Source organism: Streptomyces sp. NPDC016851, from assembly GCF_055562795.1.
In genome coordinates this window covers 313376-539383 of sequence record NZ_JBVHEP010000002.1, presented here as the reverse complement: position 1 = coordinate 539383, position 226008 = coordinate 313376, and the positions used below count along the sequence as shown (strand labels likewise).

200 protein-coding genes, 1 other RNA gene and 6 pseudogenes (1 of these 207 running past the window's edge) are annotated in these 226008 nt (G+C 71.1%); 96 read left to right on the top strand and 111 right to left on the bottom strand.

Annotated features, from left to right (window positions below; translation table 11 throughout):
• The 4 genes and pseudogenes from ACZ3I3_RS05170 to ACZ3I3_RS05155 all read right to left on the bottom strand — a co-directional run.
• Nucleotides 1-531 carry the start of an ABC transporter ATP-binding protein gene (locus tag ACZ3I3_RS05170; protein ID WP_467362652.1) on the bottom strand. Its footprint begins 1137 nt before the window's first position, so 531 of the gene's 1668 nt are visible here — the first part of the coding sequence; it begins with the start codon at nucleotides 529-531; the stop codon falls past the left edge of the window.
• Nucleotides 528-1609 (bottom strand): annotated as a pseudogene (locus ACZ3I3_RS05165) (energy-coupling factor transporter transmembrane component T). Before ACZ3I3_RS05165 ends, ACZ3I3_RS05170 begins: the two are co-directional and overlap by 4 nt.
• The gene (locus ACZ3I3_RS05160; protein ID WP_467362650.1) at nucleotides 1596-2228 is read right to left on the bottom strand and encodes an SCO2322 family protein; all 633 of its coding nucleotides are present in this window, start codon (nucleotides 2226-2228) and stop codon (nucleotides 1596-1598) included. The pseudogene ACZ3I3_RS05165 and the gene ACZ3I3_RS05160 overlap by 14 nt, the downstream one beginning before the upstream one ends.
• Entirely contained in the window at nucleotides 2225-3442 is a 1218-nt protein-coding gene (locus tag ACZ3I3_RS05155; protein WP_467362648.1) for a prenyltransferase/squalene oxidase repeat-containing protein, read from the bottom strand. The genes ACZ3I3_RS05160 and ACZ3I3_RS05155 overlap by 4 nt, the downstream gene beginning before the upstream one ends.
• A 291-nt stretch (nucleotides 3443-3733) precedes the next feature.
• On the opposite strand from ACZ3I3_RS05155, the gene ACZ3I3_RS05150 reads away from it, so the two are divergent.
• Both ACZ3I3_RS05150 and ACZ3I3_RS05145 read left to right on the top strand, forming a co-directional pair.
• Nucleotides 3734-4408, top strand: coding sequence for a phosphotransferase (locus ACZ3I3_RS05150; protein WP_467362646.1), 675 nt, complete (start codon nucleotides 3734-3736; stop codon nucleotides 4406-4408).
• Nucleotides 4409-4453: 45 nt separating this feature from the next.
• On the top strand, nucleotides 4454-5269 hold the full coding sequence (locus ACZ3I3_RS05145) for an SAM-dependent methyltransferase (RefSeq protein WP_467362644.1): 816 nt from the start codon (nucleotides 4454-4456) through the stop codon (nucleotides 5267-5269).
• 40 nt (nucleotides 5270-5309) lie between these two features.
• Here ACZ3I3_RS05145 and ACZ3I3_RS05140 read toward each other — a convergent pair whose 3' ends face one another.
• Entirely contained in the window at nucleotides 5310-6215 is a 906-nt protein-coding gene (locus ACZ3I3_RS05140) for a helix-turn-helix domain-containing protein (RefSeq protein ID WP_467362642.1), read from the bottom strand.
• 241 nt (nucleotides 6216-6456) lie between these two features.
• Nucleotides 6457-7509, bottom strand: coding sequence for an MBL fold metallo-hydrolase (locus ACZ3I3_RS05135; protein WP_467362640.1), 1053 nt, complete (start codon nucleotides 7507-7509; stop codon nucleotides 6457-6459).
• Between the two features lie 86 nt (nucleotides 7510-7595).
• Here ACZ3I3_RS05135 and ACZ3I3_RS05130 point away from each other — a divergent pair, with 86 nt between their 5' ends.
• Nucleotides 7596-9047, top strand: a complete 1452-nt coding sequence (locus ACZ3I3_RS05130; protein ID WP_359039895.1) for an aldehyde dehydrogenase — start codon at nucleotides 7596-7598, stop codon at nucleotides 9045-9047.
• A 2-nt stretch (nucleotides 9048-9049) separates the two neighbouring features.
• The gene (locus ACZ3I3_RS05125; protein WP_274815940.1) at nucleotides 9050-9283 is read left to right on the top strand and encodes a ferredoxin; all 234 of its coding nucleotides are present in this window, start codon (nucleotides 9050-9052) and stop codon (nucleotides 9281-9283) included.
• Between the two features lie 76 nt (nucleotides 9284-9359).
• On the opposite strand, the gene ACZ3I3_RS05120 is transcribed toward ACZ3I3_RS05125, so the two are convergent.
• A complete protein-coding gene (locus ACZ3I3_RS05120) occupies nucleotides 9360-9680 on the bottom strand; it encodes a GYD domain-containing protein (RefSeq protein WP_467362638.1) in 321 nt (106 codons plus the stop codon).
• Between the two features lie 413 nt (nucleotides 9681-10093).
• Complete coding sequence (locus tag ACZ3I3_RS05115) at nucleotides 10094-10756, bottom strand: TetR family transcriptional regulator (RefSeq protein ID WP_467362637.1); 663 nt, start codon at nucleotides 10754-10756, stop codon at nucleotides 10094-10096.
• Nucleotides 10757-10967: 211 nt separating this feature from the next.
• On the opposite strand from ACZ3I3_RS05115, the gene ACZ3I3_RS05110 reads away from it, so the two are divergent.
• Genes ACZ3I3_RS05110 through ACZ3I3_RS05100 form a run of 3 tightly spaced genes read left to right on the top strand, consistent with a single transcriptional unit; the run spans nucleotide 10968 to nucleotide 14430 of the window.
• Nucleotides 10968-12620, top strand: a complete 1653-nt coding sequence (locus ACZ3I3_RS05110; protein WP_467362636.1) for a glycosyltransferase family 4 protein — start codon at nucleotides 10968-10970, stop codon at nucleotides 12618-12620.
• Nucleotides 12614-13363 carry a class I SAM-dependent methyltransferase gene (locus ACZ3I3_RS05105; protein WP_467362634.1) on the top strand — a complete coding sequence of 250 codons (750 nt, stop codon included), beginning with the start codon at nucleotides 12614-12616 and terminating at the stop codon, nucleotides 13361-13363. Before ACZ3I3_RS05110 ends, ACZ3I3_RS05105 begins: the two co-directional genes overlap by 7 nt.
• Nucleotides 13360-14430: a prenyltransferase/squalene oxidase repeat-containing protein gene (locus ACZ3I3_RS05100; RefSeq protein ID WP_467362632.1), complete on the top strand. Its 1071-nt coding sequence runs from the start codon at nucleotides 13360-13362 to the stop codon at nucleotides 14428-14430. The genes ACZ3I3_RS05105 and ACZ3I3_RS05100 overlap by 4 nt, the downstream gene beginning before the upstream one ends.
• 77 nt (nucleotides 14431-14507) lie before the next feature.
• Here ACZ3I3_RS05100 and ACZ3I3_RS05095 read toward each other — a convergent pair whose 3' ends face one another.
• The 7 genes from ACZ3I3_RS05095 to ACZ3I3_RS05065 form a co-directional block, all read right to left on the bottom strand.
• Nucleotides 14508-14801, bottom strand: a complete 294-nt coding sequence (locus tag ACZ3I3_RS05095) for a hypothetical protein (protein ID WP_354735227.1) — start codon at nucleotides 14799-14801, stop codon at nucleotides 14508-14510.
• Between the two features lie 53 nt (nucleotides 14802-14854).
• On the bottom strand, nucleotides 14855-15865 hold the full coding sequence (locus tag ACZ3I3_RS05090) for an LLM class F420-dependent oxidoreductase (RefSeq protein ID WP_467362630.1): 1011 nt from the start codon (nucleotides 15863-15865) through the stop codon (nucleotides 14855-14857).
• 97 nt (nucleotides 15866-15962) lie between these two features.
• On the bottom strand, nucleotides 15963-16808 hold the full coding sequence (locus tag ACZ3I3_RS05085; RefSeq protein WP_467362628.1) for a hypothetical protein: 846 nt from the start codon (nucleotides 16806-16808) through the stop codon (nucleotides 15963-15965).
• Nucleotides 16809-16967: 159 nt separating this feature from the next.
• Nucleotides 16968-17933, bottom strand: a complete 966-nt coding sequence (locus tag ACZ3I3_RS05080; RefSeq protein ID WP_467362627.1) for an N-acetylmuramoyl-L-alanine amidase — start codon at nucleotides 17931-17933, stop codon at nucleotides 16968-16970.
• A 62-nt stretch (nucleotides 17934-17995) separates the two neighbouring features.
• Complete coding sequence (locus tag ACZ3I3_RS05075) at nucleotides 17996-18283, bottom strand: hypothetical protein (RefSeq protein WP_467362625.1); 288 nt, start codon at nucleotides 18281-18283, stop codon at nucleotides 17996-17998.
• A gap of 107 nt (nucleotides 18284-18390) precedes the next feature.
• Nucleotides 18391-19041 carry a class I SAM-dependent methyltransferase gene (locus ACZ3I3_RS05070; protein ID WP_467362623.1) on the bottom strand — a complete coding sequence of 217 codons (651 nt, stop codon included), beginning with the start codon at nucleotides 19039-19041 and terminating at the stop codon, nucleotides 18391-18393.
• Between the two features lie 90 nt (nucleotides 19042-19131).
• Nucleotides 19132-20871 carry an MFS transporter gene (locus ACZ3I3_RS05065; protein ID WP_467362621.1) on the bottom strand — a complete coding sequence of 580 codons (1740 nt, stop codon included), beginning with the start codon at nucleotides 20869-20871 and terminating at the stop codon, nucleotides 19132-19134.
• Between the two features lie 194 nt (nucleotides 20872-21065).
• On the opposite strand from ACZ3I3_RS05065, the gene ACZ3I3_RS05060 reads away from it, so the two are divergent.
• A complete protein-coding gene (locus tag ACZ3I3_RS05060) occupies nucleotides 21066-22493 on the top strand; it encodes an MFS transporter (RefSeq protein WP_467362619.1) in 1428 nt (475 codons plus the stop codon).
• Between the two features lie 44 nt (nucleotides 22494-22537).
• Here ACZ3I3_RS05060 and ACZ3I3_RS05055 read toward each other — a convergent pair whose 3' ends face one another.
• The 3 genes and pseudogenes from ACZ3I3_RS05055 to ACZ3I3_RS05045 form a co-directional block, all read right to left on the bottom strand.
• Nucleotides 22538-23155 (bottom strand): response regulator, encoded by a 618-nt coding sequence (locus ACZ3I3_RS05055; RefSeq protein ID WP_467362617.1) that lies wholly within the window; start codon nucleotides 23153-23155, stop codon nucleotides 22538-22540.
• The gene (locus tag ACZ3I3_RS05050; protein ID WP_467362615.1) at nucleotides 23152-24375 is read right to left on the bottom strand and encodes a hypothetical protein; all 1224 of its coding nucleotides are present in this window, start codon (nucleotides 24373-24375) and stop codon (nucleotides 23152-23154) included. Before ACZ3I3_RS05050 ends, ACZ3I3_RS05055 begins: the two co-directional genes overlap by 4 nt.
• A 211-nt stretch (nucleotides 24376-24586) precedes the next feature.
• Nucleotides 24587-24976, bottom strand: a pseudogene (locus ACZ3I3_RS05045) (ATP-binding protein); the annotation flags it as partial.
• 218 nt (nucleotides 24977-25194) lie between these two features.
• Between ACZ3I3_RS05045 and ACZ3I3_RS05040 the strand changes: the two are divergent.
• From ACZ3I3_RS05040 to ACZ3I3_RS05030, 3 genes are read left to right on the top strand one after another with little or no spacing between them, the layout of a single operon-like run.
• Nucleotides 25195-26052, top strand: coding sequence for a MaoC/PaaZ C-terminal domain-containing protein (locus tag ACZ3I3_RS05040; RefSeq protein WP_467362613.1), 858 nt, complete (start codon nucleotides 25195-25197; stop codon nucleotides 26050-26052).
• A 31-nt stretch (nucleotides 26053-26083) separates the two neighbouring features.
• Complete coding sequence (locus ACZ3I3_RS05035) at nucleotides 26084-27160, top strand: Zn-dependent alcohol dehydrogenase (protein ID WP_467362611.1); 1077 nt, start codon at nucleotides 26084-26086, stop codon at nucleotides 27158-27160.
• A 10-nt stretch (nucleotides 27161-27170) separates the two neighbouring features.
• Nucleotides 27171-28112 (top strand): 3-oxoacyl-ACP reductase, encoded by a 942-nt coding sequence (locus ACZ3I3_RS05030; RefSeq protein WP_467362609.1) that lies wholly within the window; start codon nucleotides 27171-27173, stop codon nucleotides 28110-28112.
• Between the two features lie 99 nt (nucleotides 28113-28211).
• Here ACZ3I3_RS05030 and ACZ3I3_RS05025 read toward each other — a convergent pair whose 3' ends face one another.
• Together ACZ3I3_RS05025 and ACZ3I3_RS05020 are read right to left on the bottom strand one after the other, a co-directional pair.
• Nucleotides 28212-28388 (bottom strand): hypothetical protein, encoded by a 177-nt coding sequence (locus tag ACZ3I3_RS05025; RefSeq protein ID WP_467362607.1) that lies wholly within the window; start codon nucleotides 28386-28388, stop codon nucleotides 28212-28214.
• Nucleotides 28389-28485: 97 nt separating this feature from the next.
• The gene (locus ACZ3I3_RS05020) at nucleotides 28486-29751 is read right to left on the bottom strand and encodes a hypothetical protein (protein WP_467362605.1); all 1266 of its coding nucleotides are present in this window, start codon (nucleotides 29749-29751) and stop codon (nucleotides 28486-28488) included.
• A 199-nt stretch (nucleotides 29752-29950) separates the two neighbouring features.
• On the opposite strand from ACZ3I3_RS05020, the gene ACZ3I3_RS05015 reads away from it, so the two are divergent.
• From ACZ3I3_RS05015 to ACZ3I3_RS05005, 3 genes are read left to right on the top strand one after another with little or no spacing between them, the layout of a single operon-like run.
• Nucleotides 29951-30805: a Nif3-like dinuclear metal center hexameric protein gene (locus ACZ3I3_RS05015; protein ID WP_467362603.1), complete on the top strand. Its 855-nt coding sequence runs from the start codon at nucleotides 29951-29953 to the stop codon at nucleotides 30803-30805.
• Nucleotides 30802-31545, top strand: a complete 744-nt coding sequence (locus tag ACZ3I3_RS05010; RefSeq protein ID WP_467362741.1) for a zinc ribbon domain-containing protein — start codon at nucleotides 30802-30804, stop codon at nucleotides 31543-31545. Before ACZ3I3_RS05015 ends, ACZ3I3_RS05010 begins: the two co-directional genes overlap by 4 nt.
• A gap of 19 nt (nucleotides 31546-31564) precedes the next feature.
• Nucleotides 31565-33364: a bifunctional RNase H/acid phosphatase gene (locus ACZ3I3_RS05005; RefSeq protein WP_467362601.1), complete on the top strand. Its 1800-nt coding sequence runs from the start codon at nucleotides 31565-31567 to the stop codon at nucleotides 33362-33364.
• On the opposite strand, the gene eda is transcribed toward ACZ3I3_RS05005, so the two are convergent.
• From eda to ACZ3I3_RS04985, 4 genes are all read right to left on the bottom strand, one after another.
• Complete coding sequence (gene eda / locus ACZ3I3_RS05000; RefSeq protein WP_467362599.1) at nucleotides 33339-33986, bottom strand: bifunctional 4-hydroxy-2-oxoglutarate aldolase/2-dehydro-3-deoxy-phosphogluconate aldolase; 648 nt, start codon at nucleotides 33984-33986, stop codon at nucleotides 33339-33341. The genes ACZ3I3_RS05005 and eda overlap by 26 nt on opposite strands.
• Before the next feature lie 115 nt (nucleotides 33987-34101).
• Entirely contained in the window at nucleotides 34102-34884 is a 783-nt protein-coding gene (gene yaaA / locus ACZ3I3_RS04995) for a peroxide stress protein YaaA (RefSeq protein ID WP_467362597.1), read from the bottom strand.
• 43 nt (nucleotides 34885-34927) lie between these two features.
• Nucleotides 34928-35518, bottom strand: coding sequence for a hypothetical protein (locus ACZ3I3_RS04990; protein ID WP_467362595.1), 591 nt, complete (start codon nucleotides 35516-35518; stop codon nucleotides 34928-34930).
• Nucleotides 35515-36270, bottom strand: coding sequence for a MerR family transcriptional regulator (locus ACZ3I3_RS04985; protein ID WP_467362593.1), 756 nt, complete (start codon nucleotides 36268-36270; stop codon nucleotides 35515-35517). The genes ACZ3I3_RS04990 and ACZ3I3_RS04985 overlap by 4 nt, the downstream gene beginning before the upstream one ends.
• A gap of 99 nt (nucleotides 36271-36369) precedes the next feature.
• On the opposite strand from ACZ3I3_RS04985, the gene ACZ3I3_RS04980 reads away from it, so the two are divergent.
• From ACZ3I3_RS04980 to rnpB, 3 genes and pseudogenes are all read left to right on the top strand, one after another.
• The gene (locus ACZ3I3_RS04980) at nucleotides 36370-37209 is read left to right on the top strand and encodes an AraC family transcriptional regulator (protein ID WP_467362591.1); all 840 of its coding nucleotides are present in this window, start codon (nucleotides 36370-36372) and stop codon (nucleotides 37207-37209) included.
• Between the two features lie 19 nt (nucleotides 37210-37228).
• Nucleotides 37229-38008: pseudogene (locus ACZ3I3_RS04975) on the top strand (DMT family transporter); the annotation flags it as partial.
• A gap of 115 nt (nucleotides 38009-38123) precedes the next feature.
• Nucleotides 38124-38531, top strand: an RNA gene (gene rnpB, locus ACZ3I3_RS04970) — RNase P RNA component class A.
• Nucleotides 38532-38616: 85 nt separating this feature from the next.
• On the opposite strand, the gene ACZ3I3_RS04965 is transcribed toward rnpB, so the two are convergent.
• From ACZ3I3_RS04965 to ACZ3I3_RS04915, 11 genes are all read right to left on the bottom strand, one after another.
• Complete coding sequence (locus tag ACZ3I3_RS04965; protein ID WP_467362589.1) at nucleotides 38617-40017, bottom strand: DUF6177 family protein; 1401 nt, start codon at nucleotides 40015-40017, stop codon at nucleotides 38617-38619.
• Nucleotides 40014-43994 carry a type VII secretion protein EccCa gene (eccCa, locus tag ACZ3I3_RS04960; RefSeq protein ID WP_467362587.1) on the bottom strand — a complete coding sequence of 1327 codons (3981 nt, stop codon included), beginning with the start codon at nucleotides 43992-43994 and terminating at the stop codon, nucleotides 40014-40016. Before eccCa ends, ACZ3I3_RS04965 begins: the two co-directional genes overlap by 4 nt.
• A complete protein-coding gene (locus ACZ3I3_RS04955; RefSeq protein WP_467362585.1) occupies nucleotides 43991-45103 on the bottom strand; it encodes a hypothetical protein in 1113 nt (370 codons plus the stop codon). Before ACZ3I3_RS04955 ends, eccCa begins: the two co-directional genes overlap by 4 nt.
• 15 nt (nucleotides 45104-45118) lie before the next feature.
• Complete coding sequence (gene eccD / locus ACZ3I3_RS04950; RefSeq protein WP_467362739.1) at nucleotides 45119-46498, bottom strand: type VII secretion integral membrane protein EccD; 1380 nt, start codon at nucleotides 46496-46498, stop codon at nucleotides 45119-45121.
• Nucleotides 46499-46514: 16 nt separating this feature from the next.
• Nucleotides 46515-46805: a hypothetical protein gene (locus ACZ3I3_RS04945; protein WP_467362583.1), complete on the bottom strand. Its 291-nt coding sequence runs from the start codon at nucleotides 46803-46805 to the stop codon at nucleotides 46515-46517.
• Nucleotides 46806-46864: 59 nt separating this feature from the next.
• Nucleotides 46865-47752, bottom strand: coding sequence for a pentapeptide repeat-containing protein (locus tag ACZ3I3_RS04940; protein ID WP_467362581.1), 888 nt, complete (start codon nucleotides 47750-47752; stop codon nucleotides 46865-46867).
• The gene (locus tag ACZ3I3_RS04935) at nucleotides 47727-50504 is read right to left on the bottom strand and encodes a hypothetical protein (protein WP_467362580.1); all 2778 of its coding nucleotides are present in this window, start codon (nucleotides 50502-50504) and stop codon (nucleotides 47727-47729) included. The genes ACZ3I3_RS04940 and ACZ3I3_RS04935 overlap by 26 nt, the downstream gene beginning before the upstream one ends.
• Nucleotides 50501-50893 carry a DUF6507 family protein gene (locus ACZ3I3_RS04930; protein WP_467362578.1) on the bottom strand — a complete coding sequence of 131 codons (393 nt, stop codon included), beginning with the start codon at nucleotides 50891-50893 and terminating at the stop codon, nucleotides 50501-50503. Before ACZ3I3_RS04930 ends, ACZ3I3_RS04935 begins: the two co-directional genes overlap by 4 nt.
• 53 nt (nucleotides 50894-50946) lie before the next feature.
• Nucleotides 50947-51258 carry a pore-forming ESAT-6 family protein gene (locus ACZ3I3_RS04925; protein ID WP_467362576.1) on the bottom strand — a complete coding sequence of 104 codons (312 nt, stop codon included), beginning with the start codon at nucleotides 51256-51258 and terminating at the stop codon, nucleotides 50947-50949.
• Nucleotides 51259-51323: 65 nt separating this feature from the next.
• Entirely contained in the window at nucleotides 51324-51656 is a 333-nt protein-coding gene (locus ACZ3I3_RS04920) for a hypothetical protein (RefSeq protein ID WP_467362574.1), read from the bottom strand.
• A 569-nt stretch (nucleotides 51657-52225) separates the two neighbouring features.
• Nucleotides 52226-54064, bottom strand: a complete 1839-nt coding sequence (locus ACZ3I3_RS04915) for a GmrSD restriction endonuclease domain-containing protein (protein ID WP_467362573.1) — start codon at nucleotides 54062-54064, stop codon at nucleotides 52226-52228.
• A gap of 560 nt (nucleotides 54065-54624) precedes the next feature.
• On the opposite strand from ACZ3I3_RS04915, the gene ACZ3I3_RS04910 reads away from it, so the two are divergent.
• The 13 genes from ACZ3I3_RS04910 to ACZ3I3_RS04850 all read left to right on the top strand — a co-directional run bounded on the left by ACZ3I3_RS04910 (nucleotide 54625) and on the right by ACZ3I3_RS04850 (nucleotide 68018).
• On the top strand, nucleotides 54625-55656 hold the full coding sequence (locus ACZ3I3_RS04910) for a lytic transglycosylase domain-containing protein (RefSeq protein ID WP_467362736.1): 1032 nt from the start codon (nucleotides 54625-54627) through the stop codon (nucleotides 55654-55656).
• Nucleotides 55657-55710: 54 nt separating this feature from the next.
• A complete protein-coding gene (locus ACZ3I3_RS04905; protein ID WP_467362571.1) occupies nucleotides 55711-56820 on the top strand; it encodes an RNA polymerase sigma factor in 1110 nt (369 codons plus the stop codon).
• A gap of 164 nt (nucleotides 56821-56984) precedes the next feature.
• Entirely contained in the window at nucleotides 56985-57917 is a 933-nt protein-coding gene (locus ACZ3I3_RS04900) for an ABC transporter ATP-binding protein (RefSeq protein WP_467362569.1), read from the top strand.
• The gene (locus tag ACZ3I3_RS04895; protein ID WP_356924281.1) at nucleotides 57914-58684 is read left to right on the top strand and encodes an MlaE family ABC transporter permease; all 771 of its coding nucleotides are present in this window, start codon (nucleotides 57914-57916) and stop codon (nucleotides 58682-58684) included. The genes ACZ3I3_RS04900 and ACZ3I3_RS04895 overlap by 4 nt, the downstream gene beginning before the upstream one ends.
• A 3-nt stretch (nucleotides 58685-58687) precedes the next feature.
• Nucleotides 58688-59491, top strand: a complete 804-nt coding sequence (locus tag ACZ3I3_RS04890) for an MlaE family ABC transporter permease (protein ID WP_467362567.1) — start codon at nucleotides 58688-58690, stop codon at nucleotides 59489-59491.
• An 8-nt stretch (nucleotides 59492-59499) separates the two neighbouring features.
• The gene (locus tag ACZ3I3_RS04885) at nucleotides 59500-60741 is read left to right on the top strand and encodes an MCE family protein (RefSeq protein ID WP_467362565.1); all 1242 of its coding nucleotides are present in this window, start codon (nucleotides 59500-59502) and stop codon (nucleotides 60739-60741) included.
• Nucleotides 60738-61796, top strand: a complete 1059-nt coding sequence (locus ACZ3I3_RS04880; protein ID WP_467362563.1) for an MCE family protein — start codon at nucleotides 60738-60740, stop codon at nucleotides 61794-61796. Before ACZ3I3_RS04885 ends, ACZ3I3_RS04880 begins: the two co-directional genes overlap by 4 nt.
• Nucleotides 61797-61936: 140 nt before the next feature.
• Nucleotides 61937-62944, top strand: a complete 1008-nt coding sequence (locus ACZ3I3_RS04875) for an MCE family protein (RefSeq protein WP_467362734.1) — start codon at nucleotides 61937-61939, stop codon at nucleotides 62942-62944.
• Entirely contained in the window at nucleotides 62941-64074 is a 1134-nt protein-coding gene (locus ACZ3I3_RS04870) for an MCE family protein (protein WP_467362561.1), read from the top strand. The genes ACZ3I3_RS04875 and ACZ3I3_RS04870 overlap by 4 nt, the downstream gene beginning before the upstream one ends.
• Before the next feature lie 26 nt (nucleotides 64075-64100).
• The gene (locus ACZ3I3_RS04865) at nucleotides 64101-65405 is read left to right on the top strand and encodes an MCE family protein (protein ID WP_467362559.1); all 1305 of its coding nucleotides are present in this window, start codon (nucleotides 64101-64103) and stop codon (nucleotides 65403-65405) included.
• Nucleotides 65402-66679, top strand: a complete 1278-nt coding sequence (locus tag ACZ3I3_RS04860) for an MCE family protein (RefSeq protein ID WP_467362557.1) — start codon at nucleotides 65402-65404, stop codon at nucleotides 66677-66679. The genes ACZ3I3_RS04865 and ACZ3I3_RS04860 overlap by 4 nt, the downstream gene beginning before the upstream one ends.
• Before the next feature lie 20 nt (nucleotides 66680-66699).
• Nucleotides 66700-67164 (top strand): hypothetical protein, encoded by a 465-nt coding sequence (locus tag ACZ3I3_RS04855; RefSeq protein ID WP_467362555.1) that lies wholly within the window; start codon nucleotides 66700-66702, stop codon nucleotides 67162-67164.
• 77 nt (nucleotides 67165-67241) lie between these two features.
• Entirely contained in the window at nucleotides 67242-68018 is a 777-nt protein-coding gene (locus ACZ3I3_RS04850) for a hypothetical protein (protein WP_467362553.1), read from the top strand.
• A gap of 18 nt (nucleotides 68019-68036) precedes the next feature.
• Here ACZ3I3_RS04850 and ACZ3I3_RS04845 read toward each other — a convergent pair whose 3' ends face one another.
• The gene (locus ACZ3I3_RS04845) at nucleotides 68037-68381 is read right to left on the bottom strand and encodes a MazG-like family protein (protein WP_467362551.1); all 345 of its coding nucleotides are present in this window, start codon (nucleotides 68379-68381) and stop codon (nucleotides 68037-68039) included.
• A 45-nt stretch (nucleotides 68382-68426) separates the two neighbouring features.
• The gene (locus ACZ3I3_RS04840) at nucleotides 68427-68984 is read right to left on the bottom strand and encodes a DoxX family protein (RefSeq protein ID WP_467362549.1); all 558 of its coding nucleotides are present in this window, start codon (nucleotides 68982-68984) and stop codon (nucleotides 68427-68429) included.
• Nucleotides 68985-69139: 155 nt separating this feature from the next.
• Between ACZ3I3_RS04840 and ACZ3I3_RS04835 the strand changes: the two genes are divergently transcribed.
• The 3 genes from ACZ3I3_RS04835 to ACZ3I3_RS04825 all read left to right on the top strand — a co-directional run bounded on the left by ACZ3I3_RS04835 (nucleotide 69140) and on the right by ACZ3I3_RS04825 (nucleotide 71797).
• Nucleotides 69140-69466 carry a hypothetical protein gene (locus tag ACZ3I3_RS04835; protein WP_020269661.1) on the top strand — a complete coding sequence of 109 codons (327 nt, stop codon included), beginning with the start codon at nucleotides 69140-69142 and terminating at the stop codon, nucleotides 69464-69466.
• A 58-nt stretch (nucleotides 69467-69524) separates the two neighbouring features.
• Nucleotides 69525-70511, top strand: a complete 987-nt coding sequence (locus tag ACZ3I3_RS04830) for an aldo/keto reductase (protein WP_467362547.1) — start codon at nucleotides 69525-69527, stop codon at nucleotides 70509-70511.
• 143 nt (nucleotides 70512-70654) lie between these two features.
• Complete coding sequence (locus ACZ3I3_RS04825; RefSeq protein WP_467362545.1) at nucleotides 70655-71797, top strand: D-alanyl-D-alanine carboxypeptidase family protein; 1143 nt, start codon at nucleotides 70655-70657, stop codon at nucleotides 71795-71797.
• Nucleotides 71798-72098: 301 nt separating this feature from the next.
• Here ACZ3I3_RS04825 and ACZ3I3_RS04820 read toward each other — a convergent pair whose 3' ends face one another.
• Nucleotides 72099-72857 carry an SDR family oxidoreductase gene (locus tag ACZ3I3_RS04820; RefSeq protein ID WP_467362543.1) on the bottom strand — a complete coding sequence of 253 codons (759 nt, stop codon included), beginning with the start codon at nucleotides 72855-72857 and terminating at the stop codon, nucleotides 72099-72101.
• 133 nt (nucleotides 72858-72990) lie between these two features.
• Here ACZ3I3_RS04820 and ACZ3I3_RS04815 point away from each other — a divergent pair, with 133 nt between their 5' ends.
• On the top strand, nucleotides 72991-74631 hold the full coding sequence (locus ACZ3I3_RS04815; RefSeq protein WP_467362541.1) for an alkaline phosphatase D family protein: 1641 nt from the start codon (nucleotides 72991-72993) through the stop codon (nucleotides 74629-74631).
• A gap of 30 nt (nucleotides 74632-74661) precedes the next feature.
• Here the strand turns inward: ACZ3I3_RS04815 and ACZ3I3_RS04810 are convergent, their stop codons facing one another.
• The gene (locus ACZ3I3_RS04810) at nucleotides 74662-75696 is read right to left on the bottom strand and encodes a Gfo/Idh/MocA family protein (protein ID WP_467362540.1); all 1035 of its coding nucleotides are present in this window, start codon (nucleotides 75694-75696) and stop codon (nucleotides 74662-74664) included.
• Between the two features lie 85 nt (nucleotides 75697-75781).
• Here ACZ3I3_RS04810 and ACZ3I3_RS04805 point away from each other — a divergent pair, with 85 nt between their 5' ends.
• From ACZ3I3_RS04805 to ACZ3I3_RS04790, 4 genes are all read left to right on the top strand, one after another.
• Nucleotides 75782-77185, top strand: a complete 1404-nt coding sequence (locus tag ACZ3I3_RS04805) for a multidrug effflux MFS transporter (protein WP_467362539.1) — start codon at nucleotides 75782-75784, stop codon at nucleotides 77183-77185.
• Nucleotides 77182-78312 carry a serine hydrolase domain-containing protein gene (locus tag ACZ3I3_RS04800; protein ID WP_467362732.1) on the top strand — a complete coding sequence of 377 codons (1131 nt, stop codon included), beginning with the start codon at nucleotides 77182-77184 and terminating at the stop codon, nucleotides 78310-78312. Before ACZ3I3_RS04805 ends, ACZ3I3_RS04800 begins: the two co-directional genes overlap by 4 nt.
• Before the next feature lie 118 nt (nucleotides 78313-78430).
• On the top strand, nucleotides 78431-78772 hold the full coding sequence (locus ACZ3I3_RS04795; protein WP_467362537.1) for a hypothetical protein: 342 nt from the start codon (nucleotides 78431-78433) through the stop codon (nucleotides 78770-78772).
• A gap of 820 nt (nucleotides 78773-79592) precedes the next feature.
• Nucleotides 79593-80129: a hypothetical protein gene (locus ACZ3I3_RS04790; RefSeq protein WP_467362536.1), complete on the top strand. Its 537-nt coding sequence runs from the start codon at nucleotides 79593-79595 to the stop codon at nucleotides 80127-80129.
• 170 nt (nucleotides 80130-80299) lie between these two features.
• Here the strand turns inward: ACZ3I3_RS04790 and ACZ3I3_RS04785 are convergent, their stop codons facing one another.
• Nucleotides 80300-80710, bottom strand: coding sequence for a hypothetical protein (locus ACZ3I3_RS04785; RefSeq protein ID WP_467362534.1), 411 nt, complete (start codon nucleotides 80708-80710; stop codon nucleotides 80300-80302).
• A gap of 175 nt (nucleotides 80711-80885) precedes the next feature.
• Here ACZ3I3_RS04785 and ACZ3I3_RS04780 point away from each other — a divergent pair, with 175 nt between their 5' ends.
• The 3 genes and pseudogenes from ACZ3I3_RS04780 (at nucleotide 80886) to ACZ3I3_RS04770 (ending at nucleotide 83624) form a co-directional block, all read left to right on the top strand.
• Nucleotides 80886-81311: a hypothetical protein gene (locus tag ACZ3I3_RS04780; protein ID WP_467362533.1), complete on the top strand. Its 426-nt coding sequence runs from the start codon at nucleotides 80886-80888 to the stop codon at nucleotides 81309-81311.
• Nucleotides 81308-83062: pseudogene (locus ACZ3I3_RS04775) on the top strand (tetratricopeptide repeat protein); the annotation flags it as partial. The gene ACZ3I3_RS04780 and the pseudogene ACZ3I3_RS04775, both read left to right, overlap by 4 nt.
• 55 nt (nucleotides 83063-83117) lie before the next feature.
• Nucleotides 83118-83624 (top strand): tetratricopeptide repeat protein, encoded by a 507-nt coding sequence (locus tag ACZ3I3_RS04770; protein ID WP_467362730.1) that lies wholly within the window; start codon nucleotides 83118-83120, stop codon nucleotides 83622-83624.
• 32 nt (nucleotides 83625-83656) lie between these two features.
• On the opposite strand, the gene ACZ3I3_RS04765 is transcribed toward ACZ3I3_RS04770, so the two are convergent.
• Nucleotides 83657-84115 carry an SRPBCC family protein gene (locus ACZ3I3_RS04765; RefSeq protein WP_467362532.1) on the bottom strand — a complete coding sequence of 153 codons (459 nt, stop codon included), beginning with the start codon at nucleotides 84113-84115 and terminating at the stop codon, nucleotides 83657-83659.
• A gap of 142 nt (nucleotides 84116-84257) precedes the next feature.
• On the opposite strand from ACZ3I3_RS04765, the gene ACZ3I3_RS04760 reads away from it, so the two are divergent.
• A complete protein-coding gene (locus ACZ3I3_RS04760) occupies nucleotides 84258-85244 on the top strand; it encodes a small ribosomal subunit Rsm22 family protein (RefSeq protein ID WP_467362530.1) in 987 nt (328 codons plus the stop codon).
• Nucleotides 85245-85274: 30 nt separating this feature from the next.
• Here ACZ3I3_RS04760 and ACZ3I3_RS04755 read toward each other — a convergent pair whose 3' ends face one another.
• A complete protein-coding gene (locus ACZ3I3_RS04755; protein ID WP_467362528.1) occupies nucleotides 85275-86621 on the bottom strand; it encodes a S28 family serine protease in 1347 nt (448 codons plus the stop codon).
• 116 nt (nucleotides 86622-86737) lie between these two features.
• A complete protein-coding gene (locus tag ACZ3I3_RS04750) occupies nucleotides 86738-86947 on the bottom strand; it encodes a DUF6243 family protein (RefSeq protein WP_467362526.1) in 210 nt (69 codons plus the stop codon).
• A gap of 106 nt (nucleotides 86948-87053) precedes the next feature.
• Here ACZ3I3_RS04750 and ACZ3I3_RS04745 point away from each other — a divergent pair, with 106 nt between their 5' ends.
• On the top strand, nucleotides 87054-87710 hold the full coding sequence (locus ACZ3I3_RS04745; RefSeq protein ID WP_467362524.1) for a TetR/AcrR family transcriptional regulator: 657 nt from the start codon (nucleotides 87054-87056) through the stop codon (nucleotides 87708-87710).
• Here the strand turns inward: ACZ3I3_RS04745 and ACZ3I3_RS04740 are convergent.
• Nucleotides 87689-88552: a glycerophosphodiester phosphodiesterase gene (locus tag ACZ3I3_RS04740; protein ID WP_467362523.1), complete on the bottom strand. Its 864-nt coding sequence runs from the start codon at nucleotides 88550-88552 to the stop codon at nucleotides 87689-87691. The genes ACZ3I3_RS04745 and ACZ3I3_RS04740 overlap by 22 nt on opposite strands.
• Before the next feature lie 210 nt (nucleotides 88553-88762).
• On the opposite strand from ACZ3I3_RS04740, the gene ACZ3I3_RS04735 reads away from it, so the two are divergent.
• Complete coding sequence (locus tag ACZ3I3_RS04735) at nucleotides 88763-89497, top strand: bifunctional DNA primase/polymerase (RefSeq protein ID WP_467362522.1); 735 nt, start codon at nucleotides 88763-88765, stop codon at nucleotides 89495-89497.
• A gap of 39 nt (nucleotides 89498-89536) precedes the next feature.
• On the opposite strand, the gene ACZ3I3_RS04730 is transcribed toward ACZ3I3_RS04735, so the two are convergent.
• Nucleotides 89537-90538 (bottom strand): SCO2278 family lipoprotein, encoded by a 1002-nt coding sequence (locus ACZ3I3_RS04730; RefSeq protein ID WP_467362520.1) that lies wholly within the window; start codon nucleotides 90536-90538, stop codon nucleotides 89537-89539.
• A gap of 303 nt (nucleotides 90539-90841) precedes the next feature.
• Between ACZ3I3_RS04730 and ACZ3I3_RS04725 the strand changes: the two genes are divergently transcribed.
• From ACZ3I3_RS04725 to ACZ3I3_RS04715, 3 genes are all read left to right on the top strand, one after another.
• Nucleotides 90842-91045, top strand: coding sequence for a hypothetical protein (locus ACZ3I3_RS04725; protein ID WP_467362518.1), 204 nt, complete (start codon nucleotides 90842-90844; stop codon nucleotides 91043-91045).
• Nucleotides 91038-91682, top strand: a complete 645-nt coding sequence (locus tag ACZ3I3_RS04720) for a PhzF family phenazine biosynthesis protein (protein ID WP_467362516.1) — start codon at nucleotides 91038-91040, stop codon at nucleotides 91680-91682. The genes ACZ3I3_RS04725 and ACZ3I3_RS04720 overlap by 8 nt, the downstream gene beginning before the upstream one ends.
• Before the next feature lie 100 nt (nucleotides 91683-91782).
• The gene (locus tag ACZ3I3_RS04715; protein ID WP_467362515.1) at nucleotides 91783-91998 is read left to right on the top strand and encodes a hypothetical protein; all 216 of its coding nucleotides are present in this window, start codon (nucleotides 91783-91785) and stop codon (nucleotides 91996-91998) included.
• A gap of 61 nt (nucleotides 91999-92059) precedes the next feature.
• On the opposite strand, the gene map is transcribed toward ACZ3I3_RS04715, so the two are convergent.
• Nucleotides 92060-92917 (bottom strand): type I methionyl aminopeptidase, encoded by an 858-nt coding sequence (gene map / locus ACZ3I3_RS04710; protein WP_307174811.1) that lies wholly within the window; start codon nucleotides 92915-92917, stop codon nucleotides 92060-92062.
• Between the two features lie 58 nt (nucleotides 92918-92975).
• Here map and ACZ3I3_RS04705 point away from each other — a divergent pair, with 58 nt between their 5' ends.
• Nucleotides 92976-93206, top strand: coding sequence for a hypothetical protein (locus tag ACZ3I3_RS04705; RefSeq protein ID WP_355856951.1), 231 nt, complete (start codon nucleotides 92976-92978; stop codon nucleotides 93204-93206).
• A gap of 58 nt (nucleotides 93207-93264) precedes the next feature.
• On the opposite strand, the gene ACZ3I3_RS04700 is transcribed toward ACZ3I3_RS04705, so the two are convergent.
• Entirely contained in the window at nucleotides 93265-93867 is a 603-nt protein-coding gene (locus ACZ3I3_RS04700) for a hypothetical protein (RefSeq protein WP_467362513.1), read from the bottom strand.
• 118 nt (nucleotides 93868-93985) lie between these two features.
• Here ACZ3I3_RS04700 and ACZ3I3_RS04695 point away from each other — a divergent pair, with 118 nt between their 5' ends.
• Genes ACZ3I3_RS04695 through ACZ3I3_RS04685 form a run of 3 tightly spaced genes read left to right on the top strand, consistent with a single transcriptional unit; the run spans nucleotide 93986 to nucleotide 96092 of the window.
• Nucleotides 93986-95095, top strand: coding sequence for a sialidase family protein (locus ACZ3I3_RS04695; protein ID WP_467362511.1), 1110 nt, complete (start codon nucleotides 93986-93988; stop codon nucleotides 95093-95095).
• A 33-nt stretch (nucleotides 95096-95128) separates the two neighbouring features.
• The gene (npdG, locus tag ACZ3I3_RS04690) at nucleotides 95129-95848 is read left to right on the top strand and encodes an NADPH-dependent F420 reductase (RefSeq protein WP_020269687.1); all 720 of its coding nucleotides are present in this window, start codon (nucleotides 95129-95131) and stop codon (nucleotides 95846-95848) included.
• Between the two features lie 13 nt (nucleotides 95849-95861).
• On the top strand, nucleotides 95862-96092 hold the full coding sequence (locus tag ACZ3I3_RS04685; RefSeq protein ID WP_467362509.1) for a hypothetical protein: 231 nt from the start codon (nucleotides 95862-95864) through the stop codon (nucleotides 96090-96092).
• A 4-nt stretch (nucleotides 96093-96096) separates the two neighbouring features.
• On the opposite strand, the gene ACZ3I3_RS04680 is transcribed toward ACZ3I3_RS04685, so the two are convergent.
• On the bottom strand, nucleotides 96097-96897 hold the full coding sequence (locus ACZ3I3_RS04680) for a site-2 protease family protein (protein ID WP_467362508.1): 801 nt from the start codon (nucleotides 96895-96897) through the stop codon (nucleotides 96097-96099).
• Nucleotides 96898-96998: 101 nt separating this feature from the next.
• On the opposite strand from ACZ3I3_RS04680, the gene ACZ3I3_RS04675 reads away from it, so the two are divergent.
• Both ACZ3I3_RS04675 and ACZ3I3_RS04670 read left to right on the top strand, forming a co-directional pair.
• Nucleotides 96999-97736 (top strand): DUF6578 domain-containing protein, encoded by a 738-nt coding sequence (locus ACZ3I3_RS04675; protein ID WP_467362506.1) that lies wholly within the window; start codon nucleotides 96999-97001, stop codon nucleotides 97734-97736.
• A 568-nt stretch (nucleotides 97737-98304) separates the two neighbouring features.
• Complete coding sequence (locus ACZ3I3_RS04670; protein WP_467362505.1) at nucleotides 98305-101589, top strand: AfsR/SARP family transcriptional regulator; 3285 nt, start codon at nucleotides 98305-98307, stop codon at nucleotides 101587-101589.
• A gap of 23 nt (nucleotides 101590-101612) precedes the next feature.
• On the opposite strand, the gene ACZ3I3_RS04665 is transcribed toward ACZ3I3_RS04670, so the two are convergent.
• The 3 genes from ACZ3I3_RS04665 to panB form a co-directional block, all read right to left on the bottom strand.
• Nucleotides 101613-102428 (bottom strand): ABC transporter permease, encoded by an 816-nt coding sequence (locus tag ACZ3I3_RS04665; RefSeq protein WP_467362503.1) that lies wholly within the window; start codon nucleotides 102426-102428, stop codon nucleotides 101613-101615.
• Nucleotides 102425-103444, bottom strand: coding sequence for an ATP-binding cassette domain-containing protein (locus tag ACZ3I3_RS04660; protein WP_467362501.1), 1020 nt, complete (start codon nucleotides 103442-103444; stop codon nucleotides 102425-102427). The genes ACZ3I3_RS04665 and ACZ3I3_RS04660 overlap by 4 nt, the downstream gene beginning before the upstream one ends.
• A gap of 144 nt (nucleotides 103445-103588) precedes the next feature.
• Complete coding sequence (panB, locus tag ACZ3I3_RS04655) at nucleotides 103589-104464, bottom strand: 3-methyl-2-oxobutanoate hydroxymethyltransferase (RefSeq protein ID WP_436726679.1); 876 nt, start codon at nucleotides 104462-104464, stop codon at nucleotides 103589-103591.
• Nucleotides 104465-104665: 201 nt separating this feature from the next.
• Between panB and ACZ3I3_RS04650 the strand changes: the two genes are divergently transcribed.
• The 4 genes from ACZ3I3_RS04650 (at nucleotide 104666) to ACZ3I3_RS04635 (ending at nucleotide 109552) form a co-directional block, all read left to right on the top strand.
• The gene (locus ACZ3I3_RS04650; protein WP_467362499.1) at nucleotides 104666-106267 is read left to right on the top strand and encodes an MFS transporter; all 1602 of its coding nucleotides are present in this window, start codon (nucleotides 104666-104668) and stop codon (nucleotides 106265-106267) included.
• Between the two features lie 49 nt (nucleotides 106268-106316).
• Nucleotides 106317-106952 (top strand): TetR/AcrR family transcriptional regulator, encoded by a 636-nt coding sequence (locus tag ACZ3I3_RS04645; protein WP_467362497.1) that lies wholly within the window; start codon nucleotides 106317-106319, stop codon nucleotides 106950-106952.
• A gap of 177 nt (nucleotides 106953-107129) precedes the next feature.
• Nucleotides 107130-108179 carry an endonuclease/exonuclease/phosphatase family protein gene (locus ACZ3I3_RS04640; RefSeq protein WP_467362496.1) on the top strand — a complete coding sequence of 350 codons (1050 nt, stop codon included), beginning with the start codon at nucleotides 107130-107132 and terminating at the stop codon, nucleotides 108177-108179.
• Nucleotides 108180-108334: 155 nt separating this feature from the next.
• Complete coding sequence (locus tag ACZ3I3_RS04635) at nucleotides 108335-109552, top strand: MFS transporter (RefSeq protein WP_467362494.1); 1218 nt, start codon at nucleotides 108335-108337, stop codon at nucleotides 109550-109552.
• Nucleotides 109553-109650: 98 nt separating this feature from the next.
• Here the strand turns inward: ACZ3I3_RS04635 and ACZ3I3_RS04630 are convergent, their stop codons facing one another.
• Nucleotides 109651-110586 carry a LysR family transcriptional regulator gene (locus tag ACZ3I3_RS04630; RefSeq protein WP_467362492.1) on the bottom strand — a complete coding sequence of 312 codons (936 nt, stop codon included), beginning with the start codon at nucleotides 110584-110586 and terminating at the stop codon, nucleotides 109651-109653.
• 140 nt (nucleotides 110587-110726) lie between these two features.
• On the opposite strand from ACZ3I3_RS04630, the gene ACZ3I3_RS04625 reads away from it, so the two are divergent.
• Nucleotides 110727-112010, top strand: coding sequence for an MFS transporter (locus tag ACZ3I3_RS04625; RefSeq protein WP_467362490.1), 1284 nt, complete (start codon nucleotides 110727-110729; stop codon nucleotides 112008-112010).
• A 28-nt stretch (nucleotides 112011-112038) separates the two neighbouring features.
• Nucleotides 112039-112962 (top strand): NADP-dependent oxidoreductase, encoded by a 924-nt coding sequence (locus tag ACZ3I3_RS04620; protein ID WP_467362489.1) that lies wholly within the window; start codon nucleotides 112039-112041, stop codon nucleotides 112960-112962.
• A gap of 18 nt (nucleotides 112963-112980) precedes the next feature.
• Here the strand turns inward: ACZ3I3_RS04620 and ACZ3I3_RS04615 are convergent, their stop codons facing one another.
• The 6 genes and pseudogenes from ACZ3I3_RS04615 to ACZ3I3_RS04590 all read right to left on the bottom strand — a co-directional run bounded on the left by ACZ3I3_RS04615 (nucleotide 112981) and on the right by ACZ3I3_RS04590 (nucleotide 119637).
• Entirely contained in the window at nucleotides 112981-113547 is a 567-nt protein-coding gene (locus ACZ3I3_RS04615; RefSeq protein ID WP_467362487.1) for an O-methyltransferase, read from the bottom strand.
• Nucleotides 113548-113567: 20 nt separating this feature from the next.
• Nucleotides 113568-114275 (bottom strand): annotated as a pseudogene (locus ACZ3I3_RS04610) (haloacid dehalogenase type II).
• A 130-nt stretch (nucleotides 114276-114405) separates the two neighbouring features.
• A complete protein-coding gene (locus ACZ3I3_RS04605; protein WP_467362485.1) occupies nucleotides 114406-116160 on the bottom strand; it encodes an NAD+ synthase in 1755 nt (584 codons plus the stop codon).
• 92 nt (nucleotides 116161-116252) lie between these two features.
• The gene (locus ACZ3I3_RS04600; RefSeq protein WP_467362483.1) at nucleotides 116253-118196 is read right to left on the bottom strand and encodes a S53 family peptidase; all 1944 of its coding nucleotides are present in this window, start codon (nucleotides 118194-118196) and stop codon (nucleotides 116253-116255) included.
• Between the two features lie 158 nt (nucleotides 118197-118354).
• Entirely contained in the window at nucleotides 118355-118975 is a 621-nt protein-coding gene (locus ACZ3I3_RS04595; protein ID WP_467362481.1) for a DUF305 domain-containing protein, read from the bottom strand.
• On the bottom strand, nucleotides 118972-119637 hold the full coding sequence (locus tag ACZ3I3_RS04590; RefSeq protein ID WP_467362480.1) for a DUF3105 domain-containing protein: 666 nt from the start codon (nucleotides 119635-119637) through the stop codon (nucleotides 118972-118974). The genes ACZ3I3_RS04595 and ACZ3I3_RS04590 overlap by 4 nt, the downstream gene beginning before the upstream one ends.
• Nucleotides 119638-119809: 172 nt before the next feature.
• Between ACZ3I3_RS04590 and ACZ3I3_RS04585 the strand changes: the two genes are divergently transcribed.
• Nucleotides 119810-120259, top strand: a complete 450-nt coding sequence (locus ACZ3I3_RS04585) for an RrF2 family transcriptional regulator (RefSeq protein ID WP_467362478.1) — start codon at nucleotides 119810-119812, stop codon at nucleotides 120257-120259.
• On the opposite strand, the gene ACZ3I3_RS04580 is transcribed toward ACZ3I3_RS04585, so the two are convergent.
• Entirely contained in the window at nucleotides 120256-121446 is a 1191-nt protein-coding gene (locus tag ACZ3I3_RS04580; protein ID WP_467362477.1) for a globin domain-containing protein, read from the bottom strand. The genes ACZ3I3_RS04585 and ACZ3I3_RS04580 overlap by 4 nt on opposite strands.
• A gap of 294 nt (nucleotides 121447-121740) precedes the next feature.
• Between ACZ3I3_RS04580 and glnA (ACZ3I3_RS04575) the strand changes: the two genes are divergently transcribed.
• From glnA (ACZ3I3_RS04575) to ACZ3I3_RS04565, 3 genes are all read left to right on the top strand, one after another.
• Nucleotides 121741-123102: a type I glutamate--ammonia ligase gene (glnA, locus tag ACZ3I3_RS04575; protein ID WP_030249586.1), complete on the top strand. Its 1362-nt coding sequence runs from the start codon at nucleotides 121741-121743 to the stop codon at nucleotides 123100-123102.
• Nucleotides 123103-123284: 182 nt separating this feature from the next.
• Complete coding sequence (locus tag ACZ3I3_RS04570; protein ID WP_467362476.1) at nucleotides 123285-124457, top strand: hypothetical protein; 1173 nt, start codon at nucleotides 123285-123287, stop codon at nucleotides 124455-124457.
• Nucleotides 124458-124467: 10 nt separating this feature from the next.
• On the top strand, nucleotides 124468-125421 hold the full coding sequence (locus ACZ3I3_RS04565; protein WP_467362474.1) for a hypothetical protein: 954 nt from the start codon (nucleotides 124468-124470) through the stop codon (nucleotides 125419-125421).
• Nucleotides 125422-125447: 26 nt separating this feature from the next.
• Here ACZ3I3_RS04565 and ACZ3I3_RS04560 read toward each other — a convergent pair whose 3' ends face one another.
• The 3 genes from ACZ3I3_RS04560 to ACZ3I3_RS04550 all read right to left on the bottom strand — a co-directional run bounded on the left by ACZ3I3_RS04560 (nucleotide 125448) and on the right by ACZ3I3_RS04550 (nucleotide 127751).
• Complete coding sequence (locus tag ACZ3I3_RS04560) at nucleotides 125448-126695, bottom strand: hypothetical protein (protein WP_467362472.1); 1248 nt, start codon at nucleotides 126693-126695, stop codon at nucleotides 125448-125450.
• Between the two features lie 75 nt (nucleotides 126696-126770).
• Nucleotides 126771-127217 carry a VOC family protein gene (locus tag ACZ3I3_RS04555; protein WP_436726662.1) on the bottom strand — a complete coding sequence of 149 codons (447 nt, stop codon included), beginning with the start codon at nucleotides 127215-127217 and terminating at the stop codon, nucleotides 126771-126773.
• Nucleotides 127218-127232: 15 nt separating this feature from the next.
• Nucleotides 127233-127751: a pyridoxamine 5'-phosphate oxidase family protein gene (locus tag ACZ3I3_RS04550; RefSeq protein ID WP_467362470.1), complete on the bottom strand. Its 519-nt coding sequence runs from the start codon at nucleotides 127749-127751 to the stop codon at nucleotides 127233-127235.
• 147 nt (nucleotides 127752-127898) lie between these two features.
• On the opposite strand from ACZ3I3_RS04550, the gene ACZ3I3_RS04545 reads away from it, so the two are divergent.
• The gene (locus tag ACZ3I3_RS04545) at nucleotides 127899-130907 is read left to right on the top strand and encodes a bifunctional [glutamine synthetase] adenylyltransferase/[glutamine synthetase]-adenylyl-L-tyrosine phosphorylase (RefSeq protein ID WP_467362468.1); all 3009 of its coding nucleotides are present in this window, start codon (nucleotides 127899-127901) and stop codon (nucleotides 130905-130907) included.
• On the opposite strand, the gene ACZ3I3_RS04540 is transcribed toward ACZ3I3_RS04545, so the two are convergent.
• Nucleotides 130904-131521, bottom strand: coding sequence for a TetR/AcrR family transcriptional regulator (locus tag ACZ3I3_RS04540; protein WP_467362466.1), 618 nt, complete (start codon nucleotides 131519-131521; stop codon nucleotides 130904-130906). The two genes, ACZ3I3_RS04545 and ACZ3I3_RS04540, sit on opposite strands and share 4 nt — an antisense overlap.
• A 135-nt stretch (nucleotides 131522-131656) precedes the next feature.
• On the opposite strand from ACZ3I3_RS04540, the gene ACZ3I3_RS04535 reads away from it, so the two are divergent.
• Both ACZ3I3_RS04535 and ACZ3I3_RS04530 read left to right on the top strand, forming a co-directional pair.
• On the top strand, nucleotides 131657-133108 hold the full coding sequence (locus tag ACZ3I3_RS04535) for an APC family permease (RefSeq protein ID WP_467362464.1): 1452 nt from the start codon (nucleotides 131657-131659) through the stop codon (nucleotides 133106-133108).
• A 61-nt stretch (nucleotides 133109-133169) separates the two neighbouring features.
• A complete protein-coding gene (locus ACZ3I3_RS04530; RefSeq protein WP_467362462.1) occupies nucleotides 133170-134738 on the top strand; it encodes an amidohydrolase in 1569 nt (522 codons plus the stop codon).
• 256 nt (nucleotides 134739-134994) lie between these two features.
• On the opposite strand, the gene ACZ3I3_RS04525 is transcribed toward ACZ3I3_RS04530, so the two are convergent.
• Together ACZ3I3_RS04525 and ACZ3I3_RS04520 are read right to left on the bottom strand one after the other, a co-directional pair.
• The gene (locus tag ACZ3I3_RS04525; RefSeq protein ID WP_467362460.1) at nucleotides 134995-135873 is read right to left on the bottom strand and encodes a phosphatase PAP2 family protein; all 879 of its coding nucleotides are present in this window, start codon (nucleotides 135871-135873) and stop codon (nucleotides 134995-134997) included.
• A gap of 93 nt (nucleotides 135874-135966) precedes the next feature.
• Nucleotides 135967-137001: a LacI family DNA-binding transcriptional regulator gene (locus ACZ3I3_RS04520; protein ID WP_467362458.1), complete on the bottom strand. Its 1035-nt coding sequence runs from the start codon at nucleotides 136999-137001 to the stop codon at nucleotides 135967-135969.
• A 415-nt stretch (nucleotides 137002-137416) separates the two neighbouring features.
• Between ACZ3I3_RS04520 and ACZ3I3_RS04515 the strand changes: the two genes are divergently transcribed.
• From ACZ3I3_RS04515 to ACZ3I3_RS04480, 8 genes are all read left to right on the top strand, one after another.
• Entirely contained in the window at nucleotides 137417-138685 is a 1269-nt protein-coding gene (locus tag ACZ3I3_RS04515) for an extracellular solute-binding protein (protein ID WP_467362456.1), read from the top strand.
• A gap of 118 nt (nucleotides 138686-138803) precedes the next feature.
• Complete coding sequence (locus ACZ3I3_RS04510; protein WP_467362455.1) at nucleotides 138804-139808, top strand: carbohydrate ABC transporter permease; 1005 nt, start codon at nucleotides 138804-138806, stop codon at nucleotides 139806-139808.
• 14 nt (nucleotides 139809-139822) lie between these two features.
• Nucleotides 139823-140674, top strand: coding sequence for a sugar ABC transporter permease (locus tag ACZ3I3_RS04505; RefSeq protein ID WP_467362453.1), 852 nt, complete (start codon nucleotides 139823-139825; stop codon nucleotides 140672-140674).
• Between the two features lie 178 nt (nucleotides 140675-140852).
• Nucleotides 140853-142529, top strand: coding sequence for a glycoside hydrolase family 13 protein (locus ACZ3I3_RS04500; RefSeq protein WP_467362451.1), 1677 nt, complete (start codon nucleotides 140853-140855; stop codon nucleotides 142527-142529).
• Nucleotides 142530-142659: 130 nt separating this feature from the next.
• A complete protein-coding gene (locus tag ACZ3I3_RS04495) occupies nucleotides 142660-144030 on the top strand; it encodes an alpha-amylase (protein ID WP_467362450.1) in 1371 nt (456 codons plus the stop codon).
• A 106-nt stretch (nucleotides 144031-144136) separates the two neighbouring features.
• Nucleotides 144137-149536 (top strand): pullulanase-type alpha-1,6-glucosidase, encoded by a 5400-nt coding sequence (gene pulA, locus ACZ3I3_RS04490; protein ID WP_467362448.1) that lies wholly within the window; start codon nucleotides 144137-144139, stop codon nucleotides 149534-149536.
• A gap of 77 nt (nucleotides 149537-149613) precedes the next feature.
• On the top strand, nucleotides 149614-151233 hold the full coding sequence (locus ACZ3I3_RS04485) for a SpoIIE family protein phosphatase (RefSeq protein ID WP_467362446.1): 1620 nt from the start codon (nucleotides 149614-149616) through the stop codon (nucleotides 151231-151233).
• 30 nt (nucleotides 151234-151263) lie between these two features.
• Nucleotides 151264-151620 (top strand): 5-carboxymethyl-2-hydroxymuconate Delta-isomerase, encoded by a 357-nt coding sequence (locus ACZ3I3_RS04480; protein WP_467362445.1) that lies wholly within the window; start codon nucleotides 151264-151266, stop codon nucleotides 151618-151620.
• Nucleotides 151621-151658: 38 nt separating this feature from the next.
• Here ACZ3I3_RS04480 and ACZ3I3_RS04475 read toward each other — a convergent pair whose 3' ends face one another.
• The 3 genes from ACZ3I3_RS04475 to ACZ3I3_RS04465 form a co-directional block, all read right to left on the bottom strand.
• Nucleotides 151659-152348 (bottom strand): TetR/AcrR family transcriptional regulator, encoded by a 690-nt coding sequence (locus ACZ3I3_RS04475; RefSeq protein ID WP_397627154.1) that lies wholly within the window; start codon nucleotides 152346-152348, stop codon nucleotides 151659-151661.
• 107 nt (nucleotides 152349-152455) lie between these two features.
• Nucleotides 152456-154378, bottom strand: a complete 1923-nt coding sequence (locus tag ACZ3I3_RS04470; RefSeq protein WP_467362443.1) for a hypothetical protein — start codon at nucleotides 154376-154378, stop codon at nucleotides 152456-152458.
• Between the two features lie 44 nt (nucleotides 154379-154422).
• Nucleotides 154423-154950, bottom strand: coding sequence for a tetratricopeptide repeat protein (locus ACZ3I3_RS04465; RefSeq protein WP_467362441.1), 528 nt, complete (start codon nucleotides 154948-154950; stop codon nucleotides 154423-154425).
• Nucleotides 154951-155096: 146 nt separating this feature from the next.
• Here ACZ3I3_RS04465 and ACZ3I3_RS04460 point away from each other — a divergent pair, with 146 nt between their 5' ends.
• Nucleotides 155097-155543, top strand: coding sequence for a hypothetical protein (locus ACZ3I3_RS04460; protein ID WP_467362440.1), 447 nt, complete (start codon nucleotides 155097-155099; stop codon nucleotides 155541-155543).
• 81 nt (nucleotides 155544-155624) lie between these two features.
• Here the strand turns inward: ACZ3I3_RS04460 and ACZ3I3_RS04455 are convergent, their stop codons facing one another.
• The 9 genes from ACZ3I3_RS04455 to ACZ3I3_RS04415 form a co-directional block, all read right to left on the bottom strand.
• On the bottom strand, nucleotides 155625-157178 hold the full coding sequence (locus tag ACZ3I3_RS04455) for a DUF1996 domain-containing protein (protein ID WP_467362439.1): 1554 nt from the start codon (nucleotides 157176-157178) through the stop codon (nucleotides 155625-155627).
• A 204-nt stretch (nucleotides 157179-157382) separates the two neighbouring features.
• Entirely contained in the window at nucleotides 157383-158036 is a 654-nt protein-coding gene (locus tag ACZ3I3_RS04450; RefSeq protein ID WP_467362437.1) for a LuxR C-terminal-related transcriptional regulator, read from the bottom strand.
• Nucleotides 158021-159292, bottom strand: a complete 1272-nt coding sequence (locus tag ACZ3I3_RS04445; RefSeq protein ID WP_467362435.1) for a sensor histidine kinase — start codon at nucleotides 159290-159292, stop codon at nucleotides 158021-158023. Before ACZ3I3_RS04445 ends, ACZ3I3_RS04450 begins: the two co-directional genes overlap by 16 nt.
• 85 nt (nucleotides 159293-159377) lie before the next feature.
• Nucleotides 159378-160379: an NAD-dependent epimerase/dehydratase family protein gene (locus ACZ3I3_RS04440; RefSeq protein ID WP_467362434.1), complete on the bottom strand. Its 1002-nt coding sequence runs from the start codon at nucleotides 160377-160379 to the stop codon at nucleotides 159378-159380.
• Between the two features lie 71 nt (nucleotides 160380-160450).
• On the bottom strand, nucleotides 160451-161047 hold the full coding sequence (locus tag ACZ3I3_RS04435; RefSeq protein WP_467362432.1) for a winged helix-turn-helix domain-containing protein: 597 nt from the start codon (nucleotides 161045-161047) through the stop codon (nucleotides 160451-160453).
• Nucleotides 161048-161399: 352 nt separating this feature from the next.
• Nucleotides 161400-162335, bottom strand: coding sequence for a DUF6891 domain-containing protein (locus tag ACZ3I3_RS04430; RefSeq protein ID WP_467362430.1), 936 nt, complete (start codon nucleotides 162333-162335; stop codon nucleotides 161400-161402).
• 84 nt (nucleotides 162336-162419) lie between these two features.
• Complete coding sequence (glnII, locus tag ACZ3I3_RS04425) at nucleotides 162420-163451, bottom strand: glutamine synthetase (RefSeq protein ID WP_467362429.1); 1032 nt, start codon at nucleotides 163449-163451, stop codon at nucleotides 162420-162422.
• A gap of 360 nt (nucleotides 163452-163811) precedes the next feature.
• Nucleotides 163812-164480, bottom strand: coding sequence for an RlpA-like double-psi beta-barrel domain-containing protein (locus ACZ3I3_RS04420; RefSeq protein ID WP_467362427.1), 669 nt, complete (start codon nucleotides 164478-164480; stop codon nucleotides 163812-163814).
• Nucleotides 164481-164608: 128 nt separating this feature from the next.
• Complete coding sequence (locus tag ACZ3I3_RS04415) at nucleotides 164609-164968, bottom strand: arsenate reductase family protein (RefSeq protein WP_356924368.1); 360 nt, start codon at nucleotides 164966-164968, stop codon at nucleotides 164609-164611.
• Nucleotides 164969-165168: 200 nt separating this feature from the next.
• On the opposite strand from ACZ3I3_RS04415, the gene ACZ3I3_RS04410 reads away from it, so the two are divergent.
• A complete protein-coding gene (locus ACZ3I3_RS04410) occupies nucleotides 165169-165483 on the top strand; it encodes a hypothetical protein (protein ID WP_356924369.1) in 315 nt (104 codons plus the stop codon).
• 75 nt (nucleotides 165484-165558) lie between these two features.
• Here ACZ3I3_RS04410 and ACZ3I3_RS04405 read toward each other — a convergent pair whose 3' ends face one another.
• The 9 genes and pseudogenes from ACZ3I3_RS04405 to ACZ3I3_RS04365 all read right to left on the bottom strand — a co-directional run bounded on the left by ACZ3I3_RS04405 (nucleotide 165559) and on the right by ACZ3I3_RS04365 (nucleotide 176165).
• Nucleotides 165559-166755 (bottom strand): winged helix DNA-binding domain-containing protein, encoded by a 1197-nt coding sequence (locus ACZ3I3_RS04405; RefSeq protein WP_467362425.1) that lies wholly within the window; start codon nucleotides 166753-166755, stop codon nucleotides 165559-165561.
• An 82-nt stretch (nucleotides 166756-166837) separates the two neighbouring features.
• On the bottom strand, nucleotides 166838-168481 hold the full coding sequence (locus ACZ3I3_RS04400; protein WP_467362423.1) for an alpha/beta fold hydrolase: 1644 nt from the start codon (nucleotides 168479-168481) through the stop codon (nucleotides 166838-166840).
• 40 nt (nucleotides 168482-168521) lie between these two features.
• Complete coding sequence (gene pspAB, locus ACZ3I3_RS04395; RefSeq protein WP_467362421.1) at nucleotides 168522-169106, bottom strand: PspA-associated protein PspAB; 585 nt, start codon at nucleotides 169104-169106, stop codon at nucleotides 168522-168524.
• 7 nt (nucleotides 169107-169113) lie between these two features.
• The gene (gene htpX, locus ACZ3I3_RS04390) at nucleotides 169114-170031 is read right to left on the bottom strand and encodes a zinc metalloprotease HtpX (RefSeq protein ID WP_467362420.1); all 918 of its coding nucleotides are present in this window, start codon (nucleotides 170029-170031) and stop codon (nucleotides 169114-169116) included.
• Between the two features lie 97 nt (nucleotides 170032-170128).
• A complete protein-coding gene (locus ACZ3I3_RS04385) occupies nucleotides 170129-170500 on the bottom strand; it encodes a cupin domain-containing protein (protein ID WP_467362418.1) in 372 nt (123 codons plus the stop codon).
• 42 nt (nucleotides 170501-170542) lie between these two features.
• Nucleotides 170543-170815 (bottom strand): SCO2583/SCO2584 N-terminal domain-containing protein, encoded by a 273-nt coding sequence (locus ACZ3I3_RS04380; protein WP_467362417.1) that lies wholly within the window; start codon nucleotides 170813-170815, stop codon nucleotides 170543-170545.
• 286 nt (nucleotides 170816-171101) lie between these two features.
• Complete coding sequence (locus ACZ3I3_RS04375) at nucleotides 171102-174194, bottom strand: DEAD/DEAH box helicase (protein ID WP_467362415.1); 3093 nt, start codon at nucleotides 174192-174194, stop codon at nucleotides 171102-171104.
• 436 nt (nucleotides 174195-174630) lie between these two features.
• Nucleotides 174631-175395, bottom strand: coding sequence for a Hachiman antiphage defense system protein HamA (locus ACZ3I3_RS04370; protein ID WP_467362413.1), 765 nt, complete (start codon nucleotides 175393-175395; stop codon nucleotides 174631-174633).
• A gap of 123 nt (nucleotides 175396-175518) precedes the next feature.
• A pseudogene (locus ACZ3I3_RS04365) lies at nucleotides 175519-176165 on the bottom strand (YdcF family protein).
• A 203-nt stretch (nucleotides 176166-176368) separates the two neighbouring features.
• On the opposite strand from ACZ3I3_RS04365, the gene ACZ3I3_RS04360 reads away from it, so the two are divergent.
• A complete protein-coding gene (locus ACZ3I3_RS04360; protein WP_467362728.1) occupies nucleotides 176369-176680 on the top strand; it encodes a tyrosine-type recombinase/integrase in 312 nt (103 codons plus the stop codon).
• A gap of 149 nt (nucleotides 176681-176829) precedes the next feature.
• Here ACZ3I3_RS04360 and glnA (ACZ3I3_RS04355) read toward each other — a convergent pair whose 3' ends face one another.
• Nucleotides 176830-178239: a type I glutamate--ammonia ligase gene (gene glnA, locus ACZ3I3_RS04355; protein ID WP_086854677.1), complete on the bottom strand. Its 1410-nt coding sequence runs from the start codon at nucleotides 178237-178239 to the stop codon at nucleotides 176830-176832.
• A gap of 210 nt (nucleotides 178240-178449) precedes the next feature.
• Between glnA (ACZ3I3_RS04355) and ACZ3I3_RS04350 the strand changes: the two genes are divergently transcribed.
• Nucleotides 178450-178917 (top strand): RDD family protein, encoded by a 468-nt coding sequence (locus ACZ3I3_RS04350; RefSeq protein ID WP_010037124.1) that lies wholly within the window; start codon nucleotides 178450-178452, stop codon nucleotides 178915-178917.
• A gap of 104 nt (nucleotides 178918-179021) precedes the next feature.
• On the opposite strand, the gene ACZ3I3_RS04345 is transcribed toward ACZ3I3_RS04350, so the two are convergent.
• The 4 genes from ACZ3I3_RS04345 to lipB form a co-directional block, all read right to left on the bottom strand.
• Nucleotides 179022-179726, bottom strand: a complete 705-nt coding sequence (locus ACZ3I3_RS04345; protein ID WP_356924377.1) for a DUF4191 domain-containing protein — start codon at nucleotides 179724-179726, stop codon at nucleotides 179022-179024.
• A gap of 78 nt (nucleotides 179727-179804) precedes the next feature.
• On the bottom strand, nucleotides 179805-180017 hold the full coding sequence (locus ACZ3I3_RS04340) for an SCO2195 family GlnR-regulated protein (protein ID WP_086564125.1): 213 nt from the start codon (nucleotides 180015-180017) through the stop codon (nucleotides 179805-179807).
• A gap of 260 nt (nucleotides 180018-180277) precedes the next feature.
• Nucleotides 180278-181243, bottom strand: coding sequence for a lipoyl synthase (lipA, locus tag ACZ3I3_RS04335; protein ID WP_467362410.1), 966 nt, complete (start codon nucleotides 181241-181243; stop codon nucleotides 180278-180280).
• Nucleotides 181244-181500: 257 nt separating this feature from the next.
• The gene (gene lipB / locus ACZ3I3_RS04330) at nucleotides 181501-182301 is read right to left on the bottom strand and encodes a lipoyl(octanoyl) transferase LipB (protein WP_467362408.1); all 801 of its coding nucleotides are present in this window, start codon (nucleotides 182299-182301) and stop codon (nucleotides 181501-181503) included.
• A gap of 238 nt (nucleotides 182302-182539) precedes the next feature.
• Between lipB and ACZ3I3_RS04325 the strand changes: the two genes are divergently transcribed.
• Complete coding sequence (locus tag ACZ3I3_RS04325; RefSeq protein ID WP_467362406.1) at nucleotides 182540-184012, top strand: regulator; 1473 nt, start codon at nucleotides 182540-182542, stop codon at nucleotides 184010-184012.
• A gap of 62 nt (nucleotides 184013-184074) precedes the next feature.
• Here ACZ3I3_RS04325 and ACZ3I3_RS04320 read toward each other — a convergent pair whose 3' ends face one another.
• Together ACZ3I3_RS04320 and ACZ3I3_RS04315 are read right to left on the bottom strand one after the other, a co-directional pair.
• On the bottom strand, nucleotides 184075-185490 hold the full coding sequence (locus tag ACZ3I3_RS04320; protein ID WP_467362405.1) for an NAD(P)/FAD-dependent oxidoreductase: 1416 nt from the start codon (nucleotides 185488-185490) through the stop codon (nucleotides 184075-184077).
• Nucleotides 185491-185784: 294 nt separating this feature from the next.
• Complete coding sequence (locus tag ACZ3I3_RS04315) at nucleotides 185785-186687, bottom strand: TIGR01777 family oxidoreductase (RefSeq protein ID WP_467362404.1); 903 nt, start codon at nucleotides 186685-186687, stop codon at nucleotides 185785-185787.
• Nucleotides 186688-186757: 70 nt separating this feature from the next.
• Between ACZ3I3_RS04315 and ACZ3I3_RS04310 the strand changes: the two genes are divergently transcribed.
• Nucleotides 186758-187255: a GNAT family N-acetyltransferase gene (locus ACZ3I3_RS04310; protein ID WP_467362403.1), complete on the top strand. Its 498-nt coding sequence runs from the start codon at nucleotides 186758-186760 to the stop codon at nucleotides 187253-187255.
• A gap of 16 nt (nucleotides 187256-187271) precedes the next feature.
• On the opposite strand, the gene ACZ3I3_RS04305 is transcribed toward ACZ3I3_RS04310, so the two are convergent.
• A complete protein-coding gene (locus ACZ3I3_RS04305; protein WP_467362401.1) occupies nucleotides 187272-188456 on the bottom strand; it encodes a MarP family serine protease in 1185 nt (394 codons plus the stop codon).
• 260 nt (nucleotides 188457-188716) lie between these two features.
• Here ACZ3I3_RS04305 and ACZ3I3_RS04300 point away from each other — a divergent pair, with 260 nt between their 5' ends.
• Nucleotides 188717-189568 carry a peptidoglycan recognition protein family protein gene (locus tag ACZ3I3_RS04300; protein WP_467362726.1) on the top strand — a complete coding sequence of 284 codons (852 nt, stop codon included), beginning with the start codon at nucleotides 188717-188719 and terminating at the stop codon, nucleotides 189566-189568.
• The gene (locus ACZ3I3_RS04295) at nucleotides 189565-189759 is read left to right on the top strand and encodes a hypothetical protein (protein WP_467362400.1); all 195 of its coding nucleotides are present in this window, start codon (nucleotides 189565-189567) and stop codon (nucleotides 189757-189759) included. The genes ACZ3I3_RS04300 and ACZ3I3_RS04295 overlap by 4 nt, the downstream gene beginning before the upstream one ends.
• Here the strand turns inward: ACZ3I3_RS04295 and ACZ3I3_RS04290 are convergent.
• The 8 genes from ACZ3I3_RS04290 to ACZ3I3_RS04255 form a co-directional block, all read right to left on the bottom strand.
• Complete coding sequence (locus ACZ3I3_RS04290; RefSeq protein WP_467362724.1) at nucleotides 189726-190244, bottom strand: DUF4240 domain-containing protein; 519 nt, start codon at nucleotides 190242-190244, stop codon at nucleotides 189726-189728. The genes ACZ3I3_RS04295 and ACZ3I3_RS04290 overlap by 34 nt on opposite strands.
• 56 nt (nucleotides 190245-190300) lie before the next feature.
• Nucleotides 190301-191287, bottom strand: coding sequence for a helix-turn-helix transcriptional regulator (locus tag ACZ3I3_RS04285; protein WP_467362399.1), 987 nt, complete (start codon nucleotides 191285-191287; stop codon nucleotides 190301-190303).
• 67 nt (nucleotides 191288-191354) lie between these two features.
• The gene (gene aceE, locus ACZ3I3_RS04280; protein WP_467362398.1) at nucleotides 191355-194057 is read right to left on the bottom strand and encodes a pyruvate dehydrogenase (acetyl-transferring), homodimeric type; all 2703 of its coding nucleotides are present in this window, start codon (nucleotides 194055-194057) and stop codon (nucleotides 191355-191357) included.
• A gap of 267 nt (nucleotides 194058-194324) precedes the next feature.
• Nucleotides 194325-194948, bottom strand: a complete 624-nt coding sequence (locus tag ACZ3I3_RS04275; RefSeq protein ID WP_388057109.1) for a GntR family transcriptional regulator — start codon at nucleotides 194946-194948, stop codon at nucleotides 194325-194327.
• A gap of 258 nt (nucleotides 194949-195206) precedes the next feature.
• On the bottom strand, nucleotides 195207-197015 hold the full coding sequence (gene sucB / locus ACZ3I3_RS04270) for a 2-oxoglutarate dehydrogenase, E2 component, dihydrolipoamide succinyltransferase (RefSeq protein WP_467362397.1): 1809 nt from the start codon (nucleotides 197013-197015) through the stop codon (nucleotides 195207-195209).
• Nucleotides 197016-197078: 63 nt separating this feature from the next.
• The gene (lpdA, locus tag ACZ3I3_RS04265) at nucleotides 197079-198467 is read right to left on the bottom strand and encodes a dihydrolipoyl dehydrogenase (RefSeq protein ID WP_467362395.1); all 1389 of its coding nucleotides are present in this window, start codon (nucleotides 198465-198467) and stop codon (nucleotides 197079-197081) included.
• Between the two features lie 304 nt (nucleotides 198468-198771).
• A complete protein-coding gene (locus tag ACZ3I3_RS04260; protein ID WP_467362394.1) occupies nucleotides 198772-200298 on the bottom strand; it encodes a leucyl aminopeptidase in 1527 nt (508 codons plus the stop codon).
• A gap of 164 nt (nucleotides 200299-200462) precedes the next feature.
• Nucleotides 200463-200588, bottom strand: coding sequence for a hypothetical protein (locus ACZ3I3_RS04255; RefSeq protein WP_467362392.1), 126 nt, complete (start codon nucleotides 200586-200588; stop codon nucleotides 200463-200465).
• A 56-nt stretch (nucleotides 200589-200644) separates the two neighbouring features.
• On the opposite strand from ACZ3I3_RS04255, the gene ACZ3I3_RS04250 reads away from it, so the two are divergent.
• From ACZ3I3_RS04250 to ACZ3I3_RS04230, 5 genes are all read left to right on the top strand, one after another.
• Nucleotides 200645-202681, top strand: a complete 2037-nt coding sequence (locus ACZ3I3_RS04250) for a hypothetical protein (RefSeq protein ID WP_467362390.1) — start codon at nucleotides 200645-200647, stop codon at nucleotides 202679-202681.
• Between the two features lie 99 nt (nucleotides 202682-202780).
• On the top strand, nucleotides 202781-204331 hold the full coding sequence (gene pelF, locus ACZ3I3_RS04245) for a GT4 family glycosyltransferase PelF (RefSeq protein WP_467362389.1): 1551 nt from the start codon (nucleotides 202781-202783) through the stop codon (nucleotides 204329-204331).
• Nucleotides 204328-205842 (top strand): hypothetical protein, encoded by a 1515-nt coding sequence (locus tag ACZ3I3_RS04240; protein ID WP_467362388.1) that lies wholly within the window; start codon nucleotides 204328-204330, stop codon nucleotides 205840-205842. Before pelF ends, ACZ3I3_RS04240 begins: the two co-directional genes overlap by 4 nt.
• On the top strand, nucleotides 205839-206498 hold the full coding sequence (locus tag ACZ3I3_RS04235) for a spherulation-specific family 4 protein (protein WP_467362386.1): 660 nt from the start codon (nucleotides 205839-205841) through the stop codon (nucleotides 206496-206498). The genes ACZ3I3_RS04240 and ACZ3I3_RS04235 overlap by 4 nt, the downstream gene beginning before the upstream one ends.
• On the top strand, nucleotides 206495-207271 hold the full coding sequence (locus ACZ3I3_RS04230; protein ID WP_467362384.1) for an endo alpha-1,4 polygalactosaminidase: 777 nt from the start codon (nucleotides 206495-206497) through the stop codon (nucleotides 207269-207271). The genes ACZ3I3_RS04235 and ACZ3I3_RS04230 overlap by 4 nt, the downstream gene beginning before the upstream one ends.
• Here ACZ3I3_RS04230 and ACZ3I3_RS04225 read toward each other — a convergent pair.
• Together ACZ3I3_RS04225 and ACZ3I3_RS04220 are read right to left on the bottom strand one after the other, a co-directional pair.
• The gene (locus ACZ3I3_RS04225; RefSeq protein ID WP_467362382.1) at nucleotides 207231-207842 is read right to left on the bottom strand and encodes an RDD family protein; all 612 of its coding nucleotides are present in this window, start codon (nucleotides 207840-207842) and stop codon (nucleotides 207231-207233) included. The genes ACZ3I3_RS04230 and ACZ3I3_RS04225 overlap by 41 nt on opposite strands.
• 82 nt (nucleotides 207843-207924) lie before the next feature.
• Nucleotides 207925-208707 carry an adenosylcobinamide-GDP ribazoletransferase gene (locus ACZ3I3_RS04220; RefSeq protein ID WP_467362380.1) on the bottom strand — a complete coding sequence of 261 codons (783 nt, stop codon included), beginning with the start codon at nucleotides 208705-208707 and terminating at the stop codon, nucleotides 207925-207927.
• A 60-nt stretch (nucleotides 208708-208767) separates the two neighbouring features.
• Here ACZ3I3_RS04220 and ACZ3I3_RS04215 point away from each other — a divergent pair, with 60 nt between their 5' ends.
• Complete coding sequence (locus ACZ3I3_RS04215; protein WP_467362378.1) at nucleotides 208768-209532, top strand: hypothetical protein; 765 nt, start codon at nucleotides 208768-208770, stop codon at nucleotides 209530-209532.
• 744 nt (nucleotides 209533-210276) lie between these two features.
• Here the strand turns inward: ACZ3I3_RS04215 and cobT are convergent.
• Nucleotides 210277-211413, bottom strand: a complete 1137-nt coding sequence (gene cobT, locus ACZ3I3_RS04210) for a nicotinate-nucleotide--dimethylbenzimidazole phosphoribosyltransferase (RefSeq protein ID WP_467362377.1) — start codon at nucleotides 211411-211413, stop codon at nucleotides 210277-210279.
• 170 nt (nucleotides 211414-211583) lie between these two features.
• On the opposite strand from cobT, the gene ACZ3I3_RS04205 reads away from it, so the two are divergent.
• Nucleotides 211584-212630 carry a class I SAM-dependent methyltransferase gene (locus ACZ3I3_RS04205; protein WP_467362376.1) on the top strand — a complete coding sequence of 349 codons (1047 nt, stop codon included), beginning with the start codon at nucleotides 211584-211586 and terminating at the stop codon, nucleotides 212628-212630.
• Nucleotides 212631-212749: 119 nt separating this feature from the next.
• Here the strand turns inward: ACZ3I3_RS04205 and ACZ3I3_RS04200 are convergent, their stop codons facing one another.
• The gene (locus tag ACZ3I3_RS04200) at nucleotides 212750-213949 is read right to left on the bottom strand and encodes a bifunctional adenosylcobinamide kinase/adenosylcobinamide-phosphate guanylyltransferase (protein ID WP_467362374.1); all 1200 of its coding nucleotides are present in this window, start codon (nucleotides 213947-213949) and stop codon (nucleotides 212750-212752) included.
• Nucleotides 213950-214171: 222 nt separating this feature from the next.
• Between ACZ3I3_RS04200 and ACZ3I3_RS04195 the strand changes: the two genes are divergently transcribed.
• Nucleotides 214172-214384, top strand: a complete 213-nt coding sequence (locus tag ACZ3I3_RS04195; protein WP_306967594.1) for a hypothetical protein — start codon at nucleotides 214172-214174, stop codon at nucleotides 214382-214384.
• 40 nt (nucleotides 214385-214424) lie between these two features.
• Here the strand turns inward: ACZ3I3_RS04195 and ACZ3I3_RS04190 are convergent, their stop codons facing one another.
• The gene (locus tag ACZ3I3_RS04190) at nucleotides 214425-215126 is read right to left on the bottom strand and encodes a class I SAM-dependent methyltransferase (RefSeq protein ID WP_467362372.1); all 702 of its coding nucleotides are present in this window, start codon (nucleotides 215124-215126) and stop codon (nucleotides 214425-214427) included.
• An 83-nt stretch (nucleotides 215127-215209) separates the two neighbouring features.
• Complete coding sequence (locus ACZ3I3_RS04185) at nucleotides 215210-215809, bottom strand: DUF3043 domain-containing protein (RefSeq protein WP_436731711.1); 600 nt, start codon at nucleotides 215807-215809, stop codon at nucleotides 215210-215212.
• Nucleotides 215810-216145: 336 nt separating this feature from the next.
• Here ACZ3I3_RS04185 and ACZ3I3_RS04180 point away from each other — a divergent pair, with 336 nt between their 5' ends.
• The 5 genes from ACZ3I3_RS04180 to ACZ3I3_RS04160 all read left to right on the top strand — a co-directional run bounded on the left by ACZ3I3_RS04180 (nucleotide 216146) and on the right by ACZ3I3_RS04160 (nucleotide 222563).
• The gene (locus ACZ3I3_RS04180) at nucleotides 216146-216931 is read left to right on the top strand and encodes a PspA/IM30 family protein (RefSeq protein ID WP_356924404.1); all 786 of its coding nucleotides are present in this window, start codon (nucleotides 216146-216148) and stop codon (nucleotides 216929-216931) included.
• Nucleotides 216932-216954: 23 nt separating this feature from the next.
• A complete protein-coding gene (pspAA, locus tag ACZ3I3_RS04175; RefSeq protein WP_467362370.1) occupies nucleotides 216955-217233 on the top strand; it encodes a PspA-associated protein PspAA in 279 nt (92 codons plus the stop codon).
• Nucleotides 217234-217400: 167 nt separating this feature from the next.
• A complete protein-coding gene (locus ACZ3I3_RS04170) occupies nucleotides 217401-218618 on the top strand; it encodes a sensor histidine kinase (RefSeq protein ID WP_467362368.1) in 1218 nt (405 codons plus the stop codon).
• Nucleotides 218615-219298 (top strand): response regulator, encoded by a 684-nt coding sequence (locus ACZ3I3_RS04165; protein WP_467362366.1) that lies wholly within the window; start codon nucleotides 218615-218617, stop codon nucleotides 219296-219298. The genes ACZ3I3_RS04170 and ACZ3I3_RS04165 overlap by 4 nt, the downstream gene beginning before the upstream one ends.
• A gap of 160 nt (nucleotides 219299-219458) precedes the next feature.
• Nucleotides 219459-222563: an efflux RND transporter permease subunit gene (locus tag ACZ3I3_RS04160; RefSeq protein ID WP_467362364.1), complete on the top strand. Its 3105-nt coding sequence runs from the start codon at nucleotides 219459-219461 to the stop codon at nucleotides 222561-222563.
• Between the two features lie 61 nt (nucleotides 222564-222624).
• Here the strand turns inward: ACZ3I3_RS04160 and ACZ3I3_RS04155 are convergent, their stop codons facing one another.
• Together ACZ3I3_RS04155 and ACZ3I3_RS04150 are read right to left on the bottom strand one after the other, a co-directional pair.
• Entirely contained in the window at nucleotides 222625-222822 is a 198-nt protein-coding gene (locus tag ACZ3I3_RS04155; RefSeq protein ID WP_467362362.1) for a DUF397 domain-containing protein, read from the bottom strand.
• Nucleotides 222801-223646, bottom strand: coding sequence for a helix-turn-helix domain-containing protein (locus tag ACZ3I3_RS04150; protein WP_467362360.1), 846 nt, complete (start codon nucleotides 223644-223646; stop codon nucleotides 222801-222803). Before ACZ3I3_RS04150 ends, ACZ3I3_RS04155 begins: the two co-directional genes overlap by 22 nt.
• Before the next feature lie 157 nt (nucleotides 223647-223803).
• Here ACZ3I3_RS04150 and ACZ3I3_RS04145 point away from each other — a divergent pair, with 157 nt between their 5' ends.
• On the top strand, nucleotides 223804-224100 hold the full coding sequence (locus ACZ3I3_RS04145) for a hypothetical protein (RefSeq protein WP_467362358.1): 297 nt from the start codon (nucleotides 223804-223806) through the stop codon (nucleotides 224098-224100).
• 80 nt (nucleotides 224101-224180) lie between these two features.
• Here the strand turns inward: ACZ3I3_RS04145 and ACZ3I3_RS04140 are convergent.
• The coding region (locus ACZ3I3_RS04140) for a tetratricopeptide repeat protein (protein WP_467362356.1) at nucleotides 224181-226008 on the bottom strand (1828 nt) is incomplete at its 5' end.

The following is a 226008-nucleotide window of genomic DNA, read 5'->3' as shown; positions in this document are numbered from 1 at the left end:
GGCGGCGGCCGGGTCGAGTGCGGAGGTCGGCTCGTCCAGGACGAGGACGCTCGGGTGCGGTGTGAGGACCGAGCCGATCGCGACGCGTTGCTGCTGGCCGCCGGAGAGCGTGGCGATCGGACGGTGGCGCAGGCCGGCCAGGCCGAGCAGGTCCAGGGTCTCCTCGACGCGGCGTCGCATCACGTCCGGGGCGAGGCCCAGCGACTCCATGCCGTAGGCGAGTTCGTCCTCGACGGTGTCGGTGACGAAGTGGGAGAGGGGATCCTGGCCCACCGTGCCGACGACGTCGGCGAGTTCGCGCGGCTTGTGGGTGCGGGTGTCGCGGCCGGCGACCGTGACCCGGCCGCGCAGGGTGCCGCCGGTGAAGTGCGGGACGAGTCCGCTGACCGCGCCCAGGACCGTGGACTTGCCGACGCCGGACGGGCCGGCCAGGAGGACGAGTTCGCCCTCCGGGACCTCGAAGTCGACGCCCTGGACGGTGGGTTCGGCGGCACCGTCGTACGTCACGGACACATCCTCGAAGCGGATCACGACGGCTCCTTGGGATCGGGGGCGACGAACGCGGGCAGCAGGCCGAGGAGGATCGCCGCCGCGGGCCAGAGGGGAAGCGTGGGCGCCACGAGCGGCACCACACCCGGGTGCAGGGCCGCGGGGTCGCGAGCGGCGGCGAGCGTGAGGAGGGCGGCGACCGCCACGCCGGAGGCGACGACCAGCCAGGCGCGCACGTCCCAGCGGTCGGGGCGGTACCGGGTGCGCAACGACCGTCGTCCGCCGAGCCGGAGACCCGCGAGGGCGGCGGCGAGGCCGGTGAGGAGGACCGGATGCCGTAGGTGGCGCCCTCGGCGGTGAGCAGACCGTACGTTCCGGCGCACACGCCGAGCAGGCCGCCGAGGGTGAGGGCGGCGGTGGTGCGGCGGACGGCGGCGGGGACCTGGGCGGTACGGCCGTAGCCGCGGGCGTCCATCGCGGCGGCGAGCGACACCGAGCGCTCCAGCGCGCCTTCCAGGACCGGCAGGCCCACCTGCAGCAGGCCCCGGACGCCCTTGTCCGGGCGGCCGCGCAGGCGGCGGGCGGCGCGGAGGCGCTGGACGTCGGCGATGAGGTTCGGCGCGAAGGTCAGGGCCACGACGACCGCGACGCCCATCTCGTACAGGGCGCCCGGGAGGGACTTGAGCAGGCGGGAGGGGTTCGCGAGGGCGTTCGCGGCGCCGACGCAGATGAGCAGGGTGGCCAGCTTCAGGCCGTCGTACAGGGCGAAGGTGAGGGCCTCGGCGGTGACCTCGCCGCCGAGGCGGATGCCCTGCGCCCAGGCGGGGAGGCCTACTTCGGGGAGGGTGAGCAGGGTGTGCGTCCCGGGGATGGGGGAGCCGAGGACCGTGGCGAAGAGCAGGCGGATGAGCAGGACGGCGAGGGCGAGTTTGACGAAGGCGCCGTAGGAGCGGGACCAGGGGGTGTCGGGGCGGCGGGTGGCCACGACGTAGGCGGAGACCGTGATGAGGAGGGCGAGGAGGAGGGGGTTGGTGGTGCGGGTGGCCGCGGTGCCGAGGGAGAGGGACCAGAGCCACCAGGCGCCGGGGTGGAGGGAGGCGCCGTAGCTAGGACTGGCCACGCCGCCGTACCTGCCAGATCGCTGCCCCGCCCAGTACTGCCACCACGGCGATGCCCGCCACCAGGCCGAGGGACGGGCCGCCGTCCGAGGTGTGCTTCTTTTCTACGGTCGGCTTCTGCCGCTCGGCCACCTGCTCTCCGCAACCCTTCTCCGGATAACCCGAGATGGCGCACAGCAGGGCGTTCGTGTCGTAGCGCAGCGGCTTGGCCACAGTCGCCAGGGCCTCCGCCGTCGTCGCGTCGGGGGAGACCTGGGCGCAGGCCGTTCGGGGAGCGGGCGGGGTTTCACCGGACGGGGCGTCGGTCGTCGTGCCGAAGTCGAGGAGTAGAGCCACCCGCTTCTTGCCGTCCTGCGCGGGTGTCTTCGCACAGATCGTGTCGAAGTCGGCCTGGCCGCGCGGCCGGGCCGCGTCCTCGGAGTCCTCGCTCACCGCGAAGCGGAAGCCCTGGACGTCGCCGTCCGAGGGGCGGGTCACGGACGGGCCCTGGGTGGCGTAGACCCAGTGGTCGCCGTCGCGGTCCCAGAACGACCAGTACCGGTACCCGGCGGCCTGGGCCTGGCCCGCTCCCGCGCACAGCAGGAGCGAGGCCAGGAGGAGCAGAACGGCCCGGCGGATCACGGCTGCTGCCTCTTCCGGCGGCCGCTGAAGAGGAAGCCGATGCCGACGCCGGCGACGAGGCAGACACCGACGTACCACCAGACGCCGAAGACGCCCGAGTCCGAGTCGCTCTTCTCGTCCGCCGCTCGGGTCTTCCCGGCGGTCTGCGGGGCCGGACCCGTCGCGTTCAGCTGCTTCACCAGGTCGGTGCCGCCGAAGTCGCGCGGGTCCGTGCCGGTCGCGTGGGCGGCGAAGATCAGCTGGGCGTAGGCGGCGGGGCCGTTCTGGCCGGCCCAGGCCGAGGCGTTCTTCTCCAGCCAGCTCAGGGACTTCTCCGCCTGCCCGGTGTCGCCGTGCGCGGCGAGTGCGACGACCGCGTCGGCGGTGTTGCCGTAGTCGGGCTGGGGGTCCGAGCCTGGGGTGGGTGAGGTGAGGTGGCCGTCCTTGGCGAGAGCCTTGGTGAGGTAGGCGGCTCCGTTGGCCGCGATCTGCTCCGGCGTCTTCCCGCCCTCGCAGGCCTGGCCCTTGACAGCCTCGGTTTTCTCTCCCGGCTTCACCACCAGGCCCTGGCCCAGGGCGCCCAGCACACCCGCCGCCGTGGCGTCCGCGTTGGCGGCGAGCTTGCCCTTCTCGTCCGGCTGGAACGCGAAGGCGCCCGCGTCGTCGCCGTCACAGCCGAGGGCCAGGGTCAGCAGCGCGTCGTAGGGCGACTTGCCGCCCTTCTCGACCTGTTGCGGCTTCTCGCCGGCGGCGGTCAGCGCGCCGATGACGACGGACGTGGAGTTGGTGTCGCTGGCGCCGCCGGGCGTGTAGCCCCAGCCGCCGTCCTTGTTCTGGACCTTCTTCAGCCAGGAGACGGCCTTGCCGGTGACGGCGTCGTGCCCGCCGAGGGCGGTGAGGGCCTGTACGGCGGCGGCCGTCTGGTTCGTGTCGACCATGGTCCTGGCGTCGCACGCGGCGGTGGGATCGGCGCGGTACGGGGCGAAGGAACCGTCCGCGCACTGCTGGCGCACCAGCCACTGCACGGACTTCGCCGCGGGCTTCACCCCGACGGTGTGCTGCGCGAGCAGGGCGAGCGACTGGCGCCAGACGCCGTCGAACTTCGGGTCCTTGCCGCCGTACAGGGCGGAGGGGAACGCCTGGGACGGGGAAGGGGACGGGGCGGCGGCGGCCGGTGTGGCGGCGCCGATCACGGCGACGGCGGCCAGGACCGCGGCGCTGCGGCGGACGTTCATGATCGGCGGGTGCCTCTCCCTGCGGGGAGCCGGACAGCACGGGACACCCCCGGCGGCTCGGCTCCGTATACCTCGACGGTGCCGTGCACCGGCGCTCTGCCGGGCACGTGAGCCGGTCACGAACCGTACGGGGCGATCCGGCTCACCACCTCGGCGGCGGTACACGGTTGCGGGTCAGCGCCGGAATTGCACCGGCTTCCCCCCGTACGGGTGTGATGACGACCTGCCTACTGTACCCGCACGCCCAGAACGGGCCGAGGGGGTGCCGGGAGGCCGGAGTACCTTCGGTTCATGCCGCCGCCACCCGGACGACTGCTCGGCTCCGGCCGCCGCGCCGACGTGTACGAGATCGACGAGGCGTGGGTGCTACGGCGTGAACGGGAGGGCGGGGGAGACGCGGCGGGCGAGGGCGCGGTGATGGCGCACGTGCACGCCCACGGATATCCGGTGCCCCGGGTCCGCCCGACCGGCTCGCGCACGGACCTGGTGATGGAACGGCTCCCCGGCCCGACCCTGCTCCAGGCCTGCCTGGCGGGCACGCTGGATCCGGCGGAGGCGGGCTCGGTTCTCGCCCGGCTGCTGCGTCACCTCCACACCCTCCCCGCCCTGCGCTCCACCGACCCGGCCATCCGCGTCCTGCACCTGGACCTGCACCCGGAGAACGTGATCCTGACCCCCGACGGCCCCCGCGTCATCGACTGGTCGAACACGGAGGAGGGCGACCCGGCCCTGGACTGGGCTGTGTCCGCCGTGATCCTCGCCCAGGCCGCAGTCGCCGGCGAGGCCCTCTCCGTCCCGGCCCGCACCATGCTGACCGCCCTGCTGGAGGGCCCGTCCCCCCTCACCCGGACCGCCCTGGCGGAGGCCCTGCGCCGTCGGTCCGCCGACCCGGCCATGAGCCGGGACGAAGTCGAACTGCTGGGCCGGGCCGAGGAGTTGGTCCTGTCCCAGGGGCGAACACGCTGACGAACAAGCTAACGTGGGCCTCCACGACCACACGCAGGAGCGTCCATGAGTGATCAGGCGGGGAACTCCGGGCAGGAGCCGCTTCCCAAGATCGACACGTCCGTGCCGCACTCGGCCCGGATCTGGAACTACTGGCTGGGCGGGAAAGACAACTACGAAGTCGACCGTGTGGCCGGGGACGCGTTCCGCGAGATCTTCCCGGGCATCGAGACCGGGGCCCGCGCCGCCCGCTACTTCCTCGCCCGCGCCGTCCGCCACCTCGCCGCCGAAGAGGGCATCCGCCAGTTCCTGGACATCGGCACCGGGCTGCCCAACGTGGACAACACCCACCAGATCGCCCAGGGGGTGGCCCCGGACAGCCGGATCGTCTACGTCGACAACGACCCGCTGGTACTGGCCCACGCCCGCGCGCTGCTCACCAGCACCCCGGAAGGCGTCACCAACTACGTCGACGCCGACCTGCGCGAGCCGGGCACGATCATCCGGGAAGCGGGCAAGACGCTGGACTTCGGCCGGCCCGTCGCCCTCATGCTGATGGGCATCCTGGGCCACATCGAGGACCACGACGAGGCACGCTCGATCGTGCGGCAGCTGGTGGACGCCCTGCCTCCCGGCAGCTACCTCGTCCAGTACGACAGCACCGACACCAGCGAGGACTACGTCCGGGCCATCCAGCAGTACAACGACGGCGGTTCGATCCCGTACATCCTGCGCAGCCCCGAGCAGATCGCCCGCTACTTCGACGGCCTGGAACTGCTCGAACCGGGCGTGACGTCCTGCTCGCGCTGGCGCCCCGACGCCGCGGCCCTGGATCTCCCCGCGGAGGTGCACCAGTACGGCGGGGTCGCCCTGAAACGCTGACCTCTCAGGTCTCCTGCGGGGATCAGGTCTCCCGCAGGGCTCAGGTCTCCTGAAGGACGCGGTGGAGGATGGTCGGAGTCTCGTCCGGCGACTCGGCTTCGACCACCAGCCGGTTCATCGCGTCCCAGTAGCACTCGATCTCGGCCGGCCGGTCGGGATAGAGCGCGGTGGTGAGCCGTTCGAGGTAGACCACGTCGGGCAACTCGCCGCCGGGCAGGCGCAGGATCGTGACGGGACCGCCCTCCGCGGCGTGGCCGCCGGCGCGGAACGGCAGGATCTGCACCGTGACCTGCGGAAGCCGGCAGATCTCTATGAGATACCTGAGCTGCGCGCGCATGACGGAGAGGCCGCCCACCGGGCGGCGCAGCGCCGCCTCGTCGATCACCACCCACAACTGGGTCGCCGGCTGCCGGTGCAGTATCCGCTGGCGGGACATCCGCAGCGCGACCCGCCGTTCCATCTCCCGCGCACCGGCGTCCGGATGGGCCAGCCGCAGGGAGGCCCGTGCGTAGTCGGCGGTCTGGAGCAGCCCGGGAACACGCTGGACCTGGAAGCAGCGGATGACGCTCGCCGCCTGCTCGGCGCCGAGGTACGTCTGCATCCAGGCGGGCACCACGTCGCTGTAGTACTGCCACCAGGCCGGGGTGTTGGCCTGCTCGGCCAGTGCCAGCAGGGTCGCGCGCTCGGCCTCGTCCGTGACGCCGTAGAGCGTGAGCAGATCGGTGACGTCCCGCAGTTTGAACCCGTGCCGGCCGGCCTCCATGCGGCTGATCTTGGACGAGGAGGCCCGGATGACATGCCCGGCGTCCGCCCGGCCGATGCCCCGTTCCTCGCGCAGCCGCCGGAGCCGGGCGCCCAGCGCCAGCCGCGGCACCATGGGCCCGGCCGATCTGCTGTCCAGGGCTCCGCTGCCGGACGTCGTACGAGCGGCCTCTTCGGTGCCCATGGGATGTCTCCTTGCGGTGGAACGCAGCTCCGCGGGCCTGTGAGCGCCGCGGCATATTCATCCTAGGGGCCCCGCCCGGACAGCATCTGGCTTATGCCAAAGGGGAGTTCGCAGCAGAGCGGGGCCCCGCGGGCACACCGCCGCGTACCTCACCTGAACCGCCGCATACGTCACTTGTATCGCCGCAGAAGTCACAGGCACCGCTGCCCATACGTCACCTGCACCGCTGCCCGTACGTCACCTACACCGCCACGTACGTCACCGGGTCGCTCCCCGGCACCGCCTCCGCCCGGCCCGCCTTGACCAGGCGGCGCAGATGGGACTCGGCCTCCGAGACGGCGATGGTGCGCGAGCCGTGGGGGATGTCCGCCCAGGGGCGGTTCCACTCCATGCGTTCGGCGAGCTGCCAGGGTGTGAGCGGTGCGGCGAGGAGGGCCAGCAGGTCGGTGAGGCGGGCCTCGTGGTGGGCGAGCAGTTCGCGGACGCGGGCGCCGGCGTCGGGGAAGGGGTGCTGGTGGGCGGGGAGCACTTCGGCGGGGGCGAGGCGGCCCACGCGTTCGAGGGAGTCGAGGTAGTCGCCCAGGGGGTCGGTGACCGTCGTGTCGTCGGGGTCCTCGTAGAGGCCGATGTGCGGGGTGATCTCGGGCAGCAGGTGGTCACCGGAGAACAGGCGGCCGTGGCCGGGGAGTTGCGCCGGGTGGGTCTCCTCCAAGTGGAGGCAGACGTGGCCCGGGGTGTGCCCCGGGGTCCAGATCGCGCGCAGGCGGCGGCCGGGGAGGTCGAGGAGTTCGCCGGGGACGATGTCGCGGTCGGGCAGGGCGGGGGAGAGGCCGGGCAGGGCGCGGGGCCGGGCCGCGCGCAGCGGGGCGATGTGCTCCTCCGGGGCGCCGGCGGCGGCGAGCTTGGCCGTCATGTACGAGAACCAGCGCTCGGGGCGGGCCCCCCGGGTCCGCCGTACGACCGCCGTGTCCGCCGCGTGCATCGCGATCCAGGCGCCCGAGGCCTCGCGGACCCGGCCGGACAGGCCGTGGTGGTCGGGGTGGTGGTGGGTGACGACCACGCCGTGGATCTCGGAGACCGAGGTGCCGCAGGCGGTGAGGCCGGTCGCGAGGGTGTCCCAGGACTCCGGGTCGTCCCAGCCGGTGTCGATCAGTACCGGGCCCCGGTCGGTGTCGACGACGTACACCAGTGTGTGGCCGAGGGGGTTGTCCGGGATGGGGACCCGCAGGGACCGGACACCTCCGCCGTGGTCGTACACCGCCGGGGCGGGCTCGCGGTCCTGGCTGCTCTGCATGTGCCCTCCGTTCCACGGCCATTGCCCACTATAACGAGAACTGGTATCAGTTTCTGAAACACCGTCAGATGTGAAGGCAGTCGGCCATGACCGAGCTCGTGGAACACGGACAGCTGTTCGTCGGCGGGGAGTTGACCGACCCCCTGGGTACGGACGTCATCGAGGTGATCTCGCCGCACACGGAAGAGGTCATCGGGCGCGTCCCGCACGCCTCGACGGCGGATGTGGACCGGGCCGTGGGGGTGGCCCGGCGGGCCTTCGACGAGGGCCCCTGGCCGCGCATGAGCCTCGACGAGCGGATCGAGGTCGTGAGCAGGATCAAGGACGGGATCGCCGCCCGGCACGACGAGATCGCCCGCGTGATCTCCGCCCAGAACGGCTCCCCGTACTCCTGGAGCGTCCTCGCCCAGGCCCTCGGCGCCGTCATGGTCTGGGACTCGGCGATCACCGTCGCGCGGAACTTCACCTACGAGGAGCGGCGCGACGGCGTGCTCGGCCGCATCCTGGTCCGGCGCGAGCCCGTCGGGGTGGTCGCCGCCGTCGTCCCCTGGAACGTCCCGCAGTTCGTCGCCGCCGCCAAGCTGGCCCCCGCGCTCCTCACCGGCTGCACGGCCGTGCTCAAGCCCTCGCCCGAGTCACCGCTGGACGCGTACCTGCTCGGCGAGATCGCGCGGGAGGCCGGGCTGCCGGAGGGCGTGCTGTCGATCCTGCCCGCGGACCGGGAGGTGAGCGAGTACCTGGTCGGGCACCCCGGCGTCGACAAGGTGTCCTTCACCGGGTCGGTCGCGGCCGGCAAGCGCGTGATGGAGGTCGCCGCCCGCAACCTCACGCGCGTGACCCTCGAACTGGGCGGCAAGTCGGCGGCCGTCGTCCTGCCCGACGCGGACGTCGAGACGGCCGTCGCGGGCATCGCCCCCGCGGCCTGGATGAACAACGGGCAGGCCTGTGTCGCCCAGACCCGCATCCTCCTCCCGCGCTCCCGCTACGACGAGTTCGCCGACGCCCTGGCCGCCGCGGCGGGCGCGCTGACGGTCGGCGACCCGCTGGACCCGGCGACCCAGGTGGGCCCGCTGGTGGCGCGGCGGCAGCAGCGGCGCAACCTCGACTACATCCGCATCGGGCAGGAGGAGGGCGCCAAGATCCTCACGGGCGGCGGACGCCCGGCCGGCCTCGACCGCGGCTGGTACGTCGAGCCGACCCTCTTCGGCGACGTCGACAACTCCATGCGCATCGCCCGCGAGGAGATCTTCGGCCCGGTGATCTGCCTGCTGCCCTACGACGACGAGTCCGACGCCGTGAAGATCGCCAACGACTCCGACTACGGGCTGAGCGGCAGCGTGTGGACGGCGGACGTCGAGCACGGCATCGAGATCGCCCGCCAGGTCCGTACCGGCACCTACTCGGTCAACACCTTCAGCCTGGACATGCTGGGCCCCTTCGGCGGCTACAAGAGCTCTGGCCTGGGGCGGGAGTTCGGTCCCGAGGGGTACGGCGAGTACCTGGAGCACAAGATGATCCACCTCCCGGCGGACGCGTAGCGATGGGCGACCGCTGGCACGTGGAGGTCGACCGCTCCCTGTGCATCGGCTCTGCCCAGTGCCTCCACCACGCGCCGGACGGCTTCCGCCTGGACTCCGCCCGGCAGTCCCATCCGGTCGCCCCGGACACGGACGCGAACGAGCGGGTGCTGGAGGCGGCGGAGAACTGTCCGGTGGAGGCGATCACGATCACGCTGGGGGACAGCGGGGAGCCGGTGTTCCCACCGGAGGAGTAGCGGCAGCCGCCGCCCCAGGGCGCGTCAGGCGCCGGCGGGGCCGGCCCGGGGGTCCCCTCAGACGCCGGGTGGCCCCTCAGGCGCCGGGTGCCCGGTAGTCCACCTGCTGCCGGACGGCCTCGTCCACCTCCTCGGGTGACAGCAGGACGACCGTGCTGGTGCGGACCCCGCCCGCGGCCGAGACGACCATGCCCATGGCCGCGGCGGAGGTGTTGCCCGGCAGCTCCGCCGTGACGTAGACGTCGTCGTCGCCGAAGGCCCAGTACATCGTCTCGACCCGGCCCCCGAGGCCCTCGACCATGCGCCCGACGACGTCACGCCGCGAGCTCCCGCCCTCCTTGAGCAGACCCTTCAGTCCGTCCGGGGTGAGCTTCACCTTGAACAGGTACTTCGGCATGGGGGTGCCCTTTCACTTCCGCCCGAAAAGTCGCTTTGACTCCCTCATGTTCCTTCCGACTCGGTGGTTCGTCGCGGTGGCGAGGGCCTCATGGGGGACGTAGGGGTCACTCAGGACATTTAGGTAAAAAATCCCACACAGGGGCTTCTCTTTGCGGCGAGAAGTTCTAGCCTGGAATCAGGCCTACGGGACGAGTGAGGGAGTCCGACCGGAGTTGGCCGACTCTGGCAGGAAGCTTCGGCTTCCGCCGGTGCCGACTGCGACGGTAGGGCTGAGAGGTCGGAAGGTCGAAGGACCGAGAGGTCCGGCGACCGGAAGGCGACCCCCAGAACCTGATCCGGACCATGCCGGCGAAGGGAACCCGTCTCGTAGGTCATTCATGTGCGCCGGGGGTCATTCACGTACGTCGGGGGTCATTCACGTGCGTCCGGCGCCGTCAGGTCGATCAGGCGGCACACCGTCTCGATGTCGATCTTGACCTGGGCGATGGAGGCGCGGCCCGACAGCCAGGTGATGAGGGCCGAGTGCCAGGTGTGCTCGATGACCCGGACCGCCGACAACTGCTCCGGAGTGGGGTGTTCCAGCCCCATCGCGTCCAGGATGATGGCCGTCGTCTGCCGCGAGACCTGGTCGACCTCCGGGCTCACGCTGCGGTCGGCGAAGGTGAGGGCGCGGACCATCGCGTCGGCCAGATGCGGTTCGCGCTGGAGGGCGCGGAAGGCCCGCATCAGCGTCTCCGCGACCCGCTCGGCCGCCGTCTCGCCCTGCGGGGGCTTCTTGCGCAGCGTGCCGTGCATGTGCTCCAGCTGGTCCTGCATGGTGGCGACCAGTAGGTGGATCTTGGAGGGGAAGTAGCGGTACAGCGTGCCCAGCGCCACCTGCGAGGACTCCGCGACCTCGCGCATCTGCACGGCGTCGAAGCCGCCCCGGCTGGCCAGTTGCGCGCTCGCGTGCAGGATGCGGCGACGGCGGGCCTCCTGCCGCTCCGTCAGGGGCGGGGAGCCGGGGACCGTGGCTCTGGCATCCACCTTGGCCGGCTTGTTCACCTTGGCGCTCACCTTGGCTTCCGCGGGCATGGGTCGGGCCCGTTCCGTGACCGTCCGTGAGGACGAGTGATCAGACAGCATGGCACGGTGCCGGTCGTGGCGTGAATCACCTGATCCACTGCTCACAGCGCCCCTACCTGCCGGTAGATTCAGAGCCTCCGAACGATCAAGTCTGAAACTTGTTCTAGATTAGCGTCCCGGCGTAATCTCGCGGGACAGAGCAGTCAGAAGGGGGCCCAGAGTGACCGCTGAGGCCAGGGAGGCCGGGGCTCCGGAGGACCCCGCCGCCGACGGCTTGCGACCGCTCCACATCGCGCTCCTCACCTATAAAGGGAACCCGTTCTGCGGCGGCCAGGGCGTCTACGTCCGGCACCTCTCGCGCGAACTGGCCCGCCTCGGCCACCGGGTCGAGGTCATCGGCGCACAGCCGTATCCCGTGCTCGACGAGGGCTACGACGGGCTGAGCCTCACCGAGCTGCCCAGCCTCGACCTCTACCGCCAGCCGGATCCTTTCCGCACGCCGAAGCGCGACGAGTACCGCGACTGGATCGACGCGCTCGAAGTCGCGACCATGTGGACCGGCGGCTTCCCCGAACCCCTGACGTTCTCGCTGCGCGCCCGCCGCCATCTGCGCGCCCGCCGCGGCGAGTTCGACGTCGTCCATGACAACCAGACCCTCGGGTACGGGCTGCTGGGCGACGTGGGCGCCCCCCTGGTGACCACGATCCACCACCCCATCACCGTCGACCGGCAGTTGGAGCTGGACGCGGCGGAGGGCTGGAAGCGGCGCCTCTCGGTGCGCCGCTGGTACGGCTTCACGCGCATGCAGAAGCGCGTCGCGCGGCGGCTGCCGTCCGTCCTCACCGTCTCCGGCACGTCCCAGCAGGAGATCGTCGACCACCTCGGCGTCCGCCAGGACCGCATCCACGTGGTCCACATCGGCGCCGACACCGACCTGTTCTCGCCGGACCCCTCGGTGCCGGTCGTGCCGGGCCGGATCGTGACGACGTCCAGCGCGGACGTGCCGCTGAAGGGCCTGGTCCATCTCGTCGAGGCCCTCGCCAAGGTGCGCACCGAGCACCCCGGCGCCCACCTCGTCGTCGTCGGCAAGCGCCCGGCCGAGGGGCCCGTCGCCCAGGCGATGGAACGCTACGGCCTCGACGGCGCCGTCGAGTTCGTCAAGGGCATCTCCGACGCGGAACTCGTCGACCTCGTGCGCTCCGCCCAGGTCGCGTGCGTCCCGTCGCTCTACGAGGGCTTCTCACTCCCGGCCGCCGAGGCCATGGCGACCGGGACGCCCCTGCTCGCCACGACCGGCGGCGCGATCCCCGAGGTCGCCGGCCGGGACGGGGAGACCTGCCTCGCGGTCCCGCCGGGCGACTCGCAGGCACTGGCGGCCGGGCTGGTCCGGCTGCTGGGCGACGCGGAGCTGCGCGCGCGGCTCGGAGCGGCCGGGCGGGAACGAGTCCTGCGGCACTTCACCTGGGCCAGGGCGGCGGAGGGGACGGTGGCGCGCTACCGCGAGGCGATCGCCAGGTCCCGCGGCGAGCGTTCCGTGGTGACGCCCCCGGCCTCCGGCGGTTTCGCGGTGGGCGGCGACCGCTCGACTCCCCTGACGTCCGGCGGTTTCGCGGTGGGCGGCGACCGCTCCGCAGCGGGCGGGGACCGCCCGGCGTCCCTGACGTCCGGCGGCTCCGAGGCGGGGGGCGACCGCTCGACGGCCCCGGCTCCCGCCGACTCCGCGGGCCCGGCCGCTTCCGGCCGCCTCCCGGCAGCCGGCGTCGATCAGCCGGCGTCCCCGGCCCCCGGCCGTTCCGCGGATCCCGCAGGTGCCGTCTCCGCAGCCACCACAGATGTAGAAGGCGTCAACTCCGAAAGCAGGGCCACGTGCTGACCGTCGACTTCTCCCGGTTCCCGCTCGCCCCGGGCGACCGAGTCCTGGACCTCGGCTGCGGTGCCGGCCGGCACGCGTTCGAGTGCTACCGGCGCGGCGCGCAGGTCGTGGCGCTGGACCAGAACGCCGAGGAGATCCGCGAGGTCACGAAGTGGTTCGCGGCGATGAAGGAGGCCGGCGAGGCCCCCGAGGGCGCCACCGCCACGGCCATGGAGGGCGACGCCCTCGCCCTGCCCTTCCCCGACGAGTTCTTCGACGTCGTCATCATCTCCGAGGTGATGGAGCACATCCCTGACGACAAGGGCGTCCTCGCCGAGATGGTGCGCGTGCTCAAGCCCGGCGGGCGCATCGCCGTCACCGTCCCGCGCTACGGCCCCGAGAAGGTCTGCTGGACCCTGTCCGACGCCTACCACGAGGTCGAGGGCGGCCACATCCGCATCTACAAGGCGGACGAGCTGCTGGAGAAGATCCGCGAGGCCGGCCTGGAGCCGTACGGCACCCACCACGCCCACGCGCTGCACTCCCCGTACTGGTGGCTGAAGTGCGCGTTCGGCGTCGACAACGACAAGGCGCTGCCCGTGCGGGCGTACCACAAGCTCCTGGTCTGGGACATCATGAAGAAACCGCTGGCCACCCGGGTCGCGGAGCAGGCGCTGAACCCGCTGATCGGCAAGAGCTTCGTGGCGTACGCGACCAAGCCGCACCTGCCGCGTCTTTCCGGCACCGGGGCGGACGCCCAGTGACGACTCCCCGGACGGAACACCTGGTCCTGCCCGGGGTCCTCACCGCAGGGCAGGCCGCCGCGACCGTCGCCGGCATCCTCGCCGTACAGCGCGAGGACGGCGCGATCCCCTGGTTCCGGGGCCACCACCTCGACCCGTGGGACCACGTCGAGGCCGCGATGGCCCTCGACGCGGCCGGTGAACACGAGGCGGCCGAACGGGCCTACCTGTGGCTGGCCCGGCACCAGAACGAGGACGGCTCCTGGTACGCGGCCTACGCGGACGGGGACTTCGCCGAGGTCACCGACCGGGGCCGGGAGACCAACTTCGTCGCCTACATAGCCGTCGGCGTCTGGCACCACCATCTCTCCACCGGTGACGACGCGTTCCTGGAGCGGATGTGGCCGGTGGTGTACGCGGCGGTGGAGTTCGTGCTGCGGCTCCAGCAGCCCGGCGGGCAGATCGGCTGGCGGCGCGACGACGACGGCACGGACACGGCGGACGCCCTGCTGACGGGCAGCTCCTCCATCCACCACGCGCTGCGCTGCGCGCTGGCGATCGCCGATCAGCGCGAAGAGGCCCAGCCGGACTGGGAGTTGGCGGCGGGTGCGCTGCGGCACGCGATACGCCGGCATCCGGAGCGGTTCCTCGACAAGAACCGTTACTCGATGGACTGGTACTACCCCGTGCTCGGCGGTGCCCTGACCGGTGCGGAGGCCAAGGCCCGCATCGAGGAGGACTGGGACCGGTTCGTCGTCCCGGGGCTGGGTGTGCGGTGCGTGGTTCCCAACCCGTGGGTGACGGGGGGCGAGTCCGCGGAACTCGCCCTGGCGCTCTGGGCGATGGGGGAGTCCGACCGGGCGTTGGAGGTGCTGCAGTCGATCCAGCATCTGCGCGATCCGGAGAGCGGGCTGTACTGGACGGGGTACGTCTTCGAGGACGACGCGATCTGGCCGCGGGAGTTGACCACGTGGACCGCGGGGTCGCTGCTTCTGGCCGTTGCCGCGTTGGGTGGCCATGAGGCCACGTGCCGGGTCTTCGGCGGTGAGGGTCTGCCTGTGGGGCTGGACTCGGAGTGTTGCGCCTGAGAGCTCGGGGGGTTGTGGCCTGATTGCGGGCGCGGGTTGTGTGTGGCTGGTCGCGCAGTTCCCCGCGCCCCTAAAGGTCAGTGTCGGTGAACCCTGTTGGCAATCGCGTGGCCCACGAACAAGTAGACCACCGCTGCCAGGCCGTAGCCGGCGACCACTCGGGCCCAGGCCTCGTCGAACGTGAAGAGGTCGTGGGACCAACCCGCCAGCCAGCGGGCCGCGTCGTGGACGAACTGGACGAAGTCGTTCGCCCGGTTGGCGTCCAGCAGGTACATCAGAATCCACAGGCCCAGGATGAGGGCCATGATGTCGGCGACGACGGCGATGACCGTGCCGGCCTGATTCGCACCGTTGCGATATCGAGGGGACATGCCCTCCGGGTTGCCCTTGAAGTCTGAATGAAACCCGTACGTGCGAAATTCGCTCAGGCGTTCAACTCCGCGAGTACACGCAGCGTCTCCCGGTCCGGTGCCAGCGCCAGCAGGTCCGTCACCGGGCCCTTGCGCCACAACTCCAGGCGCTCGGCGATGCGTTGGCGCGGGCCGACCAGGGAGATCTCGTCGGCGAAGGCGTCCGGCACGGCGAGGACGGCCTCCTCCCTGCGGCCGGACAGGAACAACTCCTGGATCCGGCGGGCCTCCTCCTCGTACCCCATGCGGGCCATGAGGTCGGCGTGGAAGTTGCGGGCCGCGTGTCCCATGCCGCCGATGTAGAAGCCGAGCATGGCCTTGACGGGCAACAGGCCCTCGGTGACGTCGTCGCAGAGCCGGACCTGGGCCAGCGGGGCGACGAGGAAGCCGTCGGGAAGGTCGCGCAGCGCGGGGCCGTACACCTCCGGCCGTGTCGGCGACCAGTACAGCGGCAGCCAGCCGTCGGCGATCCGGGTCGTCTGGGCGACGTTCTTCGGCCCCTCCGCGCCGAGCAGGACCGGCAGGTCCGGGCGGAGCGGATGGGTGATCGGCTTGAGGGGCTTGCCGAGGCCGGTGGCGTCCGGGCCCCGGTAGGGGTGGGCGTGGAAACGGCCGGCCAGCTCGACCGGCGCCTCGCGCCGCAACACCTGCCGTACGACGTCGACGTACTCGCGGGTGGCGGTCAGCGGCGACTTCGGGAACGGGCGGCCGTACCAGCCCTCGACGACCTGCGGGCCGGACAGGCCCAGGCCCAGCATCATGCGCCCGCCGGAGAGATGGTCGAGGGTGAGCGCCTGCATGGCGGTGGTGGTCGGCGGGCGGGCCGCCATCTGGGCGACCGCGGTGCCCACCTTGATGGTGGAGGTGTGGGCGGCGATCCAGGCCAGCGGCGTGAACGCGTCCGAGCCCCACGACTCCGCCGTCCACACCGAGTCGTAGCCCAGCCGCTCGGCCTCCTGCGCGAGCGGCACATGGCCGGGGGAGGGGCCGCGACCCCAGTAACCGAGGGCGAGACCGAGCCGCACGCCTGCCTCCTGACGGGTCGTCAGCTATGTTGGGCGACGACTGTACGGCAACGGCCCCCCACCCGGAAGGGCGAGGGGCCGTACGTCGTTCAGGGGCTCAGCCGCGCTGGATGCCCGACGTGTCCTGCAGGACACCGCGGCGGCCGTCCTGAGTCTGCGCGACCAGGGCCGCGCCGCGCTGCTCGACGGCCAGGTACCAGGTGCCCGGGGCGAGTTCGGCGATCGGGGTGGGCGAACCGTCCTCCGCGAACAGCGGCCGCGGCACCGGCACCGCGAACCAGAACGGCGAGAAGTCCCCGGCCGGGGGCTGCGGAGCCTGAGCCTGCTGGGGCTGGGGCTGACCGGCGTAGGGCTGCCCCGGCTGCCCGGGCCCGGGCTGTCCCGGCTGCGGGTGACCGTAGCCACCCGGCTGCTGGGCACCCGGGTAGCCGTAACCGCCGGGCGGCTGGGCGCCGTAGGGCTGCGGAGCGGCCGGGCGCGGGGCGGGGATGAGGGCGCCCTTGAGGGCGGGGACGAGGGGCGTGACGATGGCGGCGGCGGCCAGGAGCAGCGTGGCGACGAGGGCGAGGGTCAGGCCGAGGCCGGGGCTGGGACCGTCGGAGGTGCTGCCCTCGAAGTTGTCGCCTCCGCCGGCCGGGTCGAAGACGTTGCCCAGCGCGCTCCACGCGGCGAACACGGTGAGGGCGACGCCGAACTGACCCAGGTCGAGACCCGCGATCTTCGGGACCTGCGGCAGACTGCGGGTGACGATGACGAGCGCGGCGCCGATGACCCCCGCCAGAACGACACTGAGCACGACCGGCCCGCTTGACCACAGACTGGGGAGGTCGGCGCTGTCAGGGACACCATCGAGCGAGTAGAGGTCGAGAAACGACGCGATGAACAGCAACACCGCTGCTCCGATCACCACGCCGTCGCCTCGAGTGAGGGAGCGGATATTCACTTCAGGTCCTTCGTAGGTCGTCTCATCGTCGGTAGAGGCGTCGCTGCCACCATGTCGCCGTCAGGCCCCGGTGTGAAGCGCGGGGGTGACCCCTCATCGTACGAACGGACCCTATCGTCCGCCCGACCAGGGTGTCCGCCCGGAACGTCCCGCCGAGAGCTACCCGCGCAGGAAACTCACGATTCCCTCAGAGATCCCTTGCGCCGCCTTCTGCCGCCACGCGCCACTGGTCAGCAGCGCCGCGTCCTTGCTATCGCGCATGTTGCCGCACTCGATGAACACCTTGGGAACCGTTGACAGATTGAGACCGCCCAGGTCCTTACGCGTGACGAGTCCGGTGCCGTCGCCGATGTAGTTGGACGGCGCGCTGCCGGTGACGGCGACGAAGCGGCCCGCGACGCGCTCGCCGAGATCGCGGGAGGGGGCGACGATCGCGCGGGTGTCGGCGGCGCCCGCGTGGACCGCGCCGGGCAGGATGACGTGGAAGCCGCGGTTGCCGGCGCCCGAGCCGTCCGCGTGGACCGAGACCACGGCGTCGGCCTTCGCCTCGTTGCCGATCCGGGCCCGCTCGTCCACGCACGGGCCGTACGGCCGGTCGGCGTCCTGCGTCAGCTTCACCGTGGCGCCCTGCTGTTCGAGGAGCGTGCGCATCCGGTGCGCCACGTCCAGGGTGAACTTCGCCTCGGTGTAACCGTCGTTGGTGGAGGTGCCCGTGGTATCGCACTCCTTCCAGTTCGTCCCGATGTTCACCTTGCGGTTGATCTCGGAGGCGTGCTGGAAGTTCTCCGGGTTGTGCCCGGGGTCGATGACGACGACCTTTCCCTTGAGCGGGCCGGAGGCCGGGGCGGGCGCTGAGGTCGAGGACGCCGTCGGTTTCCGCGACGGCGAGGCGCTCGGATTCTTGGCGTCGTCGGTCGGTGTGTCCGACGCGGAGGACACGGGGGGCGGGGAGGACCGCACGGTCGCCCGGCCCGAGCCGCCGTCGTCCCCCGAGCCGCCCACCGTCTCGTACACGAGCCAGCCGAGCAGCGCCCCGGGCACCAGCGCGGCGAGCGCGACGGTCAGGGGGCCGCGGCGGGGGCGGCGGGGCTGGGGAGGTTCGAAGTCCGGGCCTACGTACGACACGTGTGCCACCCTAGCGGCCGTCCGCAGGGGCAGCGGGCCGAGGAGAGCCCAACGGGTGGCGGCTACTCCTCGTTCCCGTCGGGCTCCGCGTGCCGTACCGCCTCCTTCACCCGTGCCTCGATCTCCTGGCGCGGGGTGTCCTCCTGCTTCGCGTACGCGGTCACCGCCGCCTGGACGTCGCGGGCGAGGTCGCGCCAGGCGCGCCAGGCGGTCTCCCAGGTGGTGGTCTGCTGGGCGCTCCACTTGGTCTGGGTGGGCGGACCGTAGGCGTCCTGCAGTTGCCGCACGCGGGCGTACGCCTCGTCCGCCGCGCGCTGCTTCTCCACGAGCTCTGCGAAGGTGTGTGCCACGCGCCCGGATCCTTGGGCAGCGGCGGTCGCCCACCGAAGCGCCACGCCGCCCGTGGGCCGACCGGGAAGGGCTGGAGGGGCCGCAGTTCACCCGCCCAGCCGTTCCGCTAGACGCCGGGGCCGGTGCGCCGCAGGACGCGCAGGGAGTCCGTCGCCGAGACCTCGGTGAACGCGCCGGAGGCGAGGGCTCGGAGGTAGACGCGGTACGGGGCCTGGCCGGTGAACTCGTCCTCCGGCTCGGGGAAGACGTCGTGGATGACGAGCAGGCCGCCCTCGGCCACGTGCGGGGCCCAGCCCTCGTAGTCGGCGGTGGCGTGCTCGTCGGTGTGGCCGCCGTCGATGAAGACGAATCCGACCGGGGTCTGCCAGATCGCCGCGATCTGCGGGGAACGGCCGACCAGGGCGACCACGTGCTCCTCCAGGCCTGCCCGGTGCAGGGTGCGGCGGAACGTGGGCAGCGTGTCCATCAGGCCGAGCTCGGGGTCGACCGTCTCCGGGTCGTGGTACTCCCAGCCCGGCTGCTGCTCCTCGCTGCCCCGGTGGTGGTCGACGGTGAGCGCGGTGACGCCGGCCTCGCGGGCCGCGTCGGCGAGCAGGACCGTGGAGCGGCCGCAGTACGTGCCGACCTCCAGCAGCGGCAGACCGAGCCGGCCGGCCTCCACCGCCGCCGCGTACAGGGCCAGGCCCTCACCCACGGGCATGAAGCCCTTCGCCGCCTCGAAGGCGGCCAGGATCTCGGGCTCGGGGGCCGTGGGCATGGGGTTCCTCTCGGTCGTACGACGGTCCGGGCGCCCATGCTGCCGGACCCCCTGCCAAAGGGTGACAGGGGGTCCGGATGGGCAGCGGGTTCAGACGGAGACCGTCTCGCCCGGCAGCGACAGGTCCAGGTCGACCGGCCGCTCGTCGCCGGTGTGGGTCGCGGACGAGGCGAGGGGGGCGTGGCCCGTGGCGCGGGCGGCGACGACGTAGGAGCCGCCCGCCGGGACGGTGAGGGCGTAGGCGCCGTCCTCCGCGGAGAGCGTCGCGCCCGCCTGGCGGCCCCGGCGGTCGATCAGCGTGACCTTGGCGCGGGCGACCGGAGTGCCGTCCGCCGCCAGGACGCGGCCGCGGAAGCCGCGCAGCACCGCTTCGGCGCGCTCCAGGTTGGCGTCCTCCTCGCTGCTGGCGCGCAGCTGCGGCTTGTCCGACGGGCGGCGGCCGGGCAGGAAGAGGGCCAGCAGCAGGCCGACGGCGACCGCGCCGGTCGCGATCAGGAAGGAGAGCCGGAAGCCGTGCATGGTCGGGATCTCGACGCCGCCGACGTTGTCCGCGGTGTTCGCCAGCACCATGCCGATGACGGCGCTCGACACGGACGTGCCGATGGAACGCATCAGGGTGTTGAGGCCGTTCGCCGCGCCCGTCTCCGAGGCCGGGACCGCGCCCACGATCAGTGCGGGCAGCGAGGAGTAGGCGAGGCCGATGCCCGCGCCCAGCAGGACCGAGATGACCAGGCTCTGCCAGGCGGCGCTCATCAGGCCGAGGCCGGCGCCGTAGCCGATCGCGATGATCAGCAGGCCGAGGATCAGGGTGACCTTGGGGCCGTACTTCGCGGACAGCCGGGCGTAGACGGGCGCGGTGAGCATCATCGTCAGGCCGAGCGGCGCGACGAGCAGGCCCGCGACGACCATCGACTGGCCGAGGCCGTAGCCGGTGGACTTCGGCAGCTGGAGCAGCTGGGGCAGGACCAGGGAGACGACGTAGAAGGAGACGCCGACCATGATCGAGGCGAGGTTGGTGAAGAGGACGGCCGGACGGGCCGTGGTGCGCAGGTCGACCAGCGGGGCCTTGACGCGCAGTTCCATCACGCCCCACAGGAGCAGGACGACCGCGGCGGCGGCGAACAGGCCGAGCGTGGTGCCGGAGGTCCAGCCCCAGTCGCTGCCCTTGGTGATCGGCAGCAGGAAGAGCACGAGACCGGCGGAGAGGCCGATCGCGCCCGGCAGGTCGAAGGAGCCCTCGGCGCGCATCGGCGACTCGGGCACGACGAGCAGGGTGAGGGCGATGGCGAGGACACCGAGGCCGGCGGCGCCGTAGAACAGGGCGTGCCAGTCGCTGTGCTGCGCGACCAGGGCGGCGGCGGGCAGGGCGAGGCCGCCGCCGACGCCTATGGAGGAGCTCATCAGGGCCATCGCCGAGCCGAGCTTCTCCCGGGGCAGCATGTCGCGCATCAGGCCGATGCCGAGCGGGATGGCGCCCATCGCGAAGCCCTGGAGCGTACGGCCGGCGATCATGAGCAGCAGGTCGCTGGTGAACGCGCTGACCAGGGCGCCGACGACCATGACCGCCAGGCTCGTGATCAGCATGCGCCGCTTGCCGTACAGGTCGCCGAGGCGGCCCATGATCGGGGTGGCCACCGCGCCCGAGAGGAGGGTCGAGGTCAGGACCCAGGTGGCGTCGCTGGGGGCGGTGTCCAGCAGCTGCGGCAGGTCCTTGATGACCGGGACGAGCAGGGTCTGCATCACCGCGACAACGATGCCCGCGAAGGCGAGGACCGGGACCACGGCCCCGCGCGCTCTGCCGGCGGGACGGACTGTCGTCGTCTGCGTCATTGAGGGGGGCCTCCAGGCCGGGGTGTGTTCGGGGGTGCGTGGTTACGTGGGGTGCGAACCTCGTATGCGTAGGCAACTATTCCGTTGCTTCGGCACTCTAACGAAATCTTGACCTTCTCTTGGGGAAGGAGGTCCGGCGGTGCCGTGGCCCTAGGTCGAAATCCCGATGCAAGGAGCATGGAGTGGTTGAGAGCATGACACCCATGCTCGAAGCCGCCGAAATAACCCGTACGCCACGCCGCACCGCGCCTCCCACCTGGCTGGTGATCGCGCTCACGTGTGCCGGGCAGTTCCTGGTCGTGCTGGACGTGTCCGTCGTCAACGTGGCGCTGCCGTCCATGCGCACCGGGCTCGGACTGAGCGAGCAGGGCCTGCAGTGGGTGGTGAACGCCTACGCCATCGCCTTCGCCGGGTTCATGCTGCTCGGCGGGCGGGCCGGAGACCTCTACGGCCGCAAGCGGATGTTCCTCGTCGGGCTCGGCCTGTTCACCCTGGCCTCGCTGGCGGGCGGGCTGGCGCAGGACGACTGGCAGCTGCTGGTGGCGCGGGCCGCGCAGGGGCTCGGGGCGGCGGTGCTGGCGCCCTCGACGCTGACGATCCTCACCGCCTCGGTGCCGGAGGGCGCCGCCCGGGCCCGGGCCATCGGGACCTGGACGGCGGTCGGTGCCGGCGGCGGCGCGGCGGGCGGCCTGGTCGGCGGGCTGCTGACGGAGACGCTGTCGTGGCGGTGGGTGCTGCTGATCAACGTGCCGGTGGGGGCGGTCGTGCTGTGCGGGGCCGCATGGTTCCTCACCGAGGGCCGGGCCGGGGACGGGCGGCGGCTCGACCTGCCGGGCGCGCTGCTCGTCACGGGCGGGCTCGGCACGTTGGCCTACGGCATCTCCCAGACGGAGGCGGCGGGCTGGACGGCGACGGCCACGCTGCTGCCGCTGCTCGCCGGGCTCGCGCTGATCGGGCTGTTCCTCACGGTCGAGGCCCGGACGCGGAGCCCGCTGATGCCGCTCGGGCTGCTGAAGCTGCGGTCGGTGTCGTCGGCGAACGTGGCGATGTTCCTGTGCGGGTCCGCGATGTTCTGCATGTGGTTCTTCATGACCCTGTACGCGCAGAACGTCCTGGGCTACACCCCGCTGGAGGCCGGACTCGCCCTGGTCCCGAGCTCCCTGGCCGTCATCTTCGGCTCCAAGATCGCGCCCCGGCTCATGCGCGGGCTCGGGCCGCGGAACGTGGCGGCGCTGGGCACACTGGTCGCCGTGGCCGGCTTCGCCTGGCAGTCGACGATGACCCCCGAGGGCGCGTACGCGACGACGATCCTGGTCCCCGGAGTCCTGATGATGCTCGGCGCGGGACTGGCGGCGACCCCGCTGGCCTCCGTGGCCACCTCCGGCGCGCCGCCCGAGGAGGCCGGACTGGTGTCCGGCCTGGTCAACACCTCCCGCACGATGGGCGGTTCACTGGGCCTGGCGGTCCTGTCGACACTTGCGGCGACCCGGTCGGCGGGCAGCGGGACGCCGGAGGCACTGACGGAGGGGTATGCGCTGGCGTTCCGGGTGGGGACCGGGGTGCTGGCGGCGGGTGTGCTGCTCATGTGGGTGTGGCTGCCCCGCACGGCGGACGAGCGGTAGGACCGCGGGACCGAGCGTGGCGTCGGTCGGGTCGGGCCGAGTCGTCACAGCCAGCCCTGGCGGCGGGCCTCGCGCAGGGCCTCCGTGCGGTTGCGGGTGCCCGTCTTGCCGATGGCGGAGGAGAGGTAGTTGCGGACGGTGGACTCCGAGAGGTGGAGCCGGGCGGCGATGTCCGCGACCGTCGCGCCGTCCGCGGAGGCCTTGACGGCGTCGCTCTCGCGTGCGGTGAGGGGGTTGGGACCGGCGCTGAGCGCGGCCGTGGCGAGGGCCGGGTCGACGACCGTCTCGCCGGCCAGGACGCGGCGGATCGCGGCGGCCAGTTCCTCCACGGGGCCGTCCTTCACGAGGAAACCGGTGGCCCCCGCCTCCAGGGCGCGGCGCAGATAGCCGGGCCGGCCGAACGTGGTGAGGATCAGCACCCGGCAGTCGGGCACCCGCACGCGCAGCTCCGCGGCGGCGTCCAGGCCGCTCTTTCCCGGGAGTTCGATGTCGAGGAGCGCGACGTCGGGGCGGTGGGCGAGCGCCGCGTCCAGGATCGCGTCACCGGCCCCCACCTGGGCGACGACCTCGATGTCGTCCTCCATGCCGAGCAGCAGCGCGAGCGCACCGCGCAGCATGCCCTGGTCCTCCGCGAGCAGCACGCGGACGGGTCTGTCGGTCACGGGCCGAGGGGAGGGTGGGGCGCGTCGAGCACCGAGGCCAGCGTCTCGGTGAAGGCCGTCGCCGAGTAGTCGGCGTGGGCACGGATGCGTGCCGCCACGGCCTCGGCACCGCCGCCCTCGAGGAGCTGGACCAGCCGGTCGAGCCGGTCGCTGCTGTGCCGGTGCCCTTCCTGGGTGGACAGGTAGAAGTCCGTCGCGTCGTAGGCCATGTGGAAGACGTGCTTCTTCACATCGCTCAGCGTCAGGTAGTCGTCATGGGTCTTGGGAGTCGGCTCGGGCGCGCCGACGCACACCGCGGGTGTGCCGGCGCCCCAGGCGTTGACGGCCAGGTGGTAGGTGTCCGTGATGACCAGGCGGTAGCGGGGCAGGACCCGCACCAGGTCGCCGATGGTGTGCCCGCCCGGGCGCTGCGCGATGTGACCGACCGGAGCGGGGACGTCCCGGTCGAACCAGGGCAGCCATTCCAGCGGGGCGCCCAGACGCTCGGACAGGTCCTGGCAGAAGGCGGGCAACCACTCGGGGATCGGCGTCCGCGCGCCGAGGAACACACCGATCGCACCGCCGTCCGGGACCGCCCGGGACCATTCCGTCGTCGCGAGGTGGTCGAGGTCGCCCGGGCGGGACAGCAGCGCCGCGTCCGAACCGAAGTAGTCGGTCGTACGGTCCCCGCGCAGATGCGCGATCTTCGCCGCCGAGAGCGGGTCACGCACCCAGACGCGGCGGCTTCGCGTCACCAGGCGGGAGAACAGGGGGCCGTACTCCTTGTCCTCGTAGTCGGACTGGGAGTTGTGCAGGATCGTCCCGCCGTAGCTGAGGGTCCGCGCGAGGAGGTCGTCCGGCTGGTCCGCGAACAGCAGGGTGCGGTTGAGCAGGTTGCGGGCGGTCGCTCGGTCCTCGGCGAAACCGAAGTCGAGCAATCGGTTCGTCGCGTCCTGCTCCAGGTAGTGCCGGGTGTGGAGGAAGTCGCCCCAGAAGACGACCGCGTCGTGGTCACGGAGCGAGTCGAGGTGCTCGGCCAGGGGGAGGAAGCGGAACGGCAGCTCTGTGCCTCGCGCGCACTCGCGCAGCGGCACGGTCTCCGGCGTGTGCAGGGTGTACCAGGTGGCGTCGGTCCCGGGGGCCATCCGCCGCCGCAGGGACTCGAACGCCAAGTCGACGGTCAGCATGCCGGTGTTGCGGTACCCGATGTTCGGCGCGGTGATGACGGCGACGCGTGCCATGTGCTCCATTTTCCCTAGCCGTTGCCGGCGCCGTCGACGCGTACGGGCACGTGTGCGGGTGCGTGTACGCGTACGTGTGGCGCGCGCGGACCATCGGCCAACGTACACGCCCGCGCGGGCCGTTGTGCGTCCCGCCCCCTGGTCGCCGGGGCGGCCGGCTTGGCATCCGGCCGCGCCCCGGCCCGGCCCGGCGGCATCGTGAGGCGAACGGTCACGCCCGTTGCGCCACCGCCGGGTTCACGTCCGTCGCATCGACATCGAGCGGGAGCTCCGCCGACACGGCGAATCCGCCCCTGGCGCGCGGCCCCGCCGTCAGTGAGCCGCCCGCCGCCGCGAGACGCTCGGTCAGGCCTGTCAGCCCCGTGCCGGCCCGGGCGCCCGAGCCACCGAGCCCACCGCCCGCGCCGTCGGCGACCGCTCCGACCTCGATGCCCCCGCCGTCGAAGACCGCCGCCGCCCCCACCCCGTCGTCCACCACCGACAGACGCACCCGCTCCGCCCCGCCCGACAGCGTGATCTCGCACTGAAGCGCGGCCCTGTGGCGTACGGCGTTCGTGACCGCCTCGCGTGCCACCCAGCCCAGCAGCGCCTGGGTCTGCGGGCCGAAGGCCCGCGTCTCACCCGGGCAGGGATCTGACACGGTGTCAGGAGGCTTCACAAGTGTGGGGGCCTGGGCTATACAGAGGGCGCAGGACTGGAACGCGTTCCAGTTCGGCCGCAGACGGCCTCGGCGCGGCCGACGGTGCGGACGGCCGTGCCGAGGTCTTTGCCACGGTGGTCTTTCCCACGGTGGCCCTTCCCACGGCGATCAGGAGCCCCATGCCCATCGACGCAGCCAAGGCGCTCGCCGCCGAACCCCGGACCGGCGAGCTCTCCTGGGACCACAAGGACGTGCAGCTCTACCACCTCGGCATCGGCGCGGGCATCCCCGCCACCGACCCCGACGAGCTGCGCTACACCCTGGAGTCCCGGCTGCACGTCCTGCCGAGCTTCGCCACCGTCGCCGGCGCCGGATCCCCCGGCGTGATCAGCGGCCTGTCCATGCCCGGCGTCGACGTCGACCTCGCCCGCGTCCTCCACGGCGGGCAGAGCCTCCAGGTCCACCGCCCCATCCCGGCCCGGGGCCGCGCGACCGCCACCGGCCGGATCGCCGCCGTGTACGACAAGGGCAAGGCGGCCGTCCTCGTCATGCGCACCGAAGTCACCGACGAGGACGGGCCGTTGTGGACCAACGACGCGCAGATCTACGTCCGGGGTGAGGGGGGCTGGGGCGGCGACCGGGGGCCGTCCACCCGGCTCGATCCGCCCGCGGGCGAGCCGGACCGGGTCGTCGAACGGCACGTCCGCGAGGACCAGGCCCTGTTGTACCGGCTGTCCGGGGACCGGAACCCGTTGCACGCCGACCCCGAGTTCGCCAAGCGCGCCGGATTCGACCGGCCCATCCTGCACGGGCTGTGCACCTACGGCATGACGCTCAAGGCGGTCGTGGACACGCTGCTCGACGGGGACGTGACCCGGGTCCGCTCGTACGCCACCCGGTTCGCCGGGGTGGTGTATCCGGGCGAGACGCTGCGCATCCGCATGTGGCGCATGGACGGCGAGGTCCGGGTCGCCGTCAGCGCCGTCGAGAGGGACGACGCGCCCGTCCTCGCCGACACCGTCGTCGCACACACCTGAGTCCCACACGCCGTACGAGGGGAGCCGCACCATGCGCGCAGCCGTACTGCACGAGATCGGCCAGGACAAGCTGGAGGTCCTCGACGACGTCGAGGCGGTGGGATTCGGCCCCGGCAGGGTGCGGATCCGGGTGCGCGCGGCGGGGCTGTGCCACTCGGACCTGTCCGCGATGAGCGGGGTGCTGCCGCAGCCCGGGCCGTTCGTGCCCGGGCACGAGGGGGCGGGCGAGATCCTCGAAGTCGGCGAAGGAGTCGGCCACTTGACGGCCGGTGACCGGGTCGTCGTGTGCTGGCTGCCCGCCTGCGGCGTCTGCCCCGCCTGCAAGCGCGGACAGACCGAGCTGTGCCTCGCCGGGTTCATGAACGCGGGCACCCCCAACTTCAGGCGGCCCGGCGGGGACGTCTTCGGCATGGCCGGCACCGGCACCTTCACCGAGGAGGTCGTCGTCGACGCCGGGTGCGCGGTCCCGATACCCGACGACGTGCCCTTCGACATCGCCGCCCTCATCGGCTGCGGTGTGACGACCGGCCTGGGCGCCGCGCTCAACACGGCCGACGTGGAGGCCGGTTCGTCGGTGGCGGTCATCGGGTGCGGCGGTGTCGGCATCTCCGTGATCCAGGGGGCCCGGCTGCGCGGGGCCGCCGAGATCGTCGCCGTCGACCCGGTCGGGACGCGGCGCGAGGCAGCCCTGCGGTTCGGGGCCACGAAGGCCGTCTCGCCCGACGAGCTGCCCGACGCCAAGCAGCAGATCACCGGCGGCGAGGGCTTCGACTACGTCTTCGAGGTCGTCGGCAAGTCCGCCACGGCACGCGCCGCCTACGACAACACCCGGCGCGGCGGCACCCTCGTCGTGGTCGGCGCGGGCGCCATGGACGACGTCCTCCAGCTGAACATGTTCGAGCTGTTCTTCGACGAGAAGCGGATCCTGCCGTCCATGTACGGCGGCGGCGACATCCTGCGCTCCTACGAACGCACCATCGCCCTGTGGCGCGCGGGGCGCGTCGACCTGGCGGGCCTGATCACCCACCGGGTCCCCTTCGCCGACATCAACGAGGCCCTGGACCAGATGCGGACCGGGACCGCCCTGCGTACGTGCATCGAGATGTGAGGACACCGCCATGCCGCTGCCGCTGAACGGACTGTCCGCGATCGTCACGGGCGCGGGCCGCGGGCTCGGCCGGGCCGAGGCGCTGGAACTCGCCCGGCTCGGCGCCGCCGTCGTCGTCAACGACTACGGGCGGCCCGGCCGCGACGGCACCGGCGAGGCCTCGGCCGGACCCGCCGAGGAGGTCGTCGCCGAGATACGGGCGGCCGGCGGGACAGCGCTCGCGCACACCGGAGACGTCTCCGACTTCGAACAGGCCCGAGGGCTCGTCGAATCGGCCGTCGCCGAGTTCGGCACGCTCGACATCCTCGTCAACAACGCGGGCATCCTGCGCGACCGCATGGTGTTCTCGATGGCCGAGGAGGAGTGGGACGCCGTACTCCGCGTGCACCTCAAGGGGCACTTCAACACCACCCGGTTCGCCGCCGCCCACTGGCGGGAGCGGTCGAAACGGACCGGGGAGCCGGTGTACGGGCGGATCGTGAACACCTCCTCCGAGGCGTTCCTCGCCGGTTCCGCCGGGCAGCCCAACTACGCGGCCGCCAAGGGCGGGATCGTCGGCCTGACCACCTCCACGGCCCTCGCCCTCGGCAAGTACGGCGTCACGGCCAACGCGATCTGCCCGCGCGCCCGCACCCGGATGACCGAGGACGTCTTCGCGGGCGTCGAACAGCCCCCCGGCAACGGCCTCGACCCGCTCGCCCCCGAGCACGTCGCCCCGCTCGTCGGCTATCTGGCCTCACCCGCCGCGGCGCACCTGAACGGACAGCTCCTCGTGGTGCACGGCGGCATGGTGGCCGTCGTCGAACGGCCGCGCGTCGCCGCCCGGTTCGACAGCAAGCAGGACACCTTCACGTACGAGGAACTGGAGGCCGTCCTCGGGCCGTACTACGCGGACCGGTCGGCGGGGGAGACGTTCGCGGCGGTGGAGGTGCTGGGGCTGAAACGCGGCTGAAGCCCGGGGTCGGGGCGCGGCTGAAGAACGGGAAACGGCCCCACCCGTCGTAGAGGGGCGGGGCCGTTCACCGTACGCCGTACGGCCACTGACGTTCCGTCAGGCCGCCGTCTCGGTGCGCTCGCTCCGCTCGGTCTCCGCCACCGGCTTGCGGTGGCGCCCGCGCGGAGCCGTCTCGCCGACCTGCGTGGAGATCTCGCCGCGGTGCCGGCCGTGGCCGGCGGCGGTCTCCTGGACGTCGGCTGTGTGCAGCTGGTTGGTGCTGGCGTCGCTCATCGGATGGAATTCACCCCGTCAACATGATCTTTCAAACAGCCGGGCGAGTTTAACCGGCCCCCCGCACCCCGGATCCAGGCGGCCACGCCAACCGGCACTAGTTCGTTACAAGCCGTCCCAACGGCGCCTCTTGCAGCGGAACCGGGCGGGGGGTGGAGGGGGCCGGGGGCGGAGCGGGATCGGCTGGTGGAGTGGGCTGTGGGGGTTGTCCGGGCGGTGCGGCCTGTGCCGGCTGCGGAGGCGTCTCGGAGGTTCCCGGAGTCGGGGGCACCGGTTCCGGGGGCGCAGGTTCCGGGGGGTGTCCTGTCACCGGGGACGCGCCGGGCTCGGGCGGTACGGCCGCGGGCGGGCTCACCTGTGCCACGCCGCACGGCACGGCCTCCGTCGCGTACGGCAGCCGCAGCACCCCGTCCGGCGTCCACAGGCCGGCGCCCGCCAGCCACCCCTCGGGCGCCGGGAGATGGTGCACCCGGCGCTCGGCCGGCCGCCACACGCCGACCCAGCTGCCGCGCGGCCCGTCGACGCGCAGCGCCACCGCGCAGCTCTCCGGCGTCAGCATCTGCCCCGGCTGGATCGCGAACGGCGTGAGGGTGCAGTCCGGCAGCCGCAGGCACTCCGGGAAGCGCACCGGCAGGGTGCTGCCCAGGACCCCCCAGCCCAGCCGGTTCTGCCCCGGCGAGGGCGCGTCCGAGCGGATCAGCAGCAATCCGCTGTCGTGGTCGGCGAGCAGCAGCCGGTCGTCGCTGTCGGCGGCGATCTGGAGCAGCGGCGACACCTCCCCGCCGCGCTCCAGGTCCACCACGACGGCCTTGGTGCGCCCGCCGGTCTCCCGGTCCAGGGCCAGCAGCCGCCCCGTACGGTCCAGCCAGACCCCGCCCGAGCAGCGGCCGGGCACTTCGGCCAGCCGCTCGGGCCCGAAGGCGCCGCCCGCCACCAGCCACACCGTGGTCGCACGCGGGCCGACGGACAGGGCGTACGCCCGCTCGCCGCCGGGGGCGGGCGGCAGCAGCCGCAGCCGGGCCGTGTCGTCCGGGCACTCCACCACGCCCAGGGGCACCTCGCCGGTGCCGGGCCCGGTCGGGTACAGCAGCGAGAAGGCGTGCCGCCCGGCCACCAGACGGTGGATGAGGACCCGCCCGTCACCCATCGGCTGCACCTCGGTGCCGGGTTCCTCCGGCTGGTTGCGGGGCAGGGGCACCGCGTACGGCTCGGGGCCGTCCAGGGTCCAGCGCTCGGGGAACCAGGAGTCGCCGGCCGACGCGAGGCGTGCGGCGTAGGCGCCGTCCGCGGTGAGTGTGCATCCTGCCGGCGCGGCCTCGTCGTCCTCGTGTCCCGCCGAAGGCTCGATCGCACACGCTGTCATCGTTCGGTCACCTCCAGTGACGAACGTAGTTTTCGTACGCGCGGCCGGGGAATCCGCAGGCCCCCGACTTCACACATAAGGGTGTTCCAGGAACGATTCGCCTGAGGAGGAGGGGGCGTTTGTGCTGAGCGGGGCGAGGGCGGGCGGGCCGGGGCGGTGGCGGTTCAACGGCACAGATCAGACGGGTAGCCTTGCACCCGTGCCCCGTCTGTCTGAAGTCATCGCCGAGCTGGAGAGCCTGTGGCCCGCCGAGCGGGCCGAGTCCTGGGACGCGGTCGGCACCGTCGCGGGCGACCCGGACCAGCAGGTCACGCGCGTCCTGTTCGCCGTCGACCCGGTCCAGGAGATCGTCGACGAGGCGGTGAAGCTGGGCGCCGACCTGCTCGTCACCCACCACCCGCTCTATCTGCGCGGCACGACGACGGTCGCGGCGTCCCACTTCAAGGGCCGTGTCGTCCACACGCTCATCAAGAACGACATCGCGCTGCACGTCGCCCACACCAACGCCGACAGCGCCGACCCCGGCGTCTCCGACGCCCTCGCGGGCGCCCTGGACCTCAGGGTGACCGGGCCGCTCGTACCGGACCCCACCGACCCGGAGGGCCGCCGGGGCCTCGGCCGCGTCTGCGCCCTGGACCACCCGCTGACCGTCCGCGAGTTCGCCGCCCGCGCCGCCGAGCGGCTGCCCGCCACCGCGCAGGGCATCCGGGTCGCCGGCGACCCCGAGGCGCTCGTCCGCACGGTCGCCGTCAGCGGCGGCTCCGGCGACAGCCTCTTCGACCACGTACGCGCTGCGGGCGTCGACGCCTTCCTCACGGCGGACCTGCGCCACCACCCCGTCTCCGAGGCCCGTGCCCACAGCCCCCTCGCGCTGCTCGACGCGGCGCACTGGGCCACCGAGTGGCCCTGGTGCGAGCTGGCCGCGAGCCAGCTCGACGAGATCTCCGACCGCCACGGATGGGACCTGCGCGTCCACGTCTCGAAGACGGTCACCGACCCCTGGACCGCCCACGCGGCCTCTACCACTTCTGACCCCCTGGGAGCCCCGAACTGAACGCCGAGCCCGCCGACCAGATCCGACTCCTCGACGTCCAGGACCTCGACGTCCGCCTCCAGCAGCTGGCCCACCGGCGGAGGTCGCTGCCCGAGCACGCCGAGATCGAGTCGCTGACCAAGGACCACACCCAGCTGCGCGACCTGCTCGTGGCCGCGCAGACCGAGGAGAGCGACACCGCCCGCGAGCAGACCAAGGCCGAGCAGGACGTCGACCAGGTGCGCCAGCGTGCCGCCCGCGACCAGCAGCGCCTGGACTCCGGTGCCGTCACCTCCCCCAAGGACCTGGAGAACCTCCAGCGCGAGATCACCTCGCTCGCCAAGCGGCAGGGTGATCTGGAGGACGTGGTGCTGGAGGTCATGGAGCGCCGGGAGTCCGCGCAGCAGCGGGTCGCCGAGCTGACCGAGCGGGTCGGCTCCGTCGAGGCGAAGATCGACGACGCGACCGCGCGCCGTGACGCGGCCTTCGAGGAGATCGACGGCGAGATCGCCACGGTCACCAAGGAGCGCGAGGTCATCGCCGGGTCGATCCCCGCCGACCTGCTCAAGCTCTACGAGAAGCTGCGCGAGCAGCAGGGCGGCGTCGGCGCGGCGAAGCTGTACGCGCGCAGCTGCCAGGGCTGCCGGCAGGAGCTCGCCATCACGGAGCTGAGCGAGATCCGCAGCGCGGCGCCCGACACGGTGATCCGCTGCGAGAACTGCCGCCGCATCCTGGTGCGCACGTCCGAGTCGGGTATCTAGGCCGCGGGGAGCCTGTCCGGTGCGGGAGTTCATCGTCGAGGCCGACGGCGGGTCGCGGGGCAACCCGGGGCCCGCGGGCTACGGGGCCGTGGTGAGCGACGCGGCGACCGGTGAGACGCTGCGGGAGGCCGCCGAGTACCTCGGCGTCGCCACGAACAACGTCGCCGAGTACCGCGGCCTCCTCGCCGGCCTGCGCGCCGCCCACGAGCTGGACCCGGCCGCGACGGTCCACGTCCGGATGGACTCCAAGCTCGTGGTCGAGCAGATGTCGGGCCGCTGGAAGATCAAACACCCCGACATGAAGCCCCTGGCCGCGGACGCGGCCCGGATCTTCCCGCCCGGGCGCGTGACGTACGAGTGGATCCCGCGCGAGCGCAACAAGCACGCGGACCGGCTGGCCAACGAGGCGATGGACGCCGGGGCCAGGGGGGAGCAGTGGTCGGCCTCCACTTCGACGGCGGACCTCGACACGCCCGCCGCGACTGTCGCCCCGCCAGAACGGCAGGGCCCACCGGGTGACGCGACGGCAGGCGCCGCGCCGCTCGCCCCGCAGGGCCCACCGGGTGACGCTGCGGCAGGCGCCGCGAGGGCACGCGAAGCCCTGGCGACCGGCCGGGCTCCGGAACGCGGGGCTTCTTCTCCCGCGCCGCCGTCCGTGCCCGGGGCGACGGAGCAGCGTGGCGGCGATGGCGCGCCGGCTGCCGGGGCTGACGCGGGTGCGGTGACGGCGGATCCCGATACGCGCGCCGCCACCAAGGCGAACGCCGACGCTCGCGCCGACAGTGCGGATGCCGGCGGTCGTGCGGCCGGGGCGGGTGCTGAGGCTCGTGCCGACGAGCAGCCGGGCGCCGGTGCCGGCGCGGCCGGGGTGGATGCCGATGCCCGTGCCGCCAAGCGGCGTGCCGACCACGGCGGGGCCACGACGGATGCCGGTAGCCGTGCGGCCGAGGTGGATGCCGATGCCCGTGCCGCTAAGCGGCGTGCCGACGACGGCGGGGCCACGGCGGATGCCGGTGGTCGTGCGGCCGGGGCGGGCGCCGATGCTCGTGCCGACGAGGAGCCGGGCGCCGGTGCCGGGGCGGATGCCGGCGGCCGTGCCGCCAAGCCGCGTGCCGACGCCGAGGTGGCCAAGGCCGATGCCGACACCCGTGCCGCCAAGGCCGTTGCCGCCCCGGGGTGGGCGCCCGCCGACATGGGTGCCCCCGCCACCTTCGTGCTGCTGCGGCACGGGGAGACGCCGTTGACGCCGCAGAAGCGGTTCTCCGGCAGCGGTGGCTCCGATCCCGCCCTCTCCGACATCGGCAGGGACCAGGCCGAGCGGGCCGCCGCCCTGCTCGCCCGGCGGGGCACGATCCAGGCGATCGTGTCGTCGCCGCTCACCCGCACCCGGGAGACCGCCGGGATCATCGCCGCCCGGCTCGGCCTGGACGTCGGCGTCGACGACGGGCTGCGCGAGACGGACTTCGGGGCCTGGGAGGGCCTCACCTTCGCCGAGGTGCGCGAGCGCCACCCCGACGACCTGAACGCCTGGCTCGCCTCCCCGGACGCCGAACCCACCGGCGGCGGCGAGAGCTTCGCGGCGACCGCCACCCGGATCGCCGCCACCCGCGACAAGCTCGTCGCGGCGTACGCGGGCCGCACGGTCCTGCTCGTCACACACGTGACCCCGATCAAGACACTCGTCCGGCTCGCCCTCGGCGCCCCGCCGGAGTCGCTGTTCCGGATGGAACTGTCGGCCGCGTCCCTGTCGGTCGTCGCGTACTACGCGGACGGCAACGCCAGCGTCCGGCTCCTCAACGACACGTCCCACCTGCGCTGAGCGCCGCCGCCTCACGGGCCAGCGCCTCGACCCGGCCCCAGTCGCGCGCCGCGACCGCGTCCTGCGGAAGCATCCAGCTCCCGCCCACGCAGGCGACATTGGGCAGGCCCAGATAGTCCGGGGCGGAGGCCGGGCCGATCCCGCCCGTGGGACAGAACCGGGCCTGGGGGAGCGGCCCCGCCAGCGACTTCAGATACGCCGTACCGCCCGCGGCCTCGGCCGGGAAGAACTTCATCTCCCGCACCCCGCGCTCCAGCAGCGCCACGACCTCCGAGGTGGTCGACACCCCCGGCAGGAACGGCACGCCGGAGCCCCGCATCGCCTCCAGCAGCACGTCCGTCCAGCCGGGACTGACCAGGAAGCGTGCGCCCGCGGCCACTGTGTCCGCGACCTGCTCGGCGCTGATCACCGTCCCGGCACCGACCACCGCCTCCGGCACCTGCCCGGCGATCCGGCGGATCGCCTCCAGCGCCGCCGGCGTCCGCAACGTCACCTCGATCGCCGGCAGCCCGCCGGCGACCAGCGCCCGCGCCAGCGGTACGGCGTCACCGGCATCCTCGATGACGACGACGGGAACGACGGGCGCGAGGTCCAGCACGGAGGCGGGCAGGGGAGAGGACATGGCCGTATCCTGCCGCCGACTCACCAACATGCGCAAAGCTCATTGCATATGCTGCAATGCAGGGCTGCAACGCAAGGGCTGCGGGCTGTCATTCGGTGCTGCGCTGCGACGCTGCTCAGTGGACCTCGGTCACGAGCACATCCAACGACCACGCCTGCCCCGCCTTCACGGGTGCCTCCGCCTCCACGACATACCCGAGATCCCGCAGCGCCTCCACCAGCTCGGCCGGCCCCTTCGGAGCGGCCCCGGCGGTCAGCAGGCTGCGCACGATCCGCCCCTTCGTCGCCTTGTTGAAGTGGCTGACGACCTTCCGCGTCGGCGCGTGCAGCACCCGCACCGCCGCCGTCCGCCCGGCGACCTCGCCCTTCGGCTTCCACGCGGCGGCGTACGCGGCGGACCGCAGATCCAGCACCAGCCCGTCCCCGGCCACCTCCGGAAGCACCGCCGCCATCGGCGTACGCCAGTGCGCGCCCAGCGCACCGAGACCCGGCAGCCGCACCCCCATCGAGCACCGGTAGGACGGAATCCGGTCCGTCACCCGGACCGCTCCCCACAGCCCGGAGAAGACCAGCAGCGACCGTGCGGCGCGGCGCTTGGCCGCCGTGTCGAGGGTGGCCAGGCCGAGGGCGTCGTACAGCACGCCCGTGTAGATCTCCCCGGCCGGCCGGGTCCCCGCGGTGAGCAAGCCGGCGTTCTTGGCGACCTCGCCCCGCAGCCCCTCGCTCAGCCCCAGCACCTCGCGCGCCTTCTCCTCGTCGCCGGCACACAGCTCGACCAACTCGGTGAGGACGGCCTCCCGGGCATCGGACAGCCCCGGCAGGGACAGCGACTCGGGCTTCAGCGGGGCACCGCGGCCGGAAGAGGCCTTGCCCTCGGACGGCGGCAGCAGGACGAGCACGGGTACTCCTTCGATCGAACTCCGCCGACAGCGTACGGGGAGCTCAGACGCGGGCCCGGCCGAGGGCGCCGCCGAGGGCGCGGACGAGGCCGTCGGCGTCATCGGCGTGGAAGCGGACGATCCGCACCTCGCGGCGCCGGCCGAGGAAGGTGACGTGGGTGACCGGCTCGGTCAGTTCGAGCGTGACGGTGGTCTGCGAGCCCACCTCCACGTCCAGTTCGCCGTCGGCCCGCTCGTGCGACATCCGCAGCTCGCGCCGTACCGAGGCGATCCGCTCCAGCGGCACGCACAGGTCGACATGGACGTACCGCCGTATCCGCAGCCGGCCGGCGTCCGTGTCCAGCACGTGCGGCCGTACGACGGACGAGGCGTGCAGCGCGACGACGAGCACGATGCCGTACACGTCCAGGAAGAGAAGCACGGCGTGCGCGGTCGGCCAGTCGCGCAGCAGCACGGACATCGCGACCGTCTCGACGAGACACACGAACCCGAACCCGAACATCATCGCGCCCTGCCCGCGCGCGTACCCGAAGACCTGCCCGCCGCGCGCCCCCTGCGTGCGCCGCACCACCCACAGCACGAGACTCACGAGCAGCCGCGCCTCGTGCCGTACGACCAGCCGCGCGACCTTCACCGCCGCTCCTCGGTGAGGAGACGCAGCGTCCGGCGGAGCGCCTCCGCCTGGGCCGGAGCCAGGTCCTCGTAGAAGGCGCGCAGCACACTGTCGTCGCCGTCGAGATCCCCGATCTCCGGGAACAGCCCCGGCGGAATGCAGTCGGCGAGGGCCCGGGCCGCCCCGGCGACGCGCGGATCGTCCGGCTCCGCGTCGGCGAGCGCGTCGAGCAGGGCGTACACCTCGTCGGCCCGCGCCGCGGCGTCGGGCCGGCCGAACACCTCACCCAGCGACGACACGAGCTGCTGCCGCGCCTCGTCCGGCATGACCGTCTCCAGGAAGGCCATGATCTCGCGGTCCTTGGCCGCCATCGGCGAGTCCGACAGCTGCGCGGTCCCCGCGAACAGCGCGGCCAACTCGGGCGACACCGGCCCCTCGGCCGGCAGCCCGCCCTCCGCCTCCAGCAACGCCCGCAACCGCCCCCGCCGCTCCCGAATGGCCTCCTCCTGCCGCGCCAGATCCTCGTCCAGCTCGGTCAGCACCTCGACGAGGTCCTTGGCCGCGTCGTCCGCCAGCACATCCCGCACCTCCGCGAGCCCCAGCCCCAACTCCGTCAGCCGCCGGATCCGCGCCAGCACGACGGCGTGCCGCAGCCCGTACTCCCGATACCCGTTCGCCCGCCGCTCCGGCTCCGGCAACAGCCCCTGATGGTGGTAATGCCGCACGGCCCGCGTGGTGACACCGACGACGGCGGCGAGTTCTCCGATCCGCATGGGACCAGTAGAGACGTTGACGTTGCGGCAAGGTCAAGCACCGCATCCGGCCTGGACACCACCGACTTCCTCTGATCCCCTGTGGGCCGGGGGTACGAGATGAGCGCACAGGGGCGGATACGGGAACAGGCCCGCTGGGCCAGGGCGCGGCTGGGGCGTGAGGGCCCGGCCCTCGACCTGCTCACCGCCCACTTCGACCGGCACGTCTACGCCCCGCACGCCCACCACGAATTCACCATCGGCGTCACGGTCGGCGGCTCGGAGGTCATCGCGTACCGGGGCGGGCAGATCCACTCCTACCCCGGCTCGATCGTCGTCCTGGAACCGGGTGAGATGCACACCGGCGGACCGGCCGCCTGCGAGGGCTACGCCTACCAGGCCCTGTACGCCGAACCGTCCCTCCTCACCGACGGCACGCTCGGCGGCACCCCGCACTTCCGCGACCCCGTCCTGCACGACCCCGAACTGGCCACCGCCCTGCGCGCCGCCCACACCGACCTCAGCGCCTGCCCCGACCCACTGGAGGCCGAGTCCCGGCTGCCCTGGCTGCTCACGGCTCTGGCCCGTCGGCACTCCACGGCCCGGGCGAGCGAGGACACCGTCCCCGGCGCCGGCCACATCGCCAGAGCCGTACGCGACCGCCTCGCCGACGAACTGCTGGAACCCCCCTCCCTGTCCGACCTCGCCACCGACCTGGGCCTCTCCCGCTACCAGCTCCTCCGCGCCTTCCGCACGACGATGGGCGTACCGCCCTACGCCTGGCTCGCCCAGCACCGAGTGACCAAGGCCCGCGGCCTCCTGGAAACCGGCCTGCGCCCCGCCGAAGTCGCGAGCCTCGTCGGCTTCGCCGACCAGGCGCACCTCACCCGCTGGTTCCGCCGCGTGCTGGGCGTGACCCCGGCGGCGTACCGCAACAGCGTTCAAGACGCGGCGGGGTGAGGACCCCGAAACTCGCCGTATGACTGCACGCGGCTGGTTCCTGTTCTCCCTGATGGGAGTGGTCTGGGGCGTCCCCTACCTGATGATCAAGGTGGCGGTGGACGCCGTGTCCCCGTCCATGGTGGTGTTCACGCGCTGCGCGCTGGGCGCCGCGCTCCTGCTCCCCTTCGCGCTCCGCCAGGGCGGCCTCGGCCGTACCGTCCGGACCCACTGGAAGCCGATGCTGGCCTTCGCCGTCATCGAGATCATCGGCCCCTGGTGGACCCTGACCGACGCCGAACGCCATCTGTCCAGCTCCACCGCCGGACTCCTCATCGCGGGCGTGCCGATCGTCGCCCTCGTTCTGGCCCGCTTCTTCGGCGCCGAGGAACGCGTGGGCGCCCGCCGTGTCGCCGGACTCGCCCTCGGTCTCGCGGGCGTCACCGTCCTCACCCTGCCCCACCTCACCGGCGGCGATGCCCGCTCCCTGGCCGAGGTACTGGTGACGGTCGTCGGCTATGCCACCGCCCCGCTGATAGCCGCCCGGCATCTCAAGGACGTCCCGACCCTCCAGCTGATCACCCCCTGCCTCACGCTCGCCGCCGTCGTCTACGCCCCGGCCGCTTACCTGACCCGGCCCGCCACCATGCCCTCGGCCGAGGTCCTGGCAGCCCTCGCCGGCCTCGGCATCGTCTGCACCGCGATCGCGTTCGTGGCCTTCCTGGAGCTGATCAAGGAGATCGGCCCGACCCGGGCCGGCGTGATCACCTACGTCAACCCGGCGGTCGCCGTCGCCGCGGGCGCCCTCTTCCTGGACGAGGAACTGACCTTCGGCATCGGCGTCGCCTTCACCCTGATCCTGGCGGGCTCGGTGCTGGCCACGGCCGCGGCGCCGAAGCGTGTCGTCCGCCGGGTACCATGGTCGACACGGCAGACGAGCCGGGCGGACGGCCGCGTGGAGTCCCCCTGACGGGGAGCTCCCCGAGGAACGTCCGGGCTCCACAGGGCAGGGTGGTGGCTAACGGCCACCCGGGGTGACCCGCGGGACAGTGCCACAGAAAGCAAACCGCCGAGGGCTCCGGCCCTCGGTAAGGGTGAAACGGTGGTGTAAGAGACCACCAGTGCCTGGGGTGACTCAGGCAGCTAGGTAAACCCCACCCGGAGCAAGGTCAAGAGGAGCGCCGTAAAAAGCGCTCTGCGCGGACGTTCGAGGGCTGCCCGCCCGAGTCCGCGGGTAGACCGCACGAGGCCGGTGGCAACGCCGGCCCTAGATGGATGGCCGTCGCCCGGGGCTCCGCGAGGAACCCCGGGAACAGAACCCGGCGTACAGCCCGACTCGTCTGCCGCTATCTGCGGCTTTGCCTGGGAAGGGCCTCCGATCTCCACCGGAGGCCCTTCCCTGTTGCGCCGTTCCGACTGTCATGGCAGTCATGTCTGCTTCAGATGCTTGATGAGGTGCTGGAACGTGGTCCAGGCCTGGGCATCGTTTCCGTCCCTCAGGGAGTAGTGGAGGGCGGGCCGCGCCGCGGGGCCGAGCCGTGCCGGTGTGGGGCCTTGGAGCGGGTGCCCGGCGCGGGCCGGGCTGATGCGCTCGGACTCGTCGTGTCCGAGCGTGAACGTGACGGGGATCGGCGGTGGTTCGAGGTGTGGGGGGACCGTGAGGTCGCGGCGGGCGGCGCGCAGTGACGTCAGCAGGGTGACGAGGCCGTGCTGGGCGTCGAGTTCGGCCGCGAGGGCCTCGATGGTGTCCAGGGGCGGTGTCTCCTCTCCGCCGTAGCCGACGGCGAGGGTGATGTCCTCCTCGACCCCGGCCGGTGTGCGCAGCACGCGGACGGTGGCGAGGGCGGGGCGGTCGGGGTGCCCGACGGCGATGAGCCAGGTGGGCCGGGGCGCGCGGGCGCGGGCCAGGTCGGTCAACTGGCGGGTCGACCAGGGAAGGTTGACGGGTTCGGCGGTGCTCCAGCCTGCGGGCGGCGCGCCGGTGAGGTGCTGGAAGACGGCTTCGAGGGCGCCGCCGAGGACGAGATGGTCGTCGGCGGGGTGTCGGGTGCGCAGGGTGAGGATCAGCTGGCGGTCACCGGTGTCGGGTGCGGGGGCGAAGGCCTCGGCGACTCTGGTGGCACCTTGCTCGTCGAGTACGGGGGTGAAGGTGCCGTTCCTCCAGTGGAGTACGGCCCCGGACAGGCCGTCGTAGTAGCCGTGCTCGGGATCCTGGACGACCCAGCGGTTGGGCAGGCCGCGCAGAGCCGTGCGGGTGGGCAGGGTGAGGCGTGCGGTGGGCGGGGTGACGATCTGCAGGGCGCGGTCGGCGGTGGTCGCGGTGCGCAGGGCGTCGGAGAGCCAGCTGGTCATGGCGATCAGGGGGCGGTCCTGGATGACCACGACGGTGGTGGCGGTGAGGACGTCCACGGCGGGGGCGGTGGTGGCGGGGGCCGGGATGGCCGAGACGTCGGTGCTGAGGGGGACGACGTCGGTGGTGGCGGCCTCCGGCGGCCAAACCGTCCCGCCCAGCACGGTGGCCAGGCGTCCGGCGAAGGAGCCCGCGAGCCGTCCGGCTTCGGCGACGGCGGTCGAGGCACGGGCCTCGGTCCACCACACCGGCCCGTCCTCGACCGTGTGGTCCAGCAGGCGGTTGGTCTCGCCGGGGACCTGGACGAGGATGGGCGCCTCCACCGAGACCAGGGGGCGGCCGTCGGGGCCGCAGAGCTGGACGACGGCGCCGTCGGCCGTGGTGTTCACGCCGAGGTCGGGGCCGCCGGCGTAGAGGCCCGCGAGCAGGGTGGGCAGGTCCGGCATCTTGGGAGTGAGAGCGATGACGTCCTTGGTCACGGGCCTTCTTCATCTGCGAGGGCGGTCTGGATGAGCTGGTGCGGGCGTCCGCGGCGGACGAGTGTGCCCCGGCCCGGCGGCTGCTGAGACGCATAGAGGCCGGGGAAGAGCTGGCCTTCGGTGCGTTCGCCGGTCATGACGAGTGCGGTCGTGCCCGTCTCGCGCAGGGTGGTCAGCAGGGGTTCGTAGAGTGCGCGGGAAGCGCCGGCGGTGCGGCGGGCGACGACGAAGTGCAGGCCGATGTCCTGTGCGGAGGAGACGTACGGCAGGAAGGGCGCCAGGGGCTGTTGACCGGCCGCGGTGAGGATGTCGTAGTCGTCGACCAGGATGACGATGCGGGGCCCGGTGAAGGCGGGCTCGGTGGTCATCGGAGCGTCGGGGTCCGCCGTCTCCGGCAGGCGTTTCTCCAGCTCCGTGGCGATGCCGGTGGACAGTGCGCCCGCGAGCTTGGCGTTGTGGGCGTAGCCGCCGCGGTAGGGCTCGGGGACCACGCCGCGCAGGCCGCGGCGGGGGTCGTAGACGCCGAAGACGAGTTCCTTGTCGCTGTATCGCCGGACGAGCTGGGTGGCGATCAGCTTCAGCAGGTTCGTCTTGCCGCACTCGTTGTCGCCGAGGACCAGCAGGTGCTGATCGGTGCCGAACAGGTCGAGCAGGACCGGCGCCAGGCTCTCCTGGTCGACGCCTACGGGGACCGTCGCCGGTTCGGCGGCCGGTCCCGGCAGCCTGGCCGCCGACAGGCGGGTGGGCAGGACCCGTACGGGCGGGGCGAGTTCGCCGTGCCAGGAGGCGCGGATGGTGCGGGCGGCGTGTTCGAGCGCGGGGCCCAGGTCGTCTGCCGTCGGCCGGTTGTCGATGCGGGGCAGAGCGACCTGCGCGAACAGCTTGCCGTCGGTCAGGACGCGGCCGGGGGTGCCGGGGCCGAGGGTCTCGGACAGTTTTCGGTCGATGGAGGAGTCGGCCGGGTCGTTGAGGCGCAGTTCGATGCGGGTGCCGAACATCGACTGGGTGGCGATGCGGACGTCGTTCCAGCGCAGCATGCCTGCCACGACGTGGATGCCGTAGCCGCCACCGCGCTTGAGCAGGTCCGCCACCGCGTCGTCGAGGTCGGCGAACTCGTCGCGCAATGCACCGAAGCCGTCGATGATCAGTACGACGTCGGTGGCGGCCAGTTCCGGCAGCCGTCCCTTGGACCGCAGGCGGCGCAGTTGGTCGACGGAGTCGATGCCGTGCTCGCGGAACAGCTCCTCGCGCTGGGTGAGCATGCCGCGGACCTCGGCGACCGTGCGGGCGACCCGCTCGTGGTCGGCGCGGGAGGCGATACCGCCGACGTGCGGCAGGCCGGACAGGGCGGACAGGCCGCCGCCTGCCAGATCGAGGCCGTACACGGCGACGTCATGCGGTGTGTGGGTGAGGGCCAGGGAGAGGGCGAGGGTGCGCAGGAGGGTGGTCTTGCCGGACTGCGGGCCTCCGATGACGGCCGCGTGCCCGCCGGCGACGGTCAGGTCGAGCTGCCACGGCTGCTGCCACTGCCGGGCCGGGTCGTCCAGGACACCGAGCGGGACGTTCATCGGGCCGCTGGTGCGAGTGAGGCGCACACCGTCTGCGCCGGCTTGGAGTGGGCCTGCGGCAGTGTCGAGGGTAGTGGCGTCGGGCAGTGGGGGCAGCCAGATGCGTCGTACCGGCGGGGCTGCCGTGGTGAGTTGGTCGACCATGACGGACAGGGCGGTCGGGCCGGTTTCCCGCTGGGTGGCGACGGGCTCCTCCACCGCCTTTGTCTCTTGAGGGGTGTTGTACGCCGGGTAGGGCCGGACGACTGGCTCGTCGTCGTGTCGGTCGCGCTGGGCCGGTCCGCTGTAGGGACCCGAGACGTATCCGGCCTTGAAACGCTCGTAGGTGGAGGTGTCGACCTTCAGGTAGCCGAAGCCCGGCAGGGGCGGGAGGTGGAAGGCGTCGGTGGTGTCGAGGACGGTGCGGGACTCGTCGGCCGAGAAGGTGCGCAGGCCGAGCCGGTAGGAGAGGTAGGTGTCCAGGCCCTTGAGCTTGCCACCCTCGATGCGCTGGCTCGACAGCAGCAGATGGACGCCGATGGAGCGCCCGATGCGGCCGATGGACAGGAACAGGTCGATGAAGTCCGGTTTAGCAGTGATGAGTTCGCCGAACTCGTCGATGACGACGAACAGGTGGGGGAGGGGTTCCAGGTCGGGGCGGCCGGTGGCGCGCAGGGTCGCGTAGTGGCCGATGTCGGCGAGGTCCCCGGCGTCCTTGAGGACCTGCTGACGGCGCTTGACCTCACCGGCCAGGCTGGAGTGGACGCGTTCGACGAGCCCGGCCTGGTTCTCCAGGTTGGTGATCACGCCGGCCACGTGGGGGAGTTCGGCGAACGGGGCGAAGGTCGCGCCACCCTTGTAGTCGACCAGGACCAGGGCCATGTCCTCGGGTGAGTGGGTGGCGGCTAGCGCGAGGACGAGGGTGCGCAGCAGTTCGCTCTTGCCGGAGCCGGTGGCGCCCACGCACAGGCCGTGCGGGCCCATGCCGAGCTGCGAGGACTCCTTCAGGTCCAGCAGCACCGGCTCGTGGCGGTCGGTGAGGCCGATGGGGACGCGCAGGATGTCCCGCTCTCCTCGGGGCGCCCACAGGCGGGACAGGTCGAGGTCGGCCGGGTCGTCGATGCCCAGCAGCGCGGGGAAGTCGACCGGGCCGGACACAGGCGTGCCCTCGGCCGCCGACTCGGCCGACAGACGCAGCGGGGCGAGCATGCGGACGACGCCCTCGGCTCCGGCGGTGGTCACTGCGTCGACCGTGCCGTGGCCGGAGGGCGCGTTCGCGGCGCGCAGGTCGTCCATGACGATCCGGTTGCCGTCGACAGTGATGCGCACGCTGACCTGATCGGGCTCGTGCACCTGCTGCTGAAGCAGGTGCAGCACGGTGACACCCATTTCCGGCAGCCCGATCGCCGAGTCGGGGCGGGGGAGTTCACCCGCGGGAGTGCCGTAAGAGTCGCTGATCACGAGCAGGCGGGAGGTCAGGCGCAGGGCGTCCTTGGTCCGGCCGGACAGTCCGCGGCGTACCTCGGCCGCGTAAGCGGCGCGTTGCCGCAGGTCGGGGGCGCACAACCGGGCCAGCTCGGCCAGGTGGGGGGCGATACGGCGGGCGGCGACCGGGCCGTCGTACGTCTGTGGTTCGAGGATGTGAGGCAGCCACTTAACCCATGCCCACTCCGGCTCGTCGCTGGTGCCGAGGGCGACGGCGACGTCGTCCGGCGCGTGCGTCACGGCGGTCTGCAGCAGCAACGCGCGGGCGACCCGGAGGACGCCGTCCCGGTCGCCGATGATGCTGACGTTCCCTGCCCGGTCGAGCGGCACGGTGAGCGGGAAGTCCGTGGCCGTACCGAAGCGGCCCTGGAGGGCGCGGGCCTCGTTCAGCATGAACGGGTCCGGTGGGGTGAGGACACCGCCGGTGCTGTTCTGCGCGATGGCCAGCTCATGTGCCGGTACGTCGCCGGTGCCGGCCCGCACCGAGAGGAAGTCCGCGTCCGGGCGCCGCCGCTCCCACAGCCTGGCCGGGTCCCGGACGAGGTCGTACAGGGCCTCGGGCGGTGGGTTCAGCTCGCGTGCCGCCTGTCGCCGGTCCCGCTCCGCGGTGCCCAACTCCTCGCGCAGTTCCTCCAGATATTCCAGATAGCGCTCACGCTGCACGCGCCGGGTGCGCTGTGCCTTGCCGCGCTGCGACAGGAACAGCGCCACCGCTCCGAGCAGGGCGACGACCAGCACGAGCGCGCCGATCGCGGCGAACTGGCTGTTGCGGATGACCGTCATCAGTACGACGGAGCTGACGACACCTGCCATGGGCAGTAGCGCCGTGGCGGCGTTGCCGACCTTGCCCTCCGGGAGGTTCGGAGGTGCCTCGATGGTGCGAGGTGCGGCGGGATCGAGGGGGCGGGTGCTGCGGGCGGGCCGGTGGATCACCTGCTGGGTCATCGCACCCTCACCGCCCGCCGCATCGCCTCGGCCGCCAAGCGGACGGCCGCATCCCGGGTGCTCCGGCCCAGCATGGCGGTGTGGATGGGGCCTCCTTGGGCGAGATGACGGTCGTAGGGGAGCGGGACGACGGGCACGCCGGGCTCGCGCAGGTGCGCGGCGGCCGTCTTCGGGTCGAGGGTGGTGTCGGGGGAGTTCGCGCTGAGGGCGACCACGGTTCCGGCCAGCGCGGAGTGCGGCAACTGGCCCAGCCAGTCGAGGACTTGGCGTGTTCCGTGGATGCCCTCGGCGGTCATCGGGGCGACGACGACTCGTGCGTGGGCGGTGTCCATCGCCGTGCGTGCCACCTCGCCGGGCAGTGTCTCGCAGTCCACCACCGTCACTGCGAAGTACCGGCGCAGGGCCAGTGTCACCGTCCGGTAGGTGCGGATGTCCATGGGGGCGCCGACCCGCCCCTGGCTCGCGGGCAGCAGCCAGCCACCGTCGGTCACGGGCACCAGGTAGCCCGTGATGTCCGTGAGCTGCATCGCGGGCGTCAGGATCCGGGCGAGGTCGGCGCAACACCAGCGCACGGTGTCCGCGCCCATCCGTACCGGGAGGGTGCCCAGGGCGGCGTCGGCCTCCAGGGTGAGCACCGGATCGTGCCGGTAGTGGTTGAAGGTACGGCCGAGCAGCGCGGAGACCGTGGACTTGCCCACGCCACCGCGGATGGAGGTGACGGCGATGACTCGACCGGTGGTGACAGGCTGCTGCAACTCCTGGGCCAAGCGGGTCTGTTCGGCCACCTCTTGGGTGGCGGAGGCGGTGAGGCGGCGCAGGGACGCCCCGGCGCGGCGTGCGGCCGAGTCACCGTGGTGCGGGCTGCCCAGGGCGAGGGCGAGGCGCGGATCGACCGTGGGGAGGGACTCGGGGACCGGGGCGGGGACACGGGGGTCAGGCGTCCGGCGGGGGACCGGAGGTGGTGCGGAAGCGGTCGGGTGTGAGGGCTGCGGCGGTTCGGGGGCAACCTGAGCTGCCTGCTCCTCGGACACGGCGGGGACACCCGGGTCCGGATAACCGTCAGTGAGCTGGCGCAGCACGTCGCGCTGCCAGTCCCCTCCCCCTGCCATGCCGGTCACCCTGTCCTACGCGAAGGTGCCGAGCAGCCGCCCGTACACCCCGAACACGCCGATCGCCAAGGGGAACAGGGCGATCACAGCCACGGACTCCAGCAGGTCACCGGCTCGCCGCAGTCGCACCCGCACATGCTCGGCCGGCTCCACGGTCAGCACCACCAGAGGTACGACAGCGAGGAAGCCGAGCACGGCGACAGAGCCCGCAGCCGAGGCGTGGTCACCCCACAGCACGACGAGCCGCACCGCGACGACGGCCGCCGCGACGAGCAGCACCACAACCTCGGCGGTGAGCGGAAAGGCACGCGCCCGCAAGGCGAGCACCACCATCACGACGATGCCGAGCGGCACCGTCCACACCGACACCGTACGCAGGACGAGCACACCGGCCGCACCCGCAGAGGCGGCGAGAACCACGGTCGCAAGGACCAGCCCACGGTGGGTGGCGGCGAGCGCCGTACCCACCTGGTACCGGCTCACCGACGCCCCACCCGTACGCCGGTCGTCCAGCCCGGTCAGCCCCGACGCCATCAGCGCGAGCCGCGGCAGTATCCCGAGGACGACGACGGAGACGACGGCGAGCACCGCACCCACCCGGGCCTGCTGGGCGGCGGTCCCCGCCCCGCCCTGAAGTCCGAGGGCCGCTTCCCACACCACCAGGCAGCCGACGACAGCCCCGGCACCGACCAGCGCCCCGCGGCCCAACGGCGTGAACCACCCGGCGAGCAACAGTGCGAGCGCCACGCCCGCAGCGACACCCGCCAGCCGCACCGCACCGTCCCAGCCGTAGGCATCGGCGCAGGTCCAGCTGCCCAGGACAGCCAGGGCGGCGGCCGTGGAGATCAGGGTGGCGGCGAGTGCGTGCCGCCGGGCGCGCCCGAGGAGGACGCCGGCTGCGGCACATCCCACGGCAACGGCGAGAAGCCCCGCGCCGACTGCGGACAGGGCGAAGTGGTCCCGGGCCAGGAGCCCGGCGGCGAAGGCCCAGAGGACGGTTGCACACGCGGCGACAACGCGCCGCACCGCGGGCCGCCACCGCCAGACCCGCATGTCGAGATCGTCGGCGACTTCGTCGGTGACGTCATGGACGACAGGCGCGGAAGGGGCATCCTCCACCCGCACGAGCCGCAACACGGCCCCGTCGGTCACACCGGCCGACTCCAGGGTGCTGTCGTGGGCGAGCGCGGACCCGTCCGCGGTGACCAGATGCCGCAACTCGGGCCGGTCGCCCACGCGATCGTCCAGGAGCCGCATGACCTCCGGCAGCAGAACCCCGACGGGCTCCCGCGAAGGCAGCACGAGGTCGACCCGACGCCGCTCACCGACCAGGGTGATCCGGCTCAGCGCCGTACGGCTGCTGGTCACCGAACGACTCAAGGACCCCGTGGACATCACGCGTTCGAACCTATCACCGAGAAGAAGAGGCAGACGGGGCGGCAGCGATGGGGGAGTTCTGACCCAAGGACGGCACGGACGCGCCGTACGGGCTCTTCCCGATGACCTTGTGCGACACGAACGACCACCCCACACACCCGGCACACAGCACCGCCGCGATCACCACCCCGGCGAACACCTTTCCGACCCGCTCATCGAGCGACCGTCGCTGCCGCTGCCCGCCGAAGAGGAGGGCGTCGCGGAGACGGCGGCGGCGGACGGACACCGACTCGAGGAGCTGACTGTCGTAATCCTGCGCTGTCACGGTTACCTGCCATCCGCCCTTCGCGTCCTGGCTGTCACTACCTGCACCTGGTGAGCCGGCTACCTGTTCTGTTCCGTGACCTCTTCAATGAACGCGAGCGCTTCCGCTTCACTGATCTCCACGTGGTCAACCTCGTTGTGTCCCAGCTCGTGAAGCCGAAGGTACTCGGTCGGTTCCCAGCGCAGGTTCCTGGTGAATGCCTCGTCATGCGCTACGCCGTTCACTAGGCGGCGTCTCACGATGCCCTGAGGATTGCTGCGCGAGTAACCCTCACTGAACTTGGCGTAGTAGGTGATGTCACCAGAGCGTGGATCGAGGACCCGTACCTTCGCTCCGCGGCTGTTCAGCCACTGCTCGAGGTCAGGTCCACTGATCTCGCGCCGCACACCTGCATGGTCGATGACCGCGGGGCCGAAGAGCGTGCCGGAAAGCCCTTGGACGACGGTGTGCTCGTCGAGTACCGCCTTCAAGGACGTCTCGCGCACTGAGGCGTTGGTGAGATCGGCGCCCTCCAGCCTGACGTCGATCAAGGAAGCGCCATGGAGCTTCGCTGCGCGGAAGCGAGCCGACCGAGCATCGACCGCCCAGAGGCTCGTACTTCCCAGGTCCGCTTCGTCCAAAGTGGCACCGCGCAGGGAAGCCTCGTCGAGTTCAGCCTTGATCAGCGACGCATGCGAGAGGTCGGCATCATCGAGCACCGCGCCTTCCAGATGCGCCCGATAGAGGTCGGTGCCGATGAGTTTGGCGCTCCGGAGGACCGTCTGGGGCAGAAGTGCCATGGCGAGGTCCGCACCTGACAGGTCGGCCCGGGACAGGTCGAGGGCCGAGACGTCCAGAAGCGAGTCTTCTTGCTCGACCCACTCCCGTAGAACGGCAGCGGCCTCCGCGTCAGGCGGCATCAGCCTGACGATTCGCCGCACGTCACGGATACCAGACAACTCGATCACTCCACCCGTGCTGCTCGACGATCGACTTGACATCGTCGATCGCCGCTTGATTGGCATTGCGCATGTCGAGGATAACCATGCGCCCCTTGGTGACGATCTGGTCCTCCAGCTTGCGCACCCAGCCCTGGTTGTTCGCCGGGTTGTAGGCTCCCTTGAACGGCAGGGACTTGTCGCGGACGTTGTTCAGTGGTGGCCAGTCCGAGTGCACTCCCTTAATGTCGTAGAATTCTCCGGTGCTCGGTGAATATAGGTCCCCCTGATTGGCGCCAGGAGGACGCTGGATATCGGTCGGGACTTTCCCGTTTTCGCGTAGATCCAACGCAACGCGGGCTTCGTCCATTTCCGACGGCTTCACCTTCCCCTTGTGATCAGGGTCCTGCTTCAGTTGATCGAAGTCGTCGCTGTACCGCCGTGCGAGATCCTCCAGGTGTGCATCATGAGAGGTGCGCTGCTCTGGGGTGAGTTCCGGTGGCGGCCCGTTCCCGTGCGCAGAATCGCCTCCGCGCCGCCTCAAGTCGACATCGGGAGCACCGGCGGACCCTGTGCCATGCGGATCACCGTCGAGTCGAATCGAGTCAGCTCCATGAGGCACTGGAACCCTGTCGAACAGATCATTCTGCGCGGCCTGCAGGGCGGCGTATTCATCTCTGGAGATGCCAGGAAGGCGCCCCTTCTCGTACAGGACATGGGTGTCCATCTTGGCGATGAAGCTCTCGGGGGTGTGGAACTGTACTTCGAATATCTGACCAGTCGAAGGGTCCCGCCACGTGGAATTGATTCCTTTGTATCCCGAGCCATTCCAGGTGTTCTTGAATGTCACATTCTCGAACCCCTGGGCGCGCAGCTCGTCGACTGCCTGCTGCACCCCGTGTGAGTAGTTTCTGGTGGGAACCTCAACCGTGTATCGAAGGGAGTCCCTGATGTTGGCCAGAGCGCGCTCCGGCGTCAGTCGGGCGTCCTCGAGCAGGGCCGTGGCCACCTTGCGCTTGAGTGAATCCTCACCCTTGAGGCGGTACTCAAGTCCGTTGAGTTTCCCGTCCCCGACACGGCCGGCAGCTGTTTGAATCGCCTCCGTGATGCGCGGCTCGGTCGCCAAGGCTCGGTCCATGAACTGGCCGGTGGCGGCGTTCTCCTCCGGGCTGAGCCTCAGCCCCTGGGGTCCTTCCCAGGAGCCGTCTGGGAGGTTGCCTCGAGGCTCCATGGGACCGTCGGGCAGATGCGAACCTACGCCGACCGGCGGGCCTCCAGCGTCACCGCCGACACCGCCCGATCCGGAAGCGTGGGAATGCGCGGTGCCTGTCGTGTCAGGGATGTCCCGGCTGTGCCCCGAAGAGGTCTCGGCGCTGCCTGTTGCCTCGTGAGCTGAGTGTGGCGACGTGCTGTCGTCAGCGTGAGCTGCGACTGCGGGAGTACGGGAGGTCGCACTGACCCCGGCGAGTTCCCGCGTCCGTGGCGTTTCCGCCGTGACGGAACGCTCCCGCATCGGCACATCGCTGACCACCTTGTCGTCCTTGAGGACGACGAATCTGCCGTCCTCGACGACGAGCACGGAACGCCCGGTGGCGTCGGAGAATTCCAGGACGCTGTGCGGGGTGCGCAGTGCGGGGACGTTGTTCACGCCGCGCAGGTTCTCCGTGACCTGGGCGATCCTCGGAATGGCATGCCCTGTCACCTTGACCGCGGCTCCGATCGGGTCGATGACCTCGCCGACCTTCGCGACCGTGGCAGCGGCCTTGGCCGCCCCGCCGGCCTTGCCCGCCGAGGCCATCTTGAGCGGGCCCACACCGAGGGTGAGTCCGTTGAAGACGACGGTGGCCGCGGCGCGGGACGGGTTCTCCTCCCACATGTCCCAGGCCACGAAGCCCTTGGCGAACGCCTTGGCATGCTCCTTGCTGTCCTGGGCGAAGTCGGTCGCGAAGACTCCGGTGGGCTTCCGGCCGCCGGACTCCATGAGGTACGTCTCGGCCCCGACCACGGCCCGGACCAGGCCTTCCCAGGCCTGGCCCGCGCTGTCCGAACCGTGGAACCCGGCGAGGGTGGCGAGGCCGTCGACGGTTCCCCAGACGTTGTCGACGATGATGCCGTCCCAGAAGAAGCTCTTGGCGTAGTAGCCGAGGTCGTCCGGGTCCCACCAGTCGTGGGTCTGGGTGACCGGTGTGCCCCAGGGCAGTTCCTTGGCCTGGTCCAGCACCTCGGCGCTGTAGCCGTAGAGTTCAGCGCCACGCGGGGTGAACTGCTTGTCCCCGGTGTTCATCACGTACTGGGTGCCGCCGACCAGGGCCGTGATCCTGTTGTTGCAGGCGATCTCGGCAGCGGTGAACGCCGCCTGCGCGACGGCCACGTCATGCATCAGGGCTTGGTGCTCCGAGACCTTGTCCGCGTCATCGGTCCAGTTCTCGTCGAACTCCCCGTCGCTGGTCTTCAGCCCTGCCACAAAGGTGGCTGCCTGGTTCTGTAATTGCTCCAACCGCTTGGCGATCGGCGCGACTTCGGCCGCGTAGGTCCGCAGCGCGTCGGCCACCGTGGCGACTTTGTCCCCGAATTTGTCGGCGGCGTCGCGTACCGGCGCCGTGGAGGCGAACAGGTCCTCCGCCTCCGGCGCCTGGTAGAAGGCTGACAGCCCCTGGAACTGCCGGTGGGCTTCCCCGCCGGCCTGGCGTATGCCGTCCGCCTCGTCCCGCAACGCGTCTGTGTGCTGTTCCAGCTGGGCGAGATCGCCGGTGAACAGCGGGATGGAATCCGGCTTGATCACAGGCGGTCGGCCTTCCAGCCGTCCGGCATGTCGGGCCTGACCAGTCCGGCCGCCCGTCGCTGCACTTCCGCGGCCATCTCCAGGTCCCCGTCCCGGTACGCCACGGTGGCCTCCACCGCGCCGTTGACCGACCTGCCGACCCGCACGCCGATGAACTTCAGCTCGTCCGCGGTGCCCTCCATGAACTCCGCGAGGGCGGCGGCCACCAACCCGTTCTGCCCCATGTGCTCACCGCCCGCCCCACCCGGAGCGAGCGTCCCGGCCGAAGTGGCCGCACCCTGCACGTCACCCGAGTACGCCTGGACGATCTCGTCCAAGACCTTCATGACGCCACTCACGTTCGAGGCCACACTCTGGACCCCGGACGGAGAGATGTCCCACGCCGGCATGCGTCAGCCCCCGCTTCCCTCTCCCTGATACCGCTACCGCTGCGCGTCCGGCGTCAGCCGATGTTGTCGACGGCCGCCCGCGCCTTGGCCAGGGTCGTTTGCGCGGTCCCGTCGTTCTGTTCCATCGTCGTGCGCACCAGCCGGATGATCTCGCGGACCTCACCGGCGGCGCGGTGCCAGCGGTTCTCCTTGCCGTGGTACTCATCGGCGACACCGTCCGCGGTGAAGTCGGCCATCGCGGCCTTCACCGCGCGGTCGCGGTCGCTCAGTACCCGCTCCAGCTGTCCGATGACGGTGTGCAGGCTGATCTGTACCTCGCTGGAAGCGCCGGTGTCGTACGAACGACGGTCCTGGTTCTGACCCATGGTCGGATTCCCCCTTGAAAACGGTGACGGTGAAGGTGGCTACGGGCGCCTAGGCGCCTGCCTGGTTACCGTGCGCCGAAGCGGGCCGCGTCGAAGTTGGCGGCACCCATGTTCTGGTGGGCATTGTCTTCCAGCTCCACGTCACCGGTCCCGAACGCGGTGTCCATACCGGACTGACCACCCAGGATCGCCGCCAGCGAACTGTTCAGCGCATCCGTGGTCTCGTCGGCATGCAACTTGAACCTGTCGAACGCGGCCTTGCCCGCCCCGTTGAACTTCCCCTCCAACGGTTCCGCCGCCTGGATCAGCAACGCGATCAGCGTGCCCAGATCCTCACTCGAGCCGACGGTGCTCTTCCCGAGCTCCGACAGGGTCGTCGACCCCATGTCGAACTTCATCAACCCACCCCCGTAAGCGTGTTGTGCAGTCGGGTTGCGCGATCACTGCAGCGTACTCATGCGTCACGTGTGACTCGCAGCTTGCCGAACATCCTTCCGCACGTCATGTTGCAGGCGCAATGCGGAAGAGTCCGAGGTGGCTTGATCTGGTGGCTCGCCGCGTGAGGCGGCTAAAAGTGACTCGGGGGCTGACTGTCGAGTCGCAGCAGCTGCGGAATGATCACGGTTCAGCAGGAGCGGGCCTTCGCGCCAGATCGCCGCGATTGCCACCATCGGGATGGCCAGGCCGATGCTGGCGTGTCGGAGCGGTAGGCGAGGCGGGGAGATCTCGGGTGGGGGCTGAGACAGGTGCGGCCACCGGTGATCCTCGGTGCGTGAAGACTGAAGATCAGGCGGTGGCCGCTGGGCACTGCGTAGTCCTGCGGTGCTCGCGGACCTGCTGGGCATATCGCGACTTCCGCTCACCGGTCCGCCGGTCGGGCGGACGTGGGATCGAGCTCGTCAGCATCTCAAGCTTCGCAGGCGCAGCCCTCTTGGAACCACCTCGTGCCGGACGTGTCCGTAAGCGTTCACGCGTCCTCGGTGTCGTCAAGTGCGTCCAGACTCGGGCCCTCATCGTCCCCGTCCCACTCGTCGTCGTTGATCACTTTGCCCATGGCGGACGAGATGTGGCTGAGCAGCGCCGCTCTGCGTGCGGCAAAGAATCCGTCGAAGTCGTCGGAAGCCATCATGTCCGCATCGGCCAGGTGGGTGCGGATGCGCCCCGCCATGTCCTCGAAATCAGTCTCGGCGGACTTCTCCAGACGATCGAGGTACGAGGAGGGAGAGGTGCCTCCGATGATTCTGTTGGTGCGGGCGGTCAAAGGCGTCTTGTTGACGATCGAGTTGTAGACAGCGGGGTCCAGGTTGGCCTTTTCGCACCATGCTTTGGGGAAGATGTGATGGATGTCGATGGACTCGTCGAAGTATCCGGTCACCTCCGCCTTCTCCCCAGTGCGCCAGTCGACGGCTCCGGCTTTAAGTAGCAGAGCGTAGATGCCTTTGTAGGCGGCACTGTTTCGGGTTCGAAGCGTCAGTAGACGTCCCGGGGAGAACTGAGCGGCCGTCACCGTGCGCGGCTCTGTGGAGGTGCCGCGAATCCAGTCGACGACATCGGGCAGGTCCTGGCTGAAGCGGGTTTCGGTTGAGCCTCCGTACAGCTCCCCGAATACCCCGCACCAATACCAGCGGGCGAGTTTTTGCTGGGCTCCCGCGGTGTGTGCAGCATCGCCGGCCAGCGCTAGGATGGCGGCCAGCGGAATGAGTTGGGTGCCGTACGGCAGGAACTTTGTGTCGAAGAGATACTGCTGATGCAGGAACTTGGCAGCCGTCTTGAATCCTGCGATTACGGACGGGGAGAAGCGCTTGTAGTCATCAAGAGACAGAGCAAGCATGTCCTTACGCTTGCACCCGATGCGGGGGAGTCGCTCCTCCTCTGTCCCTTGTTGCTGTTCGGCCTGGCGGCGTGCTGCCGTAGCGAGCAGGGTGACTGCCTGGAGGAAGTCCGTATTGGACACCTCACGCAGGATGCGGTACTCGGGTGCCTTCCAGGCTGCGCGACATTCTTCCTGCCAGTGCCGGCGCAGATCGAACTCCTCGGCGGCGTAGGTTGCAGTCAGGAGTTCGAAAACGGTCAAAGTCACGCCGCCGGTGTTGACTTTCTCGAATACCTGGCATACGGCCTGTCGAGGAGTGTCCTGTCCCAATTCGATAACAGGGACGTGGTACAAGTCGAAGGGGCGGATGAATTCATTTCGAAAAGTGCGCCACAGGGTGCGTTTGGCTTTGTCGTCTCCCCAGTAGTCGGTGAATTCGTCCCCCCAGTCACCGTTGTCGAAAACTGCGTTCAGGGGGAACATGTGGTGCTCATACTCCAACTCAGGCTTCGAGTAGTCCTCGATGACCTCCCGACGGAAGTTGAGCACCTGACGCCCTGCCGGGAGGAAACGGATCGCTTCTTCCCGGTCGTCGTTTTCTTCGAGCGCTTTGCGCATGTCGACGTAGAACCAGCCGGATACCTGTTGCTTACGCATATCCTGGGTGACCACCGGGCGGCGGAGCTTCAGAGCCTGGAAGAGGGAAGTGAGGCGCTGTTGCCCATCCAGGACCAGCGACTCGGGTTCTGGTTCGCCGGTTGGTGTGGCTCCCTCGATCGGGCGATACTTGAATCGAACGTTGCCGCCAGCCCTGAGCAGCATCACGGTGCCGACGGGGTAACTCAGTGAGATGGATGCGAGAAGGCTGGCGATGTTCGGCCATGGCCAGACCCAGCCGCGCTGGAATTCGGGAAGCTGTGCCTTACCTACTTCAACCTGCCTTAGCATGTCGCGTAGCGGGCGTTTGTCGATGCTGAACGCCTCGTCGGCCACACAGCCTCCTTTGGGGCAGTGGTCGCGCCCGCGACCGAGATCCATGTCCTGTTCAACGCTACTAGCTGCATGGGCTGTTGAGCGCCGGGATGCGGAAGAATTCCCTGCCTGACGTGACTTGCGCTGCTTGGTGCGGCGGAGGCGGAATCCTTCCGCAAGACGTTGCAGGCAGTAGCCGGTCCCGCGACTGGGCCCCCTGCCCGAAACTCCTGTCGGAAAACACCTCACGCTCGCGGTGCCCATGGCTTCCCGCCTCGCCTGCTCATGCAGGTATACACAGCCCCGCACTAACCCGGGGAAAACGCATGAGCATCGACACAGAGCTACGACCACTGGCCTTGCGGGCTGCTCGGGCCGCGTGCGCTGGCCGGTAGCGGCGTGCGGAATTGACACCTGCGGAAACCGCGGAAACCGCCGTAGCGGCAAGGTACGCGATCCCTGCGACGGACCCGCCGCCCCGCCCCGTAGAGCAGTCGACAGACAGCTCACAGGGAGGGAAGCAGGACGTGGCAGGGCACAGGGGTAAGCGCGTCAGGGGTGCGGCGGCCGCCGTGGTGGCGATGGCGGCGCTCACCGCGTCGCAGGCGCCGGGGGCGGTGTCGGTGCGGGACTCCGTGCCGGCGGCCGGTCGGGCACCCGTCGAGGACGGACCGAGCGTGTCCGGCGACGCGCCGTACCGGACCGAGCTTCCGCCGCTGCGGACCGGGAAGGGCGCGGGCGGCCAGGCGATGGGGGAGGAGGTGGGCGGTGCGCTGCCTGCGAGCGTGTTCGCCGCCTACCGGCGGGCCGAGGACCGGCTCGCGCGTGAGGCACCCGAGTGCCGGCTGCGCTGGCAGCTGCTGGCGGCGATCGGGCAGGTGGAGTCGGGGCAGGCGCGCGGTGGCAGGGTGGCGTCGGACGGTACGACCTTGGCGCCGATCCTCGGGCCGCGGCTGGACGGCGTCGCCTTCGCGCTGATCCGGGACACCGACGGCGGCGCCCACGACGGGGACACGGCCTACGACCGCGCGGTCGGGCCGATGCAGTTCATCCCGTCGACCTGGGCCCGCTGGGGCGCCGACGGCAACGGCGACGGGCGTACGGATCCGAACAACGTCTTCGACGCGGCACTCGCCGCCGGACGGTATCTGTGTGCCGGTGGCCGGGACCTGTCCATTCCCGCCCAGCTGGACCGCGCGATCCTCGGCTACAACCACTCGGCGGCCTATCTGCGCACGGTCAGGGCCTGGTACGCGTACTTCCTGGAAGGGCATCGGGTCGTGCCGGACGGCTCTGCCGGGTTCCCCTCCGCCGGGTCCTCCTCCGTGCACCCGGAGCCGTCGCGGCCGGCGACCACGCCGAAGCCGTCGCCGACCCCCTCCGCCCGGCCGAGTGCCCCGCCGTCTGGTACCCCGTCGCCGGCTTCCCCGGCCCCGACCAGAACCCGCCCGGCCCCCGACCCCGAGAACCCGGACGAGCCACGACTCCCCGCCCCCGACCCGGACTTGGAGCTCCCTGCCTCCGACCTGCTGCCCAGCGGTGCCCCGCTCACCAGTAACAGCGCGGACTCGATGACCGTCTCCCCCTCCACAACCGCCGATACTGGGCGGTAATGTCGCCCCCCGCCGGACAGCACCAGACCGGTGGGCGAGCGCGAAGGGGCCCTCATGGCGACGGACATGCCTGCGGACATGCCCGCAGAGACACCTGCAGTGGTGACCGCTGCCGACGAGCGGTGGCGGCGTATGTGGAGCCACCGTGAGCACCTGCTCAAGGTGGCCCGGCGCAGGTCGATGAGTACGGAGGACGCCGAGGACGCGGTGCACGAGGCGATGCTGCGCGCCGCCGAGCGGCCCGACCTGGACGAGGAGCGGCTCGCGGCCTGGCTGACGACGGTGACGATGCGGCTGTGCGTCGACCGCTACCGGCAGGTGAACCGCGAGGCCGAGGTGCGGACCAGCCCGACGCTCATCGCCCCCGGCCCGGTGCCCGTCGAGGAGGCCGTGTGCGACCGGGCCGAGGCGAAGTGGCTGGCGGTGCGCAGTGGTGAGCTGCCCGCGCGGCAGGCCGAGGCGCTGCGGCTGAAGTCGGAGGACCTGGACGTCGGCCAGGTCGCCGTCCGGATGGGGCTGAGCTACCGGACCGTCGAGTCGTTGCTGGCCCGGGCCCGGCGGACGCTGCGGCAGTCGCTCGCCGCCACGCTCGGGTTCGCGCTGTTCCTGATCGGCTGGGGACGGCCGCGCGGAGTCGGCAGGGCGCAGGCCGTGGCGGTCGCCTCGACGGCGGCGTCCCTGGCGGTGGCGGGGTTCGTGCTGCCGTACGCCCTCGATGGCGGTGGGGGCGGGGGAGGCGGGGGCGGTACGACGCCTCGGCCTGTGGCCGCCTCACCGGACGCGGAGACGTTGCGGCCGGACGGCGGTGGCGGGGGCCGTACGCCTCGGGGGAATGAGCCCACGGCTGCGGCCGCCGAGCGAGGAGCGGCCGAGTCCGCCGCCGCCGAATCGTTCCTCCCGTTGTCCGTGCCGTCGCTGCCGGACGCCCCCATCATTCCCGATGTTCCAGACGTTCCGCGCGTTCCTGATGTCCCGGTGTCGTCGCTGCCCTCGCTGTCCGCGCCGGAAGTCCCGCAGGTGCCCGACGTCCCCGAGCCCGACGTTCCCGACCTGCCGGTGGAGACCTCCGCCGTGCCGACCGACACGGCGGTCCCCGAGATTCCGGAGGTTCCCGCCACACCATCCCCCTCCCTCCCAGAGCCCACCGAGCTCCTCCTCCCGTAGCGCCCGGAAACCCACTCCCGTACCCACCCGGAAACCCACCCGGAAACCCGCCCGAAAACCCGCCCGAAAAAAATCCGCCCCCCGAGCGACGGACCCCCCACCCCTCCCCGTAGAGCAGATGTCAGAGCTGCTGGAGCTGCTCCACGGGCTGAAGGGCGGACCGTATGGGTGTCGAGATCTGTGTGGAAGGGCTGACCAAGTCCTTCGGTCACCAGGTCATCTGGCAGGACGTCTCGCTGACGCTGCCTGCCGGGGAGGTCTCGGTCATGCTCGGCCCCTCCGGTACGGGCAAGTCGGTGTTCCTCAAGACGCTCGTCGGCCTGCTGAAGCCGGAGCGCGGGTCCATCACGATCCAGGGCCGGGACATCACCAAGCTCCGCGAGCACGACCTGTACGAGGTGCGCAAGCTCTTCGGCGTGCTGTTCCAGGACGGTGCGCTGTTCGGCTCGATGAACCTGTACGACAACATCGCCTTTCCGCTGCGCGAGCACACCCGTAAGTCCGAGAGCGACATCCGGCGCATCGTGCTGGAGAAGATGGACATGGTCGGGCTGATCGGGGCGGAGGGGAAGCTGCCCGGTGAGATCTCCGGCGGTATGCGGAAGCGGTCCGGGCTGGCCCGGGCCCTCGTCCTCGACCCCGAGATCATCCTCTTCGACGAGCCCGACTCGGGTCTCGACCCGGTCCGTGTGGCCTACCTCAACCAGCTCATCGTCGACCTCAACGCGCAGATCGACGCGACCTTCCTGATCGTCACGCACGACATCGCCTCGGCCCGCCAGGTGCCCGACAACATCGGGCTGCTGTTCCGCCGCGAGCTGGTGATGTTCGGGCCGCGGGAGAAGCTGCTGGCCAGCGACGAGCCCGTCGTACGGCAGTTCCTGAACGGCCGGATGCAGGGCCCGATCGGCATGGCGGAGGAGAAGGACGCGGCGCAGGTCGAGCAGGAGCTCGCGCAGATCGACGACAGCGGGGGCGTTCACGAGCCGCCGGCTCCACGCCTGCTGCCGGGGCCGGGCATCACCCGGCCACCCCGCTGGGAGGCCATCGCCCGGCGCGAGGCCGCGCTGCACCAGAAGGCGGTGGCCGGCGCATGAGTCTGTCTCCAACCGGAGCCCTGCGGCACTCGGGCAGCCTCTTCGCGATGGCGCTGGACGTCGTCCGCACGATCCCCCGACGGCCTTTCCAGGCGCGGGAGTTCATCCAGCAGACGTGGTTCGTCGCGAGCGTCACCATCCTGCCGACGGCCCTGGTGTCGATCCCCTTCGGAGCGGTGATCGCGCTGCAGATCGGCAGCCTGACACGGCAGCTCGGCGCCCAGTCCTTCTCGGGCGCCGCCTCCGTGCTCGCCGTGCTGCGCGAGGCCTCGCCGATCGTCACCGCGCTGCTGATCGCGGGCGCCGGCGGCACGGCGATCTGCGCCGACCTCGGGGCGCGGAAGATCCGCGACGAGATCGACGCGATGCAGGTGCTGGGCATCGACCCCATCCACCGGCTGGTCGTCCCGCGCGTGCTGGCGTCGATGCTGGTGGCGGTGCTGCTGAACGGCCTGGTGTCGGTGGTCGGGGTGGCGGGCGGCTACTTCTTCAACGTCGTTCTCCAGAACGGCACCCCGGGTGCCTACCTGGCCTCCTTCACCACCCTCGCCCAGCTCTCCGACCTGTGGGCGGCCGAGGTCAAGGCGCTCGTCTTCGGCGCGATCGCCGGGATCGTCGCCTCCTACAAGGGCCTGACCGCGAAGGGCGGGCCCAAGGGTGTGGGCGACGCGGTGAACCAGTCGGTGGTGATCACCTTCATGTTGCTGTTCGTGACCAACTTCGTGATGACCGCCGTGTACTTCCAAGTCGTTCCGCAGAGGGGATGAGGCATGGCGCTGCTGAATCGTCTGGAGGAGCTGGGCGCCCAACTCTCCTTCTACGGCCGCTCGCTGGCCTGGACCGGCCGCACCCTGCGCCGCTACAAGAAGGAGATCCTGCGGCTGCTGGCCGAGGTGAGCTTCGGCCGGGGCGCTCTCGCCGTCGTGGGCGGCACGGTCGGCGTCATCGCCTTCCTGTCGTTCTTCACCGGCACGGAGGTCGGGCTGCAGGGATACGCGGCCCTGAACCAGCTCGGCACCTCCAACTTCGTCGCCTTCCTCTCGGCGTACTTCAACACCCGGGAGATCGCCCCGCTGGTGGCCGGGCTCGCGCTCTCCGCGACCGTCGGCGCCGGGTTCACCGCCCAGCTCGGCGCGATGCGGATCAGCGAGGAGACCGACGCGCTGGAGGTCATGGGCGTGCCCTCGCTGCCGTTCCTCGTGACGACGCGGATGATCGCCGGGTTCGTGGCCGTCGTCCCGCTGTACGTGATCGGCCTGCTGTCCTCGTACCTGGCCGCCCGCACCATCACCACCGGCTATTACGGACAGTCGACGGGCACCTACGACCACTACTTCCAGCAGTACCTGCCACCGGTGGACGTGCTGTGGTCCTTCGGCAAGGTGCTGGTCTTCGCCGTGCTGATCATCCTCGTGCACTGCTTCTACGGCTACTACGCGAGCGGCGGCCCGGCGGGCGTCGGCGTCGCGGTGGGCCGCGCGGTGCGGACCTCGATCGTGGCGATCAACGTCCTGGACTTCTTCCTGTCGCTGGCGATCTGGGGCGCCAGCACGACCGTACGGATCGCGGGGTGAGCCGCCGTATGAAGGTGCTGAGACTGCGGTTGTACGGCGTCGTCTTCATCGCCGTGCTCGCGCTGCTGCTGTCCCTGTCCGTCGCCGTCTACCGGCAGGCGTTCACGCCGGTCGTGCGGATCACGCTGGAGGCCGACAGCCTCGGCAACCAGCTCGATCCGCGCGCCGACGTCAAGCTGCGCGGGCTGCTGGTCGGCGAGGTGCGCGAGGTGCGGGCCGACGGGACGAAGGCGACGCTCGACATCGCGCTCAAGCCGGAGCACGTCACCCACATCCCGTCCGACGTGCACGCGCGCCTGCTGCCCAAGACGCTGTTCGGCGAGAAGTACGTCGACCTGGTCGCACCGCGCGGCTCCTCGGCCCGGCCCATCCGCGCCGGTGACGTCATCACCCAGGACCGCACCCGCGTCGGCATCGAGGTCCAGCAGCTGATGAACGACCTGCTGCCCCTGCTGCGGACCGTGCAGCCCGGCAAGCTCAACGCCACGCTCTCCGCGTTCGCCACCGCCCTCGAAGGCCGCGGCGACCGGATCGGCGACAACCTCACGCGAGTGGAGGCCTACCTGCGCCGCCTCAATCCGCACCTGCCGTCCTTGAAAGAGGACATCGCACGCTTCGCCGACGTCGCCGAGGTCTACGGCGACGCCGCGCCCGACCTGATGGAGATCCTGCGCAACACCGTCACCACCAGCCGCACGATCGTCGAGGAGAAGGACCGGCTGGCGGCGGCGCTGAAGTCCACGGCCACCGTCGCGGGCACCGCCGACGACTTCCTCGACACCAACGGCGACCGGCTGATCACCCTCGGCCGGGTCTCCCGCCCCACGCTGGAGCTGTTCGCCCGCTACTCCCCGCAGTACCCCTGTCTGCTGGCCGGCCTGGTCCGGCAGGAGAAGGCGTCCGAGGAGGCGTTCCGGGGCGGCAAGATGCACATCACGCTGGAAGTCGTACGGCCGCAGGGCGCGTACGAACCGGGTGAGGAACCGCGCTACGGCGAGCGGTCGGGCCCCAACTGCCGTGATCTGCCGCATCCTCCGGTGCCGGCGCCCGGCGCTCACCTCAACGACGGTTCCAAGAAGCCGGGTTCGGCCCCGGGCGGCCCGCTCGGCGTCTCCGCCACCCGCGCCGAGCAGCGGGCCGTCGGCTCGCTCGTGGCGCCGGCGCTGGGCGTGCCCGCGGACGAGGTGCCGCCGGTCGCGACGCTGCTGTTCGGGCCGATGGCGCGCGGGACGGCGGTGAGTGTCGCATGAGCACCACGAGCGCCCGGCAGACCGCCGCAAGTGCCCGGCAGACCGCCGCCCCGCTGATCAAGTTCAGTCTCTTCGCGCTCGTGACGGTGGTGGCGACGGCCCTGCTCGCCGCCACCATCGTGAACATCTCCTTCACCCCCGAGCACGAGTACCGCGCGGTCTTCAGCGACGTCACCGGCCTGGAGGAGGGCGACGACATCCGGGTGGCCGGAGTGCGGGTCGGCGAGGTCGCGGGCATCCGGATCAAGGACCGGACGCTGGCCGAGGTCACCTTCACGGTCAGCCAGGACCGGCCGCTGCTCACCAGCACCGGCGCCGTCATCCGCTACCGCAACCTGGTCGGTCAGCGCTACGTCGCGCTGACCGAGGGCGCGGGCGACGGCACTCGGCTGCGCCCCGGCGGCACGATCCCGCTCGCGCGCACCCAGCCCGCCCTCGACCTGAACGCGCTGCTGAACGGCTTCAAGCCGCTGTTCGCCGCGCTCAGCCCGAAGGACGTCAACCAGCTCGCCACCGAGATCATCAAGACCCTCCAGGGCGAGGGCGGCACCGTCAACAGCCTGCTGACGCACACGGCGTCGCTCACTACGACGCTGGCCGGCCGCGACAAGCTGATCGGCTCGGTGATCGACAACCTCAACACCGTGCTGAAGACGCTCGACAAGCGCGGCGCCCGCTTCTCCGGACTGCTCAAGCAACTGCGCCGGGTCATCTCCGGCCTGTCCGCCGACCGCAAGCCCATCGGGGAGTCGCTGGTGAGCATCGGCGATCTGACGGAGGCCACCTCGGGCCTGCTGAAGGACGCGCGTCCGCCGCTGAAGGACGACATCGCGGAACTGACCGACCTCACCGGGACGCTGAACGACAACGAGAAGACCGTGGAGGGCGTGCTGAAGAGGCTGCCGAACAAGCTCAACGAGCTGACGGGGACGGCGTCCTACGGCTCGTGGTTCAACTTCTACCTGTGCGACTTCGACGGCCGGATCGTGCTGCCGAAGACGAAGCAGGTGCTCACGCCCGAGATGTACGTGGCGAGGGCGAGGTGTGGGGCATGAGCCGCAAGCGCCGCCCGGAGCCGCTGGTCAAGGTGCGGGTGGAACCGCCGAAGCTGCCGAAGATACGGCTCCTGCCCCGCCGCACGCCGCGTCCGCAGCCGCTGGTCAAGGTCCGCATCGACCCGCCGAAGCTGCCGAGGATGCGACTCCGGCGCCCCCGCCTCGGCCCCTTCCGCGAGCGCAACCCCGTCGTCATCGGCGCCGTCGGACTCACCGTCCTCGCGCTGCTGACCGCGGCCGCGTTCAACGCCGACCGCCTGCCGGTGATCGGCGACGGCGAGACGTACAGCGCCGCCTTCGCGGAGGCGGGCGGTCTCAAGCCGGGCGACGAGGTGCGGATCGCCGGGGTCAAGGTCGGCAAGGTCGAGGAGGTCGACCTGGACGGCGACCACGTCAAGGTCACCTTCAAGATCAAGGACGAGCCGGCGTTCGGCACCGAGACGGGCGCGTCGATCCGGGTCAAGACGATCCTCGGCGCGAAGTACCTCGCCCTGCACCCCAAGGGACGGGGCCGGCTGGAGCCCGGCAGCGAGATCCCGCTGGAGCGGACCGTCCCCGCGTACGACGTCGTGCAGGCGTTCAGCGACCTCACCACCACGACGGAGAAGGTCGACACCGAACAGCTGGCCAAGGCCCTGGACACCATCTCCACGACCTTCGAGGACTCACCCGAAGAGGTACGGGCGTCCATCAAGGGCCTGTCGAAGATCTCCCGGACGGTGGCCTCGCGCGACAAGGCCCTCACCGAGCTCCTCGACCACGCGAACGGCGTGACGGGCGTACTCGCCGACCGGTCGGGCGACTTCACCGCCCTGGTCGAGGACGGCGACAAGCTGTTCAAGGAGATCAACAAGCGGCGCGCGGCGATCCACAAGCTGCTGAAGACCTCCGCCGCGCTCGGCATCCAGCTCTCCGGCCTGGTCCAGGACAACGAGAAGGAGATCGGGCCCGCGCTCAAGGGCCTCAACACCGTGGTGAAGATGCTCGAACGCAACCAAGCCGGCCTGGAACGGAGCATCAAGCTCCTGGCCCCCTACGTACGGGTCTTCACCAACACCCTCGGCAACGGCCGCTGGTTCGACTCCTACGTCCAGAACCTGGTCGCCGCCCCTGTGGTGCCGCGGACGCGGACGGGAGGCGCGCAGTGAGCAACCGTCGGACGAAGCCCCTGGCCCTGCTGACCGCCCTGGCCCTGGTCGCCGCACTCACCTACGTCCTGTGGCCGCGGACCGAACCGGCCCGCGTCACGGCGTACTTCCCCCGCACCGTCGGCATCTACCCCGGCTCGGACGTCCGCGTGCTGGGCGTACGGATCGGCGAGGTCAAGAAGATCACGCCGGAGGGCGGCCGGGTGCGGGTGGAGCTGGAGTACGACGCGGACCGCAAGGTCCCGGCGGACGCGCAGGCCGCCATCATCAACTCCTCTGTGGTCAGCGACCGTTACGTGCAGCTGCTGCCGGTGTACCGGAGCGGTCCGGTGCTGCGGGACGGGGACGAGATCCCCGAATCGCGTACGGCCGTACCGGTCGAACTGGACCGCGTCTTCGACAGCCTGCACACCACGGCCGAGGCGCTCGGCCCCGAGGGCGCCAACAAGGACGGCGCCTTGTCACGGCTGCTCGGCGTCAGCGCCGACAACCTCGACGGCCAGGGGAAGAACCTCCACCGGACGGTCAAGGACCTCTCGGAGGCGGTCACGACTCTCTCCGACGGCCGCACGGACCTGTTCGGCACGGTCCGCAACCTCCAGGTGTTCACGGCGGCGCTGGCGGCGGACGACAAGAGCGTGCGGTCGTTCAACAGCAGCCTTGCCAAGGTCGCCGAGCAACTCGCGGGCGAGCGCAAGGACCTGGCGGCGGCGCTGAAACACCTCGGCACGGCTCTCGGTGACGTGTCCGCCTTCGTGAAGAAGAACAAGAAGTCCCTGACCTCGAACGTGGAGGGCCTGAGCAAGGTGACCAAGGTGCTCGTCACCCAACGGGCGGCGCTGGAGGAGCTGCTGGAGGTCGCGCCGACGGGCATGTCGAACCTGAACAACGCCTACAACCCCTCCGCCGGCACCCTCGACACCCGCAACAACCCCGACCATCCGCAGGATCCGGCCTCCCTGCTGTGCTCGATCCTGAAGACGACCGGGGAGAAGACCGACTGCAAGGACCTGAGGGACCTCTTCGACTCTCTGCCCGAAGTGCCCGCAGTTCCCGAAGTGCCGGGGGGCACCGCGGTCACCGGCACGGTCGACCGCACCCTCGGCGGAATCCTGGGGGCACGCGCATGAGGCCACCGCGCATGAGGCCATCGCGCATGAGGCCACCGAGCAAGGGCGGGGCCGTCGCCTGGGCGGCCGTCGGGACGCTGCTGCTGTCCGGCTGCGAGTTCAACGGCTGGTACGACGTCCCGCTCCCCGGCGGAGCCGCCGCCGACGGCCGCGCCTACCACGTCACCGTCGAGTTCCGCGACGTCCTCGACCTGGTCCCGCAGTCGGCGGTCAAGGTCGACAACGTCACCGTGGGCGCGGTGGAGAAGGTGGAGCTGGAGGGCTGGCACGCGCGGGTCCGCCTCCGGGTCGCCGACTCGGTGAAGCTGCCCGCCAACGCCGTCGCCGGGCTGCGGCAGACCAGCATGCTCGGCGAGAAGTACGTGGCGCTGGCCGAGCCGCCGGAAGGCACGCCGGTCGGCCGGCTCCGCGACGGTGACGTGATCCCCCTGTCCCGCAGCGGCCGCAACCCGGAGGTCGAGGAGGTGCTGTCCGCGCTGTCCGCCCTCCTCAACGGCGGCGGCGTGGCCCAGCTCAAGACGATCACCACGGAGCTGAACAAGGCCCTGGAGGGCCGGGAGAACCGGGTCAAGTCCCTGCTCAAGGAGCTCGACACGTTCATCGGCGGTCTGGACGACCAGCGCCGGGACATCGTCCGCGCGCTGAAGGCCGTGGACCGGCTGGCCAAACGGCTGGGCAAGGAGAAGACGACGATCGCCGACGCCGTCGACGCGATGCCGCCCGCCCTGAAGGTCCTGGCCGACCAGCGCCGCGACCTGACGAGGATGCTCACCGCCCTGTCGAAGCTGGGCAAGACCGGCACCAAGGTGGTCAACGCCTCCCACGCGGACACGGTCGCCAACCTCAAGCGGCTGCGGCCGATCCTGCGACAGCTGAACAAGGCGGGCAGCGACCTGCCCAACTCCCTGGAGCTGCTGACGACGTACCCGTTCCCGCGCAACGTGGTGGACGCCATCAAGGGCGACTACGTCAACCTGCACATCACGGCGGACCTCGACCTGCCCGGGATCTACGGCAACCTGACGGACGAGCCGGGCGGCGGGAAGGGCGGGGACACGCGGATACCGGAGCTTCCCGAGGCGCCGGACCTGCCGGACGTACCGGATCTCCCGGAGGCACCGGATCTGCCGGACGTGCCGAAGCCCACCGCGCTGCCGAGCGGTCCGAGCGTGCCGTCGCGCCCGTCGGCCCCCTCGGGCGGCGACGACCCGCTGTGCCCGCCGGTCTGCACCGCCGACTACGGCTCCGGCGGCCACCGCACCCGGGGCGACTGGCCCGAGGGGATCGACCTCGAACTCGCCGAACTGATGCTGAAGGGGGTCCAGCCGTGATCACCCGTACGGTCAAGGCACAACTGATCGCCTTCGCCACCCTCACCGCTGTGGGGGTGTCGTACGTCGGCGCCGAGTACACGGGCCTGGTGGACGAGGTCCTGGACCGCGGCTACACCGTGCGGGCCGACTTCGCCGACTCCGGGGGCGTCTTCCCCGGCGCCGAGGTCACCTACCGCGGGGTGCCGGTGGGCAAGGTCGGCGCCCTGCGCCTGACCGGCCCCGACGGCGTCTCGGTCACGCTCGACATCGAGGACGGGGCGCCGCGCATCCCGGCGGACGCGCTGGCCGTGGTGGCGAACCGTTCGGCGGTGGGCGAGCAGTACGTCGACCTCCAGCCGCGCACCTCCCGCGGGCCGTACCTGCTGGACGGCAGCACGATTCCGCGCGAGAGCACGCGGGTGCCGCTGTCGACGACGGACATGGTCCTCAGCCTGGACCGCCTGGTGAACTCGGTCGGCAAGGACGACCTGGGCGTCACGGTCGACGAGTTGGGCCAGGCGTTCGCCGGTACCGGCCCGAACCTGAGCCGCCTGGTGGACTCGGGCAACACCCTGGTCGAGTCGGCGTCCGAGGCGCTGCCGGAGACGATCGCCCTGATCGAGGACTCACGCAAGGTCCTCAAGACACAGGCCGACCAGGGCTCGTCGATCAAGTCGTTCGCGCGCGATCTGGCGGCGCTCTCGGCCCAGTTGAAGGCGAGCGACGGGGACCTGCGCAAGCTGATCGGCAACGCGCGGCCGGCGGGGCAGGAGCTGAACTCGCTGCTCAAGTCGACCGGGCCGCAGCTGTCGGTCCTGCTGGCCAACCTGATCAGCGGCGGCCAGGTCACGCTGGCCCGCCTCCCCGGCGTCGAGCAGGCCCTGGTCACCTTCCCGTTGATGGTCGAGGGCAGCTACACGGTCGTCCCGGGCGACGGCACCACCCACTTCGGCTTGGTGTTGAACGCCGACGACCCGCCGGCCTGCACCCAGGGCTACGGCACGGCACGCCGCGACCCCGCGGACACCAGCACACGCGAGGCGAACACCGGCGCCCGCTGCACGCTCCCGCGCGGCAGCCAGTCGTCGGTACGGGGTGCGCAGAACGCCCCGGGCGCGTCGACCCCCGGCGGCGGCGCGAACCAGGCGGCGTACGTCACCCCGTACGACCCGGAGACCGGTACCACCACCGGCCCGGACGGAAGCAACGTCGAGATCGGCTCGACGGGCGGCCAGCAGGCCGTGTTCGGAAAGGAGTCGTGGCAATGGCTGCTCGTTGGCCCCGTGGCCTGAGGCCGGTGCGCCCCGGAGTGATGACGGCAGGGCTCGTCACGGCGACCGTCGTCACCACGGCACTGTCACTCTGGCTGGCCTTCGGCCTCTACCAGCAGCGCGAGGCGGACCAGCGACGCCAGGGCATCCTGGCCGCCGCCCGCCAGTCGGCGCTGAACTTCACCTCCCTCGACTACCGGCACTACGACCGCGACAGCGCGAACGTACTGGCGGGCGCGACCGGCGAGTTCAAGAAGCAGTTCACCGCGCAGACGGACCAGCTGACGAAGCTGGTGGCCCAGAACCAGTCCGTGTCGCAGGGCCAGGTCCTGGAGGCGGGCATCGTCCGCTCCGACGAGGACTCGGCCCGAGTGCTGGTGGTCGCCGACAGCAAGGTGAGCAACACCGCCGCGCCCGAGGGGGAGGCGCGCACGTACCGGCTCCAGCTCGACCTCGTGCACAAGGACGGCCGCTGGCTGACGTCCGACGTCGAGTTCGTCGGCTGACCCGCGGGCCGATCCGCCGACCGACAGGCACCGACAAGCACCGACAAGCACCGACGAGGAGCACGAGGAGTACCACCATGCCGAAGACGACCACCCGTCGCACGATGACGGCGGCCGCCCGCGCCGCGGCGAAGCGCGCGGAGCGCGGCCACCGTGAGGCGGGCACTGCGGCGGCCGGCGACGAGGAGTCCCCGCGCCCGGCCGAGCGGCCCCGCGCCGGACGCACCGTCCTCGTCGAGGCCCCGAAGGACGGCTGGGACGACCCGCCGGAGCCGTCGCCGGAGTCGTTCGAGGAGGACGGGACTTTCGAGGAGGACGCGCCACAGGACCGGAGCGAGCCCGGCCCCGGCGGCCGTCGGAGGCTGCTCACCCTGGTCCTGGCCGTCCTGCTCGTCGCAGGTCTGGTCGCGCTCGCCGCCCTGGGATGGCAGTACCGCGACGGCCGTATGGCGGAGACGGCCCGGAGCGAGGCGCTCGCGGCCGCGCGAAAGGCGGCGCCGATCGTCCTGTCGTACGACTACCGCCGCCTGGACCAGGACTTCTCCAGGGCCCGTGCCCACCTGACCGGCGACTTCCGCGACGAGTACGGCAAGACCACGAAGACCGTGGTCGCCCCCACGGCCGAGAAGTACCACGGCGTGGTGAAGGCCACGGTCGCCGCCCCCGGCTCCGGCGGCACCCCGGCCGCCTCCGTCGTCTCGGCCTCCCCCGACAAGGTCGTGGTGCTGCTCTTCGTCAACCAGGTCACCGAGAGCACCCAGGTCTCGGGGGCCCGAGTGGACCAGAACCGGGTGCGGATGACGATGGACCGCACGGGCGACGGGTGGAAGGTGAGCGCGGTGGACGCGCTGTGAAGGCGGCTCCGTCTCGGATCAGCCCGCCGCCGTGGCCAGTGACCGCTCCCGCACCCCCTCCAGATGCCGCCCGAACACCTCCCGCGCCTCAGGCGTCAGCGTCCGCAGCGCCATCAGTGCCGTGATGGCGACGTCGCACAGCTCCGCCTGCACGTCGTCCCACGTGTGCGTCACGCCCTTGCGCGGGTTCTGGCCGGTCGCGCCGATGACCGCCTCGGAGACCTCGCCGACCTCCTCGGACAGTTTCAGGATGCGCAGGAGCACGCCCTCGCGGCCCTCGACCGGGCGGTGGGTGTCGAGCCACTCGGACAGGGCGTCGATGGTGGCCCACAGGTCGGGCACGGGCGGCGTGTGATCACTCATGGGCGGCAGCCTGCCACGAGGGTCTGACAGTGCCCCCTGCCGCTGCTACTCCAGGTACTCCTCCTCGAACAGCGCGTCCTGCTCGCCCTCCTTCTCCTTCCGCAGCCGCCGGGCCCGCGCCCCCACGATCAGCGCCGTCCCCGCCGCCGTCGCCGCGAACGCCGCCGGGATCATCCAGCCCCGGTTCACGGCGTGCCCGAGCGCGTGGTCCAGAGAGAGCCGGCCCGGGCCGGTGACGGCGAGGCCCGCGGCGGTGAGGCCCAGTGTCGCCGCGTACTCGTAGCCGCCGCTCTGGTTGAAGAAGCCGTTCGGGGTGTGCACCGCCGCCGCGCCCGCCATCGCACCGGCCGCCGCGGCCCCGGCCGCCGGTGTGGCGAGGCCCAGGGCCAGCAGGGTGCCGCCGCCGGTCTCGGCGAGGCCCGCCGCCGTCGCGCTCGCCTTGCCGGGGGCGTAGCCGACGGACTCCATGAACTGGCCGGTCCCCTCGATGCCGTGCCCGCCGAACCAGCCGAACAGCTTCTGCGTGCCGTGCGCGGCGAGCACACCGCCCGTCCCCAGCCGGAGCAGCAGCAGGCCCAGATCACGTCGGTCGTAACGCCTCACGTCGTCTCCCGGAGCAGACAGCAGGAACAGAACACTCCCCGTCGCGTTTCCACCGTCGCACCCCTGACACCCCCCGACACCCGGCGGACTCTCCCGGGACGCCGTTCGGGTGGCACCGGTGGCGTGGTCCGGTGGCCGGTACGAGGCTGACTGGCATGACGATTCAGACCACGCGTCTCAGCGACCCGGCCGTCCGCGCCTTCGTGACCGCCGTGAACAACCACGACCGCGAGGCCTTCATGGCACTTCTCGCGCCGGGCGCGACCATGGCGGACGACGGCTCCGACCGCGACCTCGCCGACTGGATCGACCGGGAGATCTTCTCCTCCCACGGCCACCTGGAGGTCGACAACGAGTCCAACGGCGGCCGCGCTCTCATCGCCCGCTACAGCAACGACACCTGGGGCGAGATGCGCACCCGGTGGAGCTTCACCGTGGACGACGACGGCAGGATCTCCCGCTTCGAGACCGGCCAGGCCTGAAAACCGCACCCCGCCGGGGCTTGTGTTCGCGTGCGCTCCAACTCCTAGCCTCCCGGTCATGGAAACCACACGGCCGCTCGGACGCAGCGGCATCGAGGTGAGCGCCCTCGGCTTCGGCTGCTGGGCGATCGGCGGGGAATGGCAGGACACGGACGGGCAGCCGCTCGGCTGGGGCAAGGTCGACGACGAGGAGTCGGTGCGGGCGGTGCGGCGCGCCCTCGACCTGGGCGTCACCTTCTTCGACACCGCCGACACCTACGGCGCCGGACACAGCGAACGCGTGCTCGGCCGGGCCCTCGGCAAGCGCAGGGCCGAGACGGTCGTCGCCACCAAGTGGGGCAACGTGTTCGACGAGGACACCCGGACCCGCACCGGCGGCGACGCCTCCCCGGCCCACCTGCGCCGCGCCCTGACCGCGTCCCTGGACCGGCTCGGCACCGACTACGTCGATCTCTACCAGTTCCACCTCTCCGACGCTGACACCGAGCAGGCCGCCGTGCTCCGGGACGCGTGCGAGGAGTTGGTCAGCGAAGGGCTGATACGGGCGTACGCGTGGAGCACCGACGACCCGGCACGCGCCGCCGTGTTCGCCGAGGGGCCGCACTGCGCCGCCGTCCAGCACACGCTCAACGTCCTCCAGGACGCGCCCGCGATGATCCGGCTGTGCGAGGAGGCGGGCCTGGCGAGCATCAACCGCAGTCCGCTCGCCATGGGGCTGCTCACCGGGAAACGCCGGGCCCGGCAGCCGTTGGAGGCCGGTGACATCCGCAGCAGGCCCCCGGCCTGGCTCCAGGGGTTCGGTGACGGGTCCGGCGCCGACCCGGAGTGGCTCGCCCGGATCGACGCCGTCAGGGACGTCCTCACCAGTGAGGGCCGCACGCTCGGCCAGGGCGCCCTGGCCTGGTTGTGGGCGCGCAGCCCGCGCACGGTTCCCATCCCGGGCTTCCGTTCGGTCGCCCAGGCGGAGGAGAACGCGGCGGCGCTGGAGAAGGGGGCACTGACCGGCGCGCAGCTGGCCGAGGTCGACCGGCTGCTCGGGCGGTGAACGCCGCGGCTGCTTGGACGGTGACCGCCCGGCGCCGGGCGGTGTCCGGGCTCATGCCGAGCAGCGTGACCCTTGCGGGACCTTGGGGGAGTCTTTGGACGTTCCGTGCACGCCGAAGGGGTTTCGCTTCGTAACGTCGCGGGATGTGCGACTCCGCCCGGCTGTCCAGACGTTCCGTGCTCGCCCTGGCCGTGGCCGCCCCGGTGGCCGCCGCCGCACCGGCCCGGGCCTCCGGGCCCGTGCTCGGCGGCGACCGCCTCGGCGCCGACGCGGTGCAGACGGGCAGCACCACCGGACTGCCCGCTGGGCTCACCGCCCGGTCCTGGCTGGTCGCCGACCAGGACAGCGGCGAGGTGCTGGCCGCATACCGGGTCCACCGGCGGCTGCCGCCCGCGTCCACGCTGAAGATGCTGTTCGCCGACACGGTGCTCGACCGGTTCCCGCCCGGCGCTCGGCACACCGTCACCGCCGCCGACCTCGCCGGCATACCGGCGGGCTCCAGCCTCGTCGGCATCCGGCCCGGGACCACGTACACCGTCGGCCGGCTCTGGCAGGGCGTCTTCCTGCGCTCGGGGAACGACGCCGTGCACGTCCTGGCCCATATGAACGGCGGTGTGGCGAGGACCGTCGCCGGCATGCGGGCCAAGGCGCGGGAACTCCAGGCCCTGGACACGCACGTGGTCAGCCCGGACGGCTTCGACCACCCGGGGCAGCTGTCCTCGGCGTACGACCTGACGCTCTTCGCCCGGTACGGACTGCGGAACCCCGGCTTCCGCGCCTACTGCCGTACGAGGACGGCCGACTTCCCGGCCGGGGGCGGGAAGACGTTCCAGATCCAGAACACCGACCGGCTGCTGGGCGGGGCGTGGGGCCTTCGGGCGTATCCGGGGCTGATCGGTGTGAAGAACGGCTACACGACCCAGGCCGGCAACACCTTCACCGGCGCCGCCACACGGGCCGGGCGCACCCTGCTCGTCACCGTCATGCACCCCGCCGACCGCGCCGACGCCGTCTACGAGGAGGCCGCCGCCCTGCTCGACTGGGGTTTCGCGCAACGTGCGTCGGCACGGGCGGTGGGCACGCTGGTCGAGCCGGTGAGCGCGGGGCGCGGGGCGGAGCCGTCACCCGGGCGAGGGACCACGGCCGCCGGTACGGTCACGCACGGACCCTCGGCGGGGCGGCTGGTGGAAGGCGCCGGCACCGCGGTCGCGCTCCTGGCGGGCGGTGCCTGGGCGCTGCGCCGGCGCGGGGCGCGTCGGCCCGCGAAGGGACGGCACCGCGAATAACGCCCACCGGCCGCACGGCACCCCGCCCTTGACGTTTGCGGCAGTCGTTCCACACGCACCGGTGCGTACCCCGCGGTCCCACGCGGGGTCCACCCCCACCCGGTGCCGTGGAACGACTGCCGCCGCCCCCCTGGATGTGGCCGACGGAAGCTCTCTGCTCCAACTGTGAAGCTTTCGTGTAGGAGATTTGAGCATAAGCGCCCGACCGGCCGCAATGGTGCGGACGTTGGTATTCCGTTTGTGCAGGTTGACGAGTCGACGAGTTGTCGAGTTGTCGAGTTGACGAAGCCCCGTCCCCGGATCAGCCGCGCCCGATGTACGGCATCGCCGTGGCCAGTACGGTCGCGAACTGCACATTCGCCTCCAGCGGCAGCTCCGCCATGTGCCGGACCGTGCGGGCCACGTCGGCGACGTCCATGACCGGTTCCGGGGCGACCTCCCCGTTCGCTTGCAGGGCTCCCGTCTGCATACGGGCCGTCATGTCGGTGGCCGCGTTGCCGATGTCGATCTGCCCGACGGCGATCCGGTACGGCCGCCCGTCCAGCGACAGCGACTTGGTCAGACCGGTCAGCGCGTGCTTGGTCGCGGTGTAGGCCACCGAGTGCGGACGCGGCGCGTGCGCGGAGATCGAGCCGTTGTTGATGATCCGCCCGCCCTGCGGCTCCTGCTCCTTCATCTGCCGGTACGCCGCCTGCGCGCACAGGAACGCCCCGTTGAGGTTGGTGTCCACCACGTGCCGCCACGCCTCGTAGGGCAGCTCCTCGACCGGCACGCCGCCGGGCCCGAACGTGCCCGCGTTGTTGAACAGCAGGTCGACCCGTCCGAAGCGCTCGACGGTGGCGGCGAACAGGGCGGCCACGTCCTCGGGCCGTGAGACGTCCGTCCGTACGGCGAGAGCCGCGCCCCCGGGCACCAGGGCCGCCGTCTCCTCCAGCGCCTCGGCCCGCCGTCCCGCCAGCGCCACCGACCAGCCGGCCCGGAGCAGTTCCACGGCGACCGCCCGGCCGATGCCGGAGCCCGCCCCGGTCACCACCGCGATCGCATTTTCCTTGGCATTCATGGGCCCGCAGCGTACGGGAGGGCCCGCCATGCGGAACTCACCCATCCGTCACGCGAGTGCTGTGTACGTGTCAACCAGGTGTCGTCCCCGGCCACTCCAATGCCCCCTGAGCCATTCGTCAGGGGAGGACCGGATGACACCCGCAGCACACCCGTCCCAGCACGCCCCCGAACTCCGCGCGGCAGCCCGGCACATCGGCCGCCGCCGCTTCCTCACCGCCACCGGCGCCGCCGCCGCGCTGGCCTTCGCGACCAACCTGCCGTCCCCGGGAGTCGCGGCCGCCGCCGAACTCGACGCCGCGCGGATCACCGAGAACCCGTTCACGCTGGGCGTCGCCTCCGGCGACCCGCTGCCCGGCTCGGTCATCCTGTGGACCCGCCTCGCACCCGCCCCGTTCCAGGCCGACAGCGGACTGCCCGCCGAACGCGTCACCGTCCACTGGGAGCTCGCCCACGACGAGCGGTTCCGCCGCATCGCCCGGCGCGGTACCGCCACCGCGCACCCCGAGTTCCACCACACCGTCCACGTCGAGGTGGGCCACCTGGACGCCGGACGCGTCTACTACTACCGCTTCCGCACCGGCCGTTGGGTCAGCCCGACCGGCCGCACCCGCACCGCCCCGGACCCCGGCAGCCGCGTCCCGGAACTCACCCTCGCCGCCGTCTCCTGCCAGGCCTACCACGACGGCTACTACACGCCGTACGCCCACCTCGCCGCCGACGACGTCGACCTCGTCCTCCACCTCGGCGACTACCTCTACGAGTACGCCGTCAACTCCGCCGGCGGCCAGCGCAACTACACCGACCGCACGCTGCCCGACCTCTTCAACCGCGAGACCCTGACCCTGGAGGACTACCGCCTGCGGTACGCCCTCTACAAGTCCGACGCCGACCTGAGCGCCGCGCACGCCGCGCACCCTTTCGTCGTCACCTGGGACGACCACGAGACCGAGAACAACTACGCCGACGGCATCCCCGAGAACAGCGTCCCGCCGGAGGAGTTCCTGCTGCGCCGCGCCGCCGCCTACCGCGCCTACTGGGAGAACCAGCCGCTGCGTCAGCCGCAGCGTCCCACCGGACCCGACATGCGGCTCTACCGCCGCCTGCACTGGGGCCGGCTGGCCCAGTTCGACGTCCTCGACACCCGCCAGTACCGCTCCGACCAGGCCTACGGCGACAAGGCGCACGTCCCCGGCCCCGAGTCCGACGACCCGGCGCGCACCATGACCGGGGCGACGCAGGAACGGTGGCTGCTCGACGGCTGGCGCTCCTCGCGGGCGCTGTGGAACGTCGTACCGCAGCAGGTCCTGTTCGCCCGGCGGCACATGGACGCCACCACCCCGTCGCGGGTGTCGATGGACGCCTGGGACGGCTACAGCGCCTCACGCCGGCGCGTCCTCGACGGGGCGAAGGCCGCCGGCGTCGAGAACCTGATGGTGCTCAGCGGCGACGTGCACGCGGCGTACGCCTTCGACATCAAGGACGACTTCGACGACCGGAACTCCGCGACGCTCGGCACCGAGATCGTGGCGACGTCGATCTCCAGCGGCCGGGACGGCGCCGACAAGCCCGCCACCTGGGACACCTACATGTCCGCCAATCCGCACCTGAAGTTCTTCAACGGGCGGCGCGGCTACGTCACGGTCGCCCTGGGACGGGAGTCGGCGCGGGCCGACTTCAAGACCGTGCCGTACGTGACCAGGCAGGGGGCGCCGGTCACGACGGCCGCGTCCTTCGTGACGGAGGTGGGGGAGCAGGGGCTCAAGCCGGTGTGAGCAGGGACTCAAGCCGGTGTGAGCAGGGGCTCAGGCCGGCGTGAGCTCGGCCGTGAGGTCCTCGTCCGGGGTCTCGCCCGGGTAGCGGACGCCGACGCGGTCCCGGATCGCGTCGAGCGTCCGCATCACGGCGAGCGTGCCGTCGAGGGGGACGAGCGGGGACTCGGTCTCACCGGCGCGCAGGGCACGCATCACCTCGGACGCCTCGTGACGGAGGCTGTTGCGGGGCCCGTCCGCCGGGTCGGCCGTGAACTCCTCGGGGTCACGGCCGTCCCGGTGCAGTACGAAGCGGTCCGGGAAGAAGAAGCCGTGCGGGATGTCGATACGGCCCTGTGAGCCGGTGACCGAGGCGGAGGTCGCCGTGCCGCCGACGATGGAGCAGTGCACCGAGCCGAGAGCGCCGCTCTCCCAGGAGAGCAGCGCTCCCGTCTGGAGATCGACGCCCTCGTCGGAGAGCACCGCTCTCGCTGCGACGTCCGACGGCTCCCCGAGCAGCAGCTGCGCGAACGACACCGGATACACGCCGAGATCGAGCAGCGCGCCCCCGCCCAGCTCCGGGTTCCGCAGCCGGTGCGAGGGCGGGAACGGCCCGGCCAGCCCGAAGTCCGCCTGCACGGTGCGCACTTCACCGATGGCACCGTCGTCGACCAGCGACTTCAGCCGCCGCACCAGCGGATTGCAGTACATCCACATCGCCTCCATCAGGAAGCGCCCGTGCTCCCGCGCCAGCGCGACGAGTTCCACCGCCTCGCGCACGTTCAGCGTGAACGGCTTCTCGCACAGCACGTTCTGCCCGGCCGCCAGACACAGACCGGCGGCGGTCCGGTGGGCCGTGTGTGGCGTGGCGACGTAGACGACATCGATGTCCTCGTCCCGGGCGAGCGCGTCCCAGTCGCCGTAGGCCCGCGGAATCCCGAACCGCTCCGCGAACGTCTTCGCCGACGCCTCCGACCGGGACGCCACCGCCACGACCTCCGCGTCCGGCAGGTCGATCAGATCCGCGGTGAACGCGCCCGCGATCCCCCCGGTCGCCAGGATGCCCCACCGCACCGTGTCCGCCGTCATTCCCGCCCCGCCTTCACCTCGTAACCCGAGCAGCCCGTACGAGCTGAGAGCATAGGTGGCGATCGACTCGAAAAGGGAGGGACTCATGCCCGAGGGTGGGGCGTCCATACCGAACACCGCACAGGGGGCCGCAGCCGGGACGGAGCGGCCCGACCTCACATCGCACCGCCGCACCGGGCTCCTGGTCACCTTCCTCCTCGGCAGCCTGACCGCCGTACCCCCGCTGGCGATGGACATGTACCTCCCGGCCCTGCCGGAGGTCACGCGCGCCCTGCACGCGCCCGCCGCGACCGTCCAGCTCACCCTCACCACTTGCCTGGCCGGCATGGCGCTCGGCCAACTGGTCGTCGGGCCGATGAGCGACCGCTGGGGACGCCGTCGCCCCCTCCTGGCCGGACTCGGCGTCTTCATCGTCGCCACCGTCCTGTGCGCGCTCGCGCCCACCGTCGAACTCCTCGTCGCCTTCCGGCTGGCCCAGGGCCTCGCGGGCGCCGCCGCGATCGTCATCGCCCGGGCCGTCGTCCGCGACCTGTACGACGGCATGGCCATGGCCCGCTTCTTCTCCACCCTCATGCTGATCTCCGGCGTCGCCCCGATCGTGGCGCCGCTCATCGGCGGGCAGGTCCTGCGCGTGACGGACTGGCGGGGCGTGTTCGTCGTCCTCACGGTCATCGGCATCCTGATCGGCGCCCTGGTCTGGACGAGGCTCCCCGAGACCCTGCCGCCCGCGCAGCGCCACAGCGGCGGCGTCGGCGAGGCCCTGCGCTCGATGCGCGGCCTGCTCGCCGACCGCTCCTTCGCCGGCTACACCCTCACCGGCGGCTTCGCCTTCGCCGCCCTCTTCGCCTACATCTCCGCGTCCCCCTTCGTCATCCAGGAGATCTACGGCGCCTCCCCGCAGACGTTCAGCCTGCTGTTCGGCGTCAACTCGGTCGGGCTGGTCCTCGTCGGCCAGATCAACGGCAAGATCCTGGTCGGCCGGGTCAGCCTGGACCGCGTCCTGGGGACCGGCCTGGCCATCGTCATCACGGCCGCGACCGCGCTGCTGCTGATGTCCCTGGGCGTGTTCGGCGAGGTCGGCCTCGTGCCCGTCGCCGTCGCGCTGTTCGTCCTGATGTCCGCGATGGGCATCACCCTGCCCAACACCCAGGCCCTCGCCCTGATGCGCACGAAGCACGCCGCCGGCTCGGCGTCCGCCCTGCTCGGCACGTCGTCGTTCCTCATCGGCGCGATCGCCTCCCCGCTCGTCGGCGTCGCCGGAGAGGACACGGCCGTCCCGATGGCCGTCGTCCAACTGGCCGCCGCTCTGGTGGCACTGGCCTGCTTCGTGGGAATGTGCCGACCTTGGAAGACGGACGGGAAGAGGGACGAGAATCCGGACGGGATCACGGCCGGGGAGACGGACGGGAAGGCGGACCGGAACACGGCCGGGGAAACGGACGGGAAGACGGACGGCAGGCGCGCGAGCGTGGAGGGAGCAGGGAGCTGAGCGCACCACGACTGCGCCACGGCACGCCGGAACGGGCCGGCCTCGACCCCGGGGAACTGCGTCACCTGGTCCGGGAGGTCCACGTCCTCACCACCGGGCAGCGCCCCTGGGCGCCGGGCGCGGTCCTGGTCGTCGGCCGCGGCCCGGTGATCGCGGTCGAGGAGGCGGCGGGCTGGGCCGTGCGGTACTCGGCCTACGACGAGGACACCGACACCGGTGTGGAACTGCCCGTCGAGGACCGGGTCCCGATGACCGTCGGCACGCCCTTCGACCTCGCGTCCCTGACCAAACTGTTCACAGCCGTGGCGACCGTGCAGCAGATCGAGCGTGGCACCCTGGGCATCGACGCGCGGGTGGGGGCGTACCTGCCCGACTTCACGGGGGCGGCCCGGCACGGCATCACCGTACGGCAGCTGCTCACCCACACCTCCGGGCTGCGGCCCGAACTCCCGCTGTACGACTGCACGGACGACGCCGAGCGGCTGGCCGTGCTGCAGGCGGAGGCACCGGTCGAGGCACCGGGCACGTACCGCTACTCCGACCTGAACATGCTGCTCCTCCAGCACCTCCTCGAACGCCTCACCGGCCGCACGCTCGACGTCCTCTTCCGGGACGGCATCACCCGGCCGCTGGGCATGACAGCGACGGAGTTCGGGCCGTGCCCCGGGGCGGCGGCGACGGAGGACCAGCGGCGGCCGTGGGCCAAGGCGGACCGGGGGATGCTGCGGGGCGAGGTGCACGACGAGAACGCCTGGGCGCTCGGGGGAGTAGCGGGCCACGCGGGCCTGTTCTCCACGGGCCGGGACCTCGCGGTCTTCTGCCGCACCCTCCTCGCCGGCGGCTCCCACGGACCCGCCCGCATCCTCGGCCCCGACTTCGTCGAACTCCTCTTCACCCCGCCCGGCCTGGGCTTCTCCCTCGACCAGCCGTGGTTCATGGGCGACCTGGCGGGCCGCGGCGCGGCAGGCCACACGGGCTTCACGGGCACGTCCCTCGTCCTCGACCCGGCGACGGACACGTTCCTGATCCTCCTCACCAACGCGGTCCATCCCCGCCGCCGCCATCCGGACAGCGCGCCGAGGGCGGCGGCGGGGTCGCGGGTGGCTCGGGCGGTGCGGGGGATGTGAGATGGGGGAGCACCTAGGGGAGAGACCTGATGCGGTGCTGCTCTGTGCTCATTACCGTCGGAGTCCGGAGCGGTGCTGACGGCATGAGGGAGACATTGCAGTTGTGGATGAGCCTGGGGTGTACGAAATCCGGATTCACGGATGCCTGAGCGTGCAGGAGGCTTTGGCGCTGCAGGAACCAGTCAAGCGTCTGCTGTGTCCGGACCCCGACCACGGGCCGCCCTGTGACGTGCCGTGGAGTTTCACCCTGGGTGACGACGAGCAGCCTGACGACGGCATCGAGGCCACGGTCCTCGTCTTGGGCGTCTATGCGTCAGGCACGCGGGCCGCCCAGGTGGCTGACCAGGTGCGCGGCGTTGCGGGTGAGGAACGACGAGTCACAGTGAGCGCGGCTGCTGCCGGGCAGTTCGAGGAGCTGGTGGAGCAGTATCGGATCGAACGCGCCGTCTGGCAGAGCTGACCGGCGGGGCGCTCGTCAGCAGCAACCCGGTGTTCGTTTCCGGTCACAGCACTAGGTGCCGCTTGACCGCAGTGCGAGATGTGCGGCTGGACGACACGGACGGCCTGCCCGGGCGCAGCGTTCTTCGAAGTCCGGAGGAAGCCAACTGCGGGTGAGTAAGCGCGGATGAGCCGGGAACGCGGTGACCGCGGCAAGGGCGAAAGCAAGCGGTGCCCACGTGTCTGTACTCGAACCGTCGTCTGGGAACCGCGGGTGTTGATGAAGCTCGTCTGGAACACGTCAGGTGCTGCGAGCTCTATCGAGCTCAACGCCCGCCAGTCGAGGTCAAGTTCGGCAGCATGAGCGAAATGGAGCCTCCGCAGCGTGAGGGTCAGTTCGCCAGCCCCGTCCGCTACCCAACGCGGCTGGGCGTCACGTGCTGCCTGACGACGACGGACGGAGTTGCCGATCGCAGAGCCCACCAACGAGCCGATCACAAAGCCAGGGCTGCCAAAGGCAGCGACATTGGTGTGGTTGTAGCTCCCGCTTCCAAGGGCTCTCCAGGTCAGGCGTTGTCCCGGCCCTACCGCGAGTGCATGATCGCCGTGCGTGAGTCGCGCGGTCGTGGCTAGCACCGGCCGGCGGGCCACTTGTCCTTCGAGGACATCGGCGAGGATGTCGCACGAGTGCCAGAGGTACTCGTCGAAGGGTGACCATAACGGTTCACCCGGGTTCTCTGGCGGCGGTGCAAAAGGGTTGGCCACTGCTGCTCCAGCCTCCCGTCAAGAGTCAAGGGCTACCGTTCGCGATCAAGCCTACTCAGGCTGTTCTTGGGGGGATCATGCACATTCGCACCACCGTGGCCGGGCTAGCGCTTGCCGGAGCGCTGCTGTCCGGCTGTAGCTCCACTGGCTCCAGCGACACCGTGTCGAGCGCATCGTCAAAGGGCACGAACTCCGAGGCTGCGGCCCCGGCGAAGAAGTCGGACCAACTGACGGCGCGGCAAGCCGTAGCCGCGCTGGAGAAGTCCATCCCGGAATTGAAGCTCGTCCAGGACTACACCGAGGCCAACGACCCGAACCACCTGCTCGGGCGGCCGGGCGGCTACACCAGCAAGGCCGCCTTCTCCGACAGTCGTGTCTCCTCCGCGGACGTCGAGGGCCTGGCCGAGGACGCAGTTGAGCGCGGCGGCAGCGTCGAGGTGTTCAAGACCTCCGATGAGGCAACGGCTCGGGCGAAGTACATCGAGACGATCGCCAAGTCCATGCCCGGCGCTACCGAGTACCACTACATCGCCGGCGGCATCCTCATCCGTGTATCGAACCTGCTGACACCCACCCAGGCAAAGGACTACGAGGCGGGGGCTGAGAGCCTCTGACGCGAGGTGCAAAACCCCCGCTGTCGGAGGTCCCATTGCCCCGCCACCAAGCGCATTGGAGGCGCTTCAAAGGTGAGGCTCAGATGGAGTTCTCGCGCATCCATGTCTGGGTCCGGTGCTCAACGAGTCCTGGCGTGCCCCGTCCCTCTCCTGAAGGGGTGCTCGCTGTCTCACGGGCCGACCGGTGCCTGCTCCTCGGGGAGCAGGTACCAGAACATGTGCCCGGCCAGAAAGCTGTCCAGCTCATGGGCGGCCGTGGACTCGGACGGCAGGTCGTCTGCGCGGGGTCGGTAGAGAGCGTTCAGTTCGTCCCGCAGTTGTGGGTCCAGCACGGGAGCCTGATAACGGTCGATGGTGCCTCGCAGAAACAGCCAGTCGAACAGTCGCACCGCTGGGCTACGCCCCGACTGGGGGCGCTCGGACACGTGCGCCTCCTGCCAGGAGCCGACGTAAAAGTAAGCCGCACCGGCCAGTGCTTCGATGAGGGCAGAGGTCGGGTCCTTGAGGTTCCAGTAGACCCGCGCGTCGGCCTCGGACAGGGGCTGTGGAATCGCAGCGAGCCACAGTCGGTAGTCGCTCATCGGCACAGCTTGCCACCCGCCGGCCCAACGACGCGGCGGTGGACGCCAGCTGCCGTGTACTGCCTCGCCGGGTGACCAGGGAACCGTTGCGGGCGCTTCGGGCGTTTTGGCTTCACGACAGGGGTGGTGTTTCTACGCTGGGTTCCTTCGGAGCCGCATCGAAGAGGGGGAGCAAGTGGGTGCTGAGGTTGTGCAGTTGGTGGAGCAGGCGAGTCCGTATCTGACGGCTGCGGTGGGGGCGTACGGAGTGGCGGTGCTGACGCGGGCGCAGGATGCTGCCGCTGATGCCACGGTGGGTCTCGGGCAGCGAATTCTCCAACTGGTCTGGAGGAACGGTGACGAGTCGGGCCGGGCCGAGCTGGAGCGCGTGGTGGACGAGGCCGCCGACGAACAGGACGACACCTACTCCGCAGCGGTGCTGAGCAGGCTCCTCAGGCGCGCGTTGCAGGACGACCCCGGACTGCGGGAGGAGTTGTCGGCCCTGCTGCCCGCCCCGGCCGCGGGCACGGTCACCATCACGGCGTCCGGGACGCGGTCGATCGCCGCTCAGCACATCGGCACCGCGATCACCGGTGACGGTCACACCCCGCCACGGCCGTGACGACGGACGACGCCGCAGCCGGGCTGCAGATCGAGGCTGCCGGTGAACGGGCGATCGGGGCCCAGCGCATCAGAGACGCCTACACCGGCGACCTGAACGTCCTGCCGGCCGAAGCGTTACACGCGCCCGACAAGGTCACCGCGGCCCCGGGTACCTCGAACCTGCCCCCGGCTTCTCTCTGCCTGGGACGGGATGAAGAGCTGAGCCGGCTGCGCCGTGTCCTGACGGGTCGGGGGGAGGGAGCGATCACGCAGGGCGGGGCGGTGCACGGGCTGGGTGGGGTCGGCAAGAGCACGCTCGCCCTGCGCTACGCCCACCGCCACCGCGGCGACTACACCCTGATCTGGTGGATCAACGCCGCCTCACCCGACGAGATCGAGACATCCCTCACCGACCTCACCAAGGAACTGATCCCCGACTGGGCAGCCTCGGCCGAGCGCGCGGCACAGGTGTCGTGGGCGAGACAGTGGCTGGCCTGGCACCAGGGATGGCTGCTCATCTACGACAACGTCGAGGACCCCGCCGACCTCGCCCCCTACACCGGCGCACTGCACCAGGGCCACCACCTGGCCACCAGCCGCCGCACCACCGGCTGGCCCGACAGCACCGCCACACTCTGCCTGGGCAATCTCGGCGCCGAAGACGCCACCACTCTCCTGTGCGACCTGGTGTTCAAGGACACCGCGCCCACATCACAGCAGCAACTGACCGCCCGCGCGCTCGTGGCTGATCTGGGGTGCCTGCCGCTGGCGGTCAAACAGGCCGGCGCCTACCTCGCCCAGAACCGAGGGGTCAGCCTGGACGCCTACCGACGCCGTCTGGGCACCAAACTCGCCAGGACCGCCCACGGCATTGATGCCGAACGCACCATCGCCCGCGTCTGGAACGTCACGCTCCAGACGCTGGAGACTCAGCATCCGATGGCTGTGGAGGTGCTGCACACCGCCGCCTGGCTCGCCCCCGACGACATCACCCACACCCTGCTCACGCCGGCCGACGCCGACCCGGACGACATCGCGGAAGCCATCGGCACCCTCGCCGCCTACAGCATGGTCACCGACACCGGCACCACCGTCACCGTCCACCGCCTGGTCCAAACCGTCCTACGCGCCACCCCACCCGCCGACACCACCCAACCACTCCGGCACCTGCAAGGACGCGACCGCGCCGAGCAAGCAGTCCTGCACCATCTGGCCCCGCTCCCCGGACAGGGCACCACCGACAGCCAGTGGGACACCCTCACCCCCCACCTGGTCACCCTCGCCGCCACTGCCGCACCCGGACACCACAACGCCCGCCTCACCGACGCGTACGCCACCGCCGCCGACCGTCTCCACCACCAAGGCCACACCGCCCGCACCATCCCCCTGCTGAAGGCCACCCTCGCCCAGCGCGAGCAGGTCCTGGGCGAGACCCACCCCGACACCCTGGCCAGCCGCAACAACCTCGCCACCGCCTACTACACGGTGGGGGACCTGGGGCGGGCCATCCCGCTGTACGAGGCCACCCTCGCCCAGCGCGAGCAGGTCCTGGGCGACACTCACCCCCACACCCTGAACAGCCGCAACAACCTCGCCAGCGCACACCAGGCGGCGGGGGACCTGGGGCGGGCCATCCCCCTGCTGAAGGCCACCCTCGCCCAGTACGAGCAGGTCCTGGGCGACACCGACCCCGACACCCTGAACAGCCGCAACAACCTCGCCAGCGCCTACCAGGCGGCGGGGGACCTGGGGCGGGCCATCCCCCTGCTGAAGGCCACCCTCGCCCAGTACGAGCAGATCCTGGGCGACACCCGACCCCCACACCCTGACCAGCCGCAACAACCTCGCCAGCGCCCACCAGGCGGCGGGGGACCTGGAGCGGGCCATCCCCCTGCACGAGGCCACCCTCGCGCAGCGCGAGCAGGTCCTGGGCGATACCCACCCCGACACCCTGAACAGCCGCAACAACCTCGCCAGCGCCTATCAGGCGGCGGGGGACCTGGGGCGGGCCATCCCCCTGCACGAGGCCACCCTCGCCCAATACGAGCAGGTCCTGGGCGATACCCACCCCGACACCCTGAACAGCCGCAACAACCTCGCCAGCGCCTACCAGGCGGCGGGGGACCTGGAGCGGGCCATCCCCCTGCACGAGGCCACCCTCGCCCAGCGCGAGCAGGTCCTGGGCGATACCCACCCCCGTACCCTGGCCAGCCGCAACAATCTCGCCGCCGCCCGCAAAGCAGCGGCAGCTGTACAGCAACCAGATACAGCAACCCCAGCAACCGCCGCCGACCACCAACCCCCCTCAGACACACCCGAGCAACCGGTATGACCGTCCCCGACCGATCTCTGTAGAGCTACGGATCAGAAGGTCGCCTCAAAACACCCCGCCCCCTCCCGCACCGCGATCCGCGCCAGCTTCGTCAGCATCATGCCGTTGCGGACCGCGACGACGTAGTCGACGGGGAGTCCGTGCATCCGGGTGCCGGGGCCCCGGAGCGGGTGCCAGTCGAGGGTGAAGAGGGTGTGCTCGCCCCAGGGGAGCAGCCTCATGGCGATGCGGGCCGCGCCGAAGGGGTCCGCCTTCGCCTCCAGTTCCAGGCGGTGGGGCGGTTCGCAGACGCGGACGACGCAGGTGTCGTCGAGGGTGAGAGGGCCGGCGCCGACGCGGACCTTCAGCCGGGCGCCCACCTCCGGCCAGTGCGGGTCCGCGGCGAGGATCTGTTTGGTGCCTGTCACCCACTCCCCGTAGCGGTGGCCGTCGCACAGCAGGCGCCAGACCTCGGACGGCGAGCTCAGGATCAGACGGCGGTTCCGGGCCATGGTCACGCTCCTGGACGGCTGTGAGCTCGACGCGAGGACTTCGAGAACTTGGCTTCCAGCGTCGTGCCGACCGCGTCACGTGCACAGTCCGACCGGTCCGGACGGGTGAGTCTCCGGGCTCGGGGCCTCGTAGAATCGCCGGGTGAACGCCCCCGCACCCCCGGCCGAAACCCTCCGCGCCGCCCTCGCCGGTCTGCTCGACGGACTGCCGCCCCGGCAGGCCGCGCAGGCGGTCGAGCGGCTGATCGCCAGCTACCGCGGGGCCACCCCGACCGACGCGCCGATCCTGCGGGACCGGGCGGATGTGGCCGCCTACGCCGCTTACCGGATGCCCGCGACCTTCGAGGCGGTGCGGTCGGCGCTGGGGGCGTTCGCCGAGGCCGCGCCCGCGTGGGTGCCCGGATCGCACACCGACGTCGGTGGTGGAACCGGTGCCGCCGCCTGGGCCGTGAGTGCGACCTGGGGCGGGGAGCGGCCCGTCACCGTGCTCGACTGGGCCGAGCCCGCGCTCGCCCTGGGGCGGGAGATCGCCGCGGCCGACCCGGCCCTGAGGGACGTACGGTGGCAGCGCTCTCGGATCGGAGCGGCGCTCACCCTGGAGAGCACTGATCTCGTCACCGTCTCCTACGTCCTCAACGAGCTGACCGCCCCCGACCGCATCGCCCTCGTCGATGCCGCCGCGACCGCGGCCCAGGCCGTGGTGATCGTCGAGCCCGGCACTCCCGACGGCTACGCCCGCGTCATCGAGGCCCGCGACCGGCTGGTCGGCGCCGGTTTCCACGTCGCCGCGCCCTGCCCGCACAGCGCCGCCTGCCCCATCGTCCCCGGCACGGACTGGTGCCACTTCTCCGCCCGGGTCAGCCGTTCCTCCCTGCACCGCCAGGTCAAGGGCGGCTCCCTCCCCTACGAGGACGAGAAGTTCAGCTACGTCGCCGCCGCCCGCTTCCCCGTGACCCCGGCACCCTCGCGTGTCGTGCGGCGCCCGCAGATCCGCAAGGGCCAGGTCCTCCTCGACCTGTGCGAGACCGAGCCGTCCCTGCACCGAACCACCGTCACCAAGCGCCACGGCGACCTGTACAAGGCGGCACGGAACGTGGACTGGGGCGACGCCTGGCCTCCGGCGACCTGACCGGAGCCGGTCATCCTTGACCGGAGCCCGTCAACCCTGACCGGCCCAGCGGGACAACGCCTCCTCCGCCGACGCCCGGTCGGCGGGGGACAGGTCGGCGATGTCGGCGCCGTGATTGCCACCCGGCACCCACAGGACCCGTGAGTCGGCACCGCCCGGCTGGAAGCGCTCGGCCACGGAGGGGTCCTGTGTGCCGTAGACGAACAGCAGCCGGCTGCCGCGGCGGCGGACCCAGCGGTCGATGTCCGGCATGGCCTCCGGGTCGAAGCGCATCGGGATGTCCCGGGGGACGAAGCTGCGCGCCTCGATGGCGGCCGGGTGCCGCAACAGATCCGCCAGGTGGGCCGTGGGGACACTGCCGTACCCCAGCTGCGTGCCGATCTGGTACCAGTACGGGACGTAGTGCTGCGCCGTCCTGTCGGCGTACAGGGACAGGCCGGCGGTGTCGTCGAGCCACGCGTACAGCTCGGCGGCCGTCGCCTCCGGGCCCGGAATCGCTGCGATGTCGGCCGCCGTCCCGCGCTGCCAGAACATGAACGGCGCGCGCAGCACGGCGATTTCGAGCGCCTTGTCGGCGCTGCCGACGATACGGAAGGTGTCTTTGGCGTCGGCCGCCCAGGCCTCGTAGCGGGCGACCATCTCCGCCCGGTCCAGCAGGATGCGCCGCTGGACGGCCTCGATGGCCTCGCGGGCGGCGGGGGTGCCGACCGTCTCCAGGAAGCGGACGTAGGCGGAGTCCTCACGGTCGTCGACGTTGCTCGGGGCTCCGTAGACCACCGTGCCGTCCACGTCGTGGGGGTGGAAGCGGCGGTGGTAGACGCTCGTCATACCGCCCTTGCTGCCGCCGGTGGAGATCCACGCGCCGCAGTAGAGCCGGCGGAAGAGGCGGACGACGCGGTGGTGGTCGTCGGCGGCCTGGCGGATCGTGAGGTGCGCGTAGCCGGGGCCGGCCGGGCGTGAGGCGCCGAAGTAGCGGTGTTCTACCTGGAGTTGGTTGGCGCCCAGCAGGACCGTCGCTTCCGTGCGCCGGGGTGTGAGGACCGCCTCGTAGCCCGTGCTGAACAGCACCATGGGTCGGTCGGCGGCGGTGTGCAGCAGGGTGAGGCGCTGCTCGAAGGTGCCGGCCGCGGGATTCCGGTGGTCGACCGGCTGGCGCAGGCCCAGGACGAAGTGCCGGTAGCCCGGTTCGGCGTCCTGCCGCTCCTCGATCAGCCGCAGTCCGAGCAGCGCCCGCAGCGCGTCCGCGATGTCGCCGGTGCCGGGACGGGCCGCTCCGGTCGCCGCCCGGGCGGGCAGGGCCGCCGTCGCGGCGAGACCCGCCGCCGAGACGGTCGTCGCCGCCGAGGTGAGCAGTCGTCGTCTCGTCCACACGCGCATCGTGAGTCCTCCCGGGTGTCCGCCGGTCGCGGTTTGTCGGCCGCTTCAGTACATCCGCCGGACGTCCCGGGAGGATCCCGCGCGCGAGGGGACCGTCTCCCCCGGGCGGGGGAGGCTCACGACGATGTGTCGGTCGTACCGCCCTCCTGTGGTGTCTGCTGCTGCCGTTTCTCCTGAAGCTTGCGCAGCAACTCGCGTTTCTGGGCCTGCGGATCGAGGCCGCCGCCGATCCGGCCGTCCCGGGCGCCGCCGCGCAGCGCCTTGCGGCCGAGCTTCTGGCGCGATCCGCCGACACCCAGCAGGTTTCCGGCTCCGCCTCGGGCCATGTGGGGCTCCTTTTCCATTCCTCTTCCGCGACGAGACGGTTCGTCTCGTGTATGGAGTCCACTGTCCGCGAGACGGTCCGTCTTGTCAACCTGATAAATTCGAGCCATGGCCGTACAGAAGTCCGCACAGTCCGCCCCCGGAAACCCTGCTTCCGGAAAGCCCACCCCCGACGCCTCCCGGCGCAGCGAGAAGTCGCGTCGCGCCATCTACGACGCCGCCCTCGCGCTCGTCGTGGAGGTCGGTTATCCGAAGACCACCATCGAGGGCATCGCCGCCCGCGCCGGCGTCGGGAAGCAGACGATCTACCGCTGGTGGTCGTCGAAGGCGGATGTGCTGATGGAGGCGTTCCTGGACCTGGGCGAGCAGTCCCTGCGGGAAGCGGGACCGGAGCCGTACGCCTTCCCCGACACCGGCGACCTCGCCGCCGACGTCAAGGGTGTCCTGCGCGCCACCGTCGACCAGTTGGGCGACCCGAGGTTCGAGGCGCCGTCCCGCGCGCTGGCAGCCGAGGGCGTCGTCAACGAGCAACTCGGGCGCGAACTCGTCGCCAAGCTGATGCAGCCCTCACTCGACCTCTACATCGGCCGGCTGCGCGCCGCCCAGGAGGCCGGTCAGGTGCGGCCCGACATCGACCCGCGCATCGCTCTGGAGTTCTTCATCTCCCCGCTCGCCCAGCGCTGGCTCCAGCACACCGGCCCGATCTCCTACGAGTACACCGACACCCTCGTCGACTACGCCCTTCACGGCCTCGCACCGCGCTGAGGACCCTGTCGGGCGGTCCGCGCGAGACGTCCCGGCGCGTCCGTGATCACCCCGTCGCAGCCCAGGGCCAGCACCCGGTCCCGCTGCGCGTCCGTCACCACCGTGTGTGCCCACACCCGTGGGATCCCCGACCGCACCGCCCGCGCGAGATCCGCGTCACGCGCCCGGTGGTCCACGTCCAGCAGGTCCACGTACGACCGCCAGCGCTCCGGGCGGTCCGTGCGCAGTTGCCGCGCCGAGCGCCACAACTGTGTGAGCAGGCCCAGGCGGTGGACGTGCCGGGCCACCTCGGGGTCGTTGGAGTTCACGAACACCGAGCGGGTCAGGCCACGGTCCCGGATCAGCCCGGCCAGCCGGTCCAGGCTCCGGGGGTCCTTCGCCTCCAGCATCAGCACGATCCGTCCGCCGAAACGGTCCAGTACCTCGGCGACCGTCGGCGGCCGTTCCGAGCGCCAGCTGCCGGGCAGCGCGTCCTTCGGGCGCAGCCGGACGCCGCGCCACTCCCGGGCGTCGAGGCCGCGCACCTCACCGCCCAGGTAGGTGGTGCGGTTCAGGGTCTCGTCGTGGAACACCACGGGCGTCCCGTCGCGCAGCAGCCGCGTGTCGAAGTCCAGCACCTGCGCCGTACCGCGCTCGTAGGCGGCCACCAGCCCCGTCATGCTGTTCTCGGGGACCTCGCGGGCGCCGCCGCGGTGGGCGACGTAGGTGATCCGGGGGAGCGCCGCCACGGTCAGCGGGCCGGTGCCCCACTCCAGCGGGCGGATGCCCGCCGGTCCCGTGAGGGTCAGCGAGACCACCGAAACCGCGGAGGCGAGGCCCGACAGCGCGATCCTTGTGACCATGGCGACCACGGTAGGGCGCCATGTCACGGCAAAGCGGGCAATGACACCCGATCACGGTGCGGAGTACCTCTCGCCCTACGGGCATATGCCTCGCCCCACCGGTACCCGTCTCGGCCCTCCTGCCCCGGATGTGGGCACTGGCCCCCCGGCGCGCGGCAAGATGGGACCATAAGGCATGCTGTTCCGCACGACAGCGAGGCGAGGGGATAGATGAGCGCGGAGTACGGCGGCAGGACCGGCCTACAGGGCAAACTCACCCAGTGGCTGCGCGCCGGGCGCCGGCCCAAGGAGACCGCCGGTGACGGCGGCCGGGAGGCCCTGCTGCTCGCCGCCGCCGGAGCGGGACTGCCGCTCGCGCCCGCCGCCCACCCGGCCGGATACCGCTGCTCCTGCGAACGCGTCGGCTGTCCCACCCCGGCCCGGCACCCGGTGTCCTTCGCCTGGCAGACGCAGTCGACCACCGACCGCGCCCAGATCGAACGCTGGGCCCGCCACCAGCCGCAGGCCAACTTCATCACCGCGACCGGCATGGTGCACGACGTCCTCGACGTGCCCCTGGATGCCGGTCGCAGTGCGTTGGAGCGGCTGCTCGCCGCCGGTGTCGAGGTCGGACCCGTCGCCGAGAGCGACGACGGGCGCATGCTGTTCTTCACCCTCACGCGCGGGACGCCCGAGGACGAGGACGAGTGGTGGCCGTGCGAACTGGACTGCCACCCCGAGACGATGGACGAGCACCCCGGGCTGCGGTGGCACTGCCGCGGCTCCTACGTCCTCGTACCGCCGGCGCGGCTGCCCGGCGAGGACCAGACGGTGCACTGGGTGCGCGGGCCCGAGCATCCGCTGCCGGATCCGCTGACCCTGCTGGAGACGCTGACCGAGGCCTGCGCGCGGTACGCCGGTGAGGACGCCGACCACGCCGCAGCGGCCTGGCCGCCGCGGCGCTGAGCCGACCCGGCGCTGTCCCGGTACCGTCTCCGTCCGCTCTTACGAGCCTTCCGCCGACGTCATTCCCTGGATACGGCCGAGGATCGTCACCTGTCCGCTGCCGCTGCCCTTCGGCGGGTCCAGGGCCACCTCGTTGGAGACGAACTCCATCAGGAGGGACTGCTTGACCTCGCCGTCCGTCAGGGCGAGGACGTCCTTGTTGGGGATGGGGAACGTCGTGCCCGCGTAGGCCGTCTGCTTCTCGTAGTGCCGTGTGGTGAAGAACACCAGTGCGCCGCCGTCCGCCGTGCGCAGGGCGAGGGGCTGGTAGTCGCCGTTCGTCAGCGGCTCGTCGATGTACTGGGTGACCAGGCCCGGCTTCTTGGCGTTCTTCGCGCGCAGGGCGCGCCACTGGCTGGTGTGGGAGCCGTCGGCGAAGGCGTCTCCGCCGTTCTTGAGGTAGGTCGTGTAGTCCCGGCTCAGGTCGCGGGGGGTGGCGGCCAGGCCGGTCGAGTTCACGGGGACGGACTCGGCCCAGCCGTCCGCGTCCTTCTTGAACTGCGGGACCTTGCCCGGTGCGACGAGGGTGAGATACGCGACCTGGAAGGGGTCGTCCAGGCTGCTGCGGGTGAACACGAGCAGCCAGCGGGCGGCGCCGCCCTTGTTGCCGGCCGCGTCGGCGAGGAACCAGCGGGGCCAGCCGGCCTTCTTGGGGATCGTGTACTTCGCGTCCGTCAGCTTCAGGGGCGTGTGGTTCGGGTTGCCGTCCGGGTTGTTCGTCTTGCCGGCCTTCAGGCGCGCCGAGTCGATGTCGGCCAGGGCGCCGGTGGTGTGGTCGGCGTCCAGGGAGGCGTCGTAGGCCTTGTCGGCCTCGTTGTACGCGGTCGTGAACTCCTGGAGGGCCTTGGCGGCTTCGGCGCGGGTGGTGGACGGGAGGATCTCCCGTTCGCCGTGCACCACGACGCATCCGCTCGCCGTCAACGACAAAGCGGTCACCGAGGCTGCTATGAGGGCGCTCCGGGCGGACCTGCGGAGCGTTCGAGGGTCGCGATCCCTGCTCATCGGGTTCCTTCACCTTCCCCTTTCCGGAGGCGAACCCTACCGGGTGCCTCCGGCGGTTGGGCGGGGGGTCTGCGCCTGACGCCGGGTGGTGCGCCGGGGCCGCGCCGGGGGGTGTCCGTCCTCGGAACGGCGCGATGGGGTCACATACCGACTGACTAGCGTTGACGCGCCAACCGCTGCGGGCGGACACCCCCCGACACGTCCCCTTCTCGCCGTCGGCGGGTGCGGGCGCGTCGTGGTTGCCCCAGCTGCGGGCAGTCGTGCCTCCCCCAGTGCCTTGTCTGGCAGCGGCGTCTGCGGACCTTGACCGACGAGCGCGAGCGCCGTACGGCGGCACCGGCCCGCCGACCCGGAGCGGAGGACCACCGCCTGGCCCAGGATCTGGGCGCCGTTCTCGCGGACCTGCCCTACGAAGCGGCCCGCACCGTCGCCTGGCCCCTTCCGGGCGGTCCGGCCGCCTGGGACGACCTGGCCGCCCGGGCGATGTTTGAATGCCCCCGTGACTGACTACGACGTGCTCCGCGTCTTCTGTGGGCCGGACGGCGGATACGGCAACGAACTCGGTGTCGTGCGCGAGGGCTCGGTGCTGCCCGAGCGGAGCGAGCGGCAGGAGTTCGCCGCGAAGCTCGCGTTCAGCGAGACCGTGTTCGTCGACGACCCCGAGCGCGGGGTGATCGACATCTACACGCCCACCCTGCGCCTGCCCTTCGCCGGGCACCCCTGTGTCGGGACGGCCTGGCTGCTCGACGTGCCCGAACTGGTCACACCCGCCGGGGTGGTTGGTGCCCGGCAGGACGGGGAGTTCTGCTGGATCGAGGCGCGGGCGGAGTGGGTGCCGCAGCGCACCCTGCGGCAGTACGGCAGCGCCGCCGAGGTCGACGACCTGGCCGTGCCGCCGCCGGGGGAGTGGGTGTACGCCTGGGCGTGGCAGGACGAGCCCGCCGGACGGGTGCGGGCCCGGGCCTTCCCCGGACGCGGCGACGGGATCGACGAGGACGAGGCGACCGGGGCGGCGGCCCTGCTCCTCACCGACCGGCTCGGCCGCGCCCTCAACATCACCCAGGGCGCGGGCTCCCAGATCCTCACCGCACCCCAGCCGGGCGGCTGGACCGAGGTCGGCGGCCGGGTGCATCTCGAACGCTGACCCGGGTGGCGCGCGTCCGTACGGGTGGAACAGCGTGTGCGCGCGGTACCGAACGGGGACCTCTGGGCCTGACCACTCATCCTTCTCGAGAGGAGCCCCAGTGCGCATCCGATCCGCCCTGGCCGCAGTAGCCCTGACCGCCGCCCTCAGTGCCGCAGGCGCGGCGACGGCCCACGCCGGCGACGACGACGGCCAGGGTCACCGCCACGGCTACGACCACATCCCGTGCAGCCCGTACTTCGGCGAGATCGAAGCCGAGACCGCTGAACTGGAGTGGGGCGGCGCCGTCTGCCACAAGGGCGTCTTCGACGTCTGAGCCGGCGGCTGACCGACGGCAGCGGGTCCCCCTCGCCCAGGGCGAGGGGGACCCGCCGCGGTCACGGCAGTGTGAGGATCTCCGCGCCCGACTCCGTCACCACCAGCGTGTGCTCGAACTGGGCCGTCCGCTTCCGGTCCTTCGTCACGACCGTCCAGCCGTCGTCCCACATGTCGTACTCGTGCGTCCCGAGCGTCAGCATCGGCTCGATCGTGAACGTCATCCCCGGCTGGATGACCGTCGTCGCGTGCGGGCTGTCGTAGTGCGGGATGATCAGGCCCGAGTGGAACGACGAGTTGATGCCGTGGCCGGTGAAGTCCCGGACCACCCCGTAGCCGAAGCGCTTGGCGTACGACTCGATGACCCGGCCGATGACGTTGATCTGCCGACCAGGCTTGACCGCCTTGATCGCCCGGTTGAGGGACTCCCGGGTGCGCTCCACCAGCAGCCGCGACTCCTCGTCGACGTCACCGACCAGGTAGGTGGCGTTGTTGTCACCGTGCACGCCGCCGATGTACGCCGTCACGTCCAGGTTGACGATGTCGCCGTCGCGCAGGACGGTGGAGTCCGGGATTCCGTGGCAGATGACCTCGTTGACGCTGGTGCACAGCGACTTCGGAAAGCCCCGGTAGCCGAGCGTCGAGGGGTAGGCGCCGTGGTCGCACATGTACTCGTGCGCCACCCTGTCCAGTTCGTCGGTGGTCACCCCGGGGGCGATCAGCTTCGCGGCCTCCGCCATCGCCCGGGCCGCGATCCGGCCCGCGAGCCGCATCGCCTCGATCGTCTCGGGCGTCTGCACCTCCGGTCCGGTGTACGGCGTCGGCGCGGGCTTGCCGACGTACTCGGGGCGGCGGATGTTTCCGGGCACGGGACGGGTGGGGGACAGCTCCCCCGGTACGAGCAGCGACTGGCCAGACATGCCAGCGAGTCTAACCAGCGGCCATGGGGGAACATGACGGTGGCGAGAGGAGCTGGTCATGGCCCTGTTCAAGAAGCGGACGGTCGGCAAACCGGGTGAGTGGTACTACTGCCTGGAACACAAGAAGGTCGAGGAGGGGCCGGAGTGCCCCAACAAGGACCGGTTCGGCCCGTACGCCTCCCGCACGGAAGCCGAACACGCGATGGAGACCGCCCGCGCACGCAACCTCCAGTGGGAGAACGACCCCAAGTGGCACGACGCCCCGGCGGGCGGCCGCGACGACGAGTAGGCGCATCCCGGCGGTACCTTCGCAACAGGCCCCTAGGGACCGATCGGCCCCACCGCCCCTACCAGCGCGCCGGCGGTGGGGCCGTCAGGTGCTCCGCCAGTCTCGCCACCCTGTCCCGGAAGCGGCGCCGGCCGCGCGGTGTCGGCAGGGCGTTCTCCCCGGCCGCCGCGCTGACCAGGTGCTGCACGGTGTCCAGGTCCAGCTCCGAGCCGTCGGGCACGGCCAGGGCCTCGTGGGCCATCACCGGCAGCTCGCCCTCACCGGGGCCGAGGGACAGCACCGTCGCCCCGGCGCGCCGGGCGTCGGACACCCGTTCGAGGAGGGGTGAGGCAGGGCCCTCGGGGGACACCACCAGCAGCGTCTCGCCCCGCCGGGCCGCCTCCAGCCGCCCGAGACCGACCGCCAGGTGTGCCGGATCCGAGGGGCGCGCGTCATGCCGTACCAGCGTCGGGGCCAGCTCCGGCGTGCCCGACCACGCCGCCTCGTCCACCAGGTGCGCCGCCAGGTGCCACGGCTCGTACTCCGGCGTGCCGACGAGCAGCAGTCCACCGCCGTGCGACACCACCGACCCCCGCAGCGCACCGGCGAACCGCCGCGTGGCGCCCAGCCACTCCGTCCCGGCGAGCACTTCCCGCAACAGCGCGACCCGTACGGCATCCATACGACCGCATCCTGCCCCAACCGGTCAGTCGTGATGTGGAATTCACCACCTATTCGCCCGGCTTGGGCAGATGGACCGGTCATCCGTACTGGCGTCGAACGCCCGGAGGAACCCGCCCATGACCGAGACCAGTGTCCCCTTCCGCGCCGGACAGGAGGGGTACGCCAGCTTCCGCATCCCCGCCGTCGTCGCCACGGTCCCCCACTCTCGGCTCCGCTCGAGCGGGGGCACCCCCATCGGCACCCTGCTCGCCTTCTGCGAGGGCCGCGTCGGCTCCCGGGACGACTTCGGGAACATCGACGTCGTACTCAAACGCTCCACGGACGGCGGCCGCACCTGGGGCCCGCTCCTGGTCGCCGCCAAGAACGGCGACGCCCTCGCCGGCAACCCGGCCCCCGTCGTCCTCGACACCGGCCGCGTCCTCCTCGTGCACGTACGCAACGCCGCCCTCGCCACCGAGGACGCCATCCGGCGCGGCAAGGTGAGCGCGGCCGACGGACGCCGGGTCTGGGTGCAGCACAGCGACGACGACGGCCTCACCTGGTCCGCGCCGAGGGAGATCACCCAGCAGACCAAGAAACCGCACTGGCGCTGGTACGCCACCGGCCCCGGCCACGCCCTCCGGCTGGGCACCGGCCGGATCGTCGTCCCCGCCAACCACTCCCTGCCGCCCACCGGCACGGACAACGGCACGGAGGGCAGGTACAACGGCGGCCACTGCCTGCTCAGCGACGACCGGGGCGCGACCTGGCGGATCGGCTACGTCGACGACAACACCGACGGCTACATCAACGCCAACGAGACCACCGCCGCCGAACTCCCCGACGGCCGCGTCTACTTCAACACCCGCAACGACTCCCCGTCACCGGGCACCCGCGCCGACGCCCACTCGGCCGACGGCGGGCAGACCCTGGTGAAGCCCTTCCGTCCGCAGGCGGGACTGGCCGCGCCCGTGTGCCAGGCGAGCGTCCTCCAGCTCCGCGCCCCCGACGTGCTGCTGTACTCCGGCCCCGCCGACCCGGGCTTCCGCGCCCTGATGACGATCCGCGCCTCCGCCGACGGCGGCACCACCTGGCGCCCGGCCCACACCGTGGACGGACTGCCCGCCGCGTACTCCGACCTCGTGCGCGTCGACGCGGACACCGTGGGTCTGCTGTACGAGACCGGCGACTTCAGCGCCTACGAGACCATCGCCTTCCGCCGGGTGCTCGTGACGGAGCTGACCTGAGCGGACGACCGCGCCGGACGTAGAGTCAGGGCCATGACCTCTACCGACAGTGCTGCCACCGACAACGCCCAGAAGGCCCCCGCCAAGGACCCCTGGGACCTGCCCGACGTCTCCGGACTCGTCGTCGGCGTGCTCGGCGGGACCGGGCCGCAGGGCAAGGGTCTCGCCTACCGGCTCGCCAAGGCCGGGCAGAAGGTGATCATCGGGTCGCGGGCGGCCGACCGTGCCCAGGCCGCCGCGGAGGAACTCGGACACGGCGTCGAGGGTGCCGACAACGCCGAGACCGCGCGCCGCAGCGACATTGTGATCGTCGCCGTGCCGTGGGACGGCCACGGCAAGACCCTCGAATCCCTGCGCGAGGAGCTGGCCGGCAAGCTCGTCGTCGACTGCGTCAACCCGCTCGGCTTCGACAAGAAGGGCGCCTACGCGCTCAAGCCCGAGGAAGGCAGTGCCGCCGAGCAGGCCGCCGCCCTGCTGCCGGACTCCCGGGTCACGGCCGCCTTCCACCACCTGTCGGCCGTGCTGCTGCAGGACCCGGAGATCGACGAGATCGACACCGACGTGATGGTGCTCGGCGAGGTCCGCGCCGACGTCGAGATCGTGCAGGCCCTCGCCGGGCGCATCCCCGGCATGCGCGGCATCTTCGCCGGGCGGCTGCGCAACGCCCACCAGGTGGAGTCGCTGGTGGCGAACCTGATCTCCGTGAACCGCCGGTACAAGGCGCACGCGGGGCTTCGCGTCACCGACGTGTGAGCCGCTGAGGCGCATGGGGGACACTGGTCGTCGTCGCAGTGTCCCCCGACAGGAGTCGACCGAAATGCCCCGCCTTGCCCTCTATGCCCTGATCGTGTGCGTCCTCGCCGTGGCCGCGGCCGTCGTCTCCTTCACACGGGGCAGCTGGCTGGGGATCGTCTGGGTGCTGCTGGCGGGCCTGTCGTCCAACATGTGCTGGTACTACGTGAAGCGCGGCAAGCAGGAGAAGTCCGTCACGGGCTGACGCCTCAGGGAGCGGCCGAGCAGAACTCGTTCGAGCCCTGCCAGAAGCGGTACAGCTCCTGACCGCAGTACGTTTCGAAGTCACTGATCTGGAGCGACTTCAGGAGCGAGTCGACCACGTCGAAGAACACGCCGTTGACCGCGGGCAGCCACAGCAGCGCGAACACGAACAGCAGGCCGAACGGCGCGAACGGCTCCACCTGCCGCCGGATGTTGTACGACAGCCAGGGCTCGATGACGCCGTAGCCGTCCAGGCCCGGCACCGGCAGGGAGTTCAGCAGCGCGGCCGTCACCTGGAGCAGCGCGAGGAAGGCCAGGGCGAACCGGAAGTCGCTCGGCACGCCGTCCAGCGCGTCCAGCCAGAACGGGGCCGTGCAGACGATGGCGAACAGCACGTTCGTCAGCGGGCCGGCGGCCGAGATCAGGCTGTGCTTCCAGCGGCCCTGGATCCGCCCCCGCTCGATGAACACGGCCCCGCCGGGCAGCCCGATCCCGCCCATGATCACGAAGATCACCGGCAGGACGATGCTGAGCAGCGCGTGCGTGTACTTCAGCGGGTTCAGCGTGAGGTAGCCCTTCGCGCCGACCGAGATGTCGCCGCTGTGCAGGGCGGTGCGCGCGTGCGCGTACTCGTGCAGACAGAGCGAGACGATCCAGGCCGCCGTCACGAAGAGGAACACGGCGACCCCGGGCTGCTCCGCGAACCCGGTCCAGGTCGCCCACCCCGTGACCGCCGTCACGGCCAGAATCCCGACGAAGACGGGACTGATCCGCCGCTCACTGTGGCGGCTGGTGGCGGTGGTCATGGGACTCCCTGCACTGTCGGACGCGATGGGACGCCCGACGGTACCGGGCGCAGGGGGAAAACGTCTCGCGCGGGGCGGTCGGTTCCGGGGAGGGTGGGGGCATGGGGCTGTGGCACGTGTTCTACGCGGACTGGCAGATGGAGTGCTGCGGCACGCCGTTCTCGGTGGGGGACGAGGTGAGCTGGCCGCTGATGCTCGTGGACTCGGACAGTGTGCTGGGCGGCGGCTGGCACGACCAGCTCACCGAGCTGGCCGGGCCGGTCGAGGACGTGGGCGGCGTCCGGGTCGTGCGGGAGGGGACGGGACTCACGGTGGCCCTGGCCGCGGACCCCGACTCCGAGGAGGACCGGCGGCCGAGGCCGGAGGACCGGATGAGGTCGGTGGGGTTGCTGTCCGTCGAGCGGCACGGGGCGGTGTGGCCGCACGCCGAGGGACGGGTGCGGGCGGTGCAGGTGCTGACCCAGGTGTACGCCGAGAGCGCGCCCGGATCGCGTTCCTGGGAGCCGGTGCGCCGGGAGCGCGGGCTGCGGGCGGTGGACCGGTGTCCCAAGTGGTTCACCGGGACCGAGGGGAAGCGGGATGCCGACGGACGGGGACGGCAGTCGCGTGAACCGGGAGCGGTGGTGACCCTGGACGTGCCGGGCACGGACTCCCGCCTCTCCCACACCGTCCGCGAGGCCCGGGGCATCCCGCAGGACGCGAAGCCCGGCGCGGAGACGGAGGGACTCTCGGCGGCGGACCTGGCGGCTCTGCTGCAGACGCTGAGCACGGCGGCCGGCCCACGGGGGCGCCGGGGGCGGTCCGGTGGGAGGGGCGTTCGACATGGTCGACGTGTCTGACCGCTGCGGGTGCGGCTGCCGCAGCGGTCGGGGACGGGCCGGGCTCGCCACGGACCGACGCCCGACGCCCGGTGCCCAACGCCCGGGCGCTCGCGGCCCGTTCGGGGTGGAGGAGGGCCGCGGCCGGCCGATGTCCCTTGCACGTCGGGGGCTTTCCGTCGTGGCCGGCTCGGCTCGGCCGACGGGCCCGGGGGCGTGTCGAGCCGAGGCTTTCCGCCCGTCGCTTGCCGGGTTCTGGCCCTGGCCGGGTGCGTCGAGGGCCGGATTCCGTGTCGGAAGTCGGCCGTGGGCCGGCGCGCTGCCGGTTGCCCGGGGGCTGCCGGCCCCGGCCGGTTCATGCCCGTCGTGCCGAGCCGGGCCCGGGGGGCCGGGGGTTCGTGACAGGCTGAGGCTCTCCGTCCGTCGCTCCCCGCCCGTTGCTTGCCGGGTCTGGCCCTGGCCGGGTGGCCGGGGCCGTGGCGGCCGTCGGTCGGTGCGCTGCCGATGGCTGGGGCCGGGGCCTCAGTCGGCGGTCCCGGCCCGCCGCGCCGTAGAACCGTCGTGACCCGCCCTCGTACCACCGGAGACAATGGATCCCGTGCGCTATCGCATCCTCGGCACCACGCAGGCGCTCCGCACCGACGGCACGGTCGTCCCGGTGGGCGGGGCGCGGCTGCGTGCGCTGCTGACCGTGCTGGCCCTGCGGGCCGGCCGTACCGTGCCCGTCGGGCTGCTGGTCGACGACGTGTGGGGCGCTGATCCGCCCGCCGACGCCCCGGGGGCGCTCCAGGCGCTGGTCGGGCGGCTGCGGCGGGCGCTCGGGGCGGACGCGGTCGCCTCCGAAGAGGGCGGGTACCGGCTCACGGCCGCGCCCGACGACGTCGACCTGCACCGGTTCGAACGGCTGGCCGGTGAAGGGCTGCGGGCCCTGGCCGACAGCGAACCCGCCAAGGCGGTCATGGTCCTGGACGACGCCCTCGCCCTGTGGCGCGGCCCGGCCCTGGCCGACCTGCCCGACCGCGCCGCCGAGGCGGCCCGCCGGGACACCCGCCGCCTGGACGTGCTGCGCGCCCGCCACAGCGCCGCCCTCGCCCTCGGCCAGGCCGAGCAGTCCCTGCCCGAGCTGACCGCCCTGTGCGACAGCCATCCCCTGGACGAGCCCCTCCAGACCCTGCGCCTGCGCGCCCTGCGCGACGCCGGCCGCACGGCGGAGGCGCTGGACGCGTACGAGGACGTGCGGCGGCTGCTCGCCGACCGGCTCGGGGCGGATCCGGGACCGGAACTACGGGCCCTGCACGCGGAGTTGCTGAAGCTGGGCGACGGCAGCGCCGCGCCCGAGCCCTCTGCGGACGCGCCGGCCGCGGGCAATCTGCGCGCCCGCCTCACCTCCTTCATCGGCCGCGAGTCCGACATCGAGACCATCCGGGACGATCTCACCGCCGCCCGCCTCGTCACGCTGCTCGGACCGGGCGGGGCGGGCAAGACCCGGCTGTCCCAGGAGGCCGCCGAGGCCGTACGGCACGCGATGCCGGGCGGCGTCTGGCTGGCCGAACTCGCCCCGGTCGACGACCCCGCCGCCGTACCGGAGGCCGTGCTCACCGCCGTCGGCGCCCGCGAGACCGTGCTGTACGGCGCCGGCGCCGAGGGCATCCGGGCCGCCGTCGCCGACCGGCTCGACGATCCCGTCGAGCGGCTCGCCGAGCACTGCTCCAGACCCAGCATGCTGCTGATCCTCGACAACTGCGAGCACGTCGCCGACGCCGCCGCCCGGCTCACCGGGGAACTGCTGGAGCGCTGCCCCGGCCTGACCGTCCTCGCCACCAGCCGCGAACCCCTCGGCGTGCCGGGCGAGTTGCTGCGGCCCGTGGAGCCGCTGCCCGAGCCGGTCGCGCTGCGGCTGCTCGCCGACCGGGGCGCGGCGGCCCGGCCCGGTTTCCGGATCGAGGACGACCCCGAGGCGTGCGCGGAGATCTGCCGGCGCCTCGACGGGCTGCCGCTGGCCATCGAGCTGGCCGCCGCCCGGCTGCGGATGCTGACACCGCGCCAGATCGCCGACCGGCTCGACGACCGCTTCCGTCTCCTCACCTCCGGCAGCCGCACCGTCCTGCCCCGTCAGCAGACCCTCAGAGCCGTCGTCGACTGGTCCTGGGACCTGCTCGACGAGGACGAACGGGACGTCCTGCGGCGGCTGTCGGTGTTCGCGGGCGGCTGCGACCTGCCCGCCGCCGAGGCGGTGTGCGGTCCGGACGCCCTGGAGGCGCTCGGCTCGCTCGTCGACCGCTCCCTGGTCGTCGCCACACCGCCCGGCGAGCCGGCCGACGGCGAGATGCGCTACCGGCTGCTGGAGACGGTCGCCGAGTACGCCGCCGAGCGACTGGACGAGTCCGGGCAGCGCGCCGCGGCCGAGCGCGCCCACCTGACGTACTTCCGCGAACTCGCCCGCACCACCGACCCGTTGCTGCGCGGCCCGGACCAGCTCGCCGCGATCCGCCGGCTGGAGCGCGAGTACGAGAACCTGCGCACCGCCCTGCGGCACGCCGTCGCCCTGCGCGACGAGCAGGAGGCGCTGTGCCTGACGCTGTCCCTCGTCTGGTACTGGCAGATGCGCGACCTGCGCATCGAGGCCCGCAACTGGTGCCGAGAGGTCATGGCCCTCGGCCCCGACCCCTTCACCGAGCCCGTCCGCCGCGCGGCCCCGGTGTGGCAGCGCTGCACCGACACCCCGCCCCCGATGACCGGCGAGGTCCTTCTGGAGGCCCGGCGCGGTGTCCACCTGGCCCATCTCGCCTGCATGGACACCGAACTGGACGCATGGCAGAACCCGCGCTCCCAGCAGAAGCTGCGGACCATCTCCCTGACCTACGAGCCCGGCCTGCCGCAGAACTGCCGGCTCCCCGGCCTGCTCTGGTTCTTCGCCGTGATGCTGACCGGCGACATGGAGCGGCTGCGCGTCATCATCGACGCGTCCATCCGCACCTGCCGGGAGACCCCCGGCTTCGACTGGGAGCTGGCCTCCGGCCTCCAGATGCGGGCCAACTTCCTCGCCAACCGCACCGACTGGGCGGGCGACGCCGCCCGCGACGCGGACGAGTCGCTGGAGATCTACCAGCGCCTCGGTGACGCCTGGGGCACCGCCGAGGCCCTCTCGGCGCGCGCCGAGGCCCGCGAACGCAAGGGCGACTACGCGAGGGCCGCCGCCGACTACGAGGCGGCCATCGCGCACGCCGAACGCGTCGGCGCCCGCGCCCAGGCGGCCGTCCTCGCCGCCCGGCTGGGCAGCGCGCTGCTGGAGGCGGGCGAGGGCGAGCGCGGCGAGCGGCTGCTGCGTGAGGTGATCGCCCGGCGCGAGGACACGCACAGCGAGGCCATGCCCGCAGCCCGCCTCTTCCTGGCCGGCTGGCTCGGCATGACGGGCCGCGTCCCCGAGGCGCGCGAACAACTGCGGCGGCTGCGCCAGGACTTCCGTATCGCCCACTTCATCATCTTCGACGCGTACATCCTGGGCACGGAGGCGTGGCTGGACGCCATGGAGGGACGGTACGAGGAGTGCCTGGACCGGATCCGCAAGGCGCTGGAGCGGGCCGCCGACCCGCTGTCCGAGGCCATCGCACCCCATATGCGTTCGGGTTACCTGGTCATCGGCGCCTCTGCCCTGGCAGCCCTCGACGGCGGGCGGCGCGCCGTGGACGCGGCCCGCTGCCTGGGCGCCTTCGACGCCCTGCTGCCGTCCGGCCACATCGCCCAACGGCAGGAGCGCGAGACCCGCGAGCGGACGGAGCGCCAGGTCCGTGCGCTGCTCGGCGACCAGGCGTACGAGGCCGCGTACGCGCGGGGCGGCGGCCTCTCCCTGGAGGAGGCCACCGCCCTGCTCTGACGCGGATCGGAGCTCGCGCCCGGTCAGTTCTTCGTGCGGAACTTGTGGATCGCGACCGGCGCCATCACCGCGGTGATCGCCACCGACCAGCCGAGCGTCACCCACAGGTCGTGCGCGATCGGCCCGCCCACCATCAGACCGCGCGCGGCGTCCGCCAGCGTCGACAGCGGGTTGTAGTCGGTGAACGCCTGCAGCCAGCCCGGCATCGACGTCGTCGGCGCGAAGATCGACGAGCCGAACTGGAGCGGGAACAGCACCAGGAAGCCCATCGCCTGCACGGACTGCGCGTTCTTCAGGATCACGCCCAGGGTGAGGAACACCCACATGATCGACGAGGCGAACGCCGTGGACAGGGCCACGGTCGCGAACAGCCCCGGCCAGTTGCTGATCTCGAACCCGACCGCGACGGCCACGATCATCAGCACGGCGGTCGCGAACAGCATCCGCAGCAGCTCCACCGAGATCTTCGCGAACAGCACCGAACCCCGTCCGATCGGCAGGGACCGGAAGCGGTCCATGACACCGGAGTTGAAGTCCTGGCTGAAGCCGGTGCCGACGCCCTGGGACAGCGTCATGCTCATCATCGCGATCATCCCGGGGATCACGTACTGCACATAGCGGTCCTGCCCGCCGCCGAGCGCCTGCCCGATCGAGCCGCCGAAGACGAACACGAACAGCAGGGTGAAGATGACCGGCATCAGCAGGGCGTCGGCCATCGACTCCGGGTCCTTGCGGATCCACAGCAGGTTGCGGCGGATCAGGGCACCGGTGTGGCGCAGGTGGCCGCGCAGCGAGATACGGGCGTCCGCCTCGGCGTCGTGGATGGTGACGGCGCTCATACGGCGGCCTCCTGAAGGTCTTCGGCGGGCGTGGCGTCCTGCGGGGCACTGGCGCGGTGGCCGGTGAGGGACAGGAACACCTCGTCCAGGCTGGGCAGTTCGGTGGTGAGGGAGGAGAGGGTGATGCCGCGCGCGGTGACCGCGCCGACCACGGCGGTCAGCTGCTCGTCGCTGAGGATCGGCACGAGGACGTCACCGCGTTCGGTGTCCACGGTCGTGGTGGCCAGCCCGGTGATCCCCAGCTCGTCCAGCGCGCCGGCGAGGGGCCGCAGCTGCGCCGGATCGGCCGGGCGGATCCGCAGCGCACGGCCGCCGACCTTCGCCTTCAGCTCCTCGATGGCACCCCCTGCGATGATCCGGCCGCGGTCGACGACCGTCAGCTCGGAGGCGAGCTGCTCGGCCTCCTCCATGTACTGGGTGGTGAGCAGCACGGTGACGCCGTCGCCGACCATGCGCTTCACCTCGTCCCACACCTCGTTGCGGGTGCGCGGGTCGAGCCCGGTGGTCGGCTCGTCCAGGAAGAGCACGGCCGGCCGCCCGATCATGGACGCGGCCAGGTCCAGCCGCCGCCGCATGCCCCCGGAGTACGTCGCCGCCGCCCGCTTGGCGGCCTCGGTCAGCGAGAAGCGCTCCAGCAGCTCGTCGGCCCGGCGGCGGGCGTCCTTGCGGGGCAGGTCGAGCAGCCGCCCGATCATGTACAGGTTCTCCCAGCCGGAGAGCTTCTCGTCCACGGAGGCGTACTGCCCCGTGAGCCCGATCACCCGCCGCAGCTGCCGGGGCTGCCGTACGGCGTCGTAGCCGGCGACGGTGGCGCGGCCCGAGTCGGGAGCGAGCAGGGTGGACAGGATCCGGACCAGGGTCGTCTTCCCGGCCCCGTTCGGCCCGAGGACACCCATGACGGTGCCCTCCCGCACATCCAGGTCGACCCCGTCCAGTGCCTTGGTCTCGCCGTAGTGCTTCACCAGCCCCCGCACGGTCACAGCGGCGCCGCCGGTGTTCTTGTCGATTCGCGTCATGCCCCTGACGATGTCAGCCCCCACCGACAAACCGCCGACAGACCGCCGACAGGGGCCCCGGGGCCACCGACAGCACGCGACAGCCCGCCGACGGGGGAAGATCGGCGGGCTGCCTGTGGTACCGCAGTGGCTCTGGCAGTGGATCTAGTGGACGGAGTGCTCCTCCTGCGGGAACGTTCCGCCGACGACCTCCTCGGCGAACGCCTTCACCGCGTTCCCCATGACCTCACGCAGGTTCGCGTACTGCTTCACGAACTTCGGCATCCGCCCGCCGGTCAGGCCCAGCATGTCGGTCCACACCAGGACCTGCGCGTCGGTCTCCGGGCCCGCCCCGATCCCGACGGTCGGGATGTGCAGCACCCGCGTCACCTCGGCCGCCAGCTCCGCCGGAACCAGCTCCAGCACCACGGCGAACGCGCCCGCGTCCTGCACGGCCTTGGCGTCCCGCAGTAGCTGCTGGGCCGCCTCCTCGCCCCGCCCCTGCACGCGGTAGCCCATCGCGTTGACGGACTGCGGGGTCAGGCCGATGTGCGCCATGACCGGGATGCCGGACTCGACGAGCAGCCGGATCTGCTCGTGCGACCGCTCGCCCCCCTCCAGCTTCACGGCCTGCACGCCCGCCTCCTTCACCAGCCGGGTCGCCGAGCGCAGCGCCTGCACCGGGCCCTCCTGGTAGGAGCCGAAGGGCAGGTCGCCGACGATCAGGGCGCGCGAGGTGCCCCGTACGACCGCCGCCGACAGCATGGTCATCTCGTCGAGGGTGACGGGCACGGTCGTCTCGTACCCGAGGTGGCAGTTGCCCGCCGAGTCGCCGACGAGCATGACCGGGATCCCGGCCTCGTCGAAGACGGACGCGGTCATGGCGTCGTAGGCGGTGAGCATGGGCCACTTCTCGCCGCGCTCCTTGGCGGCGGCGATGTCCCGCACGGTGATGCGGCGGGTGCCCTTGCCCCCGTACAGCGTCTTGCCGCCGTCGGAGGACTTCGTCTGAGCAGTCTGGGCAGCCGGAAGCTGCGTCATTGCACGGCTCCTAACACGTCATCTCGAGGCGCCCTGACGGCGTCCCCGGACCACGTCCATGGTGGCACCTCGTGTCGGCAAGGGCTAGGGGAGCCCCTGTGAGTTCCGCCCCCACGCCGTGAAACACAGGGCACGTAAGGGCTCGGTAAAAGATTCCAATACGAGACGGTCTCGTATCGAAATGGTTCTACGCTCGACGGCATGACTACTCCTGCCGACCGCGCCGCCCCCACCGGCCCCCGCATACCGGAAGCGGTGCACCGGCGCCGCTGGGCGATCCTCGGCGTGCTGATGCTCAGCCTGCTGATCGTCGTCCTCGACAACTCGATCCTGAACGTCGCCATCAAGACGATCTCCACTCCCGCCCCGACCGGCCTGGGGGCCACGCAGAGCGAGCTGGAGTGGGCGATCAACGCCTACACCCTCGTCTTCGCGGGCCTGCTGTTCAGCGCCGGTCTGCTGGGGGACCGGCTGGGCCGCAAGAAGGTGCTGCTCGGCGGGCTCGCGGTGTTCGGCATCGGCTCCGCGCTCGCCGCCTTCTCCGGCTCCCCGGGCGAGCTCATCGCCTTCCGGGCCGTCATGGGCCTGGGCGCCGCGTTCGTCATGCCGGCCACCCTCGCCGTCCTCATGCACGTCTTCGAGCGCGAGGAGCAGCCGAAGGCCATCGGCATCTGGGCGGGCGGCGTCGGCCTCGCCATCGCCATCGGCCCGATCACCGGCGGCGTGCTCCTCGACCACTTCTGGTGGGGCTCGGTCTTCCTCATCAACGTGCCGATCGTGCTGCTCGCGCTCGCACTGATGCTCTGGCTGGTGCCCGACTCCCGGGACCCGAACCCCGGCCGCCTCGACCCCGTCGGCGTCGTCCTGTCCGTCGTCGGCCTGGTGCTGCTCGTCTACGGCATCATCAAGGGCGGCCAGCTCGCCGACTTCACCGACGCCACCGTGCTGTCGACGATCGGCGCGGGGCTCGCGGTCCTCGTCGCCTTCGTGGTGTTCGAGAAGCGCAGCGACCACCCGTCCATCGACGTCACGTACTTCAAGAACAAGGTCTTCTCGGCCGCCATCACCGCCATCGCGCTGGTCTTCTTCGCGCTGATGGGCGTGACCTTCTTCTCGGTCTTCTACACGCAGAGCGTGCGCGGCTACTCGCCGCTGCAGACCGGTCTGCTGATGCTGCCGCTGGCCGCCGCCCAGATGATCTTCGCGCCGCGCGCCCGGCTGATGGTCGACCGCTTCGGCAACCGGGCCACCACGACCGCCGGACTGCTGGTCATCGCCGCGATGCTGGCCGCCTTCGCCACGCTGGAGGCCGACACCCCCATCTGGATCCTGGAAGTGATCTTCTTCCTGATGGGTACCGGCATGGCGCACATCATGACGCCGGTCAGCGTCGTCATCATGCAGGCCCTGCCCCGCGAGAAGGCCGGCTCGGCCTCCGCCCTCAGCAACACCTTCCGGCAGGTCGGCGGCGCCCTCGGCATCGCCATTCTCGGCTCGGTGCTGTCCACGGCGTACCGCACGGGCATCGAGGACAAGCTCGGCCAGTTGCCGCCGGCCGCCCGGCACACCGCGGGGGAGTCCATTGAGGCCACCCTCGGAGTCGCCGCGAAGCTGGGCCCGCAGGGCAAGTCCCTGGTCACCCCGGCCTACGACGCCTTCCTGCACGCGATGCACATCACCGCCCTGTGGGGAGCGGGCGTCGCACTGATCGGCGCGGTCGTCGTGGCGCTGTTCCTGCCCGGCAGGCCGCCGGTGCCCCAGGAGGGGGAGGAGGAGAAGGAGCTGTCGGACGCGCGGTCGTAGAACTGCGCGAGAATTCATCCCCGACCCGCTCGAGAGAGGACGGAGCGACGTGAGCCTCGCCGCAAGGCAACCCCGGCACGACGGCCCTGCGAGGGGCCGCCCCAGAAGCGAGGCCGTCGAGCGCGCCATCATCGAGGGCCTGATGAGGCTCCTGGAGGAGGGCGTGCCCCTCGCGGAGCTGTCCATCGAGCGCGTCGCCCGGACCGCCGGCGTCGGCAAGGCCACCATCTACCGGCGCTGGAGCGGCAAGGAGGAACTCTTCGTCGACGTCCTGCGCGCGGTCGAACCCCCCGAGCCCCCGCTCTCCGGCACCTCCATGCGTGACGACCTCGTGGCCCTGCTGGAACAGGCGCGCCGGCGCGGCCTGGCCAAACGCTCCTCGGCGATCCTGACCAATGCGCACGCCCAGATGAAGAGCAGCCCCAAGATCTGGGCGGCGTACGAGGCCACGGTCCTCGCACCGCGCCGCCGGCTCGGCCTGGAGATCCTGCGCCGGGGGCAGGAGAACGGCGAACTGCGCACGGACGTCGACCTCGAACTGCTGAGCGACATGTTCATCGGGCCCGTGCTCGTGCGCTCCGTCCTGCGCCCGGACGCCGACCTCCCCGACGACCTCGCCGCCCAGGTCGTCGACACACTCCTCGAAGGCCTACGCCCCGTCAGTTCCGCAGCTGACGGCCGCTAGTGTGCGCGTTTCGTCACAGACGGCGCTTACTGAGGGCCCGGTCGGAACTCGGCGCGCGGGCTCGTACGTCATCGCCCCCGTACGGCCGTCGGAGGACGGCGGGAACGGAACGGATCATCCCCTAGGGTCGTAGACACGGGGGCGATGGTGTGCACGGGCAGGCAGTGAGGCGACGGTATGGCGCAGCAGGCGTACATGACGGAGACGGGCAACGGCGGCTCGGGGCCCGAGCCCCGGGGAGACCGGCTTCGGCGCCTGTACGACCGGCTGCTCGGCGGCCGGCTCGGCGACCGGCGCATCTGGCGGCGCGGCCTCGTCCTGGCCGTGTGCGCGGTGCTGCTGGCCGTGGTCATGATGCTGCACTCGCGCATTCCGAACACGATCGGCAACCTGGGCAGCCTCGTCGAGACGTTCCTGCCCTGGCTGGGTCTCCTCATCCCGGTACTGCTCCTGCTCGCCGTGGTCCGCAAGTCCGCGACCGCGCTGGTCGCGGTGCTGCTGCCGGCACTGGTCTGGCTGAACCTCTTCGGCGGCCAGCTCACCGACAAGACCGCCACCGGCGGCGAACTCACCGTGGCCACGCACAACGTCAACGCGGAGAACCCCGACCCGGCCGGCACCGCCCGTGAGGTGGCCGCCTCCGGCGCGGACGTGGTGGCCCTGGAGGAGCTGACGGAGGGCGCGGTCCCGACGTACGAGAAGGCGCTGGACTCGACGTACCCGTACCACTCGGTGCAGGGCACGGTCGGGGTGTGGAGCAAGTACCCGCTGACCGGCGTGCGGGCCGTCGACATCGACCTGGGCTGGACGCGGGCGATGCGCGCCACCGTGACCGCCCCCGCCGGGCAGGTCGCCGTCTACGTCGCCCACCTGCCCTCGGTACGCGTGAAGATGGAGGCCGGGTTCACGGCCCGGCAGCGCGACCGGAGCGCCGACTTCCTGGGCGAGGCCATCGCCCATGAACCGCTGAGGAACGTCGTCCTGCTCGGCGACCTGAACGGCACCATGAACGACCGCGCGCTCAACGCCGTCACCTCCCAGATGCGCTCCACGCAGGGCGCCGCCGGCAACGGCTTCGGGTTCAGCTGGCCGGCGTCGTTCCCGATGGCGCGCATCGACCAGATCATGGTCCGGGGCCTGAAGCCGGAGAGCTCATGGACCCTCCCGGAGACGGCCAGTGACCATCTGCCCATCGCGGCCCGTGTGAGTGTCACCACAGGCGGCTGAGGAAAACCGCAGCTCAGGGCGCGTTCGGCAGGAGTCGGCAACCGAGGCTTCACCTCTTGGCGACCTCGCGGAATAGTGGGCCTGCGAGACTTTGTTCCGTACTTGAACATACGAAGTCACAGTACGAACCCCCGTAAGTCTCGAAAGGCTCCCTCATGCCCCTGGCCCTGCTCGCCCTCGCCGTGGGCGCCTTCGGCATCGGTACCACCGAGTTCGTGATGATGGGGCTGCTGCCCGACGTCGCGAACGACCTCAACATCTCGATACCCAGCGCCGGCCACCTGGTGTCGGCGTACGCGCTGGGCGTCGTCATCGGTGCCCCGCTGCTGGCCGCGGTCACCGCCCGGATGTCCCGCCGTACGGTCCTGATCGGGCTGATGGGGCTGTTCGTCGCGGGCAACGCGCTGTCGGCCCTCGCTCCCGACAACGGCTGGCTGCTGGCGGCCCGCTTCCTGAGCGGTCTGCCGCACGGCGCCTTCTTCGGCGTCGGCGCCGTCGTCGCGACGAACATGGTCGGCCCCGAAAGCAAGGCGCGCTCCGTCTCCCTGATGTTCCTCGGCCTGACGGTCGCGAACGTCGTGGGCGTGCCCGTCGCGACCCTCATGGGCCAGCAGCTCGGCTGGCGGGCGACCTTCCTCGGCGTCAGCGCCATCGGCCTGGCGGCGATCGCCGCGCTCGCGTTCCTGATCCCGCACGACCACGAGCACGCCACCGCGCAGGGCCTGCGCGGCGAACTGGCCGCCCTGCGCTCCGTCCCGGTCTGGCTGTCGCTCGGCACCACGGTCGCGGGCTTCGGCGCCCTCTTCGCGGCCTACAGCTACATCACGCCCATGCTCACGGACGCCGCCGGGTACGCCGGCGCCAGCGTGACCCTGCTGCTGGCCCTGTTCGGCGTCGGCGCGACCGCCGGCAACCTGCTGGGCGGCCGCCTGGCCGACCACTCCCTGCGGGGCACCCTGTTCGGCGGACTGGGCGCCCTGGTGGCGGTGCTGGCACTGTTCCCGCTGCTGATGCGCACGGAGCTCACCGCCGCCGTCGCCGTGATCCTGCTCGGCATGGCGGCCTTCGCCACCGGCTCCCCGCTCCAGCTGATGGTCATGGACAAGGCCGCCTCGGCCCCGTCCCTGGCCTCCTCCGCCAACCAGGCCGCCTTCAACCTGGCCAACGCGGGCGGCGCCTGGATCGGCGGCCTCGCCCTGGCCGCGGGCTTCGGGGTCACCTCCCCCGCCCTGGCCGGCGCGGCCCTGGCCGTGCTGGGTCTCGGCGTGGCGTCGCTGGCGTACGCGGTGGACCGGCGCAGTGCGCCGGTCGGCGGGCGCGAGCGGGTCGTGGCGAGCCATGTCCCGCAGGAGGCGGAAGCGGTACGCCGCTGACGAAAGGCCGGTGCGCCGGCGCTGTGACTCGGGCGGCAGCTCGCGGGTGTGTTCCGCGGGCTGCCGCTCTGTGTGCAGGAGGTTGTGAACGGGGCCGTTCAGCGCGGAATCACCCAGTCCGGTGTCCAGGTCCCGGCGGCGTCCTGGCCGGACGTCGTGGCGGCGAGGTGGGCGCGGAGGGTGGCCAGCGCTGGGTGGGGGTTGTCGCGGTGCCAGAGGAGCGAGTGCGGGTAGACGGGCGTCGGGCCGGTCACCGGGATGCGGCGCAGACCGTGGTCGGCCGGCCAGATGAGGCGGGTGTGCTCGCCCATGAAGGTGGCCAGGGCCGGGGTGTCGGAGATGGTGTCGAGGAGCGCGTCGGAGCCGAAGTTGGGGCCCGTCACCTCGATGGTGAGGCCGAACTCGGCGACGAGGTCGTCGTAGTAGGCGCCCCACTCGGTACCGGGGGCGATGCCGGGCATCCAGATCCGGTGCCCGGTGAGCTGGGCGACGGTCACCGACCGGGCGCCCGCCAGTGCGTGGGCGGGGCCGGTGAGGAGCTGGAGCGGCTCGTCGAGCACCCGGACGGACTCGATGTCCTCGGGAAGAGGCCGGCCGGGCGCGGCGACGGCGCGGAAGGACGCGTCGATCGCACCGGAGCGAAGGGCGGCGACGGCGGTCTCGATGTCGAACAGCATCATCACGTCGAGGTCGATCTCGGGGTGTGCGCGGTGGAAACCGCGCATCAGGCTCGACTGCGCGCTGCGTGAGGCGATCACGTCGACGCGCAGCGGACGGCGGCCGGGGCGCACGGACGCGCCGGCACGCTCGGCGACGCGCAGCAGCTCGCGTGCGTGGGGCAGGAACGCCTGACCATCGATGGTGAGTTCAGCCCCGCGTGGGGCACGGGTGAACAACCGCACGCCGAGGGTGCGCTCCAGCGCGGCGACGCGTTTGGAGACGGCCTGCTGGGTGATCGACAGGTCGGCGGCGGCTTTCTGGAACTGGCCCGCTTCCGCGACGGCGACGAAGGTGCGTACCGCTTCGAGATCCACGCCGATCCACCTTAGTGAACAACTGGTGGTTGTGGATTGCCGGCAGGTCGGTTGTTTGACCTGCTGTTGCCCTGCCCGCTTACCTCTCATCGGTCAACGTCGGTTTGTTCGGATGGGACCCCGAGGGGAGTGCGCTGAGCATGGTGGGCGGAAGACGGTTGGGCCGGCCGTTCGGCTGGCTGTGGGCGTCGTATGCCGTGAGCGCGTATGGGTCCGGCCTCGGGTTCGGGGCGTTGCCGCTGATCGCCGTGCTGGTGCTGCATGCCGGACCCGCTGAGGTGTCCGCGCTGTCCGCGGTGGGGCCTGCGGTGGGGGCGCTGATCGCGGTGCCGCTCGCGCCGTGGGTGGAGTTCCGGCGCAAGCGCCCGGTCATGATCACGATGGACCTGGCCCGGTTCGCGGCCATGGCGACGATCCCCGTCGCCTACGCCTTCGGATGGCTCGGTTTCGTCCAACTGCTCGTGGTCTCGGCCGTGGTCGCCGCGGCCAAGATCACCTTCAACGCGGCCAGTGGCGCCTGCCTCAAGGCTCTCGTGCGGCCGGACGACCTTCTCGTCGCCAACGCGCGGTTCGAGTCCACGAACTGGAGCTCCATCGCGGTGGGACCACCGCTGGGCGGGGCGGCGATCGGCCTGTTCGGGCCGGTCACCACCGTGGTGGCCGACGCGCTCAGCTACCTGCTCTCCGCGCTGGGCATCACCGCGATCCGCGGCCAGGACGAAGCGCCGCGAACGACCGACAGGAGACCGCTCCGGCCGGGCGCACTGCTCGACGGCTGGCGACACATCATGGGCCACCCCGGTCTGCGGCCGCTCTACCTCAATCAAGTGGTCGTAGCCGGGCTGATCATGGCCACCGAGCCGCTGCTGGCAGTGCTCCTGCTTCGCCAGCTCGGGTTCCCACCCTGGCAGTACGGCCTCGCCTTCGCCGCCCCCTGCCTCGGCGGACTCATCGGCTCGCGACTGGCCCGCCCTGTCGTGGCCCGCTTCGGCCGGCACCGGGTCTTCCGGACCGTCGGCACCCTGCGCGCCATCTGGCTGATCGGCCTGGCCTTCGTCCGTCCCGGCGTCGTCGGCCTCGTCACCGTGATGGTCATCGAGCTGGCGATCATCATCAACATGAGCCTGTACAACCCCGTACTCGCCACCTACCGGCTCGAACACACCCCCGAGCATCTCGTCGCCCGCACCCTGACGGCCTGGTCGATCGGCCAGCAGGCGTCCATCGCCGTCCTCACCGCACTCGCCGGGCTGCTCGCCGGCATCACCAGCCCACGCACCGCTCTCACGGTCGCAGGACTGCTCATCCTGACCACCCCGTTCCTGCTTCCCCGACAGGACCGGGCAACCGAGGGGACGCGGCCGGTCGGCCTCTCACTTCGGCGCGCGGGGAACACCCCACCAGGTCCGGGAAGTTCTCCGTGAACCACTCCCGGATTCACGGAGGTTGCCAGTGCTGGCTGCGCGCTACCACCGCTACGGCGGTCCAGAGGTCCTCTCCGTGGAGGAGGCCGAGGAACCCCACGCCGGCCCGGGGCAGGTCCGTATCTCGGTGCGTGCCACGGGCGTCACGCCCGCCGACTGGTACCTGCGCTCGGGGATGCTGAAGGAGATGGCCTCCCTGCGGTTCCCCCACATCCCCGGCATGGACGCCGCCGGCGTCGTCGACGAGGTGGGCGAAGGCGTGACCGGCACCGCCGTCGGAGACGAAGTGTTCGGCCTCGCCCCCCTGGCCCGGCTGGGCGGCGCCTGCGCCCAGTACGCGGTGCTGGAGGCATGGGCCCGCAAGCCCCGGGCGTGGTCCTTCGAGGCGGCGGGCGGTGCCGCGGGCAACGTCGAGACGGCCACCTGTGTGCTGGACGCCCTCGGGGCCGCCGAGGGCATGACCCTCCTCATCGAGGGTGCGGCCGGCGGCGTCGGCACGATGACCGCCCAACTGGCCAGGGCCCGCGGGCTGACCGTGATCGGCACCGCGAGCGAACGCAACCACGACTTCCTCGACGGACTCGGCGTCACCCCGGTCACCTACGGTCCCGGCCTGGCCGGTCGCCTGGCCCCGCTCGCTCCGCAGGGCGTCGACGTGGTGCTGGACGCGGCGGGCAAGGGCTCCCTCGCCGACCTGGTGGCCATCGCCGGAGACCCGCACCGCGTGGTGACGATCGCCGACTTCGACGCCGCCCGCCACGGAGTACGGATCTCCCGCTCCGGGGTGGGGGAGCCCGGCTGGTCAGGACTGCCGTACGCCGCGTCCCTCGCCGAGGCGGGCCGCCTCACCGTGCCGGTGCACAAGGTGTTCCCGCTGAAGGACATCGCCGCGGCGCACGAGGAGAGCGCCGCCGGTCACGCGCGCGGCAAGATCGTCGTCACCGTGTCCTGAGGCACAGAGCTCTCGCGGTCAGGCGCGGCGTGCCGCGACGACCGCCGAACTGGACGGCGTGGTCGGGACTTCGGTGGCGTCCAGGTCCGGGTGGGTGAGGTAGAAGAGGCGGAGCTCGTCCACCTCGCCCTCGAACCGGGGCGGCCAGTCGGCCGAGGGGGTGAAGTCGTCCAGGACGAGGATGCCGCCGGGTGCCAGCAGTTCGACGACCCGTTCGGGGGCGTCCCGCTTGCCGCCGCCGTCGCAGAAGAAGACGTCGAACGGGGCGTGTCGCTCAAGGAGCCGCCAGTCGCCGGTCAGCACGCTGACGCGGTCGTCGTCCGCGAAGACCCCGGCCGCTCGCCGGGCCAGCTCCTCGTCGCGGTCCACGGTGACGAGACGCGCACCGGCCCCCAGACCACTGTGCAGCCACGCGGTGCCCACGCCCGAGCCGGTGCCGCTCTCGGCGACGACCCCGCCGGGCTTGGCGGCGGCGGCCAGCCGGAGCAGCCTGCCCACTTCGGGGATGCAGCTCTTCTCGAACCCCGCCTCGGCGGCAAGCCGCTCTGCGGTCACCACGCGGTCCGGAACCACACGCCCTGCCATGATCAACCCCCCTGTCAGTGTCAGCCAGACGCTACCTGACTCTCCGTCAGTGAGCTGACCAGTTGGGCGAGTTCGTCGAACCGCCCGTCGAAGGCGTCGGTGCTCGCCGGCGGATCCCCGGCCGGCCGCCGGACATGGGCGGTCCGCATGCCGACCGCCTGTGCTCCGCGCAGGTCCCAGGCGTGGGCGGCCACCATGAGGACGCGTTCCGGTGGGCATCCGGCGGCGTCGAGCGCGAGCCGGTAGACCTCCGGCGCCGGTTTGTACGCCTGGACGGCTTCGGCGGACAGGGCCTGGTGCCAGCGCAGCCCGGCGTGCGCGTTGAGGTGCAGCAGCGCCGTGCGGCCGGCGTTGGAGAGCCCGATCAGGGGGAAGCGCCGCGCGAGTTGTCCGAGACCGGCGACGGAGTCGGGCCAGGGCGGCAGCCGCCGGCCCGCCGTGGCCAGCCGGGCGATGACCGCGGGGTCGGAGAGTCCGGCCCGCCCGGCCACGCGTCGTGCGGCCTCCGCGTCGATGATCTCCGTGCCGGCGTACGGGCGCAGCCCTTACCGGATACGCCGCTGTTCGTCCTCGCGGTGCTGTTGCCACAGGGCGAGCAGGTCGTCGAGGGCCGCCTCGCCGGAAGCGGGCAGGGCTTCGCGTATCGCGGCCCGAAGCCCCCCGGGCTCGTCGACGAGGGTACCGAGGACGTCGAAGACGACGACGTCGACATCGCTGATCCCGGGCATGCGTCCCCCGCCTTTCGCGCCGCTTGCGTCACCACCTGAGGCGGTGACGATGCTGTCACCGCCTCCGTCACCGGTCAAGGGGGTGACGCGGACGCCGGGTTGGTGCGCGGCGGCGCGGCGCGCGAGGCCGTCAGACCGACTCCCGCCACCCGTTCGTGATCGGCAGGCGGCGGTCCTTTCCGAAGCCCTTCACCGAGATCTTCGTGCCCGGCGGGTACTGCCGTCGCTTGTACTCCGCCGTGTCGACCATGCGCAGCGTCTTCGTGACCAGCTCGCGGTCGTAACCGGCCGCGACGATCTCGTCGGCGCCCCGGTCCCGGTCGACGTACAGATCCAGGATCGCGTCCAGCACCGGGTAGTCGGGGAGCGAGTCGGTGTCGACCTGGCCCGGGCGGAGTTCCGCGCTCGGGGGCTTGGTGATGGAGTTCTCGGGGATCGGCGGGGTCTGGCCGCGTTCCCGGGCGGCCCGGTTGCGCCACTCGGCCAGGCGGAAGATCGACGTCTTGTAGACGTCCTTGATGGGGCCGTAGGCGCCCACCGAGTCGCCGTAGAGCGTCGAGTAGCCGACCGCCAGTTCCGACTTGTTGCCGGGGGCCAGGACGATGTGGCCCTCCTGGTTGGAGATGGCCATGAGCAGCGTGCCGCGCAGGCGGGACTGGAGGTTCTCCTCGGCCAGGCCCGTCAGGCCCAGCGCGCCCATGTACGCGTCGAACATCGGCTCGATCGCGACCGTGCGGTAGTTCAGGCCGGTGCGGCGGGCCAGTTCCGCCGCGTCGTCCTTGGAGTGGTCCGAGGAGTACTTCGACGGCATCGACACGCCGTACACGTTCTGCGCGCCCACCGCGTCGCACGCGATCGCCGCGACCAGCGACGAGTCGATACCGCCCGACAGGCCGATCAGGACGGACTTGAAGCCGTTCTTCGCGACGTACGCCCGCAGACCCACGACCAGCGCCGAGTAGACCTCCTCGTCGTCGTCCAGGCGGTCCGCGTAGCCACCGGTGAGCTCGGGCTCGTACGGCGCCAGAGGCTTCTCCGACAGCACCACCCGGTCGATGCGCAGACCGTCGTCGACCACGCCCGTCGGCGCGTCCGCCGACGCCGCCGGCAGGTCCAGGTCCAGGACCACGCAGCCCTCGGCGAACTGCGGCGCGCGCGCCACGACCTCGCCGTCCTTGTCCACGACGATCGAGTCGCCGTCGAACACCAGCTCGTCCTGGCCGCCGATCATGGCGAGGTAGGCCGTCGTGCAGCCGGCCTCCTGGGCCCGCTTGCGGACCAGCTCCAGACGCGTGTCGTCCTTGTTGCGCTCGTACGGCGAGGCGTTGATCGAGACCAGCAGGCCCGCCCGCGCCGAGCGCGCCGCGGGGACCCGGCCGCCGTCCTGCCAGAGGTCCTCGCAGATGGCCAGGGCGACATCCACGCCATGGACGCGCACGACCGGCATGCTGTCGCCGGGCACGAAGTAGCGGAACTCGTCGAAGACGCCGTAGTTCGGCAGGTGGTGCTTGGCGTAGTTCAGCACCACCTCGCCGCCGTACAGCACCGCCCCCGCGTTCTGCGGCGCGCCGGCCGGCTGGCCGTACTTCGGCTGGGCGGTCGCGCAGCGGTCGAGGTAGCCGACGATCACCGGCAGCTCGCCGAAGCCCTCGTCGGCCAGGCGGACGGCGAGGCTCCGCAGCGCCGCCCGGGAGGCCTCCACGAAGGACGACCTGAGGGCCAGGTCCTCGACGGGATACCCGGTCAGCGCCATCTCGGGGAACACCACGAGATGCGCCCCCTGCTCGGCGGAGTGCCGGGTCCAGCGGACGATCGACTCGGCGTTCCCGGCGAGGTCGCCGACGCTCGAGTCGATCTGGTTCAGGGCGAGACGTAGTTGAGGCACGGGCCCAGTGTAATCGTCAGAGCGACGCAATGGGGTGGTGTGGGTCACGCCCACACCACCCCGATCCCCTTGCGATGGTCGGCTCGCGGAAGTCAGCGGCGCCGGTACGACTCCACGTACCCGCTCGCGGGCGTGCCCACGCCGGTGACGTCGTCGTAGCCCTTCACGGCGGACAGCGAGCTGTCCTTGCCCAGGCTGCGCACGGACGTGGCCAGGCCGCCCGTGGCGTCGTAGCCGTTCACGAAGTCGACGCGGGCCACGGCCAGGCCGGAGCCCGACGGGTCGTCGGTGACGTCGTGGTAGGCCTTCGAGCCGGCCTTCGCGTAGATCGCCGGGTTGGCGAAGCCGATCGGCGTGCCGCCGCGGGCCTCCTGGGCCAGCGCCTGGATGGCCGCGATGGTCGGCGCGGCGAGCGAGGTGCCGCCGATGCGGTACTCGCTGTACGCCTGCGTCTTCCCGTCGGGCATCGTCTGGGTCTGGCCGACCAGGAACCCGGTGTTCGGGTCGGCGATCGCCGCGATGTCCGGGACGACGCGGTTGCCCGCCGCGCTGTTGGCCTTCGCCAGCGCGTCCGGCACGACGCCCTTCTGGTACGAGGGCTCGGCGACGGTCCTGCTGGTGCCGCCGCCCGCGCCGGAGGTGAAGGCGCCGGGGAAGTCCGTCCAGCTCTTGCCGTCGGCCGACAGGTTCGCCTTGTCGGTGCCCCAGCCGGTCTCCCACAGGTACGTGTCGTTCTTGCCGACGGCCAGCGAGGTGCCGCCGACGGCGGTCACCCACGCCGAGTTGGCCGGGGAGTCGACCTGCTTCGTCCCGGAACTGGCGACCTCGTCGCCGTTGTCGCCGGAGGAGAAGTAGAAGCCGATGCCCTCGACCGCGCCCAGCTGGAAGACCTGGTCGTAGGCGGCCGCGAGGTCGGGCGTCTGCGCGGCCTCGACCTCGCCCCAGGAGTTGGAGACGATGTCGGCCAGGTGGTGGTCGACGACCTTGCCGAGCGCGTCGAGCAGGTCGGTGTCGTTGCAGGAGGCCGCGCCCACGTAGGTGACGTCCGAGGCCGGCGCGACCGCGTGCACGGCCTCGACGTCCAGGGTCTCCTCGCCGTACCAGCCGGAGGCCGAGCAGTCCTTGGTGTCCGTGTACTTCTTCGGCAGCACCTGGTGCAGCCGGCCGGTCTTCCAGGCCGCGTCGCCGTGCTTGCCGGCGTAGGTGGACGCGTCGTAGGCGATCGTCGGGGAGGCGTAGGCGTCCGTGATGGCGACCCGGACGCCCTTGCCGGTGCGCGTGCCCGCGCCGTAGGCGGCCCGCAGCTGCTTGCCGGTGTAGCCCTTGACCGCGTACGGGATCTTCGTACCGTACGCGTCCGGCAGCGTGCTCGCGGTGTTCGAGCCGTAGTACGAGGAGAACGGCCCGGCGTTGCGGAAGACGGTGTCCGGCGGCGGCAACTGGTCGTCGTGCGTGACCATGTGCGGGGCGTTGTCGAGACCCGTGACGGTCAGCACGGCGCCGGCCAGACCCGACGGCACGGAGGCGGTGCTCGCCGGGGCGCGGTAGGTCTTCGCGCCCTTGGCGAAGTTGTGCAGCTGGGCGCCGAAGGCCTTCTGTGCGGCGGCCACGTCACCGGTGACGGAGACGTAGTGCGCGGTGACGCCGGTGACCTTCAGACCGGCGGCCGTCAGCCAGGCCTTCACGGCCGCCACCTGGGCCTTGGTCGCGCCGAAGCGGGCCTGCGCCTGCTTGGCGGTGAGGTACTTGCCGTACGAGGCCGACGTCGGGTCGGAGACGGCCTTGGCGTACGCGGCGAGGCCGGCCGCGTCGCGGCCCTGGAGGTAGACCCGGGCCGACACCCCGGCGCCGTCGGAGGCGGCGCCCTTGTCGGCCCTGGCCGTGGCCCACGCGGGCTTGGTCCCGGCGAGCAGGTCGCGGAGCGGGTGGTCGGCGGCGTGGGCCGCGGGCATGCCGAGCGCCAGCGCGCCGACGAGCATCGGCAGTGTCGCCGCCATGCTCACTCCGGCACGCACCTTGGCGCGTTTGGATCTCATGGAACCCCCTGTGCGGTTCGACGCGAGTGGATCACTCGACCGTCGCCACTCTCGCGACGAACCGTTCATGCCAGGGGAATGCGCACCCCAAGAAGCGCTCTACGGAGGCCAAGAGGAAGCCAAGGGGCCGCGATACAGGGTGATTTGGGGCTTACGCCCTACGGGCGCGGCGCGGCGCCCCGCTCCTTCAGCAGGTCCGTCATCAGCCCGATCTCCGACTGCTGCGCGTCCACCATGCCCTGGGCGAGCCGCTTCTCCACGCCGACCTTGCACTTGTCGACACAGCCCTCGGCCATGTGGACGCCGCTCTTGTGATGGTCCGTCATCAGCTGGAGGTAGAGGATCTCCGCCTGCTTGCCGCTGAGTTCGCCGAGCTTCTTCAGCTCGGTGTTGGTCGCCATGCCCGGCATCAGCGCGCCGTCCTTGCCGGAGGCCATGCCGCCCATGTCCATCCAGGTCATCGGCGGCTCGGAGGACACCTTGGGCAGCCCCCACAGATCGAGCCAGCCGAGCATCATGCCGCGCTGGTTGGCCTGCGTCTGCGCGATGTCGTACGCGAGGCGCCGCACCTCCTCGTCCTTCGTGCGGTCGCGCACGATGTAGGACATCTCCACGGCCTGCTGGTGGTGCACCGCCATGTCCCGCGCGAAACCGGCGTCCGCGGACTCGGGGGAGGGGGTCCGGCCGCCGCCGTCGTCCCCGGCGACGGCGTAGGTGATCGCGCCGGCCGCGACGAGCGCCGTCGCCGCGGCCCCGGCGATCAGAGCGGCCTGCCTCACTGCGACAGCCCGTTCGTGCAGGCGGCGCCCGGCTCGGGGGTCTGCTCGCCCTGGACGAACTTCTCGAAGAACTTGTCGACGTTCGGGTCGCTCGCGCCCGTCACCGTGCGCTGGTGGCCCCACGCCGACAGCATGATCGGGTCCTTCTGGTCGTCCATCGGGCTCATCAGCGTGTACGGCGTCTTCTTCACCTTCGCCGCGAGTGCGTCGACGTCGGCCTTCTTCGCGCCGGCGTTGTACGTCACCCACACCGCGCCGTGCTCCAGCGAGTGCACGGCGTTGGTGTTGTTGATCTTCTTGGTGTAGACGTCGCCGTTGCAGTTCATCCAGACCTGGTTGTGGTCGCCGCCGACCGGGGGCTCGGAGGCGTACTTCACGGCCTTGGTGACGTGGTTGCGGGCCAGCTTGCCCTCCCAGGTCTTCACGCCGTCCTTGCCCGTGACGAACTTGCCCTTGCCCGAGGTGTCGGTGGCCGCCGTGTCGCTGCCGCCGTCGGACTGGGACCGCACGAGCACGACACCGCCGGCGACGAGACCGCAGACGATCACGACACTGGCCGTGATGGTGAGGATCCGGTTGCGGCGCTCACGGGCCTGCTCGGCGCGCCGCATCTCCTCTATCCGCGCCTTGCGGTCCGTGTTGCTCTTCTTGGCGGAGCCCATGGGGTGTCCTTCGTGGGGAAAGTGGGACGGTCGGGTGGGCTGATCGTAATGGGGGAGACCGGGCCCCTCGTAGGGCGGCCGCCGGATTGGGCTGAATCGATACGGCACCGACAGGTGACCGACAGCTTCCGCATTATTTGAACCTCAGATACCGATTACCTAGGCTGCGGGTATGCGGCTGCTGCGCTCCACCGACCTGGCCCTGCGGGTCCTGATGCGGCTCGCCGTCGCGGGCGAGTCCACTCCGACGACCCGGGACGTCGCCGCCGGCATGGACGTGCCGTACACCCACCTGGCGAAGGTCGTCGCGGAGCTCCAGCACATGGGCCTGCTGGCCGCCCGTCGGGGCCGCGGCGGAGGTCTCACGCTCACCGAGCAGGGCCGCACCGCGTCGGTGGGCGCCGTGGTCCGCGCCTTCGAGGGCGGCGGCGACGTCGTCGACTGCGAGGGCGCCACCCCCTGCCCCCTCAACTCCGCCTGCCGCCTGCGCGGCGCCCTGCGCCGGGCCCAGGAGGCGTTCTTCACCTCGCTGGACCCGGTCACGGTGGGGGACATCGTGGCGGAACCGACCGGGGCCCTGCTGCTGGGGATCTCGCGGGGCGCTGACCCCCGTGACGTCTAGGCCGCCTGCCCCGCCATCCACAGGTCCGGCCCGAACACCTCGTAGTGGATGTCGGCCGGTGCCACGCCCTTGCCGATCAGCTGGGCCCGTACCGCCCGCATGAAGGGCAGCGGTCCGCACAGGTACGCGCGCGTGCCCGGCTCGACCGGGACGTCGGCGAGGTCGACCAGGCCGGAGCGGGTGCCCGCCGGGGCGTCCTGCTCGTACCAGAAGTGGACGGCCGCGTCGGGCAGCTTGGCGGCGTAGGCCTCGTGGTCGCCGCGCAGGGCGTGGGCGGCGGGTGAGCGGTCCCCGTGCACGACGGTGACCGGGGCGCGGTGTCCCGAGCCGGCGAGGTGGGCCAGCATCGCGGTCATGGGGGTCACGCCGATGCCCGCCGAGGCCAGCAGCAGCGGGGTCTCGGGGCCGGCGTCCAGGACGAGGTCGCCGTAGGGCTCGGACAGCTCCAGGACGTCACCCACCTCCACGCGCGCGTAGAGGTGGTTCGAGACCTCGCCGTCGGGGGCGCCGTCGCCCTGCACGCGCTTCACGCTGATCTGCCGCAGGTCCGGGGCGGGCGCCCCCGAGAGGCTGTACTGCCGTATCTGCCGGGCGCCGTCCGGGAGCGCGACGCGGGCGGAGACGTACTGGCCCGCGAGGAAGTCCCGCACCGGACCGCCGTCGGCGGGCCGCAGCCGGAACGTGGCGACGTCGTCGGTCTCGGCGACGCGCTCGACCACCTCCCAGGACCGCCAGGCGTGCCCGCCGCGCTCCTCCCGGAGCCGCTTCTCGATCGCGATGAGGGCGTTCGCCATCAGCCAGTAGACCTCGTCCCAGGCGGCGGCGACCTCGGGGGTGACGGCGTCGCCGAGCACGTCGGCGATGGCGGCGAACAGGTGCTCGTGGACGATGTCGTACTGCTCGGGCGTGACGCCGAGGGAGGCGTGCTTGTGGGCGATGCGGTCCAGCATCGCGTCCGGCCGCTGCTCCGGATGGTCCAGCAGGTGCGTCGCGAAGGCGGCGATGGATCCGGCGAGCGCCTGCCGCTGGGTGCCGGCGGCCTGGTTGCCCCGGTTGAACAGGTCGTTCAGCAGTTCGGGGTGGGCCGCGAACAGCCCGGCGTAGAAGCGCTCGGTGATCGTGCCGAGGGCCGCGCCGACGGCGGGGAGGGTGGCGCGGACGGTGGCGGCGGACTGCTCGGACAGCATCGGGACTCCTCAGGACTCGACTGCCGCGCACCGTATTTAAAGTTGCATATGAAATGCAAATTAAGTGGGAGGGGGGCGAGTCGAACCGGCCGTTACGGATGCCGGTGCGAGCAGGCACTATGGGCGGAAGAGCAGTTCACCCGCCGTACGTGAGGCGTTCGGTCCGGGGCCGCCCGGGCGATCATGGTGCGCAACGCGTACGAAATGGTGGTGTGGTGGGATGCTCACGTGCCCGACCGCCTCCCGAGCTACGGAAGACAGGCGGCCTGACCAGCAAGGATGGGGAAGCGGAAGATGGACAAGCAGCAGGAGTTCGTGCTCCGGACGTTGGAGGAGCGCGACATCCGGTTCGTACGCCTGTGGTTCACGGACGTCCTGGGCTTCCTCAAGTCCGTCGCCGTGGCCCCGGCCGAGCTGGAACAGGCCTTCGACGAGGGCATCGGCTTCGACGGTTCCGCCATCGAGGGCTTCGCCCGGGTCTACGAGTCCGACATGATCGCCAAGCCGGACCCGTCGACCTTCCAGATCCTGCCCTGGCGCGCGGAGGCCCCGGGCACGGCCCGGATGTTCTGCGACATCCTCATGCCGGACGGCTCGCCGTCCTTCGCGGACCCGCGCTACGTGCTCAAGCGCTCCCTGGCCCGCGCCTCCGACCTGGGCTTCACGTTCTACACGCACCCGGAGATCGAGTTCTTCCTGCTGAAGGACCGGCCGCTGGACGGCAGCCGTCCGACGCCCGCCGACAACTCCGGCTACTTCGACCACACCCCGACCAACGTCGGCATGGACTTCCGCCGCCAGGCGATCACCATGCTGGAGTCGATGGGCATCTCGGTCGAGTTCTCCCACCACGAGGGCGCGCCGGGCCAGCAGGAGATCGACCTGCGCTACGCCGACGCGCTCTCCACCGCCGACAACGTCATGACGTTCCGCCTGGTCATGAAGCAGGTGGCGCTGGAGCAGGGCGTGCAGGCGACCTTCATGCCGAAGCCGTTCTCCGAGCACCCCGGCAGCGGCATGCACACGCACCTCTCCCTCTTCGAGGGCGACCGCAACGCCTTCTACGAGTCGGGCTCGGAGTACCAGCTCTCGAAGGTGGGCCGCTCCTTCATCGCGGGCCTGCTGCGGCACGCGGCGGAGATCTCCGCCGTCACCAACCAGTGGGTCAACTCCTACAAGCGCATCTGGGGCGGCGCGGAGCGCACGGCGGGCGCGGGCGGCGAGGCCCCCTCGTACATCTGCTGGGGCCACAACAACCGCTCGGCGCTGGTCCGCGTCCCGATGTACAAGCCCGGCAAGACGGGCTCGGCCCGGGTCGAGGTCCGCTCCCTGGACTCCGGCGCGAACCCGTACCTGTCCTACGCCGTCCTCCTGGCCGCCGGCCTGAAGGGCATCGAGGAGGGCTACGAACTCCCGCCGGGCGCCGAGGACGACGTCTGGGCCCTGTCCGACGCCGAGCGCCGCGCGATGGGCATCGAGCCGCTGCCCCAGAACCTCGGCGAGGCCCTGACCCTGATGGAGCGCAGCGACCTGGTCGCCGAGACGCTCGGCGAGCACGTCTTCGACTTCTTCCTGCGCAACAAGCGCCAGGAGTGGGAGGAGTACCGCAGCGAGGTCACGGCGTTCGAACTGCGCAAGAACCTTCCGGCGCTGTAAGGACGGCCGGCGCGGATTTCCGCGATCCAAACCCGGGGCCGACGGTCGGGGACCGTCGGCCCCGAGGTGTCTCGAAAGCTGTCGAAAGCTGTGTCACTCAAGGCCCATGGTCACGCCACCGACGCTAGAATATTCACCGCTCGTCACCGCTTCGGACCACCACTGGACAGGGGTGCAGCGAATTGACGACCGGAGAAGCGCTTCGCAAGCATGTGCCCATCATCGCCGAGCATGACACATGGATCAGCGTCGACCCGATCATCGGCTGCCCCGCGAATTGCGCCTACTGCTATCTCGGGCCAATCGGACTGAAGGCGCAGCAGCCCAGGCCAAGGGTTACTCCAGGGCGAGCAGTGGAAATGTTGTGCGAGTACCTCGATGAAACGCGCAGCGACCTGAGCCCTGACATGGATTCCACGCCTGTCTGCCTGGGCAACTATACGGATATGCTGCTGACCGCCACCAATCAGGAATACCTTCGCGGATTCGCGAGCGAACTGGCCGGTGCCGGCCTCGCCCGGCCTCTGGTGGTGGTGACGAAAGGGCGTATGCCACGAGCCCTCGCGGAGGCCCTCGACGCCCTGAACATCGCCATTGTCGTCTTCTGCTCGCAGTCCTTTCACCGCACGACCATGCGATTACGGACAGAGCGCGGTCCGGTCCTCACTCCGGACGAAACATTTGACGCCGGATTCAGCTGCCGGGACTTCGACAACATAACGATGGTGCACTTCTGGCGGCCGATCGTCCGCAGCAGCGTGCCGTCCGCCGACTGGGCGATCCGGACGGTACAGAGGCTGAAGGCTTCGGAGTACCGCTGTTCGGTTGCCATCGGTCTCTCCGCCGGAGCGGGAATCGCTCAGCAGGAACTGATCGAGACCGGTTTGCTGGAAGGGCGCTCCCGGGCATGTGACGAGATGTGGGACGACGGGGCCTGGACGGACATCAACTCCGCCGCGGCCGCTGTCGGATACCCGGTCTACCGGAGCACCTCGTGCGCCATCGCATTGGCCACCGGAAAAGCAGAAGCCCTCGGAGTGTGGGACCATCGGCGCGGCGCTGCGGAGCAGTGCCTGCCCTGTAACTGCCCAACGGCCCAGCGGGCCCTGTGCCGATCTCAGACTCTGCAACCGGAGGTGCCGGACGAGCCGCTTTCATGGATCGCGAGTCAACTGGGAGGCAGCACCTCCCGGCTCGAGGTACTCCCTGGCCGACGCGTCCGGACCTGTGGGAAGGCACAGCAGTCATTGATCAGCCTGACACTGCACAAGTATCAGATCGAACTTCTACCCGAATCAATCTCAGCAGAGCGTGCCTGGCTCGGTAGGTTCGGCAGGGAAGGCGGCAATGATTAGCTCTGGAACGATGGTGTCGGAACTCCTTCCGACCTGGTTGACCTACGCCGCGAAGCGATTGCGAAGCATCACCGGTTTTGTGACGGTGCACCCCAATGGGGGCGACCCTCGAACTCTTGCCTTCTCGCGCTACGAACATGTCACGAGGGTGGCTTCCCTGGCCTTGTCGTTAGGGGAAGAACGCAGCCTGCCGCGGTCGGAGGTGCTGCTGTTCTCCTGGCTGCACGACATCAATCGCTGGCCTTTCGCGCACAACGCCGAGAAGGGACACGTCGACCAGGCCGACGACATCGAGCGTTTCACGGCAGGCCGGTTGTCGACGGAAACCGTGAGGCAAGCCGCCGACATCGCACGCAAACGCGTTCCAGGTTTGAACCAAGCAGCACGCGCAGTGCTTCTGGCGGATATCGTGACCGGCTTCTTCGAGGACACCCTGTTCACGATCACCGGCCTGAACCTGTCGCCGTCCGAGCTCCCGGACGACGCGCTCGAGCTGCTGCGCCTGCCCGTCGGGGACTACGCCTTCCTGGAGGAACTCCAGTACCTCTACGTCCTGTTGAACCAAGAAACAGACGTGGCCAGGTACGTGCGCAACTTCAATTCACTGGTCTTCAGGTCCACCCGTAAATTTCTCTCCGACCATGATTTCCTGAGTTCTGATCCGCTGGAGAGCGAAAGGTTCTGGAACGTTCGCACGGCACTGCGCTCCGAGTTTTTGGAGGATTACATCTTCCCCCTGAACAACGAGAAGGTGTGCCACGGCGAGATGATCCGGAGGGTCCTCGTGGACCCGGTGGTCAGTCGCCTGGGTGAGAACGCCCAGACTTGCCTGACCCGGTGGACCGAAGTCGACATGGTCGCCTATGTGCTGCGTGAGCGCCTGGTGGCCGAGGAAACGGTGACCGAACTCAAACCGACCCTGGACTACGTGCGGAGGTTCGAGCCGAACCGCTGTTTCATGTGAGCAGGCCCGTCGGCCGGCGCCGCACCTCAGCGGCTCGCGCGGCGCCAAGCGCTGAGGTACTCCTGGTAGACGAATTTCTGAGTGGTGTTCCCACGGAACGAGTAACGCTTCAGCGTCGCCCGTGCGCCGATCCAGAGGCCGCCCACCATGGGAAGACCGGACGCGGTGGACGCGACCGAGGAAACACCCTCGGCAAGCTGGCTCTCCAGAGGCGTGATGTCGGCCGTGCTCAGTCCGAGGCGCTCGTTGAGCTGCTGCGCGATCTCCTCGATGTCACGCTCAAAACGGAGGACGTCTTCCTCGGTCCTGATACCGCGCACGAGCTCCCTCAGGGATCCCGCTTTCATCCGGTAACTCATGATGCGGTCACAGACGAGGTCGATCCATTCTCGCTCCGTCCGCAGACCCGCCTCTTCGTTGTTCCATAACCGCCCTCCCACCAACGGTAATTCAAGGCGGAGCAACTCGAGGTGACGAGAGCGTGCGGGGCCCGCGTTTTCGCTCAGGCTTTCATGGATGCCGCGAATCAGCTTGATCACATCCACCGCGGTCTCCTCGTCCAGACCGTCCGACAGGATCTGGCTGGTCACCGCGAAGTCCCGGCGCAGGCCGTGCGGCTGGTAGGCGTGGCCGGTGACAGTCGCTCGCGCCTGGTAGCGCAGTGACCTCGCCAGTGCCGCGATGAAGTTCGACGGCTCCACCGCCCCCGGCATCAGAGGGCGGAAGAGTTCACCGATGGCGACGGATGCCGCGCGTGCCCACTCGCCGAGTCGGTCCGGTTCGATTCCGTCCGAGGTCGGCACGCGAACCAGATGATGCGGAATCTGCGTCTGGTGGAAATCATTCCACTGCAGGATCCGCTTCCGGAGACCGATGTTTCCCGCCGCCTCCGCTTCCTGGTCGCAGGCATCCATGGAACGCAAGAACGAAAGCATCGCGTCCACGCCCCGCGTCTGCAACGTGCTGAGCACCTCTGTTTCAGCCGCGTCCAGACGCTGCACCGAGTCGGCGAAGACCTGTACCGGCGTGACCAGGCCGAGTTCGAGCAGGCGCCGTAAAAGGTACGGTTCGTCGCCGAACTGCTCGGAGGCCGGAGTGAGGTGCACCGGGTGGATCACTCTCACCGCGGGCTGAAAAATAAGGGACTGCACCAGTTCCACATAGGATTGGCGCGCGAATGGATCGCGACTCCGCTCGCCACGGTTCTGTGCGGTGATGAACTCCTGGGCGCTGATAAAGGTCGAATTATCGAGCGCAAGCGGAGGCATGCCCATATCGCGCATCGTACCGTCCGGCAAATTGACACGCCAGTATGCCGGACGGTGACAATGCGGCGGTGAGCCTTCCGGTCATCCCTGCTGTCGCTTCAGTTCCGCCAGAAGCAGGTGCAGCGGCTTCTCCGCCCGCTGCCGGTACTCCTGAATCGCCCAGCCGTTTCCGTCCGGGTCCCGGAAGTGCATGAACGTGGCGCCGTCGTCGGGGGCGTACTGGACCGGCTCCGAGACGTCGAGGCCGCGTTCGACGAGTTCCGCGTGGGCCGCCTTGATGTCGGCGACGCACAGCTGCAGGCCCTGGTAGGAGCCGGGGGCCGGGGTGGGGCCGGGAGTCATCTCCCAGATGGAGTCGCCGAGCGCGATCGAACAGCCGGAGCCGGGAGGCGTCAGCTGGACGATCCGCATCCCGGGCATGACCTCCTGGTCGATGTCCACGTGGAAGCCGACCTTGTCCCGGTAGAAGTCCCGGGCGCGGTCGATGTCGGTCACGGGCAGCGGGATGACTTCGAGCGTGAAGTCCATGGCATGACTCCTTCGTCAGGCATCGGTGAACCGCCACCTCGTCTGGCTGAACGGCTCCCCCTTACCGAAGCCGAAAACCGTGCGCGGCGCCACCGAGTAGACGGCCGCGTGTCCCGCGCCGTGGTGGAAATAGCCCTCCCGTACTTCGAAGTGCCAGAAAGCGCCGTACTTCGTCTCCCACGCGGCGGCCAGTTCGCGTAGGCGCCCGTCGTCGGTCACGCGTGTCGCCTCGCCCTCGACCACCAGGTCGTAGCCCTGGTTCCAGGTGTTCGTGCCGGTGGTCAGCACGACGTGCGGGTTCTCGGCGAGGTTCCTGGCCTTGCGCTCTTCCGGGCCCGTGCAGAAGTGCAGGGCGCCGTCCGACCAGACCGCCGGAAGCGGGGTGACGTGCGGGCGGCCGTCCGGGCGCACCGTCGTGATCCAGAACAGTTCGGCGGCCGTGAGCCGCGCCTCGGCCTCCTGCCAGTCGGTCGCGGTGGCCGTCTCGTCGCTGTAGCGGCGGTCCAGACGGGTCTCGGGGTGCATGGTGGTCATGAGGATCCTCCCGGTCCGTGGCCTCACAGGTGCAGACCCCGTCCGCCCGCCGAACTCATCGGAGCTTCCCCCGGCCCGTGCGGTTAGGCTCAAAGCCACGACCTTGATCCGATGCAAGTCCGAGGAACAGTGCGAGGGAGGCCCGGGATGACGGCGGCGCCGGGGCGCAGGAGCAGTACCTTCACGCGGCTGCTGCGGCACGGCTTCACCGACGCCTCCGCCGCCGAGCGGCTCCTGGACAGCGCCGAGCTCGCGCCCCTGCGCGACGACCCGGTGCTGCTGGACGCGCTGGGCGCGACCGCCGACCCCGATCTCGCGCTGCTCGGACTGGTCCGGCTGCTGGAGGCCCAGCCCGAGCCCGGCGCCCGCCGGGAGCTCCTCGACACGCTGATCTCGTCCAAGCCGCTGCGCGACCGGCTGCTCGGGGTGCTCGGCGCCTCCACCGCCCTCGCCGACCACCTCATCCGGCACCCGGACGACTGGCAGGCGCTCGTCATGTACGAGGCGCACGACCTGCACCCCGGGGTGGAGGAGTTCGAAGCCGGTCTCGCGGAGGCCACCGACGCCGTCTCCCTGCGCGTCGCCTACCGGCGCTGCCTGCTGTCCATCGCCGCCCGGGACGTGTGCGGCACCACCGGCGTCGCCGAGTCCGCCGCCGAGCTCGCCGACCTGGCCACCGCCACCCTGCGTGCCGCCCTCCGCATCGCCGGGGCGGCCGCGCCCGAGGACGTCGCCCTGTGCCGGCTCGCGGTCATCGCGATGGGCAAGTGCGGCGGCCACGAGCTGAACTACGTCTCCGACGTGGACGTCATCTTCGTCGGGGAGGCCGTCGAGGGCGCCGACGAGACCAAGGCGGTCCGCGCCGCGACCCGGCTCGCCTCGCACATGATGCGGATCTGCTCGGAGACGACCGTCGAGGGGTCCATCTGGCCCGTGGACGCCAACCTCCGGCCCGAGGGCAGAAACGGCCCGCTCGTGCGGACCCTCTCCAGCCACCTCGCCTACTACCAGCGCTGGGCCAAGACCTGGGAGTTCCAGGCGCTGCTCAAGGCCCGCCCGGTGGCCGGCGACCTCGACCTCGGCGCGGAGTACGTCGCCGCCGTCCAGCCGCTGGTGTGGAAGGCCGCCGAGCGCGAGAACTTCGTCCCGGACGTGCAGAAGATGCGCCGCCGGGTCGTGGAGAACATCCCCGTCGCCGAGGTCGACCGCCAGCTGAAGCTGGGCCCCGGCGGCCTCAGGGACGTCGAGTTCGCCGTGCAGCTGCTCCAGCTGGTGCACGGCCGGGCCGACACCTCGCTGCGCAGCGGCACCACGCTCGACGCGCTGAAGGCCCTCGCCGCCGGCGGGTACGTCGGCCGGTCCGACGCCGCCCAGCTCGACGAGGCCTACCGCTTCCTGCGCTCCATGGAGCACCGGATCCAGCTGTTCCGGCTGCGCCGCACCCATCTGGTGCCCGAGGACGAGGCCGAGCTGCGCCGCATCGGCCGCTCCCTCGGCCTGCGCACCGATCCGGTCGCCGAGCTGCTGCGCGAGTGGAAGCGGCACGCCACCGTCGTACGGCGTCTGCACGAGAAGCTGTTCTACCGGCCGCTGCTCGACGCGGTCGCCCAACTCGCCACCGGCGAGGCCCGGCTGAGCGTCGAGGCGGCCCGGGAGCGCATGGTCGCCCTCGGTTACGCCGACCCGGCCTCCGCCCTGCGCCACCTGGAGGCCCTGGCCTCCGGCGTCACCCGCAAGGCCGCCATCCAGCGCACCCTGCTGCCCGTCCTGCTGGGCTGGTTCGCCGACTCGGCCGACCCGGACGCGGGTCTGCTCAACTTCCGCAAGGTGTCGGACGCCCTCGGCAAGACGCCCTGGTACCTGCGGCTGCTGCGGGACGAGGGCGCCGCCGCGCAGAACCTCGCCCGCGTGCTGTCCGCCGGGCGGCTCGCGCCCGACCTGCTGATGCGCGCCCCGGAGGCGGTCGCGCTGCTCGGCGACGGGGACGGCGGTGGCCTCGAACCGCGCTCCCGGGCCCATCTGGAGCAGGAGATACTCGCCGCGGTGAACCGGGCCGACGGGGCCGCCCAGGCGGTCACGGCCGCCCGCGGTGTGCGTCGTCGCGAGCTGTTCCGTACGGCCGCCGCCGACATCGTCGGCTCCTACGGCACCGAGGAGCAGCCCGTCGAGGCCGACCCGGGCGCCCTGGTGGACCGGGTCGGCGGCGCGGTGTCGGACCTGACGGCCGCGACCCTCGCCGGCACGCTCCGCGCGGTCGTGCGCGACGGGTGGGGGGACAGCCTGCCCACCCGGTTCGCGATCATAGGGATGGGCCGCTTCGGCGGACACGAACTGGGCTACGGCTCCGACGCGGACGTGCTGTTCGTGCACGAGCCGCGTGACGGCGTCGACGAGCGGGAGGCCTCCCAGGCCGCCAACAAGGTCGTCTCCGAGATGCGCCGGCTGCTCCAGATCCCCAGCGCCGACCCGCCCCTCCTCATCGATGCCGACCTGCGCCCGGAGGGCAAGTCCGGCCCGCTGGTGCGGACCCTCACCTCATACGCGGCGTACTACCGCCGGTGGGCCCTGACCTGGGAGTCGCACGCGCTGCTGCGGGCCGAACCCGTCGCCGGGGACGAGGACCTGGGCCGCCGGTTCATCGAGCTGATCGACCCGCTGCGCTACCCGGCGGACGGGCTCGCCGACGAGGCCGTCCGCGACATCCGGCGGCTGAAGGCCCGCATGGAGTCCGAGCGGCTGCCGCGGGGCGCCGACCCCAAGCTGCACGCCAAGCTGGGGCCGGGCGGTCTGTCCGACGTGGAGTGGACGGTGCAGCTGCTGCAACTGCGGCACGGCGCGGCCGAGCCGGGCCTGCGCACGACCCGGACACGTCAGGCCCTGGCCGCCGCGCGTACGGCCGGTCTCATCACGGACGAGGACGCGGCGACCCTGGACGAGGCCTGGGTCCTCGCGACCCGCGTCCGCAACGCGGTCATGCTGGTACGCGGCCGGGCGGCCGACACGTTCCCCACGGAGCCCCGCGAACTCGCCGCCGTGGGGCGGTACTTGGGATACGGCCCCGGTCACGCCGGTGACATGCTCGACGCGTACCGGCGGACGGCCCGCCGGGCCCGGAGCGTGGTGGACGAGCTGTTCTACGGGGTGACGGAGCGTTAGCCCTGGCCCTGGTCGGCCCGCACCTCCCGCGCGTGCTTCATGAACCCCGTCAGCCCCACCTCGAACGCCCGGTCCGCCCGGCCCTCGCCCGACGCCGACAGCGCCTCGGCCAGCCGTGGGGTCGGTGACGAGGCGGTCAGTTCCCACATCGTCTCGGGGGCCGCGAGATCGAGGGCCGAGCCGAGGACCAGGTTCTCCAGGGCGGTGAGCAGGGGCATCACATCGACCGGGGCGAAACCCGCGTCGAGCAGCAGCGTCACCGCCCGCTCGTACTGCTCCAGCACGCGCGGTGCCCGCACGGGGGACGTCATCAGCAGCGGGATCGCCTTGGGGTGCGCGGCGAACGCGGCGCGATAGGAGCGGGCCCAGGCCTCCAGGGCCGTGTCCCAGGGGCGCAGATCCAGGGTCGCCGGGTCGATCGCCGCCGACACCCGCTCACGCAGCAGTTCGACGATGCCGTCCCGGCCCTCCACGTGGTGGTACACCGAGCCGGTCTGCGCACCCAGCCGCTTGGCCACCTGCGGCACGCTGAAGTCGCCGCGCTCGTCGACGATCTCGAGCGCCGTCGTCGCGATGCGCTCGCGGTCGAGGAGCGGTGTGCGCGGCCGTCCCATGGTCGGTGGTCCCCCTGAGGTCTTCCCGGATGCCGAGGTAGAGGCTACATTGCCAAAACCGAAAGCCTTTAGATTTACCGCGGTGATCCCGCGCGCCCGGACTCCCCCCACGTCCGCCGCTCGAAGGGCCTGCCCATGTCCGTCACCACCTCAGGGGAGCGCACCCCGGCCGCCACGGCGACCCTGCGCTCCGGCTCCCTCGGCACCGCCGACATCGCCTTCTTCGTCGTCTCCGCCGCCGCCCCGCTCACCGTCATGGCCGGCGTCGCCCCCCTCGCGATCCTGCTCGGCGGCGTCGGCGCCCCCGTCGGCTATCTCCTGGCCGGCCTCACCCTCGCCGTCTTCGCCATCGGCTTCACGACCATGAGCCGCCACGTCCGCAGCGGCGGCGCCTTCTATGCGTACATCACCCGCGGACTCGGCCGGCCCGTCGGCATCGGCGCGGCCCTGCTCGCCCTGGTCGGCTACAACGGCATGGAGACCGGCGTCTACGGCCTGCTCGGCTCCGCCGGCCAGGACACCGCGCGCGCCGTGTTCGGCGCCGACGTCCCCTGGCTGCCGATCTCACTGGCCGGCCTGCTGCTCATCGGATACGGCGGCTACCGCTCCATCGACTTCGGCGCCAAGGTGCTCGGGGTCCTGCTCGTCGCCGAGACCGGCATCCTCGTCCTCCTCGCGGGCGGAGTCCTGGTCAAGGGCGGCGCGCACGGGCTGTCCCTCGCCTCCTTCGAGCCCGGCAACGTCCTCGTCCCCGGCACCGCGGCCGTCCTCGCCTTCGCCTTCGCCGCGTTCACCGGCTTCGAGTCGACCGTCATCTACCGCCGCGAGGCCCGCGACCCGCAGCGCACAGTGCCGCGCGCGACCTACGCCGCCGTCGGATTCCTCGGCCTGTTCTACGCGTTCATCGTCTGGACCGTCATCCAGGCCTTCGGCGACGCCGAGATCGCCGGAGCCGCCGCCGAGAACCCCGCCGAGCTGTTCTTCACCGCCATCACCACCTACGTGGGCGGCTGGGCGGCCGACCTGATGCACGTCTTCATCGTCACCAGCGTCCTCGCCTCGCTGCTCGCCTTCCACAACGCCATCAACCGGTACGCCCTGGCCCTCGCCGAGGAGGGTGTGCTGCCGAAGGCACTGGGCCGCATCCACCCGCGGCACGGCTCCCCGTACGTGGCCGGAATCGCCCAGACGGTCCTCGGCGCGGTCGTCGTCCTGGCCTTCGCGGCGGCCGGCGCCGACCCGTACGGACAGCTGCTGCTGTGGGTCAACACCCCGGGGATGATCGGCCTGTTCCTGCTCCAGCTGCTCGCCGCGGTCGCCGTGCCCTGCTACTTCCGCCGGGTGCGCCACCAAGAGGGTGTGCTGCGGACGGTCGTGGCGCCCGTCGCCGCCGCCGTGCTGCTCGCGACGGCCATCGTGCTGGTGGTGCGCCACATCGACCTGTTCACCGGTGCGTCCCCGACGGTGAACACCGTCCTCGTCGTCACCGCCCCCACCGTGTTCGTCGTGGGCCTCGCCCTCGCCTGGTGGCTGCGCCGGCAACGCCCCGACGTCTACGCCGGCTTCGCCGCCGAACCCGCCGAGTAGCCACCGAACAGCCACTCCGGACAGCCACCGAACGGCCAAGTCCCACAAGGGAGTTCATCGCATGCCCACCGCCGATCTGGTCCTCTCCGGCGCCAAGGTCCGCACCCTCGACCCGGACCGCCCGTACGCCACCTCCGTCGCCGTACGCGACGGGCTGATCGCGGCGGTCGGCGACGAGAGGGACGTCCGCGACTGGTGCGGCCCCGGCACCGAGGTCGTCCACCTGGACGGCGCGCACCTGGTGCCCGGCCTCGTCGACGCGCACAGCCACCCCGTGTGGGGCCTGGACATGGCGACCGGCACGGATCTGTCGGGCGTGACGGACCTGGCGGGGCTGCGGGCCACCCTCGCGGACGCGGAGCGCACCGACGGGTGGGTGATCGGCTTCGGCCTCGACCACAACGCCTTCGGGGGCCGCCCCGTCGACCGGGACCTGATCGAGGACGTCCTGGACGGCACACCCGCCTTCCTGCGCCTCTACGACGGTCACTCCGCCCTGGCGACCGGCCCGGCCCTCACCGCGGTCGGCGTGCACGGCCCCCGGGTCTTCTCCCAGCGCTCGGAGGTCGTCTGCGACGCCTCGGGCCGGCCCACCGGGCACCTCGTCGAACACGCGGCGATGGACCTGGTCGCCGCGATCGCACCGCGCCCTTCCTCCTCCGCACGCCGGGCACGCCTGGTGGAGCTGCTGTCCGCCATGGCCGCGACGGGGCTGACCGGGGCGCACGTCATGGACGCCGGCGACCCGGAGCTGATCGGCTCCGTGGCCGTGGAGACGGTGCTGCCGGTGCGGCTGCGGTTCGCGCCCTGGTGCATGCCGGGCGCGGACCGGGCCGCCCTGGACGAGCTGGTGGCCGTACAGGGCCGGAGCGGCCGGCACTGGCGGACCGGCGGGGTCAAGTTCTTCATGGACGGCACCGTCGAGGGCGGCACGGCCTGGCTGGAGCACGCCGACTGCCACGGCCAGGGCACGGACGCGTTCTGGCCCGACCCGCAGGCGTACGCCGCCGCCGTACGGCACCTGCACGCGGCCGGGGTGCGCACGGCCACGCACGCCATCGGGGACGCGGCGGTACGGCACGTCCTGGACGTGGTCGAGGGGCTCGGCCCGGGCGGACGCGGGGCGCACCGCATCGAGCACATCGAGACGGTGCCGGACGCGCTGCTGCCGCGGTTCGCGCGCCTGGGAGTGGCGGCGTCGATGCAGCCGCCGCACACCGCGTACACCCGGGCCGACGGCACCGACGAGTGGTCCCGGCGGCTGGGCACCGGCCGGGCGGGCCGCGCCTGGCGGCTGCGCGACCTGCGGGACGCGGGCGCGGTGGTGGCCCTCGGCTCGGACTGGCCGATCGCGCACTACGACGCCCGCGCCGTACTGGCCACGGCCCGCACCCCGAGAGGCGCGGCGTCGGCCCGCGCCGGTCTGACCGGCCTGGAGGCACTGGAGGGCTGCACCACGCATGCGGCCCAGGCAGCGGGCGAGTCCGACACGGCGGGCCGCATCACTCCCGGTTTCCGCGCCGACCTGACGGCCCTGGAGCTGGACCCGGTGACCGCCCCGGCGGACGAGGTGACGGAGGCACCGGTACGACTGACGGTGACCGGGGGGCACGTGGTGTACCGGAAGTGAGTGCCCGGGCCGACTGCGCCGGGCAGCCCGGCCGGCGGCCCGTCGGCGACGACCGTCTGGCCGCTGCCGGCGCGGCATGCCGCCGGACAGGCCGGGTGCCTTGGGGCGGGGTGCGGTCATGGCGGCCGTCCGGCCGCCGCCGATGCGGCCGCGACCGGGCTCGGCGCCTGTGCCGGCCGGGCGGGCAAGGTGCCTTCGGGCCCGGCGCGTCCGGAAGCAGTGGAGCCGGTTGCGTGTCGGGCGCTGTCGGTGGCGGTCAGGGCTTGGTGGCGCGGGCCGGTTCGGGGCGTCCGCGCGGTCTGCCGGTGCCCCGCTTCGGTACGTCTCTCGGCAGTGCGTACGGATGCCTCCCGTACCAGACACCCGCCACCGCGAAACCGAAGGACAGGCAGAGCACGCCACCGACGGCATCCAGCCAGAAGTGGTTCGCCGTGGCGACGATGACCACCAGCGTCAGTGCCGGGTACAGCAGGCCCAGCACCCGCACCCAGGGGACCGTCGCCAGGGCGAAGATCGTCAGGCCGCACCACGTGGACCAGCCGATGTGCATCGACGGCATCGCGGCGTACTGGTTGGACATGTGTTTCAGGTCGCCGGACGCCATCGACCCCCAGGTCTGGTGGACCATGACGGTGTCGATGAAACCGCCGCCGTTCATCAGCCGTGGGGGTGCGAGCGGATACAGGTAGTAACCGACCAGGGCGACGGCGGTCGTCGCGAACAGCACCAGGCGGGTCGCCGCGTACCGGCCGGGATGGCGACGGTACAGCCACACCAGCACACCCAGCGTCACCACGAAGTGCAGCGTCGCGTAGTAGTAGTTCATGCCGATGATCAGCCAAGTCACCGAGTTCACGGACCGGTTCACCGACTCCTCCACGGCGATGCCCAGAGCGTGCTCGGTCTGCCAGATCCAGTTGGCGTTGCGCAGCGCCTCGGTCCTCTGCTCCGGCACGGCGTTGCGGACGAGCGAGTACGTCCAGTAACTCACCGCGATCAGCAGGATCTCGAACCAGAACCGGGGCCGGCGGGGGGTGCGCAGCCGGGGGAGGAGACCCCGTCCCGGATCGGCCGCGACCGGGTCCGGAACGGCCGCTTTCCGGCCGTCCAGCGTCGTCACGGTCGTGTCACCCATAGGCACAAAGTCTGCCAGAAAAGCCCTGATCCCCCGATCATCCCCCGCTCTGGTGCGGACCGCATGTTCTGCGGCGAAATCCAGCCGGGAACCTCAGGGGCGGGCGCGGTCCCCGGGCGCCGAAGCGGTCGACCCGCGCACCACCAGTTCCGGCATGAACACGAACTCGCTGTGGGGCGCGGGCGTCCCGCCGATCTCCTCCAGCAGTGTGCGGACCGCCGCCTGGCCCATCGCCGGGACCGGCTTGCGGATCGTCGTCAGCGGCGGGTCGGTGAAGGCGATCAGCGGCGAGTCGTCGAAGCCGACCACGGAGACGTCCTTCGGAACCTCCAGGCCGCGCTGTCGCGCCGCCCTGATCGCGCCCAGCGCCATCATGTCGCTGGCGCACACCACGGCCGTGCAGTTCCGCTCGATCAGTGCCGTGGCCGCGGCCTGCCCGCCCTCCAGGGTGTAGAGGGAGTGCTGGACCAGCTCCGTCTCGACGGCCTCGGCACCCAGCCCCAACTGGTCCTGCATGGTGCGTACGAACCCCTCGATCTTGCGCTGCACGGGCACGAACCGCTTGGGCCCCAGGGCCAGACCGATCCGCGTGTGCCCGAGGGACACCAGGTGCGTCACCGCGAGGTTCATCGCCGCGCGGTCGTCGGGGGAGATGAACGGCGCCTGCACCTTCGGCGAGAAGCCGTCGACCAGCACGTACGGCACGCCCTGCGCGCGCAGCCGGTCGTAGCGCTGCATGTCGGCGGTGGTGTCCGCGTGCAGCCCGGAGACGTAGATGATGCCGGCGACCCCGCGGTCCACCAGCATCTCCGTGAGCTCGTCCTCGGTCGAGCCGCCCGGCGTCTGCGTGGCCAGCACCGGCGTGTAGCCCTGCCGCGTCAGCGCCTGGCCGATGACCTGGGCCAGGGCCGGGAAGATCGGGTTCTCCAGCTCCGGGGTGATCAGACCCACCAGGCCCTCGCTGCGCTGCCGCAGCCGCACCGGGCGTTCGTAACCCAGCACGTCGAGGGCGGCCAGCACGGACTGGCGGGTGGTGGCGGCGACGCCCGGCTTCCCGTTGAGGACGCGGCTGACGGTCGCTTCGCTCACCCCCGCCTGCGCAGCGATGTCGGCAAGCCGTGTGGTCACAGCACCGGACTGTAGCGGCCGGGGTTCCGCTTGCACACCGACGGGACGCCTGGTGCGGGCCGGCGCACGGCCCGCTGCGGGTTGCTTGGTCATCGCGGTCCCTCGAAGTCGTGGTCGGCGTCCGATCCGCAACGGATGATTCACCCCGGCGGCAACGGATGGCAAGTGCTTGCAGAGTCTTGCACAACTGCCCGACTCCCCGCCCGACAGCCGGAAATCCCCGCTCCACAACGGTCAGGAGTAGATCCGGAGTAGACCCGGAAGAGGTCACGGCAGGATAACCATCCGCACCCCTTGCAACTTTTTGCTGCAAGGTCTTTCGCAAGTCGTTGCGGCGCGGCTAATCTCACCGACGCCCGGCGGCCAACGGCGCAGTCGGCAGCACGAAACGGGCTTTCACCCTCAAGGAGAACTCATGCGGCGTGGCATAGCGGCCACCGCGCTGGTGGCGTCCCTCGCCCTGGCGGCGACGGCGTGCGGCGGGAGCGACAGCGGCGACGAGGCCGACGGCCCGGTCACCATCACCTGGTGGGACACCTCCAACGCCACCAACGAGGCGCCGACGTACAAGGCCCTGGTCAAGGAGTTCGAGGCCGCCAACAAGGGCATCAAGGTCAACTACGTCAACGTCCCCTTCGACCAGGCGCAGAACAAGTTCGACACCGCCGCCGGTTCCAAGGGCGCCCCCGACGTGCTGCGCTCCGAGGTCGGCTGGACCCCGGCCTTCGCCAAGAAGGGCTTCTTCGCGCCGCTGGACGGCACCGAGGCCCTCGCCGAGCAGGACAAGTTCCAGCCCAGCCTGATCGAGCAGGCCAAGTACGACGGCAAGACCTACGGCGTCCCCTTCACCACGGACACCCTCGCCCTCGTCTACAACAAGGCCCTGTTCAAGAAGGCCGGCGTCGAAGCCCCCAAGACCTGGGACGACCTGAAGAAGGCCGCCGCCACCATCAAGGACGAGACCGGCGTCGACGGCTACTGGGGCTCCACCCAGGCCTACTACGCCCAGTCCTTCCTCTACGGCGAGGGCACCGACACCGTCGACGTCGACGCCAAGAAGATCACCGTCACCTCGCCCGCCGCCAAGAAGGCCTACGGCACCTGGCAGAGCCTCTTCAAGGGCAAGGGCCTGCACAAGGCCGACACCACCGCCGACGCCTACGCCCACATCCAGGAGGCGTTCGTCAGCGGCAAGGTCGCCTCGATCGTCCAGGGCCCGTGGGAGATCACGAACTTCTACAAGGGTTCGGCCTTCAAGGACAAGAACAACCTCGGCATCGCCACCGTCCCGGCCGGATCCACCGGCAAGGCGGGCGCCCCGACCGGCGGCCACAACCTCTCCGTGTACGCGGGCTCGGACAAGGCCCACCAGGAGGCCTCGCTGAAGTTCGTGAAGTTCATGACCTCGGCGAAGGCCCAGGAGACCATCGCGCTGAAGAACTCCACGCTCCCCACGCGCGAGGACGCCTACACCGACAAGGTCAAGGCCGACCCCGGCATCGCCGGCTACCAGGGCGTGCTGTCCTCCGCCCAGCCGCGCCCGGCGCTGCCCGAGTACAGCTCGCTGTGGGGTCCGCTCGACGATGAGCTGATCGAGATCGCGGGCGGCAAGGAGTCCCTGGACAAGGGCCTCGGCGACGCCGAGACCGCCATGACCAAGCTGGTGCCGGACTTCTCCAAGTGACCGCCGTGTGGCCGCCGGATCCCCCGGTCATGGGGGAGGGGGTCCGGCGGCCACCGGCCTCGCCCCCGCCCGGGCGGCTCCCCTCCGAACTCCTTGAACCTCCAGAAGGTGCCGAACCATGACAGTCGTCATCGACCGAGCGACCGGCAAGCGGCGCGGTGAGCGGGAACCGCGGCCCGGGCCGGGCAGCCGGCTGAAGCACGGCTTCCACAAGCACTGGTACGCCTACGCGATGATCGCGCCGGTGGCGGTCGTCCTCGGCGTCCTCGTGCTGTACCCGCTGGCGTACGGCCTGTACCTCACCCTCACCGACGCCACCAGCCTGAACACCGCCCGCACGATCGGCGTCAACGAGATCGACGCCACCTACAAGTTCATCGGCCTGGACAACTACGCCGACATCCTGTGGGGCCCGACGGCGTACGACCGCTTCTGGTCGCACGTTCTGTGGACGGTCTTCTGGACGGCGGCCTGTGTCGCCCTGCACTACGGCATCGGTCTCGGTCTCGCCCTGCTGCTCAACCAGAAGCTGCGCGGCCGCACCCTCTACCGGATGATCCTGGTCCTGCCCTGGGCCGTGCCGACCTTCGTCACCGTGTTCGGCTGGCGATTCATGCTCGCCGACGGCGGCATCATCAACTCCGGCCTGGACTTCCTGCACCTGCCGACACCGCTGTGGCTGGAGGACACCACCTGGCAGCGGTTCGCCGCGATCATGGTCAACACCTGGTGCGGCGTGCCGTTCATGATGGTCTCGCTGCTCGGCGGACTCCAGTCGATCGACGCGAGCCTGTACGAGGCGTCCGAGATGGACGGCGCCAACGCCTGGCAGCGCTTCCGCTACGTCACCCTGCCCGGCCTGCGGTCCGTCAGCACCACCGTCGTGCTCCTCGGCGTGATCTGGACCTTCAACCAGTTCGCCATCATCTTCCTGCTGTTCGGCAACACCGCCCCGGACGCCCAGATCCTCGTGACCTGGGCCTACCAGCTGGGCTTCGGACAGCAGCCGCGCGACTACGCCCAGTCCGCCGCCTACGGGATCCTGCTCCTGTCCATCCTGATCGTCTTCACGTCCTTCTACCGCCGCTGGCTGAACCGCAACGACCAGCAGCTCGCGATCTGAGGCAGGAGTCCGACATGAGTACGACCATCCGCCGCCGCGGCGAGCACAGCCGCACGGCCTCACTCGTCTCGCACGCCGTCCTGATCGGCGCGAGCCTGACCGCGCTCTTCCCGATCGCCTGGCTGGTCTTCCTGTCCCTCGGCCCGGACAAGGACGACTACCTCCACCCCGGACGCATCTGGGGCAAGATGGCGCTCGACAACTACGCGTTCGTCCTGCAGGACACCAATTTCTTCCACTGGCTGAAGAGCACGCTGATCGTGGGGCTGGGCACGACATTCATCGGCGTCGTCGTCGCCGCGTCCACCGGCTACGCGGTCTCCCGCATGCGGTTCCCCGGCTACCGGAAGCTGATGTGGGTGCTGCTCGTCACCCAGATGTTCCCGATCGCGGTACTGATCGTGCCGATGTACCAGATCCTCTCGGATCTGCAGCTCATCGACAGCTACCTTGGTCTCATCCTTGTCAACTGCACCACGATCGTGCCGTACTGCGCCTGGCTGATGAAGGGCTATTTCGACACCATCCCGTTCGAGATCGACGAGGCCGGGCGCGTCGACGGGCTGACCCCCTTCGGCACGTTCGCGCGGCTCATCCTGCCGCTGGCCAAGCCGGGCCTCGCGGTCGCGGCGTTCTACAGCTTCCTCACGGCCTTCGGTGAGGTCGCGTTCGCTTCGACGTTCCTGCTGAGTGACGACAAGTACACGTTCGCCGTCGGTCTCCAGACGTTCGTGAGCGAGCACGACGCGCAGCGGAACCTGATGGCCGCGACGGCCGTTCTGATTGCCATACCGGCTGCCGCGTTCTTCTATCTCGTGCAGAAGAATCTGGTGACCGGGCTTACTGCCGGCGGTACGAAGGGGTGACCTTTTGTTGAGTGACCGGCTGCGGGTTCGTTGTGGCTGGTCGCGCAGTTCCCCGCGCCCCTGAGGGGGCGCGTGGGTGGGCGGCCGTGGTGCCCATCCGACCCCGCTGTGCCGCGGCCGCCCCAGACCCCACCCCACGTCTCACATGACCACACCTCAGTTACGCATCAAGGACGACATGAGCCAGCACTCAGCCGCACCTGTCCCCACTCCCTCGTCCGCCGTGGCCGTCGCCAAGCGTCGCGACTGGTGGCGGGACGCGGTGATCTACCAGGTGTACCCGCGCAGCTTCGCCGACAGCAACGGCGACGGCATGGGCGACCTGGAAGGTGTCCGCACCCGCCTGCCGTATCTGCGCGACCTCGGCGTGGACGCCGTGTGGCTCAGCCCCTTCTACGCCTCGCCGCAGGCCGACGCCGGCTACGACGTCGCCGACTACCGGGCCGTCGACCCGATGTTCGGCAACCTCCTGGACGCCGACGCGCTGATCCGCGACGCCCATGAGCTGGGCCTGAGGATCATCGTCGACCTCGTGCCCAACCACTCCTCCGACCAGCACGAGTGGTTCAAGCGGGCCGTCGCGGAGGGCCCGGGCTCACCGCTGCGGGACCGCTACCACTTCCGCCCCGGCAAGGGGAAGAACGGCGAACTCCCGCCCAACGACTGGGAGTCGATCTTCGGCGGCCCGGCCTGGACGCAGGTCCCGGACGGTGAGTGGTACCTGCACCTCTTCGCCCCCGAGCAGCCCGACTTCAACTGGGAGCACCCGGCGGTCGGCGACGAGTTCCGTTCCATCCTGCGCTTCTGGCTGGACATGGGCGTCGACGGCTTCCGGATCGATGTCGCCCACGGTCTGGTGAAGGCGGAGGGGCTGCCCGACCTTGGATCCCATGACCAGGTGAGGCTGCTGGGCAACGATGTCATGCCGTTCTTCGATCAGGACGGGGTGCACGAGATCTACCGGCAGTGGCGGCGCATCCTCGACGAGTACTCGGGTGAGCGCATCTTCGTCGCCGAGGCGTGGACGCCGACCATCGAGCGCACCGCCAACTACGTCCGCCCGGACGAGCTGCACCAGGCCTTCAACTTCCAGTACCTCAGCACCCACTGGGACGCCGCGGAGATGCGCGAGGTCATCGACCGCACCCTGGACGCCATGCGCCCGGTCGGCGCCCCCGCCACCTGGGTCCTGTCCAACCACGACGTGACCCGGCACGCCACCCGGTTCGCCAACCCGCCCGGCCTCGGCACCCAGATCCGTCTGGCCGGCGACCGGGATCTGGGCCTGCGCAGGGCCCGGGCCGCGACCCTGCTGATGCTGGCGCTGCCCGGCTCGGCCTACGTCTACCAGGGCGAGGAGCTGGGTCTTCCGGACGTCGTGGACCTGCCCGACGAGGTGCGCCAGGACCCGGCGTACTTCCGGGGCGCGGGCCAGGACGGCTTCCGTGACGGATGCCGGGTGCCGATCCCCTGGACCCGGACCGGGTCGTCGTACGGCTTCGGCGACGGGGGCAGCTGGCTGCCGCAGCCGGAGGGCTGGGGCGAGCTGAGCGTCGAGGCGCAGACCGGCGCGCCCGGCTCGACCCTGGAGCTGTACCGGGCCGCGCTCGCCGTGCGCCGGGAGCAGCCCGACCTCGGTGCCGGCGCGTCCGTGGAGTGGCTGCGGGCTCCCGAGGGCGTGCTCGCCTTCCGGCGCGGGGAGTTCGTGTGCGTGGCCAACACCACTGGCGAGTCGGTGGCGATGCCGGCGTACGGCCGGGTGCTGGTCGCGAGCGGCGAGGTCGTCGAGGTCGACGACGAGGCGAAGGTGCCGGCCGACACCACGGTGTGGTGGAGCACCGCGATCACCACCTGATTTTCCGTTGAATTTGGCACGGCCCGCTGCCCTTCGGGGCGGCGGGCCTTTACCATCTGCGTCACCGCAAGGTTTCTGAACCTTGCAGCAAGAATCCGCAACAGTCCTTCAACGAAGAAGGAAGCCCCACATGGCACGCAGACACCTCGCCGCCGCCGCGCTCTTCGCGGCTGCGGTTGTCATGAACCCGACTGGCGCCCAGGCCTCCCCACCTGGCACCAAGGACGTCACCGCCGTCCTCTTCGAGTGGAAGTACGCCTCCGTCGCCCGCGAGTGCGGCAGCACCCTCGGCCCCGCCGGATACGGCTACGTCCAGGTCTCCCCGCCCGCCGAGCACATACAGGGCCCGCAGTGGTGGACCTCGTACCAGCCGGTCAGCTACAAGATCGCCGGTCGGCTCGGTGACCGCGCGGCCTTCAGGAACATGGTCGACACCTGCCACGCGGCCGGTGTGAAGGTCGTCGTCGACACGGTGATCAACCACATGTCGGCGGGCGACGGCACCGGCACCGGCGGCTCGTCGTACACGAAGTACACCTACCCCGGCCTGTACTCGTCGTACGACTTCGACGACTGCACGAGCCGGATCAGCACCTACCAGGACCGCTGGAACGTCCAGCACTGCGAACTGGTGGGCCTCGCCGACCTGGACACGAGTGAGACCTACGTCCGAGGCGCGATCGCCGGGTACATGAACGACCTGCTCTCCCTCGGCGTGGACGGCTTCCGCGTCGACGCGGCCAAGCACATGGACGCCGCAGACCTGGCGAACATCAAGTCCCGGCTGAGCAATCCGTCGGCGTACTGGAAGCAGGAGGTCATCCACGGTGCCGGCGAGGCCGTCCAGCCCACCGAGTACACCGGCAACGGCGACGTCCAGGAGTTCCGCTACGCCTACGACCTCAAGCGGGTCTTCCTAGGCGAGAACCTCGCCTATCTGAAGAACTACGGCGAGGGCTGGGGCTACATGAACAGCGGCGTCTCCGGCGTCTTCGTCGACAACCACGACACCGAGCGCAACGGCTCCACCCTCAGCTACAAGGACGGTGCGAACTACACGCTGGCCCACGTCTTCATGCTGGCCTGGCCCTACGGAGCCCCGGACATCAACTCCGGCTACGAGTTCACCGACCACGACGCCGGCCCGCCGAACGGCGGCACGGTCGACGCCTGCTGGCAGGACGGCTGGAAGTGCCAGCACAACTGGCCGGAGATCAAGTCCATGGTCGCCTTCCGCAACGCCACCCGCGGTGAGGCCGTCACCAACTGGTGGGACAACGGGGGCGACGCCATCGCCTTCGGCCGGGGCGGCAAGGGGTTCGTGGCCATCAACCACGAGCCGGGCTCCCTGACCCGGACGTACCAGACGTCGATGCCTGCGGGGACGTACTGCAACGTGCAGAACAACACGACCGTGACGGTGAACTCCAGCGGGCAGTTGACGGCCACGCTGGGCTCGAACACGGCCTTGGCGATCCACGCGGCCAAGCGAAGCTGCTGAAAGTTCTTTCCAGCAGTTGCAGGACTCTTGCTGAAAGCGTTTCGGCGGCGATACGTTCGCGCGGGGTCGGACCCGAGAGAGCCGCAATCGCAAGGAGTCCACGTCAGTGATACCGAGATGGCCGGTGCCGTCCAGGCGCCGAACCTCCCGTGCCGGACGGGTCGCTGCGGTCACCGCCACCGCGCTGGCCGCAGCACTCGTCCAGCCTCTCGCCGCCGGGGCGGCCACCCCACCGGCGCCCCCGTCCGACGCGAAGCTCGCCGCCGAGCCCGCCCGCCACGACGCCACCCGTGAACAGTTCTACTTCGTCCTGCCGGACCGTTTCGCGGACGGCGACCCGCGCAACGACAAGGGCGGGCTGACCGGTTCACGCCTGTCCACCGGCTACGACCCCACCGACAAGGGCTTCTACCAGGGCGGCGACCTCAAGGGGCTGACCAAGAAGCTCGACTACATCAAGGGCCTCGGCACCACCGCCCTGTGGATGGCCCCGATCTTCAAGAACCAGCCCGTGCAAGGCACCGGCGCGAACGCCTCCGCCGGCTACCACGGGTACTGGATCACCGACTTCACCCAGGTCGACCCGCACTTCGGCACCAACGAAGACCTCGAAACCCTCATCGACAAGGCGCACGCCAAGGGCATGAAGGTCTTCTTCGACGTCATCACCAACCACACGGCGGACGTCGTCGACTACGAGGAGAAGTCCTACGACTACCTCTCCAAGGGTGCCTTCCCGTACCTGACGAAGGACGGCGTGCCCTTCGACGACGCCGACTACGCGGACGGGCGGCGGGACTTCCCCCGCGTCGACAGCGGCTCCTTCCCGCGGACGCCGAAGGTGACCCGGAAGAACAAGGTCCCGTCCTGGCTCAACGACCCGACGATGTACCACAACCGCGGCGACTCCACCTTCGCCGGGGAGAGCTCCACCCACGGCGACTTCTCCGGCCTCGACGACCTGTGGACCGAGCGGCCCGAGGTCGTCAGGGGGATGGAGAAGATCTACCAGCGCTGGGTGCGGGACTTCGACATCGACGGCTTCCGCATCGACACCGTGAAGCACGTCAACACGGAGTTCTGGACGCAGTGGGCGACCGCCCTGGACGCGTACGCCGCCGAGCGGGGCCGCGACGACTTCTTCATGTTCGGCGAGGTCTACTCGGCCGACACGGACGTCACCGCCCCGTACGTCACCCAGGGCCGCCTCGACGCCACGCTCGACTTCCCCTTCCAGGAGGCGGCCCGGCAGTACGCCTCCCAGGGCGGCAGCGCACAGAAGCTCGCGAGTGTCTTCGGCGACGACTACAAGTACACGACCGACAAGGCCAACGCGTACGAGCAGGTCACCTTCCTCGGCAACCACGACATGGGCCGGATCGGGTACTTCCTGAAGCAGGACGATCCGAAGGCCACCGACGCCGAGCTGCTGAGGAAGAACCGGCTCGCCAACGAGCTGATGTTCCTCAGCCGCGGCAACCCCGTCGTCTACTACGGCGACGAGCAGGGCTTCACCGGCGCGGGCGGTGACAAGGACGCCCGGCAGAGCATGTTCGCCTCCCGCACCGCCGACTACCTCGACGACGACCTGATCGGCACCGACCGCACCCACGCCGAGGACGCCTACGACACGAGAGCACCGCTCTACCGGCAGATCAGTGCTCTTGCCAAACTCCGCAAGGCCCACCCCGCCCTGGCCGACGGCGTCCAGGAACAGCGGTACACGGCCGACGGCCCGGGCGTGTACGCCTTCTCCCGCACCGACGCCGAGAGCGGCATCGAGTACGTCGTCGCCGTCAACAACGCCGACGAGGCCAGGACGGCGACCTTCCCGACCGGTTCGGCCGGCATGACCTTCAAGGGCGTCTACGGCACCGACGACTCCCTGAAGAGCGACGGCGACAGGAAGCTCACCGTCACCGTCCCGCCCGGCTCGGCGATCGTCCTCAAGGCGTCGGGCCGCCTCGCCGCGCCCGCCACCGCTGCGACGATCACACTGAAGGCCCCGGCGGCCAGCGCCACCGGCACCGTGGAGCTCACCGCCGACGTCGAGGGCGGCCGGCTCAACCGCGTCGTCTTCGCCGCCCAGGTCGGCAACGGCACGTGGCGGACCCTCGGCTCCGCCGACCACGCCCCGTACAAGGTCACCCAGACCATCGCCGACGACGTACCGCCCGGCACGGCCCTGCGCTACAAGGCCGTCGTGGTCGACTCGTCCGGCCGCACCGCGAGCGCCCTGGCCGCCTCCACCACCGGCACCCCGCCGGCCGAGCAGCTGCCCGGCGCCTCCTCCCGGGACTACGCGATCGTCCACTACAAGCGCGCCGACGGCGACTACGCCGACTGGGGCCTGTACGCCTGGGGCGACCTCGCCGACGGCGAGGCCACCCAGTGGCCCGACAGCCACCCCTTCACCGGCCGCGATGCCTACGGCGCCTTCGCCTGGGTCAAGCTCAAGCCCGGCGCCTCGAGTGTCGGCTTCCTCGTCATCGACAAGGACGGCGACAAGGATGTCGCCACCGACCGCACGATCGACGTCACCAGGACCGGAGAGGTCTGGATCGAGCAGGGCAAGGAGACCGTCACCACCGAGCGCCCGGACCACCCGGCGCCCGACAGGACCAAGGCCGTCCTGCACTACCACCGCGCCGACGGCAACTACGACGGCTGGGGCCTGCACGTGTGGACGGGTGCCGCGCAGCCCACCGAGTGGTCGAAGCCGCTGAAGCCGGTCAAGACTGATACGTATGGTGCGGTCTTCGAGGTACCGCTCAGCGACGGTGCCACCAGCCTCAGCTACATCATCCACAAGGGCGACGAGAAGGACCTGCCCGCCGACCAGTCGCTCGACCTCAAGGCGAACGGCCACGAGGTGTGGCTGTTGAGCGGCCAGGAGAAGTACCTGCTCCCGCAGCCGGCGGGCACCTCGGCCGCACTCGACCTGAGCACGTCCAAGGCGGTCTGGATCGACCGGAACACCCTCGCCTGGAACGGCTCGGAGGCCGCTGCCTCCACCCAGCTGCTGTACAGCCGGGACGGCTCGATCGCGGTCAAGGACGGCGCCCTGACCAGCGACGACGAGAGGTGGCTCCGTCTGTACAAGAGCACCCTCACCGATGGGCAGAAGGCGAAGTTCCCGCACTTGAAGGACTACGACGCCTGGACCGTCGACCCGCGCGACCGCGACCGGGTGCGTGAGGCCCTGCGCGGCCAGGTCGTCGCCACGCAGCGGGCCGCGAACGGAGCCGTTCTGGCCGCGACCGGCGTGCAGATCGCCGGCGTGCTCGACGACCTGTACTCCGGCGCGACGAAGGCCGACCTCGGGCCGACGTTCTCCCGGGGCCGCCCCACGCTGTCGGTGTGGGCGCCGACCGCGCAGCACGTGGCACTGGAGATCGGCGACTCCACCGTGCCGATGAAGCGCGACGGCACCACCGGCGTCTGGTCCGTCACCGGCCCGAAGTCCTGGAAGGGCAAGCCCTACCGGTACGTCGTGAAGGTCTGGGCGCCCAGCGCCGGCAAGGTCGTCACCAACAAGGTCACCGACCCCTACGCGGTCGCCCTCACCGCGGACTCCGAGCGCAGCCTGGTCGTCGACCTCGGTGACAAGTCCCTGGCGCCGAGCGGCTGGTCGACGTACACCAAGCCCAAGGCCGTACCGCTGCGGGACGCCCAGATCCAGGAGCTGCACATCCGGGACTTCTCCGTCGAGGACCGGACGGCCCGGCACCCCGGTACCTACCTCGCCTTCACCGACAAGGCGAGCGACGGCTCGAAGCACCTGCGCGAGCTGGCGAGGGCCGGCACCTCGTACGTCCACCTCCTGCCCGCCTTCGACATCGCCACCATCCCGGAGCGCAAGGCCGACCAGGCGAGCGTCGACTGCGACCTGGCCTCCTACCCGGCCGACTCGGACCAGCAGCAGGAGTGCGTCGGGAAGATCGCCGCGAAAGACGCCTACAACTGGGGCTACGACCCGTACCACTACACGGTCCCCGAGGGCTCCTACGCCACCGACCCGGACGGCACGGCCCGCACGGTCGAGTTCCGGAAGATGGTGAAGGCCCTCAACGACGACGGCCTGCGGGTCGTCATGGACGTCGTCTACAACCACACCGCGGCCGCCGGCCAGGAGCGGACCAGCGTCCTCGACCGGATCGTGCCCGGCTACTACCAGCGGCTGCTGGCCGACGGCTCGGTGGCGAACAGCACCTGCTGCGCCAACACCGCCACCGAGAACGCCATGATGGGCAAGCTGGTCGTCGACTCGATCGTCACCTGGGCCAAGCAGTACAAGGTCGACGGCTTCCGCTTCGACCTCATGGGCCACCACCCGAAGGCCAACATCCTGGCCGTACGGAAGGCACTGGACGAGCTGACCCTCGCCGAGGACGGCGTCGACGGCAAGAAGATCATCCTGTACGGGGAGGGCTGGAACTTCGGCGAGGTCGCCGACGACGCCCGGTTCGTCCAGGCCACCCAGAAGAACATGGCAGGCACCGGCATCGCCACCTTCTCCGACCGGGCCCGTGACGCCGTGCGCGGCGGCGGCCCCTTCGACGAGGACCCCGGCGTGCAGGGCTTCGCGTCCGGCCTCCACACCGAACCCAACTCCTCGGAGAACAACGGCACTCCGGCCGAGCAGAAGGCCCGCCTGCTGCACTACCAGGACCTGATCAAGGTCGGGCTGTCCGGCAACCTCGCCCGCTACCGGTTCACCGACACCGGCGGCAAGGAGGTCAAGGGCTCCGAGGTCGACTACAACGGCTCACCCGCCGGCTACGCGGACGCCCCCGGCGACGCCCTCGCCTACGCCGACGCCCACGACAACGAGTCCCTGTTCGACGCGCTCGCCTTCAAACTGCCCGCCACGACCAGCGCCTCCGACCGCGCCCGGATGCAGGTCCTGGCCATGGCGACCGCCACCCTGTCCCAGGGCCCGGCCCTCTCCCAGGCGGGCACCGACCTGCTCCGCTCGAAGTCCCTGGACCGCAACTCCTACGACAGCGGCGACTGGTTCAACGCCGTCCACTGGAACTGCGCCGACGGCAACGGCTTCGGACGAGGGCTTCCGATGGCGGCCGACAACGCGTCCAAGTGGCCCTACGCCAAGCCCCTGTTGAGCACCGTCCGGGTCGGCTGCGAACAGATCGAGGGCGCCTCGGCGGCGTACCGGGACCTGCTGCGGATCCGTACCACCGAGCAGGACTTCTCCCTGGGTACCGCCGAGCAGGTGCAGTCCCGGCTCTCCTTCCCGCTGTCCGGTAAGGACGAGACACCCGGTGTGATCACCATGCGGCTCGGTGACCTCGTCGTGGTCTTCAACGCCACGCCCGAGCGGCAGCAACAGCGCGTCCCCGCACTCGCCGGAACCGGCTACCGGCTGCACCCCGTGCAGGCTGCGGGGGCGGACCCTACCGTCAAGTCGTCCTCCTACGTGGCGGAATCGGGCACGTTCGCCGTTCCGAGGCGCACGGTCGCCGTCTTCACCCGGGCCGCCGGATAGCCGCACTACGTTGGGTGGGGCAGGCCGCGACCGACGGTCCGCCCCACCCACGTACGCCCCGAGGCGCCCAGTCGACGATGGACCGTAACGGCACGCAGCACAGCCCCGGCACCACCGTGCTGGTCGTGGACGACGTCGCGGCCAGCCGGTACGCCATGGGCGCGGTGCTGAGCCGGGCCGGCCACCAGGTCGTGCCCGTCGCCAGCGGTGGCGAGGCGCTCGTCGAGCTCGACGTCCGGCTCCGGGACGGCGCCCTGCCCGACGTGGCCCTCGTCGACGTGGGCCTGCCGGACATGAGCGGTTTCGAACTGTGCCGCCGGGTCCGGGCCCGGCCGCCCCTGTCCGCGCTGCCCGTCGTGCACTTCTCCGCCGCCGCGACCGTGCCCGGCGACCGGTGCCGGGGCCTGGACGCGGGCGGCGACGCCTATCTGACCGTGCCCGCCGAGCCGCAGGAGATCCAGGCCGTCGTACGGGCCGCCGTGCGCGGGGCGCGCCGCAGCACGGGCGCCGAGACCGCCGTCCACCGTCTGACGCTGCTGTCCGAGGCCATCGTCACCGTGCAGGCCGCCCGCGACCCGCGGGAACTCGCCGCCGCGGCCGCCGAGGGCGCCGCCCGCCTCGCCGCCTCGCCCGCCGTGGTGTTCGTGATCGGCCCGGACGGCGAGCCGTACCGGGGCACGGCCCGCTGCCGCCCCGCGCCCGCGTCCAGTGGCGCCCACCAGGCGGCGGCACGGCTGGTCACCCGGCTCGCGGAGGGCCGCACGGGCGTCCACAGCACCGTCGTCCCCGCGCCGTTGTGGCCGGCCGGGATGTTCCGGCCGGGTGTCGAGGAGGACGCCCGCCTGACGGTGGCGACCGCCCAGGACGGCCGGACGGCGGTCTGCCTGGCCACACCCGTACGGCGCGCCGCGATCATCGACCCGGCGGCCGACGGGCTGCTCGCCCGCCTCGCCCAGGCCTGTGCCCTGGCCGCCGAGCCGCTGCTGCTGTACCGGGTGGAGCGGCACGTCGCCCTCACCCTCCAGCACAGCTTCCTGCCCCAGCCGCACAAGCTGCCGCACCTGCCCGGCGTCGACATCGTCGTCCGCTACGTGCCCGCCTCCCGGCAGACCGAGATCGGCGGCGACTTCTACGCCGCCCTGCGCACCGCCGACGGCGTGCTCACCGCCGTCGGGGACGTCGTCGGGCACTCGCTGGACGCGGCCACCGTCATGGTCGAGATCCGGCACGCGCTGCGCGCCTACTGCGTGACCGAGAGCGACCCGGTGGTCCTGGCCGGGCGGCTCGACCGGATGCTCCAGCAGTACCACCCCGACAGCACGGCCACCGTGTGCCTGGCCCTGCTCGACCCCGGCAGCGGGCGGGTGCGCATCGCCAACGCCGGGCACATCCCGCCGCTGATCCTGCGCGACGGGGGCGGCGCCGAGTACGTCGACGCGTGCGGTCCGCTGCTCGGGCTGGGCCTGCAACGGCCCGCGCCGACCGAGCGGCAGCTGAAGCCCACCGACCGCCTCCTCATGGTCACCGACGGCCTCATCGAGACGCGCGGCACGCCCCTGGAGACCTCCATGGAACAGCTCCGCACGGCCGCCGCGGACGCCCCGGCCGGCCTCGACACCCTCTGCGACGTGCTTCTCGGCTGCTTCGGCCGGGACCGTGAGGACGACATCGCGATGCTGGCGCTGCGGTTAGGGTGAGCCCATCGGCCGCCCAGACCAGGAGTGCTCATGCCGCAGATCACCGTCGACTATTCCGCCGACCTCGCGGACGGCTTCGACCGGCCCGGGTTCGCGAAGGCGCTGCACGAGGCGACGGTCGAGATCGCGGCCGCCAAGCCGGCGGCGTGCAAGACCCGGTTCCGCCGGACCGAGGACATCGTGGTCGGCCCCGAGACCGAGGGGCACGCCCATGTGCACGTCCACATCGCGCTGCTCCCCGGCCGCACCGAGGAGGCCAAGGCCCGGCTCACCGAGGCCACCCTGGAGTTGCTGCGCACCCACGTGAAGGCAGCCGGGGAACGCGCGCTGCACGCCTCCGCCGAGGTGCGCGAACTGGACGCTTCATACCGGAAGTTCGAGGACTGAGAAGCCTGAGAGCTGAGGAGTCCGGGAGCCGCACGGTCTCAGGTCGCCAGCGCCAGCAAGCGCCCGGCCAGCTGGGCGAACGGGCCGTCGGCCGGCTCCTCCTGGGCGATGCGGCGCATCAGGGCGCCCATCTCCGCGTCCTGGGCGGCGCTGACCGCGGTGAGCGCGGCGAAGTCGTGGACGAGCTGGACCTCCAGCTCGGCCCGCGGGATGCGCCGGCCGTCCAGCCAGATCAGCGCCGTCGACTCGGCGAGCGAGATCCAGGACCGCACGACCAGTTCCAGCCGCGCGGGCGGATCGGTCACGCCCAGATGCGAAAGGATCTGGACATACGCGGCCTGCCGTACGGAGTCGATGAGCGCGTTGGTCGTCGAGGAGCCGACCGCCGGGCCGCCGCGCATCAGGGCGGAGAAACCGGGGCCGTGCTCGTCGACGAAGTCGAAGAAGCGGCGCATCACCCGCAGCAGCCGCGCCCCCAGCGGCCCCTCGTGCGGTTCCACGAAACGAGCCGCGAGATCGTCCGAGGCCCGCTTCAACGCGGCCTCGTACAGGCTGAGTTTGCCGGGAAAGTAGTGGTAGACCAACGGGCGTGAAATGCCCGCGGCGGACGCTATCTCGTCGATGGAGACCTCGTCGGGCGAGCGGCGGCTGAACAGTTCGAGGGCGACGCCGATCAACTGCTGCCGCCGCTCCTCGACTCCCATTCTGCGGCGAACCCCGGTAGTCATACGAACACCTTACCGATCGATTCCAGCCTTGAACGGATCGGATCGATCACGGATGTTCACACGGGTGCTCCGGGCGGGTGCCCCGGGCTGGTGCCCGGAGCCGTCGGTCAGTGCAGCCCGCCGATCGGACGCCCGTCCCGCAGCGTGCCCTTCAGCTCGGCCCGCGCCCCCTGCTCGGCCGGCACGGTCAGCAGACTGGTCTGCGACGACCCGGCGACCCCGCCCGTCGCCCGGACCGACGCGGTCGACCGGCCGCCGGCGGCCAGCAGATACCAGTCGCCCGCCTTCGACTTCCACAGCACTCCGGCCAGGACGTGCGGCTCGCGCGCCCCGCACGCGAGGACGTTCTCGGCCTTCGCCGCCACCGCCCCGTACCTCCCGCCCGGGGTGTGGAACTGGGCCAGCACCCGCGCCCCGCCGCCCCGCCAGGTCTCGGCCCGGGTGCACACCCACGCGGCCGTACCGCTCGCGTCCGGCAGCGGCTGCTCGTTGAACGCCCAGGCGTTGACGCTCCGCACACCCGCGGAGCGCACCGTCCCCAGCGAGCAGGCGAACGGCTCCCAGGTGCGCAGCGCCTCGGCGCCGGACGCCTCGCCCGGGGACCCGGGCCGTCCCGCCGTCAGCCGGGCCGGGACCAGTTCGCCGAGGTCGGTCAGCAGCCGCGTCTTCGTACCGTCGGTCAGTTGCAGCACGTTCCACGACGTACACGCGCCGGACCGCAGGACCGGACTGGCCAGCGGCGCGGTCACACCGTCGGTGAGGGCCAGGTCCATCGCGCCGGAGCCCGGCTTCATCAGGTCCCGCTCGCCCGCCTCCTTCACCCAAGGGGCAGTCAGGTAGCGGACGTTGCCGTCGGCCCGGCCCAGGACCACCGCGCCCGCCTCGGCCCGGCCCGCGCCGTCGACCCGGGCGAAGTCGAGGGCGGCGCCCTGGGTGCCCTCCTTCGGCTCGGCGTACCGGGCGATGCGCAGACCGTCGTAGAGGATCACCACGCGCGCCGCGTCGACCGTCCCCGCGTACAGCAGCTGGGGCGGTCCGGCCGGGCCGCCGGACGGCGTGCCGGGCGTCGCGGACACCCGGACCGTCTCGCCGGGGCGGGCCCAGACGGCCAGGGCGCGGCGCAGCAGGGCCGAGTCGCCGGTGAGATCGCCGCGGGCCGGCCACACCGAGAAGTCGGTGCGCGCCGAGCCCCGCCACGCCGTGGGGGAGACCCGGGTCAGCTTCGCCGGGTCCAGGGCGGCCTGGGCGGCCGGATTGCGCGCGTACGGCGGCGCGGCGGCGCCCTCGGGCCCCCAGCCCTCGCCGGGCAGACCCAGCAGCGCCCCGCACACCAGCAGGGCCGCCCCGGCGGCCAGCGCGGCCTTCAGGTGCTGGCGGCGCCGCATCAGGTCGGTGGGACGGGCCTGGAGCGAGCACGGGTCGAACTCGGGGGAGTCGAGCAGTCCGTACTGCGCGGGGATCCCGTCGGCCTCCAGCAGCGCACCGTCCGCGTCGGCGACCCCCGCGGTCGTGAGCACCTTGCGCACGCCGTCGTCCGTCAGCCGCTCCAGGCCGCGCAGCGCGTAGGCGGCCCGGGCCGGTCCGGACAGGGTGGACAGCCGCTGGTCCAGGGCGAGTTCGTCGGCGCCGCCGGAGCGCGGGAACAGCTTCAGGCCCCACACCTGCGGCAGCACCGGCGGCAGCTGGGACCGCTTCGGCCAAGTCTTGCGCTTCAGCGGCAGCCCCGCCTCCAGCGCCGTACGCAGCACCTGCAGACGGACCAGGGCGTAGCCCGGGTCGCCGTCACGGCCGGTCGACTGGGCCGGGATGACCGGTGCCGGGGTGCGGTTGCGGGGGAGTGCGCGCTGGGTGAGGGCGTGTGCGGTGAGGACGCGCCTGCTGCGGCCCAGGCTCGGCGGCAGCACCAGATAGGCGAGCCGCACGAGCCGCGGATAGTGCTCGACGAGCGCGGCCTCGGCCTGCTCGACATCGACGACCGGACCGGCGGGGGAGGGGGGCGCGGGGCGCTGGGCGACATCCTGTGACTGCACGTTCAGCAGAACGAGCGAATCGGGGGATGGTCACCTGACCACGGTCATGCCTCCGGCTGCTCCCCGGGCTCCACGAGCGCCTGGGCGTAGTACGCCGCCGAGCGCTGGTAACGGGCCATATGAGGTGCCAGCGCGCCAAGGGCGAGGGACAGCGCCTCCCGGTCCCTGCCGAGGCTCGACAGGCACAGGGCGAGGAAGTACCGCACGGGGTCGTCCAGTTCGTCGGACGGGGCGTCCAGCTCGGCTTCGAGCAGCTTGACGCCCTCCGCCGCCTGTCCGATGTTCCGCAGTGAACTGGCCAGCTGGATCTTCGTGCGGCGGGCCTTGTACGGGCTGACGCCGGCGAGGCCGAGATCGAGCGCCTCCCGGTAGAGGGGGACGGCCTTGTCCGAGTGGCCCGTGGCGTCCCAGGCACCGGCCTGCTCGAACGGCCCGAGCGGGCTGCCGTCCGGCAATTCGGCGACGAGGGCGTCGACGTCGGCGCGGAAGCGGGCCTCGTCCTCCTCGGTTTCGGCGTAGTCGTCGAACCGGTCCCACAAGGCGGCCACGCGATCTTCCCAGTCCTGGTTCACGAGGACAGGCTCGCACGGACGTGCCTACGCTGACACACGAATTTGAGCGCTGCGCCCGCCACAGCCGTATCGAAGGCGAGAGCCTCTTGCCGGGGCTCCGTGCGGCATGCGTCCGGACCGTGCCGTGACAAGGACCGGAGGAACAGATGAGGGTGACCCGACCGATGCTCGCGCTGAGCGGCGCGGTGGCGATACTGGCGCTGGCCGGCTGCGGATCCGGCGGCAAGGACGAGGCGGCCGTGCCGGAGGCGGTGACCGGCAGCCTGGAGCACATCGCGGCCGAGGCCAAGTGCAAGCCGAACATGCAGACCGACGCCGACACCATCCGCCAGGCCCTGTGCAAGAAGGGCAAGGAGAAATACGTCCTCGCCACCTTCTCCACCGACCGCGGTCAGCGCGAGTGGCTGAACGAGGCGAAGGACTACGGCGGCTACTACCTGGTCGGCCGCAAATGGGTCGCCGTCGGCCAGGAGAAGACGGTCACGGCGCTCCAGGGCACCATCGGCGGGATCATGGAGGAGGGTTCGGAGCACATGAACCCCGGTGGCAGCCACAACAAGGGCGGCCACGACGGCGGCAGCAGCCACGGCTGACCGCGCGAGCGGAAACGGCAAGCGAAAGCCGGCGGTGGGAAATCCCACCGCCGGCTTTCTGCCGTTCTCACCGCGTGAGGACTACTGGCAGTCCTCGCCGTTGTTGATGCACTGGACCATCTCGTTCATCACGTTCTCGTCGAAGAAGTTGATGAAGTCGTTGTGGTCCGTGATCGGCTTGTGCAGCTGCTCCGGGAAGCCGTCGAGCGCGTAAGCGTTCTGCACCTGCCCGTTCTCGATCTGCGGGGCCGGGACGTCGTAGACCAGCTTGGCCTGCAGCTGGGGGATCGCCTGGAACCCCTGGGGACAGCTGCCGTCCGCCTGGACGAAGGCCACGTGGTCACGGTGGTTGGCGCTGTCGATGTTCTGGCCGTCCCAGCAGCTCTGGAAGTTGGACGTCCGCACCACGGAGCTGCCCTCGGGGCAGACCGGGTACTTGTCCGTCACCTGCCGGTCCTCGAAGCCGGTGCAGCTCCAGGACGTGTTGGCGTTCTTGAGGCCGTTCGTGAAGGCCTTGGCGTCACCAGTGATGATGCGCAGGGCCGTCGGCATCGCGACGACATCGCTCGTCTTGTTGCCGACGAACTTCAGCTCGACCTCGGAGACCTGCTGGATCGTGCCGACGTTGCCGTCCTGACCGCCACCGGGGGCGTTCGCGTCGACTTCGTTCTGACCGTCCTGGATGCGGAGCACCGGCCAGTAGTACGTCGACTTGTCGCCCTGGTTCTGGCAGCTGGTGTCGGCCTGGAGGAACTCCTCGTCGCTGGTGAACGCGTCGTTGTCCTGGTTGCCGACGTAGTCGTGCTGGTGCTGCGCACCGTTGGAGACGCCGGGCGCCACGATCACGTTGTCCGAGTTGCGGTTCTCGTTCTCGTTGGTGCCGCAGTTCGTGGTGAAGCTGCCGGTCGAACCGGAGTCCCCGTTCGAGGCCAGACCGTTCGGCAGGTTGCGGGAGTTGGGCTGGACGTCCTCGATGTTGACGAAGTCGTCGGCCACGGGGCCGTTGTCGGCCTGACCGCCGTTGCCGCCCTGGTCCTGGCCGTTGTCGCCGCCCTGGTCCTGGCCGCCGTCCTGGTTCTGACCGCCGTCCTGGTTCTGGTCCTGGCCGTCCTGGTTCTGGCCGTCGTTGTTCTGATCGCCCCCGGCGTTGCCGTCGTTGGTGTTCGCGTCGGCGGCCATGCCCTTGCACTCCGCCATCTGGGCGAGGTTGTCCGGGGCCTGTCCGCCCACCCGCCGGATGTTGATGCCGATCCGGTCGATGGCCGCGACCCGCTTCGACTTCAGCGGGCCGAGGATGGCGTTGTTGACGAAGCCCGGGTCACCGGCCTGGGCCTGACGCGTGGAGGCGAGCCGGGAGTAGGCCTCGCTGATCTGCTTGTCGAGGTTCGCCAGCTCCTTGTCCACCCCCTGGCGCGCACCGTCCGGCACATCGGTCAGCTGCTGTCCGACGTCCGGGCACTGGATCGTGGCGACCTGTGCGCCCGCGGCCTTCGTCTGGTTCGCCGAGTTCTCCTCATGCGCCGAGGCATAGAAGTTTGCCCAGATCAGCCCGCCCCCACCGAGCGCTAGGGCCGCCGATGCGGCTATGGCCTTGGTGGCCATCGGCGTCCGGCGTTTTCTTGTGTTGCGTCCCATGGAACTCCTCTGACTTCCTTTTTCGGGGGCATCGAGGCGCCCGACAGGAGTGAAGCGGCGCCCTTCCATACGGAGGCCGTCCCAGGGGTGTTCAGATGTCTCGGAAATTGATGCGAGATTCGTGAGGGAGCTGTGTTCTCAACAGCCCCACCGGCACCGGGAGTTGTTGATCACCGACCGTGGGTGAAATCAGCGGGTCCGATATCACCGGCCGTGGTCGAGATACGCGAGAACCGCCAGCACGCGCCGGTTGTCGTCGTCCGAGACCTCCAGTCCCAGTTTGGCGAAGATGTTCGCGGTGTGCTTGGCGATCGCCCGTTCCGTCACGACCAGCCGGCCCGCGATCGCCGCGTTGGAGCGGCCCTGCGCCATCAGCTCCAGCACCTCCCGCTCCCGGGGCGTCAGCCGGGCCAGCGGACGGTCGTCGCCCGACTGCCGCGCCAGCAGCTGCTGGATGACCTGCGGATCCATCGCCGTACCACCGGCGGCGACCCGCCGCACCGCGTCCACGAACTGCTCGGCGTCGAACACCCGGTCCTTCAGCAGGTATCCGACGCCGCCGCTGCCGTCGGCGAGCAGCTCACGCGCGTACAGCTGCTCCACGTGCTGGGAGAGCACCAGCACCGGCAGCCCGGGCCGCCTCCTGCGGGCCTCGAGCGCGCACTGCAGCCCCTCGTCGGTGTGCGTGGGCGGCAGGCGTACGTCGACCACGGCGACGTCGGGCTTCAGCTCGGCCAGCGCGGCGGCCAGTTCGGGACCCGACTCGACGGCTGCCGCGATCTCGAAGTCGTGCGCCTGGAGCAGCCGGACGAGTCCGTCGCGCAGCAGGAAGAGGTCTTCGGCTAGGACAACGCGCAAGGGATCTCCATGGTGACCATGGTGGGACCGCCCGCGGGACTGCTGACGGCCAGGACGCCGTCGAATGTACCCAGTCGCCGCTCCACCCCGGCCAGCCCGGAACCGGCCTCGATCACCGCACCTCCCTTGCCGTTGTCGGTGACGGACACCCGCAGATGGCCGTCCGCGTGGTGCAGGTCCACCCAGATCCGGTCGGCGCCGGAGTGCTTCACGGCGTTGGTGAGCACCTCGCTCACGGCGAAGTACGCGGCGGACTCCACGGGCGCCTCCGCCCGCCCGGGCAGGTCCACGTTCACCTCGGTGGCCACCGGCAGCCGCAGCGCCAGCGCCCGTACGGCGTCGCCCAGTCCGCGCTCGGCCAGGACCGGCGGATGGATGCCGCGCACCAGCTCGCGCAGTTCGGACAGCGCCTCGACCGAGGACCTGCGGGCCTGCGCGATCAGCTCCTTGGCCTTGGCCGGGTCCTTGTCGAGGAGCGCCTCGATGGTGCCCAGGTCCATACCGACCGCGACCAGCCGGGCCTGCGCCCCGTCGTGCAGGTCCCGTTCGATGCGCCGCAGTTCGGCGGCCGAGGTGTCGACGGCATCGCGCCGCGTCTCGGTCAGGACCCGCACCCGCTCGGCCAGTTCGCGCTCGTTCGAGCCGAGGACGGCCTGGGTGAGCCGGTAGTGGACGTCCAGCAGGCGCGGGGTGAGGAAGTGCGCGAAGAACAGAACGACGAGGGCCAGGACCGCCGCACCGAAAGCGGAGGTCTGGTCCTGGACCCGCACGAATCCGTACCAGTACCCGTCTGCCCCGTCGAGAATCCGCCACAGCCCGGCCGCGAGCGCGAACCCCTCCAGCGGGAACAGCCAGAGCGCGGCCGGCAGCAGCGCGGTGAGGAACCCGGCCGTCATGTCGACCGGCAGCCACCTCAGGTCCCGCCAGGTCGCCGGGTCGCGCAGCATCCCGAAGGTGCGCGACCACGGATTGGCGTTCTTCGGCAGCGGCCGGTACGCCTGGGGTATCCGCACCCCGCCCCACTTCGCCGCGAGTTCGCGACGCCAGTTCGCGAACGCCCGTACCCCCAGCAGTACGTACGGCGTCGTGACGAGCCCGATCCCGATCGGGATGAGCGCCATGGACACCAGGGACAGGGTGAAGCACAGCACCGCCCCCGGCAGGGAGACGAGGGCGACCCCCAGCCCCCGCATGGCCGCGAGGACGAGGCCCCGCCCCTTCGTCCGTCCGTTGCCGCTCTTCGTGTCGATGGTCATGGCGTCAGTCTCGCCGAGCGGGGGTGCCGGGTCACTGGGCCGGAACACCCGCTCCAAGGGTGGTGCTACGTACACCCCCCACGCCTCAGCCCGCCCCGAGCACCTTCGCCTCCACCTCCGGGTCGAGGCCCGAGCGCGGCCGGTCCGGGCGCTCGGGCGCCACCCCGCCGAGGTCCTGGAGCCACCGCCAGGTGTCGGCCACGGTCTCCTCGACGGGCCGGCAGCTCAGCCCCGCCGCGACCGCCCGTGAGACGTCCCTGCTGTGCAGGGCGTCGTGCAGGTCACTGCCCGGCGGCACCCACACCGGCAGCTCGGTCCACGGCTGGATGCCCGCCTTCAGGATCACCTCCGGCTCGGTCCACCGCAGTTCGGCCGCGCCGCCGGTGACCCGTGCGCAGGTGTCCAGCAGTTCACCCATCGTGGTGTGCCCCGGCGGACTGACCAGGTTGTACGGCCCGCTCAGCTCCCGCTCCGCCGCGTGCAGGACCCACTCGGCCAGGTCACGGACGTCCACGTACTGGAGAGGCAGGTCGCGCGGGCCGGGCGCCAGCATCGGGCCGCCGCGCGCCGTGCGGGCCAGCCACCAGGGCAGCCGGCCGATGTTCTCGTACGGGCCGAGGATCAGCCCGGCCCGTACGAGCACCGACCGGTCCTCGCCGAAGGCGTCCAGCACGGCCAGTTCACCACCGAGCTTGTCCTGCGCGTACGCGCTCTGCTCCGCGTCGGCCGAGGCACCCTCCACCAGCGGCGCGTCCTCGCCGTGCTCGGCGGCCCGGGGCCAGGCGTACACCGAGCAGCTCGACACGTACACGTACCGGCGGGCGCGGCCCCGCAGCAGCCGCGCCGCGTCCCGCACCGCGCGGGGCGCCGCCGACCAGGTGTCGACGACGACGTCCCACTCGCCCGGGTCCTCGGCGAGGGCGGCCGGCCCGCCGGGCGCGGTACGGTCGCCGAGCAGCGAGCGCACCCCCGGCGGCGCCGGGTGCCGCCCCCGGTGGAAGACGGTCACCTCCCAGCCCCGGGCCAGGGCCGCCTCCACGACGGCCCGGCCCACGAACTCCGTACCACCCAGCATCAGAAGTCTCATGTCGTCGACTCTGCCCGCCGGAGCGGCGGTACGGAACGCCTGTCTGCCGTCAGCAGACGGGCGACCAGGGTTCAGCCACCCACCGGGGGCACGTACTTGTAGCCGACCCGGCGCACCGTGCGGATCGTGTCGCGGTGTTCGGCACCCAGCTTGCGGCGCAGGCGGGCGATGTGGACATCGACCGTACGGCCGTCGCCCACATGTCCGTAGCCCCACACCGTGCCGACCAGCTGGTCGCGGGTGTGCACCCGGCCCGGGTGCGCCACCAGGTGGGCCAGCAGCTCGAACTCCAGATACGTGAGGTCGAGCGGGCGCCCGGCCACCTCGGCGGTGCGCTGCGCGGTGTCGACGCGGATCGGCGGCTCGCCGCCCGGGGCGGAGCCTGCGGGACTTTCGGCGCGGGTTGCCTCCGTCCGGTCGGGCGCCGCCGCCGGGAACGGCGGCTGCTGGTCGGCCGGTACGAGCACCAGGTAGCCGATCATCGGCGGCTGCCCCGGCAGCGTGGGCAGGGCGTGCTGGGGCGCCGGCAGCCAGGTGGCGCCCGGCGGCAGCAGGTCCGCGACGGTCACCACCTCGTCCCGGTCGACGGCACGCAGCCGATGCCGGGGCCCGGTGGCCGAGGGGGAGTTGAAGGGGGCGGCGGGAGACAGAGAACGAGTGGTCGCCATGAGAGTCAGCTCTTTCGCGCGAGGAGTTCGTCGGAGAGATCGACGGCCGCGATTCGTGGTCGGGCTCGCCGAGGGACGTACGCGGTTCGCGCTGGCCGAAGGCCGGGGGTGTACGGCTTTAGAGGGCCGGCGCGTTCGTCGCGCGGCAACACACCCGGTCGAAGTCGTGGTCCTGACGGGACGGCCAGAAGGGCTCGAGGTCATGGCGACCCGTCGCGGTGTGCTTCTGGTGGCTGGCCATGCGGCCATTGAAGCAGACCGGTGCCCGGTGCCGGGACCCTCCTCTCACAGCGTGGACACCGGCCGGGAGGGCGGACGGTCGCCCGGAAGGACGAACGGCCCGCCCGGTGCCTCATCCCACCAGGCGCTTGCGCCACTCCAGGGCAGCGACCTCGACCGCCTTGCCCGGGTCGCCGTCCCACTGGGCGGACAGCCCGGCCGCGGTCAGCGCCGCCACGACCCGGTGTCCGACGGCCTTCGTGGTCTCCTCCGAGCCGTCGAACCCGCCGTAGTAGAGCGACAGGCCGTGCCCCTGCGCCGCCCCGCGCGTGCCCTGCTGGTGGAAGAAGACGAACCCGCGCACCCCCGGCTTGCCGTCCGCCTCCGAGCCGATCTCCGACATGCCGCAGCCGCGGCAGCAGGCGAAGTTCTCCCGGGCGACGACGCCGTCGTCCTCCAGGGCCGCGAAAGCCCGCTCCAGCCGGTCCGGATCGGTCGGCCCGGCCCACTTCTCCTGCTCCGCAAGCCGCTCCAGCCACAGTCTCTCGACCAGCTCGCGGGCCTGCTCCTGGGAAACGGGAGCGGTCTCCTCGCCGTCGTCCATCAGATACACGGTCTCGCGGATCATCGCCTCGATGCCCAGGTAGCCGTCCCGGAGCATGTCGCGGACGTACTCCCCGGCCCGCGCGGCCACTTCGGGCGCGAGGGCGGGAGCCGTCTCGGGCAGCCCGAACTCCTCGCGCTCCCAGGCGACTGAGGCGTCCCAGTCGTCCTCCTGCCGCGCCCAGCGCACCATCGCGTCCGCGACCAGGACCGGGTCGGTCACCTCGGTCACCCACATGTACGGCACGGAGCCCGTGCGGTGCTGCAGCTCGTACGCCCCGCCCGCGTCGCGCGCCGTCTGGATGAAGACCCTCGGCCGGTCCGGTATCCGCTGCACGACGAGGAAGTGGTCGTCCTCGCCGCCGATCCGCTCCACCAGCTCCCGCAACCGCCGCGCCGAGACCCGCGCGTACGTCCGCCCGCTCTCCGTCATGACCTTGACCGGAAGTCCCCCGTCGATCTCCATGCCCCCACGATGACACGCCCCACTGACAACGCGAGGGGCGCCCACCGCGAACGGTGAGCGCCCCTCAGGAGCCTTGCGGGCGGATCAGACCTGGCCGGCCTTCTCCAGCGCCGAGCAGCAGGTGTCGACGAGCAGGCGGGTCACCACGTACGGGTCGACGTTGGCGTTCGGACGGCGGTCCTCGATGTAGCCCTTGCCGTCCTTCTCGACCTGCCACGGGATACGGACCGAGGCACCGCGGTTGGAGACGCCGTAGGAGTACTCGTTCCACGGGGCGGTCTCGTGCAGACCCGTCAGGCGGTCGTCGATGCCGGCGCCGTAGTTCTTGACGTGGTCGAGCGGCTTGGAGCCCTCACCGAGCGACTCGGCCGCGGTGATGATCGCGTCGTAGGACTCGCGCATCGCCTTGGTGGAGAAGTTGGTGTGCGCGCCGGCGCCGTTCCAGTCGCCCTTCACCGGCTTCGGGTCCAGCGTCGCGGCGACGTCGAAGTCCTCGGCGGTGCGGTAGAGCAGCCAGCGGGCCACCCACAGGTGGTCGGAGACCTCCAGCGGGGAGACCGGACCGACCTGGAACTCCCACTGACCGGGCATGACCTCGGCGTTGATGCCGGAGATGGCGAGGCCGGCCTTCAGGCAGTTGTCCAGGTGCGCCTCGACGACGTCACGGCCGAAGATCTCGTCGGCGCCGACACCGCAGTAGTAGCCGCCCTGCGGGGCCGGGAAGCCGCCCTTGGGGAAGCCGAGCGGGTAGCCGTCCTGGAAGAAGGTGTACTCCTGCTCGATGCCGAAGATCGGCTCCTGCGCCGCGAACTTCTCCTCGACCTCGGCCAGCGCGGCACGCGTGTTGCTGGCATGCGGGGTGAGGTCGATGTTCAGGACCTCGCACAGCACCAGGATGTCGTCGCCGCCGCGGATCGGGTCCGGGCAGGTGAAGACCGGCTTGAGGACACAGTCCGAGGCGTGGCCCTCGGCCTGGTTGGTGGAGGACCCGTCGAAGCCCCAGATCGGCAGCGCGTCGAGACCGGCGGGCGAGCCCGCGATGATCTTGGTCTTGGAACGCAGCTTGGCCGTCGGCTCGGTGCCGTCGATCCAGATGTACTCAGCCTTGAAGGTCACGGGCCACATCCTTGGGTGTGTCTGGGCGCGTATCGCGGGTGCTTGCGGCGCTGCGGCACTGGGGCGCCGCTCAATGCCCGGCAGCCTGTCAACAGGCGATTTCCCGGCCATTGCTCGAATGTGAACCCCGTGTTACCTGGTGCCGCTGTGCCGCACCTCACGCTGTGAGGGCGTCTGCTCGCGGGGGAGGAGCAGGTCACCGGCTTCCCTCCGTCAAGCCGGTGACCTGCGCCGCGTGTCCCACAGCGCGCCGGTCCTGCCGCTCCTGGCCGGGAGCGGCAGGACCGCTGACACGTACGAGGAGGCGGCCGAGGGGTGGGCCGCCGCCTCAGTGACTCACTCGTCCTCGCTCGTACGGCGTCACCCCACCTTCTCGATCACGGCCCGGCGGATCAGGAACTTGCCGGGCTCACGGACCTGTTCGAACGCCGCGTTGTTGAGCAGCACACAGCTGCCGGAGACCGAAGTGACCTCCACCGTCGTGGACTTGTCGTTGTCCAGGTTGGTGACCTTCAGCTTCGTGCCGGCCGGGAACTGGTTGCTGGACGCGGCGGGCGCACCGTCCTCGCCGGAGAGCGTGACGGTGGAGCCGTTGCACACCTGCTCACCTGAGGCCGCGGCGCCACCGCCGGAGTCGTCCGCGGGGGCCGACGGGGCGGACGGGGCCGACGGGGCCGACGGGGCGGGCTGCGAGGGCTGCGCGGCCTGGGAGTCCTGAGCCGACTCCCCAACCGCGCACCCCGACGCCTCCTGCTTCCGCTCGATCTCCTCGATGACCGCCTGGCGGTTGGCGATCCGGGCTTCCGACTGGGCGTCGGGGTTGGCCCGCTGGTCGGCGATGAACTTCTCGTTGTTGCCGAGGGCGGTGGCGAGTCCCAGACAGGCCGTCGACTCCGCCGCCGACTTGGGGGCCGGCGGCGTGGCGTTCGACGTGGTCGCCATGACGAAGGCCCCGCCTCCCGCCACGGTCGCCGCGCTCACCAGCAGCGCGATCTTCTTCTTCGTGCCGAGCGTTCTCCTACGCGACATGCGCGCCTCCTGAAGAGGTAGGGGGAGCGTACGCCGCTATGTACGAGATACCGAACGAGGTTACTCAGCGGTTACAGGAGTCACTGACGTAACGTCCGTCACACAAGAAGGAGATCTCCAGAGCGCCCCTAACGGGACAGGGCGTCCCGTACGGCCTCATCGGTGCGCGCGACCACCGCCGTACCGTCGTCCGCCGTGATGATCGGCCGCTGGATCAGCTTGGGGTGCTCGGCGAGGGCCTTGATCCACCGCTCCCGCGAACTCGCGTCCCGGGCCCACTCCTTGACGCCGAGTTCCTTGGCGGCGGCCTCCTGGGTGCGGGTGATGTCCCAGGGCTCCAGACCGAGCCGGTCCAGCACGCCCCGGATCTCGTCCTCGCTCGGCACGTCCTCCAGATAGCGGCGGACGGTGTAGTCGGCGCCCTCCGCGTCGAGCAGCTTCACGGCACTGCGACACTTCGAGCAGGCCGGGTTGATCCAGATCTCCATGGGGCTAAGGTACGCCCTCGTGACGCCGCTGAGCGGGGGCCTGAACCTCGTTCTCCACTCGTGTCACCGCACCCCCTAAAGCCCTTGTGGCCAGGGCCTTTTGTCAGTGGTGGGCAGTAGAATAGAAGCAGTGTTCGAGGGTGGCGCCGGGATCGCCGAGGACCCCGGAGTGCCGCCCTCACCGCGACAGGAGGATGCCTGTGCCCGCTGCCGCACTGAAGCCGAAGCCGCTGCCCACCCAGTCCACCGCGAAGCGCCCCGTCCTGCTCGACCTGCCGTACGTGCCCGTGGAGAAGCGGCCGCTGCCGCCGGGCCGGCCGCGCGAGTGGTACGTCGCGCACAACCGTCGCCTCAAGGCGATGCGCCTCGCCATCGCCCTGCTCGACTCCGGCGTCTACATGCCGAACCAGGCCCGCAACGAGACGATCCGCGACACGGCGGAACTGATCGGCGTCCACCCGCCGTCGGACACGACGTGCCACATGGTGAGGGCGTTCATGCGCTACTCACGATGAGCTGACCCGGAGCGCCGGGTGCCCGTCCTTCAGGGCACCCGGCGTCGGAGTTCTCCCGGAGTTCTCCCGGAGTCCTCAGGCGTACCGGCCAGCCGCCAGCTCCTTCTCCAGCGGCGTCCGGAAGCGGGGTGTGATCCTGGCCGTCCCCACCCACCCGCTCAGCCGCTCCGCTTCCCCCTCGATCGCGGCGAGCGCCTCCCGGCCCACCCCCTCCTCGTCGAGGATCCGCCAGACGATCTCCCCGTCGGGCCGCTGGGCCCACCCGCCGACCACGCGGCCGTTCCACCACACCGTCGGCCCGACGTTCCCGCTGCGGTCGAACAGCCGGGGCCGCAGCTCGGGCGCGAGATACCAGTCGCGCTGCTGCCACCCCATCGCCGTCGGGTCGAGGGCGGGCAGCAGCGCCGCCCAGGGCTCGCCGGGAGCGGCCACCTCGTCGACGTCGCCGTCGGTCACCCATCCCGTGCCCTCGTCCAGCGACACCGGCCGCGCCCCGCTCGCGGCCAGGGCCGCGCGGACCTCCGTCACGCGCCACCCCGTCCACCACTTCAGATCGGCCTCGGTCGCCGGACCGCACGCGGCGAGCCACCGTCCCAGCAACTCCGCCTGCGCCTGCGCCGGGTCCAGTTCGGGATGCTCGGGTGCGACGGCCCAGCGGAACTGACTGGACGTCCAGGAGCCGAGCGGCCGCCCGCGTACGACCTTCCCCTCGACGCCCAGCACCCTCAGCAGCCGGGTCGAGACCGTGTGCAGGCCCTCGTAGCTCTTGCCGGCCGCGTACACGAACTGCTCCCGCAACCGCGGCTCGTCCTGGGCGAGTTCGGCGGCCGTGGCCTGCCCGCGCCGGGCGAGTGCCGCCAGCGTCGCATCCTCGACCTCCTTCAGCCAGGCCGCGTCCGGCGCTCCGGCCGCCGCCATGGCCTTGAGCAGCGCGGCCCGCTCCCGGGCGGCGACCGCCAGGCCGGTCGAGGCGTGCACGACGGCGGTGAGGGCCGTGGGGAACACGAACACGGTGTGCCGCATGCCGTGCATCCGCACCAGGGAACGGTCGTCGTACAGGGCGCGCCCGGTCTCCGCCACCGTCTTGGCGGGGTCCGCGAGCCGCGCGCCCACGGCCAGGTACACCGCCGCCGGGTCCGTGCCGTGCAGGGCGACGAGCGAACCGGCGACCTCCTCGGGAGTCCCCGCCCGCGCCTGCCCGGCCAGCCGCTGCCGCAACGCGAGCCGAGCTCGCCGCTCCGCCACCCCGACGTGCCGCTGCGCCTTGCCCATTCCGGCCTCCGCTCGTTGTGCCCGTCCGACTCCCACTGCATCTTCGCGAACGCCACTGACAATCGACCGTCGACGGCCCGGCTCAGGCGTACCGCTTCAGCAGCCCCGCCACGTACGCCTCCAGCCGCCCGCCCAGCACCTCCGGTGTCAGATCAGTCCGGCCCAGCTCCCGCCACGGGCCCGCCAGCTTCACCGCGTCGGGCGCGTAGGCCAGGGCGTCGAGCAGCCGCCAGTACAGGTGGTCCGGGCCGTCGGCGAGCCGGCGGCCGCCGTGCGCCTCGTAGCGCTCCCGGAAACCGAGGCCGTACTCCGGGCCGTGCAGCAGCGCCAGCGCCGTCGAGCAGTGGGCGACGTCCAGGTCCGCGGGGCCCCACGAGGTCTCCACCCAGTCGACGACACCACTGATCCGCAGACCGGCCCCCGAGCCGGTGAACAGCACGTTGCCCGGGTGGAAGTCGCGGTGCAGGAAACAGCCCTCGTACGGCGGTGGGTCGCGGCGGACCACGTCCACCGCTCGCTCCCACATCGCCCCCTCGGGCGCGAGCACCCGTTCCGGAGACGTCCACGCCTGGTACAGCCGAGGGCGCTCCTCGGGGACGACCCGGTGGATCCGGGACAGCTGGGCGGCCAGCAGGTCCACCCGCGGGTCCAGGTCGTCCTCCTCGTCCACCCGGACCCGGCCCGGCAGCACGGACATCAGCAGGGACGGATGGTCGCAGTGCTCGGCGGTCGCGTCCACGCCGGTCAGCTCGGGGGCCGGCACGCCCTCCTGCCCGGCCAGCAGCGTGAGCACCTCCGCCTCGCGGGCGAGCAGCCCGGGGGCGTGCCGCCGGAAGAAGGGCTTCACGAAGGTCCGCAGGGCGAGTTCGGAGCCGTCGTCGAGGGTGAGCCGCCGCATCTGGGCGCTCCAACCACCGCTCAGGAAAGCCGACTTGTCGACCGTGCGACCCTCCGGCAGTTGCTTGGCCACCCACGCGCGCGTGGCCGTCCAGCCCTGCTCGCCCAGCCCGGTCAGGACAGCCGTGACGAACTCCCGCACGTCGCCGGGGTGGTCGCGGAACCAGCGGCCCAACCGGTGCTGCGCCTCCGGGAGTTCCCAGTGGGTGAACTGGGCGCGCCGGGCCAGTGCCTCCGAGACGGCGTCCGTCACGGCGGGCGGGATGACCTCGTCCGTGCCCGGCACCGCGAGCACCGCTCGCCCCTCGTACCCGCGCAGGACGTCGAGGGCGGGCGACTCCCGCCAGCTTCCGGGGCGCCGGATGATCTCGCTGAACCGGCCGTCCCCCGCACCGAACGGCACGTCCCACGCCTCAGCCGCGTACACCGCCGGGGCGCACAGTCCCAGTGCGCCCACCCGGTCCCCGTAGTGCCGGACGAGATCGGCCACCGTCTGGCCGCTCATGCTGAAGCCGACCAGGACCAGCGGCCCGTCCAGGCCCACGCGGGCGTCGATGACAGACACGGCCTGCTCGCAGCGGCGGCGCAGGCTCAGCTCGCTGAGCAGGCCGGTGCTCTCCCCATGCCCGGAGAAGTCGAAGGCGAGGGCGTGGCAGCCGTGCGCGGCGAACTCCTCCAGCAGCGGCACCAGTGGCTCCTTGCTGCCGTTGCCCGCGCCGTGCAGCAGTACGGCGGTGGCCCTGGCCGCTTCGCCCGGGCCGGTGTCGCAGGACAGCCCGGTGAGTCGTTCGCCGTCGACGGTGTGCGTGAAGGGGATCAGTTCACTCATGCGGCCATTCATGCATGCGGCCTGGCCTCGTGAGGCGCGATCAAAGACCCGGCGCCCCCCACACCGGGAACCAGCGGTTCAGGTCCTGCTCGATCGGCAGGTCCTCGGCGAGCGCCGCCCGTACCTGGAGTTCCAGCGCGTTGTCACGCCGCTGGGCTTCTCCCGGCAGGGGCGCGAACGGGTAGAAGGTGCCGCGCTTGTAGAGGTAGACCAGCCCGAGCCGCCGGCCCGACCGGTCCCGGAACCCCGCAAGAGAGCACAGGAGTTGAGGGCCGAACCCGTTGACCTCCATCTGGCTGTTCACGGCGTGCAGGTCCGTCACGAGCGGGGCCAGCTGGTCGGGGGCGCGGTGTGAGACCAGCCAGGAGTAGCCGTAGTCGTCCTGCCGCAGTTCCACCGGAGTACCGTCGCGGTCGGTGTCCGCGTCCAGCAGCGCCTGCACCTCGCGATGGGTCTGCTCGAAGGCGGCGCCCTCGACCGTGGCGAAGCACACCGCGCCCTGCCCGGTCGGGGTGAAGCCCGCCGCGGCCTCCAGCGTCACGGCCGCCGACGGCAGGGCGAAGAGCCGGTCCAGGTCCGGCGCGACGGGCTTCGTGCGGCCGAGCAGAATGTCCAGCAGCCCCATGCCCCGCTCACACCCCTCCGGCTGAGGTCGCCTCGCCCAGCTCGGCCGAGATTCGGCCCAGCTGGTCGAGCCGCTGCTCCAGGCTCGGGTGGGTGGAGAAGAGCCGTGCGAGACCGGGCTCGCGGCCCAGCGCCGGCGTGAAGTAGAAGGCGTTGAAGGCCTGGGCCGTGCGCAGGTCCTTCGTCGGGATGCGGGCGATGTCCCCCGAGACCTTGGTGAGGGCGGAGGCCAGCGCCGAGGGCCGGCCGGTGAGCAGCGCCGCCGCACGGTCCGCGGCCAGCTCCCGGTACCGGGACAGGGACCGGATCAGCAGGAAGCTCAGCGCGTACACGGCCGCCGACACGCCCATCACCGCCGCGAAGACCACCGCCGTGTTCTGGTCCCGCCGGCCCCCGCCGAACAGCTGCGAGTAGAAGGCGAACCGTACGATCAGCCCGGCGAGCACACCGAGGAACGAGGCGACCGTGATCACGGCGACGTCCTTGTGCGCCACGTGCGACAGCTCGTGCGCGAGGACGCCCTCCAGTTCGGCCGGCTCCAGACGCCTGAGCAGCCCGGTCGTCACACAGACCACGGCGTGGTCGGGGTTCCGCCCCGTCGCGAAGGCGTTGGGCATGTCCATCTCGGACACGGCCACCACCGGCTTGGGCATGTCCGCGATGGCGCACAGCCGGTCCACGACCCCGTGCAGCTCGGGATACTCCTCCCGCTCCACGACCCGCCCGCGCATCGCGAACAGTGCGACCCGGTCCGAGAACCAGTACTGCGCCCCGAGCACCGCCGCCGCGACCAGCACGACCAGCACCCACGACTTCAGCAGCACGATCAGCGCCGCGACGAACCCCACGTACACCAGCCCGAGCAGGAACAGCGTGATCCCCATACGGGTGGTCAACCGCCGGTCGCTCCGGAAACGGCTGTGCATCTGCATCACCCCGCAGTCACGCACTCGTCCCACTGCCAGTGTGCACCCGGCCCCGCCCATGAACGGGTCGCGATCATCCCCAGGCCCGGCAAAGGCGTCAGCCGCCCGCGGCCACCGCGTACCCGGGCACGGACGGCCACCGGACGGTCAGCACCACCGACTCCTCCTCGGCGCACCAGGAGTGGTCGACCCCGCGCCCCCACACGACGTAGTCACCCTGCCGCTCCAGCAGGACACTGCGACCGGGAAGCTCCACCCGGAAGCGCCCGCTGATGAGCACCAGCAGCGCGGTCCGCTCCTCGCCCCGCACCCACTGCGCCCGCTCGTCACCGGCCGGATGGACACCCCACTTGATCTCGACGGCCTCGCTGTGCCGCGGATCGCCCACGCCCTTGAAGTGCCCGAGGAGCCACCCCCGGTCCAGCGCCGCGTCCTTGCCCGCGTTCCCCACGTACACACCGTCGTCCACGGGGCCGGACGCTAGCACCCGCCTCGACGGGCCTGACACGCTCTAGTAGGGCGCCCGGAAGTTGAGGTACCCGAGCAGCACGATCACCGCGGCCACACAGCCGAGCACCACGACCGTCGACACCCACGACGAGCGGGACCGGCGACCGGACCCCCTGTGGTCGGGCTCGGGCCGGAAGGGCACGGGCCCGGGCGGGTTGTGCTTCCAGCGCGCGGCGAGCATACGGGCCCGCGCCGAGGGCTCCTTGTGCTCGGCACTGTCCGCCCATCTGAGGTCGAACTCGCGCTCCTGGCCGTCCTGTTCGTGCTCGGGCATCTCCTGCTCCACCCCCGTGAGGTCCTGGCAGCAGAATAGAACACACGACCGCGCCCCCGCTGCCCGTACGGGCAGCGGGGGCGCGGTCGTGATGCCTCGCTCAGGCCTCGATCACACGGATCGGGCGTCGATCACGTCGAAGAAGTGATGGTGCGGCGCCGTCACCTCGGAGTCTTGTTTGTGGAGTCGCTCTGACCAGCAGAAAAGCCGTTGTTGTCTGTCGTTGTCTGTCGTTGCCGACCACCCTCGGACGGCCCCGGCGGCCGAACACAACAGCGGCCCCCGTTCAGAAGAGGTCGTCAGGTCCCCGATAGTGCAGCTCGACGCCAGGTCCGTCACTGACCCTTCGCGCGTAAAGTATTCCTTCCATGGGCAAGTTGAGTGAAATATTGGCGTGTCCGACAAAATCAAAACCTGGCGACCAGAGTCTTACCTCATTACGGTGTGCGGTTGCACGAAGCCATGCACGCTTTGATGGCGGCGGGCCGGACCAAATGACTTCGTCAATCCGCTCGACTCTTTTCCTCCATGACCGATATCGGGTCCGCGATACATTTTCTACAAATCGCAGCCACGCTTCGCGTGACTCTGCGGTCGGCCAGTTCGGTGAACGGGAAATTTCAGGATCCAGCCGAGCAATCCATGCCCACATTGCTGGAACTGAGGAGAACGTCGCACCGGTCTCCTCAATGGCAGCTATTGCGGCGACTCGGTGGTCGAAGCCGGCGCGAATCAGGATGGATGCTGATTGAAGAAAAGTACCAGTCTCGATCGCGGTTAGCACTGATCCTTCGAGCGCGGCAGCAGTGGGGTTACCTTGCGCGTCCTCATACACACGAGCCGCCTCAGCGCCCCACACCAGTCGATAGATCAGGTCCGATTCGATGAACTGGGCGATGGCGATGCGGTCATCAGGATCAGGCCCATCGAAGTCTCCTAGTGGCCGGCCATTCACCCACTGTCCGAGAACCTCTCGCCAGTTCCTGATCTTCGTCTCGGGCTGGAACGTAGGCAAGGAGAAGAGCGTTTCTGCGATCTGCTCAATCCGAGTTGTCGCGGTTTCGTGATCTCCCCCAGCTATAGCGGCCTCGGCCTGGGCGATCAATTCAACGACGTCCCCTGCAACCTGGGCAAGCTCTCGTCCTGCGTCTACGCCGAGCCCTGCAAGGTACCATCCACGACGCTGCGTTCGTGTGCTTGTGGCCCAGATGAACTGGGTCCGGTTGGCGACTACCTCACGCAAAGCCGCAGCGGGCCCCTCGCCGAAGCGCTGGATTTGCCGGTCCCACAGGGAATCCCTGAGGGTATCTACGATCCGCTGCGTGATCTGGTCAGGATGGGAGTCGTCCTCCCCGAGGACGCTCAAGATTCCTGTGTCGAGCAGCGCGAGGTTTGACCGCCAGGATTGTTCTGCCGCCTCTTGGGCCTCCGGCGTCTCGCCGGCAACAACCGGGAATGCCCATTCTGGGCCTCCAGTGAGATAAGCGAGGAATTGCGACAGTTGACTAGAATCGATATGTTCAATGATGCGTCGGATTAGGGCACGACTCACCTCGATCAGTCCGGACCGCAAGGTCTTGCCGGTCTCGCCGCTGGTGAGTTCCCTCCAATCACGTCGTTTGGAGTCCTTGGGGTCGAAGATGGGACAGAGCACAAGCCCTTCGCTGTCGACGAAGGCGCGGCCGGCCCGTCCGATGACATTTGAGAACTCAGCACCGGTAAGAAGGTTCCCACTGCGGCGAAGTCCGTGGAAAAGCACAACGGATGCCGATAGGTTCAAGCCTTGGGCGAGGGTCGGTGAGGCCACCGTGACCCTGACGACTCCCTCGTGAAGCAAACGCTCAACTTCACGGCGGAAAGGTGCGGGGAGTGCGCCGTGGTGGATAGCCACTCCCAATTTGAGGCACTCCAAGATGGGGTGATCTTCGCCGAACCATTCGGCACCAATCGAGAGAACGCTCGCCAGGTCGACCTGAGGAGGGAGGACGGAGTCGATGAGACCTTGTTTTCGAAGTTTGACGATCTCGCGCGCATAAGGCTCAACTGAGTTTCGTTGCGGACAGAAGATCAGCACGGTTTGACCTTCTTCAACGAGTCGCCACGAGGCCGCGATGACGAGTTCCCGCTGATCAGCGGGAAATGACTTCCTCCGAGGGCGAGTCGGCGCTTTTGCTTCGAGATATTTGGGGATAAATGGTCGGTCACCTCCCAATGTGATCGACAAGCGAGCGTGGTCTCGACGCCATTCCACCAAGCCAAACCGTTGCTGCGTGGGGCGCCATTCCTCGCGGTGGAGCCCACGCGGATTGTCGTCGGTTACCCAGGAAACGAAGTCATTGAGGTCATCGCCTGAAGGGAAGACAGCCGAGAGACATACGATCCTGCGCGTGTTCGCGTCGGAGCGGCGCAAAAGACGCTGGATCTGCGCTTCGTACCGAACTTCACGCTCGGACGGCCCGATCATGTGTCCTTCGTCGAGGACTACCAGGCCAACGTCATCGAGAAGGCTTGGGTCCGATCTGAGAGCAAAGTCAAGTTTTTCCGGGGTTGCTACGACGATGCGACTCTCACGGAGGGCATGCTCATCGAACTCACTTACCCCCATGCTTCCGTAGAGGGATGAGACATTTATCCCGAGAGGCATAAAGGTACGCGCCAACACCTGTTCGGTTTGGGCAGACAGTGCCCGCAGCGGAGCCACGTAGATGGCACGCTGCTCTTGAGCTAGGCAGGACAAAATGCAAAGCTCTGCGATCCGAGTCTTGCCCGCACTGGTAGGGAGAGCAACAACAAGGTCGTCGTTCCCCTCGAAAATTCGATCGACAACGTGTAGCTGCGATGGCCAGAGGTCGATCTCGGAGCGCCCGCGGGCAAAGAGAGTGGCTACAAAAGTTCGTCGCAGGTAACGCCACCGAGCTTTGCGCAGCTCATCAGGAATTTGAACGTGCGCAATACCTACCGGCGGTGGTTGGTCAGGGATGTTAGCACCAATACTGGTGTGGGCGAGGTCATCAAGCAACCGACGTGTGAGGCGATGGACCCACCATGGTCCCGGAGCACTTATATCGTGTGACGCACGCTCTCCTGTCTGTAAGTCATCGAGCGCCGTCGCCATCAGTTCCGGCTGAGCGTGAGCCAAAGCAAATAGAGCAGCGGAGACAGCCGACATATAGTTCTCGCTGAGCAACAATTCAATAGGGCCACGGTCGCTTGTTAGAGTCCCAGCCTCCTCATGGACAGTGGGATATTCGCGACTGGAGCCAAGGAAGGCTGCCAATAGGGCATCGTCCGTCACGTCGGGCGATGCCCTTAAACGTCGAGTCCGTTCCTCGATAGCATCGAGAGAGCGCATAATCAAGTCAGCCAGCGTCTGTTCCATCGGCGTCAGCCGGCCTGATTGCACACTTCCTTGGACGAGCGAGTATGCGCGTGCTGCATATCCAGACAGATGACTTGCTGCACCAGCAATCAAACGGTGGAAAGATGTATCGCTACTCTCCGATACATTCCTGGTTGCTGCCTCAAGCGCGTACGAGGCATGAATAAGGCCTTCGCGAGCGAGACTTGCGTAACCGCCGACCGTTTCCTGATCTGCCTCGTCCGTGTCAACAGGTTCAGCGATTCGCAGGCTCGTGGAGATCAGGGAGTACGCGTACCCGAGAAGGTCGTTATCCAGGGAGCTATCGAACAACGGCGCCCCGTCGGGCAGTGTTCCACCGCGACGGATCATAGACTGGGCCTGCCCTCTGGCGACGAGTCGACCTCGGAACCGCGGTTCTATGGCACTGGTCAAGGCTTGGGACAAGGATTGATGGTCACGCACGATCCGCAATCACCCTCTCGTAGACCGCGCGGACAAAATCTTGGTGTGCTTGCACCTGAAGAATCACTGCCCGCTGCGCTATATCACCCTCGTAGGCGGTCAGATCAGCGTTGACATGGCTGGTCGGATTGTTCCCTGCAAAAAGGAACATCAGATGCGTAACGATTTTAGGTCGAATACCATCTTCGAGCTGGAGTGTGAGGATTTTCTCCCCCAAATCATCATTGACCGTATCCAGCAAACGCTCTGCGAACTGGGTCAACGAATGTGGGGATGGAAGCCCGTCGGATCGCTGCAAACCATCGCGGGCTTCTTCCACCGTGGCAGATCGCGCTTGAGCTCGGCTTTTCGCTTCACCCTTGATTAGGTGAACCTTCGAAGAAGAGTCAAGTTTTGCAGCGAGCACGTCATCACCGCGCATTGCCCACTCCTGGTGGTCCCGCTGAATCAACCGGCTTGGGCCGATGACATACCCGCAGTCTTCCTCCAGAAATGCGCCAGCAAGTATCTCGCCAAGATCGCCTGATCTTGCGCTTTGCTTGGTTGGTAGCTTGTTTTGCAGAAACTTGGCTACCTGGCCCTTGCCGAATCGTTCCGCAATGCGTGTCAGCGATTTAGTTTCGGCGTAGCGACTAGGAAGGTAGGCTGCAAGCAACGTAATGCCAACCTCATCCGTAGCCGACGTAAGAACGTCGATTGCATGAGATTCGACATACGTCACCTTAGAGGGTTTGCACCACTTCTTGTAGCTCGTCACCTCATTGCCCCCCGCAATAGGTTGCCGTCTCCATGCAGCCGATGTGACGTCCACCCCGAGGACCGGCCGTACCGCTCTCCGCAATCCGGCATAGTCGATCCTCGCGATCGCGAGCGCAGTGGGTCAAGCACGCTTCCGCTCTGCGGGGTCTGTCACCAGTCGGCTTGTAAACCCGGCATCGCGCAGGCGTTCGTCCGCTGCGGCCACGTCATCAGGAACGTGCTGTTCGAGCATGAATCCTTGCTGTGGGTAGATCATGAGCCGCTGTTGAGCGCCCGTCAACATGTCAATCACGAGGCGTGCATCGCCGATCGAGTCAACGTAGTCGACCAGGGGCATGGGGGTGGACGTGCTGACCCACTCGACTTCGGGCCACAGCTTGCGTGCGGTCGCGTAGGCCCGTCGTTCTTCGTACGGCTTGCTGACCAGCAGGACGGACGAGACGGCGGCCCGGTGCTCTTCGAGCAGGGCGCGAGAGAAGCGGATGTTCTCTTTCCTGTGTTCCGGGCCCGCGGCTCAACGAGGATGGCATCGCCCGGCACCCCCAGGTCCATCGCCCGCTCGCGATAGTGCTCAGCCTCGCCACGTGGCATACGGTCGCGCGTGGTGCGGCTGGTGGCCTCGGTGAAGACGATCAGCGGCGTCATGCCCCGGTGGTAGAGATCGGCGGTTGTGTCCGCGACTCCGCGGTCATGACTGCCGAGTCCGATCGCGACAGAGTCGGGGGAGCGGTGCACGTCGTGCGACAGGTCAAACTGGTCGGCCCACAGATGGTGTTCGCTCCACTCAAGGGCGGCAAGCTGCGAGACGTGCCGCTGCCCGACGTGGTATCGGATGCGCTTGCCGCGCACATCACCCGTCGGCCCCCTACCGACGTCACTCTGCCGTGGAAGACCCCGGACGGCTCGCCGGTCACAGCGAAACTGCTGTTGCCTCGCGGGAGCGTAAGGCACTGAACAGGAACTACTTCAACATGTACCTGTGGAAGCCCGCCCTGATTGCTGCCGGCGTCATTCCGGAACGGGCGCCTGGGGAGCGGTTCAAGCCGTCGTGTGAGCACGGCATGCACGCCTTGCGGCACTACTACGCATCGGTGCTGCTGGACTCGGGAGAGAACATCAAGGCCCTGGCCGAGTACCTCGGTCACTCCGACCCGGGATTCACACTCCGGACGTACACACACCTCATGCCGAACAGCCGGGACCGTGCTCGTAAGGCCATCGACGCCGCATTCGGCGCACCGGGTGCGGACGCCGGTCCCGGCGATGCCGATGCGTTGACCTGACCGACGGCCCGGCCGTAGCCCGCGACGATCGTTCGCGGCGCAGAGCCCGAAAACAGGCCGTCGGCCGTGCCCTTCCAGCGAGGAAGAACACGGCCGACGGCCCACAGACGGCCCAGGGGAGCAGAAACCCGCTCTGACCTGGGGCGATATCACACGTCGAAGTACAGCTCGAACTCGTGCGGGTGCGGACGCAGCTGCAGCGGCGCGATCTCGTTCGTGCGCTTGTAGTCGATCCACGTCTCGATCAGGTCCGGCGTGAACACGTCGCCCTGGAGGAGGAACTCGTGGTCGGCCTCGAGGGAGTCGAGGACGGCCGGGAGCGAGGTCGGGACCTGCGGGACGCCCGCGTGCTCCTCGGGGGCGAGCTCGTAGAGGTCCTTGTCGATCGGCTCGGCCGGCTCGATCTTGTTCTTGATGCCGTCCAGGCCCGCGAGCAGCAGCGCGGAGAAGGCCAGGTACGGGTTGCCGGAGGAGTCGGGCGCGCGGAACTCGACGCGCTTGGCCTTCGGGTTCGAGCCCGTGATCGGGATACGCATCGCGGCGGAGCGGTTGCGCTGCGAGTAGACCAGGTTCACCGGGGCCTCGAAGCCGGGGACCAGGCGGTGGTACGAGTTCACCGTCGGGTTGGTGAAGGCCAGCAGCGACGGGGCGTGCTTGAGGATGCCGCCGATGTAGTAGCGGGCGGTGTCCGACAGGCCCGCGTAACCGGCCTCGTCGTAGAAGAGCGGGGAGCCGCCCGTCCACAGGGACTGGTGGACGTGCATGCCCGAGCCGTTGTCACCGAAGATCGGCTTCGGCATGAAGGTCGCCGTCTTGCCGTTCTTCCACGCCACGTTCTTCACGATGTACTTGAAGAGCTGGAGGTCGTCGGCGGCGGCGAGCAGCGTGTTGAACTTGTAGTTGATCTCGGCCTGGCCGGCGGTGCCCACCTCGTGGTGCTGGCGCTCGACCTGCAGGCCGGCGCGGTTCAGCTCCAGGGAGATCTCGGCGCGCAGGTCGGCGAAGTGGTCGACCGGCGGGACCGGGAAGTAGCCGCCCTTGTAGCGGACCTTGTAACCACGGTTGTCCTCGAGGGCACCGGTGTTCCAGGCGCCGGCCTCGGAGTCGATGTGGTAGAAGGACTCGTTCGCGGTGGTGGCGAAGCGGACGGAGTCGAAGACGTAGAACTCGGCCTCGGGACCGAAGTACGCCGTGTCGGCGATCCCGGTGGAGGCGAGGTAGGCCTCGGCCTTCTTCGCCACGTTGCGCGGGTCACGGGAGTACTGCTCGCCCGTGATCGGGTCGTGGATGAAGAAGTTGATGTTCAGCGTCTTGTCACGGCGGAACGGGTCGACCCGGGCGGTCGACAGGTCCGCGCGCAGCGCCATGTCGGACTCGTGGATGGCCTGGAAGCCGCGGATGGACGAGCCGTCGAAGGCCAGCTCCTCGTCCGCGTCGAACGCCTCAGCAGGCACCGTGAAGTGCTGCATCACGCCCGGCAGGTCGCAGAAGCGGACGTCGATGAACTTGACGTCCTCGTCCGCGATGAACTTCTTGGCCTCGTCGGCGTTCTGGAACATCCAGCTCCTCCTACTCCCGACCGTCCCGCCGGGGTGGTAGTTCGTTCGTGCGGCCAGTGCGGGTGGCACACGCTGACCTCGACCCTAGGGACGCGTGGTTTCTCTGGCGTGACTCATTTGTTTCGCACAAGTTAACCGGCTCGGCTTCCACCGTAGCCCCGACGCACCCCGCCGTGCCCTGGTCATTTCCGGGCGCAGTACCGTGGACGGGTGGACAACAGGCAAGCACTCGGATCGTGGCTTTCCGGGCCCCGCGCGGCGGCGGAAGAGGCCGGTGTCGACTTCGGATACCGGGGTGAACAGCTCGGTCTGCCCGAGGAGGGACCCGGCTCGATCGCCCGCCCGGGGCGGCGGCTCGGCGCCCTGGCCGTGGACTGGGGCCTGAGCCTCCTGATCGCATACGGTCTCATCACCCAGAGCTACAACGAAGCGGCCCAGATCTGGGCGCCGCTGATCATGTTCGCCCTGATGGTCCTCACGGTCGGTACGGTCGGCTTCACGCCGGGCAAGCGGCTCCTCGGCCTGCGGGTGCTCGCCCTGGACACCGGCCGGGTCAGCCCGTGGCGCGCGGTGCTGCGCACGGTCCTGCTCTTCCTCGCGATCCCCGCCCTGATCTGGGACCGCGACGGCCGGGGCCTGCACGACCGGCTGGCGGGCACGGTCGAGGTCCGCATCTGACACGCACGAACGGACATGAACGAACGGACATGAACGAACGGACATGAGTGAAGGGGCGGCCGGAGTGATCCGGCCGCCCCTTCACTCATGTGGTCTGCGGGCTGTCAGCGCGCCTTCGGCCCGCCGCCCCTGGGCATCCGCATGCCCTTGGGCATCGGACCCTTCGGCAGCGGCATGTTGCTCATCAGGTCGCCCAGGGCGCGCAGTCGGTCGTTGGTTGCGGTGACCTGCGGGCCGGTCAGCACGCGGGGCAGCTTCAGCATGGTCGTGCGCAGCTTCTTCAGCTCGACCTGGCCCTCGCCCGTGCCCACGACCAGGTCGTGCACCGGGACGTCCGCGACGATGCGGTTCATCTTCTTCTTCTCGGCGGCGAGCAGGGACTTCACCCGGTTGGGGTTGCCCTCGGCGACGAGGACGATGCCCGCCTTGCCGACCGCGCGGTGCACCACGTCCTGGTTGCGGTTCATCGCCACCGCGGGGGTCGTCGTCCACCCCCGGCCGATGTTGTCGAGCACCGCCGCCGCGGCACCGGGCTGGCCCTCCATCTGCCCGAAGGCGGCCCGCTCGGCCCGGCGCCCGAACACGATCGCCGACGCGAGGAAGGCGAGCAGGAGGCCCAGGATTCCGGCATAGATGGGGTGACCGATCAAGAAACCGATCGCGAGGAAGACACCGAAGGTGACGATTCCGACTGCCGCGAGTACAAGACCGATCTTCTTGTCGGCCTTGCGGGTCATCTTGTAGGTCAGAGCGATCTGCTTCAGTCGCCCGGGGTTCGCAGCGTCCGCTGCAGGTTCCTTCCTCGCCATGCCACGCAGTCTACGTGGCCCCACAAGCGCCTACGACGGCAGTGTCCGCGGGGCGACTCGCGGGGGAGGGGAGCGGGCTCAGGGGTGGACGGAGACGGAGCGGGAGACGGACTGCTCGAGGACGCGCTGCGCCTCGACCCGGTCCTTGGCGCGACGGCGGTCCTCCAGCACGGAGGTCCAGGCGTTGCGGCGGGCGGTGCGCTGACCGCTGCTCAGCAGCAGCGACTCGACGGCACGCAGGGCGGTGGTGAAGGACGGAATCGCGGTGGCGCGAACGGGCGCGGCCTGCATGGGTGAGGTCCCCCCTCGGGAGCGGTGTACGTGCTGTGAGTTCAGCGTCACTGATTGGTGTTACCAGGGCGTGTCCGACCGGTCAAACACCCATGAAGCCCCGGCGGGGATCCGTGGAACGCCGACGCGGTCCTGACATGCGCCCTCATCTGCGAGGACGGTCAGGACCGCGTCATATCGGTCACTACCGGCGGGTAGTCTCTTGTGCGCGAATTCACACGCTTGTCTCGCCCTTTGGCGGGAAGGGCGGTGACGGTTCGTCAGACGGCCTGGGCCGCGATGCGCGCGTCCCGCTGCTCCATGGCCATCCGGTAGAGCCGCCCGGCGCGGTACGAGGACCGCACCAGCGGGCCCGACATCACACCGGAGAAGCCGATCTGCTCGGCCTCCTCCTGCAGCTCCACGAACTCGTGCGGCTTGACCCAGCGCTCCACCGGGTGGTGGCGCACGGAGGGCCGCAGGTACTGCGTGATGGTGACCAGCTCGCAGCCCGCGTCGTGCAGCTGCTTCAGCGCCTCGCTGACCTCCTCGCGGGTCTCGCCCATGCCGAGGATCAGGTTCGACTTGGTGACGAGGCCGTAGTCGCGGGCCGCGGTGATGACCTGCAGGGAGCGCTCGTAGCGGAAGCCCGGGCGGATCCGCTTGAAGATCCGCGGGACCGTCTCGACGTTGTGCGCGAAGACCTCGGGGCGGGAGGAGAAGACCTCCTCCAGCTGCTCCGGGACGGCGTTGAAGTCGGGCGCGAGCAGCTCGACCTTCGTCCGGCCTGCCTCGCGCTGCGCCGTCTGCTGGTGGATCTGGCGGACCGTCTCCGCGTACAGCCAGGCGCCGCCGTCCTCCAGGTCGTCGCGGGCGACGCCGGTGATCGTGGCGTAGTTCAGGTCCATGGTGACCACGGACTCACCCACGCGGCGCGGCTCGTCGCGGTCGAGCGCCTCGGGCTTGCCCGTGTCGATCTGGCAGAAGTCACAGCGCCGGGTGCACTGGTCGCCGCCGATGAGGAACGTGGCCTCGCGGTCCTCCCAGCACTCGTAGATGTTGGGGCAGCCGGCTTCCTGGCAGACCGTGTGCAGGCCCTCGCTCTTCACGAGGTTCTGCATCTTGGTGTACTCGGGGCCCATTTTCGCCCGGGTCTTGATCCACTCGGGCTTGCGCTCGATGGGGGTCTGGCTGTTGCGGACCTCCAGGCGCAGCATCTTGCGTCCGTCGGGTGCGACTGCGGACACGACCGGCTCCCTAGCGATTGATTCTTCGGCGTCCTCAAGGGTACGCCCGTTGATTTGAATGCCTGTGTGGGTACGGGGGCGTCTGATGGATCTCCGCGGCGTCGCGACGTCCGGCACGCACTCTCGCCGCACCGGACAAAAGGCCTAGTAGCTCCGCTACGAGGCCTTCCGTCCGGCACGCCGAGAGCACGCACCGAACGCCGCTCCTTCTTCCACGGAGATCCATCAGACGCCCCCCAGCCCCTCCACAGCCCGTTTTATGCCGCCGGCGCCTTCTCGATCTCCCGCGGCTTCAGCTCGGCGTTCTCCAGGACGTCCCGCAGGTGCCGCTCGACGACCGGCAGGACCTCCTCGATCGTCACGTCGCGGCCCAGTTCGCTCGCCAGCGAGGCGACCCCCGCGTCACGGATGCCGCACGGGATGATCCGGTCGAACCACTTGTTGTCGGGGTTCACGTTGAGCGCGAAGCCGTGCATGGTGACGCCCTTGGCCACGCGGATGCCGATCGCGGCGATCTTGCGGTCCTCACGGCGCTGGCCCGCGTTGGAGGGCGCGTACTCCGGGCCGTTCAGGCGCGGGTCGAACTCCTCGTCGTGCAGCCGCGGGTCGAAGTCCAGGGCCAGGCCGCCGAGCACGGGGCGCTGCTCGACCGGGTCGCCCAGCACCCACACCCCGCTGCGGCCCTCGACCCGGGTGGTCTCCAGGCCGAACTCCGTACAGGTGCGGATCAGGGCCTCTTCGAGGCGGCGTACGTGGGCCACGACATCCACCGGCCGCGGAAGCTTCTGGATCGGGTAGCCCACCAGCTGGCCGGGGCCGTGCCAGGTGATCTTGCCGCCGCGGTCCACGTCGACGACCGGCGTGCCGTCGAGGGGCCGCTCGTTGTCCGCCGTGCGCCGGCCCGCCGTGTAGACCGGGGGGTGCTCCAGGAGCAGCACGGTGTCGGGGACCTCGTCCGCGAAGCGCGCCGCGTGCACCCGGCGCTGCTCGTCCCACGCCTCCCGGTACTCGACGGCCTCGTCACCGAACCCCATGCGGACGAACCGCAACTCACTCACGGCAAGCGCCTCCCTAGGACGGGTGTGTCAGGCACGTATCGCGCCCCAGCCACTGTACGTCCGGCCCGGGCACGTCAGTCCTGGGGCCAATCCTCACACGATCGGATGAATGTCCGGGAAAATGTGTGATGGGGTGCTTACTCTCCGCTACATTCGCGCCGTCCAGCAAGCCAAAAGGCCTGCTCACAGGCAATCCGGCAGATCACCCACACCGGAAGGCAGGAGACCGCACCGCACCATGACGGAACGACCCGCGCAGCGCACCCCCAACCGACAGCTCGCCGCGCTCATCGCAGAAGCGGGGTTCTCCAACGCGGGTCTCGCCCGTCGCGTGGACCAGCTCGGTCTCGAACACGGACTCGACCTGAGATACGACAAGACATCCGTCACCCGGTGGCTGCGCGGCCAGCAGCCCAGGGGCACCACGCCCGCGCTGATCGCCGAGGTCTTCACCCGGCGCCTGGGCCGCCGTCTCACGGCCCAGGACCTCGGCCTGGACGCCTGTGCGCCCGTCTACGCGGGGCTGGAGTTCGCGTCCACCCCCGAGGAGGCCGTCGACATCGTCAGCGGGCTGTGGCGCAAGGACTCCGGCAGCCACGCCGAGCTGCGCAAGATCGCCTTCACGCCCGCCGGGCTCGTCGTGCCCAGCCGGGACTGGCTGATCGGCCGCGCCGACGAGAAGGTGGCCCGGGGCGAGCCGGCCGCCGCCCGCATCCCGGCGCAGGGCCGCCCCGCCCTGCGCCCCCCGGCCGAGCAGGGCGTGCCGTCCCTGCCCCGCCAGCGCGGGCAGGCCGAACGCGGGCCCGGCCAGAAGGTGACCGCCGGCGACATCGCCGCCCTGCGCTCCGTCGGCGAGCTGTTCCGCACCCTCGACGACGCCTACGGCGGCGGCCACGCCCGCCAGGCCCTCGTGCGCTATCTGGAGCACGAGTGCGAGCCCATGCTGCGCGGCACCTACGGCGAGCAGACCGGCCGCCGGCTGTTCGCCGCCGCCGCCGACCTGACCCGGCTCGCGGGCTGGACGTCGTACGACATCGCCGCGCACGGACTCGCCCAGCGCTACTTCGTGCAGGCGCTCCGGCTCACCCAGGCGGCCGGGGACCGGACGTACGGGGCGTACGTGCTGGTCACCATGAGCCGGCAGGCCGTCTACCTCGGGCACGGACGGGAGGCCGTGCAACTCGCGCGCGTGGCCCAGCAGGGCGTCGGCACCTCGGCCCCGCCGGTCGTACAGGCGCTGCTGCACGCCTCCGAGGCGCGCGGGCACGGAGTCCTCGGCGAGGTGCGGGCCTGCACGGCCGCACTGGTCCGCGCCGAGCGTGCCCTGGAGACGGCCCGGTCCGGGGACGACGTCCCGCACTGGGCCAAGTTCTTCGACGAGGCGCAGCTCGCCGACGAGTTCGGGCACTGCCACCGGGACCTTCAGCAGTTCCGCGCCGCCGCCCAGCACGCGGAACGCTCACTCCAGCTGCGCGCCCCGTCCTACGCCCGCAGCCGCCTGTTCTGCCGGGTCGTCCTCGCCACCGCCCGCCTCGGCCTCGGCGAACTCGACCAGGCCTGCCAACTGGCCGCGGAGGCGGCGGGCCAGGCCGCGGAGATGCGCTCGGTACGGGCGGTGGAGTACGTGAGGGACTTCGAGCGACGACTGGAGCCGTACAAGGACGCCGCTCCGGTACGGAATTACCGTGACAAGGTAGCGGCCTTGGGGTGAGGTTCCCAGGGGCGCGGGGAACTGCGCGAACAACCCCCGCGCACCCGCACCCGACGAACCACCTACGCAGCCCGCGGCACCGTCGGCAGCGGATCGGCAACATGCATCGACCGCCCGGCCCCCAAGTCCGCCAAGATCGCCGCGGACGCCCGGTGCCCGGAGTGCAGAGCGCCCTGGACCGTACTGGTATCCCGGTGATCCCCACACACATACAGCCCGGCCAGCAACCGCACCGGCCGCCGCAGATCATGCGGCGGCCGCATCGCGGGCACGGCCTCCGCCGTGTGGTGCACGGCCAACGTCTCCCACCGAGCCGTCGACACCCCGTACAGCCGCGCCAGATGCATCCGCACGGCCGTGTCGACATCCCCCGGCGGCCGCCCCAGCACCGTCGAGGACACCAGCGCCCGCCCCGCCGGAGCACGGGACGGATCGACCCGGCTGACCACAGCCGTATGCGCGACCGGCCCGCCGAGATCCGCGTCGAGCAGCAAGGACGCCCCCGTCCCCGGCGGTTCGTCCGTCGTGTGATGCACCACCGTCACCGGATGGAAGTCCGGCACCCGCAACCCGGGCAGCAACTCGGCCGCGGCCCTGGCGCCCGTCGCCACCAGCACCGCCCGGCACCGGATCTCCCCGTGCTCGGCGGTGGTCACCGAGGTCGTGGAGACGGAGGTGACGCGCACGCCGGTGTGCACGGTGCCCGGCGGCAGCGTGCTCGCCAGCAGCTCCGGCAGGGCCTCGGCGCCGCCCTCCGGCAGACACAGCCGGCCGCCCGCGAAGGCGCGCAGCGCGAGGTCCGCGCACCGGCTGGACGTCGTCAGGTCCGGGTCGCACAGCAGGGCGGCCAGCAGCGGACGCAGGAAGCCGTCGATCGTCCGGGCCGGCAGCCCGCGAGCCGCCAGGGCCTCACCGGCGGGCAGCTCCGGGCGGGCCAGCAGCCGTTCGGCCGGGGTACCGGCCAGCCGGGTCAGGGCGGCACCCAGGCGGGCCTGGTCGACGGCAGTGCCCAGCGGCGCGCCGGACCGGCTGCGGGGTACCGAGACCTGCCGACCGGGCACCGCCACCGGCCGCACCGGCCTCCTGGACGGCCTGGGCGCGGACGGCGACCGGGGAGCGCTCGCCAGGGCGCGCACAGCGTGCAGTGCGCCCCGTGCGCCCCCTGTGCCCGCCTGGACGCCCGCGCGATGGTGGCGTCCGTCGCCGTGCAGCAGGACCCCGGGCGAGAAGGGGCGCAGCACGAGGGTGCCGAGGCCGGGTGTCAGCCGTAGTTCCGGGTATGCCGTGGACAGCAACTGGCCGATTCTGTCGAGCCGGAAGCCGTCGACCTTCTCCGTCGCCATCCGGCCGCCGACCCCGTCGGCGGCCTCCAGGACCATGGTCGTCACTCCTGCGCTGGTCAGCCGGTGCGCGGCCGAGAGTCCGGCGACCCCGGCCCCCACGACGACCACGTCCGCCTGGTAAGCGGGCTCAAGCACGTGCCCCTCCTCGAGGTTGCGCGGGCGCTGGAGACGTCATGCCCTCAACAGGCCCCAGGGATACGCGAGTTCTGGTCGAGCGTAGGGCCGTGATCGGTCAGGGGGAGTCGCGCATCGACAGGGCACGGTCGCACAGCGGTCGCATACGGACTCCTTGTGGGCGTGAAGTGGTCACAGGGGGCTGGTGTGCGGCACGAGGGGCTGTCTCGGAACAGTCGGTCGGCATTGATCGGCATTGATCGGCAGTCGGTCGGCGGTCGGTCGGCAGTCGGTCGGCTGTCCTGACCGGGTGCGTCACAACGCCGCCCGGATCGCCCCCTCGATCTCCGGGAAGGCGAACCGGAACCCCGACTCCAGCAGTCGCGTCGGCAGGACCCGGGCGCTGCCGAGCACATCCCCGGCCATCTCGCCGAGCACGGCCTGCAGGACGGGCGCGGGCACCGCGAACAGTGTCGGGCGGTGCAGCACGCGCCCCATCGCCGCAGTGATCTCACGGTTCGTCAGCGGGTTCGGGGCGGTGAGGTTGAACGGCCCGGACAGGCCGTCGGTGTCGATGAGATGCCGGATCGCGGCGACCTCGTCGTGCAGCGCGATGAACGACCAGTACTGCCGCCCGTCGCCCATCCGCCCGCCGAGCCCGGCCCGGAACAGCGGGAACAGCCGCCCCCACGCACCGCCCTCGCGGGACACGACCAGCCCGGTCCGGATGAACACCGTGCGGACACCGGCCTCCTGGGCCGCTGCGGTGGCGGCCTCCCACTCCACGCACAGCTCGGGCAGGAACCCCTCGCCCGCCGGCGCGCTCTCGTCGACGGCCCGGTCCCCGGTCTCGCCGTAGTAGCCCATGGCGCTGCCGTTCACGAAGACCCGCGGCCGGTCCTGCTCGTCCAGGGAGGCGACAGCGCGGGCGAGCGCTGCCGTGCCGTTCACCCTGCTGTCGCGGATCCGCTGCTTGTAGGCGTCCGTCCAGCGGCGGTTGCCCACCCCCGCACCGGCCAGGTTCACCACCGCGTCGCACCCGGCCAGCCCGGCCGCGTCCACCCGCCCGCCCTCGGGGTCCCAGCGGACCTCGTCCGCGGCCCGGGGGGCGTGGCGTACGAGGCGCAGCACCTCGTGCCCGTCCGCGGTCAGGGACCGCACCAGGGCGCCGCCGATGAGACCGGACGCACCGGCCACTGCGATTCGTGAGCGTTCCATGGGCCCCATCCTGCCCGCCGCCGCCATAAATCCGGGGTACGGCCACAAGCCATCGCCGTAGGGTGACGCCATGCCCGAGTCCCGTGATCTCCGTATACGCCTCGCCACGCCCGATGACGGCGAAGGGCTGGCCCTGCTGGACCGGCTCGCGTGGTCGCACCTGCACGCGGTGGGGCCCGAGCCGCAGCCGCCGCACCCGCCGTTCTTCAGCGAGCGGCACGCCCCCGACGACTGCCTGGTCGCCGAACTCGGTGACCGCCTGGCGGGCTACCTCCACCTCGGCTTCCCGACGCCGGTCGACTCCAACCGGCACGTCCGGCAGATCCAGGGCCTCGTCGTCTCGGAGGAGGCGCGCGGCCGGGGCGTCGGACGGGCCCTCGTCCGGGCCGCCGTGGACGAGGCCCGCCGGCGCGGTGCCCGCCGCCTCACCCTGCGCGTCCTCGCCCACAACACCCCGGCCCGCAAGCTCTACGAGGCCGAGGGATTCGTGGTGGAGGGAGTCCTGCCCGAGGAGTTCCGGCTCGACGGGCAGTACGTGGACGACGTGCTGATGGGACGTTTCCTCTGAGCCGGTGCCGGGGCGCTTAGGACGCGGCCAGCTCGCCCGTGTCCACCGGTGCCGTCGCGTTCGCCGCGCGCTCGGCTTCGGAGGAGACCTCGGCCGCCGTCAGCACGTAGCCCGTCTCGGCGTCCGAGGTGGAGCGGGCGAAGACCACGCCGAAGACCCGGCCGTCCGTCGTCAGGAGAGGCCCGCCGGAGTTGCCGGGGCGGACCGTGGAACGGATCGAGTAGATCTCGCGGGTGACCGTGTCGTCGTTGTAGATGTTCTGGCCCGTCGCCCGGACCCGGTTCGCGACCGTCGCCGCCTGGAGGTTCAGGTCGCCGTCCTGCGGATAGCCGGCGACCACCGCCGAGTCGCCGCGCTCGGCGGTGTCGTCGAACCGCAGCACGGGCGCCTTCAGGCCCGGCGCGTACAGCACGGCCACGTCCTTCTGCGGGTCGAAGAGCACCACCCGCGCCTCGTACGTCCGCCCGACCCCGCCGATCTGCACGGTCGGCTCGTCGATGCCCGCCACCACGTGGGCGTTGGTCATCACGTGCTCCCGCGCGTACACGAACCCGCTGCCCTCGCGGCCCTGCGTGCCCGCGACGCCCTCGACCTTGACCGTGCTCAGCTTGGCGGCGTTCGTGGCGGCCGCCGTGACGCTGTCGCCGGAGGGGGCGGCGACCTCGGCGGTCGACTCGTTCTCGAAGGGGTTGAAGACCTGCGGGAAGCCCGCCTCGGTCAGCGCCGACGTGGCCCGCGAGAACCAGGCCGGGGTGGTGTCCGGCATCGTCTCCTGCACCGCGCCGAGCAGCCGGGAGTCCCGGATCGCCGACGTGACCAGCGGTGACGAGGACGCGCCCAGGACGCTCGCGGCCACCCAGGCCACGATCAGGACCGCGACCGAGTTGGCCACGGCCCCGCCGATCCCGTCCGCCACCCGCAGCGGCCCCCGGTCCAGCTCCCGCCGCAGCCGGAGCGCGAGACGCCCCGCCAGTTCGTGACCCACCACCGCCGGGAGCAGCACCGTCAGCACCGCCGTCACCGTCGCACGGGTCGAACCGGGCGGCACCAGGTCCATCACCCACGGCAGGATCCACACGCCGACGACCGCACCGCCCACGAAGCCCGCCAGCGACACACAGCCGGCCACCAGCCCGCGCCGGTAGCCGGACGCCGCATAGGCCAGGACCACCAGCAACAGCAGGATGTCGAGCAGGTCCACGCAACGCCGCCTTTCTGTCGGAACCCCTTAGTACGTGGGGGAAGGGCCCGGTGATCAGTCACACGCGCGTGAATGATCAGAACCGGCCACGTGCGCGTGCACTCGGAAAAACGTCGCGGACCGTGACGATGGTTCCACCAGGTGGCACATCACACATCGCGGACGGACCGGATCAGGCCGACAGTGGGTCCATGCGTGTCTTGCGAAGACGGCGGGGTACGCGCGGGCGCCGCGCCGCCGGGGCACCCGGCATAGCCGGTATGCCGCGCGCGGCCCGGGTGCTGCTCGGCTGCCTGCCGGGCGTCGCCGCCGTCGTGGCACTGGTGCTGTGCGCCCATGGCGTCGAGAACGCCGCCGAGACCGGCGCCCGCCCGGCCGCGCACCGCCCCGCCGGCACGCCCTACACCGCCCCGCGCCCGCACATCGTGCCGAGATCGCAGTGGCTGGGCGACGCCGCCCGCAAGCAGCCCCGCCCGCGCTACGACGACCGGGTCGCCGCCGTCTTCGTCCACCACACCGACTCGCCCAACGGCTACGACTGCGCCGACGCGCCCCGCATCCTGCGGGACCTGTACACCGGCCAGACCGGTACCCGCGCCTGGGACGACATCGGCTACAACTTCGTCGTCGACCGCTGCGGCACCGTCTACGAGGGCCGCGCGGGCGGCGTCGAGCGGGCCGTCACCGGCGCCCACACCCAGGGCTTCAACCACCGCACCACCGGAATCGCCGCCCTCGGCACCTTCACCGCGGGCATGCCCGTACCCCGGGCGATGATCCACGCCATCGCCGCGCTGTCCGCCTGGAAGCTCGGCCTGACCGGCACCGACCCGCGGGCGCGCGTCCGCCTGGTCTCCAGCAACGGCCTGAGCCGGTACGCGGCCGGCACCACCGCGAAGCTGCCCGCCCTCGCCGGCCACAACGACGGCTACATGACCAGCTGCCCGGGCGCCGCCCTGCACGCCAGACTGCCCGAGATCAGGCAGCTGGCCGCCCGGTTGCAGGGCCGGCCGACGGGCCCACAGGAAGGCCACAGCCGGCGCGCAGGGGCCTCAGATCCCGGCGCCCTACGGTCACCACCACGGGCAGCCGACTGGAGGTGGGGACCATGAACAACGGTCGTACGAGGAACCCGGGGATCCGGGCCGGGGTCACCCGCGGACCCTGGGCGGTGCTCCGCGAGGTCGCGACCGTCGTCCTGGGACCGCCCGCGGCCACCGCGTCCGCCCTCGACCAGGCCAACGCCGCCCCGCTGCACCACGCGGTCGGTCAGCCCCTGAAGCGCTCCCACAGCCGGGGATAGCGCTCGGCGAGCAAGTCCTCGTTCTCGAAGTCGAGCGGGGTGCCCTCCGGTTCCGGGGGCGCGGGCGGGATCCCCAGATCGGGGGCGACCGTGCCGGTGAGCTGCTCGTAGGCCTCGTCCGCCGCGTAGCCGAGCTCCTCGCCGTCGCCGTCGATCTCCTCGTCGAAGTCGTCCAGCAGATCGGCGAGCGAGTCCGGGTCGTGCACGGCGCCCTCGAAGACATGGCGGCCCTGGCCGATCAGCCAGCAGCGGAAGAAGTCGAAGGCGTCGTCGCTCGCCCCGTCCAGCAGCACCCAGGCGGCGCCCCACAGATCCCAGCGGTAGGCCCGGTTGTAGCGGGACTCGAAGTGCCGGGCGAAGTCCAGGACCGAGTCCGGGTCCTTCTGCGCGAGCCGCTCCACGAGCAGGTCGGCCTGCTCCTCCGGGTCGCCCTCGGCGGCCTCCCGGGCGTCGTCCACCAGCTCCCAGAACTCCGTCTCGTCCATCACGGGTCCAGCATCGGGCCTGGGGCACGGGGGCGCACCCGGAGTGCGCGGGATCGTTATACGCCGTCCCGCGGGTGGTACAGCCCGGCCAGCCGCAGCGCGTCCCCGGCGAACCGCTCGCGCAGGCTCTCCGGCGCCAGTACCTCCACCTCCGGGCCCAGCGCCGTCAACTGGGTGTGGGCGACCTCCTCGGACTCCACCGGCAGGGCCACCGTCACCCAGCCGTCGCCGTCCGGGGCGTCCGCCTCCGCCAGGGCCTCACGGGCGGACAGGGAGTCGAGGGCGTGCGGCAGCCTGCGTACACCGTCGGGGGACAGCCGGACCACGACCCGGGCCCGCAGGATGGACCGCGCGAACTGCTCCGCCCGCTCCTCCCAGAAGGCCGGCAGATCGAAATCCGGCTCCCGCTCGAAGCGCTCCTCGCCCGCGTCCACCGCCGTGAACCGGTCGATCCGGTACACCCGGAAGGACCCGCCCCCGGCCACCCGTGCGCACAGGTACCAGACGCCCGCCTTCAGCACGAGCCCGTACGGCTCCAGCTCCCGGACGACCTCGTCCTCACCGCGCCGGTAGCGCGCGGTGATCCGCCGGTCGTCCCACACGGCGTCGGCGACCGCCGGCAGCAGCACGGGCGTCTCCGGCTCCCTGAACCAGTTCGGGGCGTCCAGGTGGAACCGCTGCGCCGCCGTCCTGGACGCGTCCCGCAGGGAGGGCAGCAGGGCGGCCGACACCTTCAGCCGGGCCGCCGAGGCGGCGTCCTCCAACCCCATCTCGCGCAGCGCGCCCGGCACCCCGGACAGGAACAGGGCCTCGGCCTCGCTGCGGTGCAGCCCGGTCAGCCGCGTACGGTACCCGCCGACCAGCCGGTACCCGCCGACCCGGCCCCGGTCCGCGTACACCGGCACTCCCGCCTCCGACAGCGCCTGGGCGTCCCGGGTGACCGTCCGCTCCGACACCTCCAGCTCACGGGCGAGCTCGGCGGCCGTCATGGAGGGCCGGGACTGGAGCAGCAGCACCATCTTGATGAGCCGGGCAGCGCGCATGGACCACATCATGCAGCAGGAGGCCCCCGCCGCAGCGGGAGCCTCCTACCGGACAGCCTGTAAGGCCTTACAGGCCGTACTTCGCGCGCGCTTCCTTCACGGCCGTCGCCTTGACCTCGCCGCGCCCCGCGAGCTGGGCCAGGGCCGCGACGACGATCGACTCGGCGTCGACACCGAAGTGGCGGCGGGCCGCCTCACGGGTGTCCGAGAGGCCGAAGCCGTCGGCGCCCAGCGAGGACCAGTCCTGCTCGACCCACTGCGCGATCTGGTCCGGGACCTGGCGCATGTAGTCGGAGACCGCCAGCACCGGGCCCTCGGCACCCTGGAGCGCCTGCCGGACGAACGGCATCCGCTCCTCGCCGCGCAGCAGGGCCTCGTCCGCCTCCAGGGCGTCCCGGCGCAGCTCGCTCCAGGAGGTCGCCGACCAGACGTCGGCCGCCACGCCCCACTCCTCGGCCAGGAGCTGTTGGGCCTTGAGCGCCCAGTGGATCGCCGTACCGGAGCCGAGCAGCTGGATCCGCGGGGCGTTGGCCGGGGGCGTGATGCCCGCCGACTCCGCCGTGTTGAAGCGGTACAGGCCCTTGACGATGCCCTCGTCGATGCCGTCGACGGACGGCTTCGCGGGCTGCGGCAGCGGTTCGTTGTAGACCGTCAGGTAGTAGAAGACGTTCTGGTCCTCACCCGGGGCCGCCTCGCCGTACATCCGGCGCAGGCCCTCCTTGACGATGGCCGCGACCTCGTACGCGAACGCCGGGTCGTACGTCAGCGCCGCCGGGTTCGTCGCGGCGATGACGGGGGAGTGGCCGTCGGCGTGCTGGAGGCCCTCACCGGTCAGCGTCGTACGGCCCGCCGTGGCGCCCACGAGGAAGCCGCGGCCGAGCTGGTCGCCGAGCTGCCACATCTGGTCGGCCGTGCGCTGCCAGCCGAACATCGAGTAGAAGATGTAGAACGGGATCATCGTCTCGCCGTGCGTCGCGTACGACGTCGAGGCGGCGATGAAGTCGGCCATCGAACCGGCCTCGGTGATCCCCTCGTTGAGGATCTGGCCGTTCTGGGCCTCCTTGTAGTACATCAGCTGGTCGCGGTCGACCGGCTCGTACGTCTGGCCCTTCGGCGAGTAGATGCCGAGCGACGGGAAGAGGCTCTCCATACCGAAAGTACGCGCCTCGTCCGGGACGATCGGAACCCAGCGCTTGCCGGTCTCCTTGTCGCGGACCAGGTCCTTCACCAGACGGACGAACGCCATGGTGGTGGCCACGTTCTGCGAGCCGGAGCCCTTGTCGAAGGAGGCGAACGCCTTCTCCGCCGGGGCGGGCAGCGGCGCGACCGGGTGGACCCGGCGGGCCGGGGCCGGACCGCCGAGGGCGGCACGCCGCTCCTGGAGGTAGCGGACCTCGGGGGAGTCGGCGCCCGGGTGGCCGTAGGGGACCACGCCGTCGACGAAGTCGCTGTCCTTGATCGGCAGGCCGAGCAGGTCGCGCATGTTCTTGAACTCGTCCACCGTCAGCTTCTTCATCTGGTGGTTGGCGTTCTTCGACGCGAAGCCCTCGCCGAGGGTGTGGCCCTTGACCGTCTGGGCCAGGATCACGGTCGGCGCGCCCTTGTGCTCGACGGCCGCCTTGTACGCGGCGTACACCTTGCGCGCCTCGTGACCGCCGCGCGAGAAGTGGAAGCACTCGAGGATCTTGTCGTCGCTCAGCAGCTTCGCCATCTCCGCCAGCGCCGGGTCGCCGCCGAAGAAGTCCTGGCGGATGTAGGCCGCGTCGCGGGTCTGGTACGTCTGGATCTGCGCGTCCGGTACCTGGCGCAGGCGGCGTACGAGCGCGCCCGTGGTGTCGAGCTGGAACAGCTCGTCCCAGGCCGTGCCCCAGAGCGTCTTGATGACGTTCCAGCCGGCGCCGCGGAACTGGGCCTCCAGCTCCTGCACGATCTTGAAGTTGGCGCGGACCGGGCCGTCGAGGCGCTGCAGGTTGCAGTTGATGACGAACGTGAGGTTGTCCAGCTCCTCACGGGCCGCCAGCGCGAGGGCCGCCGTCGACTCGGGCTCGTCCATCTCGCCGTCACCGAGGAACGCCCACACGTGCGAGGCGGAGGTGTCCTTGATGCCGCGGTTGGTGAGGTAGCGGTTGAACCGCGCCTGGTAGATGGCGGAGAGCGGGCCGAGGCCCATCGACACCGTCGGGAACTCCCACAGCCAGGGCAGGCGGCGCGGGTGCGGGTAGGAGGGCAGGCCGTTGCCGCCCGACTCGCGGCGGAAGTTGTCGAGCTGCTCCTCGGTCAGACGGCCGTCGAGGAACGCGCGGGCGTAGATGCCGGGGGAGGCGTGGCCCTGGATGTAGAGCTGGTCGCCGGAGCCGTCGGCCTCTTTGCCTTTGAAGAAGTGGTTGAAGCCGGTCTCGTACAGCCAGGCGGCGGAGGCGAAGGTGGCGATGTGGCCGCCGACGCCGTACTTGCTGCCCCGGGTGACCATCGCGGCCGCGTTCCAGCGGTTCCACGCGGTGATCCGCTGCTCCATCGCCTCGTCACCGGGCACGGCCGGCTCGGCGGCGGTGGGGATGGAGTTGACGTAGTCCGTCTCCAGGAGCTTCGGCAGCGCGATGCCGGCGCCCTCGGCACGCTCCAGCGTGCGCCGCATCAGGTACGCGGCACGGTGCGGCCCGGCCGCCTCGGTCACCGCGTCCAGGGAGGCCTGCCATTCGGCGGTCTCCTCCGGGTCCCGGTCCGGGAGCTGGTCGAGCTCGCTCGGCTGGATGGCGTTGGGGTCGGTCATGTCGCCGCCTTCCTCAGTCGAAGGGGGTTCCCTCACGTAAGGGGATCGGGGGTGCCCTTTGTCTTTGGCAGGACAGGGCTGGAGCTTGGGTGGCAAGCCCGTCGGCGACTGTAACTCGCTGATCGATGATCGATCAAAGGGTTGAGGGAGAAAACCTCTTGATCACGAGAAAGTAGGCACGGGGTGCCTTCGGCGGTGGCACGCGGTGACGGCGTTTCTGTGGGTTTTCGCAGGTGAGAGGCGTTTGAGCGGGGGTGCGCTCGGGTGTCACGCCCGGGGCGCGCAGCCCAGGACGTGCGCCTTCACCAGTTCCGCGATCCGGGGGTCGCGGCGCTTGAACGCGGCGACCAGCTCCTCGTGCTCCTCGGCGTACGACTGCTGCTGCGTGCCCAGCCAGCGGATCGACAGGGCCGTGAACACCTCGATGCCGAGGCCTTCCCAGGTGTGCAGCAGGACGGAGTTGCCCGCCGCGCGGACCAGTTCGCGGTGGAAGGCGACGGTGTGGCGGACCTGGGCCGTGCCGTCGGACACGCGGTCGGCCTCGTACAGGGCGCTGACGTGGGGTTCCAGGGCCGAGCAGTCCTCGGACAGGCTCTGGGCCGCCAGTTCCGCCGCGATGGCCTCCAGGCCGGCCCGGACCGGGTAGCTCTCCTCCAGGTCGGCGGCGGTCAGGTTCCTGACGCGGACGCCCTTGTTCGGAGCCGACTCGATCAGGCGCAGGGACTCGAGCTCGCGCAGGGCCTCGCGGACCGGGGTCTGGCTGACCTCCAGTTCGGTCGCGATGCGGCGCTCCACGATCCGCTCGCCCGGCTGCCACCGTCCGCTGATGATCCCCTCCAGGATGTGCTCGCGGATCTGCTCGCGCAGCGAGTGGATGACGGGCGCGGTCATGAAGGCTCCTCAGTCGGGATTGACGCTTAGACAATACGGCCGGGTCGCTCCGCGGGTGAGACTGACGAGTGTGCTTTCACGCAGGTGAGACGAGTTGCACATGGTGCGTGTGGCGCGCCTTGGAGCTCGGTCCGTTCGGTCTGTGGGCGGCTGCGGATCGTTCGTGGCTTGTCGCGCAGTTCCCCGCGCCCCCAAGCAAAGCGCCCCCGCCCGGAGATATCCGAGCGGGGGCACCGTACAGCCGTACCGGCGTGGGGGTCAGAGGCCGAGCTCGACCTCGAACTCGCCCGCTTCCAGGATGGCCTTGACCGCCGTCAGGTAACGGGCCGCGTCGGCGCCGTCCACCAGGCGGTGGTCGTAGGACAGGGTCAGGTACGTCATGTCGCGGACGCCGATGACCGGGCCGTCCTCCGTCTCGATGACGGCGGGGCGCTTGACCGTGGCGCCGATGCCGAGGATCGCGACCTGGCCCGGGGGCACGATGATCGTGTCGAAGAGCGCGCCGCGCGACCCGGTGTTGGAGATGGTGAAGGTCGCGCCGGACAGCTCGTCCGGGGTGATCTTGTTGGCGCGGACCTTGCCCGCCAGCTCGGCCGTGGCCTTGGCGATACCGGCGAGGTTGAGGTCACCGGCGTTCTTGATGACCGGGGTCATCAGGCCCTTCTCGGAGTCCACCGCGATACCGATGTTCTCGGTGTCGAAGTAGGTGATGGTCCCCTCGGCCTCGTTGATCTTGGCGTTGATGGGCGCGTGCGCCTTCAGCGCCTGGGCCGCGGCCTTGACGAAGAACGGCATCGGGGAGAGCTTGACGCCCTCGCGGGCGGCGAAGGAGTCCTTCGCCCGGCCGCGCAGCTTCATCAGGCGGGTGACGTCGACCTCGACCACCGAGGACAGCTGGGCCTGCTCGTGCAGGGCCTTGACCATGTTGTCGCCGATGACCTTGCGGATCCGCGGCATCTTGATGGTCTGGCCGCGCAGCGGGGACGCCTCCAGTACCGGGGCCTTCTTGGCGGCGGCCGGAGCGGCGGCGGCAGGGGCCGGAGCAGCGGCGGCGGCCTTGGCGGCCTCGGCGGCGGCCATGACGTCCTGCTTGCGGATACGGCCGCCGACACCGGTGCCCTTGACGGTGGACAGGTCGACGCCGTTCTCGGCGGCGAGCTTGCGCACCAGCGGGGTGACGTAGGCACCGTCGTCGGCCGGCTTGGCGGCGGCCGGAGCGGCCGGGGCCTGGGCCGGAGCCGGCTCGGGAGCAGCCGGGGCCGGGTCGGGAGCCGGGGTGACCTGCTGCTGCGGGGCCGGAGCCGACGGGGCCTGCGGAGCCGGGGCGGGCTGCGCCGGAGCCGGAGCCGGAGCCGGAGCCGGAGTCGGAGTCGGGGCCGGGGTGGGCTCGGGCTGGGCCGGGGCGGCCGGGGCCTCCTGCGCCGGGGCGGCGGCCGGAGCGGCACCCGCCTCGCCGATGACGGCGAGCTTGGCGCCGACCTCGGCGGTCTCGTCCTCGCCGACCACGATCTCCAGCAGCGTGCCCGAGGCGGGCGCCGGGATCTCGGTGTCGACCTTGTCGGTGGAGACCTCGAGCAGCGGCTCGTCGGCCTCGACGCTGTCACCGACCGACTTCAGCCAGCGGGTGACGGTGCCCTCGGTGACGGACTCGCCGAGCGCGGGCAGGACCACGTCCGTGCCCTCGGCGGAGCCGCCGCCGGCAGCGGCGTCGGCGGTGGGAGCGGGCGCCGGGGCGGCCTGCTCGGTGGACGGGGCGGCCGCGGCCGGCTCGGGAGCGGGCTCGGCGACCTGCTCGGCGGCCGGGGCCGGGGCGGCAGCGGGCGCGCCCGTGCCGTCGTCGATCACGGCCAGCTCGGCGCCGACCTCGACCGTCTCGTCCTCGGCGACCTTGATGGAGGCCAGGACACCGGCGGCGGGCGAGGGGATCTCGGTGTCGACCTTGTCGGTCGACACCTCGAGCAGCGGCTCGTCGGCCTCGACGCGCTCACCCTCGGCCTTCAGCCAGCGAGTGACAGTGCCCTCGGTGACGCTCTCTCCGAGCGCCGGAAGGGTTACGGAAACCGCCATGGTTTCGGTTGCTCCTTACGGAAAGTGCGGAAGTCTGTGTCGTCGCGTTCGTCGACCGAGGGGTCAGTCGTGCGCGTGGAGGGGCTTGCCGGCCAGGGCCAGGTGGGCCTCGCCGAGCGCCTCGCTCTGCGTCGGGTGGGCGTGGATGAGCTGCGCGACCTCGGCCGGCAGCGCCTCCCAGTTGTAGATCAGCTGGGCTTCGCCGACCTGCTCGCCCATGCGGTCGCCGACCATGTGGACGCCGACGACGGCACCGTCCTTGACCTGGACGAGCTTGATCTCGCCCGCGGTGTTCAGGATCTTGCTCCTGCCGTTGCCCGCGAGGTTGTACTTCAGAGCGACGACCTTGTCCGCGCCGTAGATCTCCTTGGCCTTGGCCTCGGTGATGCCGACGGAGGCGACCTCCGGGTGGCAGTACGTCACCCGCGGGACACCGTCGTAGTCGATCGGAACGGTCTTGAGACCGGCCAGACGCTCCGCCACCAGGATGCCCTCGGCGAAGCCGACGTGCGCGAGCTGGAGGGTCGGGACCAGGTCACCGACGGCGGAGACGGTCGGCACGTTCGTGCGCATGTACTCGTCGACCAGGACGTAGCCGCGGTCCATGGCGACGCCCTGCTCCTCGTAGCCCAGGCCCTGGGAGACCGGGCCGCGGCCGATGGCGACGAGCAGGACCTCGGCCTCGAACTCCTTGCCGTCGGCGAGGGTGACCTTGACGCCGTCCTGCGTGTACTCGGCCTTCTCGAAGAACGTGCCCAGGTTGAACTTGATGCCGCGCTTGCGGAAGGCGCGCTCCAGCAGCTTGGAGGAGTTCTCGTCCTCGACCGGGACGAGGTGCTTCAGGCCCTCGACGATGGTGACGTCGGTGCCGAAGGACTTCCACGCGGAGGCGAACTCGACGCCGATGACACCGCCGCCGAGGATGATCGCGGACTTCGGCACACGGTCCAGGACGAGGGCGTGGTCCGAGGAGATGATCCGGTCGCCGTCGATCTCCAGGCCGGGCAGCGACTTCGGCACGGAGCCGGTCGCGAGGAGCACGTGGCGGCCCTGGACACGCCGGCCGTTCACGTCGACGGAGGTCGGGGAGGACAGCCGTCCCTCACCCTCGATGTAGGTCACCTTGCGGGAGGCGACGAGCCCCTGGAGCCCCTTGTAGAGGCCGGCGACCACGCCGTCCTTGTACTTGTGGACGCCGGCGATGTCGATGCCCTCGAGGGTCGCCTTCACACCGAACTGCTCGCTCTCGCGGGCCTGGTCGGCGATCTCACCCGCGTGCAGCAGGGCCTTGGTGGGGATGCAACCTCGGTGCAGGCAGGTGCCGCCGACCTTGTCCTTCTCGATCAGGGCGACGTCCAGGCCCAGCTGCGCCCCGCGCAGGGCCGCGGCGTAACCACCGCTGCCACCGCCGAGGATCACTAGGTCGAAAACGGTGCTGGCGTCGTTCGCCACGTCACGTCCTCCATGCATGTGCGCCGTACGCCGGTCTTCACTGACCGGCAGGCGGCTGGTGTCCGGCCGCTCGTTCTTCGGCCCTTCGGTGGGGCCCTGTCCTGCCGAGCCCCATCTTCGCACTTGTCAGCACAGAAGGAGACGCCGGGCTGCTGTGTGAGACGCCCCACGTTCAGATGAGACGCGCCCTGAAGGATGACGGACGGCGGGGTCGTGCCCCGAAGGGGCGCGGGGAACTGCGCGAACAGCCCCCACGCCCCCGCACTCGCCACACAACCGGCGAGACCGAGCTCTCAGGCGGAACTCAGCCCAGGTCGCCCGAAGCCGTCAGCTCTGCAAGCCGCACCAGCGTCCGTACGCCACTGCCCGTCCCGCCCTTCGGCGTGTACCCGAACGGTCCGCCCTCATTGAACGCCGGCCCGGCGATGTCGAGGTGCGCCCAGGTGATGCCCTCGCCCACGAACTCGCGCAGGAACAGCCCGGCGACCAGTCCGCCGCCCATCCGCTCGCCCATGTTCGCGATGTCGGCCGTGGGCGAGTCCATCCCCTTGCGCAGGTGCTCCGGCATCGGCATCGGCCACGCCGGCTCCCCGACCTCCTCCGCCGCCTCGAACAGCGCCGTACGGAAGGAGTCGTCGTTGCCCATGATCCCGAACGTCCGGTTCCCCAGCGCCAGCACCATCGCCCCGGTCAGCGTCGCGACGTCCACGATCGCGTCGGGCTTCTCCTGGGACGCCGCCCACAGGGCGTCGGCCAGCACCAGCCGGCCCTCCGCGTCGGTGTTGAGCACCTCCACCGTCTTGCCGCTGTACATCCGCAGCACGTCGCCCGGACGGGTCGCGGACCCGGAGGGCATGTTCTCGGCCAGCGCCAGCCAGCCGGTGACGTTGACCTCCAGCCCCAGCCGGGCGGCCGCCACGACCGCGGCGAACACCGCGGCCGCGCCGCTCATGTCGCACTTCATCGTCTCGTTGTGACCGGCCGGCTTCAGCGAGATGCCGCCCGAGTCGTACGTGATGCCCTTGCCGACGAAGGCGAGGTTCTTCTTCGCCTTCGAGGAGGTGTACGACAGCTTCACCAGGCGCGGGCCCGCCGCCGAGCCGGCCCCGACGCCGAGGATGCCGCCGTAGCCGCCCTTCTCCAGGGCCTTCACGTCGAGCACCTGCACCTTGATGCCGTGCTCCTTGGCCGCGGCCTGGGCGATCGCGGCGAACGACTCGGGGTTCAGGTCGTTCGGCGGGGTGTTGACCAGGTCGCGGGCGCGGTTGAGCTCCTCGGACACGGCGACGGCACGCTCGATCGCGGCCTTGTACGCCTTGTCGCGGGGCTTGCCGCCGAGCAGGGCCACCTCGGCGAGCGGGGCCTTGCCGTTCTTCGCCTTGGGGTCCTTGCCGTTGTCCTTGTAGGCGTCGAAGGAGTAGGCGCCGAGCAGCGCGCCCTCTCCGATCGCGCCGGCGTCGGCGGCGTCCGTCAGGGGGAGGGCGAAGGCGGCCTTCTTGGACCCGGCCAGAGCGCGGGCGGCGACGCCGGCGGCCTTGCGCAGGGCCTCGGTGTCGTAACCGGCGTCCTTCTCGGGCACCGGGCCCAGGCCCACCGCCAGCACGAGCGGTGCCTTGAAGCCGGACGGCGCCGGCAGCTTCGTCGCCTCGCCCTCGGCACCGGAGGCGCCGAGGGTCTCCAGAACGCCGGCGAGCCTGCCGTCGTACGCCTTGTCCACGGCCTCGGCGCCCGGCGCGACGACCGGCCCCTTGGCACCCTTGGCGACACCGATCACGATGGCGTCGGCCCGCAGACCGGGCGCCGCGGCGGTGCTGAGAGTGAGAGCAGTCACGGTGGTGAAATCTCGCTTCCGATGTGAAGTTGCTGTGGTCGAACGGTGTGGGTCGACCGGGCCCGACAGCCGACCCTATTGCGACCTCAGGGTTCGGATATCACTGGGCCTTCCCCGGTGCGGCGAACACTCGACGACGAGACTACGCGCGTGGCCGTGTTCGCTCATTTCTGCGGGCGTTCACCTGTCGGTGGCGAAGTGGCCATTTCTTGATCCTTTATGCCGGTGAACTGAGTCACACTCATCGGGATCCGGTGAGCGCCCTGCTCGCCGCTTTGCATGATTTCCACGGATCCTCCTCTGTTCGACCGCAAGGGGATCTCTGGGATCTTCAGGGGGAGGAACCATGGCGCAGCGTGCGCGCAGGTGGAGAGACACGGCCGCCGCGGTGACGGCGGCGGGCATGATCACGGCCGGGGCGGTGGCGCCGGGGGCGGCGGCCGCGGAGGCACCACGCATCGATCTGAAGGTGCTGGTGGTGGACAACGGCGACAGCTCCGTCCGGGCCGTGACCGCCCAGCTCAGAAGCACCGGTGTCCCGTACACGACGGTCGACCTGAACGACGCGGACCGCCCGAAGGTCACCGAGTCGTTCCTGAGCGACACGGTGAACGGCAGCCCCCGCGCCAAGTACCAGGGCGTCGTCCTGCCGAACGAATCCCCGTTCGGCGCGGGCTCCGCCGAGCAGACCGCCCTGGAGACCTACGAGCGGACGTACGGCATCCCGCAGGTCGACGCCTACACCTGGGCGCACCCGGAGGTCGGCCTCGACTACACCAGCGAGGGTGGCTGGGCAGGCACTCTTGACGGGCGCGAGGCATCCGTCACCGCGGCCGGCAAGGCGGGCTGGTTCGGCTACCTCGACGGCGCGTTCCGCTTCGAGGACAACGCGGCGTCCGTCCAGGAGAGTTACGGCTACGTGGCCCGGCCCCGCGCCGGCTTCACCAGCTACGTCGACATCCCCGTGCCCGGCGGCTCCGGCCGTGGCAGTCTCGTCGGCGAGTACGCCCACGACGGCCGCCGCGAACTCGTCGTGACCTTCGCCTACAACGGCAACCAGCAGCAGTTCCGGCTGCTGGCCCGGGGCATCGTCGAGTGGCTCACCCAGGGCGTGCACCTGGGCCGGACTCGCAACTCCTTCGCCGTGCACGTCGACGACGTGTTCGCCCCGGACAGCCGCTGGGACACCGAGCGCAACTGCACCCCGGGCGACTTCGACTGCGCGGGCGGCGACGGCGAGGGCACCACGCCGATCCGCATGACCGCGGACGACGCCGCCCACGCCGCCCAGTGGCAGCGCGAGCACGGCTTCACCATGGACATGGTCTACAACGCCGGCTCCGGCGAGGAGTGGAAGACCCAGCACGGCGGCACCGACGCGCTGACCGACCGGCTGCTCGCCGACAAGGCGCAGTACCGCTGGGTCAACCACACCTACACGCACCCCTTCCTCGGCTGCGTGCAGGACACCTCCACCGTGCCGTGGAGCTGCGCGAAGAACACCGACGGCTCGACGAAGTACATGAGCCGCGCCGAGATCGCCGCGCAGATCCGCGACAACCACAACTGGGCGGTGAACAAGGGCCTCCCCGTGGACCGCGCCGAGCTGGTCACCGGTGAGCACTCGGGCCTGAAGACCCTGCCCCAGCAGCCGAACGACAACCCCAACCTGGCCGGCGCCCTCGCCGACACCGGCGTCAGGTGGGTCGCCTCGGACAACTCCCGCGAGCCCGAGCAGCGGGCCGTCGGCAACGCGCTGACCGTCCCGCGCCACCCCATGAACGTGTACTACAACGTGGGCACGGCGGCCGAGATGGCCGACGAGTACAACTGGGTCTACACCTCGCGGGCCGACGGCGGCAGCGGCGTCTGCGAGGACAACCCCACCTCCACCTGCCTCGACGAGCCGCTCGACCCCGCCACCGGCTACGCCGAGCACATCGTCCCGCAGGAGGCGCGCACCGCCCTCGGGCACGTCCTCGCCGGAGACCCCCGGCCGCACTACGCGCACCAGTCCAACCTGGCCGAGGACCGGCTGATCTACCCGGTCATGGAGAAGGTGCTGGACGACTACCGGGCCCTGTTCGCCGACAACACCCCGCTGGAGAACCCCCGGCACAGCACCATCGGCACCGAGGTGCAGCGCCGCGCCGCCTGGCAGAAGGCCCTGGCCGACGGCCGTGTCACGGCGTACCGCATCGGCGACACGGTCACGGTCACGGCACCGTCCGGAACGCAGATCCCGGTGACCGCCCCGGAGGGCACGAAGAAGGAACTCGTACTGGGCACGACCGCCTTCGGCACCCCGTACGCAGGATCCCGCTCGGCCTGGACGACCCCGGCAGCACTCCAGTCGGCTCTGACCCTGAAGTTGCCCCTTTAGGGGCGCGGGGAACTGCGCGACCAGCCCACACGAGACCCGCACTCGGCATCCGGGCAGCAGTTCCCCGCACACCATCCGCAAAACAGGGGGAAACACCGCATGAGGCGAACAGGCCGCCACGTCACCATGCTCACGGAAGGCACCTACCCGCACGTCCACGGCGGCGTCAGCACCTGGTGCGACCAGCTCGTCAAGGGCATGCCCGAGGTCGACTTCCACCTCGTCTCGCTCACCGGCAACGGCCGCGAACCCGTCACCTGGGAACTGCCGCCCAACGTCCACGCGCACACTCCGGTCCCCACCTGGGGCCCGCGCCCCGGCCGCAGAAGGCCGCCCTACGGCAGGGCCCGCCGCCGCTTCACCGAGACCTACGAGCGTTTCCTGCTCTCCTTCCTCGACCCCGGCTCGCACGCCGACTTCGGCGAGTCCCTGAACGAGCTGGCCGTGCTCGCCCGCGACGGACACCTGCCGGCGGCCCTGCGCACCGAGTCGGCGCTGCGGTCCCTGATGTGGATATGGACCATGCCGCACCTGCCGACGGCCGCCGCCCGCCCCACCGTGCAGGACGCCCTGACCGCGACCGACCTGCTGGAACACGCTCTGCGCCCGCTCGGCGTCCGCATCCCCGAGGACTGCGTCGCACACGCCGTCAGCAGCGGCCTGGCGACCCTGCCCGCGCTCGCCGCCCGCCACCTGGACGGCGTGCCGTTCCTGCTCACCGAGCACGGCATCTACCTGCGCGAGCGCTATCTCGGCTACCGCCAGGGCGCCCAGCGCTGGCCCGTGAAGGCCTTCATGCTCGGCTTCTACCGCGAGCTGAACTCGTACGGCTACCGCGCCGCCGATCTGATCACCCCGTGCAACCAGTACAACCGCCGCTGGGAGGAGCGCGGCGGCGCCGACGCCGACAAGATCCGCACGGTCTACAACGGCGTCGACCCGGCCGCCTTCCCGCACGCCGGCCCCGAGCCCGAGGTCCCGACCCTGTCCTGGTGCGGCCGGATCGACCCGATCAAGGACCTGGAGACCCTGATCCGCGCCTACGCGCTGGTGCGCGCCGAGATCCCGGCGACCCGGCTGCGGCTCTTCGGCCCGGTCCCGCCCGGCGGCGAGGCCTACCGCACCCGCCTGGAGAAGCTCGCCGCCGAACTGGGCGTCACCGACGGCCTCACCTTCGAGGGCCGCATCACCGAGGTCTGGCGGGCCTACGCGGCCGGGCACCTGGTCATGCTGTCGTCGATCTCCGAGGGCTTCCCGTTCTCCATCATCGAGGCCATGTCGTGCGGCCGTACGACGGTGTCGACGGACGTCGGGGGAGTGCGCGAGGCCGTCGGCGACACGGGTCTGGTCGTGCCGCCGCGCGAGCCGGAGAAGATGGCCGCCGCCGCGCTGACTCTGCTGAAGGACGACCAACGGCGCGTCGAACTGGGGGAGTTGTCGAGACAACGCGTCATCGACCGGTTCACGCTGCGCCGCTCGGTGGACGCCTTCCGCACCATCTACAAGGAACTCGCGGGCGAGGACGAGGTGTACGAGCCGACGCTGGAGACCGTCGCCGACTGGACGCTGGAGCTGCGCGACCCCTGGTACGCGTCCACCGCGGTCTGGGGGTCCCCCCGGACGGAGTCTGGGGGAGGGGCCGGCTGGTGAGCGGGAGTGTCTGGCTGCCCCCGGGCTCCCGCCCGGACACCCTCCCCGGCATTCCCCGGCAGCGCACCCCCAGCTGGGCCCGACCCGACCCGGTCGACGAACTCGCCGTCCGCCTGGAGGACTTCATAGCCGCGGCCGTCCACCCCGACGAGATAGCCGCCCTGCTCGAGTCCGACGGCCTCTCCGACGACCAGATACGCGAACGGTACGGCGTGAAGAACTCCTTCGCGCTCGCCGAGACCCTCTACGAACGCGTCGAGCGCCGCTACCCGGAGCCCGACGGCCCGGCGCACGACCCCTGGCGGATCGGCCTGCTCGGCTGCCTGCTGCGCGGCGTCGTCTTCGCCCTGCCCGGCCTCGCCTACGTCCTCGGCGCACCCCTGTTCACCGGCCCCGGCGACTTCGGGCTCCCCGCGGGCACGGTCCCGCTGCTGGCCGGCGCCCTGTGCGGCTGGACCTGGAACCAGGGCCTCGCCCACCGGGCCTACGCCTGGCTGGGGCTGGGCGACCGGACGGCCGCCCGGCGGTCCCTGCTGCTCGGCGCCCCGGCCGGCGCGCTGCTCGGCTCGCTGGTCGCCCTGGCGTTCGCGGGCGCCGCCGCCCCGGCCGTGGTCGCCTTCGCCGCCGGGCAGTCCTGCTACCTGGCGGCGGCTACCGTGCTGCTGGTGATGGGCCGCGAACGGTTCCTGCTGGCCGCGCTCGCGCCGATGGCCATGGGCGCGGTCCTGTCCCTGGTCGACCCGCTGCCCGAGGCCGCGAGCCTGGCCCTGCTGCTGGGCTCCCTGGCGGCGGTCGCGGTCCTCGCCGTCCGTGAAGTGGCACCCGGCCTCAGGGAACCGGGCGAGGGCGGCTGGACCGCCGGCCTCGTCGCCCTGCTGCCCTTCGGCGGGTTCGGCACCGTCCCCGCGCACCGGCGCCCCGCCGGACCCCGGCTGGCGGGCTCCCTGCCGTACGCCCTGTTCGGGCTCGGCACCGGCGTCCTCGTGCTGTACGCGGCGCTCGGCGACTTCCTCGCCGGAGAGACGGACAGCGCGGTCGCCGCGCCCGCCGCCGTGGCGCTCACCCTCAGCATGGGCCCCGCCGAGTGGCTGCTGTACCGCTTCCGCAGCGACAGCCTCGCCGGACTGCGCTCCAGCGGCACGGCCCGGGACTTCCGGCGCACCACGGTCCTGACCGTCGCCCAGTGCCTGGCCGCCTATCTCGCCGCGCTGCTCGCGCTGAGCCTCGCCGCCTCCCTCCTGTGGCCGCAGTCCCCGGTCCCGGGCGGCGTCCGGCTGGCCGGGCTGCTCCTGCTGGGCGTGGTGCTGTGGACCGGCCTGCTGCTCCAGTCGTTCGGCGCGGTGACCGGCGCGACGGCGGTGTGCTGCGCCGCGGCCCTCGCCCAGACCCTGCTCCTGGCCACCCGCACCGGCGATCCGCACCTGGCCGGTGCGGCCGTCTACGGCACGGCCGCCGCCGTCCAGGCCGTCCTGGTGTGCGTCCTGCTCGGGAGGGCAACCGCCCACCGATGAGCACTCTCCTGGTCCCGTACTACGAGCACCCGTCCGCCCGCCCTGCCGAATGGGACGCGATCGTCGCGGCCGCGCCCCGCCTCTACGGGGTCGTCCTCAACCCGGCCAGCGGCCCCGGCGACCGCCCCGACGAGGCCTTCGCCGAGGTCGCCGCCCGGCTGAAGGCGGCGGGTGTCCGGGTGCTGGGGTACACCGACACCGACTACGGCCGCCGCGCCGCCACGGACGTCGTCCGCGACCTCACCCGGCACCGCGACTGGTACGGCACCGACGGCGCCTTCCTCGACCAGGTCCCGTCCGGGCCCGAGCAGTTCGAGCACTACCAGCGGCTGGCGGTGGCCGCCTGGGGCGTCGGCTGCGGCACCCTCGTCCTCAACCACGGCACGGCACCGCACCCCTGCTACGCCCGCATCGCCGACGTCCTCGTCACCTTCGAGGGCACCTGGGCGGCCTACCGCACCCTGCCTCCGCAGCCCCGGCCCGGCGACGGCGGGGTACGGCTGTGTCACCTGGTGTACGGCGTGCCGCCCGGCGCCGACCCCGAGCGCCTGGCGCGGGAGCGGGGCGCGGCGGTGCACTGCGCCGTGCCCGGAACCGGAGATCATCCTTGGGGCACCCTGCCGTACACCCTGCACAACCCGGAGAACGCCCCGTGAGACGCCCCCTGCTCGCCACCCTGCTCGTCCTGCTGCTCGCGGGCTGCACCCAGGGCCCCGACGACAAGCCCGGCCCCCGCTGGCAGCCCCGCCCCGGCACGGCCTGGCAGTGGCAGCTCAGCGGCCGCCTGGACACCTCCGTGGACGTGCCGGTCTACGACATCGACGGCTTCGACCACTCCGAGGCCACCGTCGCCCGGCTGCACCGCGAGGACCGCAAGGTCATCTGCTACCTGTCCACCGGCGCCTGGGAGGAGTTCCGCCCGGACGCGAAGAAGTTCCCGAAGCCGGTCCTCGGCCGGGGCAACGGCTGGGAGGGCGAACGCTGGCTCGACATCCGCCGCACCGACGTCCTGGAGCCGATCATGGCGGCCCGCATGGACATGTGCCGTGACAAGGGCTTCGACGCGGTGGAGCCCGACAACATGGACGGCTACCGCAACGACACCGGCTTCCCGCTGACCGCCGCCGACCAGCTCCGCTACAACCGCCTCATCGCCCGTCTGGCCCACGACCGGGGCCTGGCCGTCGGCCTGAAGAACGACCTGGACCAGATCCCTGAGCTGGTCGGCGACTTCGACTTCGCGGTCAACGAACAGTGCGCCCAGTACGACGAGTGCGGGGCCCTGAAGCCGTTCGTGGAGGCGGGCAAGGCCGTCTTCCACGTCGAGTACGAGGTGCCCACCGGCCGCTTCTGCGCCGACTCCCGCCGCCTGAAACTGAGTTCGCTGCTCAAGAAGTACGAACTAGGGGCGTGGCGGCAGGCATGCTGAGGCCGATCCCCGTGACCGCCGTGCCCGCGACCCGGTCGGCGAGGGAACGCCGACCGGGGGAGAGGACCGGCAGCGCGTTCAGCAGGAACAGCACCACCGCGACCGCCCACGCCAGCACCGACAGCACGACCTGCCCCTCGACCAGCAGCACACAGGCCACCGCGTACACGGCGACGTCCGCCGCCGTGGTGACCGCGGCCCGCCGCGCCGCCCTGAGCCCGCGCGGGAGGTTCGAGGTGACCTTCAGCCCGGCCAGGGCCTTGCCGACCGTGCGCCCGGCCACCGCCAGGCACACCCACTGGTAGAGGAACACCGTCAGCACCAGCAGCCCGAAGGCCTGCTCGACGTACAGCACCGACTTGTCCCACAGCGTCAGTCCCAGGTCCTGGGAGGCGTCGAGCACGTCGCCGCGCGAGGTCAGCAGTTCGAATCCGCTGCGGGTGGCCAGCTCGGGCACGTCGGTGACGAGCGCCGAGACCCGGTGGAAGGTGAGCACGGCGAGCACCGAGGCCAGCGCCACCACCAGTGCGAAATCGACGAGCCAGGCCAGGGCACGGCGCAGCTTCGGCATGAACATCCCCCGATCACTTGTGTGTCGGGGCAGGAAGCTAGCGGCTGGGCGGCCCGTGCAGGAGAGGGACGAGGAGATCGTTTCAGCCCAGTGACAGAACGACCAGCGCCGTGGTCGCCGCCGTCTCCGCCAGGCCGCCGAAGACGTCACCGGTGACCCCGCCGAAGCGGCGGGTGCAGTGACGCAGCAGCACCTCGGCGGCGGCCAGGGAGAGGACGACCGCGAGCACGCTCCGGACCATGTCGTACGGCCCGAGGACGGCACCGGCCGCAGCCGCGGCTCCCGCGACGGCCACGGCGGCGACCACCGCCCCGCGCACCGGCACCACACCGGCCACCGCGGCCCCCAGCCCCTCCGGCCGCGCCGCCGGCACCCCGGCCCGGGCCGCCAGGGTCAGGGCCAGCCGCGCGACCGTCGCGGAGACGACGGCGGCACAGGCGCCCCGGGCCCAGGAGGCGTCATATGCATGGGCGAGCGCGGCGGCCTGCCCGAGCAGGGCGAGGACGAGGGCGATGACCCCGAACGGCCCGATGTCCGACTGCTTCATGATCCGCAGGGCGTCCTCGGCGGGCTTGCCGCTGCCCAGTCCGTCGGCGGTGTCCGCGAGTCCGTCGAGGTGCAGCCCCCGGGTCAGGACGGCGGGGACGGCGACGGTGGCCACGGCGGCGAGCGGTCCTCCCGCGCCGAGGAACAGCAGTACCAACCCGGTGGCGGCAGCGGCGGCACCGACCGCGAGCCCGGCCAGCGGAGCGCACAGCATGCCGCCGCGCGCGGCCTCCCGGTCCCACCGGGTCACCCGGACCGGGAACACCGTGAGGGTGCCGAAGGCGAAGCGGAGACCGTCGAGGGGCGAGGTTCTGGGCACCGGCGCAGGCTACCCGCCGGTCAGAAGAGCGGATGCGGCGGCCGAGGATAAAGTTCGCATATGGGATGGCTGGAGCGGAACATCATCGAACCCGGCAAGCTGCCGCTGCTCCTGGCCCTCGTCTCCTTCGTGGTGACCTTCCTGATCACCCGGGGCATCACCCGCCTCATCCGGGCGGGCAAGGGCCCCTTCCGCAATGTCAGCAGCAGCAGTGGTGTCCACGTCCACCACGTCGTCCCGGGGATCATCCTGACGATCGCCGGCGGCTTCGGCGCGGTCGCGAGCGGGCAGCACGGCTTCGGCTCGGCACTGGCCGCGGTGGTCTTCGGCATCGGGGCCGGTCTCGTCCTCGACGAGTTCGCCCTGGTCCTGCACCTGGCCGACGTCTACTGGAGCGAGGCCGGCCGCAAGAGCGTCGAGATGGTCGTCCTCACCGCCTCCCTCGTCGGACTGCTCCTGATCGGCTTCTCGCCCCTGGGCGTCGACGGCCTCTCGGAGGACCAGGAGCAGAACCGCGCCACCGTGATCGTGAACATCGCCGTGAACTTCCTGTTCGCCCTCATCGCCCTGTTCAAGGGCAAGACCCGCCTCGCGGTCTTCGGCGTGATCGTCCCCGTCATCGCCCTGATCGGCGCCGTACGACTGGCCCGCCCCGGCTCCTACTGGGCCAAGCGCTTCTACCGGCGCCGCCCCCGCGCCCGGGCCAAGTCCGGCCTGCGGGCCTACCGCCACGACCGCCGCTGGCTGGGCCCCCGGCGCGCGTTCCAGGACTGGATCGGCGGCGCGCCCGACCCGCAGCAGCCCCGGTCCCTCGAACACCACTGACGTACCGCCGGCGCAGCGCACCGCCCGCGCACACCACCAGCACGGCCGCGATCGCCGCCAGGTGCTCCTTGCCCGCCAGGTTCTCCTTCACGGCGACCTCGGCGACCATCGCCACGATCACCGCCCCGGCCGTGACGTACGCGCGGTAGCGCCAGCCCAGACAGACGGCCAGTCCCACCACCGCCGCCGACGGCCCGGTGTCCACGACCCGGGCGTCCGAGGCGGGCAGGCCCAGCGGGGAGTCGGGGCCCAGCCAGATGCCGAGGCGGGCGTAGAGCGTGCCCGCGAGCGTCGCGAGGTACGCGACGGTCAGGGTCCGCCACCGGCCCAGGCAGAGTTCCGCGATGCCGAACACCAGCAGCAGCTGCGCCAGCGCGCCCCACACCGGCAGGTCCAGCGCGGGCACGAACAGCGACAGCGGCGTCCGCAGCAGCGCCAGCCACAGCGGGTCCTCGGCCCGTACCGCCCCGATGTCCTGCACGAACCGGTAGCCCCAGGACTGGTTGTGCACCACGTGCAGCGCGGCCGTGAGGCACACGGCCGCGACCGCCATCGGCACGGCCCGCAGGCGCCGCTCCCGCAGCGGCCCGCGCACGGCCGCGTACAGCGGCCCCCATTCGGCACGGGCCCAGCGAGCGAGCATGGTCATCGGGTCGTCCTCGTCCGGTGTCGGTACATGGGCGAAGACCGACCGGAGGGGGACGAAGTTGAGCCAGGTGTGCGTGACCAGGATCTCCCGGAACGCTACTGCTCGGAGGGAACCTCGGAAGCCTCGGAAACCTCGCCGGCCTCGGCGACCTCAGGGGCCTCCGCCTTCTCCGACTCCTCGGACTCCTTCGGCTTCTCGGGCAGCTCCGCCGCCAGTGCCGCCGCGGCCTGCACCAGGGGGAGCGCGAGCAGGCCGCCCGCGCCCTCGCCGACGGTCACGCCCTGGGTCAGCAGCGGCTCCAGGGCCATCCGGTCCAGCGCCTTGGCCTGCCCGGGCTCGCCGCTGTCGTGCGCGGCCAGCCACCAGTCCGGCGCCCGGAACGCGATCCGCTGCCCGACCAGCGCGCACGCGGCCGTCACGACCCCGTCGAGCACCACGGGCATCTTCCGCACCGCGCTCTGCAGCAGGAAGCCCGTCATCGCGGCGAGGTCGGCCCCGCCGACCGCCGCCAGCAGCTGCAACTGGTCCCCGAGCACCGGCCGGGCCCGGCGTAGCGCGTCGCGGATCGCCGCGCACTTGCGCATCCACGCCAGGTCGTCGATCGCCAGCCCGCCCCGGCCGGTGACGACCGACGCGTCGACCCCGCACAGCGCCGCGACCAGCACGCCCGCCGCCGTGGTCCCGCCGACGCTCACATCGCCGAGCACCACCAGATCCGTACCGGAGTCGGCCTCCTCGTCGGCCACCGCGACCCCGGCCCGGAAAGCCGCCTCGGCCTCCTCCGGGGTCAGCGCGTCCTCGACGTCGATCCGCCCGCTGCCGCGCCGCACCCGGTGCCGCACGACGTCCTCGGGCAGCGACTCCGGGTCGCAGTCCAGAGCCATGTCGACGATCCGCACCGGCACGCCCAGCCGCCGCGCCAGCACCGACACGGGCCGGCCGCCCTCCAGCACCTCACGCACCAGCTCCGCGGCGCCGCCCGCCGGCCGGGCCGAGACGCCCAGCTCGGCGACGCCGTGATCACCGGCGAAGAGCACCACCCGCGGCCGTTCGATCGGCCGCACCGGCACGGCCGACTGCGCCGCGGCCAGCCACTCACCCAGGTCATCGAGGCGGCCCAGCGACCCGGGCGGCACGATCTGCCGCTCCCGGCGCGCCTCGGCGTCACGGCGTACCCCGCCGTCCGGACGCTCGATCAGATCGGTGAAGTCGTCGAGATTAAGCGAGCTCATTCGCCGAACAGTACCGGCACCGGTCGAACAGCAGGGCGCCACATCGCGACTCCGCGCAGGCGACGTCGTTGCACCCGGGATCCCCATCCCATACGTTCCGGTTTGCAGCGGATTGTCGTACGTGGTTCGTCGGACGTCCCTGCCGTACGCCTCGCGCCCGGGAGCCGCCCATGCCCGCACATCCCGCCCCCTCCGCACTCCCCACTCCCCAAGCGACCACACGGGTCCACGAACCGCGCCGCGAGGACTGCCCCTGGTGCGGCTCCGCCCGGCTGCGGAACCGGCTGCGCACCGGTGACCTGCGGCGGTACAACCCGGGCAGCTTCACCGTCGACGAGTGCCGGGACTGCGGCCACACCTTCCAGAACCCCCGCCTCACGTTCGAGGGCCTCGCGCTCTACCACCGGACGGTGCGCGGAGCGCCCCGGGACGTCGCGGCCGACACCCTCCTCGCGCTGCGCGCCAGCCGGTTCCGGCACCGCTCGGCCGCCCGCGCGATGCTGCGGTTCGGGGAGCCGGAGAGCTGGCTGGACGTGGGCACCGGCCACGCCCGCTTCCCCGTCACGGCCCGGGAGTTCTTCCCGTACACCTCGTTCGACGGCCTGGACCACACCCCGCGCGTGGTCCGCGCCCGCTCGGCCGACCGCGTCGAGGAGTCCCACGTGGGCCGCCTGACGGACCCCCGCATCTCAGCTCCCCTGCGCGCCCGCTACGACGTGGTCAGCATGCTCCACCACCTGGAGGGCACCCCCGACCCCCGCGCGGAGCTCCACGCCGCCCTCGAAGTCCTGCGCCCCGGCGGCCACCTGCTCATCGAGACCCTGAGCCCCCGCAGCCTGTTCGCCGCGCTCCTGGGCCGCTGGTGGCTCGCCTACGACCAGCCCCGCCACCTGCACCTGCTCCCCCCGCACAACCTCCGCGCGGAACTGGAGGCGGCCGGCTGCACGATCACCCTCCTGGACCACCGCTCCGTCCACATCCCCCACGACCTCTCCGGCGCCACGGCCCTGGCCCTCTCCCACGCCCTCCCCGCCCCCGACACCCCGTGGCGCGCGATCCCCCCACCCCTGGCCCACCAACACCTCCGCGAGGCCCTGCTCCGGGCGGGCATCCCGCTCGTGGCCCTGGCGGCAGTGGCAGACCACCTCCTGGCCCCCGTGGCCCGCCGCACCCGCTTCGCGAACACGTACCGCCTGATCGCCCGCAAACCGGCTTAGCTGCCGCAGGCCGCCGCTGCGGGCATGCGTGCCGCTAAGGGCGGCACGGGTGGGCGCAGCGGCACCTCGTCGCGCCGAGCTGCGCACCCACCCGGCCCCAGCCCAGACGCCGCGCACGGTCACCCCCGCAGGACGACCGCCTGCCCCGCCACCACCAACACCACATGCTCACACTCGTCCGCGAACCCCGCGTTCAACCGCCCGAGTTCATCCCGATACCGCCGCCCCGACGCAGTCGACGGCACGATCCCCGACCCCACCTCGTTCGACACGGCGACAACGGTCCGCCGAGTCGACCGCACCGCCTCCGTCAACTCCCGCACCCGCTCCCGCAACACCTTCTCCCCCCGCTCCGCCCACACCGCGTCGTCCCACGCCCCCGCCGCGTCCATCGCGTCCGTCAGCCACAACGACAGACAGTCGATGAGCAACGGCGGCCCCTCCGCCTCCAGCAACGGCACCAGATCGCACGTCTCGACCGTCTGCCACGACCCCGGCCGCCGCTCCCGGTGCGCGGCCACCCGCGCCGACCACTCGGTGTCCCCGTTCCGCGACCCGCCCGTCGCCACGTACAGCACGTCCGGAAAGGCCTCCAGCCTCCGCTCGGCCTCCACCGACTTGCCCGACCGCGCCCCGCCCAGCACCAGCGTCCGCCGCGGCAGGTCCGGCACGTCCTCGTAGACCCCCACCGTCAGCGTCGTCCCGTCCGGCACGGCCCGCGCCCCGGCCGCCGCGAGCCGCCGCCCCAGCTCCGGCCCGGGCGGCACGTCGTGGTCCAGATGGACGGCGACCACATCGGTCGTCGGCCCCACCGCCCCCACCGCCCGCAGTTTGGCCAGTGCGTCCGGCCGCCCCACGACGTCCACGAGCACCATGTCGTACGACTCGGCCGGCCCCTCCAGCCCCGCAGGCGCCCCGCCGGGCGGCAGGTACAGCAGCCGCTGCCCCTCCGGCCCGGTCACCGCGTACCCCGTGCCCGGCGCGTCCATCGCCACCGCCCGCACCCGATGCCCCGTCAGCAGCGTCAACTCCCGCCCGTCCGGCACCCGTCCGGGTTGCGGCAGCCCGGCCGGCACCTCGACCGCCGGCCCGTCGTGCGGATGCGACAGCAGCACCTGCCGCACGCCGGTCAGGGAACGCCCCGCCCGCGCCGCCGCGAAGGCGGCCCCGGGCGTCAGGTCGAGCAGCAGCGCCCCGTCCAGGAGCAGCGCGGTGGCCGCCCGCGCGTCGGGCCCGAGGGCAGCCGCGCAGGCCGCGCAGGGACAGTCGGGGCGGGGAAGCCCCGCGGGGGCGCCAGTGCCGAGCAGAGTCAGTTCCACGCCCCGATTCTCACCCGTGACCATGCGACACGCGTGCCGGAGACGCCCCCTAGGGGCGCGGGGAACTGCGCGCCCAGCCCACCACAACCCGCACGCACCCACTGACCCGCACACGCGACCACATATCCCGCCCAACCCAGCGGAGCGCATAGGCTCTGGTCAGGAGCCGGACCAAGATCCGGCTTCCGCTGTGCAGTGTGCTCACACACATGGGAGGCGTACATGGCGGCATGGACGTGGCGGTTCGAGAAGACCGACGGGACGGAGGTCCAGCCCGCGGTGCCGCCGGAGGAGTTCCCCACCCAGGGGGACGCCGAGTCCTGGATCGGGGAGCACTGGAAGGCCCTGAAGGAGGGCGGCGCCGACCAGGTGCGGCTGTTCGAGGACGCCACGGAGATCTACGGGCCGATGAGCCTGCACGCGGCCGACGCGTGAGCCCGGGCGGGGGCCGACGGCCCCCGCCCCCCAGGCGCTGTCAGCCGCGCACGCCGCACAGGTGCAGCAGCGCCGCCACTCCGCGGTACGGATCCGTCCGCCCGGCCTTCTCCTCGACCGCGAGCAGTGTCTCCACGTCGGCCGGGACATCGGTACCGTCCGCCGCCGTGTCCGTGAACACGCGCACCCCGTACCAGGCGTGCAGCGGCGCCCCGATCCCGGCGAGCGTGGACGTCAGGTCCTTCAGCCGGTCGGCCCGTACGTCGAGCCCGAGCCGGTTGCGATAGGAGACCGTGTCGAACGCGGCCAGCGCGCCCGCCCAGTCGCCGGACAGCCCCGGCCGGATCGCCAGCGCGTCCCCGTTACGCACGAGCAGGGACAGCAGCCCGCCGGGCGCGAGCATCCGGGCCAGGCCCGCCAGCAGCGGGTCGGGCTCCTCCACGTACATCAGGACGCCGTGGCACAGGACCACGTCGAAACTGCCCGGCAGGAAGTGCACGCCGGTGTCCCGGCCGTCGCCCTCGATGATCCGCATCCGCTCCCGGATGCCCTCCGGTTCCCCGGCGAGGGACTCCCGGGCCACGGCGATCATCTTCGCGTCCTGCTCCAGGCCGGTCACCTGGTGCCCGGCCCGGGCCAGCCGCAGCGCCTGCGTGCCCTGGCCCATTCCCACGTCGAGCACCCGCAGCCGCTGCCCCACCGGGAACCGCCCGACTATCTGCTCGTCCAGCTGCCGGGCCACCAGCTCCTGCCGGACGACATCGCGCAGCCCGCCCAGCTTGTCCAGCCAGGCATCCGCCGCACCCCCGGAGAACGACGTCGCGGTCAGGGCCGCTCTCCGCGCTTGACCTGCGGCTTCGGCAGCCGGAGCCGGCGCATCTGGAGAGAGCGCATCAGGGCGTAGGCGACCGCACCGCGCCGGTTCTCACCCGCGAAGCGCTCGTTCAGCTGCTTCTTCAGGCGGAACGCCGTGACGAACGAGTCGAGCACGATCAGCACGATCACGACGAGCCACAGCAGCAGCGCGATGTTCTGGAGCGCGGCCACCCGCACCATGCTCAGCACGAGGATGACGACGGCCATCGGCAGGAAGAACTCCGCGATGTTGAACCGCGAGTCGACGAAGTCGCGCGCGAACCGGCGGACCGGTCCCTTGTCACGCGCGGGCAGGTACCGCTCGTCGCCGCTCGCCAGCGCCTGGCGCTGCCGCTCCAGCGCGCTGCGGCGCTCCTCGCGCTGCCGCTTGGCGGCCTCCTTCCGCGTCATCGACGTGTTGGCGACGCTGCGGCGCTGGGACTGGGCCTCACTGCGCTTGGGCGTGGGCCTGCCCTTCGGGGCCTGCGGGTCGCGGGGCTGCTTGGAGAAGTTCACCGGCGCCTTGTCGGCGGCCTGGGCCTTCTCATCCTTCGAACGGCTACGGAACACAAAACCCAAGGGTAAGGGCTTCCCGGGCATGGACCCCAGTCCCGCGGGGAACGATCCGGCAACACCAGTCGTCAGTAAGGGGACAGAGGGGACGTTGTGTACGCACCCGGTCGTTCCCGGGACGGGCGACTCCGGTTACCCGGGGTATCCCGGATCACCCCGGGGATCACCTACTCCCTACGCCGGAGCGGGAGCGTGCTCAGTCGTCCTTGGGGATGAGCGCATCCGTCCCCGAACAGTGCGGTAATGGATGCAGGGCCCGTACTGTGGGTTCTGTCGCAGGTGCTGGAGCCGGAGTCGGTCAGAAGGGGGCGCGCGAAGCCCATGAGCGGTGTCATGAAGCGTATGGGGATGATCTTCCGCGCGAAGGCGAACAAGGCCCTTGACCGGGCCGAGGACCCGCGCGAGACCCTCGATTACTCGTACCAGAAGCAGCTGGAACTGCTCCAGAAGGTCCGCCGAGGCGTCGCCGACGTGGCGACCTCGCGCAAGCGCCTGGAACTCCAGCTCAACCAGTTGCAGTCCCAGTCCACCAAACTGGAGGACCAGGGTCGCAAGGCGCTCGCGCTGGGCCGTGAGGACCTGGCCCGCGAAGCGCTGTCCCGCCGTGCCGCCCTCCAGCAGCAGGTGACCGACCTGGAGACCCAGCACGCGACGCTGCAGGGCGAGGAGGAGAAGCTCACTCTCGCGGCCCAGCGGCTCCAGGCCAAGGTCGACGCCTTCCGTACGAAGAAGGAGACGATCAAGGCGACGTACACGGCGGCCCAGGCGCAGACCCGGATCGGCGAGGCCTTCTCCGGCATCTCCGAGGAGATGGGCGACGTCGGCCTGGCGATTCAGCGCGCCGAGGACAAGACGGCCCAGCTCCAGGCCCGCGCCGGTGCGATCGACGAGCTGCTCGCCTCCGGTGCCCTCGACGACCAGTCCGGGATGCACAAGGACGACATCCAGGCCGAGCTGGACCGGCTCTCCGGTGGTACGGATGTAGAGCTGGAACTGCAGCGGATGAAGGCCGAGCTGGCCGGAGGTTCGAGCGGTGGGCAGCAGGCCCTCGAAGGTGGCACGAGCCAGCAGCAGTCCCAGCAGCAGCCGCAGGACACCCCGCGCTTCGACAAGCAGTAGGGGCCCACGCCTAGGAGGGCGACATGATCGTACGGATCATGGGGGAGGGCCAGGTGAGGCTGGCAGACAGCCACCTCGCCGAACTGAACAAGCTGGACGACGAGCTCCTGGCGGAAATGGAGAACGGCGACGGCCCCGGCTTCCGCCGCACCCTCCAGGCCCTGCTGACCAGGGTCCGAGACCTGGGCGAACCCCTACCGGACGACTCCCTCGAGCCATCAGAACTGATCCTCCCTTCTCCGGACGCGACACTGGAGGAGGTCAGAGAGTTCCTGAGCGACGACGGCTTGATTCCGGGCTGAGGCCGCGTAACCGCGGGCATTCGTGCCGCCTGGGGCGGCACGGGTGGGTGCGGCGGCACCCCGCAGCGCCGGGTTGCGCAGTCGCCCCCGCCCTCAGCTCCCACGCCGAGCACCTCACACCCGGCCTCCATACCCCCGCACACCCACCCCGGCTACCGTGAACCCCCGTGAGCACCCTCCAGCGGGCCAAATGCCAGGCAAAGGCACATCCCCTGGCCATGGACGCCGTCCTGGCCGCAGCCGTCCTGGTCTGCATGGTCGCCGGCTCGTTCGTAGAACCCCGCCACCGCGACAGCGTCAGCTGGGCCCTGCGCACCCCCGACACCCTCAGCCTCGTCCTCATCACCCTCGGCGCCGCCGCACTGGTCTTCCGACGCCGCGCCCCGATGACCGTCCTGGCCCTCACCGGCGCCGTCTCCGTCATCGAGTCCGTCACCGGCGACCCCCGCGCCCCCGTCGCCATGTCCGCGGTCATCGCCCTGTACACCGTCGCCTCCACCACCGACCGCCCCACCACCTGGCGCGTCGGCCTGCTCACCATGACCGTGCTGACCGGCTCCGCCATGGCCGCCGGCAGCCTCCCCTGGTACGCCCAGGAGAACCTCGCGATCTTCGCCTGGACCGGCATCGGCGCCACCGCCGGCGACGCCGTCCGCAGCCGCCGCGCCTTCGTCCAGGCCATCCGCGAGCGCGCCGAACGCGCCGAACGCACCCGCGAGGAGGAGGCCCGCCGCCGGGTCGCCGAGGAGCGCCTGCGCATCGCCCGCGACCTGCACGATGTCGTCGCCCACCACATCGCCCTGGTCAACGTCCAGGCCGGTGTCGCCGCCCACGTCATGGACAAGCGCCCCGACCAGGCCAAGGAGGCCCTCGCCCACGTCCGGGAGGCCAGCCGCTCCGCCCTCAACGAACTCCGCGCCACCGTCGGACTGCTCAGACAGTCCGGCGACCCCGAGGCCCCCACCGAACCCGCCCCCGGCCTGGACCGCCTCGACGAACTCACCGGCACCTTCCGCAACGCCGGCCTCCACATCGAGGTCGCCCGCGCCGACCAGGACACCACCCTCCCCGCGGCCGTCGACCTGGCCGCCTACCGGATCATCCAGGAGGCCCTCACCAACGTGCAGAAGCACGCCGGGCCGCGGGCCAAGGCCGAGGTCAGCGTCGTACGGGTGGGGCCGAACATCGAGATCACCGTCCTCGACGACGGCAGCGGCGAGGACGAGGACCCGGGCAGCGGCGGCGGGCACGGGCTGCTCGGCATGCGCGAACGCGTCACCGCCCTGCGCGGCACCCTCACCACCGGTCCCCGCTACGGCGGCGGTTTCCGCGTCCATGCGATCCTGCCCGTCAAGAACCGCACACCCGGGGAGGACCCCGCATGACGATCCGTGTCCTGCTCGCCGACGACCAGGCGCTGCTGCGCAGCGCCTTCCGCGTACTCGTCGATTCCGAGCCCGACATGGAGGTGGTGGGCGAGGCCTCCGACGGCCTGGAGGCGGTGCGGATGACGAAGGAGCAGCGCGCCGACGTCGTCCTCATGGACATCCGGATGCCCGGCACCGACGGCCTCGCGGCGACCCGCATGATCAGCGCCGATCCCGACCTCGCGGACGTCCGGGTGGTCATCCTGACGACGTTCGAGGTCGACGACTACGTCGTGCAGTCGCTGCGCGCCGGGGCCTCCGGCTTCCTCGGCAAGGGCTCCGAACCCGAGGAACTGCTGAACGCCATCCGGATCGCGGCCGGCGGCCAGGCCCTGCTGTCCCCGGCCGCCACCACCGGCCTGATCTCCCGCTTCCTCGCCCAGCAGGACCCGTCCGACGACGACCGCGACCCGGCCCGCGGCGAGCGGCTCGACTCGCTCACCGTCCGGGAGCGCGAGGTGCTGGTCCAGGTCGCCGGCGGCCACTCCAACGACGAGATCGCCGAGCGGCTGGAGGTCAGCCCGCTGACGGTGAAGACGCACGTCAACCGGGCCATGGCCAAGCTGGGCGCCCGGGACCGGGCCCAGCTCGTGGTCATCGCCTACGAGTCCGGCCTGGTCCGTCCAAGGGTGGAGTGAGCTCAACCCCGGCGTACTGCGGCCGGAGTATGCGCCGCATAAGGAACGGGACCTGGGGCCTACGGATCGGGTCCCGGCGATGGCTCAGGGTGTAAGGGCGGGCGCTCATCTGCGCGCCCGTTGCCGCTTCTGCCGCTAAACAGAAGAGAGACCCTGACCCATGTCCTGGCTGTCGAGATTCAGCCTCGCGCAACGGGCCCTGATAGGGCTGATGTCGATCATCGCGCTCGTCTTCGGGGCGATCGCGATACCCCAGCTCAAGCAGCAGCTGCTGCCCACCATCGAACTGCCCATGGTGTCCGTGCTGGCGCCGTACCAGGGCGCGTCCCCGGACGTGGTCGAGAAGCAGGTCGTCGAGCCCATCGAGGACAGCCTCGAAGCCGTCGACGGCATCAGCGGCGTGACCTCCACCGCCACCGAGGGCAACGCCCTGATCATGGCGTCCTTCGACTACGGCAACGGCACCGAACAGCTCGTCGCCGACGTCCAGCAGGCCGTCAACCGGGCCCGCGTCCAGCTCCCGGACGACGTGGACCCGCAGGTCGTCGCCGGTTCGACGGACGACATCCCGACCGTCGTCCTCGCCGTCACCTCCGACCGGGACCAGCAGGCCCTGGCCGACCAGCTCGACAAGACCGTCGTGCCGGACCTGAAGAGCATCGACGGCGTCGGCCAGGTCACCGTCGACGGCGTGCGGGACGTGCAGGTTTCCGTCACGCCCGACGACGCGAAGCTCGCGAAGGCGGGCCTCACCTCGCAGGCCCTCGCCCAGGCCCTCCAGGCGGGCGGCGCGACCGTCCCGGCCGGCTCCTTCGACGAGGGCGGCGCCAACCGCACCGTCCAGGTCGGCGGCGGCTTCACGTCGCTGAAGCAGATCCAGGACCTGATGGTCACGGGCGAGCCCGGCAAGGGCAAGCCGGTGCGCCTCGGCTCCGTCGCCACGGTGAAGCAGCAGGAGGCCCCGGCCGACTCCATCACCCGCACCGACGGCAGGCCCAGCCTCGCCGTCGCCGTCACCATGGACCGCGACGGCAGCGCGGTCGCCATCTCCGACGCCGTCCAGGACAAGCTCCCCGACCTCCGCAAGGACCTCGGCTCCGGCGCGAACCTCACGGTCGTCAGCGACCAGGGCCCGGCCGTGTCGAAGTCCATCAAGGGCCTCACCACCGAGGGCGCGCTCGGCCTGCTCTTCGCCGTCCTGGTGATCCTCGTCTTCCTCGCCTCGATCCGCTCGACCCTCGTGACGGCGGTGTCCATCCCGCTGTCCGTCGTCCTCGCCCTGATCGTGCTGTGGACCCGCGACCTGTCGCTGAACGTCCTCACGCTGGGCGCGCTGACCATCGCCATCGGCCGCGTCGTCGACGACTCGATCGTGGTCCTGGAGAACATCAAGCGGCACCTCGGCTATGGCGAGGAGCGCAACTCCGCCATCCTCAACGCCGTGCGCGAGGTCGCGGGCGCGGTGACGTCCTCGACGCTCACCACGGTCGCCGTGTTCCTGCCGATCGGCCTCGTCGGCGGCATGGTGGGCGAGCTGTTCGGCTCGTTCAGCCTCACCGTCACGGCCGCGCTGCTGGCGTCCCTGCTCGTCTCCCTGACAGTCGTCCCGGTGCTGTCGTACTGGTTCCTGCGGCCCCCGAAGGGCACCCCGGAGGACGCCGACGAGGCCCGCCGGCTCGCCGAGGAGAAGGAGGCCAAGAGCCGCCTGCAGCGCCTCTACGTCCCGGTCCTGCGCTTCGCGACCCGCCGCCGGCTCACCAGCGTCGCCCTCGCGATCGTCGTGCTGGTCGGCACGTTCGGCATGGCACCCCTGCTGAAGACGAACTTCTTCGACCAGGGCGAGGTCGAGGTTCTCACCGTCAAGCAGGAACTGAAGCCCGGCACCAGCCTGGAGGCGACCAACGCCCAGGCCAAGAAGGTCGAGCAGCTCCTCGGCGACACCGAGGGCGTGAAGAACTACCAGGTCACGATCGGCTCGTCCGGCTTCATGGCGGCCTTCGGCGGCGGCACGGACACCAACCAGGCCTCGTACCAGGTGACGCTGGACGACTCGGCGTCGTACGAGGACGTCCAGGACCGTGTAGAGAAGGGTCTGGCCGGTCTGAAGGGCATCGGCACGACCACCATCACCGCCGGTGACGGCTTCGGCGCCCAGGACCTCAGCGTGGTCGTGAAGGCCGCCGACGCCGACGTCCTGCGCACGGCCGCCGAAGAGGTCCGCAAGACGGTCGCCTCGCTCGACGACGTCACGGACGTCACCAGCGACCTGGCGACCAGCGTGCCGCGCATCTCGGTCAAGGCCAACGACAAGGCGGCCGCGGCCGGCTTCAACGACCAGACCCTCGGCGCCGCCGTCGCCCAGGCCGTCCGCGGCACCAACGCCGCCAAGGCGGTCCTGGACGACACCGAGCGCGACGTCGTCATCCGCTCGGCGAAGCCCGCGCAGACCCTGAAGCAGCTCCAGGACCTGCGCCTCGGCCCGGTGAAGCTCGGCGACATCGCGACGGTCAAGCTGGTCGACGGCCCGGTCTCCATGACCCGCATCGACGGCCAGCGCGCGGCCACCATCACCGCGAAGCCGACCGGCGACAACACGGGCGCCGTGAGCACCAAGCTCCAGTCGAAGATCAACGCGCTGAAGCTCCCCGACGGCGCCACGGCGTCGATCGGCGGTGTCTCCGAGGACCAGGAGGAGGCGTTCGCCAACCTGGGCCTGGCGATGCTCGCGGCCATCGCGATCGTCTTCATGCTGCTGGTCGGCACCTTCCGGTCCCTGATCCAGCCGCTGATCCTGCTCGTCTCCATCCCGTTCGCCGCCACCGGCGCGATCGGCCTGCTGGTGGCCACCGGCACGCCGATGGGCGTCCCCGCGATGATCGGCATGCTGATGCTGATCGGCATCGTGGTGACGAACGCGATCGTGCTGATCGACCTCATCAACCAGTACCGCAAGCAGGGCTACGGCGTCGTCGAGGCCGTGATCGAGGGCGGCCGGCACCGACTGCGCCCGATCCTCATGACGGCCCTGGCGACGATCTTCGCCCTGCTCCCGATGGCCCTCGGCATCACCGGCGAGGGCGGCTTCATCGCCCAGCCGCTGGCCGTGGTCGTGATCGGCGGCCTGGTGACGTCGACCCTGCTGACGCTGCTGCTGGTGCCCACGCTGTACGCGATGGTCGAACTGCGCAAGGAGCGGCGGGCTAAGAAGCGGGCGGCGAAGCGGCAGACGAAGCAGGAGGAAGTGTTGGAGCCCGTGGGGGTGTGACGGCGTGATGACGTGACGGCGTGAGGACGGCCGGGTCTCGGGGGAGACCCGGCCGTTTTGTCTACGCCTTCAGGGAGTTGACGAACGCGTCCCAGGCGGCGGCTGGGACGACGAGCGCCGGGCCGGAGGGGTTCTTGCTGTCGCGCACGGGGACGACGCCGGGGAAGTCCTCGGTGATCTCGACGCAATCGCCCCCGTTGGCATTGCTGTAACTGCTCCGGCGCCAGCGGGCGGAACTCAACTCGGGGGTGTGTCGCATGGCTTGTGGTCCTCCATAGCCTGTCGGATCAGCTCCGCCGAGGCGGCTGGAGGGAGGGCGTTGGCACGGAGTACCTCGTACCGCCGCCGCCACTTCTTCACCGAGTCCCTGTCCTCGTAGAGATGACCGACCTCGATGCCCTCTTCGTAGGCCGCGGTGGAGCCGCTTGGAAGGGTCAGCAGGGTCAGTGCGCCGCCCGCCAGATAGTGCAGACCAGAACTGAAGGGCATTACCTGCACCTTGCTGTCCGGAGTATCCACTTGTTCGAGCAGCAGAGCCAGTTGTTTGTACATGCACTCGGAACCACCGACGCTTCGCCGGAGAACGGACTCGTCGATGATCGCCCAGCGCAGGGGGCGTTCGGCCGAGCGCAGCCGGTCCTGTCGGGAGAGGCGGGCGTTCACGCGCTCCTCGACCTGGTCCGGGCTCAGCTCCTCATGGAGGCTGAGCTGGGCGTGGGCGTACTCCCTGGTCTGCAACAGCCCTGGCACGGCCTGCGCTACGTAGTTCTCGACGATCTCCGCCTGTGCCTCGAAGTCCATGAACCGCCGGTACTGGTCCGGATGCGCCTCCCGCTTGGCCAATTCATACAGCCCATGGAAGTGCCGGTCCGTGCCGAACGCCGCGTCCAGCCGGTCGGGAAGGTCCGGGGGAGGCATCAACTCGGCGGTCTCGATGCGGGCGAGGGTGCTCTTGCTGGAGTTCACGATGCCCGCGAGTTGTACGAGGGACAGCCCGGCGGTCTCGCGGTGACGGCGCTGCTCGGCGCCGAAGTAGTGGCGGGCGGAGAGGTAGGGGGTGAGGGCCTGTGGCTTGAATGTCATGGTCTGACCTCTCTGCTGACGTGGATGTCCCGTTCTCGGACCCGGGACGCGGCTCCCCTGTCCAGGGCACATGCCACAACGCGACGATGGAGACACACACGGTAATCACCGGTGTTCACGCCTGTCAGCGGAACGGGTTCGAAAGGAGCGGCGGAAGATGATGCGCGACGGAACGGGTGCGCCCCTGAGGTTGCTGCCCTGGACCACTCCGGACGGACGCCCGTGCTACCTCAGCACGGACGACGACAGCAGCCGACTGTCCCGCATGGCCGACGAGTTGGAGGCCGAGCTGCTCGGCTCGGCCGCGTACGTCCTCACCGCGGCCAGATCGCTCCTCGACGAACCGGCAGTGACCGGCAGGGAGTTGAGGTTCACGGGGGAACGACTCGCCGAGGCGCTCGGGGACGCCCTGCGGATCGCGGCGAGCCGGGGCGCCCGGTTGTCAGGCGAATGAGCCCGGCGGGCGGAAGCGAGGCTTGCGCAGGTGAGTTGCGGGGGCGGCGGCCAGCACCAGGCAGACCACGTACACCGGTGTCATGCGCGGGTCTGGGTGAGTGCTTGGACCAGGCGAAACCAGTGGGCGGTGTGCTGCGGGTCGGGGGAGCGGGTGGCGAGGGTCGCCAGCTCAGAGGTGAGCCGGTTGCGGGTCTCCGGGTCCGCTTCGGACGCCGCCTCGGCGAGGGCGTCCAGGTCCAGGGACTCGGGATCGCCGGCGAGGAGGAGGGCGGCCTGGTGGTGAGTGGCGGAGGAGAGCTCGTCGTCGAAGACCAAGCCTTCGATGGCGGCTGCGTACGCGAGTGCCTGGGCGTCACCGTCGTTCAGAGCGCGGAGAACATGCCGCTGTAGGGCCTCTCGGTCCTGGACGCACTGGAACGCGGTGTCGATGTCCTCGGTGCGGGCGATGCGCAGGAGGGCCGCGTGAACCGCGATGCCGGGGGTGATGTCGTCGGTCCCGGTGAGGACGTTCTCGGCGGACTCGTCGAGGAGGTGTTCTCTGTGCTCCTGGAAAAAGCGCTTCGAGTCGTCCCAGCTCTCGCACTCCAGCCAGCCGGACAGCGTGTCCCGGAGGATCAGGACCGGGAAGACGGCGTCCATGCCTTCGGAGAGGACCAGTCCCCTGATGTGCTGGTGCTGCTCGGCGACAGGCCAGGCGAGCGCGAGCTCCGCCATTGCTGTCGCGGCTTCGTCGGCGCCGAGGGCATCGGCGTGACGTGTCCAGAAGGTCCGGCTGTCCGTCCAGGTACGCGTGTTCATCCACTCGACGACCAGGTTCAGAGTGTCCGCCGAGAGTGTCAGCCAGTCCGGGGCGGGGACGTCTGTCTCCTGCCGCCAGAGCTGCTCCAGAAACTCGCGGCTGTCACGGGATGTGTGGGCGTGGGCCCGGAGCAATCGCCGGGCGTGCAGGACGATCTCACAGGGTTGGTCGGCCGACTCGTCGCTGACGATGCGGATGAGTCCCGACAGACCGGACGTCTGCGTGGGCTCGGGACGTCCCAGCTGGAAAGCGGCACGCTCGTACTCGATCGTACGAGCGGCGGTCGGATGGGCTTGAGCGAGCCCGGCGGCCGTGTCCGTGTAGGCCTGGATGGCGGCTGGGTCGTCTCCGATTCCGGACAGGTGGTTGGCGAGGTTGTTGAGTGATCCGGTGAGGTTGGGGAGGTAGGCGGCGGGGTTGGTGTGGGCGAGTTGGGTGTAGTGGCGTACGGCTTCGTGGGCGGGTTCGAGGGCGGCTTGGCGGTCTCCGGTGTCGGCCAGGTGGGCGGCGAGGTTGTTGAGTGATCCGGCGAGGTGGGGGAGGTAGGCGGCGGGGTTGGTGTGGGCGAGTTGGCGTCGGATGTGTACGGCTTCGTGGGCGGGTTCGAGGGCGCCTTGGCGGTCCCCGGCCCCAGCCAGGTGGGCGGCGAGGTTGTTGAGTGAGGTGGCGAGGTCGGGGAGGTACGCGGCGGGGTTGGCGTCGGCGAGTTGGGTGTAGTGGCGTACGGCTTCGTGGGCGGGTTCGAGGGCGCCTTGGCGGTCTCCGGTCCCAGCCAGGTGGTTGGCGAGGTTGTTGAGGGCCATGGCGAGGTCAGGGAGGTAGGCGGCGGGGTTGGCGTCGGCGAGTTGGCGTCGGATGTGTACGGCTTCGTGGGCGGGTTCGAGGGCGCCTTGGCGGTCTCCGGTGTCGGCCAGGTGGGCGGCGATGTTGTTGAGTGAGGTGGCGAGGTTGGGGAGGTAGGCGGCGGGGTTGGCGTCGGCGAGTTGGCGTCGGATGCGTACGGCTTTGTGGACGGGTTCGAGGGCGCCTTGGCGGTCTCCGGTCTCAGCCAGGCGGTTGGCGAGGTTGTTGAGGGCCATGGCGAGGTCAGGGAGGTAGGCGGCGGGG

What these genes read in the sequence shown, in the direction of transcription:
- ACZ3I3_RS04485 (WP_467362446.1), top strand. Translation starts at nt 149,614, where the DNA reads ATGGACCGTAACGGCACGCAGCACAGCCCCGGCACCACCGTGCTGGTC.
- ACZ3I3_RS04835 (WP_020269661.1), top strand. Translation starts at nt 69,140, where the DNA reads ATGACGATTCAGACCACGCGTCTCAGCGACCCGGCCGTCCGCGCCTTC.
- panB (WP_436726679.1), bottom strand. Translation starts at nt 104,464, where the DNA reads ATGACGCAGCTTCCGGCTGCCCAGACTGCTCAGACGAAGTCCTCCGAC.
- ACZ3I3_RS05125 (WP_274815940.1), top strand. Translation starts at nt 9,050, where the DNA reads ATGGGCGACCGCTGGCACGTGGAGGTCGACCGCTCCCTGTGCATCGGC.
- ACZ3I3_RS04955 (WP_467362585.1), bottom strand. Translation starts at nt 45,103, where the DNA reads ATGGCAGGGGGAGGGGACTGGCAGCGCGACGTGCTGCGCCAGCTCACT.
- ACZ3I3_RS04705 (WP_355856951.1), top strand. Translation starts at nt 92,976, where the DNA reads ATGGCCCTGTTCAAGAAGCGGACGGTCGGCAAACCGGGTGAGTGGTAC.
- ACZ3I3_RS04825 (WP_467362545.1), top strand. Translation starts at nt 70,655, where the DNA reads ATGTGCGACTCCGCCCGGCTGTCCAGACGTTCCGTGCTCGCCCTGGCC.
- ACZ3I3_RS04665 (WP_467362503.1), bottom strand. Translation starts at nt 102,428, where the DNA reads ATGAGCGCCGTCACCATCCACGACGCCGAGGCGGACGCCCGTATCTCG.
- ACZ3I3_RS04495 (WP_467362450.1), top strand. Translation starts at nt 142,660, where the DNA reads ATGGCACGCAGACACCTCGCCGCCGCCGCGCTCTTCGCGGCTGCGGTT.
- ACZ3I3_RS04880 (WP_467362563.1), top strand. Translation starts at nt 60,738, where the DNA reads ATGAGCACCACGAGCGCCCGGCAGACCGCCGCAAGTGCCCGGCAGACC.
- ACZ3I3_RS04455 (WP_467362439.1), bottom strand. Translation starts at nt 157,178, where the DNA reads ATGGGACGCAACACAAGAAAACGCCGGACGCCGATGGCCACCAAGGCC.
- ACZ3I3_RS04560 (WP_467362472.1), bottom strand. Translation starts at nt 126,695, where the DNA reads ATGGGCATGCCTCCGCTTGCGCTCGATAATTCGACCTTTATCAGCGCC.
- ACZ3I3_RS04225 (WP_467362382.1), bottom strand. Translation starts at nt 207,842, where the DNA reads ATGCCGAAGCTGCGCCGTGCCCTGGCCTGGCTCGTCGATTTCGCACTG.
- ACZ3I3_RS04325 (WP_467362406.1), top strand. Translation starts at nt 182,540, where the DNA reads ATGACGGAACGACCCGCGCAGCGCACCCCCAACCGACAGCTCGCCGCG.
- ACZ3I3_RS04195 (WP_306967594.1), top strand. Translation starts at nt 214,172, where the DNA reads ATGGCGGCATGGACGTGGCGGTTCGAGAAGACCGACGGGACGGAGGTC.
- ACZ3I3_RS05050 (WP_467362615.1), bottom strand. Translation starts at nt 24,375, where the DNA reads ATGGCACGCGTCGCCGTCATCACCGCGCCGAACATCGGGTACCGCAAC.
- ACZ3I3_RS04895 (WP_356924281.1), top strand. Translation starts at nt 57,914, where the DNA reads ATGAGTCTGTCTCCAACCGGAGCCCTGCGGCACTCGGGCAGCCTCTTC.
- ACZ3I3_RS04550 (WP_467362470.1), bottom strand. Translation starts at nt 127,751, where the DNA reads ATGACCACCATGCACCCCGAGACCCGTCTGGACCGCCGCTACAGCGAC.
- ACZ3I3_RS04480 (WP_467362445.1), top strand. Translation starts at nt 151,264, where the DNA reads ATGCCGCAGATCACCGTCGACTATTCCGCCGACCTCGCGGACGGCTTC.
- ACZ3I3_RS04900 (WP_467362569.1), top strand. Translation starts at nt 56,985, where the DNA reads ATGGGTGTCGAGATCTGTGTGGAAGGGCTGACCAAGTCCTTCGGTCAC.
- glnA (WP_030249586.1), top strand. Translation starts at nt 121,741, where the DNA reads ATGGACAAGCAGCAGGAGTTCGTGCTCCGGACGTTGGAGGAGCGCGAC.
- ACZ3I3_RS04680 (WP_467362508.1), bottom strand. Translation starts at nt 96,897, where the DNA reads ATGACCACCGCCACCAGCCGCCACAGTGAGCGGCGGATCAGTCCCGTC.
- ACZ3I3_RS04855 (WP_467362555.1), top strand. Translation starts at nt 66,700, where the DNA reads ATGACGGCAGGGCTCGTCACGGCGACCGTCGTCACCACGGCACTGTCA.
- eccCa (WP_467362587.1), bottom strand. Translation starts at nt 43,994, where the DNA reads ATGACCCAGCAGGTGATCCACCGGCCCGCCCGCAGCACCCGCCCCCTC.
- ACZ3I3_RS04985 (WP_467362593.1), bottom strand. Translation starts at nt 36,270, where the DNA reads ATGCGGATCGGAGAACTCGCCGCCGTCGTCGGTGTCACCACGCGGGCC.
- ACZ3I3_RS04845 (WP_467362551.1), bottom strand. Translation starts at nt 68,381, where the DNA reads ATGAGTGATCACACGCCGCCCGTGCCCGACCTGTGGGCCACCATCGAC.
- ACZ3I3_RS04250 (WP_467362390.1), top strand. Translation starts at nt 200,645, where the DNA reads ATGGCGCAGCGTGCGCGCAGGTGGAGAGACACGGCCGCCGCGGTGACG.
- ACZ3I3_RS04540 (WP_467362466.1), bottom strand. Translation starts at nt 131,521, where the DNA reads ATGGGACGGCCGCGCACACCGCTCCTCGACCGCGAGCGCATCGCGACG.
- ACZ3I3_RS04295 (WP_467362400.1), top strand. Translation starts at nt 189,565, where the DNA reads ATGAACAACGGTCGTACGAGGAACCCGGGGATCCGGGCCGGGGTCACC.
- ACZ3I3_RS04925 (WP_467362576.1), bottom strand. Translation starts at nt 51,258, where the DNA reads ATGGGTCAGAACCAGGACCGTCGTTCGTACGACACCGGCGCTTCCAGC.
- ACZ3I3_RS04600 (WP_467362483.1), bottom strand. Translation starts at nt 118,196, where the DNA reads ATGAGATCCAAACGCGCCAAGGTGCGTGCCGGAGTGAGCATGGCGGCG.
- ACZ3I3_RS04745 (WP_467362524.1), top strand. Translation starts at nt 87,054, where the DNA reads ATGGCCGTACAGAAGTCCGCACAGTCCGCCCCCGGAAACCCTGCTTCC.
- ACZ3I3_RS04555 (WP_436726662.1), bottom strand. Translation starts at nt 127,217, where the DNA reads ATGGACTTCACGCTCGAAGTCATCCCGCTGCCCGTGACCGACATCGAC.
- ACZ3I3_RS04615 (WP_467362487.1), bottom strand. Translation starts at nt 113,547, where the DNA reads ATGGCAGGGCGTGTGGTTCCGGACCGCGTGGTGACCGCAGAGCGGCTT.
- aceE (WP_467362398.1), bottom strand. Translation starts at nt 194,057, where the DNA reads ATGACCGACCCCAACGCCATCCAGCCGAGCGAGCTCGACCAGCTCCCG.
- htpX (WP_467362420.1), bottom strand. Translation starts at nt 170,031, where the DNA reads ATGCACAGCCGTTTCCGGAGCGACCGGCGGTTGACCACCCGTATGGGG.
- ACZ3I3_RS04740 (WP_467362523.1), bottom strand. Translation starts at nt 88,552, where the DNA reads ATGGTCACAAGGATCGCGCTGTCGGGCCTCGCCTCCGCGGTTTCGGTG.
- pelF (WP_467362389.1), top strand. Translation starts at nt 202,781, where the DNA reads ATGAGGCGAACAGGCCGCCACGTCACCATGCTCACGGAAGGCACCTAC.
- ACZ3I3_RS04755 (WP_467362528.1), bottom strand. Translation starts at nt 86,621, where the DNA reads ATGCGCGTGTGGACGAGACGACGACTGCTCACCTCGGCGGCGACGACC.
- ACZ3I3_RS04430 (WP_467362430.1), bottom strand. Translation starts at nt 162,335, where the DNA reads ATGGAGATCGACGGGGGACTTCCGGTCAAGGTCATGACGGAGAGCGGG.
- ACZ3I3_RS04315 (WP_467362404.1), bottom strand. Translation starts at nt 186,687, where the DNA reads ATGGAACGCTCACGAATCGCAGTGGCCGGTGCGTCCGGTCTCATCGGC.
- ACZ3I3_RS05095 (WP_354735227.1), bottom strand. Translation starts at nt 14,801, where the DNA reads ATGTCCCCTCGATATCGCAACGGTGCGAATCAGGCCGGCACGGTCATC.
- ACZ3I3_RS04685 (WP_467362509.1), top strand. Translation starts at nt 95,862, where the DNA reads ATGGGGGACACTGGTCGTCGTCGCAGTGTCCCCCGACAGGAGTCGACC.
- ACZ3I3_RS04275 (WP_388057109.1), bottom strand. Translation starts at nt 194,948, where the DNA reads ATGACCGCGCCCGTCATCCACTCGCTGCGCGAGCAGATCCGCGAGCAC.
- ACZ3I3_RS04215 (WP_467362378.1), top strand. Translation starts at nt 208,768, where the DNA reads ATGGGATGGCTGGAGCGGAACATCATCGAACCCGGCAAGCTGCCGCTG.
- ACZ3I3_RS04340 (WP_086564125.1), bottom strand. Translation starts at nt 180,017, where the DNA reads ATGCAGGCCGCGCCCGTTCGCGCCACCGCGATTCCGTCCTTCACCACC.
- ACZ3I3_RS04930 (WP_467362578.1), bottom strand. Translation starts at nt 50,893, where the DNA reads ATGCCGGCGTGGGACATCTCTCCGTCCGGGGTCCAGAGTGTGGCCTCG.
- ACZ3I3_RS04300 (WP_467362726.1), top strand. Translation starts at nt 188,717, where the DNA reads ATGCCGCGCGCGGCCCGGGTGCTGCTCGGCTGCCTGCCGGGCGTCGCC.
- ACZ3I3_RS04420 (WP_467362427.1), bottom strand. Translation starts at nt 164,480, where the DNA reads ATGTCGCGTAGGAGAACGCTCGGCACGAAGAAGAAGATCGCGCTGCTG.
- ACZ3I3_RS04435 (WP_467362432.1), bottom strand. Translation starts at nt 161,047, where the DNA reads ATGGCGACCACTCGTTCTCTGTCTCCCGCCGCCCCCTTCAACTCCCCC.
- ACZ3I3_RS04695 (WP_467362511.1), top strand. Translation starts at nt 93,986, where the DNA reads ATGACCGAGACCAGTGTCCCCTTCCGCGCCGGACAGGAGGGGTACGCC.
- ACZ3I3_RS04820 (WP_467362543.1), bottom strand. Translation starts at nt 72,857, where the DNA reads ATGAATGCCAAGGAAAATGCGATCGCGGTGGTGACCGGGGCGGGCTCC.
- ACZ3I3_RS04445 (WP_467362435.1), bottom strand. Translation starts at nt 159,292, where the DNA reads ATGACCATCGACACGAAGAGCGGCAACGGACGGACGAAGGGGCGGGGC.
- ACZ3I3_RS05145 (WP_467362644.1), top strand. Translation starts at nt 4,454, where the DNA reads ATGAGTGATCAGGCGGGGAACTCCGGGCAGGAGCCGCTTCCCAAGATC.
- ACZ3I3_RS04890 (WP_467362567.1), top strand. Translation starts at nt 58,688, where the DNA reads ATGGCGCTGCTGAATCGTCTGGAGGAGCTGGGCGCCCAACTCTCCTTC.
- ACZ3I3_RS04545 (WP_467362468.1), top strand. Translation starts at nt 127,899, where the DNA reads ATGACGGCGGCGCCGGGGCGCAGGAGCAGTACCTTCACGCGGCTGCTG.
- ACZ3I3_RS04810 (WP_467362540.1), bottom strand. Translation starts at nt 75,696, where the DNA reads ATGACGGCGGACACGGTGCGGTGGGGCATCCTGGCGACCGGGGGGATC.
- ACZ3I3_RS04205 (WP_467362376.1), top strand. Translation starts at nt 211,584, where the DNA reads ATGCCCGCACATCCCGCCCCCTCCGCACTCCCCACTCCCCAAGCGACC.
- ACZ3I3_RS04675 (WP_467362506.1), top strand. Translation starts at nt 96,999, where the DNA reads ATGGGGCTGTGGCACGTGTTCTACGCGGACTGGCAGATGGAGTGCTGC.
- cobT (WP_467362377.1), bottom strand. Translation starts at nt 211,413, where the DNA reads ATGAGCTCGCTTAATCTCGACGACTTCACCGATCTGATCGAGCGTCCG.
- map (WP_307174811.1), bottom strand. Translation starts at nt 92,917, where the DNA reads ATGTCTGGCCAGTCGCTGCTCGTACCGGGGGAGCTGTCCCCCACCCGT.
- ACZ3I3_RS05030 (WP_467362609.1), top strand. Translation starts at nt 27,171, where the DNA reads ATGCCGCTGCCGCTGAACGGACTGTCCGCGATCGTCACGGGCGCGGGC.
- ACZ3I3_RS05120 (WP_467362638.1), bottom strand. Translation starts at nt 9,680, where the DNA reads ATGCCGAAGTACCTGTTCAAGGTGAAGCTCACCCCGGACGGACTGAAG.
- ACZ3I3_RS04635 (WP_467362494.1), top strand. Translation starts at nt 108,335, where the DNA reads ATGCCCCTGGCCCTGCTCGCCCTCGCCGTGGGCGCCTTCGGCATCGGT.
- ACZ3I3_RS04405 (WP_467362425.1), bottom strand. Translation starts at nt 166,755, where the DNA reads ATGGGCAAGGCGCAGCGGCACGTCGGGGTGGCGGAGCGGCGAGCTCGG.
- ACZ3I3_RS05020 (WP_467362605.1), bottom strand. Translation starts at nt 29,751, where the DNA reads ATGACAGCGTGTGCGATCGAGCCTTCGGCGGGACACGAGGACGACGAG.
- ACZ3I3_RS04525 (WP_467362460.1), bottom strand. Translation starts at nt 135,873, where the DNA reads ATGGGTGACACGACCGTGACGACGCTGGACGGCCGGAAAGCGGCCGTT.
- ACZ3I3_RS04535 (WP_467362464.1), top strand. Translation starts at nt 131,657, where the DNA reads ATGTCCGTCACCACCTCAGGGGAGCGCACCCCGGCCGCCACGGCGACC.
- ACZ3I3_RS05140 (WP_467362642.1), bottom strand. Translation starts at nt 6,215, where the DNA reads ATGGGCACCGAAGAGGCCGCTCGTACGACGTCCGGCAGCGGAGCCCTG.
- ACZ3I3_RS04515 (WP_467362456.1), top strand. Translation starts at nt 137,417, where the DNA reads ATGCGGCGTGGCATAGCGGCCACCGCGCTGGTGGCGTCCCTCGCCCTG.
- ACZ3I3_RS04910 (WP_467362736.1), top strand. Translation starts at nt 54,625, where the DNA reads ATGGCGGCGCTCACCGCGTCGCAGGCGCCGGGGGCGGTGTCGGTGCGG.
- ACZ3I3_RS04660 (WP_467362501.1), bottom strand. Translation starts at nt 103,444, where the DNA reads ATGACGCGAATCGACAAGAACACCGGCGGCGCCGCTGTGACCGTGCGG.
- ACZ3I3_RS04905 (WP_467362571.1), top strand. Translation starts at nt 55,711, where the DNA reads ATGGCGACGGACATGCCTGCGGACATGCCCGCAGAGACACCTGCAGTG.
- ACZ3I3_RS04625 (WP_467362490.1), top strand. Translation starts at nt 110,727, where the DNA reads ATGGTGGGCGGAAGACGGTTGGGCCGGCCGTTCGGCTGGCTGTGGGCG.
- ACZ3I3_RS05040 (WP_467362613.1), top strand. Translation starts at nt 25,195, where the DNA reads ATGCCCATCGACGCAGCCAAGGCGCTCGCCGCCGAACCCCGGACCGGC.
- ACZ3I3_RS04670 (WP_467362505.1), top strand. Translation starts at nt 98,305, where the DNA reads ATGGATCCCGTGCGCTATCGCATCCTCGGCACCACGCAGGCGCTCCGC.
- eccD (WP_467362739.1), bottom strand. Translation starts at nt 46,498, where the DNA reads ATGTCCACGGGGTCCTTGAGTCGTTCGGTGACCAGCAGCCGTACGGCG.
- ACZ3I3_RS04475 (WP_397627154.1), bottom strand. Translation starts at nt 152,348, where the DNA reads ATGACTACCGGGGTTCGCCGCAGAATGGGAGTCGAGGAGCGGCGGCAG.
- ACZ3I3_RS05025 (WP_467362607.1), bottom strand. Translation starts at nt 28,388, where the DNA reads ATGAGCGACGCCAGCACCAACCAGCTGCACACAGCCGACGTCCAGGAG.
- ACZ3I3_RS04830 (WP_467362547.1), top strand. Translation starts at nt 69,525, where the DNA reads ATGGAAACCACACGGCCGCTCGGACGCAGCGGCATCGAGGTGAGCGCC.
- ACZ3I3_RS05135 (WP_467362640.1), bottom strand. Translation starts at nt 7,509, where the DNA reads ATGCAGAGCAGCCAGGACCGCGAGCCCGCCCCGGCGGTGTACGACCAC.
- ACZ3I3_RS04580 (WP_467362477.1), bottom strand. Translation starts at nt 121,446, where the DNA reads ATGCTGTCCGAGCAGTCCGCCGCCACCGTCCGCGCCACCCTCCCCGCC.
- ACZ3I3_RS04850 (WP_467362553.1), top strand. Translation starts at nt 67,242, where the DNA reads ATGCCGAAGACGACCACCCGTCGCACGATGACGGCGGCCGCCCGCGCC.
- ACZ3I3_RS04150 (WP_467362360.1), bottom strand. Translation starts at nt 223,646, where the DNA reads ATGACATTCAAGCCACAGGCCCTCACCCCCTACCTCTCCGCCCGCCAC.
- npdG (WP_020269687.1), top strand. Translation starts at nt 95,129, where the DNA reads ATGACCTCTACCGACAGTGCTGCCACCGACAACGCCCAGAAGGCCCCC.
- glnA (WP_086854677.1), bottom strand. Translation starts at nt 178,239, where the DNA reads ATGTTCCAGAACGCCGACGAGGCCAAGAAGTTCATCGCGGACGAGGAC.
- ACZ3I3_RS05155 (WP_467362648.1), bottom strand. Translation starts at nt 3,442, where the DNA reads ATGAACGTCCGCCGCAGCGCCGCGGTCCTGGCCGCCGTCGCCGTGATC.
- ACZ3I3_RS05035 (WP_467362611.1), top strand. Translation starts at nt 26,084, where the DNA reads ATGCGCGCAGCCGTACTGCACGAGATCGGCCAGGACAAGCTGGAGGTC.
- ACZ3I3_RS04235 (WP_467362386.1), top strand. Translation starts at nt 205,839, where the DNA reads ATGAGCACTCTCCTGGTCCCGTACTACGAGCACCCGTCCGCCCGCCCT.
- ACZ3I3_RS04735 (WP_467362522.1), top strand. Translation starts at nt 88,763, where the DNA reads ATGAGCGCGGAGTACGGCGGCAGGACCGGCCTACAGGGCAAACTCACC.
- ACZ3I3_RS04165 (WP_467362366.1), top strand. Translation starts at nt 218,615, where the DNA reads ATGACGATCCGTGTCCTGCTCGCCGACGACCAGGCGCTGCTGCGCAGC.
- ACZ3I3_RS04285 (WP_467362399.1), bottom strand. Translation starts at nt 191,287, where the DNA reads ATGCGCGCTGCCCGGCTCATCAAGATGGTGCTGCTGCTCCAGTCCCGG.
- ACZ3I3_RS04360 (WP_467362728.1), top strand. Translation starts at nt 176,369, where the DNA reads ATGTACCTGTGGAAGCCCGCCCTGATTGCTGCCGGCGTCATTCCGGAA.
- ACZ3I3_RS04750 (WP_467362526.1), bottom strand. Translation starts at nt 86,947, where the DNA reads ATGGCCCGAGGCGGAGCCGGAAACCTGCTGGGTGTCGGCGGATCGCGC.
- ACZ3I3_RS04500 (WP_467362451.1), top strand. Translation starts at nt 140,853, where the DNA reads ATGAGCCAGCACTCAGCCGCACCTGTCCCCACTCCCTCGTCCGCCGTG.
- ACZ3I3_RS04585 (WP_467362478.1), top strand. Translation starts at nt 119,810, where the DNA reads ATGCGGCTGCTGCGCTCCACCGACCTGGCCCTGCGGGTCCTGATGCGG.
- ACZ3I3_RS05130 (WP_359039895.1), top strand. Translation starts at nt 7,596, where the DNA reads ATGACCGAGCTCGTGGAACACGGACAGCTGTTCGTCGGCGGGGAGTTG.
- ACZ3I3_RS04885 (WP_467362565.1), top strand. Translation starts at nt 59,500, where the DNA reads ATGAAGGTGCTGAGACTGCGGTTGTACGGCGTCGTCTTCATCGCCGTG.
- ACZ3I3_RS04415 (WP_356924368.1), bottom strand. Translation starts at nt 164,968, where the DNA reads ATGGAGATCTGGATCAACCCGGCCTGCTCGAAGTGTCGCAGTGCCGTG.
- ACZ3I3_RS04765 (WP_467362532.1), bottom strand. Translation starts at nt 84,115, where the DNA reads ATGGCCCGGAACCGCCGTCTGATCCTGAGCTCGCCGTCCGAGGTCTGG.
- ACZ3I3_RS04730 (WP_467362520.1), bottom strand. Translation starts at nt 90,538, where the DNA reads ATGAGCAGGGATCGCGACCCTCGAACGCTCCGCAGGTCCGCCCGGAGC.
- ACZ3I3_RS05115 (WP_467362637.1), bottom strand. Translation starts at nt 10,756, where the DNA reads ATGCCCGCGGAAGCCAAGGTGAGCGCCAAGGTGAACAAGCCGGCCAAG.
- ACZ3I3_RS04380 (WP_467362417.1), bottom strand. Translation starts at nt 170,815, where the DNA reads ATGCCCGAGCACGAACAGGACGGCCAGGAGCGCGAGTTCGACCTCAGA.
- ACZ3I3_RS04700 (WP_467362513.1), bottom strand. Translation starts at nt 93,867, where the DNA reads ATGGATGCCGTACGGGTCGCGCTGTTGCGGGAAGTGCTCGCCGGGACG.
- ACZ3I3_RS04400 (WP_467362423.1), bottom strand. Translation starts at nt 168,481, where the DNA reads ATGAGTGAACTGATCCCCTTCACGCACACCGTCGACGGCGAACGACTC.
- ACZ3I3_RS04145 (WP_467362358.1), top strand. Translation starts at nt 223,804, where the DNA reads ATGATGCGCGACGGAACGGGTGCGCCCCTGAGGTTGCTGCCCTGGACC.
- ACZ3I3_RS04180 (WP_356924404.1), top strand. Translation starts at nt 216,146, where the DNA reads ATGAAGCGTATGGGGATGATCTTCCGCGCGAAGGCGAACAAGGCCCTT.
- ACZ3I3_RS04815 (WP_467362541.1), top strand. Translation starts at nt 72,991, where the DNA reads ATGACACCCGCAGCACACCCGTCCCAGCACGCCCCCGAACTCCGCGCG.
- ACZ3I3_RS04790 (WP_467362536.1), top strand. Translation starts at nt 79,593, where the DNA reads ATGCACATTCGCACCACCGTGGCCGGGCTAGCGCTTGCCGGAGCGCTG.
- ACZ3I3_RS05150 (WP_467362646.1), top strand. Translation starts at nt 3,734, where the DNA reads ATGCCGCCGCCACCCGGACGACTGCTCGGCTCCGGCCGCCGCGCCGAC.
- ACZ3I3_RS05065 (WP_467362621.1), bottom strand. Translation starts at nt 20,871, where the DNA reads ATGACGCAGACGACGACAGTCCGTCCCGCCGGCAGAGCGCGCGGGGCC.
- ACZ3I3_RS04155 (WP_467362362.1), bottom strand. Translation starts at nt 222,822, where the DNA reads ATGCGACACACCCCCGAGTTGAGTTCCGCCCGCTGGCGCCGGAGCAGT.
- ACZ3I3_RS04590 (WP_467362480.1), bottom strand. Translation starts at nt 119,637, where the DNA reads ATGGGCTCCGCCAAGAAGAGCAACACGGACCGCAAGGCGCGGATAGAG.
- ACZ3I3_RS04650 (WP_467362499.1), top strand. Translation starts at nt 104,666, where the DNA reads ATGACTACTCCTGCCGACCGCGCCGCCCCCACCGGCCCCCGCATACCG.
- ACZ3I3_RS04920 (WP_467362574.1), bottom strand. Translation starts at nt 51,656, where the DNA reads ATGAAGTTCGACATGGGGTCGACGACCCTGTCGGAGCTCGGGAAGAGC.
- pspAA (WP_467362370.1), top strand. Translation starts at nt 216,955, where the DNA reads ATGATCGTACGGATCATGGGGGAGGGCCAGGTGAGGCTGGCAGACAGC.
- ACZ3I3_RS04160 (WP_467362364.1), top strand. Translation starts at nt 219,459, where the DNA reads ATGTCCTGGCTGTCGAGATTCAGCCTCGCGCAACGGGCCCTGATAGGG.
- ACZ3I3_RS04785 (WP_467362534.1), bottom strand. Translation starts at nt 80,710, where the DNA reads ATGAGCGACTACCGACTGTGGCTCGCTGCGATTCCACAGCCCCTGTCC.
- ACZ3I3_RS04290 (WP_467362724.1), bottom strand. Translation starts at nt 190,244, where the DNA reads ATGGACGAGACGGAGTTCTGGGAGCTGGTGGACGACGCCCGGGAGGCC.
- ACZ3I3_RS04310 (WP_467362403.1), top strand. Translation starts at nt 186,758, where the DNA reads ATGCCCGAGTCCCGTGATCTCCGTATACGCCTCGCCACGCCCGATGAC.
- ACZ3I3_RS04980 (WP_467362591.1), top strand. Translation starts at nt 36,370, where the DNA reads ATGAGCGCACAGGGGCGGATACGGGAACAGGCCCGCTGGGCCAGGGCG.
- ACZ3I3_RS04805 (WP_467362539.1), top strand. Translation starts at nt 75,782, where the DNA reads ATGCCCGAGGGTGGGGCGTCCATACCGAACACCGCACAGGGGGCCGCA.
- ACZ3I3_RS05060 (WP_467362619.1), top strand. Translation starts at nt 21,066, where the DNA reads ATGACACCCATGCTCGAAGCCGCCGAAATAACCCGTACGCCACGCCGC.
- ACZ3I3_RS05070 (WP_467362623.1), bottom strand. Translation starts at nt 19,041, where the DNA reads ATGCCCACGGCCCCCGAGCCCGAGATCCTGGCCGCCTTCGAGGCGGCG.
- ACZ3I3_RS04460 (WP_467362440.1), top strand. Translation starts at nt 155,097, where the DNA reads ATGAGGGTGACCCGACCGATGCTCGCGCTGAGCGGCGCGGTGGCGATA.
- ACZ3I3_RS04375 (WP_467362415.1), bottom strand. Translation starts at nt 174,194, where the DNA reads ATGGAACAGACGCTGGCTGACTTGATTATGCGCTCTCTCGATGCTATC.
- eda (WP_467362599.1), bottom strand. Translation starts at nt 33,986, where the DNA reads ATGTCCTCTCCCCTGCCCGCCTCCGTGCTGGACCTCGCGCCCGTCGTT.
- ACZ3I3_RS04440 (WP_467362434.1), bottom strand. Translation starts at nt 160,379, where the DNA reads ATGAGACTTCTGATGCTGGGTGGTACGGAGTTCGTGGGCCGGGCCGTC.
- ACZ3I3_RS04530 (WP_467362462.1), top strand. Translation starts at nt 133,170, where the DNA reads ATGCCCACCGCCGATCTGGTCCTCTCCGGCGCCAAGGTCCGCACCCTC.
- ACZ3I3_RS04505 (WP_467362453.1), top strand. Translation starts at nt 139,823, where the DNA reads ATGAGTACGACCATCCGCCGCCGCGGCGAGCACAGCCGCACGGCCTCA.
- sucB (WP_467362397.1), bottom strand. Translation starts at nt 197,015, where the DNA reads ATGGCGGTTTCCGTAACCCTTCCGGCGCTCGGAGAGAGCGTCACCGAG.
- ACZ3I3_RS04345 (WP_356924377.1), bottom strand. Translation starts at nt 179,726, where the DNA reads ATGGCGAGGAAGGAACCTGCAGCGGACGCTGCGAACCCCGGGCGACTG.
- pspAB (WP_467362421.1), bottom strand. Translation starts at nt 169,106, where the DNA reads ATGGGGCTGCTGGACATTCTGCTCGGCCGCACGAAGCCCGTCGCGCCG.
- ACZ3I3_RS04565 (WP_467362474.1), top strand. Translation starts at nt 124,468, where the DNA reads ATGGTGTCGGAACTCCTTCCGACCTGGTTGACCTACGCCGCGAAGCGA.
- ACZ3I3_RS04865 (WP_467362559.1), top strand. Translation starts at nt 64,101, where the DNA reads ATGAGGCCACCGAGCAAGGGCGGGGCCGTCGCCTGGGCGGCCGTCGGG.
- ACZ3I3_RS04875 (WP_467362734.1), top strand. Translation starts at nt 61,937, where the DNA reads ATGCGACTCCGGCGCCCCCGCCTCGGCCCCTTCCGCGAGCGCAACCCC.
- ACZ3I3_RS04640 (WP_467362496.1), top strand. Translation starts at nt 107,130, where the DNA reads ATGGCGCAGCAGGCGTACATGACGGAGACGGGCAACGGCGGCTCGGGG.
- ACZ3I3_RS04510 (WP_467362455.1), top strand. Translation starts at nt 138,804, where the DNA reads ATGACAGTCGTCATCGACCGAGCGACCGGCAAGCGGCGCGGTGAGCGG.